This window comes from Alishewanella sp. SMS8, assembly GCF_030737935.1.
Classification (GTDB): domain Bacteria; phylum Pseudomonadota; class Gammaproteobacteria; order Enterobacterales; family Alteromonadaceae; genus Alishewanella; species Alishewanella maricola.
The window spans coordinates 346,030-576,715 of record NZ_JAPJEA010000002.1 but is presented as its reverse complement, the minus strand read 5'-3'; the positions used below and the strand labels follow the sequence as shown (position 1 = coordinate 576,715).

Here is a 230,686-nt window from a genome sequence, read left to right as displayed (position 1 = left end):
AGGCGTAAATAAGCTAATAAACCACCGACTAACAAGGAAAACATTAAGATCCGAGCATTACCATCATCAGCGGTAACCGCGACAATACGCTCTAAGGTTTGAATACTGCCATCAAGCAGTAAACCCGCACCAAAGCCTTGTCCTTGCTGCATGAAAATCAGCAGTTCGGCGGTACAGAGAGATAATAACAGCGCTAAAATCACTTCTTTACGCCAGAGCACAACCGCAATCGCTACGATTGCCGGTAACAGGGTGAGCCAATTTGCCAAGATGTTCTCCGTTTTATGCGGGATCTGCTGGATGATTTCGGCCATAACGCTCAGGCGCTGGGTTCATCGCAGTTTGGATAATTTATGATTTTATACAGGCTAACTGCGCCTTCTGCAAGCGCGAACCCTGTGGCTTTACCCAGAAACTAATTAAAATATCCTATTGTCTTTTCATGCGTTTGTATTAGGATCTGTATAAGTATTGCAGTTTAAATGGGCTAATCATGAATAAATTGGTTTTCCTGATACTGGCAGTCAGCAGCGTAATAATGGCCAAAGCAATGACAATTCCTGATTATCACCCGTATCAACAAGCGCATTTAAATAAACCGCAACTGCAATTTAGCGATATTGCGCCGTTAATCGAGCACTACCAAGTGCAGCCATGGCTAACGGTAACCGAACTGGGACGTTCGGTGAAGCAGCAGCCCATTTATCAACTTCAATTAGGCCAAGGTGACAAGCGAATATTGGCTTGGTCGCAAATGCACGGTGATGAATCTACCGCCACCGCGGCTCTGTTCGATTTATTAAATTATCTACAGGCACCAGAGCAGGCGGCGTGGCGCGAGCAGTTATTTGCCGAAATAACGCTGTATATTATACCCATGCTCAATCCGGATGGTGCCGCTAAGCACAGCCGAGTCAATGCCCAAGGTATCGATATTAATCGTGATGCCCTGGCGTTACAAAGCCCAGAAGGGCAGTTGTTAATGGCGGCAGCCAAGCAGATTAAACCGCATTTTGCTTTTAACTTGCATGATCAAAACCGTTTTCATGCGGCAGGTCCTTATCCTAACCCCGCAACGATTTCATTGTTAGCGCCTGCTTATAATGCCGAACGTGAGATTAATGCTAGCCGCCGAGCTGCGATGCAGTTAATTGCGCATGTCCAACCTTGGCTTGAGCAGCAGATCCCGCAGCATATCGGTCGTTATGCCGATGATTGGTCGGCCCGATCTTTTGGCGATACGTTTGCGGCGATGGGCATTAGCACGGTGTTAGTGGAGTCGGGCGCTTATCGTGGTGATGACAATCGGCAAATGGCGCGGCGGTTGAATTTCCAACTCTATGTGGCTTGGTTAGCTGCGATTGCTAGTGATAGTTATCAGCAGGCTGATGTGGCGTTGTATAACGCCATCCCATTTAACCGTAGCGGCGGCATGAAAGATGTCTTGCTACAAGGGTTAACCGTGAGCATCGGCGACACGACGGCTACGGTGGATCTGGCCATTAATTTGGCGCTTACTGGCGATCGGCGCGCGCGTATTGATGAGCTAGGTGACTTATCCTTGTTCAGCGCTTTTCATCAATTTTCGGTGCAAGGTTTAGCTTTTAAAGCTGGGCAGGCTTACCCGCTTAACACGGCCTTGTCTTTAGACACTGAGGCACATCTCGCTTTACTGCAGCAAGGTTATACCCATTTTTCGGGTGATAAGGCTTTGTTGCAAGCAAGCAGCCGTTTGCCCGTGCTGCTGAATCCGTTACGCCCGACACAAGGCTCGCCACAACTTTGGCAAGGTGCCACGTTCTTATTAGTTAATACGCAAGGCAAGGTTGTGCAAGCCGTATTAAATGGCCAATTAATTAGCGTGCCCAGCGGCGTTATTCACAACCCGTTAGGCACTTAACGGGCTTTACGGATAAAGCAAATAGGCTTGACGCTGTTTTAAAAACAGCTGTAGCTGTGGTTGCCAACTGGCGCGGATCTGCGCCTCACTTAAACCGGCAGCGATTTGCAAACGCAATTGATCGGTGCCGGCTAATTTATCCATAAAATCGGGCGCGCTAAATAGCGTTTTCGCATGACTATCAAATAACTGATTCCAGCGCATCAAATAACTCAGCGTTAAGCCGCCAGCCGGCACGTGGCGTAAATCTTCACCATGTAGCAATTGGTCCATTAAGGGCGGTTTTAATGCGGCACCCGGTGTGCTAACCGGGGTAAAAGCAAAGCCGTCAGTGGCAAACTTATCATAACCAATCACTTGAAACGGAAAATCTGTGCCACGGCCAACACTGAGCGGTGTCGCCTCAAAAAAGCCGAGCGATGGATAGAGTTTAATCGCTTGTTGATTCGGCAGGTTGGGGCTTGGTGGGATCGGTAAGGTATAAGCTTGCTGGCGTTGATAGTTCGCCACTGGGATCACGGTCAGTGTTAATTTATCAGCTTGAGCTATCCAACCCTCGCCTTTAATCATTAGGGCTAACTCACCCACGGTCATACCGTGTAATAATGGAATGGGGTGCATCCCCACAAATGACTGAAAAGCTAAGTCGAGCACAGGCCCATCCACATAGGCGCCATTCGGATTAGGCCGATCCAGCACCAGCATCGGTTTTGAAAATTCGGCTGCTGCCGCTAACATGTAGTGCATCGAGCTGATGTAGGTGTAATAACGTACGCCAACATCCTGAATATCAAACAGGATAATATCCAGTGCTTGCATTTGCTCGGGGCTGGGTTTTTTGCTGGCGCCATACATTGACCAAACCGGTAAACCCGTGCGGCTATCTGTGCCATTAGCGATAGCGGCACCAGCGTCATGATTCCCTCGAAAACCATGCTCTGGCGCGAAGATCGCGACCACCTGAATGTTTTGCGCCAGTAAAAAGTCAACCAGATGTTGTTCACCCACTACCGAGGTTTGATTAACTAACAAGCCAACACGTTTACCTTTTAGTAGCGGCAAGTATTTAGCCGGTTGCTCAGCGCCGGTCAGCAGCACGGGCGCGGCACTATTGGCCAAAGCTAGCGGGCTAAACCAAACGAGAAGCGTGAGCGCAAGGTGCCAGACGGATTTCATTGCATCGCCTCCAATGCTTGGCGCACGAAGCCCTGTTGTGCTGTTAATTGCTCATGGCAACGGGCAATCGGTTGGCCACTGAGTAAATGTAAAATAGCCAGCTTGGCGTTCATTTGGCTGTCTTGTAAGGCTTTTTCCGCCACTGGCGCAGTGCAATCGGTGGCTTGCATCACTATACGAATGGCGCGAGCGACTAATTTTTGGTTGCTGGCATGTAGGTCGACCATTAAATTCTGATAAACTTTGCCGGTACGCACCATGGCGGCGGTACTGAGCATATTTAAAATCATTTTTTGTGCGGTGCCGGCTTTCATGCGGGTTGAGCCGGTGACCACTTCTGGCCCAACTTCAGCGCAGATGGCAATATCGGCAGCTTGTAGCAGTGGGGCTTGGGCATTACAACTAATGGCGACGGTGCTGGCGCCTAGCGAGCGCGCATAGGCCAGCCCTCCCAGCACATAAGGGGTACGACCACTGGCAGCAATGCCGACTAACACGTCTTTAGCGCTAAACTGAATGCGTTGTAAGTCGGCAGCACCTAGCTCTGGGTTATCTTCGGCGCCTTCAACGGCTTTATATATCGCTTTATCACCCCCGGCAATTAAACCGATCACTTGCTGATCTGGCACGCTATACGTGGGAGGGCATTCCACCGCATCTAAGATCCCTAAGCGACCACTGGTTCCTGCGCCCAAGTAGATTAAGCGACCCCCGTGCGTAAAGGCTTTAACAATCTGATCAACCGCTGCAGCGATTTGCGGTAAAGCCGGAGTAATATGCTGCGCAACCCCTTGGTCGGCTTGGTTGATTAACGACACCAGTTGCAAGCTATTGAGTTGATCGATATTAGCACTGTCGCTATTACGTGCTTCGGTGCTCATGTTGGCCAGTTGGGTTAATAATTGTTCTGTGTGCATGGTCTTGCCTGTCTTAAGAAGAAGCGGCCAATTTGGCCGCTAGAACTAAACCCCCCGCTAATGCATCACCGCGGGCAGGTTGTAATTGTGCTTGTAAGTTATCGCAAAGCCAAGGCTGGCAATGCGTGGCTAAGCCACCTAATAACACCAAGGGCAAATTTTGCTGGTTGAGCGCGCACTTAGCCAAGGTAGAAATGGCAGCACCTTGCTGTTGTTTTAATTGCTGGCTGAGTGCATCCTGATAGTGATAGATCAAGGGCGCCAGTTTGGCAAAGTCGCTTGCATTGGCTTGTTTTAACCAAGGCAGCAACTGCTCGGTATTCGCGCCACATTGCTGACTAACCGCAGTCAGTAATGGGCTAAGTGGCCGTTGCCAATCTAATTGCCATAACAGTTGTCGTACTAATTGTTGACCAAGCCAAGCGCCACCGCCTTCATCGCCAATACCAAAACCCCAGCCACCTACCTGGTGTTCAGTGCCATCCTGTTGCAAGCGCATACCCACGGAACCGGTACCAATCGCCACCACCACCACGGGTTGGCCTAAGTTCGCACCATATAAAGAGGTACGCGCATCCGTTGTCAGCTGCCAGTGAGCGAAAGGGATTTGCTGGGCTTGGTTAAATGCTTCGGCTAACTGCGGATTTCCCGCGCCCGCTAAGCCGAAAATAGCACTGACGTCAGCAGGGCGGGCATTGGCTTGTTGGCAAAGCTGCAGGCTAAGCTCACGCACATGATGAATAGCTGCTGCAAAATCGTTGGTCAGCTGGGCAGCACCAGCGCGAGCCGTCCAACGTTGGCCGCTTTGTTGACACAGCAATAGGCCATCCGTTTTGGTGCCACCGCCATCTAAGGTTAACAAGTAACGCATTAAGCCTCCTTGGCATGCGCAGACGTGGTTTGCTGTGCGCTGCCGCTATAACAGGTTAAAAAGGCCAAAAGCGTGGCGATACATAACTGCCAGGTGAAGCCTAAATCTAAAGCCGCTAAGTTTGGACTAAGCTGCTTTAATACATAGGGTTGCAATACTAAGCAAGTAACAAAGCCGACACACAAGGCGGCCGTCACACTATATCGATTACCGCGCCGAGTAAATAACGCGGTAAAAAATACGCCGAGTAAACCGCTGTAAGAAAACACCATTACGCTAAGCGCAAAGGCCAGTAACGGCATATCGGAATACTGTTGCCAGTAAAAACATAAGATGGCCATTAAGGATAACGCGATAGCCGTTAGCAGCATGGCGCATTGTCCGGCACGGACAAAATGTTTAGCTTCGGTAGCCGGTTGGCGGCGTAAGCGCCAAGGTTGATAGAGATCTGCAACCAGTACCGAGGCCATGGAGTTTAGCCCTGAGGTAATGGTTGAAAGCGCCGCGGCAATCACGCCGACCACCACCAAACCCCGTAAGCCAGATGGCAATTCATTTAGCACATAGTACATAAAGACGGTGATTTTCTCGCCTTGAAAGCTGTCTTGTAATACCTGTGTGCCTGCCGCTAAATCTGGCCGTTGATAAAACAAGTACAATAAAAATCCAATGACAATAAACACCAACATTACTGGGATCACTAATAACACTGAAGAGAGCAGCGCTTGCGCGCCTTTCGCCGGTGTTTTACAAGTCAATACGCGCTGCGTCATATCTTGATCTAAACCAAAGGCCGCAATATTTAATAAGACAAAGCCGGTAAGCGCTGACCAAACATTAAAGACGCCTGCCGAGCTAAAATCCAGATGGAAATCGAATAACAACAATTTCGAACGGGCTTGCTCTGGCGGATAACGTAAAGCCTCAACAACTTGTTGCCAGGGAAGATCGAGGCTGCTGTATAAATAAAACAAAACCAGCAAGGCGGCACTAACATAGACAAAGCACTGTAATGCATCGGTATAAATGACCGAGCGGATACCGCCCATCATGGTACAAAGTAAACCGATCACGGCCAATAACGCGACTGCGGCCACAATACCGCTGGCGTTGATATGATTAAACAGCAGCATTGATACCGCTAAAGCCGCCATATATAAGCGCGCGCCACTGGCAAACACCCGACCAAATAAATACATTTGCCCAGCATGATTTTTCGCGCTGGCGCTAAAGCGCTGTTCTAATAACTCATACACGGTGGTGACTTTTAGCTGGTAATAGCGAGGGATCAGCCATTTAATCACAAACCAGGCCGCCAAAATGGCGCCAAAAGAGCTGGCTAAATAGGTTAAATTGCCACGAAAGCCCATATCGGGGCCACCTAAAAAAGTGGCCGCTGATTGCGACGTGGCAAGTACAGAAATTGCCACTAACCATGCGGGCATTGAATTAGCCGCTAAGAAGTAATCACTGCTGTTCTTCGATTTTTGTTGGTTGACCCACCATGCCAATAAACCAAGGATAAAAAAGTAGCTGCAAAAGACCAGCCAATCTAATAAGGTGAGCTGCATTACGCTTTGCCTGTCGAAATTAATGCGCCAAACCCACCCCGCAGCACATTGCTGTGATGGGGTTGCTGGCAATTGCTAGCTGCAGTAAAGCATAAGTTATAGAATGTGAATAGACTAAAATATTCTTGTTTGCGTATTTTTTATGAATAATTTATGTTTAACCCTAATGAATTAGGCTAAGGATTTCCAATTGGCTACTGCTCGCCTTGGTTGCTACCGCAAAGTATTGCTAGCAATGCTGTCAACTTCACTGTTTTGGACTGCTATGGATATAAATGCTGCTGCGCGCAAGCCGGCAATAGATGTGCCCCACATGTTGGGACAAAAATTGATGTTGGATCTACGTTATTACTGTGACACGCCCGTAGCGGCGGGGCAATGCCGAACGCCGATGACGCAATTACCTGCGGCTTTAGCCGAGTTAATTCAACGCTATCAGATTGGCGGCGTTATTTTGTTTGCAGAAAACGTGCAACAACCACAGCAGATTATTCAATTAACCGAGCAGTTGCAGGCGGCTGCTCAAGCGCAAGGACATCATTTACCGCTTTTTATCGGTATCGACCAAGAAGGCGGTCGCGTGGCGCGTTTACCCCGCCAACAATCAACCTCGTTTAGCGGCAATATGGCCATCGGTGCCACTTATCCCGTGCATGGCGCCGCCTTTGCTAGTCAAGTAGGTACGGTTCTGGCGCATGAGCTGTTAAGTTTAGGCATTAACGTTAACTTTGCGCCCACGGTTGATGTGAATGTAAACCCCTTAAACCCGGTGATTAACGTTCGTTCTTTTGGTGAAGATGCCAAACAAGTGGCAGAGCTGGGTGGGGCGATGACAGGCGCGATGCAGCAAGCGGGCTTGTTAGTTTCGCTAAAGCACTTTCCAGGACATGGCGATACGCATGTTGACAGCCACTTGGGGTTACCCCGTGTTGATCATAGCGCGGAGCAAATTGCCAATACCGATTTATACCCCTTTGCGAAGATTATTCAGCAATATGATCCGGCGATGATCATGACTGCGCATATTCAGTTTCCGGCTTTAGACGACAGCGTGTTCGTGAGCAAAAATGGCGAAACCATGTTAAAGCCAGCGACGTTGTCGCGGAATATTTTGCATGGCGTATTGCGTCAACAGCTGGGTTATAAAGGGCTGATTGTTACTGACGCCTTGGATATGGCTGGTATTAGTCATTTCTTTACCGTACCCCAAGCCGTGATTGAAACCTTTGCTGCGGGGGCTGATATTGCCTTGATGCCAGTGAAATTACAAAGCCCAGCGGAGTTACCCCAACTGGCCGCTTTATTAGATGAATTAAGCGCGGCAGTGGCGCAAGGGCATTTAGATAAGCAAGAATTACAGGCGTCTTATCAACGTATTGTTAAGGCTAAACAGAGCCTAAAAGCGTTAAGTCAGCCCAGTCTCGCGCAGGCGACAAAAACCTTAGCTAACCCAGAGCATCGCGCCGCTGAGTTGGCCTTAGCCCGAGCTGCCGTCACCGTGGTTAAAGGGGCAACGGCATTACCGTTAACCTTTGCGGGTAAAAAAACGGTCTTGTTAATGCCTGATACCAGTAAGGGCCGAGTGTTGCAGCAACATTTGCAGCAACTTGGCGCGAATCGCGCTGATATCACGGTGATCAGTTTAGTGCAGCTTAATTTAGATCAGGCCAAGCAACAGATTGCCGCAGCTGATCAGGTCATTGCTGCCTTTATTTCACCGATGCAATCTTTAGCTGAAATGGGCGGTATGGACGATCTTGCTGCGAATACCAATTTGGCTGAGGCGTATCAAAAGCAGCAGCGTTACTTTTACCAGTTATTGGAATATGGTGCCGCGTTAAAGAAAGATCAGACCTTTGTCAGTTTGCGCTCACCTTACGAAATCAGCCTGTATGCACCCTTGGTGCAGCGCACCATCGCGACTTATGCCTACCATAACTGGCAACAGCAAGATGGTAGCTTAGTCAGCCCAATTTATCAGGCTCTGGCCGAAGTGTTGGTGGGACAGCGCCAAGCCACGGGCCAATTACCGGTCACGTTGCCGCTGAGTATGCCTGCGGTCACGGCGGGCCAATAGGCATGTTTGGTGTGCGCCAACACTGCCAAGCTATTTTGGCGCAACAGCCCGCGGGCCGTTTGTTGGCGCTGGATATATTGCGCGGCTTGGCCATTATGGCCATGGTATTGGTGAATAACCCAGGCAGTTGGCAATATATCTATGCGCCGCTACGCCATGCCGAATGGCATGGCTGGACCGTGACCGATCTGATCTTTCCGGCTTTTATCATTATGGTCGGCATGTCGATCCAGCTGAGCTTGCGGCAAAAAGTAGCGCAAACCAAGCTTGAGGTCATTCAAGCCGGCGCACTACGTGCATTAAAACTGTATTTGCTGGGGCTATTCTTGGTGCTGTTTTATTATAACTTTCGCGATCCGGCTTACAGTTATTTGCAGCAAAAACTTCTAACGGTACGTTGGTTTGGTGTATTACAACGCATCGCCTTGGTGTACTTTTGTACCTTATTAATTGTGCTGTATTGCGGCACCCGAGCGCGAGTGCTTTGGCTGGTGGGCTTATGTGTAGTTTATCTCGCTTTGATGCAATACATGCCATATCAGGACGCGCAAGGGCAACAATTTGTTGGGCTTTGGCAATTTGGCAATAATTTTGCTGCCTGGTTGGATCATCAGATACTCGGCGCGCAGCATGTGTTTTTTCGAAGCGCTACCCCCTTTGCGTTTGATCCCGAAGGCTTATTAAGCACTTTACCGGCCATCAGCAGCTGTTTACTGGGTGTGGTGATGGCGCAACTTTTACAAAGTGACCAGCCTCTCGCGTTTAAAATTCGTTTACTGGCTTTAGCCGGCGTGGCGATGGTATGGATTGCCGAACTCGCCCATCCGCTGTTACCCATTAACAAAATGCTATGGACCCCCACTTTTGTGTTGTTGAGCACCGGTTACACCGCGTTATTGCTGGCGGTGATTCTTTGGCTTACCGAAATTAAACGTTATCGCTTGTGGGGGGCTCCGTTAGTGGTGTTTGGCGTTAATGCTATTTTATTTTTTATGTTAGCGGGGGTGGCAGCTCGCATCTTATCCATGCTGCCAGTGGCGGGGACGACTTTGGGCAATAGCTTATTTCGGGAAATTTTTCAGCCGTTATTCGGTAATTACAATGGTTCGTTAGCCTTTGCGTTGTGCTTTTTAGCGATAGCGTATCTGGGCATGTTGGCTTTGTATCGGCGCGGTTTTATCTTTAAAGTGTAAGAAATGCCACGCGGGATAACAGTTGTTGACCTGGTGTTGACAGTAGCCATAGCAATAAAATGCAGTTGGCTAATACGATAAGCCAAAACTCACGCTGAAACAGTGGCTTACTGCGTTTGTGCGCGAGTTTTTTCTGGGCAAATAACGCCCCTGGCCAGCCGCCAATTAAGCTAAACATTTGTAAGCTTTCTTCAGGTAAGCGCTGACTTTGCCTTGCAATGGCCGCGTTTTTATCCGCTTGATATAACCAATAAGTAAAGATACTGACCTCGATATAAAGGATCGGTAAGATATAAGGCAAGGTGCCAAACAATAAACTGATAATCACCAGCATTAAAAAGGCCGCCCGAAAATACAGCGCCAGATCTTTAGCATACTCTAAGTCGACGGTATTTTTCGGGATAACAAGACGTTCTTTAGGGGGGGCAATTGTTGCGCTACTGTCGATGCTTAAGCTAACTGCAATTGGCCGACCTTTTTTATCTGTACCCAGGTCAAAACGCAGCAAATCACCCTCAGCAGGCCGGTGTTTTGGCTGAGCAAAATCGCGGATATGAAAAAAAAGTTTCTGGTTCGTTTGCTCACAAAACAAAAAACCAAAGCCTTTTTTGTCTTGCCAGAAAACGACCTTGCCTGTCAGTTGCATCAACTACACCTCACTGACCCAGCAAATGGCTGAATAGTGATCAGTGTAGCAGAAACGGCCAACATTGTTTACTTCCGGCTCTGTAAACGCATCGATAAATCAATAGCCGCAACATGCTTGGTTAAAGCACCACTGGAAATAAAGTCGACACCGGTGGCCGCAAGGGCGCTAAGGTTTTCGCTCGTAATATTGCCAGACACTTCCAATTTAGCTTGGCCTGCGGTCAGCATTACCGCTTGATGAATGTCGGGCAAACTAAAGTTATCTAACATGATAATATCAGCTTGAGCACTGAGCGCTTCGGCTAACTCGGTGAGGCTCTCGACTTCAACTTCAATCGGTTTCCCTGGAAAATTAATACGGGCTGTTTGCACGGCGTTGCTAATCGTGCCCGCGGCAGCGATATGATTTTCTTTAATTAAAAACGCGTCGAACAAACCAAAACGATGGTTTAAGCCGCCGCCGCAGCTTACCGCATATTTCTGGGCAAAGCGCAGACCAGGTAGGGTTTTACGGGTATCCAGTAATCGGGTGTTGCTGCCTGCTAGAAACTGAACGTAGTACGCTGTGGTGGTCGCAGTGCCGCTGAGCAATTGTAAAAAGTTAAGTGCACTGCGCTCTCCGGTAAGCAACACACTGGCTGGGCCAGTTAAAGTACACAGCAGGCTGTTGGCTGCCACTTGGTCGCCATCGGCAACATGCCAACGCACGCTGACGTCGGCACTAAGTTGTTTAAATACCTCATCAACAAAAGCCGTGCCACAGATCACACAATCTTCACGCGTGATAATAGTGGCATCTGCATATTGCTGAGGGGGGATCAACGATGCGGTGATATCGCCTAAAGCAAGCGGTTGCATACCTAAGTCTTCCGCCAGCGCAGTAGTGACCGCACGCGGAATTTCGTTGGCTAATAACGGGTGAGCAAAGGGTACGACGTGTCTGTTCATAAGTTAAATGCGCTGGATCAGTGTGAGTTCATTGCCTTGTTGCCGGAATTCTAACTGTTTTAGGGCGCTCATACCTAACAAAATCTCTGAGCCGGCTAAATTAGGTACTATGCTGGCTGGCACATTATGTAAGGTTATTAGGCCAAGCTTTAGTTCGGCAATTTCGCTGCGCCAGGCGGTAGTGACACCGTTAGCCGTGGCGACGCGCATCTCAGCGCCCTTAGGCAAGCCTAATTCTGCCGCTGCACTGGCGGAGATCGCTACCGTGGTGGCGCCAGTATCCAGTAAAAAATCGATGGGTTTGCCATTGATCAAAGCGACACCTAAATAGTGCCCTGCACGGTTTCGTGCTAATTTCGTGGTGATTTCATTGGCAGAAACGCTGCTTTGCAGTTGTTGGTTCGGGTTTTGTTGCTTACTCAGATAATCTTGAAAAAACCAAAACAAGGCACCCGCCAGCAGCAGCCAAGTGATCAACGTAAAAAATTTACCAAATGCAGAACTGACTTCAGGTGCTTGCATAAATGTAATCCAGCATTGACAATAGCCCAACAGCTTACTGAGACAGCCGTAAAAAGGCAAAAATTCCCCATGAGTCGCTTTGCAAGCCCCATGCCCCATTTAATTCAACGGCCATGCAGTCATTTTGATGCACGACCGGATGATACTGAAATAAACTTACTGGTGATCCACAATATTAGTTTACCCGCCGGTCAATTTTGTCAGGATCCGCGCCAAAGTTATGTTGATGCCTTATTTAGTGGCACCTTGGATTGTCGCGCGCATCCTAGTTTTGCTGATTTGCAGGGACTGCGCGTGGCGGCCCATTGTGTGATTTGGCGCGATGGACAAATTTTCCAATACGTGCCTTTTGAGATGCGAGGCTGGCATGCCGGTCAAAGCAGTTTTGCCGGTCAGCCAAGATGTAATGACTATTCGATAGGTATTGAGTTAGAAGGCACGGACGAGATACCCTATACTGAACAGCAATATAGTAGTTTGCTGCGGTTAACACGGAGTTTACTGCAGCAGTATCCAGCGATAACCCTGGAGCGGATTGTTGGCCATTGTGATATTGCACCAGGCCGCAAGACCGATCCCGGAGCCGCTTTTGATTGGCAGCGTTATAAAAAAGCCCTAAAGGAGAACAAGGCATGACTTTAATTAGTATGTTACTGGCATTAATTATTGAACGGCTTGCTGTACGCAGTGATGCATGGCAAGCCCGACCTTACTGTCAGGCATATTTAAAACTGACTGCAGGCTCAGGATTGAGCAAATTAGCCGAGCATAGCTTAGGTCGCTACCTGTGGCTGCTATTACCTGGGTTAGTCATTGCTTTGATCTTGCATTTTGTGGATAGCCGTTTAATCAGTTTAATTGTGAATACCCTAGTGTTGTTAGTGGCGATTGGCTGTTGGCATTATCGGCAACTGTATAAGCAGTTTTTGAATGCGCAAGAACGTGGCGATGATGAAGCGGCTTATTTAGCTATGCAGCAAATTCGTGAAGACAGTGCCAGCAAAGTGGATGACAGCAATGGTTTACTGTTGGTCTGGTTAAACTTTCGCTATTACGCGGCAGTTGTGTTCTGGTTTTTAGTACTGGGTGCTTTTGGTGCTGTAACTTATGCATTATTGCGTCATTTACAAGAGCAACCTCAGCTGAAAGATGAGCGCGATGATCAGGTTGAGACGGTTGATGCCTTAGATGAAAGCGAAACCGCGGCCACCGACAACTACAGTTCTTTTAACGCAAACAAAGCTGAAGCAACGCCAAAAGATGCGGTGCATTATTTACTGTTTTGGGCAGATTGGTTCCCTGCGCGTTTATTCGGTTTAGGTTTTGCACTAGTAGGGCACTTCTCGCGTGCTTCCAATGCGCTGTTAGGCTATTTCCTCGACTTTACCGCGGATAATCAGCAAGTGATTACTGATGTGGCTAAAGCGGCCGAGCCGATCGTTGATGTCCCTCAGGAAGTCAGCGATGACACCGGTAGTATGGTGCAGCTCGCAAAGCGCAATATGCTATTCTTTTTAGCTTTTACTGCTATTTTGACATTAAGCGGATGGATTAGTTAATCAAAAGTGATTTGCCAAGCAGGGCGCACAGCGCAATAGGGTCAGTGTTCAGTCTGACAATATTGTACTGGCGCCTTTTTTTATGCGTAAAGCCTTATCTTGCTGTTCGTTAACTTGTCAGACCATTTAGCTTAGTACCGATTGACGCCACATTTTATCGAGCTAAAACTCTAAATATTTTTGCTTTTGCTATTCCTTGTAATCTCTGCTTTATTTACATACTGGTGTGAAACTGATAGCCTAGCGCATAATAATGAAAAATTGGTAATACCAATTTACAATAATGCGGCAGCTTGCCGTAAACAGGTAGCAGAACGTTTGACTCGCAATGACTGATTTAAAAATTAAGCCGGCAAAATTGTCTGATCGCATTGTCGAGCAACTCGAAAACCTGTTGCTTGAAGGCAGCTTTTCGCCAGGTCAAAAATTGCCCTCTGAGCGTGAGTTAGCCGAGCGGTTTGATGTGTCACGGCCCTCATTACGTGAAGCCATTCAAAAACTAGAAGCCAAAGGTTTAGTGAGTCGGCGTCAAGGTGGCGGCACCTATATCAAAGATACCTTGGCTGTGGGCTTAACGGATCCGCTGTTTGAGCTGATTGGCCGACACCCTGAATCACAATTCGATCTGCTAGAATTTCGGCATGCCCTAGAAGGCATCAGTGCTTATTATGCAGCGTTACGAGGTACTGAAGCTGATCACATAAAAATCAAAACCTTATACGAAGATATTTGTCGAACGCAACAGCAGCAAGATATAGATGCTCAGGCCATGGCGGTCGGGCAGTTTTATTTAGCAGTCGCTGAAGCGTCACATAATGTCGTGTTGCTTCATCTTGTTCGTGGCTTAACGCCGTTAGTTGAGCAAAATGTCCGTTTAAATTTAGCCGCCTTGCAGCACAGTGAAGGCATTGCCGAAAAGCTTAATGAGCATCGGCAACGGTTAATGCAAGCGGTGATAAATGGCGAGCCGGAATTGGCGCGTCAGGCCAGTAATGGTCACTTAGCCTTTATTGAAGAAGCTTTGTTAGAAGTCGGCAAAGAACGTTCGCGGATAGAACGTTCTTTGCGCCGTTCACAGCAAGCATAATTTTTTTTAGCACGCCTCGGGCGTGATTAACCATAGGAAACCTCGATATGTCTGAAGTCAGTAAGGTTGACATCGACGCTTTAGAAACCAAAGAGTGGCTGGAAGCGTTGGAGTCAGTGGTGCGTACCGAAGGGGTAGAGCGGGCGCAGTTTTTGCTGGAGCAAGTGCTAGAGCAAGCTCGGTTGGATGGTGTGGATATGCCTACCGGTGTGACCACCAACTATATCAATACTATCCCACCACAGCAGGAACCGGCTTACCCTGGCGATGTTAACTTGGAAAGACGTATTCGTTCGGTTATCCGTTGGAATGCCATCATGATCGTGCTGCGTGGCTCGAAAAAAGATCTGGAACTCGGTGGCCACATGGCGTCGTTCCAATCTTCAGCGGCGTTTTACGAAACCTGTTTTAACCACTTTTTCCGTGCACCAAATGAAAAAGATGGCGGCGATTTAGTGTATTACCAAGGCCACATTTCACCGGGTATTTATGCGCGCGCCTTTGTGGAAGGCCGTTTAACGGCTGAGCAACTGGATGGTTTCCGCCAAGAAGTCGATGGCAATGGTTTATCCAGCTACCCACACCCGAAATTAATGCCGGAATTCTGGCAATTCCCAACAGTATCAATGGGCTTAGGCCCAATCGCTTCTATTTACCAAGCCCGTTTTTTAAAGTATTTGCACGGCCGTGGTTTAAAAGATACCAGTGCACAGCGCGTTTATGCCTTCTTAGGTGATGGTGAAATGGATGAGCCAGAATCACGCGGTGCAATCAGCTTTGCCGCCCGTGAGAAGCTAGGCAACTTATGCTATTTAGTGAACTGTAACTTACAGCGCTTAGACGGCCCGGTTATGGGTAACGGTAAAATCATCCAAGAATTGGAAGGTTTATTCCGTGGCGCTGGTTGGAACGTGATTAAAGTGGTCTGGGGTCGTGGCTGGGATAAATTACTGGCAAAAGATACCACCGGTAAATTATTACAGTTAATGAACGAAACCATTGACGGTGATTACCAAACGTATAAAGCGAATGACGGCGCCTATGTGCGTAAACATTTCTTCGGACGTTATCCAGAAACGGCTGCTCTAGTGGCCGATATGACCGATGAAGAAATTTTTGCACTGAAGCGTGGCGGTCACGAGCCATCAAAACTGTATGCCGCCTTTAAAGCCGCGCAAGAGTGTACCGATAAACCCACGGTTATCTTAGCGAAAACAGTGAAAGGCTATGGTATGGGTGATGCCGCTGAAGGTAAAAACATCGCGCACCAAGTGAAAAAGATGGACATGACGCACGTGCTGCAATTACGCAAGCGCCTGGGTTTAGAAGATTACATCACTGAAGAAAAAGTGAACGAGTTATCTTACATCACCTTGCCAGAAGGCTCGCCTGAGTTGGAATACTTACACGCGCGTCGTAAAGCCTTACATGGTTATACGCCGGTGCGTTTACCGAACTTCACCAAGCCACTTACGCTACCTGAACTGTCAGCTTTTGACAGCCTGTTAGAAGAACAAAAACGTGAAGTGTCTACCACCATGGCTTACGTGCGTGCGCTAAATATTTTGTTAAAAGACAAAAATATTGGTCAGCAAATTGTACCTATTATTGCCGATGAAGCCCGTACCTTTGGTATGGAAGGCTTATTCCGTCAAATTGGTATTTACAACCCAGGTGGTCAGAACTACACGCCAGAAGATCGCTCGGTTGTCAGTTATTACAAAGAAGACGTGGGTGGTCAGGTATTACAAGAAGGGATTAATGAGCTGGGCGCCATGTCTTCATGGGTTGCTGCGGCCACTTCTTATAGCACCAACGATTTACCGATGATCCCATTCTATATTTACTACTCTATGTTTGGTTTCCAACGTGTTGGTGATATGGCGTGGTTAGCCGGCGATCAGCAAGCACGGGGTTTCTTATTAGGCGCTACAGCCGGTCGTACTACTTTGAACGGTGAAGGCTTGCAGCACGAAGATGGTCACAGCCATATTTTGGCTAGCACAGTACCTAATTGTATTTCTTACGATCCAACTTATGCCTATGAAGTGGCGGTGATCCTGCAAGATGGTATTCGCCGCATGTACGGTGAAGCGCAAGAAAACATCTATTACTACATCACGGTAATGAATGAAAACTACCACCACCCAGCAATGCCAAAAGGCGCTGAGGAAGGCATTCGTAAGGGTATCTACAAGTTAGAATCTTTTAACGGCGGTCGCGGTAAGGTGCAGTTGTTAGGTTCAGGCACCATCTTAAATGAAGTGCGTAAAGCGGCAGATATTTTGAGCAAAGACTATGACGTCGCTTCAGATGTTTACTCCGTCACCTCGTTTAACGAACTAGCCCGTGATGGCCAAGATTGTGAGCGCTTTAACATGCTGCATCCTGATGCGGCAGAAAAAGTGCCCTATGTCGCCACAGTAATGAACAAAGCACCGGCCATTGCTGCCACGGATTACATGAAAAACTATGCTGACCAGATCCGGGCTTTTGTACCTGCTAATGCTTATAAAGTGTTGGGTACAGATGGTTTTGGTCGCTCGGATAGCCGTGAAAACCTGCGTCGTCACTTCGAAGTGAATGCCGGTTATATCGTGGTTGCCGCGTTAAATGAATTGGCGAAGCAAGGCGAGTTGAAAAAAGCGGTAGTGGCTGAGGCCATTAAGAAATTTGGCATCGACGCCGACAAAACCAACCCGCTGTACGCATAAGAGGATTTGTCATGACGATTGAAATTCAGGTACCGGATATCGGTGCAGATGAAGTTGAAGTTACCGAGATCCTGGTGAAGGTGGGCGATAAAGTCGCTGCCGACCAATCGCTACTAAGCGTGGAAGGTGACAAAGCTTCTATGGAAGTGCCTGCTGAGCAAGCAGGTGAAGTCGCAGAGATTTTAGTAAAAGTAGGCGACAAGGTGAAAACCGGTAGTCTGATTATGCGCTTTGCGAGTGCGGCTGCCGCAGCACCAGCCAAAGCGGAATCAGCGCCGGCACCCGCAGCAGCAAAAGAAACCGCTGCCACTAGCGAATTAAAAGAAGTACAAGTGCCCGATATCGGCGGTGATGAAGTTGAAGTTACCGAAGTGATGGTGAAAGTAGGCGACAGCGTAAAAGCGGATCAATCACTGCTTAACGTTGAAGGCGATAAAGCCGCGATGGAAGTGCCCGCTCCTTTTGCAGGTGTGGTTAAAGAAATCAAGGTGCAAACTGGCGCTAAAGTGAAAACCGGAAGCCTGATTATGGTGTTTGAAGTGGCAGCTAGCGGTGCAAGTGCCGAGAAAGCTGAAACGGCAGCGCCTGCCAAAGCCGAGCCTGCTGCAGTACCCGCTGCCAATGAGTTAAAAGACGTGCAAGTGCCGGATATCGGCGGTGATGAAGTTGAAGTTACCGATGTGATGGTGAAAGTAGGTGATAGCGTAAAAGCGGATCAATCTATTCTTAACGTAGAAGGCGATAAAGCGGCGATGGAAGTGCCAGCACCGTTTGCCGGTGTGGTAAAAGAAATCAAAGTTCAAGCCGGTAGCAAAGTGAAAACCGGTAGTTTAGTGATGGTGTTTGAAGTGGCCGGTAAAGCGCCTGCAGCCAGTGCACCTGCGGCTGAAAAAGCGGCTACACCCGCTCCGGCTCCTGCCAGTTCAGCCTCAGCTGCGGCTAGTACACCTGCAGCGAGCAACGATGGCTTTGTAGAAAACAGTGCCTATGCCCATGCTTCACCGGTGATCCGCCGTTTAGCTCGCGAATTTGGCATTAACTTAGCCAAGGTGAAAGGTTCTGCCCGTAAAGGCCGCATCGTTAAAGAAGATGTGCAGAACTACGTTAAGCAACTGGTGAAACAAGCGGAAAGCGGTAGCGCAGCGAGTAGCGGTACAGCCACTGGCGGCAATAATATGGGGTTCGATTTATTGGCTTGGCCAAAGGTCGATTTTGCCAAATTTGGTGAAGTGGAAGCGAAGCCGCTATCACGTATTCAGAAATTGTCAGGTGCTAACTTGCATCGTAACTGGGTACGCATTCCGCATGTTACACAGTTTGATGAAGCGGATATCACCGGCTTAGAAGAATTCCGTAAAGAGCAAAATGCGCTGGCTGATAAGAAGAAAATGGGGGTTAAATACACGCCGTTAGTCTTCATCATGAAAGCCGTAGCGAAAGCTCTGGAAGAATTCCCTACCTTCTGCAGCTCGCTGTCTGAAGATGGCGCTAGCTTAATCATGAAGAAATACATTCACTTAGGTATTGCCGTTGATACACCCAATGGTTTGGTGGTGCCGGTCGTGCGTGATGTGAACAAGAAGGGCGTGATTGAGCTGTCGCGTGAGCTGCAAGAGATTTCGGTGAAAGCACGTGAAGGCAAGTTAACCTCAAGCGATATGCAAGGGGGGTGCTTTACTATCTCTAGCTTAGGTGGCATTGGTGGTACGGCGTTTACGCCTATTGTTAATGCACCGGAAGTGGCTATTTTAGGCGTTTCTAAATCTGAGATTAAACCGAAATGGAACGGCAAAGAGTTCGAACCGAAGCTAATGTTGCCTTTATCCGTTTCTTACGACCATCGTGTGATTGATGGCGCGTTAGCGGCGCGTTTTACGGCTACTTTGGCGGGTTATCTGGCTGATATTCGTCAGATAATCATGTAATAGCGTGCGGCAGCAGCGTTGAAACACGCTGTTGTCGCGGTTTAGGCGGCTAAAATTGCCGCTTTAGCCAAAAGTAGCGCGACAATGTGCGGCACGAATGTTAAAATTCAGCCACTTTTTTCGCCTGATAGCCGTGCCCTACACCGCGCTGTCAGAAAACCGACCCGATGATAAAAGGTAAAATGATGAGCAACGAAATTAAAACCCAAGTGGTAGTGCTGGGCGCTGGCCCTGGCGGTTACTCTGCGGCCTTCCGTGCGGCAGATTTAGGCTTAGAAGTGACGTTAGTTGAAGCACGCAGCACCTTAGGTGGCGTGTGTTTAAATGTTGGCTGTATTCCGTCTAAAGCGCTGTTACACGTTGCAAAAGTGATTGATGATGCACGTGATATGGCATCTCATGGTGTGACCTTTGGGGCACCAGAAATCGATTTAGATAAAATCCGTGCGTGGAAAGACAAAGTGATAGGTCAATTGACCAATGGCTTAGGCGGCATGGCAAAAATGCGTAAAGTAAAAGTAGTGAACGGCTACGGTAAGTTCACGGGTGCAAATACCTTACAAGTTGGCGACACCACCATTACGTTTGAACAGGCGATTATTGCTGCCGGCTCAGAGCCAGTGGCGTTACCCTTTATTCCAAAAAATGATGACCGTGTAATCGACTCTACTGGCGCACTGGAATTAAAAGATATTCCTGGTGAAATGTTGGTATTAGGTGGCGGTATCATCGGTTTAGAAATGGGTACTGTGTATCGTGCTCTAGGTTCTAAAGTGTCTGTGGTTGAGTTTGCTGATCAGTTGGTGCCTGCAGCAGATGCCGATATCGTTAAAGCGTACACCAAGTACAACAGCAAAAACTTCAATATCATGTTGTCGACCAAGGTGACTGCGGTTGAAGCCAAAGATGATGGCTTGTATGTCACGTTCGAAGGTAAAAACGCACCGAAAGACCCAGTACGTTACGACAAAATCTTAGTCGCGGTAGGTCGTAAGCCTAACGGTAATTTAGTTGATGCGGCAAAAGCCGGTGTTAATGTTGACGAGCGTGGCTTTATTAATGTTGATAAGCAACTGCGTACTAACGTTGGCCATATTTATGCTATCGGTGATGTCATTGGTCAGCCGATGCTAGCGCACAAAGCGGTACATGAAGGTCACGTAGCGGCTGAAGTCATTTCTGGTTTAAAACACTTCTTTGATCCACGCTGCATCCCATCAGTAGCCTACACCGACCCAGAAATGGCCTGGACAGGTGTCACTGAGAAAGAAGCGAAAGAGCAAGGCTTAAAAGTAGAAACGGCGACCTTCCCTTGGGCCGCTTCTGGCCGGGCGATTGCCTCAGCACGCACTGAAGGCTTCACTAAGCTGATTTTCGACAAAGAAACCCACCGTATCCTCGGTGGCGCTATTGTCGGTATCAATGCTGGTGAAATGTTAGGTGAGATTTGTTTAGCGGTAGAAATGGGTGCTGATGCCGAAGATATCGCATTAACCATTCATGCTCACCCAACGTTGAATGAGTCTATCGGTTTAGCGGCAGAGATCTACGAAGGTTCAATCACCGACTTACCCAACCCGAAAGCGAAGAAGAAGTAATTGTTTCTTCACTAAAAAAGGCGCCGTTCGGCGCCTTTTTTGTTTCTGATGCCTAAGTATTTAAGCTTTAGCAACAAAACAATGCTGCTTCACGTGTTCTGCAATGCCTACACCGGCTTCAGACATGGTTAAGTAGGTTTGATCGGCACCCGCGCTAATAATGTCTTTCGCTTCATCATCATGCATGCTGTGTGAAACAATAAAACCGCTAAAGCCAAAATCACGCAGTTTTTTTGCAGCGATAGATTTGGCTTCAACATCGTTCATACTCAGGATCACCGCTTTGACTTGGCCAAAATCTAACCCCTGCCAGAACACTTGGTCTTCAGCATCAGCATAAAAAATATGGATGCCTTTTTCCTGATGTGCCGCCACTTTGGCGGGGTCGGAATCCATGGCAATAATTTTGTGTGAATTAATTAAATAGCTATAGGCCGAGGTGCCAGTACGGCCCATGCCCATAATCAGTACCTCTGCATCGCCAAGCGACACCGGTTGCTCATCGGGGTGGTGGCTGTTACGTTCAAATTTAAGTAATCGATGACATAGTTTGTCATACAACGGGTGCGCAATACGATTCAGTGGTGCAGAGACGACAAACGATAAGGCGACTGTCAATGCTAATGGAATTAACCATTCAGGTAACACTACGCTGGCGACAATTAGGCCAAATTCACTGTAGTTAGTTAGGCTGATACTGGTTAAAAAAGCACTGCGCGCTCTTAGTTTAAACATCACTAGCAGTAAGAAGAACAGAATGGCCTTCAGCGGTAACAGTAAGGTCATAACCCCGGCAAATAACCAAGCATTTGCGTCCGGTAAGCCATCAATGCCAATTTGTAAAAAGAAGCCAACAAGGAAAAATTCTTTAATACTCCACAGTGACTTTGACAGTTCGCCGGCGCGCGGATGCTTGGCTAACATGGCACCAAATACCAGCGCACCAAGCTCAGAGCTTAATCCAACCAATTCAAAGCCTTGCCCACCAATCACTAAAGCTAAAAGTAAGCCAAACAAAATCAGTAAGTCTTCATGGCCACTGGCGTCTAGCAGTTTATAGAATATTGGACGCAATAACGGTAAACCAAAGACTAACAGTGCCCAAGGTGAGGGTGTAGTGCCACTGGCTAAGCTCATCACTAACAGGGCCAGTAAGTCTTGCACAATTAAGATACCAATAGCCACGCGACCATGAAAAGCACGTAGTTCACGTTTACTTTCTAACACTTTAGCCGCAAGTACGGTGCTCGAAAAGGCTAAAGCCACTGCCAGCATCAGCGCCTGATACCAGGTTACGTCAAAGATAAGCAGCGTTGCTGGCAGAATGAGCACGATAGATAACGCAAAGTGTAAGGTGCTGCCACCGAGTACTTCAGGTTTGGCTAAACTGCGGACATTCAACTTTAGACCTACAGTGAACAACAGCAGCAATACGCCCAGATGGGCAATATGATGAATAATTGAAGGGCCTTCTGGTGGCATACTGAAATTGGTAGCCGTAGCGGAGATAGCGAAACCTGCGATTAAGTACCCTATCAAAGGAGGCAAACCAATAGCCCTAACCACAAGGCCAAGTGAAAAAGCAAATCCTATCCAAATTGCCTCAAGCATGCTTATTCCTGTTTTATTACTGCGATTAACATTAAGAATATCTTAAATTATTCAAAGGTTAAAATGATTAGCCCGCAGATTAGACTTTTGTCGGGCAGTTGCTAACGTCAACACGGTAAATCTCAACATTATAGGTCTTGAGTAACAAGATGTTGATAGTGTTGGGTTTGGTTACGGCCTTGCTTTTTCGCTTGATACAGCGCGTTATCTGCTTGGGTGATGAGATGTTGCCAGTCTGGCTCGCCATTAGTATAAGTGCTAACACCAACACTCACAGTGGCTTTGGCTTGCGGGCAGTCAATGGCGCAGCTTTGCTCCACTTGTATTCTGATGCGCTCAGCAATGTGCAGCGCGGCCTGACTATCGGTATTTGGTAAACAGATTAAAAACTCTTCGCCGCCATAGCGAAAAATGGAGTCATAACCACGCAGTTCCGATTGTGCGACATAAGCGATATGTGCAATCACCCTATCACCGGCAACATGGCCATAGAGATCATTGACCTGTTTAAAATGATCAATGTCTAACATAACGAGACTACAACATTGCTTCAGACGTTGGCTACGTTGTAGTTCGGTTTGTAATTTTTCGTTCAGCAGCCAACGGTTAAACACACCAGTCAAGGCATCACGATCAGCAATGTGCTGCAAAGCGATATGCTGCTGTCGATAGACTAAATACAGGCAACTACCAAAGGTTAGCAGGCTAAAAGCGGTGATAGCAAAATAGCCAAGCCCAATCATTATTTGGCTGGAATGTTGCGTAAATATGCCTGATAAATCGAATGAAAACAGAATGTAACGGCTGCAAAGCTGAATAATATTAAAAAGAAAAGCCATACTAAAACAGATATATACAGCGCGCAGCTCACGGTTTTTCTGGCGAATTAATAATTGCAGCGCCATAACGTTTAACACAATACTAATGGGCAAATTGAGCAATAAACGATTGGCCGAAGAGGCTTGTGCCAATTCGGTTAGGTTGATGGCATAGGTTAAAATGACAATAGCGAGTAACCAGCCAACCTTAAATTTGCGTTGTGTTTGTTCGTAAAGCCCGGCCAACAAAAATAAATAGATACCCATGTAACAGGTGTTGGGTATAGCCGGGTTGAGCCAATAGGGGAGATCAAAACCGGAACGGCTGAAAATACCAATTGTTGAGTTTATCCATAAACAGCTGCTCGCAAAAAACCAATACAGTAAAAACAGCTGCTTATTTTGTTTGTATAACAGAATAAGCAGGAAGCTGGCGGCGAACCCTAAAAACAGATTGACGTAATTCAGGGTCAGGATGTCCATACTTGCTGCTCCTGCGGCTAATCCAACATTTAATGTAACACAGTATTGGGTAATGAGTATGGCAAACAATTCAGACGGTAGAAGCCATTAGGGTAAGTTGCAGTGGCGATGATTCAACAATCATCGCTATGGGTTATCAGCTTTATCTTTGTTAGGAAAGTTCGTTACGGCAGCAGCATAACGTCGAGCCTGGCGTTAATTGCTGCTGTCACTGTTCGATTATTGATGTTTGCCTACTGTCCAATTATCGCAGGCGAGTAAGGCTGTAGCAGAGGTAATCGCGCTTTCTTCTAGAGTTGTTGCCATGGAGTCATTCCAGCGATTGAGATAACCAAACAATGCAATAACGCCCATCATTTCCACAATTTCGCCGTCATCCCAATGTTTTTTCATTTCAGTTTGGATAGCCTCATCAACCGCGTTAGGCACTTGCGAGGCAGCGAGTGATAACTCAAGAGCGGCACGCTCAGCCGCTGAAAACGCCGGATGGCTGCGAAATGCCCAGATATTTTCAAGTTGTTCTTCAGCGGCACCATAGCGCTCTGCGGCACGAATGGTATGGGCCTGGCAATAACGACAACCGGTAGCGTTACTCGATACATAAGCAATTAAGCGCTTCAGGGCAGAAGTTACTCGGCCTTGATTCGCCATGACTGCCATATTTAATTGGATAAACGCTTTAGCAATGGCGGGGCGGTGGCTCATGGTCAGCACCGAGTTAGGGCAAAAACCCAGTGTTTCATTAAAAAACGCGGCTAACTCAGCAACGTCAGGGTTAGCATCGGCGGGTAGAGGGGGGATAAAAGCCATAGGGACAGTTCCTGTTGTTATTAGAATATGCGCATTCGGCGATTGATCAAAAAGAGCCTATGCCAGTGGCGCGTAGTTCATGCATTTACGGGCGTGGCAGCGCTTTACGTGGTCGAAATCGCTGCCACAGTAAGACAAAACCGGTCAAGCTAAAGAATAGCGCACTGCCAGAAAAGCCGATCAACAACGGAGTGTTAAAGTTACTGCGTTCTTGATAATCCATAATATGTAGCATCCAGAAAAAATCGAACAGGCGCCAACTGTCTGTTCGAACACGACTAATAGCGCCCGAGGCGGGATCGAGATAAAAACGGCTATTGTCCTGATCATCAAACCTCACCAACCAAAGCGGGGCATGCAGTTGTTGCACTTCTTGGGGCAGCGTTAACAGTAATTCTGTGCTTTGCAACTGACCCGTACCTTGATACTGCGCAAGCGCAACCTGACGGATCTGTGTTTCGGTTAATGGCGGCAATAGTGTACCGTCGATCGCGCTATAGCGAAAAACCTGATCTTGCTCGGCGACAACATAAACGGGGAGTACCGTTAGCTTTTGCTGTTGCAGGCTAAGATGCTGGCTTAAACTCAGGTTAGCCGCGTTACTATGCTGCTGTAATAGTTCTGCAGGGCTTACTTGGGCGTGATGCCAATCGGCGCTTATGTTAAGCCGTAAATGGTCACCACGTACTTGCTCGATGGGTAGGATAGCCATCACTAAACCACTTAAAAACCATAGCGTTATTTGCACCGCTAGCAATAAGCCAAGCCAATTATGCAGCTTACGACAAAAAATAAGCATAGTGTTAACACTGAAGAAATGATGGTTTATAACAGCAGATATAACCCCGTGCTGTAAAGCCCTATCTTGAAATGACTGCTCTTACCTGTCTCAGAGTGTGGTCATACCTGTACCGGAGTGCGGTCGGACCAGTATGCTGGGCAGGAAGAGCAGTTGTGGGGTGCAGGGTTACTCGATAAAACGATCACCTAGCAAGTTGGCGCCGAGATGGCCGGTTTTAACGTAAATCAGCGCGCCCTCTTCACGGGTAAAAGGGCTGTGGGTACTGTAGCGTGGATTACGTAGCCAGCTACCGGTAGGGTATTCTCCGTGTTCATCACAGAATAAGCCTTCTAACACCAAAATTTCCTCACCACCCGGATGGGTATGCGGGTTAAATTGTGTGTTTGGGGCCCAGCGTACTAAAGCGGTGTTAATGCCGTCATGTTCATGCAGTGGCAATACAGATAAACCGGGAACCATGCCTTGATACCAGCTGGCTGAGGCTGTTTGCTTAACCAGTTGTGTCGTATCGTCGGCGGCAAATTGCCAAAGTTTCACCAGTAAAGTACAGCCCTCGCGCGAAAAAGGCTGATGAGATGAACCGGGTGGGTTGCGAAGATAAGTCCCCGCAGGATAGTCGCCGTGCTCGTCGCTAAAAATCCCTTCAAGTACAAAGATTTCTTCGCCACCATCATGCCGATGGCTAGTGTAACCTGCGCCAGCAGCATAACGCACAATGCTGGTTGCTCTGGCCACTTCAGCACCGGCGCGATCCAACATCATACGGCTTACGCCAGCGAGCGGCGAAGCGACAAAACGATAATCGCTTGGTCGCACCACCACCCGTTGGCTAAAGTCATTATTCACTTGCATCAGGTATTACCCGAAATGACAGAAACACAGTTTATTACCATCAGTATCACGCACATAAGCACCGTAGAACTTGCCTGGGATGCGTTGGCCAGGTGCACCGTCACAGTGGGCGCCTAAGCTAATGGCTTTCTGATACAGCGCATCGACTTGCTCTTTTGAGCCCGGCGAAAAAGACACCATATTGCCATTACCTGGGTTTGGTGCTTCTTTATTGAATGGCACGCAAACACTTAGCATCGGTTGTGCCATGCTTTTGCCGAAGAAAACGATACGCTCCATATCCATCAAGGGTTTAGCGCCTAGCTCGCCAAGTAACTCGCCATAAAATGCTTTGGCTGCACTCAAATCACTAACGCCTAAAGTAATGTAACTGATCATGTTTAGCTCCAAATTTTCGTTAATGGGAATTCACTAAGCATCTTACGTTAAACTCCTTAAAATAGTGCACAGCTTATTTAATTAAATGCTTGCTAATGTATCTAAGACTTATCTTAACTCGCTAAGTATAGACGATGGCCATAATATTCTGCTGAGGTCGCTATAGCTGTAAGGCAGATCAGGCTATAGTGAGCAGTATTCGCCAAGGCGACTTGATAAGGACACACTATGCGTTTTTGGACTTCGTTAAGCCGGCTGCAACAACGGCTTGTTGCTTTGTTTTTGCTGCTCGCTCTTGCGGCTTTGCTCTATACTGGCAGCTTACAGCAGCAGTTAGTCAATCCAGTATTGGCGCCACTTGATCAACAAGCGCAGCAATTATTAAAACGAAGCCTGTTGTTAAGTAGTGCTTCTTTTGCCACCGCGCGTTTAATCGACCGCGGAATTGCGTTTGTATCAGAAGCGCAATTTAGTGTGGGTGTGGCCAGTATTAAACCCGGACAAATGCTAAAGCCGCTGCAGGATATGGCAGTACGTTATTCCGATTTAATGGTGTTGGCGATGACGTCGATTGGCTTGCAGTTATTTTTATTAGAGTTTGGCAAGCTCGCAGCGTTACCGTTATTTGGTAGTGGTGTTTTACTCAGTGCTGTTGTGCGTTTGTTTGGGCCGAGCAACTGGCGCGAGGCTGCAACCTATTTATTCAGGATCTTTTTAGCTTTGTTATTGTTGATCCGCCTCGGCGTGCCGATGGCCGCCGTGGGGGTAGCAAAGTTATCAGATTGGGTTATTGAACCACAACGTCAAGTTGTTGAGCTAGCGCTCACCACCGAAACCGCACCTTTGCAGCAAGTGGAGCAACCGCTAGGCGCACCCGATAGCGGTGCTTTGGCCTGGTTAAAACAATTAGCCGCCAATGCGAATGACCTATTTAATGCGGTGAAAAACTTCTCCGATGGTATGGTTGAAAAACTCATTCAACTGATCGTGTTATACAGTTTGCAAACCCTTATTTTTCCGCTGTTATCGTTATATTTATTGTGGCAGGCGGGCCGCTGGTTTGTTAGGCGTCCGCTACCGGCTTTTCGCCAAGCACTAGCGGCGCAACCACAAACTTAGAGGTATCATGCTATATCGACAACGTGCCTAATGCGCATCGTGGGCTGCTTTGCATTTTTTAGGCAATATCGGTTAATGTAAAAGCATGTTAAAAATGGATATACCGCAAAGGAGTTTGCATGTTAAAAGCGCATATTACACCTTACGCCAAAATGGCTTTGCTATTACTAGGGCTTAGTAGTTTAGTCGGTTGTGCGCAAGTGTTAGCTCAGCGTATTCATCAAAGCAAAAGTTACGCTGCCCCAGCCATTAAACCTGAAGTTATGCAGCGGTTAAATCCTAAGTTGCAACAGATCTGCGTTGGCAGTGAGCTTTGTATGCGTTATTGGCAAATACAGCCTGCGGCTGAACCTGCTGAGCAGTTAAAGTTCAGTATGAATGCCGAAGTCAATGCGGCGAAAAGTGTTTTAGCATTAGAGATTAATCGAGCCGACCTGATACCGCGCCAAGGTACCGTGTTATTGTTACATGGTTATCGTGGCAGTAAGGAATGGTTAGCATTAAGCGCGTTATATTTTCAGTATTTAGGCTTTGAAGTCTTGGTGCCTGATCTGCTGGGGCATGGCGAAAGTGATGGTGATGTTGCCTTTGGCGTAGCCGATGCTAAATTTTTACAACAGCTGACAGCAAAGCGCATAAGTGATGGCCCTTTACTTATTGTAGCGAACTCGATGGGCGCACTCAGTGCCGCTCATTTATTGGCAAGCAAACAAGAGGTTGCCGGCGTCATGTTACAAGCGCCGATGCAGTCTTTTGATATGGCTTTGCAAGGTTATGTTGCCATGAGTGAGCGTTGGTATCGCAAGGTTTTCTCAGAGCAGCAGCTCGTTGAGGCTGCTGAACTCGCCTTGGCTAAAGCCGGAGTTAGCGTGGCGCAAACCGATCTGCAACATTATAAAGCCCATTTCACCATGCCAACATTGATCTTAACGGCAGATAACGATTTAATTGCCCCTTACCAATTTTATGCTGGCTGGCAAGAGCCGCAATTTTATGTAAAGCAAGTTGCGGATCGTCATCATGCTTTGATGAGTGTGATAAGCCAGCAAGAACACGAATGGGTGCAACAATGGTTAGCGTTAATTCCTGCTACACAATTGCGTTAAACCAAAGGCTCGCGCTCGTGCCCAATCTTTTTCGTAAGCTTCGCACCATAGCCTTTCAGTGCGCTTATATTTAGCAGTTCTATAGCAGGTAAAGTATGCACAACCATATCAAAAAACTCTATCAGAGCGCGGCGAAAACAGAGCGGCGCATTATTGGTTTAATGAGTGGCACGTCATTAGATGGGTTAGATGTGGCGTTATGCCGTGTCAGTGGTGCAGGGCTTCAAACGAAATTAGTGTTAGAACAGCATACCACACTGAATTACCAAGACGATTATCGTGATCGAGTACGCGCGGTTTTTTCAAAACGAGATGTTGACCTGCAACATGTGACCTTACTCAACGCCTGGATCGGCCAACAACATGGTGAGATGGTAAAGCAGTGCTTGGCGCAGTGGCAATTAACGCCGCTTGATATTGATTTGATTGCCAGCCATGGCCAAACCATTTTTCATTGTCCTAAGCGGCAACATCAGGATCCACGTTGGGGCAATGGCACCTTACAAATTGGTGATGCTGATCATCTTGCGGTAACAACCGGCATTACTACCGTCAGTGATTTTCGGCAAAAGCACATTGCGGCTGGCGCAGAAGGTGCGCCTTTAGCGGTATATGGTGATTACTTACTGTTTAGCTCGGCTGCGGAAAACCGCATTATGCTCAATATCGGAGGTATTGCTAATTTAACCTGGTTACCTGCCAATTTACGGGCAACAGAAGTCTTTAGCAGTGACATCGGCCCAGGTAATACGCTGATGGACGCTTATATCCGGCAGCAACAGCCCTCGGTGCAATATGACGAAGGTGCGCATTTAGCTTATCAAGGGAAGGTGTCTGAACCCTTATTGAACGCGTTGCAACAAGCGCCATTCTTTGCTGCGGCTATGCCAAAAACAACCGGCCCTGAGTTATTTAATCTGGGTTATTTACACCAAGCTCAACAACGAAGTCACACCCTAAATTTAGCGGCTGTCGATGTCATGGCAACGTTAAATCGTTTCAGTGCCGACAGTATTATTAATGCGATCCGACACGCTATTCTGCCGAATAATTGTGTCATTTATGCCAGTGGCGGAGGCATTCATAACCCATTATTAATGCAACAATTAGCAGACGGGTTACCCGGTTTTCGTTTTGCGACCACCGCCGCGTTGACAATTCATCCCGATGCGAAAGAAGCCGTGTTATTTGCTTTATTAGCCAACGAATGTATCGCCGGAGGCGAGCAGCCCTTTGCCGACGCGGCAACCGGCTTTCCCAGTATTAGTATGGGCAAAATCAGTTTTGCCGATTAATAGCAAAACGGCAGCTGATGCTGTCGTTTCAGTGTTATGCGAGTGATATGGCTTAACTCAGGCTGGTTATTGCGTCAAACGCGCTAATAATGCAGCAACTCTCTCTCGTGTCGCGTCGTCAGTGGCATTTTGTCTTACCGCATCTATATAAGGTTTTGCCTCTGTAGCGCGCTGTAAACTCACTAGCGTTTCTGCGAGTAATAAATTGATTTCATTATTGCTGCTTTGTTGCGCATAAGCTTGATACAAGATCGCCAACGCTTGTTCTGCTTGCTGGTTTTGCAGCAAAGCTTTGGCATAGGTCGTTAAGATTAGCGGTTCATTGCGTCTTAACTGGTTTGCTTTTGCGGCATGTTGTAATGCCAATGCGGGATCGGAAGTAAATAAAGCATTTGCTAGATTATTTTGTAAAAACGCATCGTCAGTGAAAGAGCCAGCCGCTAAGAGTTGCTGATAGAGCGTGATAGCCTCAGGCCATTGTTGATGATTTATATGATGCTCGGCTAAGAGTCGCTTGACCCAAAAATCGTTAGGTTGCAACTGCAAGTGTTGTTGCGCCAGAGTGGTAAAGCGCTCATTGAATGTGGCTTGCCGGGATAACTCGTATGCCATACCCCATGCACGTTGAAAGCGCGGGTTTTGCTCAATACTTTTAAGGTAATTTTTAAAGGCTAATTCTGGGTTTTGCTGTTGCTCAGCTAACATACCCGCTAACAGATAATAGTCGGCGGAGCGCACTTGGCGTTGTGCTAGTTGTTGCAGGCGCTGTTCAGCTTGTTTTAACTGAGTAGTATCAAGTTGCAGGTTAATCAGCTCATAGTCATAAATGAGGTTGTCTGGCGCCAGTTTAATGGCCGTAGCAAAACTATTACTAGCATCTGCGTAGCGTTCAAGACGTTTTTGTAATAGGCCGAGTTCATAATAGTGGTTATCGTTCAAGTCAGCTAATTGAGCAAATTGGCTAACTTTTTCTTGCGCTTCGGTTATTTGGTTTAACGTAATCAGTGTATTGGCTTCAAGCAATAATAAATCTTTAGCCATAAACTCTCGCCTCAAGGAGCGTTGGATCAGGCCTAATGCTTCTTTTTGTTTGTTAACCGAAAAATAATGTGCCAATAACAGATTCAGACTGGGGCGGTGATGCTGCCGATTGACGATTTTTACTAAACGCTCAACAGCCTGTTCGCTGTTATTGGTTTGCAGTTCTACTTGCGCTTGCAATACTTGCAAGGTGTCGTTTTGTGGTTGCAGTTCAATTAACTGCTTAAGCAGCTTGGCTGCAGCAACAAAATCTCTTTGTAATATCAGTAAATTTGCTTGGGTTAATTGCCCAGGGAAAAAATCCGGTTTTGCTTGCAGTAGTTGCGTGAGTTGTTTGTCGGCTTCGGTTAAATCGCCCGAACTGACTAAGATACCGGCATAAATGTTGCGATAGGTTGGATCTTCGGGTTGCAGTGCCAACAGTTGTTGAGCGAAGTCTCGTGCGCGCGGAAAATCGTTCAAATCTTTCGCTAATAGAGTCTTACTTAACAATACTGATGGTTCGGCAGTAAAAGGGCTATCGCTTAAATAAGCTAATGCAGCAGCAGGGCCGAGTGTTTGTCGCTTAAGCTCTGCATCTAAAGCGGCCATTTCGGCATTGTCAGGGAAACGTGCCCGCATCTCAGTTAACATTTGTTGTGCAACATAAGGGCGTTGTTGTTTAATGGCCAACAGCGCATGTTGTAATTGCAGCGGCGCATAATCTTTAATATACGCTTTATTATCATCTAAAAATTTAACGGCTGTACCGACCAATTCGTTTCTAATGTAATAATTGGCAACGATATCTATGGCGTTTAAATCATTAGGTTTGAGTTGCAGATAATTGTTAAAATCTTCAATCGCTAAAAATTCATTATTATTTAAATAATGTAGTGTTGCACGCAAGAATAGCTTATCGGGTTCGGCTTTAAAGTACTCTGCTGGCATACCTATTAAATCGGCATGTAAGGTTTGTATGGATTCATTAACCGCTGTTTTATCCTGTAATGCCGTTACCATGGGCAAGGCAAAACGTAGATAAGCATCGTCTAATCCCATGCTAGACAGTTGCTCTAAGGCGTTTCTTGCATCACCTAGCTGCCCAGTTAAAAATTGCACCGTACTGATCGCTCTTAATAACAAAGGGTTGTTCGGGTCAAGCGCTAAACCTGTTTGATAATGAGCAATGGCCGCGGGGTAGCGCTTTTGAATAAACGCTAGATGGCCCAACTGAAGTAATGTTGCTGAATTGTTCGGCTCCAGTTGTAAGCTTTGTGCTAATAATTCGGCAGCGCGATCTTCAGCTTTTTCTGCCAGTGCTAACTCGGCTTGCGCATTTAATAAGTTAACATTTTGCGGAAAAAGTGTGGCAGCCGTTTTGAGGGTAGAACGGGCTTGCTCAAGATCGTTTGTTTGCAGGTCAAGTGAAGCGGAAACGAGTAGCCAATTAAATTTTTGCGGCTGCCGAAGCTCGCCATATTTTAGCATTTCTTGTAATTTGTTTTTTTGCCGTGACAATAAATACAAATAACTTAATTCATCACTGATTAAGTTAATGTCGGCACCGTCGGTTAGTGCGCCTTCAAAAACGTTTAACGCTTCTGCAAACAATTGCTGCTGCAGTAAAATTTGCCCATATAAAATTTGTGCCGCAAGGTTATCTGGCGTATCGCTGAGCACATTTCTAAGGTAAATAATGGCTGTTTTATTATCGCCTTGTTTGTGTAATTGCAAGGCGTTGTCGTAAGTGTATTTGCTGCTGTCAGCATAGGTTGTTATTGAGACGCAGAGTAACAGCCCAAAGAGAAAACGATACAAACTAAGATCCTTATTGCAATCAGCGAAAAATGGTTATAAACAATTATAATATACTATAACTAAAAAGGGGCCGAAGCCCCTTTTTTAACGCTGTGTACGGCGGCGATTTCGATACATAAGGCCAAAAATACCGGCAGCAAAGAGTGATAGGGTACCTGGCAGTGGCACATCTTGCGCATTATCTGGCGATGTTGGTAGGGCTGCTGATTTAGTGGTTATGCTGGCAAACTTCATCGCATCATTAAAACAGGTAATTTTACAACCGGCTCCATTAAACGCTGCATTATAAGCACCAATTAACCAGAATTTACCGCTTACGCCAACAATGCTTTCAGAAGAAACGATAGACGTTTTCTCAGCAAAGATATATGGCGAGCCAGAAAGAGTGTTGGTATAACTTGCGGTCTGAATAGCGCTGTTAGCAACTTGCTGCCAAGTTGGAGATGTATTAGCGAACGGATTGCTATTAAAAGCCCCCACTGACACGTCAGAGTCTCTACTATACCAAGCATTGGTTAAACTGAGTAATTCTACTGGGTTAGGAAATTCTAAGAGAATAAAATCAAAACCATTTTGGTTATCAACTGCGTGGCTAGGCGATCCACTATCTGTATTGTTCCACAATTGAACGCCGTAAGAAGAATCTAAACGTAGTTGTGAAGCTGCATTAACCAGTGAGTTTGCTTCGCTAAGAATTGAAGACCAGCCAGAAACTGATGCGGTTGTCCCCAAATTTGATGTTAGCGTGATTGTGTTTGCACCTGTAACGGTTGTTGTCGTTGCAGGTTTAAAACTCCATGTCTCTGTGGTGCTGGTGGCTGTAAAGGCCAGTACAGAGGTAGAGAGTAATGCAAAGGTACATAACACCCCAAAGGTGACTTTCTTAACTGCTGTTAGCATAATAAATAACTCTTAGAAGATAATATATTAAATTAAGCAAGAAACGATCCAGATTTTAAGTTGTTGATAGTTATAGCTTAGATTTTTAACTTTTAAAGTGACTGTAAAAATTATTGACGATTTTCATCAATGTCAGCCGGCAAATAAAACTGTTGCTGACACACTTTTTACAATAAAACGGTTATCAAACTCCTATTTTTAGAGTATTTGAAGTTATTCGCAACGCCCATTTGTCTGCAAGATAGTTAACATATAACCAGCCTTTCTTATATTCTGTAACATTTTTATTTTGGATACAATGTGTTAGGTTTGGATAGCAGGATAAGCTTACATTAAAGGGCCGATTACCGCTAACTGGATCATTTGTTATTTCACCATCAGTATTTTTACCCTCGCGCTAGCAAAAAACAGACTAGGTTAAATGTAAAGCTTGGCAACTCGCATGTTTCATGCAATGCAAGCTGCCAAACTGACGTTAAGTAACGTTATGCACGTTTACTAACACTTAAGGATTATAGCTCACATTCAACGTTACGCCACTAAAAGTACTATAGGCACGAATACTGATGTGCCACGTTGTCGCGGCGGGGTTGCTGATACTGCAGGTTTCATTGTTTCCCTGTAAATAGGGACGACAATCAAAGCTGCTGGTTGTTGGCCGCGCGCCGCGTCTGACGTACAGATCGGCATCTCCTGTTCCGCCAGCGATACTGGCAGTAAAATTCTGCATGCCGGCCGGTATGTTAATGGTGTAATGCAACCAGTTATTGCGACTAGCAGACAGATTGGGCAGCGTACTGCTACTGCCTGTGGCGCCTGATCCTGAGCCTGTTGCGGCAAGCACTGCGGCATTGGCATCAACTAAGCCGACACCACAACCTGAGCAGCTTGCAGGGAAACTACGGGCTGAGGTTTTCAGAATATCTTCAATTTGATCCGGGGTGGCGTTCGGTTTGGCTTGCTTGATTAACGCGGCGATACCGGCAACATGTGGTGCGGCCATCGATGTGCCTTGGCTGTACCCATAGCTGTCATTGGCGGGTGTCGTTGAACCGCTGTTGTAAGTAGATAATACGCCACTTGGATCATTGGAAGAAGACATCGCGCCACCCGGTGCAGCGACATCGACACTGCTGCCAGTATTAGAGTAATAAGCGCGTCCACCCTGGCGGTTAGTTGAAGCAACATTCACCACACCACTACAATTACCTGGGTTAAAATTATTGGCATTACCATTGTCATTGCCAGCGGCAACCACAATCACCGTACCGCGGCTGCGCGCTTGGTTAATGGCGCTTTGGGTGGTGCTATTACAGCTGCCAGAGCCACCCAAGCTCATGTTAATGACGCTGGCAGGGTTGGCATTGGCGGGTACGCCAGACACTGTGCCGCCTGATGCCCAGATAATGCCGTCTGCGATATCGGAGGTGTAGCCACCACACTTACCTAAGACTCTAACCGGCACCACTTTAGCGTTAAAGGCTACACCGGCAACGCCAGTATTGTTATTACTGACTGCGGCTACAGTGCCAGCAACATGGGTACCATGCCAACTGGACGCTCTAAACGACGTTGGTTGACCACCGCCACACTCGCCGACATTCGTCCAATCACCTGGATCGCGGGCATCGCTATCGCGGGCATTACCATCGTTACCAATAAAAGCATCAGAGATCATGTCATAGCCTGGTAAGAGGTTAGCATTTAAATCCACATGGGGCCGATAGCCGGTATCCAGTACTGCCACCACCACGCCTTGGCCTGTTGCCTTGTCCCACGCGGCTGGCGCACGGATGCCGCCGGTGTTTTCATAATAATGCCATTGGTTCGCATATTGGGTGTCATTCGGTGCTAGGGTGGGTTGCAGTAACATGTCTTCTTCGACCAGTTCTACATCATCATCTTGAGCCAATTGATGGAGTAATGTCTCCGTTTCAGCAACTGATAAACGGCGCTCGGCACTGAACACGGCATGTTTTTCTAAGGCCGTTTCGCGCACAAATTTTATTTTTTCCCCCGCGCGTTGACTAAAGCGCTCGGCTTTTGCTTTCATCCGTTCGGCTTTGCGTTGCTGAGCCATGGTGGCTGGTAGGCTCTGTAGCATGGTATCGGTGTTGGTTTCTTTATATTTGATGATCACGCGGGTAACAGGGCCAGTTGAAGTGTCGTTATCCTGATTTGCAATCGCTGCGGTGTTGAATAATGCACCGGGTAAACAAAGCACGGCTATTGCCGTTAATTTAAACTTCTGAGTAAGCATGGTATGACCTTTTTTATAATGTTGTTATTACCTGGATGTAAGGTGATGCGAAATGAATGACAACTTCGCAACACCGCTATTATTAATAGGACAAACTTGGCGTAGCTGTAAATCAGCAAAATCTGTATAAAATGAGCTGCTTATGTAGCCATAGCGGTATGAGGCCCCAAAAAAGGTCTTTTTTAAGCATAATAAAAAAAGGAACAAGTCATAAGCTACGCCTGCCCAATTGAAACTGTAAATATTTTGTAACAAGGGAATTTTATTCTAAATAGTTATAGATTTCTCATTTGGAGAGCAAATTGAATCTAAAGAAGACACAATTACAGCAACATCAACTAGTTATTTGGTATTAGCAGATAAAGAGTACTATGTCGATTTGCACTGGACAGCCTAGTCTAATGCGCCATACTCAACAGCATAGTGGTGAGGTTGAGCGTATATGCCTGATGAACATAAGAATGAAATTGTACCTATCCTCTCCGGCGGGGGAACCCGATTAAGTTGTCATATAGGCGTATTAAAAGCTTTAGCGGATATGCAGTTATATTATCGGCATCTGGTGGGGGTTTCCGGTGGCAGTGTGGTTGCTGCTTTTTGTGCCGCAGGTTGGTCGTTAGAGCGTATTGCGCAATTGGCATTAGATACCGATTTCCGGGTGTTTAAGGGGGTTTCTATTACCACCTTACTGCGCACCGGTGGGTTATGTAATGGCGATCGGTTTGAAGACTGGCTTGATCTGCAACTAGAGGGTCGTACCTTCGCTGATTTGGCGATTGATTTGCATGTGCTCGCTACGGATATCAGTGGCGGCGGGCCGGTCGTCTTTAATCGTCAGCTAACACCCGATCTTAAAGTAGCTAAAGCTATCCGCTTTTCGATGTCGATACCGATATTTTTTTCATTTAAACGTTATGGAGAGCATGTCCTTACCGATGGTGTGATCTTGTCAGAAGATGCCTTGCATCGCGATTGGTCTAGTCGGGGGATACCCTTAGTCAGTTTTCGCTTAAAAAGTGAAGCAGGCTATCGGCCCATTCAACAACGGCGCTTCTTACCCATCATCTCTTATTTACAGATGCTCATTCAAACCTTTATGAATGCGGTATCGCGAGAATATGTGCACGCTGAGTATTGGCACAACACGATAGTGGTCAATACCGGCGATATTTCTGCGGTCAATTTTGATTTAAGCATGTTACAAAAACAGCGCTTATATGAACAGGGCTATAGCACTGCGATGGCGATTGTACCGAAAAAACTTCCAAAATTGTTCTGAGCGAGCGGTTAAACAGCTCGATCAAAATGAAATTAAATTACATTTTTATTAATTTTCGTATTGCTTGAATAATGTGCAACCTAAATGTCACTTAGTTTTATTTGTTGTGCTATGCCTTTATTATATTGATTTAATTGGTTTATATTTTTCATGGTGAAGCGGTCTTTAGATTTTCTATTATAGATTAATTTAATTAATCTATTCATTCATTTCTTCTCGTTTGTCGAAACTTACAGGATCTTGTAACTTTATTACGTGCCCAGCAATAACGGCACATCAAATTAATTTTGCAGGAGAGACCAGACATGACTATTTCAACTCGTAAATTTATTACCCGTATGGCGGTGGTACTGTTGTCGTCAAGTCCATTACTCGCTTCTGCCGCGAGCACGGGCTACAAGATGGCTTTAATTGACAATGCACCTGGTGCTGAATATATTCAGGCAGGTCAGTATGACAAAGCCATTGCTTCCGCCCAAGCGCCGTCGCAGGCTGATGCTGAGTCGTTTTATGGCCAAGTTAGCCTATGTGTCGCTTATAGCCGGATGAACGAACTAGACTTAGCTGCCACAGCGTGTGACAACGCCGTATATCGTGCCGCAACCTTAAAAGCGGTTACGGGTTCAGCTAAACGTGAAATGCGCGCTTTAGCGTTAAACAACCGTGGTGTCATTAAGTTATTAGCCGGTGATAAAGTGGCGGCATTACAAGACTTTATGCTAGCAGTACGTTTAAACGATTCCGCTATAACAGCGGCTAACTTAGAGCGTTTAACCTTCAGTATCAATGAAGGTCAAGAAATCGCGATGCAAACGGCAGAATAACTTGAGTTTGCTACAAACAACGCCTGGCTTAGTGTCAGGCGTTTTTTTTGGGTGATGGCCAGCCGTATAAGAGTAAGAAGCTGGCATATTGCTGCGAAGTATTTTTTTGTAATAAAGTGGATTGCCCTTGTTCCTGCAGGCTAAGCAAACCCAGTGTCAGGTTTGCGGCTTTCTGTGCTGTCGCATCATTAAAGGTTAGCAGCGCCATACAAAGAGAGTCTGAACAATTAAGTTGCTGCAGCTGCCCCACCTGTGCTGCTTGGAGTCGTTGTTGTAGTCGTTTTTGGCGATCATAACTGCTGGTTTGTGTAATGTGTTGCTCTAGATCCCACATCGCCTCTTGTAACTGTTCGTTGCTCTGCGCCATAAACGCTTGGTTCAGTTCAATCGAAGTACTGCCGTCTGGTTGTTGCAGCACTTGGCGTAAATCGAACGGTTCAACAGTTCGTGTAAAATCGTTAGCCTCAGGTGTATCCGTTGTTTTATTTACCGTGTCAGGCAAAGCTTTAACAGTGCTTGCTAAAGCAGAATTGGGGATGGTTGTTCTATCCGTTGAGCTTGCGGTTGTTGGTGCAGGTGACTGATCTGGCATTGGCAGAGCCATATTTTTACCGACCCACTTTCCCACCTGAAAGGCACTGAATACAGCGATTAGTGCAAGCAATACCCAAAACAGTGATTTACGCATAGTCATCTCGCAAAGTTGCCAATTTGAAAAATAATTGTTTATTTATAGCTGTGTTGGCGGGTCTGGTCAATTTTTTGAATAGGTTGCCTGAAGCTAAAAACACGAAGCGCAGCAATTTGCTGCGCTTTTGGTCATGATGTGGCGTTAAATTTGATAAGTGCTACCATCTTTGGCGGTGAAGCTTTTATCACCACGGCAACGACAACTGACTTGCCGGCCGGTGATCATGCTGAACCAATGGCATACCGGATCGGTGGTTTGTAATTGAATGTCATCAACACCCGCTTGGTCACGCTGACCTTGGCTGCCACTTTTATTCAAAATCAATTCAACATGGCGACCTTGGTTTTGCAGCAACAACGACTCCGGTGCTTCACGATGCCCATTTAAGCCAATAAATTGTGCCGGATCGGCTAAGCCACTGGTACTGCCATCGACAAAAAAGGCCAATAACTGTTGGTAATATACGACATAGCTGGCTACTGCCTTGTGTGAACCGTGAGCCAAAGGAAAGGTTTTATCCAAAAAGCCTTTAGAGTAATCCATGATCTGTTTTACATGGCTGTCGTTCAGTTGCGTGATCATCGTAATATCGTGATCGATTTGTATCGACTGTGTTGAAGTGGCTAACGTCGTCATAATTATTTCCTCATCGGGTACGAAGTGTGGAGCCTCTGATAAGGCTTTTATTGCAGATAGTTTTGCTATCGCTTGAAAAACAGTCTAGATTAAATTTAAGCATAATTTCACAATAAAAATTTCACAGTGTAAATTTTACAAAATGAAAATAAATAAAAGCTTGATCCGTAAATCACATTTCTTGGGCACTAAAATTAGAAACCTGAGAAAACGCAATAACTTAACGATAGAAGATCTGTCGACACGTTGTGTGCGCGTTAATCCTGAATCAGCCCCATCGGTATCGTATTTATCGATGATCGAGCGTGGCAAGCGGGTGCCCAGTATCGAAATGCTCGAAGTTATCGCACAGGTTTTTCAAAAAGACTTAGATTGGTTTTTAGACGGTGAGGCTGAAGAGCAGGATTTAGTGCTGCCTAAAACTGCAAAAGGGGGTCTCAATGGTATGCCATTAGAGCCGAGCTTTTTATTCAGCCCCGATATTTTGCAAATTGCTATCCCGGAAATGTTGTCACAAACGGGCACCAGTGGTCGTCAGTTTGCGCAACTGTTGATTCGAGCGCATCAGGAGCATCATCAGAATCATTTTCCGGAATTAGAGCGTGCCGCCGAAGAGGTAGGGCAAAAACGTCTACCTTTATCGGTCGATGAGCTCATGGCGATTGTGCAGCAGTTAGGCTTGAAAATTCAGTGGTTTGATGAAGTGCCACGCGAACTCGTTGATGAGTTAGGTGTGAAATCTAATAATATTGGAACGTCGTTTTTTGTACCGCCCAATAGCTTACATTTAAACCGTATTTTGCAGCAGTGGCCTACTCGCTTAAAATATGAACTGGCGGTGCATATTGGCCATGCGGTTTTGCATAATAAAGATGGCGTTAAAAACGCGATGGCGGTAGGTGGGGCGCATGATGATGTGTTTGCCGATAGTAGCACTATGGCACCACAAGATATTTTGCATGCGTGGCGCGACTTTGAATCGAGCTTTTTTGCTGGCGCCTTGTTGTGCCCAAAGCAAGCGTTTCGGCAACTATTAGAGCGGCGCGGTTATGAAATTGCCAGTCATTTGCAAGCCGAGGTATCGGCTTCGGTGGCGATGCGGCGCATGACCGCGGTGTCACCTTATCCGCATTGGCATTACTTTGATGCCTACAGCCCTGGTAAATTAAAAGCCGTTTACCGTGGCAATGGTATCCCCTTGCCATGGGGTAATATGCGTCAAGTGGTGGATCCTTGTCAGCACTGGGCTGTGTTTCGCATGTTTGATGTAAAAGACAGTGGCAGCTCGGCGCAATTATCGCTGTTAGATGTGCAAGGTGAGCCACGGATCTATTGTTGCGAATCGACCAAGGTACAAGACTTAGCCGGCAATCAGCATGTGTTGTGTGCTGGCATTGATCTAAACCCCGCGCTTAACGCGCAAGGGCTGGATGCCGCGGCCTTAGCTCAAGATATGAAAGCGCGGTGTCAGCAATATGGTGGTGCGGCCGTGGTGCCGCAATCGATCCAGACCACATTAAAGCGAGTGGCAAACATTTTAAATATCAATTGGGTTAGCCGTAGCATGAGCAAGCCCGCACAGTTAATCTGTGCCAGAGGAGGTAGTTGCCCTCGCTCTCCAAGTTGCTATCAATGCCCTGCGCTCACGAAATAAAGCGCAACGTTATGCAGAAACAAAGGATTTAGCATGAGGAAAAAACCACAGATGGCCGCAACGCCACCCCCTAAAAAAGTACAACCAGATCCCACAGCCGCAGCCCAGCATGACGTGCTTGCCGAGCAAGTAGAACAACGGCTCAACGCCAGCCAACAAGCAAAAGCCGTGGTGATAGAAGATATTATTGCCGCGCAAGCTGCCGGTGATATGGACAAGTTGTCTGAGCATTTACTGGCAATGTTAGAAGGCGTCTCGCCGGACGATTTAGCTGAATTAAGCAAGGCCTTGAATCGCGGAGAATCAGTTTTAAGTGAAAAACGCCGCGAAAAAGCCGATACCGAATTAACCGCCAATTGGCGCGGAGGCGGTTATCCTTATGTGAATCGCTTAAATCGTAAAACCTATGAAAAGCAAAAATATCATTTACAAGTTGAATTACTGAAGTTGCAGCGCTGGGTGAAAGAAACCGGGCAGCGAGTAGTAATTTTATTTGAAGGGCGCGATGCAGCAGGCAAGGGCGGCGCCATTAAACGCTTTATGGAACATTTAAATCCACGTGGTGCACGTGTTGTGGCGTTAGATAAGCCCAGTGAAGCAGAACAAGGCCAGTGGTTTTTTCAACGTTATGTGGCTGAGTTGCCAACAAAGGGTGAAATCGTGTTGTTTGACCGCTCTTGGTATAACCGTGCGGGCGTTGAGCATGTTATGGGGTTTTGCAGCAATGATGAGTATCATGAATTTATGATACAAGCGCCCGAGTTCGAACGGCATTTAGTGCGCAGTGGTATTCATTTAATAAAGTTATGGTTTTCGGTCAGTCAGGACGAGCAACGACGCCGTTTTACCGAGCGTGAAGCGCATCCGCTTAAACAGTGGAAACTGAGCCCAGTCGATCTTGCCTCGTTAGACAAATGGCATGAGTACACCCATGCAAAAGAAGCCATGTTTGCTAATACTGACACGTCCTACGCCCCTTGGTCAGTTATTAAGTCAGATTGTAAAAAACGGGCACGGCTTAATGCGTTGCGTTATGTATTGCAATGCTTGCCGTATCATAATCGCAATGCCGAAGTGGCTTGTGCGCCTGATCCGCTATTAGTGGGGCGGGCCAGTGTGATTTTCGAACTGGGAGAGCATGCGATGTCGACTGAGCCATCGGTTTAATACCTTGTTACAACTTAGTCATTGGCGCAAATTGGCAACACTGAACATAGCGCGTAAGATGATGCGCACAACCTCCAAGTAGAACAGGATATAAGAATGAAAAAATATACACTCGTTGCTGGCGCGGTGGCGCTAGCATTAGGTTTAACGGCTTGTAGTAAACAACCGACAACGCCAGAAACAACGACACAAAGCCAAGTTGCCGCAGCACCTTTGGTGTCTGGTATTGATCAACAAAACTTTGATGAAAACGTTGCTTTTAGCCAAGACTTCTTTTTAGCGGTTAATGGTAAATGGTTAGCCGAAACCCCGATCCCTGCCGATAAAGCAACTTATGGTTCTTTTCACGTATTAGCCGATCGCTCACAACAAGCGGTCAAAGATATTATCGATCAAGTTGCAGCGAAAACCGATTTAGTTGCTGGCTCTGATGAGCAAAAACTGGGCAGTTTTTACAATAGCTTTATGAATGAAAGCGTGATTGAGGAATTAGGTTTGTCCCCCTTAACTCCGCAATTAGAGGCGATTAAAGGGTTAACAGACAAAGCGCAGTTAGCTGAATTATTTGCGAGTTTACAGCGTGATGGCGTCAGTATTCCTTTTGGTTGGTTTATCAATAATGATGCAAAAAACTCTACCGAATATGCGGTTTATCTCAATCAAGGTGGTTTAGGTTTACCGGATCGTGATTACTATTTTAAAGACGATGAAGCTTCGCTGACGATCATTAATCAATATCAAACCTATTTAACCGATATGTTTGCTCTTGCAGGCGCACCGGATGCAAAAGCGGCGGCGATGCGGGTATACAACCTAGAAAAAGCATTGGCGGAACATCACTGGACACGTTTAGATAATCGCAATGCTGACAAAACTTACAACAAAATTGCCGTCAGTGAATTAGACAGCTTAGTGGGCAGCTTTGATTGGCAGGCCTATGCCAAGGCCATGCAGTTAAACAACGTGGATGACCTGATTGTGCGTCAGCCGTCTTACTTTGCTGGATTAGCTAAAGTGATTGCTGAAACAGATCTGCAAAGCTGGCAAGATTATTTAACCAGCAAAACGATTAATGGCTTTGCTGACAAACTCAGTAGCAACTTTGCTGATCGCCGTTTTGAGTTCTATGGCAAAACCTTAAGTGGTATTCAAGAACAACAGCCACGCTGGAAACGTGCGGTAGACGCGGCTGATCAGGTTTTAGGTGAGTTAACCGGTAAGTTGTATGTTGAACAGCATTTCAGCCCAGAAGCCAAAGCGCGGATGGAACAGCTGGTGGCCAATGTCATTAAAGCCTATGAGGTCTCCATCAAAAACCTGGAGTGGATGGGCGAAGAAACCAAAGTTGCTGCGCTGGATAAACTGAGCAAATTCACACCGAAGATTGGTTACCCAAACAAGTGGAAAGATTATTCCACCTTAGAGATCAAAGCGGATGATTTAGTGGGTAACTTTGTTAGAGCCAGTCATTGGGCTTATGCAGAGATGACCAGTAAGTTAGGCCAGCCTATCGATAAAGACGAATGGTTTATGACGCCGCAAACTGTTAATGCCTACTACAACCCTGTGAACAACGAAATTGTATTCCCAGCGGCTATTTTACAGCCGCCATTTTTCAATATGGCAGCGGATGACGCCGTCAACTATGGTGGTATCGGTGCGGTGATTGGTCACGAAATTGGTCATGGTTTTGACGACCAAGGCGCAAAATACGATGGCGACGGTAACTTACGTAACTGGTGGACTGAACAAGATAAAGCACAATTTCAAGCACGGGGTGCTAAGTTGATTGGTCAGTACAACAACTTTGAACCTTTACCCGGTGTCAATGTGAACGGTGCTGTGGCTTTAGGCGAAAACATCGGTGACTTAGGCGGCATGACTGTTGCGTTAAAAGCGTATCAGTTGTCATTAGCGGGTAAAGACGCGCCAGTATTAGATGGCTTTACCGGTGAACAACGCTTTTTTATTAGCTGGGCGCAGGTATGGCGTACTAAGTTCCGTGAAGAGGCGTTACGTCGGCAATTAAGCACCGGCCCGCATTCACCTGCGCATTATCGGGTAATTGGTGTATTGCCGAATATGCCTGAGTTTTATACGGCATTTGATATTAAAGAAGGCGATGCGATGTATCTGCCAGAAGCGCAACGCGTAAAAATTTGGTAACCACACGCGCTTAAGCAAAGTCAGCATACTTCTGCTACACTGCGGCTGCGACCTGTTTGATCTTTGCAAGAGGCAAGGTATGACAGGCGCAGCTTTTTAGTATGTTTGGTCGGACCACTATAAATAAAATGAGTATGACTGACCCTTTGTATTCAGCAAGGTTATAACCAGTATAAGCAGGTCAGTTATTATGCTATTAGGCTTTTGCCTTGATCTTTCTTATAATTGAGCCCATACATTCAACAGCATGACATTGCAGTGACCAGACTGCAAAGCAACGACTGAGAGGACATTACTGTGCTACAAGAATATCGTGAACACGTGGCCGAACGCGCCGAACAAGGGATCCCTGCCAAGCCGTTAAACGCAGAACAAGTAGCTGCCTTAATTGAGCTTTTGAAAAACCCACCAAAAGGTGAGGAAGAATTCATTTTAGATTTGCTTATCAACCGCGTACCACCAGGTGTTGATGAAGCTGCCTATGTAAAAGCGGGCTTTTTAGCCGCACTTGCGAAAGGCGAAGCAACCAGCCCGTTAATCGACGCTGAGCGTGCTACCGAGTTGTTAGGTACCATGATGGGTGGTTACAACATCGAGCCACTAATCAGTTTATTAGATGATGCCAAGCTCGCGCCGATCGCTGCTAAGGCGTTATCGCACACCTTACTGATTTTTGATGCTTTCCATGATGTGACTGACAAAGCCGATGCGGGTAACGAGTATGCGAAGCAAGTCGTTCAAAGCTGGGCCGATGCCGAGTGGTTTGAAGCCAAACCGGCTTTAGCTGAGAAAATTACGGTGACCGTATTTAAAGTGTCTGGCGAAACCAACACGGATGATTTATCACCAGCACCGGATGCTTGGTCACGTCCAGATATCCCTCTGCACGCCTTAGCTATGTTGAAAAATGCCCGTGAAGGCATCAACCCGGATGAGCCAGGTACTATTGGCCCGATCAAGCAGCTAGAAGAACTGAATAAAAAAGGCTACCCATTGGCTTATGTGGGTGATGTAGTGGGTACGGGTTCATCACGTAAATCTGCCACTAACTCGGTATTGTGGTTTATGGGGGATGATATTCCCTACGTGCCAAACAAGCGTGGCGGTGGTTTTGTGTTAGGTGGCAAAATTGCTCCTATCTTCTTTAACACCATGGAAGACTCTGGCGCATTACCTATCGAAGTCGATGTTAGCAAGTTAGAAATGGGCGATGTGATCGACATTCTGCCATTCGAAGGCAAAGTGGTTCGCCATGGTACTGACGAAGTATTAGCCGAGTTCAGTTTAGCAACTGACGTTTTAATTGACGAAGTTCGTGCCGGTGGCCGTATTCCATTAATTATCGGTCGTGGTTTAACTGACCGTGCTCGTGAGTTTTTAAAATTAGGTCATTCAGACAAGTTCCGTCGTCCCTTACCCAAAACAGATTCTGGCAAAGGCTTCACCTTAGCGCAGAAAATGGTAGGTAAAGCGTGCGGCGTGAAAGGCGTGCGTCCTGGTACTTACTGTGAACCGAAAATGACCACCGTAGGTTCGCAAGACACGACTGGCCCCATGACGCGTGATGAATTAAAAGACTTAGCGTGTTTAGGCTTCACCGCCGACTTAACTATGCAATCTTTCTGTCACACGGCCGCGTATCCGAAGCCCGTTGATGTTGACACTCACCACACGTTGCCAGATTTCATTATGAATCGTGGCGGTGTGGCACTGCGCCCAGGTGACGGTATTATCCACAGCTGGTTAAACCGTATGTTACTGCCGGATACAGTGGGTACGGGTGGTGATTCGCATACACGCTTCCCAATTGGTATTTCGTTCCCAGCGGGTTCAGGCTTAGTCGCTTTCGCTGCGGCAACGGGTGTTATGCCGCTTGATATGCCTGAATCGGTATTGGTCCGCTTTAAAGGCGAAATGCAGCCAGGCATTACCTTACGTGACTTAGTACATGCCATTCCTTACGTAGCGATCCAAAAAGGTTTGTTAACGGTTGATAAGAAAGGTAAGAAGAACATTTTTTCTGGCCGAATTTTAGAAATTGAAGGCTTACCAACCTTAACGGTTGAGCAAGCTTTTGAATTATCAGATGCGTCTGCTGAGCGTTCTGCTGCCGGTTGTACTATCAAGTTGTCAGAAGAATCGATTGCCGAATATCTTGAATCAAACATCGTGATGTTGAAGTGGATGATTTCTGAAGGCTATGGTGATGTTCGTACTATCGAGCGCCGTATTCAAGCAATGCAAGCTTGGTTGAAAGATCCACAGTTAATGTCTGCTGATGCTGATGCAGAATATACTGAAGTAATTGAAATTGACCTAGCTGACATTAAAGAGCCGGTACTATGTGCACCAAATGACCCAGATGATGCGCGTTTATTGTCTAAAGTAGCAGGCGACAAGATTGATGAAGTATTTATCGGTTCTTGTATGACCAACATTGGTCACTTCCGTGCTGCGGGTAAATTACTGGACAAATATAAAGGCCAGTTGCCCACGCGGTTATGGATCGCTCCGCCGACTAAGATGGACCAAGCACAGTTAACGGAAGAAGGTTACTACAGTATCTTCGGTAAAGTTGGTGCACGCACTGAAATGCCAGGTTGCTCACTGTGTATGGGTAACCAAGCTCGCGTAGCTGAGAAGTCGACAGTCGTCTCAACGTCTACTCGTAACTTCCCGAACCGTTTAGGTCAGGGTGCGAATGTTTATTTAGCATCAGCCGAGTTAGCGGCGGTCGCTTCTATTATCGGTAAGTTACCGACAGTAGCGGAATACTTAGAGTACGCGAAACAGATCGATGCTACGGCAGCCGACACTTATCGTTACCTGAACTTCCATAAGATGTCGCAATACACTAAAAAAGCAGACAACGTGATTATTCAGCAAGCTGTGTAGTCAGCAAACTGTTTAACAAGGCCTGCTGAATGCAGGCCTTTTTTATACGTAATGTTCCTACAAAGCCACGGCTGACATCGCACTGGGTGACAAGGTTGCTGAGCCGTGTCGGTTATCCTGTCGACTTAATCAGTACTGTGCTAACTGCCGCTACTAACTGACTTAGCGCAAAAACCTGCTATTTTGCCAACCAAGCCGCATGAAATCAGGTAAAATCTTCGCCTCAAACAAATACGGTACGCCTAGCTGCTGTGGCTTGTGCCGTGGGCGCTCTAACACTGCGTGTTAACGGAATAGTGCATGGAATACGACTTTACTTATGATCGGGCCACCCGGCAATTTAGCTTAAAACTCAGTGCTGAACACGATGTGTTAGCGCGCTTTTTATTGGACGAATTTGGCCAGCAAGCTTCGGCTTATCAACCGCTGTTAAGCCAATTGCAGGCCTTAAAAGCCTATGACACTTTGCGCTTCCAAGGAAAAGAATATCTACTCGAAGTGGAACATGCCGAGGTGACTTTAAGACATAACACCCTATTTTATGAAGCAGGGGACACGAGGCAACAAACCTCAGCCGAGCTTGATGAAGAGGCATTATCGCTGGATGATCATGGCATGCAAACCCAATGTGGTTTGGAAGATTTAGTGAAACTGCTACAGGCCTGGCAGCAGTTTTTAAGCGGAGGTTAAGCGAAGAGAGCTGCACAGTCTACGGGAATGAATGCACCATTATGGTGCTTTTTTTTGCTTTAAATTTGGTGGTGTAGGCTTAAATTATTGTTTTTTATCGATAAATAAAAGTTGGCACAAGGTTTTCTTATATAACGGTGCAATCACAAAAATTAGTCGATAAGGAAAACCATCATGAAGCTTGTTTGTGCCATCATCAAGCCGTTCAAACTGGATGATGTTCGTGAAGCCATCGCGGACATTGGTGTAGAAGGTTTAACGGTGACAGAAGTAAAAGGTTTTGGTCGGCAGAAAGGCCACACCGAATTATATCGTGGAGCTGAGTATCAGGTTGATTTCCTGCCAAAGGTAAAACTGGAAATTGCGACCCAAGATGATCAGGTAGAACGTTTACTTGAAGCCATTCAAAAAGCGGCTCATACCGGTCGGATAGGTGACGGAAAAATTTTCGTTTACAACCTCGAACAAGCCGTCCGTATTCGGACGGGTGAAACCGACGCCGAAGCGATTTAAGGAGTATTAACATGCAAGAACAAATTTATCACTTACAATATGCCATGGATACCTTCTACTTTTTAATGTGCGGTGTCTTAGTCATGTGGATGGCTGCCGGTTTTTCAATGCTGGAAGCAGGTTTGGTGCGCGCCAAAAATACCACTGAGATTTTAACTAAAAACGTGGCTCTTTACTCCATAGCTTGCATTATGTACCTAATATGCGGTTACGCATTTATGTATGGCGGTGACTTTTTCTTAAGTGGTATCGGCGCTGTGGATGTTGATGCTACCTTAACCAGTTTTGCCGAGCGTGAAGATGGTTTTACAGGGGCAGCGGTTTACTCTAGCGCATCTGACTTCTTCTTCCAAGTCGTCTTTGTTGCTACTGCAATGTCTATCGTTTCTGGTGCTGTTGCTGAGCGAATGAAGCTTTGGGCCTTTTTAGCATTCGCGGTGGTGATGACGGGCTTTATTTATCCAGTTCATGGATCTTGGACTTGGGGCGCTGAAGGGATGTTCGGTATTAATCTGGATGATCAGTTTGGTTTTTCTGATTTCGCAGGCTCAGGCATTGTGCACATGGCAGGTGCTGCGGCAGCCTTAGCGGGAGTGTTATTACTAGGTGCTCGGAAAGGGAAGTATAGTAAAGACGGTAAAGTGAATGCAATCCCTGGTGCGAACATGCCTTTAGCAACCTTAGGTACCTTGATACTGTGGATGGGTTGGTTTGGTTTTAACGGTGGTTCAGTATTAAAACTGGGGGATATCAGTAATGCTAATGCTGTTGCCGTGGTCTTTTTAAATACCAATGCGGCTGCCGCTTCCGGCGCTATTGCAGCACTGGCCTTATCGGTGCTCTTATTCCGCAAAGCTGATTTAACGATGACATTAAACGGTGCTCTTGCAGGCTTGGTTGCTATCACGGCTGAACCTTCTACACCAACTGCTTTACAGGCAACGTTATTCGGTGCCATAGGTGGTGTGTTAGTGGTCGGCTCGATTATCGCTTTAGACAAAATTAAGATTGATGATCCAGTTGGTGCTATTTCTGTTCATGGCGTAGTAGGTTTCTTCGGTCTGATGATTGTGCCATTTAGTAAAGAAGGTGCAACCTTCGTTGGCCAGTTAATTGGTGCTTTTGCAATCTTTGCTTGGGTATTTATTACAAGCTTGGTGGTTTGGTACCTCCTGAAATTGGTAATGGGTATTCGTGTAAGCGAAGAAGCAGAATATGAAGGTGTGGATGCTTCAGAGTGCGGTATTGAAGCCTACCCTGAGTTTGTTGCCTCGGTAAAGTAAGCAGTTTGGCGGGTGTCGGTGGCACCCTCCAAGAGCCTGTGTTGTTGGCGTCAGTAAACTTAGTTTCTAGCCAGCAACACTAAACGTGACCCACCTCTGTCTATCCTTGTCCTTTGTCCTATTTGACACCCCGTTGCTACTGGCAGCGGGGTTTTTTTATGTGCAATAAACGCGATCAACAACGTAAATGCGCTTTAATATAGCAGGGTATTGCTGCATGTTTACTCAGTAGGGTTGCCAGGTTGCGTATTTAACAGCATGGACCATCAACGTTTGAAAACAACAACCTGAGGGTGAATAGTCAGTCTGTCATCAGTGCAATAAGTAAGGGAATTGCTGTGGGAAAGCAGATTGAACCTGTTGTGCGATGAGGCCGCTGAAAAGCGCATAAAGGGGTAAGCTAAGCCGAACAATTTCTGCTGAGTGATAGGTTAAGATGGCCATTAGCATAAAAGAAAAAGGCCGCACAAATGCGGCCCAGTTTCAATTTTGCATCCATTGCAGTGATCATTCCTTAATCGACTGAAAAGTGCATCCGTGCTGCATCCTGCAAGCGCATCCATTACTCGCTGACATCATGTCAGTGTCCATAGCACACCAAAATCCGCGGTGTGAAAGTGCATCCTGCCGTCATCTCCGATGACTTATCATGCGACAATAGCGTTATCCTTATTATTGTCTGCTTGGCCGCATCCTGCAGCTGCAAGCGAAATATTGCCATCCAAGGCTATCCTTTCTTACTCTTTCATCCTGCCGAGTTTTCTTCATCCTGAAGATGTCCTAATGCTGTCCCTATGCTATCCTGCATCTGGTAATATCCATTACCGAAAACATCCTGTACCGCGACCTTGCTGCTACTGAAATCCTTTCAGCTATCGTTCCTTCGATGTGTTTATTATGCCTTTATCAGCATAAAATAGGAGGGGTTTTCTGTGATGGGAAAAATTGTCTTATCTTTGCAATAAAGTGTAAATCAAAAATAGATATTTAATATCAACAGTTTAAATTGAAAGTCTTTCTGAGTGGTGCAGATATAAAGCGCTTTGGCTACCTGTTTTGTGAGAGATCTCGCACACAAAGGCAGGCGATTAGTCACACTGGGGATTGACCTTCTACTTTGGCAAGCGATAATGGTGACAGAAAACACTGAAGGAACCACATGGCACGCGAACAATTAGGAATTTGTGCAGAAGCAAATTTACATGGCAGTTATCTGCTCATTAATGTGTTAGATGGTCAAGAAGCCATGCTGCGGCAAAAACTAACGCGACTGCCGCAGATAATAAATCGTTTAGCCGATCACTTCTCCGAAGCCATGCTCAGCGGTGTGGTCGCCATTAGCAGTCATTTTTGGGATAGCCTGTATCCTTGGCAGCGGCCGGCCGGTCTTAGTGCGTTTCCCGAGTTTCGCTCAGAGCATTTTCAAGTAAGCCACAGTATGGCGGATTTATTCATCCAAGTGCGCTCAGATCGGACTGATGTTAATTACATCGCGCTGCAACAAATCTATCAGTTGATTAGTCCTAATGTCGAAATTGTCGAAAATTTATCAGGGTTCCGCTATCTGGACGGTCGGCAATTAACGGGCTTTATCGATGCGCCATCGAATCCACGTGGCATCAAGCGGCGCAAAGCGGCGCTTGTGGATGCGCTTAACGATCCTGTTTTTGCTGGTGGCAGTTATCTTTATTTTTATCGATTACAGTTAGATCACAGACATTGGTTACAATTAAGTACGGAGCAACAAGAAGCCATCATGGGTTATCAAAAGCTGGATGGTAAAAAGTGCGCAGCGGATGCTGAAATCCGTAGTAGTCATTTAACGGCACAACATGTGGTATTAGCGCCTAATGATGCGATGTTGCTCGAGCAAAACATGCCTTATGCCAGTTTGCATACGCAAGGTGCGTTACAGTTATGTTTTAGTGCAGAAAGTGATGTTTTTAGTCGGCTCTGGCGCAGTAAATTGGGTTTACAGCAATCGGGTATTTACGATGGCTTACTCGATTTTTGCCGTATTGATCTTGCAGCGGCGTTTTTTGTTCCTTCAATCACTTTTATGGAAGCCGCCGCCCGCGGTGAATTTACGGCGCAATCATCACACCTTCTCGAATAATTCGGTGACTTTTTGTAAGGTAAAATCGATATTTTTCACGCTGATCGGCGCGATAAAAATGGTATCGTCGCCAGCGATAGTACCCAACACGCCTTCGGCTTTGCCTACAGAATCCAGCAAGCGCGCAATAAGTTGTGCGGCACCGGGACTGGTACGGATGATAATCATCACATCGTTATGTTCAATATCCAGTACCAGCTGACGCAATGGGCTTTTGGTCGTCGGTACGCCTAGTTCAGGCGGTAAAGTGTAAACCATTTCTTGTTTAGCATTACGGGTACGCACCGCACCGTATTTACTCAGCATGCGCGAGACTTTTGATTGGCTCACATTGTCAAAGCCATCATGCTTGAGAGCATCAACAATTTCACCTTGAGAGCCGAAGCTTTCTGTTTTTAGCAGGGCTTTAAAGGCATGGATAAGGGCTTCTTGGCGGTTTTGTTTGGTCATGGCTCTCGGTTCAGCAATATTTACTGTGTTTGATACTATCAAATTTAACGCCACAATAGCAGTGACTACGCTAAAATAGCTTGGTTAAGCTGTGGTAGGTGACATCTGTCTACTTTATCTGAAAAAAGGCTTAGACTTTAGGCGTAAGACATTTGTATTTTGAGCGTCATTTCAGTATTGTTGGCGCGGTTATTCTGAACTGTATAATTGGAGAGAAGCATGAAAGTTGCCGTATTAGGTGCTGCCGGTGGTATTGGCCAGGCACTGTCGTTGTTACTGAAGTTAGATTTACCTGCCGGCACAGACTTAGCCTTGTATGATCTGGCTCCTGTTACTCCTGGTGTTGCGGTTGATCTGAGCCACATTCCTACAGCAGTAAACGTAACGGGTTATGGTAAAGAAGATCTGAACACGGCATTAGCCGGTGCCGACATCGTGATGATCCCTGCGGGCATGCCACGTAAGCCGGGTATGGATCGTTCTGATCTGTTCAACATCAATGCTGGCGTAGTGAAAACATTAGCTGAAGCTATCGTTGAGCAGTGTCCTAAAGCGTTAGTCGGTATTATTACTAACCCAGTGAACACCACTGTGGCCATTGCGGCAGAAGTGTTCAAGAAAGCCGGTACTTATGATGCACGTCGTTTATTCGGTGTAACTACACTGGACGTGATCCGCGCTGAAACCTTTGTTGCAGCCTTAAAAGGTAAAAACCCAACTGAAATCACTGTGCCAGTAATCGGTGGCCACAGCGGTACAACGATCCTGCCTTTACTGTCTCAAGTTTCTGGCGTGAGCTTCAGCGATGATGAAGTGGCAGCCTTAACAACGCGTATCCAAAATGCGGGTACCGAAGTTGTTGAAGCAAAAGCCGGTGGCGGATCAGCAACCCTATCAATGGGTCAGGCCGCTGCGCGTTTCTGTATTTCTTTAGTGAAAGGTTTACAGGGCGAAACAGTAAATGAATATGCTTACGTTGAAGGTGCGGGTGAACATGCACGTTTCTTCGCTCAGCCATTAGTGCTGGGTAAAAACGGTGTTGAGCAATTATTGCCAATCGGTCAATTAAGTGCTTTTGAAGAAAAAGCCATGAACGATATGCTGGGAACGTTAAAAGCAGACATCGCTTTAGGCGAAGAGTTTGTCAACAAAAACTAAGTTTAACTCAGTTTAAAAAAAGGCGCTTAAAGCGCCTTTTTTATTGCAATGAGTGGCCCGGATAAAGCCTTAATGGCTGCGTGACACCGCAATGTCTGCCAAGGCAACTAAAGCCTGCTTAAAAGGCGAAGGTGCTAACTCGGCTAAAGCCTGTTGCGCTTTTAATGCTTCTTGCTGCGCCAGCTGCCGGGTGTAATCAAAAGCACCCGTTTCGTGCAGCGCGGCCATAATCTCTGGCAAATGCTGCATACCATTACGCTCGGTAATCGCATCGCTAATTAATTGTTGTTGTATGGCTGAGCCATGACGCATCGCATGAATTAATGGCAGCGTGGGTTTACCTTCGGCAAGATCATCACCAATATTTTTGCCCAGTTCAGCGGCATCGGCTTGGTAATCTAATACATCATCAATTAACTGAAAGGCCGTGCCTAGGTGCATGCCATAAGCTTTCATGGCTTGTTCAACCGAGTCGGGCTGTGCAGCGATGATGGCGGCAAGTTGGGTAGCGGCCTCAAATAATTTTGCTGTTTTACAGTAGATAACTTGCAGGTAGTTTTCTTCAGTAGTGGTAGGGTCGTTGATGTTCATCAACTGTAATACTTCACCCTCTGCAATAATATTGGTGGCATTCGCTAATACTTGCATTACGCGCATATTGTTCAGCTCAACCATCATTTGAAAAGAGCGGCTGTATAAAAAGTCGCCGACTAACACGCTAGCTTGATTGCCAAACAACGCATTAGCGGTTTCTTTGCCACGGCGCATAGTCGACTCATCGACGACGTCATCATGTAGCAAAGTGGAGGTATGAATAAACTCCACAATAGCGGCAATGCTCAGATGTTGTGTTCCTTGATAGCCCAAGGCTCTGGCGGCCAGTACCGCCAGTAACGGCCGCAAACGTTTGCCGCCACTATTTACAATATAGATACCCAGTTGATTAATCAGCGCTACATCAGAGCTAAGCTGAGAAAAAATATGCTGATTGACCGCGGCCATATCGTCTGCGGAGAGTTGCTGTATTTCGTCGAGCGTCATCTGCTTCTAACTGCTAAAGTAATGAATGCTGGTGATTCTACACTATTCAAACTGTGGGCTAAAATGAAATCTGGATCCTTTTCGGTGATAGTACGGATCCCCTTTTCTGATAAATGATTGGCTTGCCAGTAAACTGCACTAATATTAAGCTTTTAAATATCGTTTTAGCGGTGCGCAAAAGCGTGTAACGATATTCAGGATTGATCTTTCGGGGCGGTATTTGGGCAGCCAATGCGCTGTTGCAGCAGCCGAAAATAGTCTCTTTCTTCTAGCATTGCAGCGCCTAGCCCTTAACGCCTTGAAGTTGGCTGAAGAGGCATTGCTGCGTTAGAATGCCCACAGCCAGATCTTTTTAATAATTGTGCTTGCGGCACTGGGGGAAATTGCGTACAATTCGCGCCCTGTGAATTGAATTAACACGCCCCTTAAATTTAAAAAGCGTTGGCGTGCTTTGTACGGAGTTAACTATGTACGCGGTTTTCCAAAGTGGTGGCAAACAGCACCGTGTGACGGAAGGTCAAACTCTTCGTCTAGAGAAACTAGACTTAGAAACCGGCGCAAAAATCGAATTTATCCCACTGATGATCGCTAATGGCGAAGAAATCAGTATCGGCGCCCCTTTAGTTGAAGGTGGTAAAGTAGTAGCGGAAGTGGTCAACCATGGCCGTGGCGATAAGATCAAGATCGTCAAGTTCCGTCGTCGTAAGCATTCACGTAAACAGATGGGCCATCGTCAATGGTTCACTGAAGTGAAAATCACCAGCATCAGCGCGTAACAGGAGTATCGACACATGGCAAGTAAGAAAGGTGTAGGTAGCACTCGTAACGGTCGCGATTCAGAAGCTAAACGCTTAGGTGTTAAGCGCTTTGGTGGTGAATCAGTTTTATCTGGTAGCATTATTGTTCGTCAGCGTGGCACTAAATTCCACCCAGGCAGCAACGTTGGTATCGGTAAAGACCACACTTTATTCGCTTTAACTGAAGGTAAAGTGAAGTTTGAAGTGAAAGGCGAGCACAATCGTAGATATGTAAGCATCGTCAGCGAGTAAGCTGGATGGTTACAAGAAAACCCCGCCTCGAGCGGGGTTTTTTATTATAAATTTTCTCCACTGTCTGACATGCGTTATACTGAGCAACAGTAAAACTAAGTCAAACCAGATCACAGTTAATCAGGACGCACCTCATGAAGTTTGTTGATGAAGCGATAATCCGTGTTGAAGCCGGCGACGGCGGTAACGGTATTATCAGTTTTTTACGGGAAAAGTTTATTTCCAAAGGCGGCCCAAATGGCGGTGACGGTGGTGATGGTGGTGATGTTTACCTACTAGCAGATGAAAACCTTAACACCTTGGTAGACTACCAATTTGAAAAGTTTCACGAAGCTGAACGCGGTGAAAACGGCGGGAGTGTTAACTGTACCGGTAAACGGGGTGCCGACTTAGTATTAAGAGTACCTGTTGGAACGCGCGCTGTGGATGCCGATACGGAAGAAGTGATTGGCGATTTAACGGCAAACGGTAAAAAGCTAATGGTCGCTAAAGGCGGTTGGCATGGTTTAGGTAACGCGCGTTTTGCTAGTAGCACAAACCGCACGCCACGTAAAAAAACCAATGGTACGCCAGGTGAAATACGTAATTTACGCTTAGAATTATTATTGTTAGCTGATGTGGGATTGTTAGGCTTACCCAATGCGGGCAAATCAACGTTAATCCGCGCCGTGTCAGCAGCTAAACCGAAAGTGGCTGATTATCCTTTTACCACCCTCGTGCCTAATTTAGGCGTAGTACGGGTTGAATCTCATCGTTCTTTTGTGATTGCTGATATTCCTGGTTTAATTGCCGGTGCTGCAGAAGGTGCGGGTTTGGGGATCCAATTCTTAAAGCATTTAGAACGTTGTCGCTTGTTATTACATGTGGTCGATGTGTTGCCTGCTGACGGTTCCGATCCGGCCGAGAATGCCAAAACCATCATTGAAGAATTACATAAATACAGTACAAAATTAGCGGCGAAACCTCGCTGGTTAGTATTTAATAAACTGGATTTAGTATTAGAAGAAGAGTTAGATGAAATCATCGCTGAGGTCACTAAAGCCATTGATTGGCAAGGCCCGGTCTTTAAGATTTCAGCCGCGTCGCGTGAAAACACTGCGCGTTTATCGAAAGATATCTTAAGTTACATCGAAGAATTACCAGCCGAAGAAGTCGCTGATCCTATTGCTGATCCTGTTACCTTTAAGTGGGATGATTACCACGAAGAAGCGGCAGCATTGGAAGATGACTTGGATGACGATGATGATTTCGACGATGATGATTATGATGTTGAAGTTATTTATCAACGCTGAGTTAGCCTTATGCAAATAGCTATGATCGCTGCGATGGCGGCCAATCGCGTAATCGGTTTGAATAATCAGATGCCTTGGCATTTGCCGGCCGATTTAAAGCATTTTAAAGCCATGACTTCGGGTAAGCCGGTGTTGATGGGGCGCAAAACCTTTGAATCCATTGGTCGTCCTTTACCGGGGCGTCGAAATATCGTGATCAGTCGTCAGCCGGTACCGGCTAACTGTAACGTAGAATGGGTGAATAGCGTTGAACAAGCTTTAGCGTTAGTAGCCGATGTGTCAGAAGTGATGATTATTGGTGGTGCTGACATTTACCGCCAGTGTTTACCTTTAGCGCAGCGCTTATATTTGACTGAAATTGCCTTAGAAACACCAGGCGATGCTTTCTTCCCAGATTATCAAGCGGTAGGGCCTTGGCAGATCACGAGTGAGGATGTTGTGCCACAAAGTGATAGCAACCCCTTAGCTCATCGTTTTATCACCTTAGAGCGCTGCTAATAAAGGCATAGACAGAAAAAGGCCAGCTAACAAGCTGGCCTTTTTTATTGACATGAGTTTGCGCGGTTAGACTTTGAATTGATCGACCGAGCGACGTAATTCTTCGGCTAGGCTGGCCACCTCATGGCTGGAAGCGGATGTTTGATCAGCGCCGGTTGAGGTTTCTTCTGCCAGCGCCACAATGGCTTCTAATATTCCGCTGATTTCAATGGCTACTTGATGCTGCTCTTTGGCCGCACTGGATATTTGTTCACTCATATCGTGTGCCAAATGCACCGCATGTGTAATGCTATCGAGAGCTGATGTGGCGACTTCGGTTTTTGCGACACAGCTTTCTGCTTGTTTCTTCCCTTTATTCATCGCTTCTACTGCGGCTTGCGCACCGCTTTGTAGCGCTTGGATCATGTTTTGAATTTCTTGGGTAGAAGCCTGTGTTTTACTGGCTAACGAACGAACCTCATCGGCAACTACCGCAAAGCCGCGGCCTTGTTCACCGGCTCGAGCGGCTTCAATGGCGGCATTTAGTGCTAATAAATTGGTTTGTTCGGCAATGCCTCGGATCACATCTAAAATGCTACCGATAGCGGCACTGTCTTTATGCACTTTGTTAATCACCTCAGAAGCGTGATCGACTTCTTTCGATAACTGCACAATGATAGCTTTATTTTCTAATGAAATGCCTTTTACACGTGCGGCTTCGTTATCCGCATTTTTAATCTCGGCCAGAGCATCGTTCGAGCTTTGCAGCACGCCTTGCGCCGTACTGCTCATTTCCGTGGTGGCCGAAGCGGCTTGCGTGACTTGTGACTTTTGCTCGCGTATGGCTTCGGTGGTTTGCAAGGTAATGGTTGAGGTTTGTTCTGATGCTGCCGCTAGCTGCGTTGAGCGAGAAATAATCCCTTGGATCAAGCTTTGTAAGCTGAGGTTAACCTGATTAATACTTTTTGACAGTTCGCCAAATTCGTCCTGAGCGTGCTGCGGTAATTGTTGGGTTAGATCGCCTGCCGCCATTACGCTGAGCATGGCATTAATTTTTTGCAGCGGATTAACAATGGCGCTAATAGTCCTAAACGCAATAAAAATGGCGATAACAATAGAGCCAAACATCACCATAAAGATGGTAGTGATAGCATTTTGTACGCTGCTGCTACTTTGTTGTTGAATTTGCTCTGCGGCGGCAGTGCTTAGAGTTAATAATGCAGTTAAACGGCTAATGGCATCTTGCGTATCAGAATCGGCTTTCTCGAGCAGTTGGCGGGCATTTAGTTTGCCAGTTAACAAGCGGGTTTTGTTAGCAGGGATACCTTGTTGTTCATTTAAACCGGCCGATAGTTCCAGCATCTTAGTGGCTAATTCCGCGGGCATTGATACGCTGGCGGCTTGTTGCAACATGATATCAAGTTGCTTTTGTAAGTCAGCTAAGCGAAAGCCAATTTCATTACTAATGGTGGCGGCAGTGCTGCTGTCATTGGTGCGATTTAAATCAACCACGGTATTTAATAAGCTATTTATGCCGGTTTCCATTTGTGTCGCTGCGGTGTAGGCCTGCGGGAAGCTACTGCGAACATTACTGATATCGGTAAAATCTAACAATAATGACGCCATATCATCTGCAGTCATTTCCAGATCGCTCATTTGCTGTTCAATCTGACTTTGCAGGCTGATATTATTCGCTAATTGTTGAAATAGCTGCTTTGAGATAGGTAAGAAACTGTCAAAAGCGGCGGTAACTTGCTGTGCAGCCGCCAGTAATGTCGGTTGCTGCTGTACGGTTTTATTTAACGCTGCAGCGGCGTTGTTGTAGGTTTGCAGTTGGCTATCAAACTGTTGTTGTAACAAAGACAATTGCGCACTGTCGTTGACATGAAAAGCCTGCACGCCAATTTTGCTCATTAAAACAAACTGACTTTTCATCATGGCACTGTTTTCGAGAGCAGGGATCGAGATGGTGTTAACTTCGGCGGTCGCATTACTCACGCTGTTTAAGCGTATATAAGCAGTAAAACCAATAATCACCAATAGCACCGTAATGATGCTAAAGCCCCCAATTACGCGAGACTTAACGGTTAACTTCATGACAACTCCAATTTAAGCATATTAACTGCTATGTCACGGCTAGCAGAGGATCCATCGTGTAGCCGTTACTTGTTATTATTTGTTATCGACACTATACCTTTGTCGTGTTTCAACGCAATAGGCAGTTAATTGATTGCCCCAAACACAGCCGGTATCGAGTGCATGAATGTGTTTAATAGGGCTATAACCCTCTAACGCAGCCCAGTGGCCAAAGCAAATATCCATTTGTGCATGGTCTTGCCATAGCTCAAACCAAGGTTTGAGTTTTGATTGTTTATTTAAGCCTGATTTGGTGAGCAGTTCTAATGCGCCATCCGCTTGGCAAAACCGCATACGGGTGCAAGCATTGATAGTAAAACGCCAACGATCTTCCTGGGTGACGACATCGCGCCAACGGCTCGGTGTATTGCCATACATGGTAGATAACAACAGTGTGGGTTGATGCTGTAACAGCGCACTGATCTCGGCGCTAGCACTCAAGGCGGTGCTGATATCCCATTCGGGTGCTAAGCCTGCATGCACCATGAGTAATTGGCGCTCAGTACACACTTGGATCAGCGGTTGTTGGCAAAGCCAGTGTATTAATTCCGGTAGATGTGCCGCTTGCTGTAAGGCGGTCAGTTGATCAGCGGCTTTAACCTTACTAAAACCATAATAGCTGGCGATAAAATTGAGGTCATGGTTGCCTAAAACAACGCGTGCTTTCGCACCTAAACCACGCACAAAATCTAGGCAAGCTAAAGAGTCGGGGCCTCGGGCAATCAGATCGCCACAGAACCACAATTCGTCATGTTCGGCTTGATAGTGAATATGCGCCAGCAAGCGCTGAAGCGGTTCAAAGCAACCCTGCAAATCGCCTATAACGTAGGTGGCCATCAGTTCAAAATATGTGGCTGAGCCAATCTGAATAAGGGGATGGGGGTGCGAAATGATTGCTGTTTTTGGTCAATCATTTCATAGTAACCCTGCATGGTGCCCACGGGGGTTTCTAATACCGCGCCACTGGTGTAACTGTAGGTTTCGCCAGGCGCTAATTGTGGCTGCACTCCGATGACACCTTCGCCAGAGACTTCGGTTTGTTTGCCATTGCCATCAGTAATTTGCCAATAGCGGCTTAACAGTTGTACCTGTTGTTCGCTTTGGTTAGTGATATTGACGCAATAGGCAAAAACATAACGCTGCTCAGCCGGATCAGACTGAGCGCCTAAATAAAAACTATCCACGGATACGGTAACTTCTTGCTCAAGGCTCATTAGCACTTTCCTGCTCTGCAAGCCACTGGGCAACTCTAACAAATTCTGCAACGGAGAGTTGCTCCGGTCGTAATGATGGATCAATTCCCAGCGCGGTTAATTGCTCAGCAGTGGCAAAATTACTAAAACAATTTCGTAAGGTTTTGCGGCGTTGATTAAACGCTTCTAAGCATACACGGTTCAATACTGCAGGATCCACTTTAGCGCGATCGGCAATGTTAAAAGGGATTAAGCGCACAACGGCTGAATCCACCTTCGGTGCAGGTTTAAAGGCTCCGGGGCCCACTTGCACCACAGGAATGGCCTGACAGTAATACTGGGTCATTACACTGAGACGACCAAAGGCTTTACTGCCATGCCCCGCAGTCATTCGATCAACGACTTCTTTTTGAAGCATAAAGTGCATGGTATCGATCTGGTCGGCAAATTCAAATAAATGAAATAATAGCGGGGTAGAAATATTGTACGGTAAATTACCAAATACTTTAAGTTTCTGACCCGGTTGCACCAGTTGGCTAAAATCAAACTTCATGGCGTCGGCTTGATAAATGGTTAATTTATCAGCCATGTCAGGATGTTGGCGTAAACGTTCCGCAAGATCGCGATCAAGCTCAACCACGGTTAGCTTACCGGCTTCAGCAACGACTGGCTCAGTTAAGGCACCTAGTCCCGGGCCTATTTCAACTAAAACATCCGTCGTTTTTGGGGCAATAGCTTTAACAATTCGGCCAATTACATGGGGATCGTGTAAGAAGTTTTGGCCAAAGCGTTTTCGGGCACGGTGGCCCTGATGTACATTATCTGTCATGGATTCGTGGTTCGTTGAGCCAATTGAATGGCTTGGGTCACGGCATGAAACAGGCTGCCAGGGTCGGCTTTGCCGGTTGCTGCCAAATCTAGAGCGGTACCATGATCAACGGATGTTCGGATCAAGGGTAAGCCTAGGCTAATATTAACTGAACGGCCAAAACCTTTGTATTTCAATACAGGGAGGCCCTGATCATGATACATCGCGAGTACAGCATCTGCTTCGTTCAGGTATTTGGGTTGAAATAAGGTGTCAGCAGGTAAGGGCCCAATTAAGTGCATACCTTGTGCGCGGAGCTCTTCTAAAGCTGGCGTGATCACTTCGATTTCTTCGCGACCTAAATGGCCATCTTCGCCGGCATGCGGGTTTAAACCGCAAACATAGATGCGCGGTTCGGCAATACCGAACTTTTGCTGCAAATCTTCATGTAAGATGGTGATTACTTTGTGTAAACGCTCGCGAGTAATCGCTTTAGCAACATAAGCCAGCGGAATATGCGTCGTGGCAAGTGCAACGCGTAAACCTTCAGTGGCAAGCATCATCACGACATAAGGCGTGTTTGATTGCTGTGCAAAAAACTCCGTATGGCCACTAAAAGGAATGCCGGCGCGGTTGATTATGCCTTTGTGGACAGGGCCAGTGACGATGGCAGCCGCTTCTGCGGATAACACCATATCACCGGCAGCACGCAATGTATCTATGACATAACTGCCATTAGCGGCATTTAACTGCCCAGGGATCACGGGTTCAGCTAGCGCAAACTCAGCAATGGTTAAAGTGCCTGCGCGTTGCGGTTGAGGTGCGGCACTGGCTTGATAAGGTAAAAGTTGCACTGGCAAGCCTAAGCTCGCTGCACGTTCTTGCATTAGCTTGGCATTGGCACAAACAACCAGTTCAACAGGCCAGTCTTGGCGCGTTAACGCCAAGACCAAATCAGGACCAATGCCGGCCGGTTCACCCGGGGTAATTGCGATACGCAGGGTCATTAATCTTCTGCCAATACTTCGATATACGCATCATCACGCAGTTCGCGTAGGAAACTGGCTGACTCTTCGTTAAAGCGGCGATTAAAAATCATCCGATACACTTGATTACGTTTTTTATCGGCAGTCGCATCTACAGTGCGACGCTCTAGTAATTGCACAATGTGCCAGCCATGTTCGGTGCGGAAAGGCTCGCTCAGTTCATCAGGTTGTAAACGATTTAAGGTGTCACGAAACGCCGGGACATAAACATCTGTTTCACTCCAACCGAGGTTACCACCGTTTAATTTTGAACCTGGATCTTCCGAAAATTGTTTCGCTAATTCCGCAAAATCCGCATCACCCGCGCGTAGTTTTGTGGCCATGTCTAAAAGCATCGTTCTAGCACGTTCTTCGCTTACAATAATGGATGGTTTAATCAAAATATGCCGTGAATTGACTTCAGTCAGTTCTGCCACGTTTTCACCACGAATATCAAAAATGGTTAAAATGTGAAAGCCTGCGCCAGAGCGAAGTGGGCCAATGAGATCGCCTTTTTTACGACCACGAATACCTTCAGAAAACAAAGTGGGCATTTCGTTGATGTTCATCCAGTCTAATTGACCGCCCTCAAGGGCATTGGCACCACTGGATGAAGCGATAGCGATGCGACGGAAGTCACTGCCGTCACGTAATAATTTTAGTACTTGCTCTGCACGCTCACGTGATTCGGTAATTTGTTCGGTAGTCGCTTGGCTAGGAATGGCGATCAGAATATGACCTAGTTGGTATTGTTCGCTAATCGCACCTTGCTCTTCCATCAGTTTCACTAGGTTATCGACTTCTTGCTGGCTGATGTAGATGCGACGTTGCACATTGCCACGTAATACTTCGTTGGTCATGATTTCTTCGCGCACTTTTTCGCGGAAGCGCTCGTAGTTGCCTTCTTCATTTATAACTTGCTGACGGAATTGCTCCATCGATAAATTCTCGCCTTGAGCGATATTTCGAATCGTATCATCCAGTTGAGCATCGCTAATTTGTAAACCCATACGCTGTGCCATTTGCAATTGTAAATTGGTCATGATCAAGCGCTCAGTGGCCTGAGTGCGTAAGGCTAAATCTGATGGAAGTGTTTGGCCTTGTGCTTCAGCGTTGCGTTTAACTCGTTGTACTATTTCATCAACATCACTTTTTAAAATCACGCCGCTGTCCACAATCGCTGCAACTCGGTCGATTTCGCGTTCTGCTGCTGTTAGGGAAACGCTGGCAAAACCAAGCAAAACCACACAGATAATTTGCTGTAACTTCATAAATTCCTACATTCTAATTTGTTAGTAAATATGGACGTCGATAACTGAAGATGCCATTTGACAACATGTCAGCTACGCCAAAACCGGCTTTATCACCAAATCCTTTAAAGACAAACTGCACACTGAAACCACTATCCAGTTCGGCAAATTGGTTAACATTATCCACGGCGGTGTCAAAATCTGCCTGTACCTGTCTGCGAGCGACAAAACGCACTGCCCAACAACAGGATTCATATTGCAGTCCTATATTGGCGTCTATCATACGATGATTCGTCACATCACGGTAGTAACTGGCGATCAGTTGCCAGTTTTTATCTATTGGAAAGGCACCAATAACACCTAATTGTTGAATTTCCACTCCTGAGACTGCGCGGCTGTAGCGATGGTTCAATTGGAATAACGTATTCTCACTGCCACGATAATCTAAGCTGGCTGAACTCTTAATTAGTTTGTTTTGTTCAATGTCATATTGCAGCGCGCTGCTGACATACCAACGACGATACCAATTCCAGATCATTTCAGAGGCGAGCATCGACTCAGTGGATGGCAAATCTTGAGTAATGGTATTTGCTGTGATTTCCGGATCTTTTAAGAAAAAAATCTGGCCAAGGCTAAAACGGAATAATTCATTTTCGGTATTGTCGTAAAAGCGTGTCGTACCACCAAGGGTAATTTGATTCGCTTCATTGATACGATCTAAGCCTGAGAAACGGTTTTGCCTAAATAAGCCGTAATAATCGTCTTGCAAGCGCGTAGTATCGTACAAGCCAATATTGCTTTGATCGCGATAAGGAATATACAAATACTGTATTTGCGGTTCAAAGGTTTGTAATGCCGGCTCGCCAAACCAATCGTATTCTCGTTCCATATTGATTTTGGCATGCAAGCGAACCTTAGGTAAGGTCCGAGTGATCTCGGCTTGTTCTTCCGTGAGTGAGCTTAAGCTATCTTGTTGATAATAAGTATAAAGCAAGCTTGTTTCGGCCGTGAATTCAATTGCCGAGGTGATGATAGGAATTCGAAGCGCTGGCTCAATGTGCAGTCGATCCGCGGCGTTATAAAAGGCTTGGTCATTTCTGAAATGCGCATATTGGCTAAACCAACTGGCTTCGAGCCAGTTACCTAAAGCGATAGGCGCCGCTGAAGCCACACTTAGTTGCGGGATCGCTTTATAGGCTTGGTTATAATTACCAAGAATCTCAAAGCCTTGCATTTTTAAATGCGAATGAACTTGTTCACCGTAATAACTCAGGCTGGCTTCACGATATAATTGAGTATCACTCTGGTTTGTGTAGTCTGAGCCTAGTTCTGTTAGATAAGCGCTATCGCTGACATCGGTAAAGTCGATATAACCACGCCATTTATCACTAAAATCGGAGCGATTCGTCAAATGTGTTAAGTAACGCGCGCCGAAATCATTGGTTTTTTCATCATCGCTATCCATGTATTCTAATTGCAGTAAGCCACTGTGTTCGGCTGTTAAATACCGCAGTTGCGACTTTAACTGAGCACCACGATTACTCATAAAACGCGGTGTAAGCGTCAGATCGTAGTTTTCGGCCAAGTTGAGGTAATAGGGTAATTCTATGTCTATACCGGTGCTTTGTGAGCTGCCGACTTTCGGCACCAATAATCCTGATTTACGTTGTTCATTAACGGGGAAAGTTAAATAAGGGATATAAAAAATAGGGATGTCTTTAATTTTAAACACCGCATTACGCGCTTCACCCCAGCCTGAGTCTGCCGCGATGCTGATTTCTTCAGCGTGTAAGCCCCAGCTGTCATCTTGTTCTGGGCAAGTTGTGAACACGGCTTGGCGTAATACTAACGCCTCGTTCGAAGCCACCATGGCCGAAGCTTCACCGCGACCAGCATTTTCAACAAATTGATAACGCGCATCACCCAGTGTAACGCGGTTTTGGCTAATGTCTGCTTCAAAAAATTGGCTACTCACCGACAGTGCTGGATTAAAATACTCAATACCGCCATCGGCGCGTAGTGTTTGGGCGCGGGTATCATAACTTGCTTTAGGTGCTTGTAATAAGGTATCGCGATGCAGGATTTGTACTTTACCTGAAAATTCAGCGCTTTGGTTTTCTTGTAAGTCGACGTTATCTGAAAAAATGCGGATCCGACTATCTTGTCCATTTAAATCTTTTAAGATATCAGGCAGTTGAACGGGTTGCTGGCAAGTTTGGCTAGCAAGCGGTGCAGCATTAACCTGCAGAGGTGTCATCGCTACCCAGAGTAATCCTGCTAAACTTAAACCTTGTTTCATGCCTTTCTACTCATTGCTTACTGCGTCGCACCAGCCGACCTTGGGTGGGTTATGATAAATCAATTTTAGAATTCCTGCTAATCCGATATAGTGCCTATGTTAATCGTGTTATGCCAGACCAGTGGCTGGCTCAGGGCTCATTGCAGTTTTCGGGGTATGTTACGTGTGGGGAAAAATTCTTGGTGCCTTATTTGGTATCGCTTTATTTAAGCTACCTGGCCTGTTGTTGGGTGTGGTAGTAGGGCATCTTATTGATCAGATGTTTCAACGCAAATTAGCGAATTGGGAAGGGCTGCAAAGCGTTTTCGGGCAAGACGATGAACAAGCCTTATTTATGTACAGTAGTTTTGCTGCAATGGGGCATCTTGCGAAAGCGACGGGTGTGGTAACCAAAGCTCATATCTCAGAAGCCACCCACTTTATGCAACAGTTGGGTTTAAATGCTCAGCAGCAAAAAGAAGCACAAGCGGCATTTAGAGATGGTAAGGCGGTTAATTTTCCGTTTCGCGCGCAAATCACGGAGTTTTACCAACGCTATAAACGGCGGCCGGACGTTTTACAATTATTCCTAGAAATTCAATTAAGTATTGCCTGTGTTGATGGCCGCATCAGCGCTGAGCAGCATCAGCTTTTAATTCAAGTTGCCGAGTGTTTGCATATTTCGCGCAGCACTTTAGCGCAATTGCTGTTGGCTTATCAGGCGCAGTCACGGTTTAAACAGGGGCAAGCCCCCGGCAAAGAACAAGGACCCTCTTTACTTGCGGCTTATCAAATGCTGGGCTGCACACCAGAGATTGCTGACAAAGAGCTGAAGCGTGCTTACCGTAAATTGATGTCGCAACATCATCCAGACAAATTAATGGCACAGGGAGTGCCAGCGGCGATGTTAGAGGTAGCCAAAAGACGTACGCAAGATATTCAAGCGGCGTATGAGCAAATCAAGCAGGCCCGAGCTAAAAACCCGTAGAGTGTAACCAGCCGATAATTTCATTGACTTGCCAGTGTTGCAGGCTTTGTTGATGAAAACCGTCGTTTAAATGACGTTGTCGATATAAAGCATTGCCACGCTGTTGTCCTAATTCTGCCCTTGCTGTGGCCGAGGCAAGGGCTTGTGGATGGTCATGCGCCGTTAATAAATCGAGTACCGGTACTTTATTCAATACGTTTTGCGCAAAGCTACTCTGTTGCTCTGTTGCTGATAAATAGGCCCCTAAATTCACTAGCGCGGCCGGTGGCATATTTAAACTATCTGTCAGCAGTAAATTCATTACCGCTGCGATTTCCCCTTGTGCAATAACAATCACCGGTGGCTTTAACCGCGCTTGCTGCGCTAACAATTGCCAGCGTTGGCTAAGTTGGTTTTTTTGTAATGTTAATTGCTGCGCAGAGTTGGTCGCCGTTACTGGATCTGGTTGCGGCAACACCCAGAGATCCCAGCCACGGTCAGGTAAAGATAAGCGAAGTTGATTAAGTAACGAAGGACTAAAGGCATGCTGATGGGCATCCGGTAGCAACACGATACTACCTCGTGTTAAACGAGCGGCACTGGGGGTATGCAATGCCATGAAGGTGGCACTCGCAGCATCAAATTGTTGTAGGTTAACCTGAGGGAATTGGCGTTGAATATCTTGCCAGTGAGGTTCTGCTTGGCTGCTGGTCGCGGCAAAAAGCATAACAGCAAATGCGAACCCTTTATTTTGCATCTATGTTACCGCCATTAAAAAACTCAAATTGATTACTCTATAGCGGCTTGTGTTCCCATATCTTGAGCGGGAAGGTGTTGTGCCAGTAAATCTTCGGCAAAAGCAAACAGCACTTTGTTGTTATGTCTAAATTTTATGTAATTGCCTTTATGCTCGAGTAAGGCAACCACAGTTGAAGGTTGGATGATAAAACAAAATTTTGTGGCTTTAAATTCGACCAACGCTTTGGCCATTTCTCTAAGATGATCGTTTGCTGCAAGACGTTGTGTTTCTTGCTCGTCATTACAGACATGTGCTGAATGCTGTAATTGAATCATTTCAACATCATCCGCAATGGCGTTAATGCTAAACATGCATAGACTGCATGTAATGAGAAGAAAAACAAACTTAGCCATGATAGGAGGAGTCCAGTAATTGACATTATGTACTAAAAATTAGCAGTGATTGTAAATTACGGCAATAGAAAATAATAGTAGAGTAGCGAAAGCCAATAAAAATAAAGCCGCTAGCATAGCGGCTTTATTTAATATTAGTACTTAAATACTATTAGCGAAGTACTGGCTCTTTAATCTTAGCCGTTACTTTTGCTTCAATACGTTGGTTGGCAGCGTGTGCTGCGCGGGTATTACCCTCAACTCGAAGCTGAGTGACACCGAAACCTTTAGAGGTAATACGGTTGCTGTTGATGCCTTGCGCTGTTAATAAATCAGCGATGGCTTTAGCACGACGCTCAGATAAACGCATGTTGTAAGCGGCGTTACCGATGTTAGACGCGTGACCTTCGATGAACACAACCGCTTCAGGGAAGCGTTTCATAAAGGCGGCTAACTGGTTAACTTCTGTTTGGCCGTCAGCAGATACTGCTGCAGAGTCAAACGCGAAACGAACTTCGATATCGACATCGCCTACACGGTCCATTTTCTCAGTGTAGATAGTACAGCCTTGAGCATCTACTTTGTGAGCCGCTGGTGTGTTAGGGCACTTGTCTTGGCTATCAACTACGCCATCACGGTCAGAATCAACAGGCATTGGTGCTGGCGCTGGGGCCGGAGCTGGGGCCGGAGCGGGTGTAGGAGCAGCAGCTGCTTCAGCACCGAAAACCCACGTTGCACCTGCTTTTAAAGACGCATCATTCCAATCACCGTTGTTAATACCACGGAAACGGTTACCTTCAACAAATAAGGCAACCGCTGGGCTAACAAAATAACGATAACCAACACCGATGTTTACTGCGTCAAAGGCGATGTCATTTTCAAAATGTTTCCAGCCACCCACTAAATACAGATTAGTGTTAGCCAGATGATACATTGCATCTAAACCAAAACGGTCACCCGTTACGCGAGAATCTTGAACTAATGAATTGAAGCTCTGACGAGCATATTCAAAGCGCACACCCCAAGTTTCGTTGACACGGTAACCAATGTCAGCACCTACACCCCAAGCATCATCAGTGTTGCTCCAGGTAGCTGATTGCGCTTTACGCGAATCATTCCAGTAGCCTTCACCAAATAGTGAGCCAAAAACCTTTTTTTCTAGATCTTGAGCTGTTGGTGCATCGGCAATAGCCTGAGCGCCAAACAGCGGAATAGCCGCAAGAACTGCTACAGCGATTGCTTTAAGTTTCATCCGTTTCTCCTTCGATTCATCCAATTAAGCAAACTTTTAATAGTTTACCATATTGTTTTGTCAGCATTATTGGTTTTTGCAAAAAATAAAGTTTATTTTTAAGACAATACAATAATAGTGCAGTTAAATGAATGTTGCGTTAATAGCCGATTCTTTTTACTTAAAAAGGGCAAATTGCTGAAAAAATCATCTTTTTTGCCGTTGTTGGATGGCTAAGCCTTAAATGACAGGCATGCAGTTGCAGCCGATCTGCAGCATGCACTGCCTCTCCGGCGTAAAATTTATCGCCTAAGATGGGATGACCAATAAATTGTAAGTGCACACGTAGTTGATGAGAGCGTCCGGTGACAGGGGTTAATTCCACGCGGCTTTGGTTATTGGCACGGCTAAGCACGCGATAGTGCGTTAAAGAAGGCTTACCATGTTGATAACACACCTTTTGCATCGGTCTATTTGGCCAATCACAAATCAATGGCAAATCAATACTGCCACTGCTCGCCTTAACTAAACCGGAGACTCGCGCTTCATAACTTTTTTCAGTTTCGCGCTGTTGAAATTGCCGGTTTAGCTCACGTTGCGCCTCTTTGTGCATTGCCATAATAAACACCCCTGAGGTGGCCATATCTAAGCGATGCACAATGCTGGCATTGGGCCAAACGAGTTGCACTCGGTATTGCATGCTATCAAAGTGTGCAGGATCTTTACCCGGCACCGACAATAAGCCACTGGGCTTGTTTAGCACCACGATATCGTTGTCTTGATACAAAATATCGAGATAAGGCCATGTCGGTGGGGTATAAGTTAACAGCATGGCGTTAATCGTGACTCACCACGATCACTCGGATCGCATCTAATTTTAACCGAGCTTTGGCCAAGTACTCATTCAGTTGCTGGCATTGCTGCTGTTGATGAGCGATCTCTTCATCCCGCACTAAGGGGTTTACTTGGCGAAGTGCCTGCAAACGCTCGATATCTGCGGTTAAGCTTTGCTGCATTTGGGTTTGTGCTTGGCTGCGTAATTGCTCAAGTTGCAGCGTGGCTAACTGTTCCGCTTGTTGCAGCATAGGGTGGATCAGATTTTGTAAGGCATTCACCAGTTTTGTCGCCGTTTGTCGACCAACCGGTTTTAATTGACGATTAAAGTTATCAAACGACACTTTGGCTGCCAGATCTTTACCGGTTTTATCTAACAACATACGAATCGGCGTAGGCGGTAAATAACGCCCCAATTGTAACGCCGCTGGCGCGCTCGCTTCTGCGATATAAATTAACTCCACAAAGAAGCTACCAACCGGTACGGCTTTGTTAGGTAATAATGCCACGGAGCTGTTACCTAACACATCATTACTCAGGATATCCAAAGTGCCTGTGACCATCGGGTGATCCCAGCTTAAAAATTGAATATCTTCTTCGGCTAATGCGGTAGCGCGGTCAAAGGTGACTGTGGTGCCATCATCTGCTAATCCAGGATAGTTTTGCTGTAAATGCTCAGATGGCCGTAAAATGATGCTGGTATCAGAGCGATCTTCTTGATTAACGCCCAGTAAATCCCACGCCTTGAACATCAGCATTGGCAGTTTAACGTCTTGATCGAGTGCACTGACTTCGGCAGCAAGTTGTAACGCTTGTTGGCCACCGCTGGAGTTGATTTCTAATAACTGATCGCGGCCTTGCTCCAATTTAGCTTGTAACTCGGCGGCCAATTCAGCACAGGCTGCGATTAATTGCTCGGCCTCGTCGCTCGGGCCTCGGTAGTCAGCGAGTAGCTGTTCTAACTGCGTTTTTTGTTGTTCAAAAATCAGGCGGCCCGTTTGGCAGGTTTTGGCAAACGCATTTAAACCGTGATGATACCATTGCAGTAATAATTGCTGCGCAGTATCCGCGAAGTAGGGGATATGGATCTGAATATCATGCTGCTGCCCAATCCGATCTAACCGGCCAATCCGCTGTTCGAGTAAATCAGGGTTTAGCGGTAAATCAAACAATACCAAATGTTCGGCGAACTGGAAGTTACGACCTTCGCTACCAATTTCAGAACACAGCAACACTTGGGCACTGTACTCTTCTTGGGCAAAGTAGGCGGCCGCTTTATCTCGCTCGATAATGCTCATGCCTTCATGGAATACGGCGGCACGAATACCTTCAGATAAACGTAAGGCTTCTTCCAAGGCGAGAGCCGTGGCTGCCGACGCACAAATCACTAAAAATTTGCCGTGTTTCGCCGCTTTTAACGCGGACAACAAATATGCAACACGCGGGTCAAATTGCCACCACTGGCTGTTTTCACCTTCAAATGCCTGAAAAACTTGCTCTGGAAAGAGATTAGCGGTGATTTTAGCGTGCACCGAGGCGTCTTGTTGCAAGGCGCGATGCACTTTTAAGGCATTTTGATATTGCTCTGGCATTGCCAGAGGTTGTAATAGCGGGCAACGTTTTGGGAAGCCTTGAATGGTGTTACGGCTATTGCGGAATAAAATGCGGCCGGTTCCATGACGATCTAATAACTTTTCGACCAGCTCATGCCGCAACGTTTCGGTGAGGGGGTGCTGATCGGCGAGTGACTGTAATAGCGCTTGGCTAGCGCTATCGTTTAACAAGTTGTTTAACGAGGCTAACAAGTTGGCATTCAGTGACGTGGCGCTTATCAGTTGCTGAGCCAACTCGGCGATCTGCTGATAATCTTGCTCTTCAGCTTGAAATTGTTCGTAATCATAAAAACGATCAGGATCTAATAACCGTAGCCGGGCAAAGTGGCTCTGATGGCCAAGTTGATCGGGGGTGGCTGTCAGTAAGATTAAACCGGCTGTATCTTGGGCTAGGGCCTCGATGCGCTGATATTCCGTGCTAGGCTTTAACGGATCCCAATGAAGATGGTGAGCTTCGTCGACCACCAATAAATCCCAGTGGCTACTGACCGCATGCTCATGCCAGCTGCGCTTTTTCGCTAAAAACTCCATGCTACACAGCACGAGTTGTTCGGTATCAAACGGGTTATCCGCATCGAGTTGCGCTTGCTGGCAACGTTCTTCATCAAAAATCGCAAAACGCAGATTAAAGCGCCGCAGCATTTCTACCAGCCATTGATGTTGTAATGACTCGGGTACAATAATCAAAATACGACTGGCCAAGCCCGTCAGTAATTGCTGGTGAATAATTAAACCGGCTTCAATGGTTTTACCTAAACCTACTTCATCGGCCAATAACACGCGTGGCGCGTGGCGCTGTGATACTTCGCGTGCAATATGAAGCTGATGTGGGATCAAGCTAACACGACCACCAACCAAACCACGCAGCGGGCTTTGTTGCAGGCTTTGTTGATGCTGCCAGCTTTGATAGCGTAATGGGAAGAATTCAAAACGGTCTACTTGACCGGCAAATAAGCGATCTTGAGGTTTGTTAAAACTCAGGAAGTGGTCTAAAAAGGTTTCGCGTAAAATGCAGGGTTCTTGCGTATCTAAGCGAATGCCGTGATAACTTAATAGTGCGTTTTCAATCGTTACTTGCTGCACCAGTAAAGTAAAGCCCTCTGCACTTTTCACTTCATCGCCGATGTTAAAACTCACGCGAGTCAGAGGCGCTTCTTGCTGAGCATAAAAGCGTGTTTCACCGCTGGCGGGGAACAGAATTGATAGCATTCTGCCCTCCAGTGCAATTACAGTACCTAAGCCTAAATCAGACTCTGTATCGCTGATCCAACGTTGTCCCAGTGCAAAATTCATTCTAAACCCTAACTGTCAAAAACGGGGCGCTATGGTACAGCGAAACGACCTTGGTTGCATCTGTCTCGCACAGCTTTTTCTTCAGCAACGATTATAAGTTGTCATGCTGTTGTCATCTGGTAACGGCAACGTAGCAATTAGCGTCTAAGGTGCGGTTCGGCACTTTTAGTCGCAGTCTGGCAAAGTTGCACTATGCTAAAAAGAGCCGTAATACATTACGGTGAGATAAGCAAATAAAGGAGTGCTTATGGCGCGGAAAAAACAGCAAGCGAAAAAAATTTATGTTCTAGATACCAATATTTTGTTGCATGAACCTTTTGCCTTCCTCAATTTTGAAGAAAACGATGTTGTGATACCGATGACGGTATTAGAAGAACTTGATCATATAAAAGATAAAAATAAAGACGTCAGCCGAGATGCACGAGTGGCAATTCGTGCGTTAGAAGATATTTTAAAAGACGCCTCCCCAGAGCAAATGCTGCACGGTGTGGCGTTACCCAGCCGCCAAGATGCCAAGCCCGCCGGTCATATTTTTATTGTTAACGATCACCATCTAAAAGATGAAATCCCTGGTTTACCCGGCGGCGAGAACGATCATCTGATCATTAACACCGCCTTGTATTTGCAGCGCGAAAAAAGCCCTGTAAAAGTCATATTGGTGACAAAAGACATCAATATGCGTTTAAAAGCCAAGGGTGCGGGTTTAAAGCATGTAGAGGATTACCGCACTGACCAACTGATAGATGATGTACGCTTTCTCTATAAGGGCTATTACAAATTTGCCGGAGAATTTTGGCCACAAGTCGGAGAATGTCACAGTGTGAATGAAGGGCGAGATACGGTCCATTACATCAACCGAAAGGTCTTACCTAATGCTTATGTTAACGAGTATCTAGTCGATGAGGCTGAAACTTTTGCTGGGAAGGTTTTGGCAGTTAGCGAGCACGAATTAAAAATCCAAGACTTCGGTTATGAGCGATTAATGCATCGACATGCTTGGGGGATTCATCCAAAAAATATTTATCAAGCCATGGCCTTAAATGCCTTGCTCGATCCGCAAATGGATTTGGTGATTTTAACTGGCCCCGCCGGATGCGGAAAAACCCTAATTGCCTTAGCTGCCGCGCTGGAGATGGTTATCGAAAAAGGCATTTACGATAAAGTCATTGTGACGAGGAATACACCTGAAATTGCCGAGTCTATTGGCTTTTTACCAGGCTCTGAAGAAGAAAAAATGGCACCTTGGTTGGCGGCCATTACTGATTCGTTAGAAGTACTGCACAAAACCGACGAACATCCGCATGCCAGCGTGAATTACATTATGGAAAAGGCGAATATTCAGTTTAAGTCGGTTAACTTTATGCGTGGCCGCAGTATTCAAAATGCCATTGTTATTTTAGATGAATGCCAAAATTTAAGCGCAGCGCAGTTAAAAACCATTATTACCCGCTGTGGCGAGGGAACAAAATTAATCTGCTCAGGTAATTTATCGCAAATAGACAGTAATTATCTTACTGCGGTGACCTCGGGGCTCACTTACATTGTGGAGCGTTTTAAAAACTTTGAAGGCAGTACTACCGTTAATTTAAATGGGGTTGTTCGTAGTCGATTAGCCTCTTTTGCTGAGGCGAACTTGTAGTTTTCTGCGATGGATAGATTGACTAATTAATGAAACGCGCTAATTTAGTTTCAACGCAATTGTTAACAAGGAAAGGTTGATGCAAAATCCAGCGCTTTACGAATATCGCCGTACGGTCAAATTGGCGGCGCTATTCGTCCTAATGTTGAGTTTTGTTGCGGCACTCTGTCACTTTTTATTGACCATCGATAACCGGCTACAACACACCGAACAACGTTTGCAATTTAAAGCCGCACAAATTGACACGCAACTACAACCGCTGCTGAATTTGCTTGATTGGTTAACCAAACTGCCGTTTAGTGAGCAAGCTGCTTTGCAAAGCTCGCTTTCGTTAAAGCTGCATAATCGTCAGGGAGAGCCATTAAATACCGCGGAGTTAGTAGAGAAAACCGACAGTGTGGCCAGCGAATTGTTATTACTGCAGCATCTCGATTTAGCCTTTACGGCTATCGAATTGATGCAACCCGCGCTAGAGCGCATTGTGTATGTGTCAGAACAACATTTTATTTATGCTAATCCGCAGACACAGTTCACCGCAACTTTAGCGAGTTTAGTGCCATGGTTTGAGCGATATGAGCAAGCTGAAGGCTCAGCTAAACCAGGTTTAGCGACTTTGGCGCTAAGTAAAAACAAAGTATTGCTAAGCCAACGTATCCAGCAGCCGAATGGTGGGGCAGGGTATATTTTATTTGTGTTAGATGTCCCTTTATTGTTGATGCCATTACAACAGCAAACACCGGGGGCTGATTTCCTGTTATTAGATGAGCATGGCCATATGCTCGGTGGCACGACAAAAGACGACAGCAAGGTCGATGAAATGTTACTGCAATTACAGCGGATAGGTCGGCAGCAGTTTTCTTTAGCGATGCTTGAAGCACGGAATGGCTTATTTAGTGCCGGCTTTAAAAGCTTTATTGCTTATTGGATTGGCTATCTTGTCGTGTTGTCGCTGGCAACCTTAGGTTATGCGTATCGTTACAAGCAAAAAGTGGTGGGGCCGGTGCGGCGTTTAACGGTTCATGTTGAGCGAGCGATCCGCGATCAGGGTGGCGTAAGACATATTCCTAGTGGTTGGGAAGAGATCTTTGATAAGATCAGTCGATTGAAATCCTGATATACCTTTGCCAATGGCAAGGGCTGAGAATTTATTATGAAGTTGTCTCGTCAACTGCCGGTGACTACGGCCATCTCTGCTATCGATTTACTGGTCTCTGCTGCTCCTGAATTAAGTAAAGGCCGTTTAAAAGATGCGATGAACAAAGGTGCAGTGCAGTTAGTCGGCAAGCCAGTTAAACGGTTGCGCCGCGCTCAATTCATGTTAAAGCCCGGTGCAACACTACTGTTAAATTACGATGAGGATATTTTGCAGCGGCAATGTGCGCCTGCAACCTTATTATTTGATGAAACCGCGTACAGTATTTGGTTTAAACCAGCAGGTATGTTGTCGCAAGGCAATGAGTGGGGCGATCATCTGAGTTTACTGCGCTTTGCTGAGCAGCATTTTACCCCAGCGCGACAGGTTTTTTTATTACACCGCTTAGACCGTGAGGCCAGTGGCTTAGTTATTCTTGCTCACAGCAAAAAAGCGGCTGCCGCTTTTAGTCAATTAATTGCGCAGCGACACATTGCCAAAGGTTACGCCATTACGGTAAAAGGCCAATTATCTGCCGATTTAATAGCAAATGGGGTGATCAGTTTACCGTTAGACAATAAAGCCTCAGAAACCCGTTTTACTGTTGAGGCTTATGATCCCGTTACCGATTGCAGCCGACTTAATGTGCAGTTAATCAGTGGTCGAAAACATCAAATTCGTCGTCACTTTGCCAGTGTTGGGCATCCGGTGTTAGGCGATCCACACTATGGTAGTGGCAATAAATCGGCGGCAGGGTTGGCATTACAAGCGGTTTGTTTAAGCTTTAACTGTCCATTACGCCGACGCCAGCAGCTTTTTGAGCTGCCAGCGGCACTGCGTATATAGCGTGAGAGGGTAATCAGGTTAGGGGGTTAATCGGCTTGTTCTGGCGTTAGAACTTGTTGATTGACCAAAATGGTCAGTTCGCCCAAGCGATAAGCATTGACAATATCTGTGCGTAAATCTTCTACCTGCCATTCGCAGGGCCTAGCATGTTCAGTTGTGAAACTTAACCGCCAAGCCAGATCCGCTGGCGGAGATTGCTCAAGTAATGACCAACCAAACCATACGATATCGGTTAAACCATTCAAATCACGTTTGTGCCAATTGGGTCCTAGCAATGAAGCTAATTCCAGTTCTGCCGTTAAAATAGCGGGTGCAACACCTAGCGCGAGCAATTTATGGCTGAATGATTGAATGGCTTGTTCTAACAAAGCACTTTGTGCGGCTTTATCTTGGCTGTCAACGGCGAGCCAAAGCATTTCACTGCCACTAAAGGATGCGTTAACCGCTTCCGTATCTAGCTCTTGTGCTAATTGTTTCAGCATATTGGTGACAATGCGTCGACCAAATTGCCGCTGTAAGGCAGCACGCTGGCGCGGCATTATAACGAGTAAGCTTTGTGTTTGCTGTTGATCCAGCACTTTAGCCTTCTCACGGAACTGGATCCATTGTGGTGGCGCTAACTCTGGCACTACCGAAGGCGTGACGGCGTTTTGTTGCCGGCGCACCAATTGCCAAAAAACAAAGCAGATAAAAATCAGTAAAACCAGTAACGCTTGCAGTAAAAATTGGCGAGATTCTGTTTCTGCTAAGGTTTGCTTTAATGTGGTTAATTGCTGGCGATATTGCTCTGCTTCATTAAGTTCTGATAAGCCATCGCTTAGCTCAGCCATGTTGTACTGCATTTGTTCAGCTAATTCTTGTTGATTTAACTGTGTGACTTTTTCTTGTAAGGTATAGGCTAGTTGCCAATCGCCTGCCGCACTCGCTAAAGCTGCTGCGCTATCGTGATAGCGCAATTGTAAAAAAGTGGCGGCTTGTTCGATATCCGGGCTTAATTCATTTAGCAGTACTTTTGCTTCAGCATAACGTTGTTGCGTAATCAATAACTTAACAATGGCCAACGCAGTTTCTTGCATCATGCTGCGCATGTTTAACTGTTTAAAGTTTTGAAAAGCCAATTGATAATACTGTTCTGATTGTGGGTAGTTTTTACTTAAAAGTGCGGCGCGACCCAAGCTGTAATAGACCAAAGCGGTGCGCTGTTTGTGCTGTAATTGCTCTGCGATCTCTAAGGCTTGTTGCAGTAAAGTTTGAGCTTGTGCTATCTGCTGTTCACCTTCCATATAACTTTCAGCCATGTAAATCAGTACATGACTGTAATTCGACAGCCGATTTAATTGTTGATAGCGTTCAGCCGCTTGTTGAAAGTGAGTGAGGGCAAGATCATGTTGATCAAGTTTGCGATAAGCCATGCCCATGCGGAAGTAAATCGATGCAATTTGTTCGTCATCCGATAACTCACGGGCAATGACCAGCGCTCGTTCAAAATGACTAAAGGCGACTTTATACTGGTTATTTTGCAATGCTAATCGGCCAATCAGCACTAAGGCATTCAACTGGCGTGGGGTATTGCTGAGCTCTTCAGCTAGCAGCAAACTCCGCTTGGCATATTCTAAACCTTGGCTAAGATTACCCAATACATTATGAGCAGAGGCAAAGCTGTTTAGTACATCGCTCAATAGTACTTTTGCAGCCACATCTTTTAACGAGGTGAGGCGCTTTTCAGCTTCAACTAATTGTACTAGTGCCATCTCGGCATCTTGAAAATAAATGCCATAGATTTGCGCTTTATGAAATAAACTCATGGCGCGAAGGTAATCGTTTGGCGCCATGTTTTCTGCTTTATTAACCGCATCTAAAGCGGCTTCACGTTTGCCGAGTGTTTGATAACTCTCTGCTAAGACTAAATAGTCTTCGGTGCTTAGGCTGTTCTCTGTTTGCGTTTGTAGCGACGTGATCACTTGTTCGGCATGTTCACTGCTGCTTGCTGCGTCGCGCATTCTCGAGCTCAGCGTTTCTGCGGCTAAGTTCGTACTGATAAACAGTATAAAGGTAACAAACGTCAGGCATTTCATAGCACTTTTGCTCTTATTAGGTTGTTGACCACTGCATTCAACTTGTTGGCGCATGGTGTTAAGTATTCTACTGTGTTGCTATAAAATTATTAATATTGTCAGCAATTTTGCTCACCATCCGTGCTCTGGCTTCGCGGCTGGCCCACCCAATATGTGGGGTAATTAATAAATTCGGTAAGGCACAGTGCAACAGCGCCGTGTCTGGCGCGGGGGGTTCTTCGGCTAACACATCTAAACCGGCTGCCAGTTTTCCTTGTTGCAAAGCATTAATTAATGCTGCGGCATCGATTAACGCGCCTCGTGCGGTATTAATTAAAATCGCGCCGGGTTTTAGCCATGCCAGCCGCTGTGCGTTAATAAAAGCTCGGGTGTCTGTCGTTAACGGACAATGTAATGACACCACATCGGCTTGAGCAAAGGCTTCTGCCATCAGCATTCGGCCTGGTCGGGCTTCGGTTGCGCTGGGGCGCTCTGCAATAATCACCTGCATGCCAAAGGCTGCAGCTAATTTTGCTGTGGCTTGACCTAAAGCACCATAACCCACAATCACCATGGTTTTATTGGCTAATTCCATTATCGGAAAATCCAGCAAACAAAAAGAACGGCTTTGTGCCCATTTGCCCGCGGCAACCCGCTGCTGATAGCCAATAAGTTGATTGGTGAGTGCCAGTAATAACGCAAAAACATGCTGCGGCACCGCCGTCTCGGCGTAGTTACGCACATTTTTTACCACAATGCCGGCGGCGGCTGCCGCGTCCAAATCGATATTGTCGGTGCCGGTTGCACTAATCATAATCGCTTTTAAACGCGGTAGCTGCTTCAGTACCCCGGCATCTAAGATGCATTTATTCACGATAGCAATATCAGCATTGCGCAAGCGCGGCACAATCTGCGCGGTTGTACTGTAGTCGTGTAAGGTTAATTCACCATCAATGTGCTTTAACGCTGAAAAATCCGCATCACCTAAGGTGGCAGCATCTAAAAAAACCAGTTGAAGAGCCATAATTTATTCTTAAATACCAAAGCTATAAATTAGCAGTAGAGCAATTACACTGTTTTACCATAGCCGTAGCTAAAATGCAGCAAGTGTTGTTGTTAGACCATTGGCTAAGTGGTTCTGAGATTTTTGTTATACATTTGCTAACACATTGCTTGTGAATTAGCGTAGTGGCTTTGCTATTATCGTATTTTGATAAAGGAGTAAGCGGCATGCGAATAGCGGTATCGGCTATTGAAAAAGCTTATGCAACGGTGCAAGCCGTGCGGGGCGTTAGTTTTACCATTGAACCGGGTGAGATTTTCGCCTTATTGGGCCCAAATGGTGCGGGTAAGTCGTCTATTATTCGTATGTTAGTGGGGATGACGTTGCCCGATACGGGCACTATTCAGGTCGAATACCAACAGCAGCGCTATAACCATATACCACGGCGTCAGTTGGGTTACTTACCCGAAGACCGTGGTTTATATCCGGATAAAAGCGTTGAGAAAAATTTATTGTATTTGGCGCAATTACACGGTTTAAGCAAAGCAACCGCACAGCAGCAAATGTCGCACTGGTTAGAGATATTTGAGTTAACTGAACGGCGACATGAAGACTTAAAGCAATTATCAAAAGGTAATCAACAAAAAGTGCAGCTGATCGCGGCCGTGATCCATCGGCCGGCCGTGGTGATTTTGGATGAGCCATTTTCTGGCTTAGACCCACTCAATCAGGAAAAAGTCGTCGCCTTTTTAAAAGAGCTGCGCCAGCAAGGTATGACGGTGATCCTCAGTGCCCATCAAATGGCGATGGTAGAAAAATTGGCTGACCGTATGTTGCTGATGGCAAAGGGCAAAGTAGTCTTAGCTGGCACCTTAGCCGAGATCCGACTACAAGCACAGCCAAAGCAAGTGGTATTAATTGAAACTGAACAAACCGTCAGTGAAGACAGCTTAGCGTCAGTATTGGCTGATGAGCATTGGCAATGGCAGTCGAGTCACAGTTTTAGTGTCACCTTAGCCAACAGCATGGATCTCACACACTGTTTGCAACGTGTTTTGGGCTCATTCACTGTGCGCGCCGTGACCATGCAAGCAGCCGATTTACATCAATTATATGTGTCGGCCATGGCCGAGCATCAGCAAGGGAGTGCAGCATGATCTCTAAGCAAAGCTTAATTGTCGCTAAATGGGAGTTTTTACGCTTCTTTAAGTGGAAACAACAGCTGATCTCCTACCTGTTAATGGTGTTGGTGATGGCTGCTGTGGTGGCTTGGAGCTTTTTTGTGGACGAAAGTCGGCATCAATATCGGATTGCGGTGCCTGCGCATTTTACGTTGGAAAATACTGAGCAATTTCAGTTTCAGCGGCCCACGATAACCTTAGATGAGCAATTGACACAGTTAAAAGAGACTCAAACTTGGCATGCGGTGGTCAGCGAAGAGGCTGAGGCTATTGTGGTGCATACGCTATCGGGTAAAAAATGGCAGCAAACACTGGATAGCGAGTTACAAAAGTACTTTCGGCAAGTTTATGGTCAGTCACAAGGTTTGTCTGCGGCACAGTTAGCGACATTAGAAGAGCCTGTTACCCTTGAAATGCGTTATTTGGATGACAACTATAAGGGCAGTGATCGGCCGGAGAAGATGATCGCGATAGGTTTATTGTTTTTATTACTGATTGGTTTATCGACGGCCTTTGGCCAATTACTGATGAGCATTACCGGTGAAAAACAACAACGCGTAACCGAACAGTTATTCGCTATTGTAACGCCACAGCAGTGGATTGATGGCAAGGTGCTGGGACACAGCTTAAGCGCAATGAAAGCCATGTTTACCACCAGTTTAGTCATAGTGTTAAGTACGGTGATCACGCTGTTGTTTATCGCCGATAAGCCGGTAGATTTTACTTGGCTAAATTGGGCGGTCATCGCTTGGCTAGTCCCGTTTGCTTTAATTGGCTTGTTGTTATGCGCCTGTTTTATGGCGGCTATTGCAGCTTCGATTGATGATCCTAACACCAGCGGTAAAGGGGTAGTGATGATGGTGACATGGTTACCGCTGTTATTTACTTACTTGGTCATCGATAGCCCCACTGGCTTTGGCATGACCTTACTCAGTTGGTTACCATTGACGTCGTTTGCGGCTATGCCGGTAAGATTAGCCATGGTAGAACTTGCTTGGTGGCAACCCTTGCTATCGTTATTATTGCTACTGGGTACGCTGTATTGGTTAAGGCGTTTAGCTGGGCGGATCTTTTTACGCGGTATGCAGATGTATGGCAAAGAACCGAGTTGGGGCGATATTATGCGCTGGGCACTGAGCAATAAAACCGAGTAATCGTATTTTTGAACTATTCAGGTCAGGATCAGCCAGATAAGAGATAATAAGCTGCCGTGGTAACACGGTGGTGCTTTTTGCAGAGAAAGGTTCGACTTACTGCAGCAAATTAAATGAGGTTATTATGTTTGATTCATCCTTTCGCCAGCAAGCAGCCGCTTGGCAGCGCCAGTTTCAGCTGCAGCATCGAGGCAGCTTTTTACAGCGTGTGCTCGCCTGGTTGGTACTGGGTGTCATGCTGATGGTCGGGGCCTTTTTACTGTTGTTTGCCTTAGTTCTCAGCTGGGTATTGATCCCCATTTTGATTTTTCGGCATCGGCAACGCATGCGTAAATTTAGAGAGCAGGCCGGTCAATATCAGCAGCAACAGCAAAGCCACACGCGTTCTGGCGGTCAAGTAATTGAAGGCGAAGTTATCCACAAAGATGACGCCGATCCACGTTAGTTAAGTGGGTTTATTGGCCAGCTTACTTTGAATAAAATCACTGTGGCGGATGAACAGTAAATCCGCTACTTTGCGTAACATCGCATCTTCATGTGGGTCGATATTGCCATCGGCATAAGCCACTTTCCATAACTGGTCTAAAACGGCAATGCGCTGCGGCTCGGTTAAACTTTTTAGTTTCGAGGTGTAAGCGTGTAAGCAGGTTGAGTCAGCCGCCATTTGCTGCGCCTGAGCAAAAACCTTTTTGGTATGCTCTGGGGTTAATCGATATTCCTCTGATAAATAGCGTTGCACCAGTTGCTGCTCAGCTTCAGCGCTGTCAAAGTCTGCGTGTGATAACTGTAGCATCAGTACCACGGCCATAAACTCTGCTTCGTTAAGCCCAGCTTGTTGCCAATGCTGTTCAGCCGCGCCGGCACCTTGCCAATCGTTACTGGCTTTTTCGAGTAAGTTTTTTAAAAGATTAAACATGACAACTCCTAAATCACTGCAGCCATAGCGCCTAACTGCTTGGCGCTAAATGCTTGAATTTTGTCAGACCTCACCCCACTAAAAGAGTTCGACTGCCTCTTGCTGGAGCACCTGAGTGCCCTTACTTATTCTATTAATACTGACCATCTTAATCAGTGGTTTTATCTTTGGCCAGCCTTACTACCAACGTTGGCAACGGCAGAGAATCCGCGCGCGGCCTTTTCCCGAGCCTTGGCGGCAGATCTTAAAAAAGCGTTTACCTTATTATCGCGCCTTGCCCACTGATCTGCAGCTGCAATTAAAAAAACATATTCAGGTGTTTATTGCAGAGAAAGATTTTATAGGTTGTGCAGGCTTAACCGTTACCGATGAAATGCGCGTGACCATAGCGGCGCAAGCCTGCTTGCTGTTATTAAACCGACCCAATCATTACTTTCCGCAGCTAAAATCGATCTTGATTTATCCTGCCGCCTTTATTGTGGCCAATGCGCAACAAGATGCGGCGGGCTTAGTCAGTGAGCAACGACGTATTCTCAGTGGGGAATCATGGCAACAAGGGCGGGTGATTTTAAGTTGGCAAGATACTTTGGCTGGCGCCGCCAATCCAAAGGATGGTCACAATGTGGTGATCCATGAGTTTGCGCATCAGTTAGATCAAGAACATGGCAATGCACAAGGTGCACCATTATTGCAACGCAGTAGTGATTATCAGCAATGGTCTCAGGTGATGCAGCAAGCCTTTGATCAATTACGATGGCAGCTACAACAAGGCCAACCTGTGCTGATTGACCCTTATGCGGCAACTAACCCTGCAGAGTTTTTTGCAGTGCTATCTGAAGTGTTTTTTGAACAGTCGGCCGAATTAGCGAAACAGCATCCGGCATTGTATCAACAATTGAGCTACTTTTATCGATTAGACCCATTAAGTTGGCACTAATCGCGCAGAGGCCGTCTTTCGCCGTGTGCGGATTGATCGTTATGCTCACTTTACGCATAACAGATTAGGCTAACCTGCTGATGATAAGGAAAGACAATGCGGCATTTATGGGCAATAACATTACTGTGGAGCGGTATCTTGCTGGCACAAGAAGCGGTGCCTGTGCAAGCGATTCAGCCTGTTGCCAACAGTTTGGCAGAGCAACTCACGGTAACCGGCACCTTAACGGCGCGTCAAGATGCGAACTTATCAAGTAAAACGGCGGGTTTGGTGGCACAAGTTCATGTTGATGCGGGGAACCGTGTGGCAGCGGGAGACGTGTTGCTGACTTTAGATACCGCCTTGGCACAACATGATTTAGCACAGTTTCAAGCGGGGTTAGCGTTAGCTGAAGTCAACTTACAAGAACAGCAACGCTTGGTTGCCGAAGCCGAAACGCTGACGTCGCAACAGCTTTTTCCACAAACGGAATTAGCGTTAAGAAAAGCGGCATTGCGTCAAGCCGAGGCCCTAAAACGCCAAGCAGCTGCGGCGCTGGCGCAGCAGCAAGAGCAAGTAGCACGTCACCAGTTAACCGCACCTTTTGCCGGCGTGGTGGTTGAGCGATACACTGATGTGGGTGAGTATGTCAATTTAGGTGCCCCAGTATTTCGCTTAGTGGCCTTAACGCCGTTGTATCTTGACGTGCAATTACCACAAGAATATTACCCCGCCCTAGCGGATCTTTCGCATATTGATGTTATCTCTGATCTTTATCCTAATAACGCCTTGTCCGCCACCTTAACGGCCGATGTGCCCGTGACCAGCGGTAATGCCCGAAGTTTTCTGGCAAGGCTCACCGTCGAGAGCCAGCTTAGTGGCTTATTGCCAGGTACGTCAGCCCGCGCGGTATTCCATTTTCAACAACGTGAGCGTCAAGTCTTGGTGGTGCCTGCTGATGCGTTGCTACGCCATGCTGATGGCAAATTCAGTGTGTTTTCTATTGCTGACGGTAAAGCCTATCGCCGACTTGTGACACTTGGGCGTAATACCACTGCCGGTGTAGAAATTGTGTCGGGTTTACCCGAAGGTGAAGCGGTGGTGGTGCGAGGTAATGAAAATTTACGTGATGGCCAAGCGGTTCGGTTAGTTAGTGTGGCAGGAGGCAACTGATGTTAGCTGCCGCAATCCGCCATGGCACCATTTTAACGGTTGCTGTTTTAATTATTTGTGTAATGGGTATTGTTGCCGCTTTTCGAATACCCGTGCAAATGATCCCTGATCTGGAAGTCAGAACCATCAGTGTGGTCACGGGCTGGCCTGGTGCCACGCCGCAAGATATTGAAAAAGAAATTTTAATTGAGCAAGAGCGTTATTTACGCAATTTGCCTAATTTGCAGCGGATGATTTCCAGAGCAAGTACTGGCTCAGCTAACATTGAGTTAGAGTTTCCATTCGGGGTGGATGTTAATGAAGCCTTGATCCGAGTCAGTAATGCCTTAAGCCAAGTGTCTAGTTATCCTGAAAATGTCGACCAACCGCGCTTATTAAGCAGCTCCTTTTCCGCAAATGCCTTTATGTATTACCGCTTAATGCCCCTTGCCGGCAACCCGCTGCAATTAGATATGGACATGCTGCGAGATTTCGCTGAAGACGTGGTTAGGCCCCGTATGGAACGCGTGCTTGGGGTATCTGAAATTGGTGTCAGCGGCGGTGCTGAGCGGCAAATTCAGGTGCTGGTCGATCCGGCTAAATTGGCACAACGCGGTTTAAGTATGAGTGATGTGCGCCAAGCCATTCGCGAGCGTAACCGCGATAGCTCTGCAGGTGATATCGATAACGGTAAACGACGCTATTTATTGCGGGTGATCGGCCGTTTCGATAATTTAAGCGAATTAGAAGACGTTATCCTTGCACAACGCGGCGCTGAACAAGTGCGACTGCGTGATGTTGCTAGCTTGGTGTTAGATCATTTTGAAGTGCGGCAACTTTCTTATGCAGACGGTGAGCAAGCTATAGGTTTATCTGTCAGCCGCGAAAGTGGTGCCAATGTTATCGCCATTAAACAAGGTATGTTGGAGGTTGTAGCGCAGCTTAATCAAGATTTATTAGCGCAACAAGGTTTGCAACTGATGCTGATTGGCGATGACGTGCGTTATGTTGAAGATTCTATCGTTAATGTCTGGACCAACTTAGCATTAGGGGCCGCTCTAGCAACCCTGGTTATGTATCTGTTTTTACGTTCTGGCCGTGCCACCCTTGTCGGCATTATTGGCCTGCCAATCTGCACCATTGCGTCATTCCTTGGTTTGTTATTATTTGATCGCACCATCAATGTCATTTCTTTAGCGGGAGTCGCCTTTGCCATTGGTATGACGGTGGATAACACTATTGTGGTGCTCGAAAGTATTGAGCAAGCCAGGCGACGGGGCTTAACTAAGTTTGATGCAGCTTTAGCTGGTGTGCGTGATGTTTGGCCAGCGGTATTAGCCTCAACCATGACCACGGTGTTGGTGTTTTTGCCTATTTTGTTTATCGAGGAAGAAGCCGGGCAGTTGTATTCCGACATTGCGATATCGATTGCCGCGGCGATAATTGCCTCGATGTTAGTGGCAGTGTTTGTGGTACCTTCCGCCTTAGCCAGAATGGGATTTGGTGGTCAAGCTGCGGCTCAAGCAGGCGGATCAGCTGCGCCAAGCCGAATATTGGCTGTGATAAATCGGCTAACTGCCAACGGTAAGCGGCGGGCAGCCGTTATGCTGAGCACACTCGTCTTTACCTTGGGCTTAGCCGCTTGGTTAATGCCCCCTGCCGAGTACCTGCCCGAGGGCGAAGAGCCGAAAGCATTTTCATTGATGATTGCGCCACCCGGTTACAACCTCACTGAAATGGCGATGATTGCCGAAGAGGTCAGGGCGTTTCTAGAGCCGCACGTAATGGCAGACGCGCAAGCGTTTGACGAGGGTACCACCGGCATGCCCCCTTTGAAATATTATTCAATGAATGTGTCAGTAGGGCGAATTTGGTTGATGAGTGAGCCGGTGCGAGCCACGGATATACAGGCGATGATGGATCGCTTAACGGCGTTATTTCGGCAGTATCCTGGGATGCGGGCTTTTTCTTCACGAGGTTCCATAATTAGCAGTAATGATGGCGGTACCCGTGCGGTGGCGTTGGATATTTCTGGGCCTGATCTGGCGAGTTTATATGCGACCGCTGATGCCGCCTATTTGGCAGCACAACAGCTATTTGACAACCCACAGTTAAATTCTGATCCGTCGTCGTTGTCTTTAGATCAGCCGCTGATTGAAATTCGCCCCAACTGGCAACGCTTGGCAGAGCAAGGCTACAGTGCGGCAGACTTTGGCTTTGATGTTGCCGCGTTAAGCGATGGTGCCTTTGTTGACGAGTTTTTCTTAAACGACGATAAAGTGGATATTTTCTTATTCAGTGCGGCGGGTAATCAACAAGAATTGGCCGCGTTGGGGCAAGCGCCCTTGTATACACCGGCTGGCGCAGTATTACCGCTCAGTGCCTTGGCTTCACTGCGTGAAGTGGCCGACAGTGATAACTTACGGCGGGTAAATGGTTTACGAACTGTCACGTTGTATATTATTCCACCTCGCGACGTCGCGTTAGAAACCGCTGTTGAGCAAGTACAGCAACAGCTTGTGCCACAATTACAACAACAAGGCGCCATTGCCCAAGGCGTTAGCCTCGATATTACTGGTGCCTCGGATCAGCTTGATGCCACTAAGGCGGCGCTAAGTGGTAACTTTATGATTGCGATTGTCTTAATCTATTTATTACTGGTTGCCATTTTCCGGCATTGGGGCTATCCGCTGTTAATTTTAACGACTGTGCCCTTAGGGCTGGCGGCGGCACTGGTCGGTTTGGTCACCATTAACGCAACGGGGAGTGTGTTTACTGCGATGGGGCTAAGCGGTTTTCATCAACCCTTTGATATGATCACCATGTTAGGGTTTTTAATTTTGCTCGGCACAGTGGTGAACAACCCCATTTTGATTGTTGATCAAAGCCGGCGTAATTTTGCAGCACAGCCTGGTAAGGTACAAGCCGCAGTGTTGACCGCGGTGGCTACACGGTTAAGGCCTATTTTAATGTCCACCGCAACGACAGTGTTTGGTTTGGCGCCTTTAGTGTTCCTCCCCGGTGAAGGCACAGAGTTGTATCGTGGCGTGGGGGTCATAGTGTTAGGTGGTTTGCTGCTGTCTACGGTCGTCAGTTTACTCTTCTTACCGGCATTATTAATCTCGGTATTTAATGCCATACCGCGTTTTACGCGAATAACATCTTAAGTAATTGCGCAATTAACACTAAGGCGACCAACGGCAGGATCCAGCGACTGTATTTACGATAGTCCTGCTCTGCTGCATCGCCTTTTTTAGCAAACTTTTCCATAACGGGCACTAAAATCATTAAGGCCAAAAATAAAACTGCTAGAATGCCAAGTAACGCCATTTTGTTATTTATCCTTCAACGTGTTTACACCGCGAACACGGCCCGATATATATTTATCAAGGCACCGTTCGCCCCTCTATTGACCTTATCATACGCATGTTAAACTGCCCACAATCTCTTAAAAGGAATGGTTATTATGTTGCTGGCGGTATTAGCGTTGTTAGCAGGCTTAGGCTTGCTGGTGTGGAGTGCAGACAAATTTGTAGATGGCGCGGCGGCAACAGCTAAATATGCAGGTATGCCACCGTTGCTGATTGGTATGTTAGTGGTGGGTTTTGGTACTTCAGCGCCAGAAATGGTGGTATCGGCTATGGCAGCCAGTGATGGTAATCCCGCTTTGGCTTTAGGTAATGCTTATGGCTCGAATATCACCAACATTGCGTTAATTTTAGGCTTAGTCGCGTTGATTAGCCCTATTGCGGTTAATTCGCAAGTGCTGCGAAAAGAGCTGCCCATTTTATTAGGCGTAACCTTGTTTGCCGGTTGGCAATTATTCGATCACCAGCTAACACGGTTTGATGCTTGGTGTTTGTTAGGCGTGTTTTTACTGTTAATGATTTGGTCGGTTTGGCAAGGCATGCGTAACCCTGGCGATCCGATGGCAGTCGAAATGAATTCCGAACTGGCCAACTCCGAGAGTATGAGCTTAAAACAATCGATAATCTGGTTGTTGGTAGGCTTACTGTTATTGATTTTGGCTTCGCGGATGTTGGTGTACGGTGCGGTGTTTATTGCACAATCATTGGGTGTCAGCGATTTAGTCATCGGCTTAACGGTGGTGGCGGTGGGCACCTCGTTACCGGAGTTGGCGTCTTCATTGATTGCCATCAAAAAAGGTGAGCACGATATTGCCTTGGGTAATGTGATCGGTTCAAACCTGTTTAATACCTTAGCGGTAGTGGGTATCGCTGCGGCTATTCAACCGATGAGTGTTGATGCCGTGGTATTAACACGCGATTGGACCTTGATGGCGGTGCTGACTGCGGCGTTATTGGTGCTCGGGTTTGGTTACAAAAAACAGGGGCGTATTAATCGGTTTGAAGGCGCGCTGCTGCTGGCCGTATTCTGTGGTTATACCGGTTATCTATTAAGCACCGTGTTGGGCTGATGGCATATCACAAGCCTGAGTTAGATAGCGGTTATTATTTACAGCATTTTAATGAGCTGCTGCAGTTTGTGGCAGCGCATTATCAAGCAGTGTTAACGGCAGACAGTCAGGCTTTTATTAGCGACTTTGCTGCCTTAGCGCCCTCTGCGCAGCTGTTGTTGGTGCGCATGCTGAATCGCAAAGGCGCAGTGTTTTGTGATAGCGAGCTAAGTTACGATGAAATTGGTGCGCCAACACCTTGGTTAACGCTGTTACAGCAACAGGGTTTTGTCGCAGAACTACAGACTGCGGATTTAACCGATTTTTGGTTACGTCTGACCAAACACACTTTATGGCAATTACTTGAGCTGGCGCAGCAGCAATTAGCCGCGCCGTTGGAGCTTAAAAAAAGCGCCACCAAACCCCAATTACTGCGTGTCGCGTTAAGTTTACCTGTGGATTGGTTGGCTCTGATCCACCAGTTACCACAGCGCTATGTGGTGTTACAGCGGCAAGCCGCACTGAGTTATATCTATTTCCTGTATTTTGGCCGCATAGAAAGCAATTTATCGCTGTTTACGCTGCGCGATCTGGGTATTCGGCAAACCGGGCAATTTAAACAAGTCTTCCAACCTCGCTTTACCGAGTTAGCTCAAGCGCAACTGGCTTTTAGCATTGCTAGCGCTAAAGCACCGATCCAAGCATTAGCCAAAAAACTGAAACCGCTTACAGATGTGGCAACCATTCGCGCCGAATTACAGCCGATGCTCACTATGGTTGAACACTGGCTGCAAACCGATGATCCGCAGCTCAGCACTCAGCGCAGCGAGCGATGTTATCAGCTAGGCCGGATTGCCGAGCAGCAGCGGCAAATGGATTTTGCTATCGCGTTTTATCAGCAAAGTGCTGATTTTCCCGCATCAGAGCGACTGGCGCGCTTGTATTGGCAGCAAGGCGAGCGCGAGCAATGCCAAAGCTATTTGCAGCAACTGTTAAATGATCCAGCCTGTGATGAAGAATGGCTGTTCGCCGATGATTTTTTCACTCGGCACTTTCCTGCGCCAGGCACGGTCAGTGCTAAGCGCTCCCGACTGACAGAATTACTGCAACAAGCCCCCAGTATCGGTGTGGATGAGTTGTACTTAGGTAAAGCAGAGCAAGGCTTGAGCGCACATTATCAGAGCCAAGGCTATCAGGCGTTTCATGCCGAAAATAACCTATGGCTGGCGCTATTTGCCCTATGGTTTTGGCATGAGCTATTTGAGCATCCGGCGAGTGCCTTGCATAACCCGTTTGAACGGCGGCCACGCAATCTCAGTGCTGGGCTGTTTTACTCGCAATTTGCCGACAGTATTGAACAGAAACTGCAATTGTTGGCCGAGCCTACGGCAACGCAGTATTTACTCAGTGCTTTGGCCGCGCATTTTGGCAAACGCAATAGTATCTGTTTTTGGCCGCAAGACTTGGCAGAGCAACTGTTACCCTTAGTTAAGCAGGCTCCTGCCAAGGCGTTAGCCACTTTGTTACGTCATATGGCGCAAGATTTTCAGCGCTGCAGCAGTGGCTATCCTGACTTGCTACTGATTAAAGGGAATGAGCTGGCTTTTGTTGAAGTCAAAGCCCCGGGTGACAAGATCCAGCGCCATCAGCTCGCGCGTTTGTTAGCTTTGCAGCAAGTAGGGTTTAACGCCCGTTTAGAAAAACTGCATTGGATCATCGATCCTGATCGTATTTATGTGGTACTCGATGTCGAAACCACTGGCGGTAAAGCGGGGAGTGATCGGGTCATTGAAATTGGTGCGGTTAAAGTACAATCTGGCGAGATCATTGACAGCTTTAGCACTTTACTTGATCCTCAGCGGCGCATTCCGTCTTTTATCAGCCGACTAACCGGCATTACAAATAATATGGTTGTGGGCGCGCCCACCTTTGCCGAAATAGCCGATAGCTTAGCGGCTTTTCTTAACGGCGCGGTGTTCGTGGCGCATAACGTGAAATTTGATTACGGCTTTATTAAGGCCGAGTTTGCTCGGTTAGCCATACCCTTGGATATGCCGCAGCTGTGTACCGTGGTAAATATGCGCCGGTTTTACCCCGGGCATGTTTCTTACAGCTTAGGCAAATTATGCCAAGCGTTAGACATTCCATTGCTGAATCATCACCGCGCTTTAGATGATGCTAAAGCCGCTGCGCAGTTACTCTTACTGATAAATCACAAACGCGGTAAGCCAGAGCACGCCATTCCCTAACCTCTTTTTAATGCGGTATACATTGCCTTAATAGAGGGCATAGGTAATTGAGCTATGCCGTCATTGCCGTTAGCAATAAAGGGGGCTGGCTTAATAGGGTGTGCTGCTGTCATCGTCTATAGTGTTAAGGGCAACATGTAAGAGTCATGGCTTTAATGAAGAGGGTTAGAATGACACAACATCAACGCAGTTGGCTTGGCTGGACAGGGTTAGTCATTTGGCGTTTTTTGCTCTGCTTTTGCCTGATTTTAATGATTTTGCTGTCTGTGCTGCGGTTTCTCCCGCCACCTACCTCCGCTTTTATGCTGCAAAGCCCTTATCCCGTGACGCAACATTGGATAGACATTGCTGATCTACCGGCGCATGTGCCGTTAGCGATGGTTGCCTCTGAGGACCAGCGGTTTCCGGAGCATTGGGGGGTAGATTTTGCGGCGATCAGTCAAGCGCTACAGCAATTTGATAATGGTGGTGGTCTGCGGGGGGCGAGCACCCTAAGTCAGCAAACAGCAAAAAATCTATTGTTATGGCCAGGACAAAGTTTTTTACGTAAAGGCATAGAAGCGGGTTTAGCGCTAAGTCTTGAAGTGGTTTGGGGTAAAAAACGCATTTTAGAGGTGTACCTCAATCTTGCTGAATTTGGGCAAGGCATATACGGTGTTGAAGCGGCTAGCCAACATTATTTTGCTAAATCGGCGCGTTATCTCACCGTTAATGAGGCGGCAAGGCTTGCCGTGTTGTTACCCAGTCCACGCTCGCGCGATCCACGTCTATTAACGCCTTATTTGCGTCAACGCGTCGCTTGGGTCGAGCGACAAATGCGGCAATTAGGGAGCAGTTACTTAAACCCGATATTGCATTAATCACTGGTGGTAGCGATAACTCCGACCCAACTGCAAAAAAAACAGCAAAGGTTAACAAGCGGCTATACTTTATTTTTTTAAATAAAGGATGCCAAATAATGATTAGATTGTTAATTGTTCTGTGGGTGTGCGCATTGCCTTTAGGGGGAGCCGCTAAGCCTGAGTTGTTGTTAGCTCAGATTTACCATGAAAATGTCGACATTCAAGATTATTGGGTAAGCGAGAAATTAGATGGTGTGCGTGCTTATTGGGATGGTAAACAACTACTTAGCCGAGGAGGCAATATTATTGCTGCGCCGTCTTGGTTTCTTGCTGATTTTCCAAGCCAAAAGTTAGATGGTGAGCTGTGGCTGGGTCGCCAGCAGTTTGCCGCCACGTTAAGCATAGTGAGCAAGCAACAACCGGTACAGAGCGAATGGCAACAAATTCGCTATTACGTATTTGAGTTACCCGAGGCGGCAGGAACCTTTAGTGATCGGGTCTTGGCAATGCACGCGCTTAAACAGCAGCTCAATTCGCCTTATATCGTCATTGTGCCGCAGTTTCGTGTTGCGGATAAGCAACAACTGTTTAATAAACTTATTGAGCTGGAGCAGGCTGGAGCAGAGGGCTTAATGTTGCATCATCAAGCCGCGTTGTATCATACCGGCAGAAGTCAGGCGTTATTAAAGCTGAAAACCTATCAGGATTCAGAAGCCGAAGTGGTGGGGTATCGCCCGGGCAAGGGCAAGTATCAAGGTATGGTCGGAGCGCTTATCGTCAAAACACCTGAAGGTAAAACCTTTGCTATTGGCAGTGGTTTAACGGATGCGCTTCGCGAAACACCACCAGAAATTGGCACGGTGATAACCTATCGGTATAACGGTCTGACCGTGCATGGTTTACCCCGTTTTGCGCGTTTTTTAAAAGTGCACTCCGATTTTTAAGCCATGGGTTCGAGTTTCACGGTGGCGGGGCGCAATAAGGCTCGGATCCGTTCAAAGGGAGTCAACACGATAGCATTGCCCAGTAACACCAGCGCAAAACCGCTAAAGGTATAACTGGTCCAGCTAAAACCTTCAAATAAGGTACTTAATACCACGGCCACTAATGGAAACAGCACTATGGTATAGCTGGCTTTTTCCGGGCCAATTTTTTTCAGTAGCGCAAAATAACTGGCAAACGCGATGACCGAGCCAAAGATCGCCAGATAGAGCAATGAAGCAAGATAAGCCGGTTCAGTACTGAAGTTAAACTGTTGTCCTTGCCATAATGCCGCTAACAATAATACGCCGCTACCGTACAGCATGCCCCATGCATTCACTTGCATAATGGGCATGCCTTCTCGTGAGTTGCGCACGCTGACCATGTTGCCAAACGAGGCCGAGAGTGCACCCGATAAGATCAGCAATAAGCCGATTAAGCTGGCATTGGTAAAATCTAACCCATCTAAATCAGGCCAAAACAGCACCACAATACCGGCGATGCCCATTAAGGCACCAAAATAAATACGTTTCGCTACCGGTTTGCCGAAAAACAACCGCGTATTAACGATGTTCATCAGTAGCATAGTGGTAAAGGCGATGGCGGTCATCGCGGAGGTCAGGTATTGTTGTGCTTGATAAATAAACAGAAAGTTGACGGCAAAATTGAGCGTGGCTAACAACAAAATAAAGCCATGCTGGCGCAGCGTGAAACGCATATCGAGCTTTTTGTACCAGCAAAATAGCCACATCAGTACAGCGGCAATTGCAAAACGGTACAAGAGTGATACTTCAATCGCAACTTCACCGAGTTGAAACTCAATGGCAAACCAGGTGGAACCCCAGATCAACACGGTAACTAAGTACAATAAGATGTTTTGCATAAAGCGATGCCAGTGGCGATAAAGGCACTGATCATAAAGCCTTGTGCAAGATTAAAACAGTAGTCAAAGTAGAATTTTATGTGGTTTGTTTAGCAACAAGGGTGGTTTTGTTGGGAGTCAAACCATTAAGCTGCGCAAGGTTTTAATTTTGCATAGTCTGTGCCCCTAAACATTTGCTAAACATGTAGTGAGAAACTTTTTCGCCGTTGGCGAGAGACTTTCTTTTGCCTCGCCAAAAGAAAGTCCCGCAAAGAAAAGGCGACCCACGTTGCGGCGAAAGCCCGTTCAATTTTGCCCGCCCAAGGCGACGAGGTAACTCGCTCGGCGCTACCGCACCTCACTCAGACACCCCTCGTTTTAAAACCTTGGTCGTGCAAATTTGATCGGCTTGCAACGTAATGGGATTGAAAAGCATATCAGCCTTCGGGGTGTTTCTGCTTAAGATTACTACTGCAACGAGCAAAAAACAGGCCTTCGTTAGTACTAAAAAGTATCAGCAATTGTATGTAAGATTACAGAATTATTAAGCCAATAATTGACACTTTGTTGCCTATCAGCTAAAAAATGCAAAACGTATTGGATGACTGAGAAAAATGATCAAATTAGACAATCATTTTTAGGTTTGACTTACTTCAGGTTACTAAAATACCCGTATGACATGGATATTTATGAAATTCATATTATTTTTTATTTTTGTATTATCTTCAACAGCAGTATTTGCAGAACCCCTCAGGCTATCGGGCACTTTAATTCTTTCAATTGAGAAGGGAACAATAGAAGCTGAATTAAAGCTCAGCAACATACCAAAAATCAAAAATTACTACATCTTTATTAACTCTGGTTTAAACATCGAATACTTTAGAGATAAAGACGATAGCTTCAATTATGCTTATCGGAAAAAATACAATGATGAATATTCATACGAAAGCTTCGGATACTACCTCCCTGATAATAGTGGTAAAGAAAAATTTCTCCCAGCGTCGTTAAACTTTAAATATACAGGCAAATTTCCAGTGATTTCAGATATGGATAAAGCAAGCGAACATGGTGACTGGAAAGGAAATATTGCATTTAACGGAAAGACATTAAGATCTGACGGAATGCAAGCATCATGGTATCCAGTGCTTTATGACATTGATAAGGATGTCAGGTTTGATTCGGTGGCATATGATATTGAGATTAAATGCGCTGATTGTAAATCAATTTACTTGAACGGTAGTTCTCCAGTTACAGGCAGAGCAGGTAAGTTTAAAAGCGAAAAGCCTGTGGAATTAATGTTATTTGCAGGTGATTTCGAAATAGAAAAGTCAAATGGCAGCTACTTCTTAAATGCAGGGCTTTCCAATAAGCAAATGGTTTATTTTGGTAACGTTATCTCATCATTTGAAAAATTTTATCAAAACAAACTAAATCTTCCATACGGTGAAGATGTTGTATTCATACACACAACTCCAATCTCTAAAAATAATAGTTGGCTTTTTGTTGCATACCCTAGCATCATTAATGTAGGTCATTTTGAAAGCGGGTTAAGTGATTTAATCGATGACGAAAAATCCAATTGGTTCAAGCCTTTTATAGCGCATGAATTAGCGCATTATTATTTTGGTACTTATAGAAAGTTCAATTCTGAACTAGGTGATATGTTGTCAGAGTCATTTTCAGAATATATATCTCTAAAACTTGTAAAAGAATTGATCGGTGAAGATGTCTTTAATAGCATCGTCGACAGTAAACACAAAGAGTTAACAAATACTAAGCTGATACCGTTTAGCGGTATAAAATCGTCAAGTGACTATGGTGATAGAAACTTGTACGTTTACGCATATGCTCCGACTAATTGGATAAAATTGGAACATGCTATTGGCGAGGAGAATATGTGGAGATGGATAAATAAATTACTTACAGTTGAAAGCGAATTTACTGATTATGACTTTCTAATAAAAACTCTTGGTGATGTATTGAATGATAAAGCATTACTAGAAGTTATTGAGTCCCGTTATTTTTCAGCAGTTATACCATTTGAAAGCAACCACTAAAGTTGCATTAGACACCTTTAGTCGTCCGCGAACAGCACATACCAACTGTTTGGCAAACCAAATTCCGCTAAGAATATGAACTCCCCTTTGTAGCGAGCCGACTGATCATCGTTGGCCAAGGTTTTAAGAAAACGGGTGTTTGAGTGCGGCGACGGTAGTGCCGCGCGAGTTACGTTTTCGCCTTGGACAACGTATGAGTAGTTGGACTTTCGAGCGGAAGTGGGGTCGCATTTTCTTTGTATACTTTCTTTTGGCGACGCAAAAGAAAGTATCTCACCGCAGGTGAAATACAAGCCAGCCTCTGCGACTAGGTCATTGAAATAATAATAGTTACTTGATGAAAGGCCGCGTATTCAGCCAAGAGAATACCGCTCTGGATTTCAATCCCCTTTGTAGCGAGCCGACTGATCATCGTTGGCCAAGGTTTTAAGAAAACGGGTGTTTGAGTGCGGCGACGTTAGCGCCGTGCGAGTTACGTTTTCGCCTTGGACAGCGCATGAGCAGTTGGGCTTTCGAGCGGAAGTAGGGTCGCATTTTCTTTGGATACTTTCTTTTGGCGATGCAAAAGAAAGTATCTCGCCAACGGCGAAAACGTTAAGGGTCTAGGTATCTGCCCCCGAAGCTTGCTTAAATCTTGCCTAGCCACGTAGGCTAAATCACCGAATATTCAGCCGCAAAAAATGCAGGTAAAACTTAGCGTGGAAAGGCCTGCAGCGTCATTTCAGCAATTTGCTGCAGTTGCTCTGCTGTGGCGCCATTATTGGCTTGAATCGCCATGCCTTGTAACACGGTTCCCATAAAGCGTGACAACACTTCTGCATCAACATGTGCCGGAAGATCGCCCGCTATTTTGGCCTGAGCAAAGCGTTCATGCAGTTTTTGTTCACCGGCCAACCGGCGATTAATTAATGCCGCTTTTACGGCCGATGCCGCTTCGCTGCAAGACAAGGCGCCTTGCACCACAAAACAACCTTGGGGTTGTGTTTTGTCGGCCATATTATTCGCCGCACCATAAAGCATATGTTCGGCTACTTGATAGGCAGTGGGTTTTTCTAGTGCCGGTAAAAAAAACGAGCAAGGGCGGCTTTCATAAAGCTCAATGGCTTTTAAAAAAAGCTGTTCTTTATTACCAAAAGCGGCATACAAGCTGGGTTTGTTAATTCCCATGGCTTCGGTGAGATCGGCTAATGAAGTGCCATCGTATCCTCTGCGCCAGAAGACCTCTAGAGCCTTCTCAAGCGCGGTATCTGTATCAAAGGCGCGGGGGCGGCCGACACTTTGTGGGCAACTTGTTACGGTCATGGCTCTGCTCCTGAAAATAGTGTTTATATAGTAAACAGCAAATCGCCCCATGTCCAGCAAGGGTTATATACCGCTAGGTATAAAACCTGACCCCCAGCTAACGCTTATAACGAATCGTTATAAAGGCAAACTTATTATATTTACCACTTGGTACAAAATAGATTGACAGTAAGAGATAAATCTATATATTTACCGACCGGTACAAAACAAGCAGATTAAATGCAAATTACGCAACAAAGTGGAGACGTGCGTCATGAGTAGTTTCAAACAGGTGAGAATTTTAATGTTAGCCAGCGTTGCGGCATTAGCGCTGTCCGCTTGTGGCAATCCTGAAGCCGCGGAACAAGCTACGGCGCCTGCTGCTCCTGAAGTGAGTGTGGCACAGGTTGTCGCTGAGCGTATCACCGAATGGGACGAATTTACGGGCCGTTTGCAAGCTCCGCAAACCGTGAGGCTGGTGCCTCGTGTATCCGGTTATATTGAGCAGGTACATTTCAGCGAGGGCGCTTTGGTGCGTGAAGGGGATTTACTGCTGAAAATCGATCCTCGCCCGTTTACCGCAGATGTGGCGCGTTTAAAAGCCGAATTACAAAACGCCGAAAGCGCGGCCAGCTTAGCTGAAAGTGAATTTCGGCGCGGCGAAAGGTTAAGCAAGCAGCAAGCTATTTCTACTGAAGCACTCGACAGCCGCAAAGCTCGGCAACAACAAACAGCGGCCACTGTCGCTGCGGTGAAAGCCGCCTTACAGCGCGCAGAGTTAGATTTAAGTTATACCCGCGTAACGGCCCCTATTAGTGGCCGAGTGTCTTATGCGATGGTAACGGCCGGTAACTTTGTGACCGCTGGGCAAACTGAACTGACCAATGTGGTCTCGACTGACAAAATGTATGCCTATTTCGATGTAGACGAGCAAAGCTATTTAAAATACGCCCGCCTAAGCAACGAAGGAAAACGCGCCGATACGCGTGATGCAACGGGCAACCCAGTTTATATGGCGCTGGCTAACGATACAGATTATCAACATATCGGTCAGATCGATTTTGTGGATAACAGTGTCAATCAACACACTGGCACTATTCGTCTTCGCGCCAGTTTTGCTAATCAAGATAACCATTTATTACCAGGTTTATTTGCCCGTTTAAAGCTCGTTGGCAGCAATAGCTATGACGGCGTGTTAATTGATGAAAAAGCCATTGGTACGGATTTGAATAATAAGTTTGTATTGGTGGTGAATGCCAATAATCAACTGGAATATCGCGCCGTGACTTTAGGGGAAAAAATCAATGATTTGCGCATTGTTAAAGCGGGCTTAGCCCCTAGCGATAAGATCGTGGTCAATGGTTTGCAGCGGGTACGGCCGAATATGCAAATTTCACCGAAAATGGTGGAGATGGCAAATGAAACGCAGTTAACGCAAATTCGTCAGGCACAGCAACTGCTTGAGCAAAGCCATGCCGCATTAACAGCACAAGCCGCACACAGCGCGACTCAAGGTTAAGGGCTCTTCGATGTTTTCTCAATTTTTTATCAAACGGCCGATCTTTGCTGCCGTTATTTCATTACTGTTTTTTATCAGTGGTGCCATTGCGGTTTGGCAACTGCCGGTAACGGAATATCCAGAAGTGGTGCCACCCACTGTGGTGGTCACCGCAAATTATCCGGGTGCCAACCCTAAAGTGATTGCTGAAACCGTTGCCTCGCCGTTAGAGCAGGAAATCAACGGTGTTGAAGATATGTTGTATATGTCATCGCAAGCCACCTCGGATGGCCGCATGACCTTAACCATTACCTTTGCCATTGGTACCAACGTCGATTTAGCGCAAAGTCAGGTGCAAGCGCGGGTTGATCGCGCTATGCCAAGGCTGCCGCAAGAAGTGCAGCGGCTGGGCATTGTCACAGAGAAATCGTCACCCGATCTGACCATGGTGGTGCATTTAACGTCACCAGACGATCGTTACGACATGCTGTATTTATCAAATTATGCTGCGCTAAATGTTAAAGATGAATTAGCGCGTATTGAAGGTGTTGGCGCGGTACGGGTATTTGGTGCGGGTGATTACAGCATGCGTATCTGGTTAGATCCGAGTAAGGTTGCGGCCTTAGGGTTATCGCCAAGCCAAATTGCCAGTGCCATTCGTGAGCAAAACCAACAAGCCGCTGCCGGTAGTTTGGGCGCACAACCGAGTGGCGATGCCGATTTTCAATTATTGATCAATGTGAAAGGCCGTTTAACCACGGAGGCAGAGTTTGAAGACATTATTATCAAAGTGGGCGAGCGTGGTGAAATCAGCCGCTTAAAAGATGTCGCCCGGGTCGAATTGGGTGCATCTACCTATGCGCTGCGTTCCTTGTTAGATAATAAAGATGCGGTTGCCTTACCGATTTTCCAAGCTTCAGGTTCAAACGCCATTCAAATCTCTAATGATGTGCGTAGCACTATGCAAAGCTTAAGCAAAAGCTTCCCGGATGGGCTTAGTTACGACATCGTTTACGATCCCACGGTTTTCGTGCGGGGCTCAATTGAAGCCGTTGTAAAAACCTTACTTGAAGCCGTATTGCTGGTGGTGTTAGTGGTGGTGCTGTTTTTACAAACATGGCGCGCGTCTATTATTCCGCTGGTGGCTGTGCCGGTGTCTTTAGTGGGTACTTTTGCCTTTATGCACTTAATGGGTTTCTCATTAAATGCCTTATCGTTATTTGGCTTAGTTTTAGCAATTGGTATCGTGGTTGATGATGCCATTGTGGTGGTCGAAAACGTTGAGCGTAATATCAGCGAAGGTTTATCACCGGTAGCGGCTACACAAAAAGCCATGAAAGAGGTCACGGGGCCTATCGTGGCCACCACCTTGGTATTAGCGGCCGTGTTTATTCCAACAGCGTTTATGTCGGGTTTAACCGGGCAATTTTATAAGCAATTCGCGCTAACGATTACTATTTCTACCTTTATTTCGGCGATTAACTCTTTAACGTTGAGCCCGGCATTGTCGGCCCTTTTGTTAAAAGGGCATGGCGAGAAAAAAGATGCGCTAACCCGTGGTATGGACAAACTGTTAGGCGGTTGGTTGTTTGTACCGTTTAACCGTTTCTTTGCGCGATTGTCTAATGGCTATGGTTATTTGGTACAAAAGATTATCCGTTTTGGTGCTATCGTGATGTTGCTGTATGTCGCGCTGGTCGGTTTAACGGGGTTGCAGTTTGCCACTACGCCAACCGGTTATGTGCCTGGGCAAGATAAGCAATATTTAGTTGCTTTTGCGCAGCTACCGGATGCCGCTTCACTTGAGCGTACCGAAGCGGTGGTGAAAGAAATGTCACGGATCGCCTTAGCACAGCCAGGTGTGGCTAATTCGGTGGCCTTTCCAGGACTGAGCATCAATGGCTTTACCAATAGCCCGAACAGTGGTGTGGTCTTTACCCCGTTAGACAGCTTTGACGAGCGTCAAGATCCAGCGTTATCCGCTAATGCCATCGCTGCAGCCTTAAACCAAAAATTTGCTGGTATTGAAGATGCTTACATCGCTATTTTTCCACCACCGCCAGTACAAGGTTTAGGCACCATTGGCGGCTTTAGATTGCAAATTCAAGACCGTGCTAATTATGGTTATGAAGAGCTGTACAACGTGACCATGCAGGTAATGATGAAAGCGTGGCAGACACCTGAACTTGCTGGGGTGTTTTCAAGTTATCAGGTTAATGTGCCGCAGCTAGATTTAGATATTGATCGCACCAAAGCGAAACAACAGCAAGTTTCGTTGGATACGGTGTTTCAAACGCTGCAGGCGTATATGGGCTCGGTTTATGTCAATGACTTTAACCAGTTTGGTCGCACCTATCAGGTGAATATGCAAGCTGATCAAAAGTTTAGACAAACGCCAGAACAAATCAGCCAGTTAAAAGTACCGAATGCCCAGGGTGAAATGATCCCACTTGGTTCTTTTATCACGGTAACCGATACCGCCGGCCCTGATCGCGTGATGCACTACAACGGTTTTACTACGGCAGAATTAAATGGTGGTGCGGCCCCCGGCTTTAGCAGTGGCGAAGCGCAAGCGGCTATTGAGAAAATCTTGGCAGAAACGCTACCCAATGGCATGACTTACGAGTGGACTGAACTGACCTACCAGCAAATCTTAGCCGGTAATGCGGGCATGTTTATCTACCCGTTAGTGATTTTGCTGGTGTTTATGGTGTTAGCGGCGCAGTACGAAAGCTTAAGCTTGCCGCTGGCGATAATCCTGATCATTCCAATGACCTTATTATCGGCGTTAAGTGGTGTGCTGTTATACGGCGGTGATAACAATATCTTTACGCAAATCGGTTTAATTGTGTTGGTGGGCTTGGCAACGAAGAATGCCATTCTTATCGTCGAGTTTGCGAAAGAGTTGCAAGACCAAGGCATGACAGCTTTAGAGGCCATTTTAGAGGCCGGTCGCTTACGTTTAAGACCGATTTTAATGACGTCTATTGCCTTTATTATGGGCGTAGTACCGATGGTGTTCTCCAGTGGTGCCGGTGCAGAAATGCGCCAAGCGATGGGCGTAGCGGTATTTGCCGGCATGATCGGTGTCACAATCTTCGGCTTAATTTTAACCCCATTGTTTTATTATTTATTGGCGAGCCGTGCCGAGAAAAAGCGCGCCCTTGCTGCAACTCAACCCACTGTGGAGACTGCCGATGCTTAAGCAACTAAAACTGTCGACTATTTCACTGGTGGTGGCAACCTTAAGCGCCTGCGCAGTGGGGCCTGATTATCAAGCGCCCACCCAGGTGGCAGCTATTGCGGTTCAGAGCCCTTTTCAGCAGGCTGAGCAAGCCCAAAGCTGGTGGTTGGCTTTTGATGATGCCGCGTTAAATCGGCTGATCCAACGAGCGCTTGTGGAGAATCGAACTCTGGCACAAGCCCGCGCTAACGTTGACCGCGCCTATGCGGTATTTCGTGACACGCAAAATAATAGCTTGCCCAAGGGGAGTTTAGCGAGCAGTTATCAAGCAACTGAAAATGGCACAGTGTCAAGCAGCGATAACGGTGTCATTACCCGTGGTTTTAGCAATGGCGCTAGCTTAAGTTGGGATGTCGATTTATTTGGTAAGCTACGGCGGGCCACCGAAGCGGCAACCGCGGCGGCAGAGCAAGCCGATATCTTGTGGCATGATGCGCAAGTGCAGCTGATTAGCCAAGTTGCCACCAGCTATGGTGAATATCGCGGTGCGCAGCTGCGGTTATTAGTGGCAGAGCAAAATTTGCAGAATTTGCAACAAAGCCGAGACATCGTGCTGGCTCGGCTTGAAGCTGGTTTAGCGTCTGAATTAGAGTTTGCGCAAATAGAGGTGCAATATCATCAGGTGCAAGCCGCGGTGCCCGCCTTTCGGGTGGCCTTGTTAACTGCCGATGCCACCTTATCAGCGTTATTAGCGCAACAACCTGGCCAGTTGAACTTAGGCTCAGTGCCCAAATTACCTGAATTGGCAAAGCCGGTCAGTATCGTCGCCGCTGAAAATTACTTGCAGTATCGGCCTGATGTTGCCGCAGCCGAGCGTGAATTAGCAGCTCGTACTGCCGATATTGGCGTGGCTACTGCCGATCTGTATCCGAACTTATCCGTAACGGGCTTTTTGGGTTTTATTTCGGGCCCAGGTTTTTCCTTGGGCAGTGATAATCAAAGTTGGGCGCTTGCGCCCACACTAAGCTGGCAGGCTGCCGATTTAGGCTCGGTGAAAGCGCGGATCCGTGTGGCAGAAGCCAATACCACTATGGCCTTAGCCCAGTTCGAGCAGCAGGTGTTCAATGCCATTGCCGATATGCAACTGAGCTTGCAAAGCTACAATTTGAGCCGTGAGCAGCAACTGAGCACTGAGCGGCAATGGCAAGCTAGCAATAAAGCGCTGCGTATAGCACGTGAACGTTACAATGCCGGTAGCGGTGAGTTTTTAGCTTTATTAGATGCCGAGCGCGAGCAGCTGTTCGCGCGCGATCAGTTAGCGCAACTGCAGCAACAAAGTTTTGGTCGCTTAGTGGCTATTTACCGCAGTTTTGGTGGTGCGATCCAGCTGCAATAAATACAGCTTGCCGTGCTTTAAGTTAAAAAGCTGGAGTAATCCAGCTTTTTGCTTTGATAAAACCGTCAAAATACCTGAAGGGCGCTAATTCCTGTTTAAAGTCACTTGCTGAGTGCACAACTAATCGCCAAAATAGCCGCCTACTGCGATGAGGTCACTATGGTTAATTTAGCTTTGCTGGGTGCGTTTATTCCGACGTTTTTGTTTGTGTCGGTAACACCGGGTATGTGTATGACGCTGGCAATGACGCTGGGTATGAGCCAAGGCGTGCGCCGCACCTTTTGGATGATGTGGGGTGAAATGTTAGGCGTGGGGCTGGTGGCGGTATTGGCCGTGCTAGGCGTCGCCGCGCTCATGTTGCAATTTCCGGCGTTATTTCAATGTTTCAAACTGCTGGGCGCGGCTTATTTGTGCTATGTGGGTATCCAAATGTGGCGGGCTAAAGGCAAGTTAGCTTTACCCAGTTCTGGCGCCGTACCGCAATTGTTATCGCGCCGCGCCTTGTTTAGTCAGGGGTTTATCACCGCAGTGTCCAATCCGAAAGGCTGGGCATTTCATATGGCGTTATTACCGCCGTTTATCGACAGTTCGCTGTCGTTTTGGCCGCAACTGGCTATTTTGATCAGTATTATTTTGTTGCTAGAGTTTTTATCTATGCTGCTGTATGCCAGTGGCGGTAAAGCCTTGGCATTGTTTCTAACACGGTCTAATCGGGTGCAGTATCTCAATCGCATTGGCGCCAGCCTGATGTTCGGCGTGGCGCTGTGGATGCTAGTCGATTAACGTTTAATCGGGCTTAGGCGATGCTTTGGCACTGCCAATACCCCCGCTTAACACCAGTTGTAGTGCTTCTGCGGGTTTCATATCAATTGTGCGGGTACAGCTGCGCGGTACAATAATGGTATAACCGCCCACGTTGTAAGCCATCGGTAAAAAGACGGCTAATTGCTCTTCTTGCATTAAGCTCGACATGCGGTCATCGGCTTGGCCGCCTTGTTTGGTGACAATACCAATCATCTCAATCTCGGATGAGGGCAGCTTAACCAGTACCACCGATCCATCTTTAAAATTTTTACCCGACATCACATCAATAATATCTTGCAGCATGCCGTAAATTTGTTTGGTACCGGGCAACTTCATCAGCGTTTTGCCAGGTAATTGCCAAAGCCAGTTGAGGCTGCGCCAACGTGAGCTAAAACCCACTGCAACACAGACTAATAGGAAGCCGACGATGGCTAAACCCGGAAAATACCATTCACCCGGCAGAACCATTTTAAACAGCGGGGCTAAACTGCTTTCGATGGTATGCAGCAGCCAGCGTAAGATCTCAATGGTGATCACTAAGGGTAAAATGATCACCAAGCCTTTCAATAGGCTTTTTACAAAAATGTTCATGAAAATCCTTTTATGGCTTAGCACTATTTAACGCATGAATGGCAAAACTACCTAACCAATGACCACCTTCGTAACTGTCGCCAATCAGGTTAGGATAGGAGTGCGCAACATGCTGATCGGCAATGGCTTGTAAATGGGCATAGCGTGGGTATTGTTTGGCCAGCACCGATAAATTCCAAGCGCGACTGAAGTTTAAACCATCTAAATGCACCAGTTTACCATCGCTGCGATCGCTAACTTGGCCAACGGCCAGTTTATAGTTTTTATCGGCTAATTGCGGCATAAAGCGGTTTACCCAGCGTAAAAACTGACCGGCAGGTAAAATGCGCTGCATTAGGCCAATTTCTTCTAAGCAAGGCGATAAAAAGTCGTAACCACTGGGCTCCCAGGTGATGGGGCAGTTGGCATCGTCTAAATAATAGCTTTTGGCACGCTCACTGATCAGCTGTTGTAACGCGGTATGCTGCAGGGTAAGCGCATAATCGTAAGCAAAGCTTAAACCAAAGGCGGTATTAGTATGTTCACCCACTCGCACCGGATAAACCAAGCGCGGTAAGAAGTTTTCGTAGCGGCTAACAATCACATCGGCCAGTGGTTGTAAATTTTTAGCCAATTGTTGGCCAAGCGGATCGGGCCAACTGTGTAGCTCTGCGGAGAGCTTTAACAACCAGGCCCAACCGTACGTCCTTTCAAACGATGCATTGATATCTTTGCTAAAAAACGCAACTTCTTGTGCTACTTTTTCAACGGTGAGATTGCGTTTTAAAATCGTTTTTACTTCGTCAGCTTGCGCCAATTCAGGAAACTGTTTCAGTAAGGTCACCATCGACCAATAGCCGTGCACCGCACTGTGCCAATCAAAACAGCCATAAAATATCGGGTGCACCACCGACGGTTCTTGTAAGTCGGCAGCACTGCCTAATACAGTACCTGTTTTATACGGATAGGGTGTTTCGACACAATGCAGCGGTAATGTCACTAGCTTGTTAGCCTCTGCGAGGGTCAAACTATGGCTAGTTGCGGCGGTATTATTCGCCTGGCTGGTAAAACTGAGTGTGGCGACAAAAACCGTGCTGAGCAGGGTGCTTAACTTCATAATGAAACCTTGTTGTCTGCAGATAAGATCAGGTAATGCATCTAAGACTAAAGCATATTGGTGAGGTTGTTAATGTAAATTCGCCGCCTTTCGTCATTTCGCGGTTTTATATGGGCGAAAGCACTTTGCCGATAAGTTAACTCATTACGCTATAACTGGCAGCCTACCTTTACAGCTCTGCGATCTCTTTAGCCTGCGCCGGTGTGTGCGCTGCGGCAGAAACTCAACTCTGATGTTGGCTTATGTTAAACTGACGTCAATTTGGCTTTGCCTGCATATTCGCGCAAAGCCTGTCGTTTTCTTCGATTTTCAGGAGCCTTTGTGACTGCTTTATCTAGCTTATATCCACAACCCTTATGGCAATGGTTTGCGCAAATTTGTGCTATTCCTCATCCTTCAAAACATGAACAAGCACTTAGCCGGCATATTCAAGCCTGGGCGCGCGATAAAGGCTTAGCCGTGCATAAAGATCAGGTTGGCAACTTAATTATTAAAAAAACCGCCACTGCGGGCATGGAAAACCGTAAAGCCGTGGTTATTCAAGCGCACCTTGATATGGTGCCACAGAAAAATGCCGATAAAGTGCATGATTTTACAAAAGATCCTATTGATGCCTACGTTGATGGTGAATGGGTCACGGCACGTGGCACCACGCTGGGCTCAGACAACGGTATCGGTATGGCATCGGCGTTAGCTATCTTAGGCAGTGATGACATTAAACACGGCCCATTAGAAGTGTTACTAACGGTAGATGAAGAAGCGGGCATGACGGGCGCTTTTGCTTTGCAACCCGGTGTGCTAGAAGCCGAGATTTTAATTAATACCGACTCAGAGCAAGAAGGTGAAATTTACATGGGCTGCGCCGGTGGTGTAGACGCCGAATTTAGTGTGCCGATGCAATGGCAACCTATCCCTGCAGGACATCAAGCATGTCGGTTAAGTTTAACCGGTTTAAAGGGCGGCCACTCGGGCGTGAATATTCACTTAGGTCGCGGTAATGCCGCCAAACTATTAGCGCGCTTTTTAGTGATGTCGGCCGCTGAATTAGGTTTGCGGATCAGTGAAATAGTCGGCGGCTCTTTACGAAATGCCATTCCGCGTGAAGCCGGTGTTACGGTGACCTTGCCTGCGGCGAATCAAGCCTTGTTAGCTGAAAAAGTTGCAGCCTTTGAAGCGTTATTACAGCAAGAGTTAGCGGCTATTGAGCCAGCGATCCGCTTTGCTGTGGCGGAAACCATTTTACCCTCACAAGTCATGGCGCCACAGTGTGAACAAACGCTATTAAACTTATTACATGCTTGTCCGAATGGCGTGATGCGGATGAGTGATGACGTGGCGGGTGTGGTTGAAACCTCGTTAAACTTAGGTGTGATCACCACCGATGGCGACAGTGTACAGGTGGTGTGTTTAATTCGCTCACTGATCGATTCGGGCCGTGAGCATGTTGAGTCGATATTGACCAGTTTGGCGGCATTAGCCGGTGTCTCGATCAAATTTAACGGTGCTTATCCAGGTTGGAAGCCGGATCCTGATTCACCGGTAATGGCTATCGTTAAAGCCACTTACGAAGACATCTACAATAAAGAGCCAGTGATAATGGTGATCCATGCGGGTTTAGAATGTGGTTTATTTAAAAAGCCTTATCCTGAGATGGATATGGTATCGATTGGCCCAACCATTCGTTATCCGCATGGCCCTGACGAAATGGTGAATATCGAAACGGTCGGCCAGTATTGGCAATTGCTGTTAGCGGTACTAGAACGTATCCCGGAAAAGACCGCAGCTTAAGTCACTAAGCAAGCCGCAGTGAGCCATTACTGCGGCTTTTTCTTGGGCCAGCGCACTATTTGCAGCTGCCAATCCAAATCAAATTGTCAGTCGCCACCCCGATCCGTTCGGCTTCTTTTAAGAAAGGCGCACATTCTGCCGCCGTTAATTGCGGTTGGCGTGCCAGTAGCCAAGCGTAATCCGTATTAGGGCCTATTACCAAGGCAATTTGATAATCGGCATCTAACATGGCGATATTATAGCCGCCATAAAAAGGCCCAAAAAACGACACTTTTAAGCGGCCAACATCAGCGGCTTCCACAAAGTAAGCTTTGCCATTGGCGGTGTTCCAGCGTTGTTTTTTAGCATCGTAGCCACGGTTAATAACACTCACACCACCATCATCACGCCGTTGATATTCTGCGGTAACTTGGGTTAAGCCTCGCTCAAAAGAATGATCTAACCGGGCAATTTCATGCCAGGTACCAAGATAGCGCTCTAGCTCAAAAGGTTGCACCGGCGTTACGCCATCAGGCACGGCGGTGCAACCGGTTAGCAAAAATAGGCAGATCCAGAAAAAACGCATAACCACTCCTGTTTAAATATTTTGCAGATGATTAATCGACTCGGGGATTCTATACGTTTAACAAGCTTAACAGTGTCAAAAAGCAGATGATATGGATAAAAATATTCTTGGCGGTGCGCTAGAAGCGTGTTGCTACTCACCAATGACCGGCTATTTTCGTGATGGTTTTTGCAAAACAACCGCACAAGATAGCGGCAGTCATGTGCTGTGTGGTCAAATCAGCAGGGAGTTTTTAGATTTTACCTTAAGTCAGGGCAATGATTTGACTACGCCCCGGCCCGAGTGGCATTTTCCTGGCTTACAACCGGGCGATTTTTGGTGTCTTTGTGCCATGCGTTGGTTAGAAGCCGAGCAGGCCGGGGTTGCGCCTTTATTAAAGCTATCGGCTTGTCATAGCAAAGCGCTGCAGTTTGCCGAATTAGCCTTGTATCAGCAGTATGCGCTTAAGGAGTAACGATGCAGACCTTATCTGAAGAAGATGTCTCTCGTATTGTCGAAATGGCTTGGGAAGATCGTACACCGTTTGAGGCGATTGAAGGGCTGTATGGCTTAAATGAAAGTGCGGTGATTAAATTAATGCGCAAAACACTCAAAGCCGGAAGTTTTCGGCTATGGCGAGCGCGAGTAACGGGCCGTAAAACGAAACATTTACAGTTACGTGATCCCGCCGTTAGTCGGGCGTATTGTCCAACACAATATAAACGTTAGGGTTGTTTCCTGTGGGCTGAACGTCTAGGCTGGTTAGTCGCGATACAAGGAGACCGATGCGATGCTGACTAACGTAGATGCGAGTTTACTTAAAACCTGTTCCTTTATTAATGGCCAATGGCAAGCCGGCCCTGATAGTTTTGCCGTGACAAACCCTGCAACACAACAGGTGCTGCTGGACGTGCAAGGCGCTAATGCCGACATGGCAGAGGTTGCGGTAGTCGCTGCGGCAGCGGCCCAAGCCGCCTGGGCTGCCCAACCGGCTCAACAGCGAGCCTCAGTATTATTGCGCTGGCAGCAGTTGTTGTTGCAGCATAAAGCTGATTTAGCCCTGCTTCTGACTTTAGAACAAGGCAAACCGCTAACTGAAGCGGCGGCGGAAATCGAATATGGTGCTTCTTACCTGCAATGGTTTGCCGAAGAAGCGAAACGACTTTACGGCGACCTCATTCCTGCACCAGCCTCAGATAAACGTATTTTAGTACAGCGGCAGCCAGTGGGCGTTGTGACCGCGATCACTCCTTGGAATTTTCCCAATGCCATGATGATGCGCAAAGCCGCTGCCGCCTTAGCGGCCGGCTGTAGTTTTGTGGTCAAGGTAGCCCAGCAAACCCCCTTATCTGCCTTAGCTTGTGCCGAATTAGCGCAACAAGCCGGTGTGCCATCAGGTATCTTCAATGTGTTGGTTGGCACTGATGCCCAGGGCATGGGTGAGGTGCTTACGCAACATCCCAAGGTGAATAAATTCAGCTTTACCGGCTCAACTGCCGTTGGTAAAAAATTGCTACAACAATGCGCGACTGGAGTAAAACGGGTGAGCATGGAGCTTGGTGGCAATGCGCCTTTTATTGTATTTGCCAAAGCCGACTTAGAGCAAGCGGTAACAGGCCTGCTGGCGGCGAAGTTTCGTAATGCCGGCCAAACCTGTGTGTGCGCCAATCGTATTTTAGTTGAAGAAAGCGTGTTACCAGACTTTTTAGCGATGCTATTACCCAAAGTAAAGTCACTAAAAATGGCTGCTGGCGAGCAAGAAGGCACGCAAATTGGCCCCTTAATTGATGAAAAAGCCATCCAAAAAGTAGAGCAACTGGTTGAAAAAGCCTTGGCAGCAGGTGCTGTCTTACATTGTGGCGGTCAGCGCCAAGCCGCGGATAGTTTATTTTACCCTGCCACAGTATTAACCGATGTGCGTGCTGATATGGAAATAGCACAACAAGAGATCTTTGGCCCGGTCGTGGCCATCAGTAGTTTTAACAGCGAGGCGCAAGCGATACAACTTGCCAATGCTACTGAATATGGCTTGGCGGGTTATTTTTACAGCCAAGATTTAGCGCAAGTGTTTCGTGTGGCCGATGCCTTACAATTTGGCATGCTGGGTATTAACGAAGGCATTATCTCTAATGCTGCGGCACCTTTTGGCGGCATCAAGCAGTCAGGATATGGGCGTGAAGGATCAAAATACGGGCTGGATGATTATACCGATTTAAAGTATTTGTACCTTGGTGGGCTTTAAACGGGAGATGGATAAATCGTTGCTCAGTTAACGGCTTTTTCAGTTACAAAGCGCTTTAGCCGAGAGTGAGATAGACGCTCTTATGATAAAAAAAACCGGCTCTTAAGTGATGAGCTTAGGTGCCGGTTTTCGTTTTAGCGCGAATGAACGTGGACTTACTGCGCTGGCGCTTTTTGATAACGCTTAAACCAGGCTAGCGCATGCTCTACTTTCGCAATCATCCAAGATGGCCGATTAGTCACACCATGATAAGCATCAGGTACCCGCACCATCGCAGTATCCACTTGACGCAGCTTTAATGCTTGATAATACTGCTCTGTTTCGGAAATGGGCGTGCGGCGGTCTTTCTCACCGGTAAACAGCAGTACCGGCGTTTTCACATTGCCGACTAAAGATAACGGTGAACGCTGCCAATAATGGGCTTGATGTTCCCAAGGCACCCCAGGAAATTGGTTCTGAATTTGCCCAATATAGCTATCAGCAGTCAGTACCTTAGTCGTCCAGTTCACCACCGGGTTCGTAGCGGCGGCTGCGTTAAAACGATCGGTTAACCCCACGGCATAAGCCGTGGCAATACCGCCGGCTGAGCCGCCAGCGATGTACAGATTGTTTTCATCGATAAAGCCTTTGGCAATCATCGCGTCAACGCCTGACATATGATCTTGATAATCAAACTCAGACGAGTAGTTATAGTGCAATAGCATGGCAAAACGTTCGCCGTAACCGGTACTGCCGCGATAATTGTTATAAAACACCACATAACCTTCAGCTGCATAGCGCTGTAATTCAGCGGCGAACTGCGGGCCATAGGCTAGGTGTGGGCCACCATGAATTTCGACTAACAGCGGATATTTTTTGTTTGGGTCAAAATTCGGCGGGGTAATATACCAGCCCTGGATTTCTTCATTACCCGCAGTTGAGGTATAACGAATTTCCTCTACTTTACCCAACTGGCGTTGCTGCAATAAGCCGCTATTTAAAGCCGTAAGGGTGCGGCTTTTATTTTTCGAGTAAACCGCTACATCGGCTGGACGCTGGCTAGTGCCTTGGGTGTAAGCCAAGGTGCCGTCGTTGGCCACACTGAACATGCCGCTTAAATAAGGCCGACCTAATGAGGTACCGCCAAGATCGTTAACCAAGTCGGTCATGCGATCACGGGTATTAATTTGTGCTACTTTAGTTTTCCCTTGATCAGCATATTGAAACACTAAAGTGCTGTTGTCGACCCAGTTAGGGCTTTCAACACTGCGATCCAAGTTGGCAGCAAGATCGCTGAATTTACCTGAATCTAACGCTAACAATTTAAGTTTAGTGTTGCTGTAAGAAACGGCAGCCGGGCTGCTAAAGGTAAAGGCCAAGGTTTTACCGTCGGGTGATAAAGCGGGTTCGCTTTCTGCACCATCAAGGCGGGTTAATTGAGTCAGTTGCTGATTGTTAATGCTAACTTTATACAGATCGCCTTGGTTACTTTGATATTCCCAGTCGGCATTACGGTTAGCCGAGAAAATCAGGTTATTGTTATCTTTGGTCCAAACAACTGGCCCGCGATGCGCATAAGGGCCTTCAGTGAGTTGCTGCTCTACACCGCCTTCACTGGGTAACACAAATAACTGGTTATACGCAGAGCGCATCACACCTCGGCCATCGGCCTGATAATAAGTGCGTTCTACCACGATGGGGGTTTGAGACCAATTCGCTCCAGCCGGTTTTTTCGGTTGATAAACACTTTTCGCAAAATCGGTAGTGGGGGCGCTCACTTCAGCCATAAATGCAATGTGCTTACCATCAGGAGACCAACTCAGTTGCGAGGGACGCACTTGCAGTTGGCTAATGGCTGCGGTTTTTTGTTCTGCTAGCCAGTGCACGTAGATTTGGCTGCTGCCATCACGATCCGAGACAAAGGCAATACGTTTACTGTCAGGGGCCCAGCGTGGTTGGCTGTAACTGAACTTATCGGCAAAGAGCGGCGAGTGCTTGCCGCTTTCGACCTCGATTAACCATAGGTTACTCTCGGTACGATCCGTCATAATGTTGTTCTGTTGGCGCACATAAACAATGTATTTGCCATCAGGCGAGATTTGTACATCATTCGCCGCCGCCAGTTTAAAAATATCTTCAGCTTGAAATGGAGTGGTGCTAGCCGCTATTGCGGGCGCAACACCCAGCGCAGTGGCGAGTGCAAGCATCGGGAAAATGTTCATAAGACCTCGAGAGATTAACAGGATTCGATTTACCATATAGGGTATGGAGTAACAGACAAGATCAGATCAGTTGAAGTTGCGGAATAACGAGATAACTTTAAGTAAAGTGAATTAGCTGGATCATGATGAATTTAGTTGTCTGGTTATCACTTACCATTGCACAACCTAACATACCTAAACAGCAGCGTAAACGGCTGTTTAGGTATGTTAGGTTGAGCGCATCATCAGGCAGTTGCAACTGCTGCTGTGAGCTTAAGCATTTAATTATTATATTAAGGCTTAAGATAGTGATGTGTATCGACCATCTGAAATTTAGGGCTACGTTGTATAAACTCACGTAGCATTGCTGTATGTGCGCTGCCCATTAAAATCAGCACGCGGTCATTGTTGCGCAGTGGGATCCGGTTAAGGTTGGAATAAATTTTCATATTGCGCAGATAAAACTGTGCGGCTTGCTCTGCCCCTTCAAAACCCTCGCCAATACCAACATAAAACAACTTGTCTGCATTGGTATTCAAAGAGTAATCCAGCATCAGTGGTTCGTTGGTCAGTATTAGCTTTTGCTGCAAGCTTAAGCTATCAAACTGCGCATAGCGTTTTGCTAATTGCGGGTAATGCTTTAGCGGCTGATGTGTAAGTTGTAAGTAGGTGCTGCGGTCTATAGCGTTTTCGAGCTCGTCGCTTTGTTCAATAAAATCGCCTAGGCTGTAGTTATAGCCTAGATGATAATCGATACCATACAGCTTGCTGATGCCACTTAATCTGGCCACGTCAAAACCCAGCATACTCAGTTCACCATAGCGGGTATCTAACTCAGAGGGATCAGCTAAGAACGCTTGATAAGCCTGATTGATCTGCTCTGTCTGCTCGGGTAAAAACTCTAAACAAATAATGGTGGGTTTAAACCGCGCAATCAGCTGTGCAATGGCTCTGACTTCTTGTTGGTTCGCCGCATCTTGCTCATCAAATTCCACGGTATGGGCATCACTACTTTGACCAAAGTGAAAGCTGCCTAGGTTGAGCACCTGAATTTTCGGCGGCCCCACATAGTTGTTTGTATCAGTGTTCTTTTCTGTCTGTTTAATTAATGTTTGGCTACAGCCCAACAACATAAACGTGAGTAAAAAGACGGTTTTCTTGAACATTTCAAACATCCCTGCTTGCGTGGTTGACAGCGCGGTGTTCAGTTTTGCAACGTTAACTATGTGCTACTTCAAATCAACTAAACATGCCGCAAGATTTTCCTGACTTAAATCGGCAGATAAAATTTGCTGCTGACTATCGAGCAAGTTAGCGTCTTGTGGTGCTAACTGCAGTGCCATATTGATAAGGGCGATAGCTTTACGCTGGCAGCCTAGCTCACTTGATAACATCGCGTAGTTGTTTAAATAACTCACTTCATTTTTGGCATAAGGTAAGCCTTTGGCAAACCATTGTGCCGCGTAGTTGGGTTGGCTATTAAAATAATGATTCCCTAATAAAAAATAAGGTAGCCAGTAATCAGGCCATTGCTGTGTGGCACTAATTAGTGCAGCTACACCGGCTGCAGCTTGTTGCGTGTTCAGTAAATCATGGCAAGCTTTGCTGTAAATAAAAGGGTCTAAGTGCGGACTGGTGATGTGGCTAGGTAACATGGCCAGCATCCAGTATTTACCGCGTTGCCAAGTGCGCTCAAAAGTGGCGAAGTTTAAGCGATGCTCTGCGGTAACGCCGCTATGTAAAATGATTTCTGCCTTACTCAAATCGTAACCAATTGCTACGGCATAATGCCACTGTGGCAACCAAGCTACAGAATTGTTTTGTAACACGATAACCGGAATATCTTCCGCCAGTAGCTGCAATAATTGCTGCATGCTGCCATGTTGCTGATAAGCAACCAGCCCAAGCTGCCGAGTGGCTGCGGCCATTTCAATTTGCAAGGTACCTTCAAGACCCGGGGTAAAGGTATGGGCCGCGATAGTATCCGGTGACGCCTCAACCCCATGAAAATTGGCCACTTCCGCTAAGGTGGTTGGGCCACAGTAAAATTGTTGTTGTGGAAAAAAGGGCACTTGCGCGATCAGATGAGAAAAAGTGATGTTAGGTGGTTCGCGCAGTAATTGTTGCGTTTGTGGTGGCGTTTGACAGGCCGACAGTAACAATACGGTCAAAATAAAACCAGCCCAAGGGCTGGTTTGTAGAAGTTTACGCACCGACATTTATCGGCCGATAGGGCGAATAAACGGATATACGTCGGTTAAGCCCATTAAATCTAAAACCGCGACAACCACTAATACCGTTATTACGGTACCAATAACACCGCCTGCTGGCATGTCATTCAACTGTGCGTTTAACGCAGCTAATTCCTCGCTGGTCATGTTCGCAATGCGTTTTTCCGCGTCCGCAGGGCTAACGCCTAACTCAACGAGTTTGCTTTGCACATCGGCGTTATTTACAAATGATAACACTTGCTGCTTGTTAAACTGATATTGCTGGCTTTCGATTACCTGGCTAGAGCTATAAACCCCAGCGGTTGCGTGACCCATACCCAGAATTAACATTGAACTGATAATGCCGACTTTTAATACGTTTTTCATCATGAAAGATATCCTTAATGCGTTGTTTATCAGGTTAAATCTGCTTTAAATGAAAAAGTCATAAGGAAGCAAAAATGCTGAAGCCTTTAGAGAGTAGTCGATAGCGGATTGCTGCGCAATAGTGTGTGTTTTTTCAAGTCGTAATGTGCTTATCTTTTCAACGCTTAGATGCAGCAATGTTGGCTAGGTGTCAGCAATTAACTTGTGCCTTACTTGTAAATACATTTTTTATCCATTTTTACATGAAAATGAGGAAGGACATATTCAGCAATAGCGTTCATACTTTCTTCAACCGACGCGTTATTCCGTCTAAAGTGCAGCCCGATATGGTGAATTCTTTCAATCCCAGCAGTTTATCTTAACCTTTGTAGGGATGACCAAGATAATCGCGGTGCATATTATTTATGGAAAAATGGTCATGAAAAAGGATATTGAGTGGGCAGATTACGTGAAGATTAAAGGGTGTTCTTCCACAATTCTGATCCTCTAGTGCTCCGCAGAGAAAATATAAGAATTTGTAGAATTTCAGAATTGACGTAAGTCATTGAAAAGAATGGTGGCCCCAGCTGGACTCGAACCAGCGACCGATCGATTATGAGTCGAGTGCTCTAACCAACTGAGCTATGGGGCCATTATGTTGCGTATTTTTCGATTGCAGTGTTCACACATCCCTGATGATCTGCACTCAGCTCGGCCATCCACGGCCTCGCGTTCAAGTCTCTCGAAGTGATGTTAAATCACTTCTCGCCACTTACAGTGGCCGCCTTTCACCTAAGCTATGGGGCCATTATATGTATGTGTTAAATCGCTTCTCGCCACTTGTAGTGGCCGCCTTTCACCTAAGCTATGGGGCCATTTCAGCATCTTGATGCTAAGTAACGTAAAGCGCTGGCAGTATAAAAACTTTTCGGCGCTTTGTCATCCGGCTTGTTAGGCTAAGTGGAGTTAATTGCTGATTTTTTAGGCTTAATGGCCTAGAAATAACAAAGGCGCCAATCGGCGCCTTTGTTTTTGCGTTGTGCTTACTCGTCTAAGAAGCTTTTTAATACTTCTGAACGTGAAGGGTGGCGCAATTTACGTAACGCTTTCGCTTCAATTTGACGGATACGCTCACGTGTTACGTCAAACTGTTTACCTACTTCTTCTAAGGTGTGGTCGGTATTCATATCGATACCAAACCGCATCCGTAGAACTTTGGCTTCGCGGGCGGTTAAGCCTGCTAACACTTCGTTGGTAGCGTTTTTCAAGCTTTCCATGGTGGCGGAATCGAGTGGTGATTCACCCGCACCGTCTTCGATAAAGTCGCCTAAATGCGAATCTTCATCATCACCAATGGGCGTTTCCATTGAAATAGGTTCTTTGGCAATTTTCAGCACCTTGCGGATCTTATCTTCTGGCATTTGCATGCGTTCTGATAATTCTTCAGGTGATGGCTCGCGACCCATTTCTTGTAGCATTTGCCGTGAAATACGATTAAGTTTGTTGATGGTCTCAATCATATGCACTGGAATACGAATAGTCCGTGCTTGGTCAGCAATAGAGCGGGTGATCGCTTGACGGATCCACCAAGTCGCGTAGGTTGAGAACTTGTAACCACGGCGGTATTCGAACTTATCTACAGCCTTCATCAAGCCAATGTTACCTTCCTGAATTAAATCCAGGAATTGTAAGCCACGGTTGGTGTATTTTTTGGCGATAGAGATAACCAAACGTAAGTTAGCTTCAACCATTTCTTTTTTGGCGCGGCGAGCTTTTGCTTCACCAATCGACATGCGACGGTTGATATCTTTAATTTTAAAGATGCTTAGGCCAGTTTCTTCTTCAACTTTTTTCAGCTTTTCAATATTGCGTACTAAGTCTTCCTGCATTTCTTGCAGTTTCGGCGAGTAGGCTTTATTGGCTGCGATCTCGGCTGATAACCAAGCAGTTGAAGTTTCGGCACCGGTAAAGGCTTTCACGAAGTTTTTCTTCGGCATTTTGGCGTATTCAACGCAGTGTTTCATCACTAAGCGTTCTTGCACGCGTACTCGGTCCATCATTTCACGCATGTTTTTCACTAAGCGATCGAACTGCTTAGGCACCAGGCGGAAACAGCGGAACACTTCGCTCAGTTTTTCAATTTCTTCTTTGGTTGTGGGGTGTTCGCGGCCGTTTTGTACGATGGAGTGACGAGTCACTTCATATTGGGTACGCAACTCAGCAAATTTAACGCGAGCAACTTCTGGATCAGGCCCCGTATCTGTATCGCTATCGTCGCTGTCGCTATCATCATCGCTGTCGTCGTCGGTATCTTTACTGTCATCCTGATGTTCTTCAGGTAAATCAGAGCCGATATTGCTACCCATCACAGGTGCTTCTTCAACTTCGTTCGGATCAATAAAAGCAGAGACAATGTCGCTTAGGCGAATTTCTTCCGCTTCAAACTTATCCCATTGTTCTAACAGGTAAGTAATGGCTTCAGGATATTCAGCAACCGAAGTTTGCACCTGATTGATGCCTTCTTCGATCCGCTTAGCGATAACGATCTCGCCTTCGCGCGTCAACAACTCAACGGTACCCATTTCACGCATGTACATACGTACGGGGTCCGTGGTGCGACCTAATTCTTTATCTACGCTAACTAGCGCTTGAGCAGCTTCTTCCGCGGCGTCTTCATCGGCGGCGGCATCGGACATGATCAGATCATCAGCATCAGGTGCAGTTTCGTACACTTGAATGCCCATGTCGTTGATCATACGAACAATATCTTCGATCTGATCTGAATCGATAATGTCTTGTGGAAGGTGATCGTTAACTTCAGCAAAGGTTAGATACCCTTGCTCTTTACCTTTCAGGATCAGGAGTTTTAACTGCGACTGAGGACTTTGCTCCATAGAGACTTATCTTCCACCAAAGTTGATTAATCTAAAAATGCGAACTAGCGATTATAACAAAGCGGGGCTTTTCTAGCCAGCCGCGTTAGCCAACTGTTCGCGGTTTTTTGCTTTTTAAAGCTCTTAACAGCAAAACATACTCATGTTGTTCTGCTTGTGTTAGTTGTTTTAATTTATCTTTTCGTTCCAACGCTTCTAGCCGTTGTTGTAAATATATATCTTCAATCGAGTGAAACGTGTCGAGAAAATCCTGACTTAACTGTTCCGGTTCGATTTGATGTTCCCATGTAGCTAACTTTAACAGGATGGCATGCTCAGGCAAATCTCGCCAGTATTCCAACAATTGAGCTGTAGTTAGCTCAGGTTTTTCTAATAACAGTTCTTGTATTTTTAATAACAAGCTCATGCCAGGAATGCTTGCTGTTGCCAGTTCGGGAGCGTAGGGCATGACCTTTGCTAAAGACGGATACTGTAATAACAAAGCCATGGCGCGACGCATCGGTGTAATTTTTAGATTAGCACTGGCTGGGCGTGGCGCTACAGGTCTAGCGTTGCTGGGTTTAGTCCGTTGTGTTTTACGGCCTAACAAGTTATCCAGTTTGTCGGTTAATTGCTCGCGGTAAAAACTGCCGGGTATTTGTTTAATTAATTCAGCGCCTTTATTGGCCAGTGCCGATTTACCCGCATCGGTCGCCACATCATGCATCACCAACAAATGCTCGAATAAATATTGTGACAGCGGTTGTGCTTGCTCTAAGCGAGCCAAAAAGGCCTCTTTACCTTCTTTTTGTACCAACGAATCTGGATCTTCGCCATCAGGTAAGAACACAAAGTTAAGTTCTACACCGTCTTTTAGTTGCGGCAAGGCATTTTGTAAGGCGCGCCAAGCTGCATCGCGACCGGCGCGATCACCGTCGTAACAACAAATTACCTGCGGAGCATAGCGGAACAGTGTATTAATATGATCTGAAGTGGTCGCTGTACCTAAACAGGCTACAGCAAAACGAATGTCATGTTCCGCCAGTGCCACAACGTCCATGTAGCCTTCAACCACTAACAGTCGGCTTAGATGACCAGGTTGTTGGCGTGCTTCATATAAACCGTAAAGCTCCCGACCTTTATGAAATAAGGTTGTTTCGGGTGAATTAAGGTATTTGGGTTGCCCATCACCGAGTACTCGGCCACCAAAAGCAATGACCCGTCCGCGCTTATCGCGGATCGGAAACATCAGTCGGTCACGGAAAAAATCAAACTCACGGCCATTTTCATTCCGGCTGATCAGCTTTAATTGCAGCAACTGATCTCGTATCGCTTTACCACCTTGGCCGCTGAGTACTTTCATCAGCGCGTCCCAGCTTTCTGGGGCATAGCCTAGTTGAAATTCGGCAGCGGTTTGGGCACTTAAACCACGACGAGCTAAATACGCTTGCACTTCCGCTGCTTTACTATGCTGTTGTAACTGCTGCTGATAAAAATCAGCCGCTTTTTGCATCAAGCTATAATCATCGGCTTGCGGTGCCGGCCTGTGCGGTTGGTTGCCTTGCTCACGCGGCACTTCCATATGCAGATCTTTGGCAAGCTCTTCAATCGATTCAACAAATTCTAGCTGCTCAAACTCCATCATGAAGGTGATGGCATTACCGTGCGCGCCACAACCAAAGCAATGATAAAACTGCTTATCGGGGCTAACGGTAAAAGAGGGGCTTTTTTCGTTATGAAAAGGGCAGCAAGCGGTGTAGTTGCGACTACCTGCTTTTTTTAACGGTACGCGTTTATCGATCAGCTCGACAATATCGGTGCGAGCCAGTACATCATCGATAAATTGACGGGGAATTTGTCCTGCCACTTTTGTCCTTTTTAATGCTGTTTCAGAAAAAGACAAACCGTGTTACAAGAACACGGTGTGCAGATAAAGCATGTTTCGAAAGCGGCAAGTGATTAACTTGGCAGTAGCACCGCGCTCCGCTTTCTACCGATAACCGGCAGCTGTAGATTAGTACAGGCGGATACGGCGTGCGTTTTCGCGAGAAAGCTTCTTAGCATGACGTTTTACCGCTGCTGCTTTCTTACGCTTACGAATCCAAGTTGGTTTTTCATAGAACTCTTTTGCACGAACGTCTGCTAATACGCCGGCTTTTTCACAAGAGCGCTTGAAACGACGTAAAGCTACGTCAAAGGGTTCGTTTTCTTTTACTTTAACTACAGGCATTAAATTCTCACCTCAGGCCAAAACTGGTTGTCGTTAACCAATACGATTAAAAATGGTGCGGTATTTTACGCAAAAAGCGCCCCAGATGTAAAGCGCTTATGCGATCTTAAATCAGATCATCTGGCTATAGGTGCTGCAAGCCGTTACAATGCGCGTTTTCAGGGCGGCAATCATAACGGAAAAAAGCAGCGTCTGCTTGCGTTTTTCTGCATTTTCGTCGTGCTTGGCGCAAATAATCTGCTGAGGCTCCAAGAATGCGTGTATTAGGTATCGAAACCTCTTGTGATGAAACCGGTATCGCCATTTATGATGGTGAAAAAGGGCTGCTTAGCCATGTTTTATATAGCCAAATCCCTATTCATGCTGATTACGGTGGCGTGGTGCCTGAGTTAGCGTCACGCGATCATGTGCGCAAAACCTTACCCTTGATTAAACAAGCTTTAAAAGAAGCCGGTTTAACAGCGGCAGATATCGATGGTGTTGCTTATACGGCGGGGCCAGGTTTGGCTGGCGCCTTGTTGGTGGGGGCCACTTTGGGACGCAGCTTAGCTTTTGCATGGCAGAAACCGGCGCTGGCGGTGCATCATATGGAAGGGCATTTACTGGCGCCAATGCTTGAAGAAGACGTACCGGCCTTTCCGTTTTTAGCATTATTAGTGTCGGGCGGCCATACGCAATTAGTGGCGGTAGAGGGGATTGGTCAATACCGTTTACTGGGCGAGTCAATTGATGATGCCGCTGGTGAAGCTTTTGATAAAACAGCAAAGTTAATGGGTTTAGATTACCCTGGCGGCCCGTTACTGGCTAAACTAGCGAAAACGGGCGACGCTAAAAAATACCCATTCCCGCGGCCGATGACTGACCGTCCTGGTTTAGATTTTAGTTTTAGCGGTTTAAAAACAGCAGCCTCTATGGTGATTCAAAAAGAAGGTAACGCTTTACAGGTGCAAGCGGATATTGCCGCCTCATTTCAGCAAGCAGTAGTTGATACCCTTTTAATTAAATGCCGTCGTGCCTTGGCAGAAACCGGCTATAAGCGTTTAGTGATTGCCGGTGGGGTTAGTGCAAATGAATCGTTGCAACAACAATTAGCCGAGCTGCTCAGTCGTTTAGGGGGTAAGGTGTATTATCCGCGCAAGGAGTTTTGTACCGACAATGGCGCGATGATTGCGTTTGCGGGTTATCAGCGTTTAAAAGCTGGGCAACAGCAAGATTTAACCATAGGTGTAACGCCTCGTTGGCCGCTAGAGCACTTACCTGCGCTTTAAAGTTCTCGGGTGTTTATTCACGCACCCGTTTTGATTTATCCCAAATTTTACTTTCTTGGCCGCGGTAGAGGCGCAAAATGTTTTCACGATGCCGTGCAATAATCAGCAAGCTGAGCATAAACACCGGCAGGGTATATAAAGGTTTAATCCACCAGGTAAATAGCGGTGCCAAAGCCACGGTCATTATTGCGCCCAGCGAAGAGTAACCCGTCACTAATACCACTGTTAGCCAAGAGCCAATTAATAAACCCGCTAAATCTAAGCCAATCGGCATCATTGCCCCTAACGCGGTGGCAACGGCTTTTCCGCCTTTAAAACCAAAAAATATCGGATAAATGTGACCAATACAGGCGCAAATACCCACAGCCCCTAACCATACCGGTTCGATTTTTAAGAAATAAGAACCCCAAACCGGAATAGTGCCTTTGAGAATATCGAACACTAAGACCAAAACGGCCGGGAATTTACCGCCAAGACGCAGCACATTAGTGGTACCGGGGTTACCCGAGCCGTGAAAACGCGGGTCAGGTAAGCGAAAAAGTTGGCAAACCAGCACAGCCGAAGAGATAGAACCTAACAGGTAAGCAATAAGCATCATTAACAAGATCAGCAGGGTCATTCCATGGTTCCTCAGCACCCTTTTTTACGATACTATTGCGGCATATTTGTCGGACAGCAAAATACGGGCGTTGCTGTATATACTCTATCCGACCAGCCTACCTGAAACGAAAAATAACGCAATGCGGAATTAACTGGATGGACATCGTTTTTATCAAGCAGCTACAGGTTGATACCGTGATTGGCGTGTACGACTGGGAAAAAACTATCAAGCAGCGCTTGCTGTTAGATCTTCGCTTAACCGCCGATCAGCGGGCTGCCGCTCAAGCAGATGATATTCGCTTAACACTTGATTATGCGGTGATTAGTGCCCGCGTGATTGAGTTGATTACTGCCGAACCTATTGAATTAATTGAAACCGTGGCTGAGCGCGTGGCGCATTTGTTATTAACAGAATTTAGTACCAGCCAAGTGGAAGTGACGGTCAGTAAACCCGGTGCGGTGCCTCAAGCGCAAACGGTCGGGGTACAGATCACGCGCTTTGCGCCAGAGGTTAATCACTGATGCCACGTATTTATATTAGTGTAGGTTCTAACATTAATCGTGATTTTCATGTGCGCCATGGTGTACGCGCCTTAGTCAGTGAACTGAGTGCGGTAACGTTATCTTCTGTTTATCAAAGTGAAGCTGTAGGTTTTGTTGGCGATGACTTTTTTAATATGGTGCTCGGTGCAGACACCGATTTATCTATTGTTGATTGCATTAGTTTATTAAAGCGCATTGAAGATCAATTTGGTCGAGTGCGTGGTGCCGAAAAGTTTTCTGGTCGTACTCTGGATTTAGATTTGTTGACGTACGATCAGCAAATTTGTGATTCACCCGTGGTATTACCACGGGCAGAAATTACCGAGAATGCCTTTGTACTGTGGCCTTTGGCTGAAATTGCCGCAGATGAGATCCATCCTACCACCGGTTTAAGCTATGCCGCTTTATGGCAGGGCTACAACCAATCCCAAAAAATATGGCCCGTTGAATTTTCATGGAGTGAGCCAACTTGAGTACCATTGAAGTTATTATCCTGTCTTTAATCCAAGGATTAACCGAGTTTTTACCTATTTCTTCTTCGGCCCATTTAATTTTGCCCTCTGCCGTTTTGGGTTGGCAAGATCAGGGGATTGCCTTCGATGTCGCGGTGCATGTAGGTACCTTGTTGGCAGTGATGCTGTATTTTCGACAGGATATTGGCAATTTAACCGTGGGTTGGGTGAAAAGCCTCGGTGGTCACCACAGCACGGATAGCAAGTTAGCATGGTGGGTAATTTTAGCCACGATCCCCGCAGCCCTTGCCGGCTTATTGGCGGCCGATTTAATTGAAACCTTTTTACGTTCACCTTGGGTGATTGCTATCACCACCATCGTTTTTGGTTTGGCGCTATGGTGGGCTGATGTCACGGCAAAACAGCATATTCCGATGAATGCATTAACCTTTAAACAAACCTTGTTTATTGGTTTTGCCCAAGCCATTGCCTTAATCCCGGGTACGTCGCGTTCGGGGATCACCATGACGGCGGCTATGTTAATTGGTTTAGATAAAGTTAGCGCTGCGCGTTTTTCATTTTTACTGTCGATCCCGATCATCGTACTCAGCGGTGGCTATCAGGCCAGCAAACTGCTCAGTGAGCCAGCCGAGTATGATATGGGCGGCATCTTGTTAGGGGTATTGTTATCCTTTATCAGTGCCACCATTTGTATTCACTTCTTCTTAAAGATTATCAGCCGCATGGGCATGTTGCCCTTTGTCATTTACCGTATGTTGCTAGGTATCGGCTTGATGGCGTTTTTAAGCCTGTCTGCGAGCTAATTACCGTTTAGCGTTTGTTGTGCGTGGCTAATGGCTTGCAAGCGTGCTTGTTGCAAGGCCTCTTTAATGGCGGGCCCGGTGATGCCTTGTGTAATCAGGGCTTTTGCACTTACCGCCATCGCTGCTTCGGCCAGCTTGGGTAACAGCATTGCAGGGGGATAATCCTCTTGTTCAAAGCCTGTTCTACCGCGTAAATCAGCGGTACAGCACAGTAAAATATCGCTCAAACGCTCAGGCTTTCGCCACAAATCGATAGCGTTAAACAGTTTTAATACGGTTTTAGCATTAAGTTCTGCGGCACGATGGATCAGCTGATGGTATTCACAGACCAACAATGCCAGATCGCGACAGTCGTTGGGTACGCGTAGTCTTTTACATAACGCCGTAATGAGCGCTAAACCACGATGTTCATGACCATGATGGGCGGGTAATTCTGCTGTTGGCGTCAGCCCTTTCCCTACATCATGCACCAAAGCAGCAAAGCGGATGTCTAAGCGTTGACTTAACGTGGCCGCTTGTTGCAGCACTAATAAGCTATGAATGCCGCTATCAATTTCTGGATGCCATTTCTCGGGTTGTGGTACGCCCCAAAACGCGGCCAGTTCGGGCATCAATACCGACAGTGCACCACATTGTTGTAATAACTGAAAATAAGCAGCGGGCTGCTCGGTATTTAACGCTTTAGCGGTTTCAACCCAAACGCGCTCGGCACTGAGTGTGGTTAATTCACCGTGCTGACTAAGCTGTGTCATCAGTGCTAAGGTTTCAGGCGCTACGGTAAAACCCAGATGAGCATAACGCGCATAAAAGCGCGCGACACGAAGCACGCGCAGCGGATCTTCAACAAAGGCGTCAGAGACATGGCGTAGCTGTTTTTGCTCTATATCACGTCGGCCGTGAAAAGGATCAATATAGTTTCCTGCTGCGTCTTGGGCGATGGCATTGATGGTCAGATCGCGCCGGGCTAAATCTTGTTCTAAAGTGACATCTGGGGCGGCGTATACCGTAAAACCAGTATAACCTGAACCCGCTTTGCGCTCTGTGCGCGCTAAGGCATACTCTTCTTTCGTTTTCGGGTGCAGGAATACCGGGAAGTCTTTACCAACTTGTTGATAGCCTTGGCTGAGTAATTCTGCGGGTGTTGCCCCCACAACCACCCAATCGCGTTCGTGAAAAGGGTAACCGAGTAATTGATCGCGTACTGCGCCGCCGACAAGATAAATTTGCACAAGCTTTCCTGCTGCTGGTTTTTTTGCCATTATACCTGCCTTGCGATGAAATGCAGTGCTAAAGGAATGTGATGTACACCGGATTTTTTGGTTTAAACAGTGCGCCATTTTCAATTGCGCCTAATCCCGACTTTATGTATCTCAGCCCACGTCATGCTGAAGCGTTAGCGCATTTGCGTTATGGCTTGGGAGATGCCGGCGGCTTTGTGCTACTCACCGGCGAAGTAGGTACCGGTAAAACGACCGTCTCACGCAGTTTGCTGCAAGAGTTAGATGAGACTACCGATGTGGCGTTTATTCTTAACCCCACGTTATCGGAATTAGAATTACTGGCGGCGATTTGTGACGAGTTGAAAATTCGTTACCGCAAAACTGATGCGAGCTTAAAACTATTAGGCGACAAAATTACCCAACGGCTGCAAAAAAACCATGATGCCGGCAAGAAAACCATTTTAATTATTGATGAAGCCCAGCATTTACAGCCTGCTGTATTGGAACAGTTACGCTTGCTCACCAATTTAGAAACAAACACCAAAAAATTATTGCAGGTGATTTTAATTGGCCAGCCAGAATTACAGCAGCTGTTGCAACGTAACGATTTACGGCAATTAGCTCAGCGTATTACGGCGCGTTATCATTTATTGCCGCTTAATTTAGCCGAAGTGCAGCAATATATGCGTTATCGTCTGCAAGTGGCGGGTTGTCAGCGACCGGTATTCAGTGACAAGGCGGTAAAAAAACTGTTTGAATTAAGCGGCGGTATTCCACGGTTACTGAATTTACTCGCCGACAGAGCGTTATTAGCAGCTTATAGTCAACAGCAAGCGTTAGTCGAATTAACACATGTGCAACGGGCTGCAGCCGAAATTTTGCCTAGTCACCCAGCCACAAGTCAGCGACAAGCTTTACCTAACTGGTTATGGCCGCTGTTAGCGCTATTAGGTATAATACTTGGGTTTTTATTGGCTCTACAAATTGTGCCGATACTGCGCGGAGAGTAAAGATTATGTCCATTTTAATGGATGCGTTAAAACAGCAACAACCCGCACCTCAGGTGCCATCCACCTTTTGGCGCAATGTGGCAATTAGCCTTGCCTTAATTTTAGCCACTACCTTTGGTTTTGTAGCCGGTTATATGCTGTTAGCCAGCAAACAATCGCCAAGCGATGTGACTCAACCGGCCGCACTGATCCCCGAGGCAGCGCAACCCGCAGGCCCAGCGTTAATCGCAAAAACCCTAGAGACCAAAGCGGTTGAAGCACCGGTGGTTGCAACAACAGAGCCAGAACCGGCCGCTGAGCCAGAGCGTTTTGCGCCTGAGCCACAGGTGGTAACTGTGACAGCGAATACACCACAAGCTGAGCCGGTGAACGAGCCGGAGATCTCGGCTGAGTTACGTGAGCGTTTTGCCAGTGCACTGGCCGAAACAGCAGGTAATCCGCGTTCTGCCTCGAATAATCTGACAACACACAGTGCGCCGGCGCAAGATATTGCCATGCTGGATCTCACTTTACAGCGGCAATTACCCAAGTTACGTTTTGAAGCCCATGTTTTTGCTACTCAGCCTGCTCAGCGTTGGGTGAAAGTGAATGGTAAATCATTACAAGAAGGGCAATGGATCACGGCTGACGTGCGCTTACGGGAAATTACACCGCAATATGTGTTGCTCGAATTTGGCCAACAACTTTTTAGTATGCGGGCGTTAAGCGAGTGGTGATTTACAAATAGTTACGTACTTCTAAGCCATATTTTCTTAAATCAACACAGCCTTCTATTTGTTCTTCTTGCTGCCGCGATAAATCGATGACTCGCGGCGTCAGATGATGCTGATGCACACTGTGGTAAAACACCTTTACCCGTGGCAACGTCGGCTTTTTCTGATTATTCTCCAATACTAAGGCTAGCCGCCCAGTCGTTAAGCGTACCACGCTACCTGGCGGGTAAACGCCAATACATTTAATGAACAATTGTAATAAACTATTATCCAATTGTGCTGGCGCCATCGCCATCAGTTGCCGGATCACATTAAGCGGATTCACGTAGCTGGTTTGCATATTACTTAATTTCTCATACAAATTAACGATGGTTAGCATACGGCTACCATTACTGATTTGTTGTTCTTGGAGTGGCGGTGAGCCACTGCCATCTAACAAGGCACAATGTTGGCTGATCCAAAAAGACACTTCGCCAGCCAAAGCCGTGCTTTGCTGCAACACCATCAAACTGGTGCTAATGGCGTTAGCATCCGGTTGTTGCAACAGCATCGGCTGTTGCGCTTTACCCACATCATGCAGCAAGGCTGCCGTGATCAGGTTTTGGACTTTGTGTTTGGGGAAATTTAAAAAACGGGCGAAAGCGGCCATATAAACGGCACAGTTAATGGAGTGTTGTAGCAGCATATCGCTTTTTTCGGCGATACGAGTCAGATACAGCAAAACATCCGGATTGCGACTAACCGAATCAAATAACCCGGCACTGACTTCATGTACCAAGCTCAAATCAATAGGCTCTTCGTTGGCGGCGGCTTTTAGCACCTGCTGCTGTGTTTTTTTAGTTTGCTCTAAACTGCGCTCGGCTTTGGGTTGCTCTTCGGCAAATACTGCACGAAATGCTTCGGGCTCTTTTTCAGTTGGTGGCGGTTTTGTTTCGACTGGACGTGGGGTAAGTTGTTTGCTCGGGTCAATGGCAACCACAAGCACGCCTTGATTTTTTAAATTGCGGATGCTTTCACGTGTGCGGACAAAGCCAGCATGTTTGATGGCCAGTTGTCCGGTTTGCTCCAGCACTTTGACAATATAGCTGCCGGGCTGTAATTGGGCTATCGACACTCTTTGATATGGCATCTAATGATCTTTGCATCCGTGAAAAGTGATGAGACTCAACTAGGTCTTATTCCTAGCATAGCAAAAAGCCCACCTTGCAGCGGGCTTTTTTTAGCTAAAAAACACGGATAACGCCTTTATTTAGCGGCTTTAGCCAACGTTTTCAACCATCGTCATTAACGAAGCATTACCACCTGCGGCTGTGGTGTTGATGGTAATGGTTTTTTCCGTGACTAAGCGATGTAGCATCCGCTCATCGGCAGGCGCGGTGATTAACGGCAGTATTGCACCTTCACGCGCGGCGATGAGTTCTGCTGCCAGCGGTTTTAAAGCACTGCTGACTTCAATCACGGCACCGGCCAGATCGGTATGCGCTAATAACGTCGTTAAGCAATCTAAGCGAACTACCGCTAACAGATGTTGTGGCATACCGGCAGAAATTAACGCTTTTATACAGGCTTCCGCTTCGATAACATCGTCTTCTTCAACCGCGGTGATCACGGCATTACCTGCGGCTAAAGCAGTAATAATGCTTAATAACCAGTGGCTAAAGCTGCTGGTGTCATCACGCAGTAACGCTAAGATCCCGCGTGGATCTAACGTTAAAGTGTTGCTTTCACCTGTCGGCCCCGGCAGATTAATCGGCCGTTGCAGCTCCAGTTCAACACGTTGTAACTTGCTGCGTGCCACGGTTAACACTTGCTCTAAATCAGGCTCTTGTCGACTGACAACCTTGTTAGAAGCCAAAGAGGCTAAGAACTGCCGTAACACAGATGTACGCTGGTTAATGGGTAAAGCAGCCCATTTATGCTGTGCAATATCCGCCGCTGGCATGGCATAAGCCACGGCACGGCTGGTGGTTTCTGCCAGCAAACGCACTTTTTTACCTTCATCTAACGTTGGGCAATCAACACTCAGGTTATCTTTGACTAAGCGCTGTAAATACAGTGGGCCACCGGCTTTGGGGCCGGTACCCGATAAACCACGACCACCAAAGGGTTGCACACCAACCACGGCACCGATCATGTTACGGTTTACGTAAATATTTCCGGCTTTAATTTCACGGCGAACTTTTTGCGTTAACTGATCAATACGGCTGTGCACACCGGTGGTTAGGCCATAGCCGGTGGCATTGATTTGCGCGATCACGTTATCAATCTCTTCTGCTTTAAAGCGAATAATATGCACCACAGGGCCAAACACTTCACGCTCTAACACGGTGAGATCGCTAATTTCGTATAAGTGTGGTGCAAAGAAGAAATGCTCCCCTTCTGCTGGGATCGGACAAGCAAAATGCAGCGTCGCTTTATCTTGCAAATACTGCACATGATTGGTTAAACGCTCATGTGCTTTGCTATCGATAACCGGGCCTAAATCGGTGCTTAACCACGCTGGATCACCTACGTGTAGCTCTGCCATGGCGCCTTTGATCATGGTGATAATTTTATCTGCAACATCTTCTTGTAGGAACAACACCCGTAAGGCGGAGCAGCGCTGCCCCGCGCTTTGGAAACCCGAAGAGATCACATCATCGACCACTTGCTCAGGCAAAGCTGTCGAGTCGACAATCATACAGTTTTGACCGCCAGTTTCCGCAATAAGCGGCACAGGTTCACCGCCGCGCTCAGCTAATTTACGGGCGATCCAACAACCGGTTTCTGTTGAGCCGGTAAACATCACACCTTGCACACGCAGATCCGGCACAATGTGTTCACCCACTTGGCGCCCTGGTGCAATGACCAACTGCACCACATGCTTAGGCATGCCGCATTCGCTTAACAGCTCGAGCGTCCGTACGGCAACTAAGCTGGTTTGCTCTGCTGGTTTGGCAACAACAGTATTACCGGCAACAATAGCGGCGGCCACTTGGCCGATAAAAATCGCCAGCGGGAAATTCCATGGGCTAATACATAAGAACACGCCACGGGCTTGTTGTGGTTTAGCGAACAACAGCTCAGCTTGATGCGCGTAATAACGACAAAAATCAACCGCTTCTCTTACTTCTGCTACAGCATCGGCCAGCACTTTACCGGCTTCTTTAACGCAAAGGGTCAGTAATTCATCTTGATGTGCTTCCATGGCATCGGCTAAACGACGTAACAAGGCGGCACGCTCCGCAACCGGCGTATCGGCCCAACTGGCAAAAGCGGCGTCGGCATCGCTTAACATTTGCTGCATGGCTTCAGGGGTAGCATATTGCAGGTAACCAATCACTTCTTTTAAGTTAGCCGGGTTTACTACCGCTACGTCATCCGCGTCGCTGCTCACTACGTGCAGTTTGTCTTCCCACTCCTCCATACTCTGTTTTAGCGGCGTTAGCTGGTTGGTGTCGGTGAGATCTAAACCCCGCGAGTTATTACGGCTGTGGCCAAATAAGGCGATGGGCAGTGGAATGCCTGGGTTACGTTTACTTTGCCAACCTTTCACGATTTCTACCGGGTCATGCAGTAAGGATTCAACCGGAATAGAATCGTCGATAATGTTGTTAACAAAAGAGCTGTTGGCACCGTTTTCTAATAAACGACGCACCAGATAGGCTAATAAGTCAGAGTGTTCGCCTACCGGGGCATAGATGCGGCACGGGATCTTTTCATTTTCGACAATCAGATCATAAAGTGCATCACCCATACCGTGCAGACGTTGGAATTCAAAGCCAGTCAGATCACCTGCCATTTCAATAATGGTGGCGACGGTATAGGCATTGTGCGTGGCAAATTGTGGGTAAATACTGTCACGATAACTGAGCAGCTTTTTGGCACAAGCTTGATATGAGACATCGGTAGCCGGTTTGCGGCTAAATACTGGGAAGTCGGCTAAACCTTCTACTTGCGATAACTTAATTTCAGTATCCCAATAGGCACCTTTTACTAAGCGCACCATCATTTTACGGCCAACTTTAACCGTTAACTCGCGCAGCCATTCAATGACATAAAAGCCACGTTTTTGATAGGCTTGTACGGCTAAACCAAAGCCTTCCCAACCATCCAGATCGGGGTCGCTAAACACTTTGGCAATCACATCTAACGACATGTCTAAGCGGTCAGCTTCTTCCGCATCCACTGTAAAGCCGATATCGTATTTTTTAGCGGCTAATGCCAGTTGTTTTAAGCGCGGCACTAGTTCGGCATGCACCCGATCTAAATGGCTAAATTCATAGCGTGGGTGAATAGCCGATAATTTTACCGAGATACCCGGGCTAACAATGGGGCCACGACCTTTGGCTGCTTTACCAATAGCTTCAATGGCGGTTAAATAAGCCTCAAAGTAGCGATCAGCATCTGCCATGGTACGGGCGCCTTCGCCCAGCATATCGTAAGAATAACTAAAACCTTTGGCCTCCATGACGTTAGCACGTTCTAATGCCTTATCAATGGTGGTACCCAAGACAAATTGCGTACCCATGATTTGCATGGCATAGCGCACGGCTTGGCGGATCACTGGCTCGCCTAAGCGACCACAAGTACGCTTGAGCAAACCAAATTGTTGTTTTTTCTCGTCATCAGAATAATTAACTAATTTACCTGTAACTAATAAGCCCCAGCTTGAAACGTTCACAAATAATGAGCTGCTGTTGCCTAAGTGAGCACTCCAATCGCCTTGCGATAATTTATCGCGGATCAGTCGATCGGCTGTTAGGCTGTCAGGCACACGTAGCAAGGCTTCGGCTAGGCACATTAACACCAAGCCTTCCTCTGTCGACAGTGAAAACTCGTTTAATAGGGCATCAACCCCGCCTTTACCCACTTGCGCTTGGCGAATATATAAAACCAGTTGCCGTGCACGCTCCCAGGCCCGACTGCGTGTTTTCGCATCCACTTCTGCCTGTGGCAACAAAAAGTCTAGAACGTCATCTTCATCGGCGCGGTAATAATCGCGAATGAGTTGGCGGATAGGGTCTGTGGTGACCAAAGAACCATTAAACAGCATAGAATTATCCTGATTGTCGATACGTGAATTGGCGCTGTCATTTATGACTCGCACGAACATGCCTTTGGCTTTGTTGTTATCAGCGGCATTTTAGAGAAAAGACCACAGCATAGGGTGGTTATTTTTGCGGTTTAACCGTATATAATTCTGTCAACAATATCAAATACCCAAGAAAATACTGCTATGAACTCGAACCCCAAAGCGAAAGCACTTGATCGTATTGACATCAGTATTCTCGATACGTTGCAAAAAGAAGGTCGAATTGCCAATGTTGACTTAGCCAAAAAAGTCAATTTAAGTGCTAGCCCGTGTATTGATAGAGTAAAACGTCTTGAAAAAGAAGGGTTTATTGAAGGTTATGGCGCAAGGCTCAATAGTGGCAAATTAGGTTATGGCACCGCGGCTTTTATACAAGTAACGTTAGATAGAACCACCAGTGATGTGTTTGATAAGTTTCGCGATGCCGTGGTGCAGATCCCGGAAGTGGCAGAGTGTCATATGGTTGCTGGGGGTTTTGATTATTTACTGAAACTGCGATTGCCGACGATGGAAGCTTACCGGCAGATCCTTGCCAAGATAGTCGATTTACCCGGCGTAGCGCAAACCCACACCTATGTGGTGATTGAGCAAGTGAAAAACGACCGAGGTTTACCTTTAAAAACACATGCTGATGCCAGTACGCCCCCGCAATAGGGGCGTTGGCGTGTTACATCCAGCGGTCGCTGTTGCGACGGCTTGGAATTAATTTGGGTAACAATAAACCGAACACTAAACCGAAAGTTAAAATCACACCACCAATGGTCATTGGCTGCTGCCAAAAACTCGCTTGGGTGGCATTCAGCTCAGTCGTTAAACGCTCGTTATTACGTCGCAGTTGTTCTAATTCTTGTACGGCTAAATCACGCTCGAGCGTCACTTGATCTAAAGTGGCTTGCAGTTGGCTGGCGCCTTGCTCAAGGCTATTTAAGCGCGAGCTTTGCTCTTGAAAAGTGGCCGTTAATTCACTCAGTTGGGCATTTAAACCGGGCGTAAATGTCAGATGCTCTTTTGGCAACCAAGCGGTTTTATCTTCCTCATACTGAATTTGCGCATAATCATTGTCTTCAGACAGGAATACCACGCTGCTTCCGGCCGCTAACGTGCCGACGATACGATATTGATTACCCGGCCCAGAGTGCAAGTACACCACTAAGGCATCGCTGATAAAAGCCTGTTTTTGCTCAGTTTGGCTTTGTGCCGGTAACCAGCATAGCAACAGACTGAGTAAAAATAACGAACGAACAGAGCTGCGAAATAATCTAAACATAGGTATCCTGAGACTTAATTGAAAACAGATGTCATATAACAATATCGGCGATGATAGGCAGTTGTGTGGCAATTGACAAGGACTAATAGCCGTAAGGCCAGTTCGCTGTCGGAGAGTGGTAATGAGTCTGGAACTTGAACTTAAGTATTTAATCAGTGCTGCAGATGCCGCGTTACTGCCGGATCTGTTACAGCTTTACCCCATTTTACGTACAACTGAACCGCAATCACTGCTAAATGCTTACTTTGATACGGCAGAGCATTGGTTTCGGCAACATGATATGGGATTGCGCTCGCGCTTAAAGTTAGGGCGTTTTGAGCAAACCTTAAAGCTAGCGGGGCAACAACATGGCGCCTTGCAAATTCGCCCAGAATACAATGTACCTTGTCACGGCGTGATACCGCAGCTTGACCAGTTTCCAGCTGAAGTGTGGCCCGCAGACACAGATATCAGCGCATTGCAAACACAGCTGGTTGAGCTATTTCGTACTGACTTTCAGCGCAGTAGCTGGGTGGTACAATTGCCGGATGCTGAAATTGAAGTGGTCTACGATAATGGCGAAGTGCGAGCCGGGGAGCGGCGCCAAGCGATTTCGGAAATGGAGCTGGAGTTACTTTCAGGGCGGCCACAAGCCTTGTTTGAACTGGCCGAATTCTTATTAAAAGCCTTGCCATTGCGCACCGGTTGGCTTAGTAAAGCCGCCCGCGGTTATCAACTGTTCCATAATAAAACCACTGCTAGACCCAAGCCGTTAGCTGCCCAACAAGCTGCACAACCGCTACTGGTGTATTTGCAGCGTTTACAGCAATTAGAAAACTGCTATTTGCAAGAGTTAGCGCCTGATTTGTTGAGCGAGGTCGAAGACGCGTTACAGCAACTTGCGCATCAATTAACCGATGAAGGACAACAACTCTTGTCCAGTCAGGCGCGCACAGCGGCCAGAGAGTTGGCAGAAAGCGGTGCTTTAGTCTTTAACAGTCAGGCGTATCATCTGCTGTTATTAAAGGTATCCGCTTTACTGTTACAAGACGTTTAAGCAAAGGAGTACAACATGACCGCATCACAGGGGCAGGGTAGCTATTGGCAAGCCGATTTTGAAGCCTTATCACCGCAATTGGACGCGGCAACGTTGGCTAAGCTGACTCGTCTGTTGCAGTCTAGTACTTTTATTGGCCGTACGCTCAGGCAACAGCCGCAGTTGCTGGCGCTCTGTTGTGATAGTGAACGCTTACAGCAGCATTTAGCCGCTGGTTTTCATGATCCCTTAACTGCCATCACTTCAACGGCTGAAAGCGACGTATTTTCTGCGTTACGTCGTTATCGAAATGCCAGTTTATGCTTGATTATGGCGGCGGATATTTTTGAATTACAACCAATTGCCGCCAGCCTGACGTCGGTATCGCAATTAGCGAATACCTTGATTAACAGCGCCTATCAATGGGCTTATCAGCAGCAAAGCCTCAGTAGTGGTCTGCCTTTAGATGAACAGGGCGAGCCCATGCCGTTACTGATTTTAGGCATGGGTAAGTTGGGTGGTGGTGAGCTGAACTTCTCATCTGATATCGATTTGATATTTACTTATCCCAGTAACGGCGAAACGGTGGGCGGACGTCGGCCGTTAGAACATCAACAGTTTTTCACTAAGGTCGGGCAAAAGCTGATTGCCGCCTTACATCAGGTAACGGCTGATGGGTTTTGCTATCGTGTGGACATGCGGTTGCGGCCTTTTGGCGATAGCGGGCCGCTGGTCCTCAGTTTTGCAGCACTGGAAGATTACTATCAAGAGCAAGGGCGTGAATGGGAACGTTACGCCATGTTAAAAGCGCGCGTACTTAACCCCGATAAGCGTTACGCGCCTGAGTTACAAGCCTTATTAAAACCCTTTATTTATCGGCGTTATATCGACTTCTCCGCGATTGAATCGCTGCGGCGGATGAAACAGTTAATTGAACAAGAGAATCGTCGGCGCAATCGTCGCGATAACATTAAGCTTGGCGCAGGCGGGATCCGCGAAGTGGAATTTATTGTGCAAACCTTGCAGTTAATTCGTGGTGGGCGTATTCCACAATTACAGCAACAATCGCTGTTAAAGGTGTTGCCTTTACTGCAAGAGCACGAGTTGCTGAGTGCCGAGCATGCTGCCGCCTTGCAGCAAGACTATTTGTGGCTGCGTCAAGTAGAGCAAGGCCTGCAAGGTATTGACGATAAACAAACACAAACCTTACCGGCCGAGGCGGTTGGTCAACAACAGTTATTAGCCTGTTTAGGGCGAACCGATTGGGCCAGTTTGCAGGCAGACATTGAAGCGGCTATGCAGCGTATTCATCAGTATTTTAAATTGGTGATTGAGCCAGAAGAAAACTTGGAATCCCAAGAGTTAAGCCTTGGGCGCCTATTGTGGGACAGTGACAGTGTGGGCTCGGACTTAGCAGAGCAAGTTGATTGGTTAGATATGGCTGAGGCAACCGCACTGCTCGAACAATTACAGCAGTTTAAATTGGATTGTCAACGCCGCTCAGTGGGCCCGCGTGGCCGTGAATATTTAGCCAAGCTGATGCCACAACTGTTGCATTGGTTACAGCATCAACAGGCTTCTAATACCATTTTAAGTCGGATCCTTGGTGTATTTAGTAAAATCGTCACCCGCACCGCCTATTTAGAATTACTTTTTGAAAATCCGCCTGCGATGCAGCAATTGGTGCTGCTTTGCTCGCAAAGCGGTTGGCTGGCCGAGCAACTGGCCCGTTATCCGATGCTGCTGGACGAATTGATTGATCCGAGCCAGTTGTATCAGGTGGCCACCATTGATGACTATCGTGATCGCTTACGCTTATATTTATTGCGGGTGCCGGAAGATGACTTAGAGTTATTAATGGAAACCTTGCGCCAATTTAAACAAGCGCAGCAACTACGTATTGCCGCAGCTGATATTTCGGGGGCTTTGCCCTTGATGAAAGTGAGTGATCACTTAACCTGGTTAGCCGAAGTGATTGTTGAACAGCTAGTGAATTTAGCATGGCAACAAATGGTGGCTCGTTATGGTTTACCGGCGGGAGCCAGTGATCAGGATAAAGGTTTTGCGGTGATTGGTTATGGTAAGCTCGGCGGTTTAGAGCTGGGTTATGGTTCGGATCTTGACTTGGTATTCTTGCATCAATGCCGCAGCCAAGAAGGCACCTCTGGCGATCGCAGCATCGATTCGTTGCAATTTTACTTAAAACTTGTGCAGCGTATTCTCCATTTAAGTACCACGCGAACCAACAGTGGCGTGCTGTACGAGATTGATACGCGCTTAAGGCCTTCCGGTAATTCTGGCTTGTTAGCTATTCATATCGACACCTATCAGCAGTATTTACAGCAGGATGCCTGGACGTGGGAGCACCAAGCTTTAGTTCGGGCGCGGATGATCTTAGGCTCGGCGGAACTGCGTTCCGAATTCAGCCAGATCCGGCAACACATTTTAACTTTGCCACGGGATGCTGCGCAGTTAACCCAAGATGTACTGCAGATGCGTGCTAAGTTGCGTGAGCATCATGGTGTCGCGACGGATGATGTAAAGCACAGTGTTGGCGGTATTGTTGATCTGGAATTTCTCAGCCAGTATTTAGTGCTAGCTTATAGTAAAGACTATCCAGCGTTGTTTGAATTCACCGATAATATTCGTATTTTAGCGGCCGCAGCGGCCAGTGGTCTACTGCCAGAAGCGGAAGCCACGGCTTTAGCCGAGGCGTATCAGGTATTACGTGGCGCAGGGCATCGGCATACACTTGCGCCTGCTACGGTGAATGTGGATAGCGGCTTGGCACAGCATCGCGCGCAGGTACAGCAAAGTTGGCAGCACTGGTTTGCGAATGCACCAAAAGCTTAAAGCTGGTAGGGGTTAGGCCCGGTCGCCACACAATTTTGTTGGAAAAACGGATCGGTTAAATAGGTCACCACTAAAGCCCGGGCATTAGGACAAAAAAAGCCAAAAATAGGCTGCTTAAAATCCGGGCTGATGGTCACCGTCATTTCCTGTAATGCTTCGACTAAACTACCGTTTGTGACAAAGTACTCTTTCACAACGTAGTCGCGTGGTAATGCCCAAAAAAGCTGCATCTGTTCTTGATCAGCATAATCTTGCAACACCTGCTTAATGGTTTTTCCGGCTTCAAAGCGTCGACGGATCTTTTGGCCACGCCAGGTTGCCGCCGCCGGTGCGGCTACTTGCAATTCGCGTCGACGTAGACGCAGGACCAATTCATCGCTCGTATCCGGAATGGTAATAATAAAATCGCTTGCATCGCGGGTTTTTTGCAGGCTGGTGCGATAATCCGAATAAAAACGGCTAAAGCCCTCGGCTGCCGCATTCTTTTTAGTCGGATCGAACAATAGCTCAGGTTTAGTGATGAGCAAAAACACTAGGCCAATGACCAAGATCCCCACTAGCAGCTGTAATAAAATCTTCATGGGTTATAACGTCCTAGTCATATAATGACGGTGCTTCAGCATCCGGTCGGGTTTTAAACCGTCGATGCAGCCACATATACTGTTCGGGGTTTTTTAATACGGCTTGCTCAACCCACTGATTAACGCGGGTTACATCGGCGCGATCATCGCCACTGGGAAAATGATCAAACGCCGGCAGTATGTCAATTTGATAGCCGCGATAATCAGGTAAACGATAAGTATAGATCGGGATCACCACGCAATTTGCCGCATTGGCAAAAAGTAAGGTGCCGGTGGTGGTGGCGGTATCTGCCACCGCAAAAAAAGGAACAAACTCAGCCCGACTGCGTCCGTAATCTTGATCGGGAAGATAAAAACACACTTCTTGCTGATTTAGCGCCTGGATCAAGCCTTTAACATCCCGCTTGCCAATCATATATTTATTGCTGCGGCTGCGGCCGTGATACTGCAGATAATCCATTAGCAGGTTATTGTTCGGACGATAAAAACCAATGCTGGGGTGGGTTAAGCCAATCACTCGCCCAGCCGCCTCTAAATGTAGAAAATGCCCCGCCAGCAATAAAATACCCTTGCCGCTAGCGACTGCCTGCTGGATATGCTCGTAACCGGTAATATGTGCCAAGCGACGAACTCGCCAATCCGGCCACCACCAGCCAATCACCGTTTCAAACATGGCTTTGCCGCTTTCTTCGGCGTTGCGCCATAACAAGGCTTCACGTTCAGCCGCGCTTTTCTCTGGAAAACAAAGCTCGAGATTTCGTCTAGCAATTTTTTGACGGGATTTTAAGGCTTTAAATAATAACTTACCTAAGGCTGCGCCTAGGGTCATCAGCACACGGTAGGGTAACCAGCTGATAAGGTACATCAAGCCGACACCGATCCATAACAGCCAATAACGCGGCAATAAAAAACGCCAACTAAACTGAGGAGACTTAACCAAAATTGATATCCGAAAAAAACAAACTGTCGGTATTGTATCGAAAAAATCGCAGCAGGAAAGGTGAAACTGGTAGGAGCATACGAAAAGACGAGGTATACCGACGCGCGGTATACCTCAACAGATTTACATCGTCAGTGCGTTGTTAATGGCTAACAGGTCTTCTTCTGTTAAGTTACCGGCAGCTTGTTTGAGCTGTAACTGCGCTAAGATGTAATCATAACGCGCGCCTGATAGGTTACGTTGTGCATCAAACAAGTTACGGGTGCTGAGTAAGACATCAACGATAGTTCGGGTACCCACTTCAAAACCGGCTTCAGTTGCTTGTAAGGCGCTTTGTGCCGAAATAACCGCTTGTTCTAAAGCACGGATCACAGACATTTGTGAATTGACATCGTTAAATGAGCTACGCACTTGGCGAACCACAGAGCGATAGCTTTGTTCTAAAGCTTGGCTGACTTCCACATAGCTAGCTTGTGCCACACGCACGTTTGCATCAATAGCACCGCCGCTGTAAATCGGCACAGACAGGCTAATGCTGATTGAGCTGTTGTCAAAGCGATCAAAGCCTGATGTTTTAGATACACCTAAATTGGCAATCGCATCAACGGTGGGTAAATGACCCGCTTTCGCTAAATCAATATCAATTTCAGCCACATCTAACGAAATGCGCTGAGCTTGTAATACCAAGTTGTTTTCCTCAGCAATGCCAACCCACTCATTGGCTGCAGCAGGCTGCGGCCGTGAGGTAGAAAATTTGTCGGTATTCAACATGGCTACTTCAGCATGATACTGACCCGTGATTTCGCGCAGGGCTTCACGGGCATTTTCTAGGTTATTTTCACTGCTGATTTCACGCGCAACCACGCTGTCATATTGAGCTTGAGCTTCATGCACATCGGTGATCGCCGTTAAGCCTACCGCAAAACGTTGTTTGGTTTGCTCTAACTGGCGTTCTACAGAACGTTTTTCTGCAGCCACGAACGTTAAGTTATCTTTGGCTTTTAACACGTCAAAATAAGCTGACGTTACGCGTAAGATCAGGCCTTGCACTTCAGCGTTGTAAATAGTTTGGCTTTGCAGCGCCACTTTTTCTGCACGTGGCAAACTTTGCCAATCAAACCAATCAAACAGGCTTTGCCGCGCGATAACGCTGGCACCGATGCTGTTACTGCCACCGAAGCGTAAATCATCGTTAGAGGAACGACCAATTTCAGCGCCAAAGCTGACAGAGGGTAATAAACGGGCTTTAGAGATATCAATACGCGCGGTAGCGGCATCGCGGTTAGCGGCAGCACGTTGCACAACCGGATCCTTTTGGGTAGCGAGCTGGTACACCGCTTTTAAGTCATCAGCCTGTAGTTGTAGGCTAAAAAAACTTAGCGATGACAGCACTAGAGTGCTTAATAACGTCTTTTTCATGTAATAAATCCTGGCTGAATAAGGAAACTGCCCAAATGATAACCTGTTAAAGTAAACTAGGTAACGTTTAAACCGTAAAGTTACCCGGTAGAGTGTAACAAAATGTGAGGGCAACCATGTCGCAATTCAAGATAGAACAGTATCCTTCTTTTCAAGCAGAAGATCTGGATATTATCGACAAAACCACGGTTTTTCAGGGCTTTTTTCGGATTGAGCGTTGGCAACTGCGACATAAGCTGTTTGCAGGCGGTTGGAGCCAGCCAATGATCAGAGAAGTTTTCGAGCGCGGACAGGCTGTGATAGTCTTACCTTATAATCCACAAACCGACGAAGTGGTGTTGGTTGAGCAGTTCCGCGTGGGCGTGGTCGATCAAGGTCAAAGCCCGTGGTTACTGGAATCTATTGCTGGAATGATCGACGACGGCCAAACCGCAGAGCAAACTGCTATTCGTGAAGCGAAAGAAGAAGCGGGCTTAACCTTAAGTGAGCTTTGGCCAATGTTAAATTATTTTTCGAGCCCCGGTGGCAGCACAGAGAAAATTCATTTGTATTTAGCCCGGCTAACACAACCCGTGACTGGCGGTTTATTTGGGCTCGATGCTGAACATGAGGACATCAAAATGCACGTTATGCCACGGCAAACAGCCATGCAATTATTAGCATCAGGGCACATTAACAATGCTGCGACAGTGATTGGCTTGCAATGGTTAGCGCTGCATTTAAGCGATGTGCAGCAACGCTGGGGTACACGCCTTGCATAAATCGATTTATGTACCGCAGTTACCCGATTTTTTGAGTTTGTGTGAACGCAACTATGCCGCACTGTTGCCGTTATTGCCTGAAACGCCGCAACTTGGCGAGCAATTATTTATCGCGCTGGGTGAGCAGGATATTTATTGCTTAACGGTGCTTGAGGTGGCGCGCTTTACCACGCGGGTGAAAATAGAGTTGAGCAGTGCCGATCATGTTTATTTTCAACCCAGTTTTGATGTGCAGCTGTACCATGATGCGCGATTAGCCGAAGTGGTGCGAGCGCAGCAGCAATGGCGTTTTATTGGTGTGTATCCTTATCCGAATGCCACCATGTCGCAGCCTGATGAAAAACGACAAATTAATATGTTACTGCGCGATTGGTTAAACTTGTGTGCGCGGCGCGGTACTCGGCAGCATTCGGCGGTGTCAGGTTAATGCACAACTATGTCTTCCCAGCAAAAGCGGCCTATCGTGTAGTGCAAATTACCGATTGTCATTTATTGGCGGAACTCGATGGCATATATCGTGATTGCCAACCGGCGGTGCACTTACAAGCGATTTTAGCGCAATTACAACTGTCGCCACCCGACGCACTCATTTTAACCGGCGATCTCACCCAAGATCACACCTTGGGCAGTTATCAATTATTGGCACAACTTTGCCAAGAGCTAAGCTGCCCTGTGTTTGTGTTACCCGGTAATCATGATGATTTGGCTATGTTAGCTCAGCTGCAACAACAGCCACCGTTTCAAAGGGCAGAAAGTTTAAGCTTAGGCGAGTGGCAACTGTTTTTGTTAAATACCAAGGGCCCGACACCTGCCGGTGAGTTTGCCGAGGATCGGCAAAGCGCTTTAGCCCAGCAGTTTGCAAAAAGTCAGGCCAAACAGTTTTGGTTGTTTTGTCATCATCACCCTCAGCCATTGGGCTGTTTTATTGATAAACATGGTTTGCGCGATCAACAGACCTTTTGGCCTTGGTTACTGCGCGAACCCAAAATTAAAGGGCTGGCGCATGGCCACGCGCATCTGGCCTATCACAAGGTGGTGCAGGGCATTGATATTGTGGGTTGCCCAGCCAGTTCGGTACAGTTTTTAGCACGCGATGACTGGCAAACCGTTAATGCCGGACCACAATGGTGCGAATGGTATTTTGCTGCGGCAGGTCAGGTCAGTTGGCAGTTTAAGAGGCTTTAATGCAACGAATTTTATATTTACACGGTTTTGCCAGTTCAAGTCTTTCGACCAAGGCGGTGCAAACCCAAGCTTACTTTGCGGCATTACCGAATGTGCATTTTCAAGCGCTAGATTTACCTTACACGCCCGATGCGGCGATGCAGGTATTAGAGCAAGCCATAGTGCAACCGCCAACAGCCATTATTGGCAGCTCGCTGGGTGGGTTTTTAGCCACGGTACTGGCCGAGCGTATCGGCTGTCGGGCCTGCGTGATCAACCCTGCTGTGGCACCGCATCGGGTATTAAGCCAATTTTTGGGTGAGTACGAACACCCGGTGTTACAACAGCGTTATCAGGTACAAGCGCAGCATATGCAACAGCTCGAAGCCTTGATGCCGATGCAGTTGCAACAGCCCAGTCGCTATTTAGTCCTTTTGCAAAGCGGTGATGAGGTGTTAGATTATCGTTTGGCCGTGGATTATTATCAGGGCGCACAGGTTCAGCTAGTTACAGGTGGTGATCATAGCTTTATTGGTTATCAAGATTATCTGCCACACATTGCCGATTTTTGTCTGCAACCTCAGGAAACGGGAAGCCAAATTACAGTATGACTGAACAACTTTATAATGCCGAGTCGATCGAGGTTCTCACCGGTTTAGAGCCGGTGCAGCGCCGTCCAGGTATGTATACCGACACTACGCGGCCAAATCACTTAGCGCAAGAAGTGATTGATAACAGCGTAGATGAGGCGTTAGCCGGTCACGCCGATTTAGTGCAGGTGATTTTGCATGATGATCAATCGATTGAAGTTATCGATAACGGTCGAGGCATGCCGGTGGATATTCACCCCGAAGAAGGGGTGTCGGGCGTAGAATTGATTATGTGCCGGCTGCATGCGGGTGGCAAATTCTCTAACAAAAACTACCAGTTCTCCGGTGGTTTACACGGTGTTGGTATTTCTGTCGTTAACGCCTTATCAAGCCGAGTGGATGTGAGTATTCGCCGCGATGGTCAGGTTTATGATATCGCCTTTGAACATGGTAACAAGGTGGCAGAGTTAGCTGTTAGTGGCACCGTGGGTAAACGCAATACCGGTACACGCGTTCGGTTTTGGCCCACCGCCTCTTATTTTGATTCACCCAAGTTTTCAGTGAGTCGTTTGTTACATGTATTAAAAGCCAAGGCCGTATTGTGCCCTGGTTTAACCGTAAAGTTCGATGACAAAGTTAACCAGCAACAGTATCAATGGTGTTATGAAGCCGGTATTCGTGACTATCTCGCCGAAGCCGTACAGCATTTTATTGCCTTACCTGAGCAGCCGTTTGTCGGGCAATTTACCGCCAGTACCGAAGCGGTAGAATGGGCTTTACTGTGGCTGCCGGAAGGGGGGGAGCTAACCACCGAAAGCTATGTGAATTTAATCCCAACGGCGATGGGCGGTACGCACGTTAATGGCTTGCGCCAGGGGTTGTTAGAAGCCATGCGAGACTTCTGCGAATACCGCAATTTGTTGCCACGAGGCATTAAGCTATCAGCGGAAGATGTTTGGGATCGCTGCGCTTACGTGATGTCATTGAAAATGCAAGATCCGCAGTTTGCTGGCCAAACAAAAGAGCGTTTATCGTCACGGCAATCGGCGGCTTTTGTCAGTGGTATTGTCAAAGATGCTTTTAGCTTGTGGTTAAACGAACAAACCGATGTGGCTTTAGCCTTAGCCGATTTTTGTATTAACAATGCCCAAAAGCGGCTACGGGCTGCGAAAAAAGTCATTCGTAAAAAAGTAACGTCAGGCCCCGCTTTACCCGGAAAGTTAGCCGATTGCTCGGCACAAGATTTAGCTCGCACCGAACTCTTTTTAGTTGAGGGTGACTCGGCGGGCGGTTCGGCTAAACAAGCGCGTGATCGTGAGTTTCAAGCCGTGATGCCACTGCGCGGTAAAATTTTAAATACTTGGGAAGTAGAATCTGGGCAAATCTTGGCTTCACAAGAAGTTCATGATATCTCCGTGGCCATTGGTATCGATCCTGATTCGTTAGACTTATCCAGTTTACGTTATGGCAAGGTGTGTATCCTAGCGGATGCCGACTCGGATGGGCTACACATTGCCACCTTGCTGTGTGCTTTGTTTATGCGGCATTTCCGCCATCTAGTTGAGCAGGGCCATGTCTATGTTGCCATGCCGCCATTGTATCGAATAGACATTGGCAAAGATGTGTACTATGCGCTTGATGAAGAAGAGAAAAATGGTATTCTCGACCGTATCGAAGCAGAAAAAAAACGCGGCAAAGTTAATGTGCAACGTTTTAAAGGCTTAGGTGAAATGAACCCGCTGCAACTGCGTGAAACGACAATGGATCCAAACACTCGGCGTTTAGTGCAACTGACTGTAGACGACGCGGCGCAAACAATGGAATTGATGGATATGCTGTTGGCGAAAAAACGTGCTACCGATCGGCGTGATTGGCTGGAATTAAAAGGTGATAGAGCTATCATCGCTTAATCTAGGCACGGCTAAAGCATTTAGGGAGCCACCTGTGAAAAAACTGCTGGTCATTCTTCTGTGGTGTTGGGTTAGTCTCGGCCATGCTGAGTCGTTACCTGATGATGTGCCTGAGTGGCTGCAGCAAGTTGCTGCAGAAAAAAATCGTGCGCCAGAACAAATGCTCGATATTTTAACGGCTAATCAGGCGCAGTTTGCTAACTTAAGCGCTGTGGCTCAGGCTTATTGGTTAAATCATCAAGCCACCATTTTAAGTCATTTAGGTCGTTTTCAAGAGCAGCAAGCGGTGGCTGAGCAGGGTATTGCGCTACTCAAAGATGATCCGAGCAGTTTATATGCCGAACTCAGCTATGAGTTGGGCTTTGCTTTTGAAATGAAATTAGCCTTAGCCGATGCGATGAAGTGGTATCAAAAAGGCGTAGCAACGGCGATGGCTGTCGAAAATGAAAGGCTGCGTTTACGCGGGCTGATTAATATTTCGGCGGTTGATTCGTTACAAAATCGTACGCATCAAGCATTACAAAACTTACAAGATATCTATGCGCGCGCGACGCAATTAAAAGATAAAGAGCTATTAGCCGAAGTGAATGCACAGTTGGGCTTGTTGTACTCTAACTTGTCGTATGAGCAAGACGCACAAGAGTTTCTAGAGCAAGCCTTGGTGTTGTATGAAGAGTTAGGCTGGCATAAAAACCGCGTGACAGTATTGTATAATTTGGCTCGCAATTACAGCTATTTAGAAGACTTTGAGTTAGCGCTACAAAGCTTCGAGCGGATGTTGCAATCGGCCTTGAAAGAACAAGACATACTGAATTTGTATTACGCTTACAACGGTTTGGCGATAACCAGTAATGAAATGGACAAACCGCAAGTGGCGTTAAATTACATGGAAAAAGCCGAAGAGTATTTGGCGGTTATTCATTCCGACTATTATTTAGCCAGTCATCATTATGAAAAAGCGCTGATTTATCAAAATTTGCAGCAAAACACCCAAGCTATGCAGCAATTATTGCTGGCCGAGCAATATGTGCAAACGGCAGAGAACAGTGGTTCGGGTAATATGCTGTTATCGTTTCAATTACTCAAAGCGGAATTGTTAGCGGATCAAGGGCAATATGAACGTGCTTTTCAAACTATGCGGCTTTTTGTTCGTGGCTTTCAGCAATTTCGAGATAAAGAAAACGAGTTAGAAATTGCAAAAATGCGCTTGAGTTTTGAAGCCGAGCGCGAGCAAGTTCAGCAAAATATGTTAGAGCAAGAATACCAATTAAACGCGTTACGCTTAGCAGAAGTTGAACGTAATAGAGTAATGCAATGGTTATGGCTGGGCATGGCCGCGACCCTAGGGCTATTCATACTGGTGGTGGTGTTATTACTACGCCGCACCCGTTCAGCGAAGGCCACACCCAGCTCGCCAACACGACAGGATCAGGCATGACAGAAACCGTACTTTCCGCCGATGGCACCGAACAGCTGCCACTGCGCCGCTTTACCGAAGAAGCCTATTTAAATTATTCCATGTACGTGATTATGGACCGGGCCTTACCGCACATCGGTGATGGGTTAAAACCGGTGCAACGTCGCATCGTCTATGCCATGTCCGAATTAGGCCTGTCGCATCTGGCGAAGTATAAAAAATCGGCGCGTACTGTCGGTGATGTGTTAGGTAAGTTTCATCCGCACGGTGATTCAGCGTGTTATGAAGCCATGGTATTGATGGCTCAACCCTTTTCATATCGTTATCCGTTGGTCGACGGCCAAGGAAACTGGGGTGCGCCGGATGATCCAAAGTCTTTCGCAGCAATGCGTTATACCGAAGCCAAATTATCGCGCTTTAGCGAAGTTTTGTTATCTGAGTTAGGCTCAGGTACCGCCGATTGGATCCCAAATTTTGACGGCACCCTCGAAGAGCCCAAGGTGTTACCGGCTCGTTTACCGCATATATTACTTAATGGTATCACCGGTATTGCAGTAGGTATGGCCACGGATATTCCACCGCATAACGTGCGTGAAATTGCCAATGCGTGTGCTGAGATCTTGGATAATCCGAAAGCTGAATTAGCCGATTTATTACAGCATGTGAAAGGCCCCGATTATCCAACTGATGCCGAAATTATCTCTTCTATCGAAGATATTGCGGCGGTATACGCGACAGGCCGTGGTAGTATTAAGATGCGTGCGGTGTATCTGCAAGAAGAGGGCGATATTGTGATAACGGCGTTGCCGCATCAAACGTCGGGCTCGAAGGTACTGGAGCAAATTGCGGCGCAAATGCAGGCGAAAAAGCTGCCAATGGTGTCAGATTTACGTGATGAATCGGATCACGAAAACCCAACCCGCATTGTTATTGTGCCACGCTCTAATCGTATTGATGTTGAGCAGTTAATGCAGCACCTGTTTGCCACCACTGACTTAGAGCGAAGTTATCGGGTTAACCTGAATATTTTAGGGTTAGATCACCGGCCACGGGTGCGCAATTTACTGGAAATCTTAACCGAGTGGCTGAGCTTCCGCCGTGACACCGTGCGTCGGCGTTTGCAGTTCCGCTTAGATAAAGTGTTAGACCGTTTGCATGTGTTAGAAGGTTTGTTAATTGCCTTTTTAAACATCGACGATGTGATCCGCATTATTCGAACCTATGACGAACCTAAGCCTGAGTTGATTGCTTTTTTTGGTGTAACAGAACGCCAAGCTGAAGCGATTTTAGAGCTGAAATTGCGCCATCTTGCCAAGCTAGAAGAAATGAAGATCCGGGGCGAGCAGGATGAGCTGAGCAAAGAGCGCGATAAGCTTCAGGCTATTTTAGGCTCTGAGAAAAAACTGACTAAGCTCGTGCGCGATGAGCTGATGGCCGATGCACAAAAATACGGTGATGATCGCCGCAGCCCTATCGTGCAGCGTGAAGAAGCCAAAGCCCTAAGCGAAAAAGAATTATTGCCAAGCGAAGCCGTTACCGTGGTGTTATCTGAAAAAGGCTGGGTGCGCTGTGCCAAAGGGCATGATGTGGATGGCAATGCCCTCAGTTATAAAGCCGGCGATGCGTTTAAAGCCTTGGCGAAAGGCCGCTCGAATCAACAAGCGGTATTTTTAGATTCCTCGGGTCGCAGTTATGCCACCGAAGCACATGAATTACCCTCGGCTCGTGGCCAAGGTGAGCCATTAAGCGGCCGATTCGGCATTGTTGCCGGCGAAACCGTTGAGCATGTGTTAATTGCCGATGAAAAACAAACATTACTGCTTGCTTCTGATGCGGGCTATGGTTTTGTGGCGGAATTTAATGACTTACTCAGTCGCAATAAAGCCGGTAAAGCGCTGCTCAGTTTACCGACGGCGGCAAAAGTATTGCCACCGTTACCGGTTGGCAACCCCGATACCGATTTATTGCTGTGTATTTCAAACGAAGGCCGTATGCTGGTGTTCCCTGTGGCCGAGTTACCGAAACTCAGCAAAGGTAAAGGTAATAAGCTGATGTCGATCCCGTCGGCACGTTCAGCCAGTCGAGAAGAGTTTGTCAGTTTGCTAGCCGTAGTACCGGCTGATGGCAGTGTCACCTTAGTGGCCGGTAAGCGTAAGCTTAGCCTGAAAGTGGATGACTTACAGCACTATCATGGTGAACGGGGGCGGCGTGGTAATAAGCTGCCACGCGGTTTACAGCGCATTGATGAAATAATTGTCAATGGCCTTAGTGATCAAACCAGCAGCCCGAGCGAATAACGTTATACTAGGCCCCTGATCTGATTGTGGTGTGAGTTGGCAAGGGGCCTGATGTGGTTGCTGTATTGCGTATAGTGTTATTAGTGCTGTTTTTTATTGGCAGCACCGTGGCGGGATTACTGGTTTGTTTATTCCGCCCTTTTCATCCTAACAATGTGGCATTGTTTAGCAAATGGTACGGCAAGGTATCGTGGATCCTCGGCATTGACGTAGAGATCCGTTATGATCCGGCGATTGCACCAGGCGAGCCATACGTGTTTATTGCTAATCACCAAAATAACCTCGATTTATTTACTATCAGTGGTTCAGTGCTACCGCGCACCGTAACCATTGGTAAGAAAAGCCTGAAATTTATTCCATTCTTTGGCCAATTATATTGGCTTAGCGGTAACTTCTTAATTGACCGTGATAACAAAGCTAAAGCGCTCAACACGATGTTATTTGCCGCAGAGCGTATCGCTAATCAAAAGATCTCGGTATGGATGTTTCCCGAAGGCACCCGCAGTTATGGTCGGGGGCTGTTGCCGTTTAAGATGGGTGCTTTTCACATAGCTTTAGAAGCGAATGTGCCCTTAGTGCCGGTATGTATGAGCTCTACGCATAACCAGTTTAAATTAAACCGCTGGCGCAACGGTAAAGTGATTATCCAAATGAATGCGCCGGTGGTGCTGACTAAAGATGACAATTTACGCCAGTTTGCCCGAAATATTCGTCAGCAAATGGCAGATCAAATTAGTGCGCTTGATGCCGAGCTAGCGAACGACTACACTGCGCAACAGAAAAAATAACTGAGTAATCTTTATGGAAAACTGGCAAGAATTTACCGCAGAAACCATCAGTGCCTTATTAGAAGATGGTAGCGATCCAGATGCGCTGTATACCGTTGAACATCATTTTTATGATAAAGACTTTAATAAACTTGAAAAACTGGCGGTTGAGCTGTTTAAGCTAGGTTATGAAGTGACCGACGCCGAAGAAGTTGAGTTTGAAGATGGCACCAATGCTTGGGTCTTCGATGCTATATGTGAGCAAGCTTTAGATGAAGCCGCGATCACGGCAGATGCCATTAAATTGGAAGCCTTAGCGAAAAAACATCAGGTTGAATATGACGGCTGGGGCACCTACTTTGAAGGTGACGATGACGAAGCATTTGATGAAGCGTTTGACGAAGACGACGAGGCTTAATTTAGCTTGGGCTTGCTAGCTTCGCTGTTGTGCACAGCGAAGCGGTTAGCAAACCGTGTTTATTTACTGGTTTGTTTGTAATGTTCTTCTGCTTCTACAATTTTATTTTTACCATCGGTAATTAACTGCTGCCCTTTTTTGATGGCCGACTCACCTTCTTCTTGAGCGCTTTTACCGCGTTTGAGCAGCTCGTTTCCTTCTTCGACTTCTTCTTCTGCTTCTTCCCAAGCGTCAGTCAACTTTTCTAGTCTTGCCACCATGTCGCTGGCGGCTTTGCTAGTGTTAAGGTTATTTGCACTTAGCGCGAGCGTTTTGAATGCTTGGCGGCTTACTTGTAAATCATTGTTGCGATAGTCTTCATAACATCAACCTATTAATTTTTTTATTCGTACTGCCATACCGTTTCAAAAACTATCTTTAGTAATGCAGCTAGATGCATTTTTATCCCGCTAAGCTGAGGTATATCGTTGCGCCCAAAGTCATGTGTCGTTTTTCAGTCACGTTTGCCTTGCAACCAAAAGCTGTCATGCCTTATTGGTATTATGTGCTATTCCAAGGATGAATACTGTGTTGGCCGTTAAATAATATTTTTGTAAGCCAGAAGGTGAAAGTGCGTAAAGATCCGACGCTGCAAACATTCGCTATCGTCAGGCTGTGCATCAAGAGCGGTTGAGTGGATAATCTATTTTAAGTTGGCTTGATGCTGTCTTTAATGATTTGTACATCGTCAGCGTGCAGTAAAGCGTGTTCAGAGCGAATTAATGCGCGTTGGCTATGATAACGGGCTGCCTCACGGTTTTCCGCTGCGCCCAGTAATGACAATGACTGTAAAGCCTTTTGCAGTCTAACTGATACCTCAAGGATACCTGCACCATCTCGTGCTATCGCGGTAAAGGCATCGTCATACAGATCGCGGATCGTTAGCTCTGGCACAGCGACGCGTGGAAAAAGGGTCTTACTTTTTTGTTGCTCAGCGTCGGTGAGTGGCTTATTCCACAAGGCGATTAATCGCACTAAAGCCCCGGTAATATTAATGGCTGTACCAGGATCGTTAACCGCAGGGGATAGTGCACGCCCCGCAATTTCTGATAACACCACTAACCCGAAGCGAGGATCATCGGCATATAAGCGTTCACGGCCAATTTGAAAGGCCTCGGCTATGCAGTGATCGTGTTCTAATGCATTGGCTGATAATTTATGCACGTAAGCCAATACACGATTGGGCGCAGCAAAGGTGCCCGGTAGTGCGGCAACCTCGACATGTGCATTCATTTTATCCGCCCATGCCTGAATTGCCGACATATCAATATGTTGCACATAGCCAATCTCGTTTGCAAAAACGGGGTGGCCTTGGCTGGCGTCAACTGAAGTGGGGATACCACACAATGTTGGGAAGATGCGGCGTCGTTTTAAGGCCTCAGCGGTGGCCATTTCGACTTTTTCAATGGTAGAACCCAACCGCCCAAGACGGGCGATCTTGTCAACCCAGCGGACAAAAATGGTAATTACCAAGCCAAACACTAATACGGTTAGAGCGAATAAAATAAATATGCCTGCTTTGTCATAAAAACCATTTTTTAGCGCGGCTAGGGCCACTACACTAAAGATAAATGCCCCCACGAAGGTTGATAGCGCATTTTGTGAAACATCATCGGCCACCATTAAGCGAAATGCACGAGGCGTGGCAGAGTTACTGGCTGAGTTGTAGGCGGATATCATTGAAGACACAGAGAATGTCGCAATCACTAACATACTGGACGCCATAATGGATAATAACGTTTCTACAGAGTCGGTGCTGATAGGGGGGACCCAATGAATGATTGCTGTGCCATCGGCTAGTGAGGCGAAAAACGCAGCGGCAATCGACAATAAGCACACCGCTAAAGGCCGCACCCATAGCCGCTCGTGCAACTGATTAAGTAAAAAGCGTAAACGGTCTATCGTTACTAAAGCGGGCATGTTTATTCCTCTTTTCGGCTAAAGGGGGCTAGCGTGCAGCTAAACCCCGACTATTGCGGCTTTAGTTTGTCGGTGCAGCAATTAAAATTAAATCTTGCTGTGGCACTGTTAAGAATTGTGCGCCTGCATCGGTAATCACCACCATTTCTTCTACAGAAATCGTTTTTGTTTGCTGTTGGGCGCTCCCTGGATAATACCAACTGTAAAAGCCGTCATATGAAAAGGTCATGCCAGCGTCGAGTTGTCGCTCGGAAGCAATGCGCACGCCCAGATTCGGGCCAGTATCATGTGCAACATAGCCTACCGGATGGCCCGTGCTCCACATGACGGGCAGTGAGCCTGCTTTGGCCATCACTTCGAGTTGCGCTTGATGCACGCTGTTTCCTGTAACCCCCGGCTTCATTGCCGCAAATGCTGCTCTACTGCCTGCTAGGGCGCTATCCCAGGCATGTTGAATGACTGCTGGCGCTTTATTTTCGCCGGGTTTGAGCACATAAGCAAAGCGCTGAATATCCGTCACCCAATGATCGAAAACACGAATACCAAAATCGATTTGAATAACATCGCCGGGTTGGATCACGCGAGCAGTGGCATGCGAGTGCCCACGGTCTGGGCCTGAGTTAACCGCAGGGTTTTGATCTGATGCCCAAGCATCTTGCACACCGGCCTCGGCCATTTTTTCTTTCAAAAAGTGGGCAATATCTTGGTCAGTAGTCACTCCGGGAATAACGTGCTGATAAGCTTGATATTGCCAGTCTGATGTCAGGCGAGCCGCTTGTGCCATTATGGCCACTTCCGCCGGTAATTTACGAGCAAGCCAGTAATAAATGAGCGGCTCTGCGGCAACGAGTGTTAACTCACTGCCTTGCAGTGCTGCTGTAAGCGCTAAATATTGTGAGTGGCTTAAGCCATCAGCTTGTGGGTTTTGACTAAAACTATTTACCGCCAATTCACCACGAATGTTTTGTATTTTTAACCACGCTGCTGCGGCGGCAATGGCATCTTGTTGTTTTGCTACTTCAATCACTTCATTAAAGCGTTGTAGCTCTTTTAAGGCGGTCGCTTCACTGCTGGGTGAAAAAATACGCGACATCACCCCTGTTGGAGTGCGACTGAACAGCACCACCGCAGTACCGCCAGCGTTTTCACAGCCAACGTGTTTGGCGAGTGGATCGTTGTCATTTTCACGGCAAACAATGAACCAATGTGTTACGCCTGTGTGATCCATGGCTTTGGGCAGTAAGGTCGCGATTCGTTGTTGCAGAATATCAGGCCAAGGAGAGGGCCCGCTAAACGCTGGCTGCGTTAGGGATTGAGCCGCCTGGGGCGACACGACGGGCGGTTCGGCAGGGCTATGAAAAGCAATAAACGCCAAGTTAAGCACGATTAGCGGCACTAGTGCGCGGGTTGATTTCATTCGAGGTTATCCTTTTTAGTCTAAACGCTTAACAGCGCACAACCACTGTTTTGCCGATAAAGTCATGTAAAGCGCGACGTTTGTGATTAAAGAGCATGGTGACGAACTCTGAAATACTCCACACTACAGCGAAAACAGCAAAACTCATAATCGCGACGGTTAAGGTTGAGCTAATTGTGCCACTGGTTACGATTGATAGTGCAACCGTAAGAAGCAAGCTGATATGGATAATGTTGAGCGCTAAGTTCACTGATTCGCGACGAAGCGCTTGCTTTAACGAGATGGCCGACTCAGAAGCATGATCCAGCACTTTTACTTTTGTGATCATTTTGCCCAGCGTTTGACCAAAATAGCCATGCATCACTAGAGTATAAATTGATAACTGCAGACCGTTAAAGGCATGCAGTAACGTGTTTTGGTCACTGTATTCAATCCCAAATAACAGGCTCTCGACATAGAGGATTAACGTAAACAGAAGACCATCAATAATAGCTGCACCAAAGCGCGGCCAAAAAGTGGCATATTTAGACACCGCTTTACTTGGCAAAGGTTCGATTGGTACTGTGGCTAACGAGGCCATTGCTTTATGCTGATGTTGCTCGAGTAAATGTAAAACGGTGGCATAGCGATCGGGAAATTGCGCTTGGTCGAGATATTTTTTGGCCTCGAGCAATTCGTCATAAGAATAGCGGCTAAAATCGGGATTGAATTCCATTTACGATAAATCCTGTTTACGTTTTGACTCGTTTTGCTGCCTTAGTTTATTTAGCCAAGTTACCTGCTTCAAGGATCGGTAAGCCGGCTTCAGTAGGAATATAAATTCTTTCGCCTTTGCCATCTTGTAAGCCTTTGATCCAGATATACCGCAAATATTCTGTATTGCCTTTTAGCGACTCACCAATAATACGGTTGGACTCTGCAGCGGCTTTGGCTCGTTCAATATCGGCTAGGCCTTCGGCTTTGGCTCTCACCACCGCCGCTTTACCTTCGGCTTCTGCCAGCGTCACTCGAGCATTGGCTTGCATTAAGGCGGCCGTTTCTCGCGCTCGAGCTTCTTCAATTAAGATTTGTTTTGACCATTCGGCTTCTTTTAACGCGGCACGACCTTGCATCTCCATGCGATATAAGTTGTATTTAGGCCAGGCCCAAAACGACATAACAACAATGGCCACGCTAATCAACAAAAGCATAAACAAGGAGCCTACTGCGAGTGCTTGCCTGTTTTGATACATTAATAAATCCTTTTTTCAGAGCGGTTTTTGGGATGTACTTTAGCTGAGCCGAAAAATAGCGTTGGTTATTGCTAATAATTATGTAGCATAAGTTAGTTTAATCTTTTACAAAGCACAACACCTGATTACCTTGGCATAGTGACCACGAATCGATGTTAAAGCGCTAATGTAACAGATGATTTTTGATGCTGATCTTGCTGGATTACTCTAGATTTTGCTCTGAGCGCACTGCTAACTGTTCATGACCATGCCATAACCGTAATAAGATGCAGTTAAACTGCTTATGACATCGATGATATTAGGCGATGACTTGACGGCATGACTTTCGATTTTGGTCTGAGCGCACGGCTAACTCAACATAACCATGCCATAACCGTAACAAGATGCAGTTTAACCAAACATGTTATGGATAATATTAAGCGATGGCTTTGTAGGATTATTCCTGATATTTATCTGACCAAACAGCAAATTCATTGCCGCTGGGCTCAGTGAAATGAAAGCGGTGACCACCAGGAAAGCTAAAAATAGGTTTAACCACAGTGCCACCGGCTGCGCTAATCTTTTTTAGGGTTTGCTCAAGCTGTTCACTATAAAAGATCAGCAAGGCCGCACCATGCTGTGTGTTCGAGCAGAGATCGGCTTGAAAAAAGCCTCCCTCTAATCCCTGATCGCTAAAAGCAGTGTACTGGGGCCCATAATCGACAAAGCTCCAATTAAAAACCTGTTGAAAGAACAGCTTTGTCGCCGCTAAATCAACGGCGGGCAATTCAACATAGTGTAACTTTTCATGCTGCATTAGTAACTCCGGTATCTGAGTGAGGTCCGGTCTGTCTCTGAGTAAGGTCAGATCTGTTCCAGAGTCGGGTTAAAGCTGTGTCTGAGTATAGTCTAGCCAAAGGGTTTAACCTTGGGTTAGGTTATGTTAACGCTGGATTGAAATGCGTTTGATTTCAGCAATCGCGATCCGCTCATCGGTTTTTTTAGTTTTTAAATACAGCCAGTAATCATCAAATTTAGTCACCACGCCTGACACTGCATACTCGTTCCACTGGGTACAATTTAAAAATACTTTCACTGTCTTGCCGGGTAATTCATTAAACATCGTTGCTCCTACACATGTTTAGTTTGCACTTAGCTAGCGTATATAAAGCTTGGCTAACTGGCTAATTAAGATATCCGCAGCCTTTCAGTGTGGCTTAATCCTTCGCTGTTCGTGGCCAGACCAGTGTCTGAGTGTGGTACAACCAGTCTCTGAGTGCGGTCTGAACAGTGTCTGAGTGTGGTACAACCAGTCTCTGAGTGCGGTCTGACCAGTGTCTGAGTGCGGTCGGATGAGATAGGTTAAACGCTAGGGTTATTTGGCGTCTTGAGCCAGCCATTCGTTAAATAGCGCGAAGCCCTGTTCGGTGACGGGGATGGCGATATTGGTCAGTAGAACCAAGCCTTTTTCGGTTTGTAGGTCAAAAATCACTAAGCTAAAAAAGCCCGCTGTTTGGCCGTTATGCCATAACCAATTTTGCTCGGTTAGCATCCAACCTGGTGTCATGGCAGGTTGCTCGTTGGTGGGTAGTGCGGTTAGCCATTGTTGCAGTGCCTTATCTTTGGCGTGGTGGTGAAAAATGTGGCGTAACATAGTGGCCATATCTTCAATGGAAGCGACGACCGCGCCAGCGCCGGCTAAGCTGTCGAATTGCCAATTGGGGACGGTGTCGGCACTGATCGCATAGCCGTTCGCAAGATCTTTAAAGCTTTGCTTGCCGGTTTGCACCCCTGCCGTTTTCATGCCTAATGGTTGCAATACTTGTTGTAGCATCACGCTGGCATAAGGCATCTTTGCTTGCTGCCCTGCCAAAAAGCCCAGTAAGCCATAACCAAAATTGGAATAGCCAAAGGCTTTTTCAGCAAACTCGGTGTTTGCGAGCGCGGCTTTTAGAGCTACTTCATCATAATGGGCGTAAGGGTTGCTCAAATCATCTAGCGGTAAATTGGCGGGTAACCGGGGCAAACCACTGCGATGGGTCAGTAATTCTGCCAAGGTATAATGATGTGCTGCGAGCTCGGGTAGGGCGTTTTGCTGAGCCAGCGGAGTGTCTAGCTGCCACTTGCCTCGTTGCAGTTGTTTGATAACAGCCAATGCCGTTAAAGGTTTGGTAAGAGAGCCGATCTCAAACAACGTGCTTTGGCTAACGGCTTGCTGATTAGCCACATTGGCTTGCCCATGCAGCTGATAGCGTACTGTTTGGCCATCCACCCAAGCTATGGCCACGCCGTGCTGACCAAATTCAGCACTCAGCCATTCACTCATCTGACTTAGCGTTGGTGTTAGCGGCTGAGTTACCGGCTTTTTTTTTAGGATAAGCGGTATAGCTTGACCTTGAACAAAGCTGCCTTGCCACGCATCATCTTGCCAAGTGCCCTGATAGCTGGCATTAATCATGGATGACCCAAAGCGCAATTGCTGCTCACTAATGCTGAATTGATCAACTGGGATACCATAACTTTGCTGTTTGGGGCTGTCTAAGGTGACATGATAGCCGTTAGCAATTACCGCGATATTTAACACTAAAGGCAAACTGGCGTTGGCATTGATTTGCAACTCACCGAACAGCTGTTGTTCATGCGCCAGCCGTGCTTCGTCACTTTTTGTAAGGCGGGTCAAGGTGAGTGGCATCGGTTGGCCCTGAGTAAAGGTCCCGTTGAGGGTTTCACCGTCAAATGTGCCAGTAAAAGCCGCTTTTAAGGCATCGACGGTAAAGTTTAAGGTATTGTCTTGTATAGTCATACTGCTAACGGCAATGTCGTTCGAGTGTTGATTAGGGCTGCGTAGTAACAGCTGATAACCTTCAGTGCTGGGCTGTATTTGCAGTGCCAAGGTCAGGCCGCTGTTTGGTGATGTGGCTAGCACACCACGCCAATGGCCACTGATATCGGCTGCATTCACATTCAGGTTAAGTGCTAAGCTGCTAATAAGCATAAGTAAAGATTTCATCTGATGTATTCCTTTTACACACAGTGAACAGTATAGACAGGGATGACGTTTTGTGTGAAAGCCCCGACCTACCATGCATTATTGGCAAATCGGGGCTGGTAAGCCGCTTAATTACCGCCTAATTTATCTAGTAAGCGCTTACGCAGTTTGTCTTGTATGGAACCCATCTTGGCATTTAACAGCTCTTCTAACTTGCCTTCCAGCGCTTTAGTATCACCTTCTTGCTGTTGCAATAAACTGAGCCATTCTTGTTGCCCGGCTAATTGTTGTTGTAAGCGGCTATCTAAATCGCTGCGCAGTTTCGTTTGCAGAGCCGCGACTTTTTGCTTAGCTTCACCCAGCAAGGCATCACCTAACATCCGATCTAATGACGAGCGAATGGTGACGTTAGGCTTAGAAATTAAGCCTTCTGCTAACACATCTAGTGGGATCTGACCTTGTTGGTTTAACAGCGATACCAGCTGATCTAAATAGCGATTACCAGTTTTATCAAAGTTAGCGTTTTTCAATAGCACTTTGGCTTGTTGTTTTAGTTGATCATCGACCAGTTTCAGTGAGCCGGTGGCACTAAATAACCCAGCCAAGATGGTCATAGCGGTTTTATCGTTGCCTAGCGTCAGGTTCTCTAGGGCCATATCATCAAGCTGCCAGCTGAGGTTGGTAATCATTTGCTCCAGAATCGCAAAGTCGCCATTGAGCTTCAGGCTATTCAGTTTAGGCAAACCCGATACATCGAGTTTAAAGCGAGTGGCCACATTATTAATCAGCTGGTGCTGGGTGGTAATGTCTTGCATATTAATGGTGGTTTCGGTGCCGGCCACTAATAAATGCAGCTTAGCTTGTTTTACCCAAAAATCAGGATAGGGCTGATTCAGATCCAAAGGTTTGGCTGGCGTCGCATTGCCTTCTTGTTGTAAATAGGGTTTGGCCAGTTGATACAAGGCTTCGAGCTTTTGCATTTCGCGTGCCCACACATCACCCAGCAAGATTTGGAAGATCGGTGCTAAGCCACCGTCTTGAATATTCGCCAATTGTTTTAGTTGTTGCCAATCTTGCTCAGCTGCACTGCGTACCGCTTTTACTGCATCGTTCAGCTGGTCACGGCTTTGGCCAAAACTTTGCTGTAGGGTGCGAAGTTTTTCACGCTCGGCCTTTAATTGTTGCTGTAAGCTGCTCAGTTGCTGGGTTTTTGTAGCTAAATCTGCGGCATCACTGATCTTGCTGTCGGTCAATGCTTTAATTTTAGCTTGAAACTCTTCTAACTGTTGCTGGGTAGGCAGTTGCTGCCGTAACTCGGTAAACTTTTGGCGTTGGCCGCTGATTAACTCTTTGAGTTGCTGCCCTTGTTGCACGGTTTGCAAATTGGCGCGCGCTAAAATCGACTCTGCAGTAGGCAATTCCACTTGTAATAACGAGGCTAAATCCAACGCATTGTCGTTCGGTGGCGGCACTCGATACACTTTACCGGGTTGCTGACGCGCACTGCCATAGGCTAACTCGTTCACTTCTAACTCTTCTACCACGTAAAAACCTTTTAAGGCAGGCCAAGGATCAATGCGGGCAAAGGCTTGGCGAAAGCTGATACTGTTATAGGCCGGTTTAGCGGGATCGGTGAGTTGTACACCATTAATTTGTAATGATACCGGCATGATGCGAAGCGATACGCTGTCGACATTCGCTTCAGCGCCGGTGGCTTCTTCAAGTTGGTCAATCAGTACGCTTTTAATGATAGTGTTAGCCAGTAACCAGCCAATCACCAGAAGGGTGATCAGAGTGACTGGAATAAGCCAAAGTAGTTTTTTCATCAGGAAATCCTTATCTGCAGCAAAGAGTCGAGTTCACCTTTACAGTGTAAGGTAAAACGCTGCTTGCTTCATCTTTTTGCAAAATAACAGGGTTTAGCCTTGCGACAGGTAACAGCTGGTTGCGATAAAACAGGCTGTTCCAACGGGCATCAACGTTTATGCTAAAGCCTTAGTGAATATTTGTAGGATCTGTTATGCGCATATTATGTTTGTCGTTAAGTATGGTGTTGTTAGGTTGTCAACCGGCGGTAAAAGAGCAGCCTGTGACGTTAAGCTCGCCTGCATGGACCGATGCCCGTGCTGCCCAGCAAGGTTTGGCTGCGGGTACCTTCACCAGTGAACAATTGGTGCAACATTATTTGGAACAAATTGCGGCGCATAATCTGCAAGGTCATGAACTGCGCGCTATCGTCGATGTGAATACTGAGGCTCTAGCGCAAGCAAAATTGCTGGATGAAGAGCGGGCGCAAGGCAAAACGCGTTCACCGTTGCACGGCTTGCCGGTAGTGTTAAAAGCCAATATTGCTACCGCCGACCAATTACCGACTACTGCTGGCGCTTTAGCCTTAAAAGATCACCTCACAGCCAAAGATGCCGAGCTGGTGAAGCAACTGCGAGCAGCCGGTGCCGTGATCCTTGCCAAAAGTAACTTGTCAGAGTGGGCGAACTTTCGTGGTGAAGACTCGTCCAGCGGTTGGTCAGCGTTAGGCGGGCAAACCCGTAATCCACACGTATTAACCCATACGCCTTGTGGTTCGAGCTCAGGCTCAGGTGTGGCGGTGGCCGCTGATCTCAGCTTGCTGGCCGTGGGCACCGAAACTGACGGTTCTATTATGTGCCCTTCTTCTATCAACGGCATTGTGGGTATTAAACCAACGCGTGGTGCTGTATCGGGTGAAGGCATTATTCCGATCGCCGCTGCGCAGGATATTGCCGGGCCGATGGCGCGCAAAGTGTATGATGCGGCGTTATTATTAGAGGCCATGCTGACAACCGAAGCGCGGCAACAATTACCAGCGTCTTTAACCGCGGCGGCGTTGCAACCAGCGACGGGTGGCAAAGTATTGTTAGTACGCGCTTATGACAGTCGTAACCCGGCATTACCGGCTATTTTAGATAAAACGGCGGCAGTGCTAACGGCGGCGGGTATTGAAGTGGTCACTACCGATCAGTGGCAATTGCCGGGGGAATTATATCAAGCCGAGTTAGCAGTACTGGTGTACGAGTTTTCGCGAGATTTACAGCAGTGGTTGACTGATTACAACGTGCCTGCAGCCGTTAATACCGTGCAAAAAATTGTCGACTTCAATAACGCACAGGGCGAAACGGCTTTAGCGTTTTATGGTCAAGAATACCTTGAGCAAGCCGCTGCCACTGATTTAACCGCCCAAGCCGAAGCCTATCAGCAGGCGTTAACTCGTAGCCGTGAACTGGCAGAAGCAGCATTAAATACCTATTTAAATGACGGCTACAGCGCGATAATTATGCCTTCTTATGGCCCAGCTTGGCCGATTGATCATGTGAATGGCGACAGTTTTAATTTTGGCACTTCTACCGCTGCCGCGGTGGCAGGGTACCCATCGATTACCTTACCGGGTGGTTATGATGGTGTGTTACCACTGGGCTTAAGCGTGGTCGGTTTACCCTGGTCTGAGCCCGAACTGTTGCGCGTAGCGGCATTGTTAGAGCAACAATTATCCGCGTATCGGCGTCCGGGTTTTGTAGCAAGTTTACCCAGCAATGCTGAGCCTGCAGTAAAATCAGAGTAAGGTTAAGCGTTTAACTTACCGTGTAATTAAGGCGGCGAAGTTTGCAGCATGCTGAGTAGTGGCTTAGGCTATACGCAGTCTTGCTGTTTCACCCACGCCATTCTTCACGGTAAGGAGCTCAAACGATGTCAACTTCTGCTTTGCAGCGCATACACATTCCGATCACCGGCCTGACTTGCGCTGGTTGTGTGCGCCGTGCGACTTCGGCGCTGACTAGCGTTAATGGTGTCAGTGAGGTGAGCGTCAATTTAGCCACTGCCAGTGCGGAATTTAGCCTCACCGACAACACGCTATTACCGACAGTGACCAGCGCTTTGCAACAAGCCGGTTATCCTACCCGAATCGAACAGATCGAACTGCACATTGCTAATATGCACTGCGCCTCCTGTGTCAGTAAAATTGAAAAAAGTGTGTTAGCGCTGCCCGGTGTGCTTAAGGCCACGGTCAATCTCGCCTCAAACACGCTAGAGTTGACGCGTATTGCTCGGCTGGCGGGTGATCACGCAGTACTTAAGGCGATTGCTGCTGCGGGTTATCAAGGCAAGGTGCAAAGTGCAGAAAACACCGATCTCGCGCAAGAGCAGCAACAAGCACAACAACGCTTAAGCCGACAATTCTGGTTAGCGCTGCTGCTAAGTTTACCGGTGTTTGTGTTAGAAATGGGCAGCCATCTGTTACCCGGGTTAGCGCAGTGGCTGCAAAATGTTTTACCCGCCCCTTATAACGGCCTGCTGCAATTTGTGTTAACCAGCGTGGTGCTACTTGGCCCGGGGCGTCACTTCTTTACAACGGGGCTCCCCAACTTATGGCGACTGTCGCCAGATATGAACTCGTTAGTCGCGCTGGGTACCTTAGCGGCATGGAGCTATTCTAGTATCGTGCTGTTCCTGCCCGCACTGCTGCCTGTTGGTAGTCAGCATTTGTACTTTGAATCGGCAGTGGTCATCGTGACGTTAATCTTGCTAGGGCGTTGGTTAGAAGGGCGTGCACGTGGACAGACGGGGGCCGCTATTCAACGTTTACTTGGGCTACAAGTGAAAACCGTCAGGATAAAAAGGAATGATGACTTTCAGGATCTGCCTATTAATGAATTGCAAACCGAGATGCAATTTCTGGTGCGGCCGGGAGAGCGGATTGCGGCTGATGCCGAGGTAGTGTCAGGGGAATCTTGGGTTGACGAAGCCATGTTAAGTGGTGAGCCTATGCCTGTTGCCAAAGCGGCTGGTGCCAAGGTGACTGCCGGTACCGTTAATGGTGAACAAGGCAGTTTACTCTGCCGCGCTACTGCCGTAGGTGAGCAAACAGTATTGGCGCAAATTGTGCGATTAGTGCAACAGGCACAAAGTAGTCGGTTACCTATTCAAGCTTTGGTAGATAAGGTGACGGCCGTGTTTGTACCGGTGGTCTTGGCAATTGCTTTATTAACAGCGCTGCTCTGGCTCTGGTTGGGTAGCGAGCAGGCCGTCAGTTTTGCGTTGGTAAATGCCGTAGCGGTGCTGATTATTGCCTGCCCTTGTGCCATGGGGCTGGCTACGCCAGTGTCGATTATGGTGGGTACCGGGCGCGCAGCGGAGCTGGGCATTTTATTCCGGCAAGGCAATGCGCTGCAGCAATTAGAACAAACGAAAGTTGTGGCCTTTGATAAAACTGGCACTTTAACCGCCGGTAAAATGCAATTAACAGACGTACACTGCGCCGATGGCGTTGCTAAAGAACACGTGTTGGCGTTGGTGGCAGGTGTGGAGCAACATGCGGAACATCCGCTGGCACAGGCCTTATTAGCGGCCGCTAAGCACGCGAAAGTACAGCCGCTTGCCGCAACCGAGTTTAAGGCACTCACCGGGTTTGGGGTGAGTGCGCAAATTGAGGCACAGCCGGTATTACTTGGCAGTGCCGCCTTGTTGGATAAACACCAGATCAGCGTTAGCCCCTTTAAGCAGCAAGCCACTGCTTGTCGTGCTGCCGGCAAAACGGTGATTTATCTGGCCTATAATGGCCAATTATTCGCGTTACTGGCCATCGCCGATCAATTGCGCGCAGACAGTAAAGATGCAGTTCGGCAACTACAACAAGCAGGTTTGCGAGTGGTGATGGTCAGTGGTGATAATCAGCACACCGCCAATGCGGTGGCAGCAGAGCTAGGTATTACCGATGTGCGAGCGCAAGTGCTACCGGCCGATAAACAAGCGGTAGTGCAAGCGTTGCAACGTGAGTTTGGCAAAGCGGCCTTTGTGGGCGATGGCATTAACGATGCCCCCGCACTTGCGGCAGCTGATGTTGGCATTGCCATTGGCAGTGGCACCGATATTGCGATTGACGCTGCCGATGTGGTGTTACAACGCAGTGAAGTTATGGCGGTGTATCGAGCACTTGGTTTAAGCCGCGCAGTGATGCGTAATATTAAACAAAACTTATTTTGGGCGTTTGCGTATAACATAGTGCTGATCCCGGTTGCAGCGGGTGTATTGTACCCCGTAGCCGGTATTTTATTGGCGCCTGGTTTAGCCGCAGCCGCCATGGCCATGTCTAGCGTGTTTGTTCTAAGCAACGCCCTGCGTTTGCGCCGATTTCGCTAGTTTTTGACAGCAGCTGCTGGTCAGCGTATCTTTAGCGGGCGCCTATAGCCCTATTAATTGACAGGAACCTTAATGTTAAGCACCTTGGTTCAACGCCAAAAACTCTGGACTGTGCCGCTGCTCGTCAGCTTGGCCTTTTCTTGGTGCTTAATGCTGTGTCAAAATGTGGCACAGGCCGCCACGGTAACTTCAGCTGCCATAGAGCAAACCACACCGCCTTGTCATAGCGCAGCCAACCGTGACGATGCAGCAGAAATGCCGCTGTTATCAAGTCAACCACTAGCAAGTCAACAACACTGTTCAGGTTGCGATAATCAAGCTGCCAGCGCAGAGCCAGTGCAGCTGGCTTTTTCGGCAATATTTATTACTTGGCAAAAGTTGTCAACCGTCGAGTTTTTCCCTACGGCTATCCCAGTCAGTCAATTACATACGCCCCCGCCAAAACGACGGTTGCCGTTGTATTTATCGAACAATCAATTACGTATTTAACCCTTTTCTGAGTCGCTTTTTGGCTGATGCTTGCATCGGCTCCAGCTATTTTCAGTAAGGGTTTTTATTATGTTGCCATCTTCTTCACTCGCGTCATTATTGTTTTCTGTCAAATCGCCTTTGTTGGCACTGCCGTTATGTTTATTGCCGCTGTCTGCTATAGCGCAGCAACAAGCTGATCCGCATGCCGGGCATGCGCACAGTCAAATGCAGTCGACGGTTGCCGATCCTTTAGCGGCGTTGCAGCCAGACAGTCAGGTGTATACCTGCTCGATGCATCCGCAAATTCGTTTAACTGATGCTAATGCGCGTTGCCCAATTTGTGGAATGGCGTTGATCCCGGTGCAGCAAGAAGATATGGCAAAAGATGAAACGGCTACTGCGGCAGTGCTGCGTTTAAGCCCTCGTGCCGCCGCCTTACTGCAAACCCAAGTGCAACCGGTGCGTCTTGCAACAGCCCAAGTTGAACTGCAGCTGCCGGGTACCTTGGCCGCCGATGAAAGTCGCATTCAAACGATTAGTGCCTGGAGCGGCGGGCGTATTGAACAAGCCTATGTGAATCGCACCGCGCAAACGGTAAACGCTGGCGAGCCGATGCTGGAAATCTTCAGCCCCGATTTGATTGTCATCCAGCAAGAATTGTTGCAAGCCAAGCAGCTGAGTGCTAGCCGCGGCAGCTTGCCGGCCGGTACGACGCTCGATAGCGCACGCCGTCGTTTACGTTTGTTAGGGGTACCTGTCACGCAAATTGAACAGATCCTGCAGCGTGAACAGTTACAAGATACCGTCACCATCAGTGCGCCAGTCAGTGGCATTATTACCGAAAAATGGGTTAATCAAGGTGCCTATGTCAGTACCGGTCAACCGCTATTTACTGTAATGGCTTTAGATCAGTTATGGCTTGAGTTAGAGGTGTTTGAACAACAACTGGCTTTGTTGCAGCCAGGTTTAGCCTTAGAGGTAAGTTTGCCTGCGTTTGCCGGTGAAACCTTTAGCGCCAGTATTGAGCTGATTGAACCGCTGTTAAATACCAGCAGCCGCTCCGCCCGAGTGCGCGCACTGCTGCCTAATCCCAGTGGCCGGTTACAACCGGGGATGTTAGCGCAGGCCAGCGTAACCATACCCCTTGCAGAAACTTTATTAATACCCGCCAGTGCTGTGTTGTTTACGGGTAAACAATCCTTGGTGTATGTGCAAACCGACGCCGAGCAACCGCACTATAATCCACGTCGCATTACCCTAGGACAGCGCCTAGGTGAGCAATATCAGGTATTAGCGGGGTTAGAGCAAGGTGAGTTAGTCGTGACACAAGGGGCGTTTCGCTTAGACAGCGAGCTACAAATTCGCGGTTTAGCCAGTATGCTTAACCCCACCGCAACGGGGCGAGCCCCGATGTTACACCAACACGGTTCGAGCAGTAGTTCAAGCACCGGTGCAAGTAACAGTGCAAGCCATGCAGATCATAGCGTGATGGGCAGCCAAGAGAGCGCCGCAGCGGTAACACCGGTTAAGCCAAGCTCGGGTTTTGTGTTAAGTGATGAGCAGCAAGCCCCTTTATTGGCCGCTTATCAGCAGCTATATCTCGGTTTAATCAGTGACGATCTTAGCGCATGGCGGCAAGGCACACTGGCCATGCAACAAGCGGTCGCGGGCATTTCATGGCCAGATCGTTTTCCGGGGCTATTAATGGCCCTTAAAGCCGGTGAGGGCGAGCTGGATCAAGTCACGGATTTGCAGAGTGCTCGCGCCTTGTTCTATCGGCATAATATCAGTTTATTACGTTTTGCTGAGCTAGGGGTATTCGCCAAAGGTTGGTATGAGGCCTATTGCCCGATGGCGCGCGACGGTGAGGGTGCCAGCTGGTTGCAGCCTACCGATCAGTTACGTAACCCTTATTTCGGTGCCATGATGCTCGGTTGTGGCGACTTGGTCCGTCAATTTGGCGGGGAGGCATAAGCATGACTGCACAAATCGGCGGCTTTGGCCGTGTGCTGGCCGTGCTGATGCGGCAAAAATTAGTGGTGATGCTGCTGGCATCGCTGTTGTTAGTGGCGGGTATTGGCGTGGCGCCTTTTGCCTGGCAACACGGTATACCACTTAAACCCATTACGGTGGATGCCATCCCTAATTTGGGTGAAAACCAACAGATCGTTTTTGCGGATTGGGCTGGGCGTTCGCCACAAGATGTCGAAGATCAACTCACTTACCCGCTCAGTGCTGCGCTGATGGGCGTGCCAGGGGTGAAGGATGTGCGTTCATTGTCGATGTTTGGCTTTAGCAGTATTGCGCTGATTTTCGATGAAGATATCGAGTTTTATTGGGCGCGTTCGCGCATTTTAGAGAAACTGGCTAGTCTACCTGAAAATACGTTACCCAGTGGTGTGCAGCCCGCCTTAGGCCCTGATGCCACCGGTTTAGGGCAGGTGTTTTGGTACACCTTAGAAGGACAAGACCCGCAGGGAAAAACCACCGGTGGCTGGACCTTGGCTGAGCTGCGTTCAGTGCAGGATTGGTATTTACGCAGCGGCTTGTTAACCGCTGAAGGTATCAGCGAAGTCGCGGCCATTGGTGGCTATCAGCGCGAATATCAAATAGAAGTGGATGCCAATTTACTGCGTTTATACCAAGTCAGTCTCGAGCAAGTCACCGCTGCGGTGATGGCATCGAATCTGGATGTGAGTGCGGGCAGTCGCGAAATAAATGGTGTTGAGTACCTGATCCGCGGTCAGGGCTTTATTAAAAACCTCGCCGATATTGAACAAGCGGTGGTGCGACTGGGGCCGAATAATACGCCCATTCGGGTGCAAGACGTGGCCAGCGTGAATGTCGGCCCTGCCGCCCGGCGCGGTGCTTTGGATGTGGCCGGAGCCGAAGCGGTAGGCGCCGTCGTCACGGTGCGTGAAGGCTATAACCCGCGGCAAGCGATTACTCACTTACGCCAGCGCATGCAAGAGTTAGTGCCAGGCATGCCGGCCAAAGCGGTGATTGACTGGGCAAAGACTAGCCAGGTTGAAGTTGAACGCTTTGCCAGCGCCCAAACACTGCCAGATTATCAACAGCAGCCTAACGCCTGGCGCGACTGGCTCCGCGCGCAGCCGCAAGCTGATTGGCCCACTTGGCTCACGCTAAGTCAGGTCAGCATAGTGCCGTTTTATGATCGTTCGTTATTAATTGATGAAACCGTTGGCACCTTGGAAAGCGCCCTCAGTTTACAATTATTATTAACCACCATTGTGGTACTGGCTTTGCTCTGGCAGGTGCGTGCTGCCTTGGCGATCAGTTTATTATTGCCGGCCACGGTACTCTGTACCTTTTTGCTGATGCGGCTGTTTCAGGTAGAAGCCAATATCGTGGCGTTGGCCGGTATCGCCATCGCTATCGGCACTATTGTGGATTTAGGCATCATTTTTACGGAGAACGTGCTTAGACAACGGCAAGATCAACCTGCTTTGTCTTTGCAACACGCCATCATGCAAGCAGGTCAAGAAGTGGGCCCCGCAATCCTTACTGCCATTAGCACTACTATCATCAGCTTTTTACCCGTGTTTGCCATGACGGGAGCGGAAGGCAAATTGTTTGGTCCTTTGGCCTACACCAAAACCTTTGTGTTACTTTGTGCCGTGTTGCTGGCGGTCACCTTATTACCGGTGCTGCTGTATTTGTTGTTCGCGCCTAATACGCAAGGTTTACGCAGCCTGTTACAAGGTTTGGTTCAGCGCATACCTGCGCCTTTATTGGCATGGACGGCTTTCTTGCCCAACGCTTTACTACCGCGTTTAAAACATGTGCTGGTGATCATCCTGCTTGTTACCGCCTTGGTGTTGCTGTCGCAATTGTGGTTACCGTTAGGCCCTGCCGCCGGTTTTTGGCATAACTTACTGTTGGTCAGTACGCTGTTGCTGCTGATTTTAGGCGGCTTTTGGTTGTTTCAGCGCGCCTACTTGCCGTTATTAGCGCTGTGTTTACGTTTTAAAGCACTGTTTATCGTTATACCACTGTTGGTGGTGTTAACGGGGTTAAGTGTCTGGCTGGGGGCGGATCGCGTGATCCCGGGTGTACAAGCCGACAGCGCGTTAGCCAAGCGTTTTCCGGGCTTGGGGCGTGAGTTTATGCCGGCACTGGATGAAGGGGCTTTTTTGTTTATGCCCTCGTTAATGCCGCACACCTCAATTAGTGAAGCCTTAGCCGTGCTGCAACGGCAAGACAAAGCCATTGCTGCCATTCCTGAAGTTAAATCGGTAGTGGGCAAAATAGGTCGAGCGGATACCGCTTTAGATCCCGCCCCACTGGGTATGATTGAAACACAGATCCAGTATCACAGTGAATATCGCACTGATGGCCAAGGGCGGCGGCAATTTTTCCGCTTTGACCAGAGCAGCCAGCAATTTGCCCGTGATGCTAATGGCGAGTTGATTGCTGATGTGCGTGGCCGGCCTTATCGGCAATGGCGCGAGCATATAACGTCGCCAGATGATATTTGGCAAGAAATTGTGCAAGCCGCGCAACTGCCGGGCGTGACCTCTGCGCCAAAGCTGCAACCGATAGAAACGCGCTTATTGATGTTACAAACCGGTATGCGGGCGGCAATGGGCATTAAATTGCAAGCGCCTGATCTGGCTACGTTAGAGCAAATGGCGTTGCAATTTGAGGCCATACTGCGCCAAGCGCCGGGTATCGCGCCGTTAACGGTGAATGCCGAGCGGGTAGTCGGCCAGCCGTATTTAAGTATTGTGCCGGATCGGCAAGCGATTGCCCGACATGGCTTGTCGATGCAACAGGTGCAGCAAAGTATCAGCTCGGCGCTGGCTGGCATGGAAGCGGGACGCACGGTAGAAGGGCGTGAGCGTTACCCGATCCGCGTGCGTTATCAACGCGAGCAACGTGATACCGTTGAAGCGATTAACGAGGTGCTGATTAGCACGCCAGCGGGCTATCAAGTGCCACTCAGTCAGCTGGCCGAACTGCGCTATGAGCGCGGCCCACAAATGATCCGCTCGGAGAACAGCTTTCTCACGGCCTATATTACCTTTGGCGCCCACCCCGGTTTAGCTGAAGTAGAAGCCGTAGCCAAGGTAGAAGCGCATTTGATGCAATTGCTAAACGAGGGCGAATTAACGTTGCCCGCCGGTGTCAGTTATCAGTTTGCCGGCAGTTACCAGCAACAACAAAGCGCGGCGGCCACGTTAATGTGGCTGGTGCCGTTAGCGCTAATTTTGATTTTTATGTTGCTGTACTTACAGTTCCAGCAAGTCAGTACGGCCTTGATGATTTTTAGCAGCATTGCCATTGCCTGGGCCGGCGGCTTTATTGCCTTAGATGCCTTTGCCCAGCCCGATTTTCTGGACGTTAGCTGGTTTGGTGCCAATTTACGTGAGCTGTTTAACCTGCAAGCCTATAACCTAAGTATCGCAGTGTGGGTCGGCTTTTTAGCGTTATTTGGTATCGCGGTTGATGACGGCATCGTAATGGCGACCTATTTAAAGCAGCAATTTGCCGAGCATCAACCCCGCTCGCAAGCGGCGGTACGCGAATTGGTATTAGCCGCGGCCGCCAAGCGCATCGGCCCGTGCTTAATGACATCCGCCACTACCATCTTAGCGTTATTACCGGTGCTCAGTGCCAGTGGCCGCGGCGCCGATCTGATGATCCCAATGGCCGTGCCCACCGTCGGCGGCATGTTTTTTGTGCTACTGAGTATCTTTTTAATTCCGGTACTGTATTCAGCACGCGAGGAGTGGCGCTTAGCCATGAAGTAGTATGAGAAAAAGCGAGAAGGGCGCAGTTAGCGCCCATTTTAATCTGTAGAGAGGTAGGCATTTATCTGCCGTAACTTAGCGGGTGCTGGGTTACGGCTATTGCTAACTTATAGATGATAACTAATATGCTGATGAAAACGCACAGTGAGATCGTCCCGCTCGGGTTGCAGTGCTAAGCTTTTGGCAAAGCGATGTAACGCCGCTTCTACCTGGTTCATAAAGCGGCCATAGCCCATATCGGTTTGATCGGCTGGCGTGGCAAAAATCACCAATTGCATCATTTCAACCAGTTTATCGCCTTGCAAATCGCTGATCAGTTGACCTGCTTGCGCGCTCGGATCAAAACCAATCATCTGCAACTCTGTACCATGGCTGCTTTTATCAAATTGACTATTGCGCACCAAGGGTAACAAACCATTAGCCAGCACGGCTAAATGTTTGAATTGTTCTGGCTGACAGGCGCTGACAAAGCTATCACTGACTTTTTGATACAGCGGCAAGTAGGGTGCATCACTTTGCAAATTCAATGCAACTTGCTCTTTTAAACGCCGGCTTAACGGTAAGTTGACGATGACATAGGTAAGCGCATTATGCGCGGGTAGTTCACATTGCCGTGCTTTATAGCGCGCACCAATTGAGCGTAATTTGTAGCCGTAACTTTCTTTCTGGCCTTTGGCCTTGGCAAACAAATCATAAGTAAGATGCTGATGGTCACGCACTTTTACTTTTGTCTCGGTCATTTTTAACTTAGCCAGCAACTGTTGCAGCACTGTCGTGACTTTTTGGTGGAAGGCTGCAGCGTTGGCCCGTAATGGCTGGTCGGTGGCTAAAAATAATAAAGAAATTTTTCGTGCCCGGATGCTGGCATCAAAAAAGCTATGTTGTGCTTCGTGATAGCTGGGGTTATAGAAAAATAAAATTTGTTCAGTGGTTTGTAATACGTAAGCTTCCTGGTGAAAGCGCACCACCGGGGTTTTACCATTAGCAATCAGGTGTACATTGTGTAGCTGTGCCGCATCCGCGAGTTCAAAAAACTGCTGTGACAATTGCTGATAAAGCTGTTCAAACGGTTTTGCTGGGTTGCTAGCAGGAAAGGCCGCGAGTAGTTCGTCTGTTAACGCAAATTCAGCTAAGAGATATTGGTTATCTCGGGCTTCAGCTGGTAAATAAACTTTGTGTTGCGAGCTTACAGGCATAGGTGTTTCCTCAGGTGTATAAATTAGCGGCAATTTTACCAGAAATACAATGTTAATATAGAAATGTTTAATGTAATTATTTTAGACTTGTTAAGGTTAAATTCAGCTTAATTTAAAGTAGCTATGAAGGCTCCACAATTTACTCGATATCCATCTATCTTGGCCGTATTTTGCCTTGTTTAGCGGTGCGTGTTTCCATTGAGCTTTGCACTAATATCAATATCTGCGAAATGGCTTTGTATTTATGCTTTACAGCACGTTAAAGCTTATGTGATGTGGCAAGCCGCAGATGCGCTTTTCAGCGGTTGAAAGCTCATCTGCATGAAGTGAGCAGGTTTTGCTGCTCCCCTAAACTAGAACCTAAATGGTTTACACCTTTAATTTGGCTAGCGTTCGTTGATCAGCATGATAGGAGCGCACTGTTTTAGTTCAGCATCACTTTAGCTTAACTGACGCCAGCGCCAACTATCACGTAGCACTTCCCATGCCGGAAATAACGCTAGCACAACTAAACTTATCGTTATTGAACGTTCAACTTGCGCCGAGCTAAGCATGCCAAGCAAAGGCTGTTCGGTTATTTGCAAAAAAGGCGACATCATTGCCAAATACAGAATTACCAAGGTAAACAAAGCGTTGATGATAATATTCGCCTGCAATAGCGCTTTCTGCCAAATACGCTGCTTTAATTGCCATAGGCTATTGCAGATACCCGCGAGCAACAAAGGTGTACACCACAGTAGCAATGTTTTTACCTCGTTGCTGAGCAATACGCTAGGGGTTTCTGCTGGCGCCACAACTTGCCACAGTGGGTAAAATATGGCCACCAGTAAAAATAAATAACTCGCCAAATCAGTAAAAATATCTTGTAGTGCAATCGTCTGCCAGCTAAAGCCCGCGCTAGGTAAATTTTCCGGCTGCCAGTTTTGCCAGCAGTGCTGCTCTGGTTCAGGGGTTTGTTTGGAAATGACAAAATAACCTAGGGTAATGGCAGTAAAAGCAAAGCAAGCATCATCAATCCAACCTGCCGCGATACTGAACACTAAGCTAATCAAACCGACATCAGCGTAGGATAACCAGCCAAAAGTGCTCTTGACCACTTGGATCAAAAACAAGATCCCGAGTACTAGCGTTAAGGTATAGCGATAAATGGGCATATAACTGGCGTTAATGAATGGCTGCTCGGGTACAAACTGTCTAGAAACTTGTCGTGGATGGCCCATTTGCTTTAACAGCTGGCTGACATCTGCGTCGCTTAAGGCACCTTGCGCTGCCGTTAACGCATCCAGTTCATCCATAATATTGGCCTGCAACTCTCTCGCAATTTCTTCGCGTTTCGCCGCCGGTAGCTCGCGCTGCACCGCAGCAATATATCGAGTGACTAAGTCCATGACTATTTCTCCTTCTCAGTAACCAATAAGTTAGCCAGTGCGCCATTGAGGTTTTGCCACTCTTGCGTTAGCTGTTGTAACAACGTCGCACCCAAGGCAGACAACTTGTAATAACGTCGCTCACGCCCCTCTGCTTGCTGCCATTCGCTTTCTAGTAGACCTTGCTCAGCTAGCCGCCGGATCAACGGATATAAGGTGCCTTCATCAATGTCGATGCCGCCTTGCTGTAACTGTTGCCGCAGTGAATAGCCATAGTGCGCCTGTTTTAGTGAAGCTAATACTGCCAACACCAGCACGCCACGGCGTAACTCTAGGCGCATTTTATCGCGTTGTGCCAAGGTCATCTGCTTGCTCCTTCTGTTGATGTCGGCGATACTGTACGGCACATACTGTGCGGTACACAGTTAATATGCTAGGTGACGCACAGTAAGATTGCAAGTGATTTTATTTTTATACTTTGCTTAATAAGCGCAGCCATTGCACGACGCTATAATCGGCCATTATTGAGTTTGTGTAAGGGTATTTGCGGGTTTGTTGGCGACTGAAATAGACACAATACAAAACAATAAAGGCGCTTTACGCGCCCTTATGGTTTTTTGCCTGGGCAAAACCTACGCCAGTAAGATAAACCCAAAGAACGCAGCAATGGCCGCCATTAACGCATAAGGGAATTGCGTTAGCGCGTGGCTCATCAAGTTACAGCCTGAGCCTTGTGCGGCCAGTACGGTAGAGTCACTGTAGAAACAGGCTTGGCTACCAAACGAGCTGGCTGAGAGCAGAGCGCCGATCACCAGTGGGATATTCGCCTCGACAGTCATGGCTAATGGCATAACGATGGGGATTGATACCGCGAAGATGCCCCAGCTTGAACCCGTGACAAAAGCTAATACGGCCATCGCGACGAACACTAAGGCAGGGAGCATTTGTGCTGTCATGTAGGGGGCTAAATTCTCAATCACATACAGCGGTAAGCCGAGTTGATCGCAAACATCTTTAAAGGTAAAGGCAGCGATAACGGTACAAATAGCCGGTAGCATGGTTTTAAAACCATGCATCATTAACTCCATCATATCCACAAACGGCATTAAACGCTGCGCCATGTACATCGGAATGGTGATAATAAACGTTAGAATGAGCGCGGGCCAAATTTCCGCTTCAAACCAAATGGTAAAACCAATCAGCATCAACATCGGTAATAAGAAGTTCATCAACTTGCCGTCGTTCTTATCGGCATGATCAAATTCTTCTTCTAACGATGCTACGGCAAAACCCGTTTGTGGTTGGCCGGTAGCCGTGGCGTGATTAGCTTCACTGCTGGCGAGTGCTTTGGCACTGACCACGCTGTCCACAGGGGTATCCACTGCTTGCATCGCGGCTAACTCGGCTTTTTTCATTGGGCCAACTAAGGGCACTATGCCTAAAATAACCAACGGCACTAACAACAGCGCTAACCAGGCATAGATCATGTAAGGAATGGCCGCGATATAGGTTTTAATACCATTCGGATCGCTAGCCGGCGCAATATCGTTGGCAACTAATAAGCCCCCAAAGAAAATAGCCCAGGTTGAGATCGGTACTAACACACACATGGGGGCTGCGGTGGAATCGACCACATAGGCCAGCATTTCGCGTGACACTTTATATTTATCGGTTAACCGTTTCATGGTTTCACCGACAGTCAGGGCATTTAGGTAATCATCAATAAAAATAATTAAACCTAATAGGTAGGTCATGAACAGGGACGGTTTACGGCCTTTAGCATATTGCTGCGCCATGCGGCCAAAGGCAAAGGCCCCACCGGTATGCACCAACAGCGCAATTAACGCACCAAAGCCACCGCAAACTAAAATGAGCCAACCGATGGTTTCATCTTGCATCACGCGAACAGATGTTTCGCCTAAATTAAATAGCGCGTCGAGTGGTGAGCCAATTAATAATAGACCTGACGCAGCACCTAGCACCAGCGCCAAAATGGGGCGCTTTAACCAGATGGCAAAGGCTAGAACAACAAGAGGTGGGATTAAACTTATCGCACTTGGCGCAATGGCGGCCGCTTCGACCGCCGCTGCAACAGGCTCGGCCAAACTCCCTAAGGTATCTTCTGCTGACATATTTTTATTCTCGTATAAAAGTCCGGCTTACCGGCAAAAAAGGTATTGAACCGTTGCAGCAGAATGGACAACTCAACGGAGCGATAGTCACAGTGCGAGCAGTAGCTGTGGCTTGAAAAACTTACCGTAAAAGCTTTCTTACCTGAGCACGCTAATTGTGTTTGTTTAGGATACAAACAAACCTGTGCATGATAACAAAAACTCGCGCTTGTACAATTACCAGCGCTAACAAAAAAATACCCACGGCCAGTTACTGGCCGTGGGTATTGCTTAACATGTTAACTGTGTTGCTTAAATCGCAGCGATCTCTGCTTGTTGCAGCTGTAACTTGGCAACGGCTTGCTCTAGCTCAGCTTGTTTGGCGCGCTCTTTTGCTAAAACCGCCTCTGGTGCTTTGGCAACAAAGCCTTCGTTGTTTAGCTTACCGGCAACACGAGACAGCTCTTGCTCGGTTTTTTCCAGCTGCTTAGCAATTCGGCCTAATTCGGCTTCTTTATCAATTAAACCGGCCATCGGGATCAGCAGATCCATATTGCCAATTAATTGTGCCGCGCTAGCAGGTGCTTTTTGCTCAGGCGCTAACAACTCCAGGCTTTCCAGTTTTGCCATCACTAATAGGAAGTTACGGTTCTGATCAATACGGCGCTGTTCTTCGGTGGAGATGTTACGTAATAAAACCGTTAAGGGCTTATTCGGCGAAATGTTCATTTCACCACGCACGTTACGGATAGCGGTGATCACCGCTTTTAGCCATTCCAGATCGGCTTGTGCTGTTTCATCGACTAAGTCAGCCTGATATTCAGGGTAAGCGGCCAGCATAATGCTGTCGCTTTGAATATTGGCCAACGGTTTAACCGATTGCCAGATGCTTTCGGTGATGAACGGCATGATCGGGTGCATTAAACGCAGTAAACTTTCGAGCACCGTTATCAAGGTGTGGCGCGTACCTCGTTGTTCCGCTTCATTACCCTTAAATAAAATCGGCTTAGTCAGTTCTAAATACCAGTCACAGAACTGATTCCAAGTAAATTCATACAAGGCCGTAGCGGCTAAGTCAAAGCGGTAGGTATCAAAGTAATGCCGCACTTGTTTCACCGTTTGTTGATACTGCGCCAAGATCCATTTGTCGGCCAGCGACAGGGTTTTCTCTGCAGTGCCGAAACCGCAATCTTGCTCTTCGGTATTCATCAACACATAACGGCTGGCGTTCCACAATTTATTGCAGAAGTTACGGTAACCTTCTAAGCGCTTCATATCCCAGTTAATATCACGACCGGTTGAGGCTAACGTGGCTAAGGTAAAGCGCACAGCGTCAGTACCGCTGCTGGGGATGCCTTCTGGGAATTGTTTCGTGGTGCGATCAGCAATTTTCTTCGCTAATTGCGGTTGCATCATATTACTGGTGCGCTTGGCCAATAAATCTTCCAGGCTAATACCGTCAATCATATCTAATGGATCGATAACGTTGCCTTTGGATTTCGACATTTTATCGCCGCTTTCATCGCGGATCAGGCCGGTAACATAGACTGTTTTAAACGGTACTTGCGGTTGGCCTTGTTCATCTTTGATAAAGTGCATAGTCATCATGATCATGCGTGCTACCCAGAAGAAAATAATGTCAAAACCGGTTACCAACACATCGGTCGGATGAAAGGTTTTTAAATCATCGGTTTGCTCTGGCCAGCCAAGCGTAGAGAAGGTCCACAACGCGGAGCTAAACCAGGTATCTAATACATCGTTATCTTGTTGTAGTGCTATGCTGTCAGCCAGTTGATATTTAGCGCGAACTTCGGCTTCGTTACGGCCAACATAGACTTTACCGTCGGCGTCGTACCAAGCGGGAATACGATGGCCCCACCAGAGTTGGCGCGAGATACACCAATCTTGAATATCGCGCATCCAGCTGTAATACATGTTTTCATATTGTTTTGGTACAAACTGAATTTGACCGCTTTCTACCGCTTCTACTGCGGTTTTCGCCAGCGGTGCAGCGCGCACATACCATTGATCGGTCAGCATCGGCTCAATCACCACGCCGCTTCGATCGCCGTAGGGCAGGGTATTGTTATGATCTTCCACCTTTTCCAGCAAGCCCGCGGCATCAAAAGCCGCAACAATGGCTTTACGTGCGGCATAACGTTCTAGCTGCTGAAACTCGGCAGGAATAGGCGCGCTAAGCGCCGGGTTAACTTCACCATTAGTGAAAAAACATTCGCCTTCGCTGCGGATCATGGCATCGAGAGTTAGAATGTTGATCATCGGCAATTGATGACGTTTACCTACTTCATAGTCGTTGAAGTCATGTGCTGGGGTAATTTTGACGCAACCCGTGCCTTTTTCCATATCGGCATGGTCGTCGGCTACAATTGGGATGCGACGATTAACTAAAGGCAACAGGATCTCTTTGCCGATCAGCGCTTGATAACGTGGATCGTCTGGGTTTACTGCAACACCGGTATCGCCCAACATGGTTTCCGGGCGTGTGGTGGCCACCACTAAATAAGTTTTGCCTTCAGCGGTCATGGCGCCGTCGGCTAACGGATAGCGCAAGTGCCACATTTGGCCTTTCTGATCTTTGTTTTCAACTTCTAAATCAGAGATAGCCGTGTGCAGTTTCGGATCCCAGTTCACTAAGCGCTTACCACGGTAGATCAGATCATCTTCGTATAAACGCACAAACACTTCTTGCACGGCATTGGATAAACCGGCATCCATGGTAAAACGTTCACGATCCCAGTCTACCGAGTTGCCTAAACGGCGCATTTGCGAGGTGATGGTGCCACCTGATTCGGCTTTCCACTCCCAGATTTTTTCAATAAATTTGTCACGGCCAAGCTCATGGCGGCCTGGCAAACCTTCTGCGGCTAATTTACGTTCAACCACCATTTGCGTGGCGATACCGGCGTGATCACTGCCCACTTGCCACAAGGCATTTTTACCTTGCATGCGTTGGTAACGTGTTAGCGCATCCATAATGGTTTGCTGGAAGGCATGCCCCATATGCAGGCTACCGGTAACGTTTGGTGGCGGGATCATGATGCAATAGTTATTACCTGCACGGTCATCACCGTTCGGTTTAAAATAGCCTTTGCTTTCCCAGGCCTGATACATGGCCTGTTCTATTTCGCTTGGGTTGAAGGTTTTTTCCATCAGAGATACCTGTAAATTCAGTCGGCTTGCACGGTTTCAGGCGTGATGCCAGCTTGACGATATTGTTTGTAACGTTCCCGGGCTTGCGCTTTTAACGACGCTTCTGCCGGAACAAATTCGATTACACGCGCAAAACGCCGGGTAAATTCCGGCATGTTGTCGGTTAAATTGATTAACACCTGACGACTTTGTCGTGGTGCTTGCCAGCCAATCTCAATGGGTGCGCCACGCGCTGGGCCTTCACCACTGAGGTTATGCGGCACAAAACGTTCCGCATCAAACTGCCAGAGTAATTCGTCTAGCTGTTCGGCCATGTGTTGGTCGGCAGTATATACAAAAACGCGTTGATTGGCGCGGTACAAATCTGCACAAAGCTGACAAGCAAAAGCAAAATGAGCTGGCGCAGGCGACAGCTCATTTGAGATTGCGGTGTGTTCAGCTGAGCCATCAGGCTCAGCCAGCACATAAAACGTAACAGTCATTAATGATCCTGATTGTTGCCCGTACGGTTAATCAGGAACTGCGTTAATAACGCGACCGGACGACCGGTAGAGCCTTTATCTTTACCGCCACTACGCCAAGCAGTTCCGGCAATATCAAGGTGTGCCCAGTTATATTTGCGTGTAAAGCGTGACAGGAAGCAGGCTGCGGTAATTGTACCGGCTGCACGCCCCCCTAAGTTGCTGAAGTCGGCAAAAGGGCTTTCCAGTTGATCTTGATATTCATCCCACAGCGGTAAACGCCAAGCACGGTCACCGCTTTGCTCTGAAGCATTGAGGATTTCATGGGCAAGCGGGTTGTGGTTACTCAGTAAGCCAGAAGCGTGTTTGCCCAGTGCAATCACACAAGCACCGGTTAAGGTGGCCACATCAATCACCAGCTCAGGATCGAAGCGTTCAACGTAAGTGAGTGCATCACACAATACTAAACGGCCTTCGGCGTCGGTATTTAATACTTCAACCGTTTGCCCAGACATCGTAGTAAGAATATCACCCGGCCGATAAGCATTGGCATCCGGCATGTTTTCAGCGGCGGCTAGCACCGCCACGATATTAATCGGCAATTGTAAGTTGATCACGGCGTGCATGGTACCAAACACAGAGGCGGCGCCGCACATATCAAACTTCATTTCGTCCATGCCATCGCCCGGTTTTAAGCTAATACCACCCGAGTCGAAGGTTAAACCTTTACCAATTAATACCACAGGCGCGCTGTCGTTACCGGCACCATTGTATTTAATTACCGACATACGTGGCTGGTTAACCGAACCGCGGCCAACCGCTAAGTAAGAGTTCATCCCAAGGGCGCTCATTTCCTCTACACCCAGTACTTCAACACTGACTTTGTCAGACAGGCTTTGTAAGGCAGAAGCCTGTTCCGCAAGGTACACCGGTGTGCAGATATTCGGAGGCATGTTGCCCACGTCTTTACATTGTTTGATACCGGCAGCAATGGCTAAACCATGGTCTACCGCACGTTCACCAATGGTCAGATCGCGACGGGTGGGTACGTTAAACACAATTTTACGCAGCGGGCGGCGTGTTTCATCTTTTTTGCTTTTTAAACGATCAAACACATAGAGGCAATCTTGTGTGGTTTCAACGGCATGACGCACTTTCCAGTAGGTATCACGGCCTTTCACATGCAATTCAGATAAAAAGCAGACGGCTTCCATTGAACCGGTTTCGTTCAAGGTGCTAATGGTTTTGGCGATAATTTGCCGGTACTGGCGCTCGTCTAGCTCACGCTCTTTACCACAGCCCACTAATAGCACTCGCTCGCTTAGTACATTCGGAACATGGTGCAGTAACAGCATCTGCCCTGGTTTGCCTTCTAAATCACCACGGCGAAGCAAATTGCTGATATAGCCTTCGCTGATTTTATCTAATTGCTCTGCTACTGCAGAGAGGCGACGCGGTTCATAGACACCAACAACGATGCAAGCACTACGTTGTTTTTCGGGACTTCCGCTTTTTACGCTGAACTCCATGTTTACTCCTGATTCTAAGAGACTATGCTACTATAAGTCGCTAATTAAAGTACTGCGGGCAGTAGCAGACTACAAAGTGATAATGAATTTTACCGAGAATAAATAAAAAAGCTCGGATTTTAAGCCGCTTTGCCCGATAATAATTGCTATAAATACCAAGTTTACTGAAAAATGACCAGCTTTCCAGTGAAAAGACAGGTTTTTAGGGGGCATTTTGATTATTTTTCGTTATCTGATTGGTGAAGTTTTTCGCTCTCAGTTAGCTGTCTTTCTAATTTTGACCACCATCATCATTAGCCAACGTTTTGTGAAGATTTTGGCTGATGCCTCTGAGGGTGAAATACCGGGCCAATTGGTCATGAGTATTGTTGCGCTGAAATTGCCGCAATTAGCGGTGATTATTTTGCCGTTGAGTGCCTTTTTAGGCATTTTAGTCGCTTATGGCCGCATTTATGCCGATAGTGAAATGACGGTGTTGCATGCTACCGGCGTCAGTGAATGGTATATCACTCGTCTCACTTTATTGTTATCGCTCGTGATGGCGCTGTTAGCCGGTGCGGTAACGCTGTATCTGAGCCCATGGGCTACAGAGCAAGAATATACCTTACTGGAACGTGCTGAATCGGATGCGGGGCTTTTTTCGTTGGTGCCGGGGCGTTTTCAGCATACCTCAAATGAAAAAGCCGTGATTTTTGTGCAAGATGTCAGTCGTTCGGGTAATGCGCTATCTAAGGTGTTTGTGGCGCAAAGCAGTGATAATCCAGCAAACCCTGGCCATGCCATTGTTTATGCACAAAGCGGTGCAGTAAAAGAAGATCCGCAAACCGGCGCGCAGATGTTGCAGTTGCAACAAGGCCGCCGCTATGCCGGTGATAGCCAAACTGCGGCATACGAGATCACCGAGTTTGGCAGTTACCTGATGCAAATTCGTGAACAAGAAGTAGAACAGCGCCGCCGTAAATTAGGCAGTCTTAGCACCCCAGCGTTATTACAAGAAAATAACGCAGAAGCGGCTGCCGAATGGCATTGGCGCATTGCTATCCCATTGTCTATTCCGATCCTTACGCTCATTGCTGTGCCCTTAGCACGAGTTAATCCACGCCAAGGCAAGTTTGGCCGTTTACTGCCAGCCTTATTACTTTATTTAGGCTATTACGCCTTGATGATTATTGCGCGCTCGGCAATTGAAGATGGCAAGATACCCGCAGATTGGGGTATGTGGTGGTTACATCTTCTTGGGCTGACGGTGGGTACCGTGTTAATTTTGCGCAACCGCTCCAGTGCTCAGCGGGTTCGAGCATGGCTAGCAGGACGTTAAGATGCTGAAAATTCTCGATCTTTATATTGGCCGCACTATTTTAATGACCAGTGTGTTAACACTAACAGTGTTAATTGGTTTGTCCTCCATGTTTCGTTTTATCGATCAAATGCGCTCTATTGGTCGCGGTTACTACGATATGGTGCATGCCGCCTTGTTTACCTTGTACAGCGTACCGGGTGATGTGGTGATTTTCTTTCCAATGGCAGCACTGATTGGCGGGTTAATTGGCCTAGGTATGTTGGCCAGTAACAGCGAATTAGTGGTGATGCAGGCGGCGGGTTTATCGCGTTTAAATATTATCAGTTCGGTGATGAAGTCAGCGGTATTGATGGTGTTAGTGATGATGGCTATTGCAGAATGGGGCGCGCCGGTTAGTGATCGTGCGGCACGAGAGCTGCGCATAAAAGCGATTTCTGACGGTAACTTATTTGCTGCCCGCCAAGGCGTTTGGGCGAAAGATGGCGATAGTTTCGTTAATATCAAAGAAGTCGATGATGTGGGTAACTTGCAAGAAATAACCATTTACCAATTTGACGAAAACCTGGCTTTGCAGCAAAAAGTCACGGCAATCAGTGCGGTATACATCGAGGATGCTTGGCGTTTACAGCAGGTTACCGCGTTAAATTTTACGCCTGAGCAAATTATTCGCGTTGAAGCAGAAAGCCAACGTTGGCGTTCCACCCTTACCCCTGAAAAACTTGGCGTGGTAACGGTTAAGCCTGAAATGCTATCGCTGCAAGGTTTAATAGAGTACGTCGATTATTTGCAGCAAAATGGCCAAGACGCCAGCCGTTACCAATTAGCCTATTGGCGTAAGGTACTGCAGCCGGTTACGGTGGGGGCCATGTTGTTATTGGCGTTATCGTTTATCTTTGGTCCGCTACGTAGCGTTACCATGGCCGCGCGGGTGTTATTAGGGATCTTAACGGGCTTTGGCTTTTACATGAGTAATGAAGTGTTCGGGCCTTTAGCGCTCGTCTATCAACTACCGCCCTTAGCCGGTGCAGCGATACCCAGTTTATTGTTTATCGGGATCTCGCTGTACTTTATGCGCCAAAAAATTTAACGCGCTGTGTCGTGAAGATTCAGCGCTTTGCTTTGCTCTTTGGTTAATACGATCATTTGTGTGCCCGTAAACTGATCTTGTAAAGCCAAACCTTTACCCCAACGCAACCATAACCATATATTTCCTAAGCCGCCTAGCGATAACAAGGCACGACTTAACGCTTGTAGCAGCGATAAAGGTTCGCCAGCATCTGTTACCAATAACATGCGCCACGCGCGCATGCCTAAGGTTTGCCCCGCTTTAGACCAAAAGTACATATAAAAGCCTAATATGATGGCAACAAAATAGCCAAGGTATACCCAGCGACGCCAACTGCTATTTAAATAATCTGCAATGTCAGCATAGCCTTCAATCGACACAACGGCACCCCATACCAGCAGTTGCACCAACAACATGGCGACCCCTGCTGCCAGCATCACCAACGCGCACAAGATTAAAACATCATAAATAATCGCAGAGAGACGACGGGCAAAGCCCGCTCTTGGCGCATTAGCGTACATATAAGGTTTCCTTTTAAGCTGAAGTTGCAAGTTTAGCATGACACTGAAAGCAAGCTAAAGACGCGCGTTTATTTAGTCGGTCGCTTTTTATCGAGTGTGCACAGATGAACGGCTTTTTACCGAGCCTTGCGCTGACAAGATCGCATCAGCCGCCAGTGGCACTCATAGTGTATGTTGGCGTGCAATCTTTAGGATGCTTAGCCACTCGGTTAAAATCTTGCTGTAAAAATAAGCAAATGCATCAGGCTTATACAATAAACCGCATAAAGCACTTGCACAGTCAGCCGCGCATCGTATAATGCGAGAACTTTAATTTAAAGCGTTGTACAAGTTAGTTAACTTTACAGTAAGGCTTTTAAATAAGGTCTTTCAACTTTTGAAACGTCTACAGTTCAAAAGTTTTGAAAACAGTTGCCAAGCTGCATACTGTTTGCAAGTCCTCTCAATGCCTGGGTGGCGAAATCGGTAGACGCAGCGGATTCAAAATGCAATGCGTCTTCGAATGTGGTAGACATAACTTGTTGAATAGTCTACGATTCAACTGTTATTAAAAGCTCCAAAGCCTTGCAAAGTTTTGCAAAGGTCTGTAACTAGACTAGTTACAGGAAAAAAGACCTCTCAATGCCTGGGTGGCGAAATTGGTAGACGCAGTGGATTCAAAATCCACCGTTGGCGACAACGTGCCGGTTCGAGTCCGGCCCTAGGCACCAATCTCTAAACGATAAATCTTCAGATTAGATTTCAAGTTCGTATTTCGTTCAACTAATTCTCTTTTAATCAAAATTCTATTTCATAACTATAAAATTTGTGGTTTATTAACACTTTAAGGAATGAAAACAACGGATTTTTAGTGATGGAAAATGTTTTTGGTAGTCTTCAAGGTGTTTTTACTCGGAATTCTTCAGGAAAAGTTTCTATAAAGAAAGAAGCTACTTTTGTAGCATTCTTGGAAAATATTTTGCAGAATCCAAATCTAGATATTAGTAAGAAGTTCAAATTAATAGACTCAATTCTTCTAAAGCAACAATCTGAGATGGAAAAAAGTGCCTTGAGTAATAGTCATGGGGATTGGTACGAATGGATAATCGCTGCCTCAGCTTGGAACTACAGAATTGATAACAATAAGAAATATTTGTTAGCTCTTTTACCCAATAAAAGACAGTTTGATGTTTCGACGTTGTATAAAAACAACTTATCTTTGTATATTGATGACCTAAGATTAAAGGTTCAGGCATCAGATGTTGAACTCATTAGTTCAAATCCAGATTTTGCAATTTTAAGTACTCAAGCACTCGAATTACCTGACTTTTTCAATAAGCGAATAAGTTCTATCGATACTGAAGTTATTTCAATGTTGAATTCAGCTTATACCTACTTTATTGAAAAGTGTAAGTTAGATGACATTCATGGCTACCTATCAGTGAAATCAAGTTTGAGACCTGATAGACGTTTACAAATAGCACATGAAGGTTCTCTAATGAAAGCATTGTACGTGCATTTACAAACTAGAGATTGGATCATAGAACCAAAAGGATTAAAGTATTATGCAGCATCTACAAAAGTTTCAAGTGCAGATATTAGTGGACTAAAGACTGTTGCAACTCACTCGATAACTAATGTATCGAGTAAGCCACAAAGAGCAGTTGATGATGTTTTTGTTATAAACAATGTCTCTGACAGCTATAAAGCGTTTGAGGTTATTTTGTCAGATTAGTGTTCATTTTAAGATAGTCTTTTATCATTTTAGCTACTCCCGAGCTTAGTAAAAATGGAACACCGTTTCCAATTGTTTTAAACATATTACTAAGAGACATTTCAGAGGGTAATTGAAATTCTTTTGGTAAAGACTGTATAGCTAATGCTTCAGCAGCTGATATTCTTCTGCTGAAGTATGGGTGAATATGAACTTCATTATTCCCATATGCAGCAGTTGGGGAGTATCTCCATCTATGTAGACGTTTGAATGATTTTTTAGTAACGTCACCCTCATTAATTGTTTGAAATCTAACTAGCGCTGCTCTTGGAGTGAAGAAGTCCTTAGAGTTAGGGTGAGAGTCAACTTCGTTCTTTTCAAACCAATGCTGAATTGTAAGCTCTTTTAGCGTTTTGACCTCTGATGGAATTTCAGTTGTACTATTTTCTTGATATGCGTCTTGCGAAGGCCATGCAGTGTCTTCTAATAATTGTTTTTTATCGAAAATAATATACTTGGGCCAGTTCAAGTCGTTTAATAGACATCCGTTACTCTGAGACTGAGTAAGGCCTTTTTTTATCCCAAAAAGTATTATTCTATCTCTATCTTGGGGTACGCCAAATTCAATTGAGTTTGTGAGTCTGTCGGCTAAAATATAGCCCGCATCTGTAAGCTTTGACTTCATTGCTTCATAGAATTCTCTGTGCCTCTTTGTACGCCATAAACCTTTCACATTTTCAAATATAAAAAAATCAGGTAAGAACTTGATGATCCCTTCAACATATACCTTTGTTAGTTTACCGTTGTCACCTTCACTACCTTTGTTCTTCCCTCCTACAGAAAAATCAGGACATGGTGGTCCCCCTATAAAGCCTAATAGGCTTCCACTTTTTTTGGCATCTGAAACTTTATCTTGAAGCTCAAAAGCTGCATTGCCATGAACTAGTTCTTCAATGCTTCTGTCATCAAAACCATATTTTGGTTTCTTTATATTGAGTTTTTCTCTACTGTATTTATACGCAGATAAAAATGGCTTGTGATATTCATTTACATATTGAACATCAAAACCATTCATTTCGAATCCAAGATCTAAAAAGCCAGAACCAGAGAAAAAAGAGAATAGAATTGGTTTTTTCATTGTTAACTCTTAATATTGTTATTTTTAATATGAAATCGTGTGAAGATTTTACTGTTAGCAGATCTTGTGTAATAGCTTTGCATTTTCATGCAAGCTGCTTAGTATTTTTAATTTATTTCATTTTTAAAAGTTTGGTTCAAATTTAAAATAAGTTCTTGATATTCATTAGTGTCGAATAAATTTTTACTTTCATCTGATAAACCAATTTCTGGGTAGTCATCTTCACCGAAATTCTCAGCTGTTGTGATCGTATAGCGTTTGCTATCAGATTCTCGATCGTCTGGATTTTCGAAATCAACCCATAACACAAAATACTGACCATTCTTCATGAACCAGAAACTTGGACAAACATCGTTGTGGTAACTTTTGTCATGAAGCTGTGGGAAATCGCCTAAGTTAAACCCAAGATTGAAGTTAGCACCAAACGCTTTTTTATACAGCATAAAAACCTCAGTTAGTCAGTTGTCAGGGCAGCTTACGATTTTCACTGCCCTTAATTCATATTTACGACTGCTGTTTAAACGAAACTTGCACAGACAAAAATGACTTCATCGGTGATACATCAAGCCAGTTACACATATCAATGAATTCCAACAAGTCCAACCCTCGTTGAGCCTGCTCAATCTTGCCAAAATAGCTATGCGGTCTGCCACTTTTCGCTGCCATATCGCGCATAGTATACCCTTTTGCCATTCGCTGTTCACGTACCCACTGACCTAAAGCTAATCTGCGTTGATCATCGTTGTTAATCTTTTTGCGCTTTTCAATCTTGCTCATGATGTCACCTCAATATTAAACACGCCCATTTCAAGCCAGTAGGTTAAAAAGTTATCTTCCCATATCGGGTAGATTTCTCTGGCGACTTCGATAGGGTAGTAGCCCGTTGTGTCCTGAAACGTGCCAGCGATAAATTCAAAGTCGAGCGCTTTAACAAGTTCTGCATAATCCCCGATACCTGCATAACAAAAGTCTGTGATGTAACAAAGGTCATATCTGCCACTTCTGCCTGTGATCATGATTTCAACCGGATGGTAGCCGCCATGTTCAGCGCTGTATTTCGGATCACGAAAGTTAACGGTAACAAATTCTGCCATCGGCTCTTTCACTGGTTTTATTACGTCGATAAGTGCATCGATCAATCGCTTTGACACAGGCAAAGCAAGCCCCTCGTACTGAATACGCATAGGTGTTTTCCTCTATGTTATTAAGATGTGCTAAAAAATGTATGGGTGTGTTTGCATCAAGCTTGTGAAGCTATCAAGGCCGATGATGAGATGGTCGAGCACTTTGATATCCAGCACTTCAGCTGCTTTGATAATGGTCTGCGTGAATGCAATGTCAGCGGTACTTGGCTTTGGATCGCCTGATGGATGGTTATGTATGAGTAACACATTAGGTAAATTTAGTATGACCGCAGTGCGCAGTATTTCAGCTGGTCTCACTTTTACCGCATTAACCGAACCTGTAGCGACCACTTCAAAGCAATTTACAACATGTTGTTGAGTTAGATTGACTACGATGAACTGCTCTTTTGACTCAAACTTTAAATAATCAAAGAGGCTTGCAACAGATTCAGGCGAATCAATTTTGTAGCCTGTAATGTTGCATTCCACTTCTTTAAAACGGTACTTCACATCGATTTCGCGTAACGTTGGCATAGCACCTCCAAAACCGTTGAAACCTGTTAGTTGTTAAGTGCAGTGATAAACACATGCACTGTCAAAACCCCTGAAACTGCCAGAGCGCAGCAACACTCTGGCAATCATGTTCATGGTTAAGCCGTCTTTTTCGGCTCTTTAGGTTTTGAGGGTTTCTCCGGTTTTGATTGGATGATTTGCTGATCTAATTCACCCGCTTCTACCGCTTTGATAATGGCGTTAATCACAACAGGCAATTGTGTTTTGTCACCGACATCAATTGCGGTTTTACCTTTATCTATCTCCATCGCTTTAAAGCCGACACGAATTTCAAAGAAGTAATGTTCTTTATCATCAAAGTACCAAGGCCGAACGGCTTTGCGTTTGCGTACTACTTTTTTCTCACCTGTTTCTGGATCAGTTACCTTCTTGTCGCGATAAGCTTCAAACGGTTGACCGTCTAACATGGCCTGTGCAATGGCTAACTGCTCATCGAGCTTTTCAATAAGGCGTAAGCGTTTGCCGATGATGGGTGGTTTAGGCTCAATTTTTGGGCGAGCGATAACCTTGAGAGAACTCAATATGCTTGTCATAGGTATTTCCTTTGTTAGTCGCTGGCGCTTGTTACTAAATTAGTGAACAAAGCCAATCGAAAGGTTGGGTTGTTTACGTTTGTTCTCGTCGAGCAGCATATGAAGCGCTGACTGACGATGGTCTTGCTTGGGTTGAAACTTCATGCGTCTTGCGATGATTGCAAAATCGCCTGGGGTTAAGTACTTGAGTGTGCTGAGCTGCTGTTGTTCGTCTGCTGATAGCTTAGAAGCGCTTAGGACGCGACGGAACAGCATCAACACTTGCTCTGTATGCAAATAGTCACATTCAAGCTTAAAATCGAATCTACGCAGTACGGCTTTGTCTAACAGTGTTTCGAAATTAGTTGCAGCGAACAGGGGCTGTGTAAAGCACTCCATTTGCGTCAGAATTTCGTTAACGAGCTGCACTTCATGATGCGCTTTTAAACGTTCGCGATTGACCAGTAAACTGTCAACCTCATCGAGTAACAGTACTTGTTTGTTCTGATGTGCCTCAAAAAACAGATTACGTACATTTTGCTCACTGTCACCGACATACTTGCTTAAAATGTCAGAGCATTTAACGCGCTTCATTTTCAGACCTTGTTCTTTTGTCATGTGATGCGCGTAGGCTGTTTTGCCAGTACCAGGCGGACCACATAACAACACGCGAACAGGTTGTTTCGCTTTTAGTGCATAGGCAATGTCATTAATCACCTGCTTGGGTTGTTTGATGTTAAGTAAGCTCACATCGAACGGCATTTCTTGCTGGTAATCCATAGGTTTTTGCCACAAACCACATGCATCTAAAGTATGTTCAATCACCTCTAGCACGGTACTTTCTGCTTTGCGTCGTTTATCACCTATGGTGCGTGACACATAAGCGGCGTTACCAATAACAGCAGGCGTGATGTGTTTTATTGCAGCAATTTTATCAATGGTATCGTCACTGATATTCAAACCCGTTACCGCATTCGTCGTCAGTTCACGCAGCTTTGTTTCATCAGGTGAGGTGACTTCGAGTACCAGCTTAAAACGCCTGATATAACTGTCTTCTAAACAGCCGATGTAATTCGTTATCCATATTGCTGGCACCGTATTTTGCTCTAGCGTTTGATGCAGCATATCTTTGCTGTAGGCTTTATCAGCGTTGTAGAAAATACTTTCACACTCATCTATCAGCAGTATGTTTTCACTACTGCCACGAAGCAGTGTCTGCACAGTCGTTAAGTACTGTAAGCGCTGACTACTGACGTATTTGGTATTGTGCGGATTATGCAATTTGCCGTCTTTTACAACCTGACTGCCTACTTCATAAAGTTTACGGTCAATATGTGCAGCAAGGGCGCGAGCAAGTTCGGTTTTACCTGTGCCTGCATAGCCATAGAGCAAGATGTTCACGCCAACATGTTTTGCTTGTGCGGCATTCTGTAGATACCGCAGCAGTAAGTCAGTATTCACATACTCAAAGTTGTCGATGTCGAATTGTGCAGCAGGACTCTCAACTAAAAAGCGAGATAGTACTTGTTCACATGACGTTACCACCTCTTTAGTCAGTAGGTGCTGGATCGGCTGTGAGATTTCAATCCACTGCAACAGCGTTAGCGAATTGTCGGTGGCAAAGATCCCACGATTCATCAACGTTTCGACCGCTTCCGTGATTTCATGCCGTGCTAAATCACTTATTTCCTCGAAAAACTGCATGAAGTCGTGTGCCTCATCCGGTAGTTCAAGGTTATCAAGTAAGAACTTCGCATGTGGGTTGACGTTCATCACCAGAATAAACTCAAGCAACACCGCAAACTTGGTATTTACTTCGAACAGCTCACACAGTTTTACGAGGTTCTGCCGTACTTGCGCGGTCTTTTTTACTGATGGGTCTGGTATGCGTAAGTACTCGGCAAGTTCATAGTTCGAGTAACTTTCAGAATATGAAATGCCTGTACCAATAACGCGACTGACCATCGGTACTGATAGCTCAATCATATAGAGTGCATCAGGTATTTCGGTGAGTAAGCGATAACACATCTCGCCAGCCATATGATTTAGGTGACGTGATGGTGATTTATGTTTAGCTTTTGCCATTCTCGATACCTTACTCATAACGCAGTGCCGCTGCGGCTTGCTGCATAAACTGCACATCGCGTTTATCGTAGATAGTGGTTGTGGTAATAGCCGCATGGCCTGCCATCTGACGCACGGTATTAAGGTCAACATTTTGCTCAAGCAAGCGCGTAATAAAGGTTCGTCGAAGGTCATGCGGTGACGCATTTTCAACGCCTATTCGTTTTAACTTGCTCTTTATGAGCCTGAATACAAGTGACACACTGATAGCGCAATCAGGACTGACTTTGCCACCCACTTGCACCGGACAGAACAAGAAACCTGCTTGTTTTGAACGAAGCGCCAGCCAGTTTTGTAGATGTTGCTGGCACCATTCAGGCAAAAACACAGTACGCGACTTATTGCCTTTACCATGGCGAACCAGCAGCGTTTGCTTGCTAAGGTCGAGGTCTTTTATATCAAGCGCTACCAGCTCAGAGCGTCTAAGGCCAGTACCTAGCAGCACTGCGAATAGGGCAACATTGCGAATACCTGTTGCTGATGTTGAACGAGTTAGCATCTCAAATAACGATTTAACCTGCTGTTTAGTGAGCGCTGTGCCCTGAAACTCAGGGTATTTCAGCTGGCTAATGGTATTTAGCTGCTCAAGTTGTTCAGCATCAGCTTGTTTCATCATAACCGCGATTTTAACAATGCTTTTAAGCGCCACTTGGGCACGGTTAATAGAGCGAGGTGCCCAGCCCTCATGCTGTAACAGCGTGCGGATTTGCAGCATTTCCTGATAGTTGACGCGATTAAAACGTGTCACATCGTCAAGCGGCCAGCCCATGATACGAGCAATACTGCGCAGTTGTGAGGCAATAGATACCCTGCTTGTTGCCGACAGTTTGCTTAGGTAAAGCTCGTACGGCGAAGCTGTACTCATAGAGTACCTCCGATAGTTAAGTAATGATTTTTGTGGGGGTTGAAACGAGAGAGAAATGTGATGTAAGAGGCTGAATTATAGCATAAAACCGCTTAAAATTCAGCCTCTATTTTTGACACGCATAATCTAGCAGTAATCAAACCTTGGCAATTTTTCAACCACGACTGAATGCAGTTATGTTGAAAATCAGTTTTTTAATAGCATCCTTTTGTTTGGCATTAAACCAAGTCAGGTTAATGTGCATCTTGTACTTCTCAATCATCTTAAACATAAACTTTAGCTGCTTCTTTCGCATGGCTTTATTGTTAGCAGAGAACCCTTTTCGCAAGTTAGGTTTAAACTCTATGCTGTTACTATCCAAATCTTTCGAATAGTTGCGTAAGGTTTTGATAGCGCCTAGCTCCAGAAAATGTTCAGTCAGCTGAGGATACTCCAGGTAAAGTAGAGGTGAATATACTGCTTTAGCACGAAACATAGATGACAAAGTTTCCAGCTCTGGCAGTTTAATTTTTTTACCATTATTACCCTGTGGTATTGAAACAACCTCTAAGCGAACTAACTCAAATGGGTTTAAGTCAGGGCCTGAAAGCGTTACAACATGATGCTGGCGTTTCCCTAGTTGTTTAGCAATTTTGTTATAAATCACAGTACGGGACTTACTTTTACTGCCAACATAGAACGTCTGACCAAGTCCATCTTCAGGTTCTTTTGGTACGGCGTTATACCTTTGAACATTACTAGTTGCTAAAGGGATCATCGCTGCTGGAATACCAACAAAGTCTAAAGCCAGATCAATGCGAGTTACTGTAGCTGCTGTAAGTGTCTTTAGCAGGTTTTTAAATATCCCAGTCTGCTCAAGCGCTCTGAAAATGTCCTGAATCTGCTCATTTGAGAAACGAGCAGGGTTAAACGAAAATCGTAGTGCTTTCTGCTTTTTACCTTTACGCTTCCATGTACCAAATGAAAAATATAGCGCCTCGCTCTTGGTTGCATCAGGCTCAAGAAGACGAATTCGGTATGTGTTCCGATAATAATTCCGAATTTTTTTCTCTTCCAAGAACTGATTATGGTTGCCTAGGTCTTTCACTGCTACCAAGTTATAGTCACTAAACTCACCATGCTCAAAAAACTGTGTAATCGCTGCTACCTCTGATTTTGTTGCTGATGCGGTAAAATTAATGGAGTCAATCGTGGGTAAAAGCCCCCACTTTTCTGGATCTGATAATTGGCTACGTAAAAGCATGTCATAGGCAACCAAGAATTCTAATGACGTTTCTGGCACTTGAGGCTTTGCGCTGTATGATTTAGCCAGTGCATTTAATTCAAACTCTGAAATAGTACGACGGTTAATGATTGTCTGATAATCTTCTAGCGCAACACACTTGTTCATTAGGTGCCGAAAGGCACCTAATGAAGCTTGCAGTTGCTTAAAGCTATCAACATTAATGGATTTTGCTTTGAACTGCTTAGCCATGTTAAACCTCCAACAAATCCTGGTTAATTTTCCAGTACACAGTTGGACGGCCACCTTTGCTGCTATCTGCTTTAGACGCATAAGTCAGCTGGTATTCCCCAAGGATCTCAAGTAATTCCTCTACGAAGGGAGCTTTCTTAAAGCCGCTCCATTCGTTTTTAGCGATCATACTTGCAGTAAACTTCTCTGATGACAGCTTTGAGTATTTGATACGTTTGAGAAGGTCTAACGCCTGTTTCTCTTTCGTCAACTCTGTGAAGCCGAATGCAAACTTAAAGTGCTCAAGATTTATCGCTGCATATGCTGTAGCAAGTTGTATATCCTCCTCGATTATTTCCAAGTTTTTAAAGCTCTTGTGACGAATAAAAGCGTTCGCGGCTGAGATTGAAAGAACAAAGGATGTACGTTTGCCGAATACCCCCTGAAGTATGGGATTTGTCTTCTTGTCGCTGCATAGTACATCAAACTGTTTTTTAAGTTGATCCAATAGGTTTTGCGCATCTTTCGTAGGTTTTATTTCACGGCATTCCCCTGAGTGAGATAATAAACTGACTGAAAATTTTTTCCATTTTGAGTAATGCTCATTGATCTGCGCTGAATCTAATGTAACTTCATCTAAAGAACGGTTGTTTTCATATGCAATGATAGGAAAACGTTGAATTAATCCGTCATTGACTGCAATAACAATCTTAGACACAACCTCAGGTTGAACTGCGCCAAGAATGCTGAGTTTTTTACAGCTAGTGTTGAACTCCTCAAAGGAATTTTCATGGTTTTCGAGGCTGTCACCATCCATCAAGTTTATATATAACTGCTTTTTGGTTTCGCCAGCTTTTTGCGTTAACTTCAGAAGATCACCAGCCTCTTCATGTATCATAAGAATAGGATCATCTGTTTTTGATACCTTTCTGATCAGCGCGGCTTCAGTACATTTACTAATGATGAAGTTTTTTAATTGTTTAATTTCCTGTGCTTGAGTCATTAGAAGTTTTGCTTGGTTTTCTAACTCATGTGCTTTCTTCGGGTCTGAATGCTTTACTTTCAGGGCTTCACTCAGTAATTGTCTTGCATGCTTACGCTGAATCCTTTCTTTTTCCAAATCAAACAACGTTTTCTCTGAATGAACCCGTTTCGTTTGGCTAATTGCCTCACGTACACCTAAAACTACTTTCTTTACGGCCGGTGACTTGTTCGAACTTGGCTCTCCGATGATCAAACCCGAGATATTGATCTCGACAGTGTAGATAGCTCCGTACAAATTTGTAGCCTGAACAAAAATGTACCGCGAGAGCAGATTACAAAGAACCACATATAGAGAAGCAATTGCAAAGCTTAGTTTTGTGCCAGCTAATGCAGTTATAGCTTGTCCCATGTGGAATAGCGCCACTGGGATGCAATCTTGAGAGATACGAGCAGGCAATGAGTTGCTCACGTCTTTTAAAGCATCTAAGTTTGCTTGTGCGATGTCTTCATCTGTCAAATGTGAAACCTCATCAAGATTTGGTAATGGGATTGCGCTAAACCCATCTTCGTTCTGAGGCACGTGTTTGGTTGACGACTGCTGACGTTCTGTTGAGTTAACAGAATTCGAACGAGTCGCCTGTGTTTTTTTGCATTTTTTTGACGGCATTGCAGAAATATTTTTTGCAGCACCCTCTAAATCTAGACTCAGAAACATCGGTTCACTAGGTTTCCCTTTAGTCTCAACCTGTTTCGATTTACCTGAAAATGTTTGCTTTAAGCTGTCAGTAGAAGACTGATTAATTACGCGACTTTTCGCGCGATTTTTAATATCCATCATCTTTTGTCGTTTACTGCTGGTGTTTTTACGAGTTTTCATGCTGTGTTACTCCAAATTCGATTTAGGCTTTACAGAGCGGCTAGGTTGTTACCGCTTCTGTTAATCTCGTGCTATCGCTGTCGTTTGTTTCAGAGACTGAGTTTTCGCCTTAGTGGAAACATTTGCTGTTGTACTGCCTTTTTGAACAAATTTAGATTTGCCATGTGGTGGCACACCGATTGTCTTACGGAAGATTTCGCTTTTAGCCATTTTTATACCCTTATGATTAAAGTTAATGTCAGCTGCACGACCCAAATCCATCTGAATTGAAGTCGCTTTATTGCGGCCACATGAGAAGTTTGCGGAATTTCAAAACAAGCAGTTAGCCACAAAAAAAGTATTTCTTTATCACAATAGCGGTTCTCTCTATGGAGTATTGTTTACTAGTGTTCCAGCGTGTTTTTGGGTAAGACTTTTAAAACGTTTTTGTATGGCTCTAAAATGTTTAGAAATAGTTTCATGGCGATGAAAAGTGCTTGTGTAGTAAAGTTAACAAGGGTTCTAGCGGTTTTGATGATGAAGTTACTTAGATAAAAGATGCAGTTGAGCACAGGTTTTAGGGGGTGTAAGTGTATTTGTTATTTTTCTTATTGATTTTAAATGGACACAGGAGGATATTTTTTTAGATCAACACAACGATTTTTTTTGTTGACTTATTTTCATTTTTGTGATTTGCATTTTCATGACAATAAAGAAGGTTATTATGAATAACACGATTAATAAGGTTCGTAGACCTCATCGTTCTAATAAGATGGGTACTAAAGAAAATCCGATAATACTCGTGCCTGAGAGTGCACACAGGCCGAAGCTGCTTAAACATCTTTTACCAGACTTTATTCCCAGAAAGCCTACAGATGAAAAGAAAGCCGATAAGACACCTGATGGTTTTAGGACGAATAATGGAGGTATAGACCTTAATAAATGGGGAAGTAGTGAGCGTAACTACTATCTAGAAAATGTCATCAACAACAAGTTTTTAAGCCATCTGGAAACGAAGTTAGCACTTAAGCTTTACAGCATTTTTACTCATAAAGATGAGTTTTACTTTCCTGGTTATATATTCGTCGTCCGTGATACGCCTGATTACAGTGTTTTCAGCAGACGTTTCGATGATTATATTTGTGTACTCAACTACCATAAAACAGAGGAGTTCCATTACCCTTTCGAAGGGTTCTATGATTTGTATGAGGATCTAGAATGGCTATTTGTTGAGGACTACCACAAAGAGCTTTCCAATGCTTTAGATAGTTTACATGACTTTGGATACATTACAGTAACAGATATAGTCGAAGACAACTTAGATTCAAATCGCCACCCGAAAACTAGTGCAATACCCAAAATTGATACTAAAGTGGTTAAGAGAAAACCAAGACTTAAGCATATCAGGATAGGTCGATGGATGGTTCATACACCTGTTTGGTCTAAGTTGTTACTGCAAGTACCGTCAGAACCCTCAATACCACAGAAACCAAAATCAGCTAAAAAAGCTGAAGAGGCGGCAGACATTGTTAAGTCTTAGAACATTTAAGACTTGTAGCTGTTACTAGGTGGGTAGTGGTTTAGCAATAGTAGTAGTGATCAATATCTGCACTGCCAAAACCTCTGAAACCATTTATGGTTAAGGTGGTTAATATTGATCGTATTTTAATAGTATTAGGGTAGCAGTGAGGTATGGTTGAGTATCTTTAGCTACTAAGCTACTAAGCTACTAAGCTACTAAGCTACTAAGCTACTAAGCTACTAAGCTACTAAGCTACTAAGCTACTAAGTATAGGTCTATGCTGATCGTAGAGTAGTCTTCTACCACTTGTGATTGTGATTCTATTGCTATAAGAAAGTATGGCTTCGCCATACATACTGCACTTCGTGCAGGTATCTATTGGATCTGATTGTGGTGGTGTATTACTAATATTTCACTGCTAATACCCTCATAACTATTACTATATACAACGATATAAGAAAGCATTGTATTATTACATATAGTTATATAGCTGTTTCTAATGCTATTAGGTACAGGTAATAGCAGTTTTGACAGTGATTTTCAGTAAAACGGGTTGATTTTGCATTTTGTTCGCATGGGTTTTGACTGTTTTGACAGTGATTTTTAACAGTAACAGTGTAAAACCAACATTATCTTAGTCTAGGTTTCAGATGTTTTGACAGTGCATTCTGATGTAACGCATACTATTTATTGCAGTAGTTTCAGTGCAGATTGCGGTCGCTGATAATCTTGCAATAGCCTCTTACCGAAACTTGGAGAATCATCTTTTGGGAAAAAAACTATTTATAGTCTTAGGTAATGGATTCACTGTTGATTTTCTGAATCATATAAAAAGAAAAGAAGATATTGATGTTATAAATTTATTTAGGCGAGGAGCAGAAGTTCCTTGGCCAACGACTCGTATGCCTGGTTTTCTATCTTTCAAACATTGCCCTCATCTATGGAATCTTGGTGCAAGACCTAATATGGATGCTGATAGCGCAATGCAGTTAATTGAAGACATAATTACATGTGTTAATGTTTACGCCTCAAAAGAGAAACGTAATCCAGTAGGGAGTGACTATAGACCTAATGATATTTATATATATGCTTATAAAGAATTACTGCAGTATCTAAAGCATTTATTCATATTTTATAATAAAAAAATTGAAGAAATCCCTGATTCAGTTGAGGATTGGCCTTGGTTTCAGTTTCTAAAATACGCGAACGATAGTGAATTTTACAGCGAGATAGTTATCGTTACTTATAACTATGACATTTGGCTTGAGCGTATTTTTCAAAAATTTAATATACCTTTTAATGTCGGAAAGATAGGTATAAGTAATCCTGATGTCAAAATAAATATCTTAAAGCCACATGGCTCAATAAGCTTTACACATCATAAAAAAATGGATAAAGATTCGTACTTTATTAAGTTAGATAATGAGCTCCTAGATGGTTCTGCAGAAGATTTTACTGTTAGCTATAACAATTTAGATGACAATTTTCTAGTGAGTGCATTAATCCCTCCGGCTGGAGAATCATCTAGGTTTAACCATACTTGGGCCGCTCAAATAAGAGAGTTTGCAAAGGAAAAAGCAACTTACTTAGGTTCAGAGGATGAAATGATAATCTGCGGACTTTCATATTGGCATGTAGACAGAGCGGAGCTTGACGAGCTAATTGTAAGCAGCGATCCGCTTTTAAACGTCACCATGATAAATCCTAATCCTAAGCGCACTATAAACGCAGTATTAACCAGCATATTTAGCAATTTTGTAGCATATTCTGGCTCTGATACCTTGAAGGAGAAAATTACATGTCAAGCATCCTGACTCGTGAATCAAACACCATTACAGTCGCAAACTTTTGGGAAAATTATCTTCTTGAAAAGTACAATTTTGATCCTGCATATCAGCGCAAAAGTGTCTGGAGTGATGAGAAACAATCATTTTTTATAGATAGCATACTGAAAAATTTTCCAATGCCACCAATATTTCTTCATCAAAAGATTGACGACGCTACGGGTAAAACGAAATATGACATTATCGATGGAAAGCAGAGGTTAATTTCTCTGGTACGTTTCTTAAATAATGAAATTCCTGCATCCGATGAATTTGAAAATAGCCCTTTCTATGATGAGAACATTGCGGGTATTTATTTTAGTGGATTAGATGAGAAAGGCCTAACAGAATATAAAAAGAAGTTTTGGAGATATGTTATACCGATAGAGTATATCGATACATCTGACAGAATTGTTATTGACAATATCTTCGATAGATTGAACCGCAACGGTGAGCCACTTAATGGTCAAGAGTTAAGGAAGTCTATTTATCATGGAACAGATTTGCTATTACTAGTAGAAAGAATTGCAGATGCTCCAAATTGGAAAGATTGGCTTAAAAAAACTGATGTTGCAAGAATGGAACATTATGAGTTTGTTTCAGAAATATTATTCCAGTTAATTGAAAACAATCCGCTTCATGCGAATCAACAAGAACTCGATCGCTTATATGAGAAATATTCAAGAGAAAGTATTGATTGGGGTGAATTGGAATCTAAATTTGAGAATGTAACACGTTATATTGCATCTTTAGAACTCGATTTTGAAAGTTATCGTATAGGTGGTGTTTCGCACCTTTATGGGATTTGGTGCTTTGCAAATAAATGTGTTAACGAAAATATTCCTGTTGACTCAATCAAGCAAAGATTGATTGCTTTTTACGATGAACTACGTTCTAACGATACAAGAGATAGTAATGTGGATATGTATAAAAAGAGTATGTCGTCCAGAACCAAAGACCAAGGACAAAGAAAGCGTAGATTTCAGGCGCTTTGTAATTATGTGATTTCATCGAGCTAAAAAACGTAATTATGCAGAAAAGATTTTAGAGTCTTTTCTGCATGGTCTTAGACTCTCGCTTCTGCCACCGATTAATGTTGCAGTGCCAGTGCAGCTTGCGGTCGCTGATTAGCTTGCGAAAGCAATGTGGCACTGGCCTGCTGCAAGAACTGTCAAAAATTCTTTTTTAAGGGAGAACGATGGCAAAACGTATTAATATAAATAGCAGAAGTTTTCGTTCCAGAGTAGAAGCTCATCAAAATAAAATCTTTAAAAGAAATAGGAGCTTTGATTCCAATCTTGAAATTTTGGAGCAAGATGAAAGCGGTCTGGTATTAGGTGTACAAAATGAATACACAACTATTCAATATAGCAAAGTTGAAAATGAACTTGATGAACTTGATGAACTTGATGAATTTGATACAGCGTATTTATTCGTTCTCGATCCAGAAGATATAAGTGAGTTAAGTTTTGATGAGATCGACTTAGTTTGGGAAAAAAGACATGATTTATGTGGTTCTGACAGAGCATTAGCTGAAATTATTGCGATAAAAGAAATCCTTTCTGGAATCGTAGATAGCTATCAAGGTTGGCAAAGTTATATTAACGCACCAGATGTACAAGAATGGAGAGATAAGAAAAGTTCAAGTCAGGATAGCGCTCTAATTGATGATGCAAATTTTTCAAACAAAACTAATTCTCAGACTGAAGAGGCTCGACTTCTCAAAAAGGATATTAATGGGTTGAGTATAGATGAATTGAAAAATGCGTGGAATAATCGAAAAAGTTCATTTGGAAGTATTGAAGCTGCGTGTGAAACATTGGCTTGTATAAGATTTCTGACTGGAATTGATCCTGTAAAGCAGGAAAAAGAAAATTACTTTCTATCTCATCCAGCAATTAAAGAATTACTAGATCTAGTAACATTTGAGAACGAACTGGGTATTGCTCATTCAGAATCAAAAGATACTGTCATTGCCACGAATGTTGAAAAAAAGTACGCACTAGTCAGAACTCAATTAAGAGTTGGACAGACCGACTTTAGAAGTGCATTAATTAGCAATTATAACGGTCAGTGCTGTATAACGAAGTGCTCTGAGCTGGCTGTTCTAGATGCTGCGCATATCAGGCCATATTCTGGGTACCACTCTAATACATTAGACAATGGGCTTCTATTAAGATCAGATATTCACAAACTATATGATCGATTTCTGTTAAGCATTGAACCTGAGTCCTTAACGGTTAAACTTTCTCCGACTGTAAAAGATAAACATTATTTAATCCTAGATGGTATACCTATAAACCTTGGGAACATTGCACCGTCTCAGACTTTTTTAGAAGAACATTATTCTACTTTCAAACGAATTTATGATAGGAAACGGTAGTCTTACAATTTCAGGAACGGTGTTTTCAGTTGTCATACCACACACCAATAACCAATATATGGTTAAGCTTAAGTAGTAAAAGTGGTAGTGCTGCGTTGCTCAGTTTATAGTTTGATAAATAGATTTAATTTATCTACATTTACGTTACGTAAAATTTAAAGTGAGTTTTAGTATGGAAACGCTAGAGGTCAATGAAGCTCAATTCAGGCAGCAGCTGTGGAGATGGAAATCAGTAGGACGAACTCTCTTAAACCTGCCAAAAATTGAAAAGCGCGACCACAAGTTAAGAATATCAGTCGTCAGCGTAGACAACATAACTTGCTACTCACTCAAGAAATCGTTCGATAGCTATCAGCAGCTATTAACCTGGTACGGTAGCATATTAGACGAATTAGAGTGATCAAGCGTCTTGAATTGTGTAATTAGTGTTAATTTTCACTAGACTAGTAACAAGCCCATCAGATTTGTCTAAGTTAGATACAAGAACAGTACTTTGTCTCTGATTTAGAGCAAAAGACGCACTTTAATAAACATTAAAGTGCAAAATTAGACTAGAAGCGATATTGATTAAAGTGTAACTAAAATGGGGAAATGCTATGACACTTGAGTTATCAATAAATCTGCATACAAAATTTGTTTCAATACAAAGGCATTGCAATTGAATTTAATAAGTAAAGTTCAAACTTAGGTGATTTAGTCATTTCTAAGAAAAACTTTTAATGTTTATCCTCAGGTAACAGTATTAACAAGTAACGTATGAGTTGGTCGAAATTTGCAGAGTCTATGGAAGAGCTACGCAAAACATTTGTGTAGAATAAAATTCCCCAAGAATTACTAAAGGCCTTTTGCGTATATATATGAATAAAAACTTAGCAACTCTTCCATTAGACATACAAGAGTCTCAGCTTGAAGCAAGAAAAAATTTAGAGTTTTTTCAAGACGGTTATGTTGATGGGTATAACTTTGCGTATTGGTTAGGGCAGTCGTTGTGGCTAGATGGCTTTGAAAATATTTATGGTTATCAGTTTATTGAACTCTTAAATTCATTTGCAACAGATGAAGAATTTAAAACAGGTAAAGTAAAAAAAGTGAATGTTTCTGGAACGAATAAAAGAACACAAGAAATTTATTCAGAAGGACAAACAATGCTTTTTCATTGCACATACTTCTTAAAGATTCATGAAATCGTTAGTGCGATTGGCGACGAAATTCTTAATATTCCTAAAAATGACATTACTCTTTATTCTTGGTGGATGAAGCGAGAATACATCTATACTTATACATACTTAGACTCTTTTTTCAAATCTTTCACAAAGCTACTTAACACGTTACCAAATTTTAAGTCCAATATCATGAATCTCCACATATCAATGAATTTTTCAAAAGAAAATTTATTGGCATTCGAAGCGATATCAAAAAAAGAAACTCGTTTCCAAGAAATACTTGATCGTATAAATAAAGCAATCTTAAATGGTTTTTATTTAGAAGCTATTGCCTTGCAGGAAAGTTGCATTTCAGATCGTCTATCACTAGCTCTATATATGAAAGGTAAAAAAGCAGGAACAAAAAGCTTATCCAAATTAATTGAGTTATGTGATAGTTTCGTTTCTTGTGATTTGTTGAAACAGATCAATTCATGGCGTCGTGACAGAAATAAATCCATTCATAATCTAGTACGTTCATCACCATTAGAAGAACAAAAAGAATTATTTGAATTAGACAAATTTACGTCTGTCACCGCTGAAAAGGGAATGGCATTAACACTTAATGTAAACAATTGGTTTGAGACTTTTATTAATGCGGAGATGAATCCATACTATTTTAGAATCCCTGAAGATACTAAGATTCTTAATGGATAAGAGTGATATTAGCTAAAAGACAACAATTGTTAAAAAACCAACTTAGTTACAGCTGTTTTGTTATTAAATCAAAAGACGCACTCTAATAGATATTAAAGTGCAAAAAAACAACTTTCGGGGTTAGCATGAAGAAAGTCAAAACGATTCAGCGTTTTTTAAAAAAGGAATACGGGCCAAAGAAGCTATCTCTTCCAAAATCACTTGAATTTCTTTCTGATGTTAACTTTCATGCAATCATTGAAGATGAAAGCTCTGGAAGAGTAATACGTACAATCGAAATAAAACCAACCACATTAAAACGACTAGTAGAAGACCTTAATAACTGCTTAGATTACTTAATAGAAAGTGATGATTTAATAAAAAAATCACGGTCTGAGAATAGAAGACTGAAAAGTGAGAATAAAAAACTTAGAGAAAATATTGAGCGTTATAGAGCTTTAGAGCAAGATTTATCAAACGCTAAGGAGCGAAATAAACAGTTAGCAATAGAATTGCAATCAAAAGAATTAGTCGCTTCACAAGTCGAGGCTTTAGAGAAAGAGAGAGAAGACTTGTTATGTTTAATTGAAAATAAAAACATTGAAATTAAAAATCTAAGTGAAGAACTTACATGCTCTTTTGATGAAGACTTAGAAATTAAAAATATTGAATTACAAGCAAGGATTGACTCTTTAGAGAAGATAATAGACGATTTTGAGATTTTTAGTCTGAGGAAAAATAAAAATGCTTTTTTTGGAAGTGATATGAAAATAGTCAATCCTAAGCCGTATAGAGGTTAATTATTAATAAAATAACAACTGGTTTTTATTTCGTACGGAGGTTCTGCTGTATTTAGAAATGCCTTACTGATTAAATAAAAAATGCACTAGCTATTTAAATTTAATTTTAATTTTCTTCAGGCCATAATTTTGTATACATTGGAGTAAGCAGTAGCGGAAGCATAAAAAGACTTGGAGCAAAAATTAATATCAAAATAACACCATGTACCGCTACGTAAAGCCTCATATGAAGAGGTATTCTGTCAGACCAACTTTGGGTTGATCTGCAATGTTCACAAACCTATTTTCTTAAGCTATTTGAAAGGGACATCTAAAAAACTATAACTTATCCTCTTATACCCCAAATTAATGAAAACTAAGCTTTCTTTACTGCTATTAGCAAGATTATAAATTCTTTGAAAAATACCAGGTACATTATCTATTGGAGTTGGAGGGCTGTGGTCAATCTCATAATAATCATCCGGCCAGTATCCTTCCTTAGCAGCTTGGTAGGCATTTATATAGTAACCTGTTTTAAAAGGACTAAAAGTGGCTATTACAGTATCAAATCTACTTTTAAACATTTTACTATAGTGCATTATTTGAACTGCGTGACTAGGGTTAATTTCAAAAAAGTATTTTTTGCAAAATTTATCTATGGAATATTTCAAACCAGATTCACTAGATGCAAGGTAATCTAAAAGTGAGCATTTAAAATTTTCAAGATCAAACTCGAATTCTGATTCTGTTAAGTTGTAAGTTTCAATGATGCTGCTGACTAACTTGCTGACTTCATCAAGGAAAGATTCTACAGACTCTAATTTTTTAAAGTCTGTAATTATAGAGTCAGTGATTAATTTAATAACTGCGAGTTTTCCTAAACTTAAATCAAAACGGTCGCAAGTTATTTTTTCATTTTTTTTAACACTATCTGATAAAGATATAGAAAAATTAATTTTACTTTTCGTATCTAAGTTATAATAACAGCGTTGGCTCAATACTTCATAAATGCTATATATATAATTCCAGTCAAAATCCATGATTGGAAATAGAAGTACTGATTCAATTATCTGAGTTCCAACATCTTTCGAACGCTGAAAGTGGTTGACTGCTCTAATTCCTTGGTTTTTTAAGATGTAATATGCGCTATCAGCTTTTGATCTTGAATCGAATGCAATACCTACAGTCTTACTATCCGCTAATGATTTTTTTATAATGTCGAATAATGAATTTGAAAAGGAATGTATCTCAGTGATATTTAATTTTAATTCTTTTTGTGTCTCAGAGTAAAATTCACTTTTATTTTCTGAAAATACATCAAGACGATTGTTTATTAAAAAATCTATGAGCTTAGCAATAGAAGAGTTTTTTTTACAGGTAACGTCGTGGCTATCCTCAACACTCCATAGTCTTATCAGTATTCTGTAATTTCTAGCATGTTGATTTTCACCATGCCATTTATCACCGTAAAACTGAGTATTGCAGGTTTCAAAACAGCAAGCCTTTAAAGCATAAAGTTCAAGTTGACTAAAGTCCTGAAAGTTATAGATTATTAAGTTTTTAATTTTTTTATCTTTTGATTTTATAATGTCAACTAGCACATCGTTATAGTCTACCAGTGATAGTGTTTCTTTCTTTTCTTTAAACTTTATGCCAATATAAATAGCTGCAATTTTAAATGCTAAACTTAAGTCACGGATTGGGTTTAATACCTCTGGGATTACTTTTTCAAAAACTGGTGAAATTTTCGAGTGTAAAAAGTACGTGTTTTTTGTACTTTTAAGCTCATCGTAAACATCAGCCGGTTTTAAAGTCTCATTTTCATCCATTATCTTTAGTAATTCATGAATGTCTTTATTAAAAGTATCGTGCTTACAGGCTTCTCTTTGGCATTCTTCATATAAAGTTTTAGCTATGTTTTCAGTGATAAAATATTTTTTTTCATACTTTGAGTTAGATCTAAATTCTGACTTAAAAAAATTTCTAACAGTCATTAATTGAAAATCTAATTCTCTTTTATTATCAATTAATTCGTTTAACTTAATCATAGATTCATAAGAATCCATTATTATATAAGACTTGTTGAAGTCTGACGGAGTGGTACTAAAAATACTCTTGCAGTTTCTTGCTAATATATTTAATTTTCCAAAACCCTTGGGGCCATTTATTAAAACAGATTTCATATTTTCCTTAACAAAAATTATCTATATATTACTTATGATTAGTTTTATTTAGGTATCCACAGAAATTCATAATTCAAATTAAAATCTAGGTGATGGGAAGACATCTGTAGAGACAGCATGAGATAACTTTCCCTCAAAATTTATCCCTCTGAGTATCGCCACGAATGTTAATACTATGCTCGCTGTTCCACTCCGATTTTTTACTTCAAAAACTATGCTTAAAGCGCGATTTCGGTTTTTATACATATGCGGTAACCGCTTTGACAAAAGATGCTCGCTCTAAGGTCACCATACCATATTATTGAGTGTAGATAATATGAGGGAGCAATTTGTAGGCTTCCCTCAAAAAATATTCTTTCCTAAATACATTATTATTAAATGCAACCTTTACGTTTATAGCTCTTTTCCCATTGAATGAACCGATCTTTCCAGAGCTTTGTTATCGACTCTTTCTGCTCCCACTTTTTCTCGATTTCCTTTTTATCCGGTATCACCACACCTGATAGTTGCTGACTAAACATCCGAGGTATCACATGGCTGTAGTGGCGTTCGATCATTTCAATACTTGTGCCGCACTGACGTGCAAGCACGTCAATTGTGACTTTTTGAGCTACTAATTCCCACGTTATAAACGAATGACGCAGTGAATAGAGTGTTCTTTTGCCGTGTGGTGATTCATCAAGGCCAAGTTCTTTAAGTGCAGCATTAAAGGTACGGCTAATTTCTTTGGTTTCTGAACCGTCTGGTAATCTAAACAGAAGATCTTTTGCCTGACGGTTTGGAAATCGCTCTGTCATTCGCCAGATTGTACGTTGTAAACTGCGTTTGCATACGACTTCACGAGTACCAGTATGCAGTGTCGTTTTACCCTTACGAACACTTATATAAAAGGTTGCCTGATCCTCATGGCGCTCAATATGAAGATCACCCCATGTTAGGTTGTCTAGCTCAGTACCTGGTCGCATACCAGTATTAATCACAAATTCCGCGTAGTCTTGCGTCAATTCGCGGATCTGCTTTGTTACTTCTTTCCGGCTGTTTTCTTCCATTTCAAACAACTTTTCAAGAATGCGTTCATATTCCGCAGGTGTAAAAGCTGCTCGACGAACCATATTTGCGCCATCTGCTGCAAGTACTGGTATTTGTGAGGCCAGCATCCACTTATTTTCAACAGCTTCTTTGAATACCAGTTGCAGTGCTGCGTTATGAGTTAGCAGGGTAGATCGAGCAGGCTTTCGTTTCATCTTTTCTTCACGCCACTTATCGAAGGCTCTAAGTGCGTCAACGTCTATGCTGGTGATGAAAGTCCGGTCGAAGAATGGGATATGGTATCTGTTTAAGCAGCCTATATAGTCTTCATAAATGACTTTACCCGCACCACGTTCCATATCGTGTTTCATGGTGGCAATGGCTTTTTCAGCAACATCCCTGAAGCGTTTACTGGTAGTCAGTGTATTAGTTTCGAACCTAATCTGATGTTCAACGAATATGCGATGAGCTTTGGCTATTGCCTTATCTTTGTCCTCTTCTTTAGTGGCTTTGCAATACCATTTACCATCGATTACGAATCGAGCGTACCAGCGTTTACTGTTATTCTGAAGGAAGATGTATAAGCCTGTGGTAACATCATGACGTTCAAGTTGTACGCTCATAACCACTCTCCATACTGTTGATTTGAGTCTTTGGCAGTTGGAAATAGGCTTAGAGAGCCACAGTTATAGAGTGCAAAAGGTGCTGTTTTTATGAGCAAAACTTGCTCTTTTGGCTGACGTTTAAGCATGATAGCAGTCCGAAGTTCTTGCAAAGAATTTGCAAAGTTTCTAAAAATGAGTGTAACTCATTGTTTTGTTGACTGCTATTCTAATTGTAGTCTGTTCAAAATCCGCCGGGGGAAACTCCGTGTCGGTTCGAGTCCGACCCTAGGCACCAATACTATCCAACGCTTTAAACTTCATAAAAACCACTTAAAACCTAGCAAAATCAACAAACTAATGTACTTTTAATTTGGTTTTACTTATTTGAATTGACCATTTAACAGTCTAAATTTCAGACTTCATTCTGTTGCAAATATGTTGCCCCGGTCCATCCCCGGTCCGCCATGTGTAATTTATGTGTAGTCAGAAGCTCGCTTTTGACTTTCACCGATCAATATTACGAAGCTTTTTGTTGTCAGCAGAACCGGAGTTTTTCCGGTACCGGACCTGGACCATCTGCGCGGCAATTTGGTTATCGAGGATATTTCGCCACCAAAATATCGATTTTTTATCGAACAGTCTTATAGCGCACCGGAAGGTCTGGTTGCACAGAACATGAGACTATTTTATGAAAAGCATTTTTATCGCTAACAGCAAAGGGGGCTGTGGTTCAACGTCACTTTCCTACTTGATGTCTGCTTATTACAACCTCGACTGCATCACTAACACACCACCGATGATGGACTTTCGCAGTCAAACTGTCTTTTCTAGCTCGGCCAGTCGTATACCCAAAAATCTGCTGAAAAGTGAAAACGCCATTTATGATTTGCGAGGCTCTGACGTTCAGTTACAGTCTCTTCTCAATGATTTGGCTTCGGTGGTATCGCATTTTATCATTCCAACAGCGACTGATGCTGTAAGCCTTTCACACACGGTCAATTTAGCGAACCATGCTCAGGCACTCGGATTACCAGTATCGATTGTCATCAACAACTATCGTACAGAAAAGAATCTGAGTACTGCCCATATTTCGCTCCGAGATCTGTTACCACAAACATCAATATTCTCTCTGAGATACACAACGTTGTTTGGCAGGCTCACTTACGATGGCCGTGCTTGGCTTGAAAAGGTGCATCACAGCAAAGGTGAGGGACGTCTGTTGAATACTTTGGATCAAATACACGAAATGTTTGACCAGATCCTGAATTTTACTGAGGCTAGCCAAGATGCCAAATGATGCAGTCGGATATAAATCTCGCAAGCCAGGCCGACCAAAATCTGATCAAATAAAAGTACGGCAGTACTTTTACCTAACAGAGTCTGAGTTGTGTTTGTTGCAAGCAGTGGCAAGAGCTCGGCAGCTTAGTGTGAGCGCAATAGTAAGGGCTGTTCTGATTTCACAAATACTTTGATTGAAAAATCCAAATTGATGACTGTTATATGCTCATATCTGAACTGGCCGGTTAGCTGGATTATTCCAGCATAATCTTAAAGTCAGATATGAGCGATTAGCGGACATTAACGTCAATAAAATGAAATCATACTTATTTTGCACTTTAAAAGTGATTAAAGTGCAGATTTTTAACTGAATCAGTGACAAAGCACATACCTTGTCACCAACAAAGATAAATTATTGCTATCACCACCTCAGATAAAGCTTACATTTAACAAACAATTTATTCTGAAAATTTCTTAATTGCTGCTCAAAAGACCATTGATATAAATGACAAAAGTACCCAAGTCTTTCTTCTAGTAATACCGTGCTCAAAACAAATTGTTTATCTCGGCGCAAACATTATCACTGCCATGCCTGCGAGCATTAGCCCGACGCCAGCCAGATCCCAGCGGTGTGGTTGAATGCCATCTACTCCCCACAACCAGACTATTGCTATTGTCACGTATACTCCGCCATAAGCCGCGTAAACACGTCCAGCAGCCGTTGGGTGAAGCGTTAACAACCAGGCAAATAATGCCAGACTGATTGCAGCAGGTAACAGCACCCAGGCTGAAGCTCCTTTTTTCAGCCACAAGTAAGGCAAATAGCAACCGACAATTTCTGCTATTGCAGTAATGATAAATAAACCTAACGTTGTAATGACGGTCACTTCACTGCACCTTATCCGGGACTTCATCCCGACAATGTTCTTGTGTTAACTCCAGTTCTATCGTGGTATGTGCTAAATCAAACTGCTCCAATGCGTTAGCAATACGCAGCTTAATATCGGCATAATGGTTTGCAGTAAATGCCTTGCTGGCATTGGTTACCACATGTGCGGTGAGTACATGATGTTCACCATCAAGCGACCAGAGATGCAGGTGATGAATGCTGTCTAACTCATCAATCTTCAGCAAAGTATCTTGGATTTCATTTTGCAATTTGCTGTCTGGCGCGGCTTGCAGAAATAAACGCGCAGTTGTGCTGAGGTTTCGTAAAACATTAACCAAAATAAATAAGGTGAAACCAATAGAAAGCAAAGGGTCAAGGATAGGCCAATCCACAAATTGCAACACAATAGCCACAACCAAAACTGCAACCCACCCAAGAACGTCTTCAAGCAAATGCCAATTCAGCACTTTTTCATTCAGTGTATTTCCTTTACTCAAGCGGTAAGCGGCAAAGCCATTGACTGCAACACCCAGCACAGCTAAAGCCAGCATTCCCTCTGTCACTGGCATTACCGGGTTAGCCAGCCGCGGTATTGCCTCAGTCAGTACCCAAACCGATCCGGCAATCAATACCAAGCCGTTAATTAAGGCGCCAAACAATGACAATCTGCGGTAGCCGTAAGTAAATTGTCGGTTTGCAGACTTTCGGCCAAGCCGGTTCAACAGCCATGCACTGCCAATAGATAAGCTATCACCCAGGTCATGCACTGCATCTGCCATAATTGCTGTGCTGTTGGTTAACCAACCGCCGATAAACTCAATTATGGTGAAACCCACATTAAGAAAAAAAGCCATAGCGATCCGGTTGTCGCTGTCGTCTTTGATATGTGAATGGTTGTGCTGGTGCATTAAGACTCACCTATTTATTGCTGATAACAACTTAGTTGGTTTGACTAACGGCTTCATTCAGTTGTTTTAAAATACCACAGTGCTCTACCGTGCGCTTCGAGTTGCAGCTAAGACGTAAAGCCTTTAGTTGTTTATTAAGCTGCGTTAAATCCGCTATGCGACGTTCTACCTGTTCGATATGCTGTTCAATCATCTGATTGACATCATCACACTGCGACATTGGCGAGTCATTCAAACTCAGTAACTGACGAATTTCTGCCAAACTCAGATCTAAACTCCGGCAGTGTTTAATAAATAGCAGTCGCTCGATGTCGGCCTGATCATAGAGACGAAAATTGCCATCACTACGTATTTTCGCCGAAAGAAGCTGCTCCTTGTCATAGTGACGGATAGTTTGAACAGAACAGCCGGAGATTTTTGCCAGCTCACCAATTTTTATTATCATGCTGCGGCCTATTGACTCTATAGTTACTATAGACTTTAAACTATGTTCCATAACAACCCAAGGTTTATCGGTTATGAATCCAAAATGCTGTTCCAATGATAAGTGTAGCGAAACGGGCAACAGTGAAAATAGCGCCGTTGATGCACCTGATAAGCATGCAAAATATGCCTACCTTAGTGAATTTAGGGTGCCTAAAATGGACTGCCCTGCCGAAGAGCGTTTGATCCGTATGGCGCTGGAAACAGTTGAGCCTGGTGTTCTGTTACAGTTTGATATCCCACAACGGCAGGTTCGCGTTTTTCACACAGTTAATGCCAATGAAATTACACCAAAAATGCACAGCTTAGGGCTGGGCGCATCGCTGACAAAGACCGGGCCGGTGAAACACGAAGAGGTAACGCAGGCCAGACAATCCACAGCATCAGGTTCGCAGCGTGAGGGGTTAATTTTAAAGTGGTTGCTGGGCATTAACGCGGTGATGTTTGCAGTAGAGTTTGTGACCGGTTGGCTGGCCCAATCAACCGGGTTAATAGCTGACTCTCTGGATATGTTTGCCGATGCAGCGGTATACGGGGTTGCGCTATACGCAGTCGGGCGTAGTAGCAAGGTTCAATTAAACGCCGCACAGCTTGCCGGCTGGCTGCAATTGGCTTTAGCCTTAGGGGTGATCAGTGAGGTGATACGGCGCTACCTGTTTGGTAGCGAGCCTGTGTCGACGTTGATGTTAATTATGGGCGCTATTGCTTTGGTTGCTAATGTGATCTGTCTTTCGTTAATTCATCAACAAAAAGAAAGCGGCGCGCATATGAAAGCCAGTTGGATTTTTTCTGCAAATGACGTTATCGCAAATGCAGGGGTGATTTTGGCCGGATTATTAGTCACCTGGACCGGGTCACGCTATCCGGATCTGGTAATAGGGTTCATCATTGGATTAGTTGTACTCAATGGTGCGCGCAGGATTTTACAGCTAAAAGCGTAGCTTGTTGTTAAGTCGCAATAGCGCTACCATAGCGCTAACTTACTGAGGGATTTATGTTAGGTCGTACATCAGGCTTATTATTACTGTTGCTGACTATGCTGAATCATGCCGTGATGGCCTGTGATGCGTTAGTTATGCATTTGCCCGATCATGCCCATACCTACACTGACCTGCAACATGAACACTGCCACTCAGATACCCTTTTCGACGTAAGCAGTGAGCAAGTCACTGCACATAACGTTGAACATAACTCTGAGCATGATACCGACGAACACAGTAATCATGCTCATGTCAACTGCTATATCGCTTTTTTTCAGGGCATGGAGGTGCTTAACTTCCGTGACAGCGTTATAGCCGCTACCCAACCAGGGTTAAACCTCATTAGCTATCGCCCACCGGTGCCGCCGCCAAATATCTGATCCTGCTTGTTTATCCTTTTTATTAACGATTAACTTTCAGGAGCATACCCATGCGTATGACACTAATGCTGCCAGCAATACTGGCGGCGGTATTTTGCGCGCTTCCGCTATGTGCCGAGCCGCAAGCACTGACATTACAACAGGCAATAGATAAAACACTGCAACACAACCCGCAGCTGCATCAGTTTAAATTTACCCAACAGCGACTGCTGGCAGAGCGTGATGTGCAAAGCCTTAAACCCGGTTATCAACTCGGTGTAGAGCTTGAGAACGTTGCGGGCACCGGAGAGGCCAGAGGGCTGGCCGGTGCTGAGCTGACAGTCGCCTTATCTTCCGTGATAGAGCTGGATAACAAAGCTCAGTGGCGCGCTGCGGTAGTAGACGCCAGGCTCAATACTCTTGATTGGCAGCAACAAGCGCAAACCCTCGATGTGCTGGCCGAACTTACCCGCAATTATATTAATCTATTGGCCAGCCAGCAGGAATTGACACTGACAGAAGAGGCAGTAGAGCTCTCAGAAGCCCTGCTGCAAAGCGCAGAAAAACGTGCCGCCAGCGGTGCCTTGTCAGATGCTGAAATCATGCGGGCAAAGGCGCAACTGGCTCAGGTTCAGATCGGGCGGGACGCCCTGTTGCAGCGCATTGAGCGGCAAAAAATAGCCATAGCACGTTTTTGGGGTGATACCAGCGCCAACTTTAACGTTGTGGCAGGTAATTTGTTTGCTTTTGGTCAAAGCCGCCCTTTTGCCGAGCTGTATCAGCGGCTGCAACAATCGCCGGCGTTAACCATTTTTGCCTCTGAACGTCGGTTAAAAGACGCTGAAGTGCGACTGGCGCAAAGCCAAAACCGCGCAGATCTGAGTTGGCAAGTAGGGGTAAGACGCTATCAGGCCAGTGACGATACAGGCCTTACCTTTGGTATCTCAGTGCCATTATTTGCTGAACGTCGCAATAGTGCAGCCATCGAAGCTGCGCTGGCAGAGCGAAACAATGTCGAGTATCGGCAGCAGGATAGCTTACTGATCCTGCATGAACGCTTGTTTGATGCCTACTCGCAACGGCAGCAATTCATTACCAGTCACCAACAGTTGGCGCAGTACGTGATCCCCAACCTGGAACAAGCGCTGGATCTTACGCGTGATGCATACCAGCGCGGGCGCTCAAATTATCAAGATTGGCTTAATGCCCAGCAAGAATTGTTGCAGGCAAAAAGACAAATACTGGAAACCGCCACTGCGGTGCTATTGAGCCAGGCGACGATTGAACAGCTTACCGCCGAGCCGGTAACGCAGTAACTGACAAGATTATTGCCCCGGTGCCGCACTTCATTAACTGTGCGACGTGGCAAACAGAATATACAGGAAGATAGCATTATGAAGTCACATCTAACACTGGCAATGTTTATTGCAGCCTGGCTGATGCCGATGCAAGTAATGGCTGCCAATGAGCAAGAACATGCGCATGTCCATGCCAAAGAGCAAGCGGTAAAACCGCAATCTGACGCTAAGAAAAATGAAGAGCACGAAAAACACGGCGAGAACGAAGAACATGAAGAACATGAAGAACACAATGAGCATGAAGGGCACGACGAAAACGACGAGCATGAACACAATGAAACCCTAAGCAGCCGCATTAGTGATGATATGGCTACGGCGGTAAATATTGTCACTGATCGTGCTGACAGCCAGTTATTACGCCAACATCAGGTGGTTTATGGCAAGCTTAGTGCTGATCCAAACCGCATAAGCCATGTTAATGCCCGTTTTCCCGGTCTTCTTACCTCGGTGAAATTCTCACTGGGTGACAGCGTAAAAGCAGGCGATGTGCTGGCCGTTGTCGAGTCAAATGAGAGCTTAAATACCTATGCCATTAAAGCACCAATTGACGGCGTTGTTATTCAGCGCAGCGCCAATGTTGGTGAAATCGCACAGCAGCAGACGCTGTTCAGCATTGCTGATTTTGGCAGCCTGTGGGCCGATTTTCGCGTGTACCCATCACAACAAGTTGCTGTCGCGACAGGACAAACAGTGGTCATTATGGCCGCTGACACTGAGATTAACGGCGTAATTGCGCATATCATTCCGTCATTAACCCAGCCCTATCAACTGGCCAGAGTTAAGCTGGATAACCGTGACGGTAAACTGTCGTCCGGGCAATTAATCGAGGGTGCTGTAATAAGCGGTGAATTCAACGTTGAGCTTGCCGTTAAAAAGTCGGCCATTCAAATACTGGACAATAAAAGCGGAGTCTTCGTAAAAAACAATAGCGAATATGCCTTTACCCCATTACAGCTTGGCCGTAGCGACATGGATTATGTCGAAGTGATTGCCGGTTTAAAGCCCGGCCAGTGGTATGTCACGACAAATAGCTATCTGTTAAAAGCGGATATTGAGAAATCTGAAGCCGAGCACGCGCATTAAGGGGGCACTATGATTGAATCCATGTTGCGCCTGGCTATTGCGAGGCGGTATCTATTTTTAACGCTGACACTGTTGATTATTGCCATTGGTAGCTGGAGCTACCAACAGTTACCGATTGATGCAGTGCCGGATATTACTAACGTTCAGGTACAAATAAACACCGCAGCACCGGGTTATTCGCCACTTGAGGCCGAGCAGCGTATTACCTATCCGGTAGAAACTGCCCTGTATGGCTTACCCAATTTAAGTTATACCCGTTCTTTGTCTCGTTATGGCTTGTCACAGGTAACGGTGGTATTTGAAGAAGGCACGGACATCTACTTTGCCCGCAATCTAATCAACACCCGGTTGGGCGCTATCAAGGATATGTTGCCTGAGGGCATAGAGCCTGAAATGGGCCCTATTTCAACCGGGCTTGGTGAAATCTTTATGTATACCGTGCAGGCCAAACCGGGTGCACTGCAACAAAATGGTTCACCTTACGATGCCATGGCACTGCGGGAAATTCAGGACTGGATAATAAAACCTCAGCTGGCACAAGTTAAAGGTGTGGTGGAAGTAAACAGTATTGGCGGCTATAACAAGCAATACCATGTGTTACCCGACCCACTGAAACTGCTTAATTATGGCCTGAGTATTAAGGATATTGAGCTGGCCCTGCAAGCCAACAATGACAACAGAGGCGCTGGTTATATTGAACGTGAAGGCATGCAACTGCTGGTACGCTCGCCCGGTCAGTTAACCTCACTGGATGACATTGCCAATGTCATTATTACGCAATACGACGCTATACCGGTAAAGCTGAGTGACGTTGCCGACGTTGCCATTGGCAAAGAGCTGCGAACCGGTGCGGCAACTCAGGATGGCAAAGAAGCGGTGCTGGGTACAGCCATGATGTTAATTGGTGAAAACTCACGCACAGTGGCACGGGATGTGGCGCAAAAGCTGGAGCAGAGCAAAAGCTCTCTGCCAGAGGGTGTTATTGCTGAAGCAGTATATGACCGCACCACCTTAGTGGATAAAGCCATTGCAACCGTCAGTAAAAACCTGCTGGAAGGCGCATTATTGGTGATCGTAGTGTTGTTTATCCTGCTGGGTAACCTGCGGGCAGCGTTAATCACTGCGGCAGTGATCCCGCTATCAATGCTGATGACCATTACCGGCATGGTACAAGCCGGCGTTTCTGCCAACCTGATGAGCCTGGGTGCGCTGGATTTTGGCTTAATTGTTGATGGCACGGTGATTATTGTCGAAAATGCGGTTCGCCGCCTGGCACAGGCACAACACAACGGCAGTATCCAACCGCTGAGAGAGCGCTTAAATACAGTGTATCTGGCAACAGCAGAGGTTATCCGGCCCAGTTTGTTCGGTGTGGCCATCATTACCATAGTGTATATCCCTATTTTTTCGCTGACCGGTGTCGAAGGTAAAATGTTTCATCCTATGGCAGCGACTGTCGTTATTGCGCTGTTATCCGCCATGGTGTTGTCACTGACGATTGTACCAGCCGCTGTGGCGGTGTTCTTAAATGGTAAAATCAGTGAAAAAGAAAGTGCGGTTATCAGAAGCGCTAAAACCTTGTACGCACCGCTATTAGCGCTGGCACTGAAATGGCGCGCTCTGGTCATCGGTTTGGCCAGTGCTCTGGTTGGTGTGTGTCTGTGGCTGGCCACCACCCTGGGATCGGAGTTTGTGCCTCAGCTTGATGAGGGCGATATCGCTTTACATGCCATGCGTATTCCGGGCACCGGCTTAGAACAAGCCGTTGCAATGCAGGAAATTCTGGAGCAGAAGATCAAAACCTTTGCTGAGGTTGATAAAGTGTTTGCCAGAATTGGTACGGCAGAAGTGGCGACCGATCCGATGCCACCCAATGTGGCTGACAACTTTGTGATATTAAAACCGCGCAGTGAATGGCCCAATCCGGATAAAACCAAAGCCCAATTGGTCACTGAAATGGAAGCTGCTTTGGCGACATTGCCTGGCAATAACTATGAATTTACCCAACCTATTCAGATGCGTTTTAATGAACTGATTTCCGGTGTACGGGCAGATCTGGGTATTAAGGTATTTGGTGATGATTTAGATCAGCTGGTTACAAGCGCTAATCAAATTCTGCAAGCGGTCAACAAGGTGCAAGGTGCTGCGGATACTAAAGTCGAACAAGTCACTGGTTTGCCAACCTTGTCGGTGATCCCCAATCGAACCGCGCTTGCCCGTTACGGCTTAAATGTGGTTGAACTACAGGATTGGGTAGCAGCGGCAATTGGTGGTACGTCGGCCGGTATTCTGTATGAAGGTGACAGACGCTTTGAGCTGATAGTGCGCTTGCCGGAAACCCTGCGTCGCGATCTGGACAAACTGGCAGTGTTGCCGGTGCCATTGCCAAATGGGGACTTTGTGCCGTTGCAGGAAGTGGCTACCTTAGATTTATCGCCTGCGCCGGCACAAATTAGTCGTGAAAATGGCAAACGCCGGGTAGTGGTAACCGCGAATGTGCGTGGGCGAGACCTTGGCAGTTTTGTAGAAGAGGTAAAGGCCCAAATCAACCGCGACGTTGCATTACCAGCCGGTTACTGGCTGGATTATGGCGGTACTTTTGAGCAATTGGAGTCAGCAAGTCAGCGCCTTAGCATAGTGGTGCCTGTTACGTTGCTGCTGATTTTAGGTATTCTGGTGATGGCTTTTGCGTCATTAAAAGATGCGCTGATTATCTTCAGCGGTGTGCCGTTGGCGCTTACCGGTGGCGTGCTGGCGTTGTACTTGAGGGGGATGCCTTTATCAATCTCTGCCGGCATTGGCTTTATCGCCTTATCAGGTGTGGCGGTGCTGAACGGCCTGGTGATGCTGAGCTTTATTCGCGATCTCTGGCGTGAAAAAGGTGACTTGCTGCTTGCGATAACGGAAGGCGCGCTTACCCGGTTGCGCCCTGTGCTAATGACCGCTTTGGTCGCGAGCCTTGGCTTTGTACCGATGGCGATTAATATTGGCACCGGTGCTGAAGTGCAGCGTCCGCTGGCGACAGTGGTGATTGGCGGTATTATCTCGTCAACCTTACTGACCTTGCTGGTATTGCCAGTGCTATATCATTTGGTACACAAAAACGATAGCCGCAAACAGCAAACGGAATAATCATTAATCTGCTTCGCTGTAGCCCAATGCTCAGCGAAGCAGGCTTTCGAACGTTTTGGCAATAAGATGGGTGTTTATGCCAATACGATTAAAACGATAACCGCGTAAATAGTCAGGCGTATTAAGACGTCCCGCCAAATGGGGCTGTCAGCTAGCAAGGGTTGCAAGTCAGCTGGCAAGGGCACTGGCTTTAAAGCAGAGATATTCGCCCCACCAGGATTTCCCCTTGGAACCCAACCAAATATAAAACCCGGAACCGTTGCTATCAAACGGACGATCTGACCAATAACCTCGCGATTATCATTGCGTTTAAGCCCAATCCGCAACATCTGCCAGTGCGTCGCTATATGCGGTATAAAATATCTCTGCCCTAAAATATGCGCTCTTTCAAGAGACTTAAACGCATTGTCTAAATCATTGACTTGTTCAGCCTCCATGGCTGAGCGCATGCTGATTTGGTACTCATGTTTAATTTTTTTATTCATTTACTATCACTAAGATAATGAGTCTGCGAAAGAAAAGAGCAATCCTCGCTCGCTAAATAAGATACGCGAAGCATATCACTGATTATTAAATTAAAGCTTAACTTAAGTGTACTCTTTAGAGACTACATACATTAGATAATGATAAGACATAGATTCTATTCTGCACTTTAATGTGCATTAAAGTGCAGATCTTCAAATGGATCTGCCCCAAAGTGCATACCTTGTCACTGACATAGTTATTTTCGATACTGCTGTCACTATTTTAGTGAACATTAACAATATGTAAAACAACTTTGAATTGTGACTGATTAAACCAGTAATGTCAGCTTTTGGCACAAACCGGAAATTCAAATCACTCAAACATATATTAATCCACCTGATACTGTCACTGTGAGGTATTCAGATGGAGAAAAAATTCAAGTTCACCAACGAGCGTATTAAAGCGCTTCCCGCAAATCCGCCTAATGCAAAAGGTACTGACTTAGAAGTGTCAGATACTGAAGTCATTGGGCTTAAGTGCCTTTCTGGCAAATCTGGTAGTAAACGATGGTTGCTTCGGTACACGTCTCAGGCCGGTAGAAAAACGTCAATCGCGATTGGTCGCTTTCCGGATATAGATGTCACGCTTGCTCGCAAGATTGCCCGTAAGCATCTGCAACAGATCGCTGAAGGCCATGATCCAAAAGCTGAACGCGATGAGATTAAAAAGATACCGACTGTTAGTCAATTTTTCTGGGATATCTATCTTCCGCTAATAAAGGGAAAGAACAAATCCTGGAAATTGGATCAGCAGCGCTTTGAGTATTTCATAGGTCCGGCGTTTGGCGATATGCGTTTTGAAGAAGTGACTGCGGCTCAGGTGCAGCAATTTCAGTTGGGCTTAAAGTTACGAAAGCGACATGGTAAACCTTACACTCCTGCCACCTGCAATCGCATCTTAGCGTTGTTAAAAACGATTTGTGCACATGCAGTCAGGCTTGGTTTAGTGGAGGTGAACCAGCCAGCCAAAATCCAGTTGTTTCGGGAAAACAATGTCCGAACCCGGTTTCTGGACTTGGAAGAATCGCAGGCACTTATCAAAGTGGCGCGAAACTACAAGAAACAGACTGCCGGTGCCTTGGTTATCATGCTGCTATTAACAGGTTGCCGTTCGTCGGAGCTTCGTTTTGCAACTTATGACAATCTAGATCTGGACAAGCGGACCCTGATTATTCCGCCAGAGCAAACCAAGAACAAACGAGGCCGGGTGGTGTACCTGACTGACTTGGCCTTGGAAACATTAGCGTTGATGCCGAAGGTGCGAGGTAATCCCTATATTTTCCCCGGTGAAAAGAAAGGGCGACCGATTTGCGATATTCGCTTTTCGTTTCGAGCGATGTTGTTGCAAGCGGGAATTACTGATGTGGAGAACATCTGTATCCACACGCTTAGGCATACCACTGCGAGTAACATGGTGTCTGCTGGGTTTTCACTCAATGAAGTGAAAGCACAGCTTGCCCACCAGTCCATTCAAAGCTCAGAGCGTTACGCCAAACTGAGCCTACGTTCTATCCAGAATACCAGTCAGAAAGTCTCTGACTTGTTTCAAATCTAACCTTTAGCTGTAACCCAATAGCCCTAATCCGCTGAACAGTTTTGCTGTTCACGGATTGGGGCTTTTTCATTTATGGAGCAAGACCTATGCAATTGATTGAAGGTTGGCCAACGCCAGATAACGTGTCACTGCCGCATCATGTGTTTGCTGTGGTGAAACAAATCCTGATTGAGCCTTTTGGCGATGAAGACAATGCCATTGGCTTTTGGACTGAAGCAGGTTGCTTATTGGCCATCTGTGATGACCTACGAGAGCTTTCCGCAAAGCCAAAAGATGCCACTTATTACCGCGTAATGCAGGCGTTATCGGTGCCAGATGTTGTTGAAGATTTGCCTGACAGTTATGAGCTGTTGATGGCAATTACCACGGATAGCGGCGCAGGAACTTACCTCATCTTAACTCCGGATGCGCGGACAAGGGCGACGTTATGAGCGATGTTCCCCATGCCTCAATGCTGGCAAAACTCAAGGACATCAAAGGCCTGAAGCAATTGTTCATGGCTGCATTGCTGCTTTATGCACTGCTGCTTGATGCGGATTGCCCAGCTTGGGCCAAGACAGTTGTGGTCGCAGCGCTTCTTTACCTTCTAAACCCATTCGATGCCATGCCAGACCCAGTGATTTGGGCTGGCTACATCGATGATTTAGGCGTGTTGCTAAGTGCTATTGCCACATTAAGCAATGTGATTAAACCCCACCATCATGCATCTGCAAGTCAAATGCATAATGAAATCTGAAGGATACCAATATGAAACCCAAGACAACCAAAGCAGTGAAAGAACCTGTTGTAACTGAACAAGCGACTGAAACAACAAATCCTGATGCAGGTTACACCTTTTTAATTGATAAAGGTGTGGCCAGTAAGCTCAGTCCAAAATCCGCCGGAGCCGTATTCTTTCAACTGGCCGTGAAAGATGAAGACAACAGCTTATATCTCAGAATCAGTGGTAATGAAGGTGGTGGCCTGCACTCAAAAGAGTGGGTCAGTGTCACTGCCATCATTGATCTACTGAAACCACTGAAAGAGCAGAGCTTCAAAAGCAACGTGTTCAAAAAAGTGATGGTCGGTAAAAGCAGCAACAATGTGTCCTTCTTATCGGGCATTTTGCGAAGCGCGGATATCGGCCTTATCCAACCAAGCCCGGAAGGAACCTTCTTGCACCAACTTGCCGCTGATTTTGACCTGAAATGTAAAACCCTGTTGGCCCTCGCTGGCTAACTGATTAACCCCGCTCATACCGCTAAGGCTGCAACCCCGTAGCCCTGAAAATCAACGAAGAGAACACATTATGGAACAGACGATTGAGCTGAATGGCCTTGCTTTGCCTGTCAGCAACGAACTCGCACAGGTACTGCTAAAACAGTTAATTCCAGCAACAGAAGGACTTGATACCCTGACTGATGCGACGATTAACTTTCGGGACCCGGAGTACTGCGCAGAATCTGGTGGTTATCACCCAGTTGAAGTCAGACTGGTTTGGCGCAACAGCGCCTGGCAAATTGACTACATCACCAGCTTTTCCTTTGTGGGCATGGGTTGGTGTGCTGAGCTTGCCAAAGAGCTGGACTTTGACTTTGGTCAGAACTGCTTTGAAATGCGTGGTTACCGGCCACAAGTCCTTGGTATTGGTGAAGAGATGTACCGACTGTTCGAGCAAAACTTCATTGAGTACGTGCGGATGGAGGTCTTCGACGTGGTAACCACAGTAGAAGACTAAATCCACCCAAAGATAGCCCCCCCGACACGGCTATCTTTTTTTGGCGAAAAATGGCGATTTTCTATGATCTGTGTGGGATTGAGTCTGTCCGTAAGGGGTGAAAGGCACGGAGATGGACCGGGACTGCTGGAAATCCGGACCAACTGTGCAACCACGCCAAGGTGAATTTCCAATATCTACATGAGCTAAAGTCGAGTTTTGGTCCGGGTCCGTTTCAAAGTCCCAACGGATTTAAGAACCGACGGGAGTTCGTTGAAGGCATCAAGTTCGAAGGAATGAACGTTATCAGAGCTAGTTTGAATAAAAAATAACGATTAAAAATGGTTATTTTAGTTTTTAAAATGGATTGCAATTTACCTTTTTGCATCAAATGTTGCTATTGGTTTTTGAGTGCAATTTTATAAGCAAGAAAATTTTTTCCTCCTAGCCGCTAGTTCGAATAATTTTTTCACAGGCACTTTTTTGGGGGTTTGATACCATCAAAACTACATTCAATTGTAAACTCATCACCCACTAAAATTCATTTATTACAGTAACTTACGATAAATTCTACTATTCTAAATTCCTTGATTTGAAGCTTATCGGTGCTAATCTAAGTCCAGAAAATTTGTTTTAGAAGCGAAGTTGGATAGTGAGTGAAAAGATGAATGGTGTTTATAAAACTAAGTTAAGCAAAGCCAAAGCTATGCGCGATTTGGTTGTGCCATTTCTGTTCCTGGAGCCACAATCTCAAGGTCATGCTTTTGTCGTCCGCAAGCAATTTAAAGGCGAAAGGCATGTATGTACTTTAGGCCATTCCTCGTATATGGCTTTAACTGAAGCGCGTTTTGCGGGTATGAAGTGGTTCGAAGATAAAAAAAATGGAGTACCGACCGATCATAACAAATTGATTCTGAAACAAGTCATCGCCAAACAAGAGGAGTGGTTGAGTCAAAACGGCACAACCAATCAGATCAAATACCTACAAAAAAATCTCAATCGGCTGAAAGGGCTGTCTGAAGACATTCTGGCAAAGGTGTTCTCTGAGATCGGCAAGCATGATCTAGAGCGCGAGGTATCTGCCTACCGAAAAACAGGTGTTGCAGAGGCGAGTGTGAACCGCTTTTTAAGCGGCATTAGTTCCTTATACTCATTCATGAAAATGCTCGGTTATGACATTCCGAACGTTTGTTCAGAGATTAAACGCCGACCAGAACACAACATCCGCACGAATACCCTCCCAGTAGAGGCTATCAAGTATTACATCCAACACTTATTAAAAGATAGCAATTGGTTGGCTGCTTACGCATTGATCATCATGGTGTCCACCGGTATCCGTTGCGGAAACGTCATTGCGATGAATGTTGATATGGTCAGCCCTTGCCTTCGTTACATCCATTTGCCAATGACGAAGTCTGGCAAACCGCAGACTGTAGCTGTTCCACAGCTGCTGAAACAGATCCTGCAGGAACTTCTGGACAATGCCAGAAAGAAAAACAGTCACTTTTTGTTCCCGTCTGACACGAGTTCGACTGGTCACATTGCATCACCACGGGGCCCCCATGAGCGCGCCATTGCGGCACTGAATGCAATGGGATTCGACTTGGTCTGCACTATTCACGACCTGCGTCGCACCTTTGCCAATCAGCTATTGCGTGCATCTGGCGGTAACGTTTACCTGGTCAGTCAGGCGTTGGGGCATGGTTCTGTTGCGGTGACCATGCGTTATTTAAGTATTCGATCCGATGAGTTAGACGAAGCCGTTAACTTGGCTGCGGCAGCATTGGGTCTGGAAAGTCTTGCAGCGTAATGCTGCGGGGGCGGTGTGCGTTCTTGCGTTTGTTTCGTAAAACAACCGGACAAACGGACCAAACAGGAATGTGCAGTAAACAGAACGCCAAAACAAGGTCCGGGAAACCATTTGGTCCGGGTATTTAAAAAGCCAACGACTCAGAAGGAGTTCAATATGGCACGTTTAGTTGAGTTAAAAGAAGAAAAAGCGGTCGAAACGACTTTACCAATAGGCAAGCCAAACGGCCCAGTGAAGTTTATTCGTTTCAATGGCGCTTGGTTGTTCATGCTGTTTTCTAAGTCACACAATAGCTTATTTATTGTTGATGACTTTTTGGTTAAAAAACTACCAAACGTTAAAAAATATTACCTCGCACCGTATATTTCTCAGAAAAATCAATTAGGTGTGTTCGCATATACAGCATCAGATTGTAACTGGCACTACAAGGCGCTTGAAATAATAGCGGTTGGTGAACACCAACCAGTCATTATCAAGACTATCCGTGACGTCGGTTACGAATTCACGGTTGTTGAAGATTACACCGACGAGCAGTTCATCGTTCCTGAAAATTGGTTAGAGCAAGTTAATACCAAGATTGAAGCAAGGGTTATCGACTCTCTTGACCATCCTGTAGCAAAAGAAGCGTTGAAAGGGCACGGCAACTAAGATGAGTTCCGGAACTCCACAATCGTCATCATGGAGCTCTGGTAATGAGCTTGGCACAGCCAAATGGCAGGGCCAACAAATTTATTTGACTGATATTATTGAAAATGTCCAGCGCGCAACGGCTGCGTCAGATGACTTTAAACATATTAAATTCGAATTAACCTTTGGTGCATTCACTATTTTCAAGGCTTGCACCGAAGGCAAAAAAATTGATCTGAAAATAGAAGCGTTCGTCATGGCCAATGGCCATGACGCTTCGCGTGAAATTAAAAAACAATGTAAACAAACTGATTGCTTTGATGACTTTTTCTTTGACTTATCGCGAGCTTGCAACCAAGTAAGCCTATCTTCAATTGCATTTAGCAGGAAGTCTGGTCTGGCAAAATTGGCTTGTAGCCGATTTGGTAGCCCAGTATTACTGATTAATATTGCAACGGAAATTGCCAAAGTTTTTGCAGAGATTGCTAAGGCCGTTTTAAAGTCTTCCGAATTAAATGCTGCCACCGAACGTGCGCACTATGCCAAAGTTATCCGCCGTATTGAACAACGCGGTATTCCATGCGATGTGGAATTACTGCAACACCTTCATACCGATAGCGCCGCGCTCTGGCAAAATCTTGTTGAACACCATGACCCTGAGCAATTGGTTTACATCAACGGGCGATTTGATCTTCGTGCATTTGCCCGGTTTGTCGATGCTGCGGGTATTGATTATCCATCTACTCCGGCTGGCCTGCCGGATTTAAAAAAGCTTGGCGATATGGCCAAGTCATTTCCAATACTTAAAGATATTTATACGCTGTATAAGCTTGATTCGCAGTTGCGCAGTCAGAAGCTTCAGCTTAACTCTGATAACCGTTTAATAGCGGAATTAAAGCCTTTAGCCACGATCACCGGCCGTCATGCACCCAGCAGTAACAGTTTTGTGATGGGCCTTGCTAAGCCATTTCGAAGTCTGGTTACTCCAGAAAAAGGCTCTGTACTCTTTGTTCTGGATTACGTTGCCCAAGAAGTTGGGATTGCAGCTGTTTTGTCTGGAGAACAGGCATTACAGCGTGCTTATCTCCATGGCGATATTTACCTGACCTTTGCCAAACAAATCGGCTTAGTGCCCGATGATGCGACAAAACAAAGCCATGCTGCAGAGCGTGATTTATGTAAAACCGTGTTTATCGCTGTGCTCTATGGCATGGGTGTAAGCACCTTAGCTCAGTTGTTAGGCTGCACACATGTTGATGCAGCAGAACTGTTGGCAGGCCACCGGCAGAACTACCCGCAACTGTGGTTATGGCAAGAGGCAATTATTAAACAAGCACGCGAGGAGCATGAATTAAGAACTGCTTCCGGTTGGCGCGTGTTTGTGGATCATTCAACAAAACCAACAACCCTAAAGAACTGGCCTATCCAAGCTGTCGGAGCCGACATTTTGCGTAAGGCAGTTATGGACTGTGACAACGCCGGATTACGAGTATTGGCCCCCTTACATGATGCCATCATGTTTGAGTCCAGTATCGAAGATCACGAAGTTCACATCCACCAAGCCCAAACCCTGATGGTCAATGCTGCAAAGCATTGGCTGTCAGATTTCCCACTGCGCCTCGATACCCAGTTAGTCTTTCCCGGACAGACTCTTTGTCCAACCAACGTTACTGGGTTAAAGCATTTTGTAGGCGCTTCTTTAGCCAATTTGAGAGGTAAGTAAGATGAGCAGTAAAAAAGATGCAAAACAATCTAACGTAGACGTTGCAATCGAGTTGATCGATCGCCACTTTGCATTTTCTGTTGACCAAAATAAGCAAAGTATTGCAACTATGGCCATAGCGCCTGCCAGGATCAACGTTCCGGTAAACAGTCCAGAATTTAAATCTCATGTCCGTGACGCTTTTTTCCAGTTTACTGGTAAAAGTATCAGTGCCAATAATGTTAAAGAAGTGGTTGAACACTTCACCACGAAGGCAATGTTTAGTGGTGAAAAGTACTTTCTGAATCGGCGTTACAGCTTTGAAACCCAAACGAATGAACTCTTTATCGACAAGTGCGACGACGCCTGCACCGTCTTACACTTAAAAGATGGTCAAGTTACATCAATGACTCAAGCTGAAGCCCCGGTGGAGTTTAGCTTCGACGAAAGCATGGATCCACAACCTGATTACTTGCCAGGTGAAGGAAACTGGAAGTTGATCAATAAATACGTTCATCTCGCTAACGAACATTTGTACCCTTTGTTAATGGTCCACATTGGGCAAATGATGGTCAGAATGGGACCTTATGCGATGGCCTGTTTTGTCGGTCAAGCCGGCTCCGGCAAGAGCGAAGCTGCACGTTTTATTCTGTCACTGATTGACCCAGGAAATAACCCATTGCTCAGCTTTACGGGGAATGAAAAGGACATTGCAATTTCAGTAAGGCGTTCAGTAGCTTTGGCATTTGACAACGTTGAACCGTTCTCAAAAGTTGCTGCAAATATATTGTGTCGGCTTTTGACTGGAGCGGGCATAAGAACACGCCAATTATTTACTGATACCGGTGAAATTACTTTGGAGATATTGTCTCCAATTATTGTCACCAGCATAGACCAACCAATCCGAACTGATGACCTAATGGATCGTTCCATCACATATCTACTGGAACGGATCCCAGCAAACAAACGCAAAACTATGAAAGATCTGATAGTGCAAGCAAAAGTTGATCGACCACTTATTTTTAGTGCGATCTTAGATATGGTTGCACTTGGTCTTAAGAACATTGATTCAGTCGCAGAGGAGGAACTGCCTCGCATGGCAGACTTCGCCAAGTTTGCTTGTGCATGTGCACCATATTTTGGTTTAACTTCAAAGCAGATGTTGGAACTGTACGCATCCAGTCAACAAGAAATGGTGGCCGACGTAGCGGATGATTCACCGTTTATCCGTGCAGTACATCGTCTAATCAGCCGCAAACAAGAAGCTTGGCAGGGTAACGCGACAGAGCTTTTAAAAGAGCTCGAATTCGCACCTGAAGTCGTGCAAAAAGGTTGGCCGCAAAGCAGCATTGCCGCCGGTAAGCTGCTGACACGCTACTCTGAAGTGCTTAACAAACTTGGTATTGATGTTGAAAAAATCGAACGCCACCGTCGCCAAGTGCGTTTGAGCAAGCTGCCACACTTCCAGCCTGCAGAAGAAATTGAAACACCAAAGCCTAATATTCGCCGAACCATCGGTAAGTGATTTGAACGACACTTAATCTTTGTAATCAAAATCCCGGTCCGCCGGGATTTTTTATTTCCGCTAAACACCTGTATTCAAAAGCGACATACCACCCAGCCAAACCAATCATATAAGTTGCAACCCACAATAATGTGCGGTTAAATACTTTGTGTATTGAAAATAACAACAAACAGCATCGGACTAATATTTTATCCGTCACTGCATTCATCAGCATCTATTGCTGACTCCAGCTGACCTTACATCCGCCGCTGTATAAACGGCAAGGTCCAGACAGGCTTAACAAGCCCACCTTGCCGCAGCAAGATCCGCGTAGTTTCGCATTACGGAGTAATTAGGCGCATGGAACAGCACTACCTGAAATCATCATACCGCGAAAAGCTGATTGAACATCTGTTCATCGGTGAGCTGCTCAAGCTGTCCTGGGCCAGTGGTGCGTGCTCGCTCGAAATATCAAAGCCTGAGGTTGATAACCAAGGTTACGACCTAATCGCCGAAGAAAATGGTGTTATCCGTCATATCCAACTGAAAACCGCCAAACTAGACGCCAAAGCCGCATATCAGAAGGTTCATATCGCACTAGCGACCAAGCCGTCTGGTTGCGTGTTATGGATTTTCTTCGATGAAACCACGATGCAGCTGGGGCCATTTTTGTTCTTCGGCGGTCAGCCAGGCGAGAAATTGCCCGATATTTCGCAGTTTAAAATCGCCAAACATACCAAAGGCAACAAAGATGGCGTGAAAGCTGAGCGACCAGACATCAGGGAAGTTCGCAAAAAAGCCTTTGTGCGGTACGATCGCATCGAATTAATTTATAACGCCTTGTTTGGGGCGCAATTGCAGACACTGCAGAGTATGAAATGACGTTAATCAACCTCAAAGACTTAGAAGCCCATCTATGGCATGCCGCGCATATTATTACCGGCCCCATTGATGCATCCGACTATAAAACCTACATCTTCCCAGTGCTATTCTTTAAGCGCATTTGCGATGTTTACGACGAAGAGTTTGCAGATGCAATGTCGCAAGTTGGTGATGAAGAACTCGCCCGTGGTGACATGTTCCACCGGATTAAAATCCCCGCCGAAGCGCATTGGAGCCGGGTGTTTGCCAAAACCAAAGATATTGGTCAGGCCCTGAAAGATGCATTTCGCGCTATCGAAGTTGCTAACCAACACCTTTACGGCATTTTTGGTGACGCTAGCTGGACCAACAAAGAACGTTTATCTGATGAACTGTTATCAACCTTACTTAACCACTTCAACAAGGTGAATTTAGGCGTTGCCAGCGTTCGTGATGATGACATGGGCCGAGCCTATGAATACCTGATCAAACGGTTTGCAGATAAAGCCAACAAAAAAGCCGGTGAGTTCTATACACCACGTACAATCGTGCGCTTAATGGTCAACGTGCTGGACCCGGTTGCCGGTGAAAGTGTCTACGACCCGGCCTGTGGTACGGGTGGTATGTTGCTGGAGACCATCCATCACGTGAAAGAAAACGGTGGCGATCCGCGTCTCCTAAAAATCAAAGGCCAGGAAAAGAACCTGACAACCGAAGCCATCGCCCGAATGAACTTATTTTTGCATGGCCAGGAAGACTTTCAAATCCTGCGCGGCGATACCTTGCGCGACCCGAAATTTGTTGTGAATGACCAGCTAGAAACCTTTGATTGTGTCATTGCGAACCCGCCGTTCAGTTTGTCGGAATGGGGCCATGAGCAATGGAAAAACGACCCATATGGCCGCAAGCAGTTTGGTTTGGCACCACAAACCAACGGTGATTTTGCTTGGGTCCAACATATGCTGGCCTCACTCAACAAAAATGGTCGGATGGCGGTTGTGCTCCCACACGGCGTGCTGTTTCGTGGTGGTGCAGAAGGGCAAATCAGAACAGCACTGCTTAAACAAAACAAAATCGAAGCCATCATCGGTTTGGCGAGTAACTTGTTCTACGGCACAGGGATTCCTGCGTGCATCTTAGTGCTGAGGCAAAAACGTCCTTCTTCGCATAACGACCACGTACTGGTCATCAATGCCGAAGAGATCTACACCAAAGGCCGCGCGCAAAACACCTTATCAAACGACCAGTCTGATGACATTTATCGCATTTATCAGAAACAGCGCGCAGATGGTCCGAATGCGCAGGAAATTGAAGGTGTTGCACGCTGGGTATCTCTAGCGGAAATTGAGGAAAACGACTTTAACCTCAATATCGCACGTTACGTGCAAAAGCCATTGGCAGAGGAAACCATCACTGTTGAAGAAGCACTCAAGGACTTCCAACTAAAACTAGCGGCTTTAGAACAAGCTGAAAACGAACTGGAAGCCTTGCTACTGCAGGAAGGGTTTGAACTATGAACAAAAAGCATTTAGAAGACTTACTCTGGGGCGCGGCCGAATTCCTGCGTGGCCAGATTGATGCGTCCGATTACAAGCAGTACATTTTCCCGTTGCTGTTTTATAAGCGCTTATCTGACGTGTACTTAGAAGAGTATAACGAAGCGTTAGAAACCCATGATGGCGATGCCGAATATGCGGCGATGCCGATGTATCACCGCTTTGACATCCCCGCAGAAGCGCGTTGGGAAAAGGTGCGTCATACCAGTAAGAATATCGGTGAAGCCATTCAAACGGCGCTGCGCCTAATTGAAGCTAACAATCCGCGTTTGCATGGTGTATTTGGTGATGCACAGTGGACCAATAAGGAACGGCTACCGGATCATCTGCTGGCGGATTTAATTGAGCATTTCAGTAAAATCCCGCTGGGTATTAAATCGGTCAAACAAGACGACCTTGGCGAAGCTTACGAATATCTGATTAAAAAGTTTGCTGATGATTCTGGCCACACAGCTGCCGAGTTTTATACCAACCGCACTGTGGTGCATTTAATGACCCGGATTATGCAGCTAAAGCCCGGTGAAACTGCGTATGACCCGACTTGTGGCACCGGTGGTATGTTGCTAAACGCTGTGATGGATTTGCGTTCAGATGGGCAAGAATGGCGTTCTGTGAAGCTTTATGGTCAAGAAGTAAATTTACTGACATCGGCTATCGCTCGCATGAACATGTTTTTGCATGATATCGAAGAGTTTGAAGTTATGCGCGGCGATACTTTGGCGGAGCCAAAGTTCATCGAGCACGACCAACTGAAGCAGTTTGATGTGATTTTTGCTAACCCGCCGTATTCGATTAAAAAGTGGAACCGCGACAAGTTTGCAGCCGACCCTTATGGCCGCAACTTATTTGGCGTGCCGCCACAAGGCTGTGCTGACTATGCGTTTTACACCCACATCATTAAAAGCTTAAAGCCTGATACTGGGCGCGCTGCAATGCTGTGGCCGCACGGCGTATTATTCCGCGATTCTGAACAGGCTATCCGCAAGCAGGTTATTGAGTCGGACATTATCGAAGCGGTAATTGGGCTAGGCAAAAACCTCTTTTATAACTCGCCGATGGAATCTTGCGTGGTGGTACTTAATTGCAATAAGCCCATTGAGCGAAAAAGTAAAGTGTTGTTTATTAATGGATCGAAACACGTTACCCGCGAACGCGCTCACAGCCGCTTATCGGATGAGGATTTAGTCGTTTTATGCGAGGCTTATTTTAAACCAGAGAAGCAAAATGAAATTTCAGCTTTGGTTGAAATCGAAACCATTAAACAGAACCTTTATAACTTGTCGATTCCGCTGTATGTGCAAGCAACGGTCGAAGATGAATCTTATGATGTTGTTCATGAAATCGAATCTTGGAAAGTATGTCGTGTTCAACTGAAAAAACAAACCAATAACCTCCTAAATCACCTAGCTGATACTTTTGGTGATAAGAATTGCCAACAAAGCGGGGGCATTAATGAATAAGCAGTACAACGAAGGTTCACAGCTATTGAAGTTTGGAGCAGTAGCAGAGCATATCTCAGAGAGAGTAAATCCAGTACCGGGAGACGAGAAGCGCTATATCGGCTTGGAACATCTGGATAGCGGGAGCTTGCAGGTCAAAAGATGGGGTGGTGATGTTGTTTTAAAAGGACAAAAGCTTGCCATAAAGAAGGGCGATATTTTGTTTGCCAAACGTAACGCATATTTAAAAAGAGTAGCACTCGCCCCATTTGACGGAATTTTTTCTGCGCATGGAATGGTAATGCGACCGACTGGTAACAAAATTCTTCCCGAATTTCTGCCATATTTTATGCAGTCAGATGCTTTTATGAACAGGGCAATTGCTATTTCAGAAGGCTCGCTTTCTCCGACCATAAAATGGAAAACGTTAGAATCACAGGAGTTTGAGTTCCCGCCAATTGAATCGCAAAAGAGAACCCTACGCTTACTTGAAAAAATAAATCAATGCATTGAATGTTACGAAGGTGCGTCATTATCATCATCCGAATTGTGCGAGAGTATTATAGGAAGTGAACTTTCCAAGCTTGGAAAAGAATGTACAACCGTCGGTGACCTAATTGACTCTGGGGATATAATCGAAATTCAAGATGGAAACCATGGAAATGACCACCCAAAAGCGTCGGAATATGTTTCCAGTGGAATTCCATTTGTAATGGCCAGCGACCTAAGTTTTGGAAAGGTTGATATGGCTGGCTGTAAAAAATTGGTGAAAAATAGAGCAGATAAGCTACGTATCGGTTTTTCTTATCCTGGAGATATATTGCTTAGTCATAAAG

At 46.0% G+C, this 230,686-nt stretch carries 192 protein-coding genes and 2 tRNA genes (2 of these 194 running past the window's edge); 102 read left to right on the top strand and 92 right to left on the bottom strand.

The features are described from left to right. On the bottom strand, nucleotides 1-314 hold the start of the coding sequence (locus ORJ01_RS10115) for a Na+/H+ antiporter NhaC family protein (protein ID WP_306177910.1). The gene continues 1,123 nt to the left of window position 1, outside the view; 314 of the gene's 1,437 nt are visible here — the first part of the coding sequence; it begins with the start codon at nucleotides 312-314; the stop codon falls past the left edge of the window. Between the two features lie 179 nt (nucleotides 315-493). Between ORJ01_RS10115 and ORJ01_RS10110 the strand changes: the two genes are divergently transcribed. Continuing rightward, a complete protein-coding gene (locus ORJ01_RS10110) occupies nucleotides 494-1,900 on the top strand; it encodes a M14 family zinc carboxypeptidase (protein WP_306177909.1) in 1,407 nt (468 codons plus the stop codon). A gap of 6 nt (nucleotides 1,901-1,906) precedes the next feature. Here the strand turns inward: ORJ01_RS10110 and ORJ01_RS10105 are convergent, their stop codons facing one another. The 4 genes from ORJ01_RS10105 to ORJ01_RS10090 are packed head-to-tail and all read right to left on the bottom strand — an operon-like array spanning nucleotide 1,907 to nucleotide 6,435. Continuing rightward, entirely contained in the window at nucleotides 1,907-3,076 is a 1,170-nt protein-coding gene (locus ORJ01_RS10105; RefSeq protein ID WP_226751947.1) for an exo-beta-N-acetylmuramidase NamZ domain-containing protein, read from the bottom strand. Then, nucleotides 3,073-3,993, bottom strand: a complete 921-nt coding sequence (gene murQ / locus ORJ01_RS10100) for an N-acetylmuramic acid 6-phosphate etherase (protein WP_306177908.1) — start codon at nucleotides 3,991-3,993, stop codon at nucleotides 3,073-3,075. Before murQ ends, ORJ01_RS10105 begins: the two co-directional genes overlap by 4 nt. A gap of 13 nt (nucleotides 3,994-4,006) precedes the next feature. Further along, entirely contained in the window at nucleotides 4,007-4,864 is an 858-nt protein-coding gene (locus tag ORJ01_RS10095) for a BadF/BadG/BcrA/BcrD ATPase family protein (RefSeq protein ID WP_306177907.1), read from the bottom strand. After that, nucleotides 4,864-6,435, bottom strand: a complete 1,572-nt coding sequence (locus ORJ01_RS10090) for a sodium:solute symporter (RefSeq protein ID WP_306177906.1) — start codon at nucleotides 6,433-6,435, stop codon at nucleotides 4,864-4,866. Before ORJ01_RS10090 ends, ORJ01_RS10095 begins: the two co-directional genes overlap by 1 nt. 265 nt (nucleotides 6,436-6,700) lie before the next feature. Between ORJ01_RS10090 and ORJ01_RS10085 the strand changes: the two genes are divergently transcribed. Together ORJ01_RS10085 and ORJ01_RS10080 are read left to right on the top strand one after the other, a co-directional pair. Next, a complete protein-coding gene (locus ORJ01_RS10085; protein ID WP_306177905.1) occupies nucleotides 6,701-8,512 on the top strand; it encodes a glycoside hydrolase family 3 protein in 1,812 nt (603 codons plus the stop codon). A gap of 2 nt (nucleotides 8,513-8,514) precedes the next feature. Further along, nucleotides 8,515-9,705: an acyltransferase family protein gene (locus ORJ01_RS10080; RefSeq protein WP_306177903.1), complete on the top strand. Its 1,191-nt coding sequence runs from the start codon at nucleotides 8,515-8,517 to the stop codon at nucleotides 9,703-9,705. Here ORJ01_RS10080 and ORJ01_RS10075 read toward each other — a convergent pair. From ORJ01_RS10075 to ORJ01_RS10065, 3 genes are all read right to left on the bottom strand, one after another. Further along, nucleotides 9,695-10,351 (bottom strand): cold shock and DUF1294 domain-containing protein, encoded by a 657-nt coding sequence (locus ORJ01_RS10075; protein WP_306177902.1) that lies wholly within the window; start codon nucleotides 10,349-10,351, stop codon nucleotides 9,695-9,697. The two genes, ORJ01_RS10080 and ORJ01_RS10075, sit on opposite strands and share 11 nt — an antisense overlap. 68 nt (nucleotides 10,352-10,419) lie before the next feature. Continuing rightward, nucleotides 10,420-11,301 (bottom strand): carboxylating nicotinate-nucleotide diphosphorylase, encoded by an 882-nt coding sequence (nadC, locus tag ORJ01_RS10070; protein WP_306177901.1) that lies wholly within the window; start codon nucleotides 11,299-11,301, stop codon nucleotides 10,420-10,422. Between the two features lie 3 nt (nucleotides 11,302-11,304). After that, nucleotides 11,305-11,823: a TIGR02281 family clan AA aspartic protease gene (locus ORJ01_RS10065; protein ID WP_226751955.1), complete on the bottom strand. Its 519-nt coding sequence runs from the start codon at nucleotides 11,821-11,823 to the stop codon at nucleotides 11,305-11,307. A 69-nt stretch (nucleotides 11,824-11,892) separates the two neighbouring features. Between ORJ01_RS10065 and ampD the strand changes: the two genes are divergently transcribed. From ampD to lpdA, 6 genes are all read left to right on the top strand, one after another. Continuing rightward, nucleotides 11,893-12,459 carry a 1,6-anhydro-N-acetylmuramyl-L-alanine amidase AmpD gene (gene ampD / locus ORJ01_RS10060; protein WP_306177900.1) on the top strand — a complete coding sequence of 189 codons (567 nt, stop codon included), beginning with the start codon at nucleotides 11,893-11,895 and terminating at the stop codon, nucleotides 12,457-12,459. Beyond that, nucleotides 12,456-13,382, top strand: coding sequence for a regulatory signaling modulator protein AmpE (gene ampE, locus ORJ01_RS10055; RefSeq protein WP_306177898.1), 927 nt, complete (start codon nucleotides 12,456-12,458; stop codon nucleotides 13,380-13,382). Before ampD ends, ampE begins: the two co-directional genes overlap by 4 nt. Nucleotides 13,383-13,710: 328 nt before the next feature. Next, on the top strand, nucleotides 13,711-14,469 hold the full coding sequence (pdhR, locus tag ORJ01_RS10050; protein WP_226751958.1) for a pyruvate dehydrogenase complex transcriptional repressor PdhR: 759 nt from the start codon (nucleotides 13,711-13,713) through the stop codon (nucleotides 14,467-14,469). A gap of 47 nt (nucleotides 14,470-14,516) precedes the next feature. After that, on the top strand, nucleotides 14,517-17,183 hold the full coding sequence (gene aceE, locus ORJ01_RS10045; RefSeq protein WP_226751959.1) for a pyruvate dehydrogenase (acetyl-transferring), homodimeric type: 2,667 nt from the start codon (nucleotides 14,517-14,519) through the stop codon (nucleotides 17,181-17,183). Nucleotides 17,184-17,194: 11 nt separating this feature from the next. Beyond that, nucleotides 17,195-19,108 (top strand): pyruvate dehydrogenase complex dihydrolipoyllysine-residue acetyltransferase, encoded by a 1,914-nt coding sequence (gene aceF / locus ORJ01_RS10040; protein WP_306177897.1) that lies wholly within the window; start codon nucleotides 17,195-17,197, stop codon nucleotides 19,106-19,108. A gap of 185 nt (nucleotides 19,109-19,293) precedes the next feature. Continuing rightward, on the top strand, nucleotides 19,294-20,706 hold the full coding sequence (gene lpdA, locus ORJ01_RS10035; RefSeq protein WP_226751961.1) for a dihydrolipoyl dehydrogenase: 1,413 nt from the start codon (nucleotides 19,294-19,296) through the stop codon (nucleotides 20,704-20,706). Between the two features lie 60 nt (nucleotides 20,707-20,766). Here lpdA and ORJ01_RS10030 read toward each other — a convergent pair whose 3' ends face one another. The 6 genes from ORJ01_RS10030 to ORJ01_RS10005 all read right to left on the bottom strand — a co-directional run bounded on the left by ORJ01_RS10030 (nucleotide 20,767) and on the right by ORJ01_RS10005 (nucleotide 26,460). Further along, nucleotides 20,767-22,317: a cation:proton antiporter family protein gene (locus tag ORJ01_RS10030; protein WP_306177896.1), complete on the bottom strand. Its 1,551-nt coding sequence runs from the start codon at nucleotides 22,315-22,317 to the stop codon at nucleotides 20,767-20,769. A gap of 128 nt (nucleotides 22,318-22,445) precedes the next feature. Next, nucleotides 22,446-23,618 (bottom strand): GGDEF domain-containing protein, encoded by a 1,173-nt coding sequence (locus tag ORJ01_RS10025; RefSeq protein ID WP_306177895.1) that lies wholly within the window; start codon nucleotides 23,616-23,618, stop codon nucleotides 22,446-22,448. A gap of 219 nt (nucleotides 23,619-23,837) precedes the next feature. After that, nucleotides 23,838-24,428, bottom strand: a complete 591-nt coding sequence (locus tag ORJ01_RS10020; RefSeq protein ID WP_306177894.1) for a carboxymuconolactone decarboxylase family protein — start codon at nucleotides 24,426-24,428, stop codon at nucleotides 23,838-23,840. An 85-nt stretch (nucleotides 24,429-24,513) separates the two neighbouring features. Continuing rightward, nucleotides 24,514-25,227, bottom strand: coding sequence for a PepSY domain-containing protein (locus ORJ01_RS10015; protein WP_306177893.1), 714 nt, complete (start codon nucleotides 25,225-25,227; stop codon nucleotides 24,514-24,516). Nucleotides 25,228-25,395: 168 nt separating this feature from the next. After that, nucleotides 25,396-26,082 (bottom strand): cupin domain-containing protein, encoded by a 687-nt coding sequence (locus tag ORJ01_RS10010; protein WP_306177892.1) that lies wholly within the window; start codon nucleotides 26,080-26,082, stop codon nucleotides 25,396-25,398. Between the two features lie 6 nt (nucleotides 26,083-26,088). Further along, a complete protein-coding gene (locus ORJ01_RS10005; RefSeq protein ID WP_226751967.1) occupies nucleotides 26,089-26,460 on the bottom strand; it encodes a VOC family protein in 372 nt (123 codons plus the stop codon). 228 nt (nucleotides 26,461-26,688) lie between these two features. Between ORJ01_RS10005 and ORJ01_RS10000 the strand changes: the two genes are divergently transcribed. From ORJ01_RS10000 to ORJ01_RS09990, 3 genes are all read left to right on the top strand, one after another. Further along, the gene (locus ORJ01_RS10000; RefSeq protein WP_306177891.1) at nucleotides 26,689-27,579 is read left to right on the top strand and encodes a hypothetical protein; all 891 of its coding nucleotides are present in this window, start codon (nucleotides 26,689-26,691) and stop codon (nucleotides 27,577-27,579) included. Nucleotides 27,580-27,698: 119 nt separating this feature from the next. After that, the gene (locus ORJ01_RS09995) at nucleotides 27,699-28,685 is read left to right on the top strand and encodes an alpha/beta hydrolase (RefSeq protein WP_306177890.1); all 987 of its coding nucleotides are present in this window, start codon (nucleotides 27,699-27,701) and stop codon (nucleotides 28,683-28,685) included. A gap of 95 nt (nucleotides 28,686-28,780) precedes the next feature. Beyond that, nucleotides 28,781-29,980 (top strand): anhydro-N-acetylmuramic acid kinase, encoded by a 1,200-nt coding sequence (locus ORJ01_RS09990; RefSeq protein ID WP_306177889.1) that lies wholly within the window; start codon nucleotides 28,781-28,783, stop codon nucleotides 29,978-29,980. 66 nt (nucleotides 29,981-30,046) lie between these two features. Here ORJ01_RS09990 and ORJ01_RS09985 read toward each other — a convergent pair whose 3' ends face one another. The 3 genes from ORJ01_RS09985 to ORJ01_RS09975 form a co-directional block, all read right to left on the bottom strand. Further along, entirely contained in the window at nucleotides 30,047-32,821 is a 2,775-nt protein-coding gene (locus ORJ01_RS09985; RefSeq protein WP_306177888.1) for a tetratricopeptide repeat protein, read from the bottom strand. An 84-nt stretch (nucleotides 32,822-32,905) separates the two neighbouring features. Continuing rightward, a complete protein-coding gene (gene xdp1, locus ORJ01_RS09980; RefSeq protein ID WP_306177887.1) occupies nucleotides 32,906-33,721 on the bottom strand; it encodes an exosortase-dependent surface protein XDP1 in 816 nt (271 codons plus the stop codon). A 505-nt stretch (nucleotides 33,722-34,226) separates the two neighbouring features. Continuing rightward, the gene (locus ORJ01_RS09975) at nucleotides 34,227-35,981 is read right to left on the bottom strand and encodes a S8 family peptidase (protein ID WP_306177886.1); all 1,755 of its coding nucleotides are present in this window, start codon (nucleotides 35,979-35,981) and stop codon (nucleotides 34,227-34,229) included. Between the two features lie 442 nt (nucleotides 35,982-36,423). Between ORJ01_RS09975 and ORJ01_RS09970 the strand changes: the two genes are divergently transcribed. Next, nucleotides 36,424-37,260, top strand: a complete 837-nt coding sequence (locus ORJ01_RS09970) for a patatin-like phospholipase family protein (protein WP_306177885.1) — start codon at nucleotides 36,424-36,426, stop codon at nucleotides 37,258-37,260. Nucleotides 37,261-37,565: 305 nt separating this feature from the next. Then, nucleotides 37,566-38,084, top strand: a complete 519-nt coding sequence (locus tag ORJ01_RS09965; RefSeq protein ID WP_306177884.1) for a hypothetical protein — start codon at nucleotides 37,566-37,568, stop codon at nucleotides 38,082-38,084. A gap of 34 nt (nucleotides 38,085-38,118) precedes the next feature. On the opposite strand, the gene ORJ01_RS09960 is transcribed toward ORJ01_RS09965, so the two are convergent. Both ORJ01_RS09960 and ORJ01_RS09955 read right to left on the bottom strand, forming a co-directional pair. Further along, the gene (locus ORJ01_RS09960; protein ID WP_306177883.1) at nucleotides 38,119-38,772 is read right to left on the bottom strand and encodes a hypothetical protein; all 654 of its coding nucleotides are present in this window, start codon (nucleotides 38,770-38,772) and stop codon (nucleotides 38,119-38,121) included. Nucleotides 38,773-38,916: 144 nt separating this feature from the next. Continuing rightward, nucleotides 38,917-39,411 carry a malate synthase gene (locus ORJ01_RS09955; protein ID WP_226751977.1) on the bottom strand — a complete coding sequence of 165 codons (495 nt, stop codon included), beginning with the start codon at nucleotides 39,409-39,411 and terminating at the stop codon, nucleotides 38,917-38,919. Nucleotides 39,412-39,553: 142 nt separating this feature from the next. Here ORJ01_RS09955 and ORJ01_RS09950 point away from each other — a divergent pair, with 142 nt between their 5' ends. The 8 genes from ORJ01_RS09950 to ORJ01_RS09915 all read left to right on the top strand — a co-directional run bounded on the left by ORJ01_RS09950 (nucleotide 39,554) and on the right by ORJ01_RS09915 (nucleotide 51,895). Further along, nucleotides 39,554-41,065 (top strand): DUF3612 domain-containing protein, encoded by a 1,512-nt coding sequence (locus tag ORJ01_RS09950; RefSeq protein WP_306177882.1) that lies wholly within the window; start codon nucleotides 39,554-39,556, stop codon nucleotides 41,063-41,065. A gap of 33 nt (nucleotides 41,066-41,098) precedes the next feature. Then, nucleotides 41,099-42,232, top strand: coding sequence for a polyphosphate kinase 2 (gene ppk2 / locus ORJ01_RS09945; protein WP_306177881.1), 1,134 nt, complete (start codon nucleotides 41,099-41,101; stop codon nucleotides 42,230-42,232). 96 nt (nucleotides 42,233-42,328) lie between these two features. Next, nucleotides 42,329-44,398: a M13 family metallopeptidase gene (locus ORJ01_RS09940; protein ID WP_306177880.1), complete on the top strand. Its 2,070-nt coding sequence runs from the start codon at nucleotides 42,329-42,331 to the stop codon at nucleotides 44,396-44,398. 297 nt (nucleotides 44,399-44,695) lie between these two features. Next, nucleotides 44,696-47,293, top strand: coding sequence for a bifunctional aconitate hydratase 2/2-methylisocitrate dehydratase (gene acnB, locus ORJ01_RS09935; protein ID WP_306177879.1), 2,598 nt, complete (start codon nucleotides 44,696-44,698; stop codon nucleotides 47,291-47,293). A gap of 300 nt (nucleotides 47,294-47,593) precedes the next feature. Further along, entirely contained in the window at nucleotides 47,594-47,983 is a 390-nt protein-coding gene (locus ORJ01_RS09930) for a YacL family protein (RefSeq protein WP_306177878.1), read from the top strand. 174 nt (nucleotides 47,984-48,157) lie between these two features. After that, nucleotides 48,158-48,496 (top strand): P-II family nitrogen regulator, encoded by a 339-nt coding sequence (glnK, locus tag ORJ01_RS09925; protein WP_226751983.1) that lies wholly within the window; start codon nucleotides 48,158-48,160, stop codon nucleotides 48,494-48,496. 11 nt (nucleotides 48,497-48,507) lie between these two features. After that, nucleotides 48,508-49,779 (top strand): ammonium transporter, encoded by a 1,272-nt coding sequence (locus ORJ01_RS09920; RefSeq protein WP_306177877.1) that lies wholly within the window; start codon nucleotides 48,508-48,510, stop codon nucleotides 49,777-49,779. 1,159 nt (nucleotides 49,780-50,938) lie between these two features. Beyond that, nucleotides 50,939-51,895 (top strand): Dyp-type peroxidase, encoded by a 957-nt coding sequence (locus ORJ01_RS09915; protein WP_306177876.1) that lies wholly within the window; start codon nucleotides 50,939-50,941, stop codon nucleotides 51,893-51,895. On the opposite strand, the gene argR is transcribed toward ORJ01_RS09915, so the two are convergent. Then, a complete protein-coding gene (gene argR, locus ORJ01_RS09910) occupies nucleotides 51,878-52,345 on the bottom strand; it encodes a transcriptional regulator ArgR (protein WP_226751986.1) in 468 nt (155 codons plus the stop codon). The two genes, ORJ01_RS09915 and argR, sit on opposite strands and share 18 nt — an antisense overlap. Nucleotides 52,346-52,564: 219 nt before the next feature. Between argR and mdh the strand changes: the two genes are divergently transcribed. Beyond that, complete coding sequence (mdh, locus tag ORJ01_RS09905) at nucleotides 52,565-53,503, top strand: malate dehydrogenase (RefSeq protein WP_226751987.1); 939 nt, start codon at nucleotides 52,565-52,567, stop codon at nucleotides 53,501-53,503. A 69-nt stretch (nucleotides 53,504-53,572) separates the two neighbouring features. Here the strand turns inward: mdh and ispB are convergent, their stop codons facing one another. After that, complete coding sequence (ispB, locus tag ORJ01_RS09900) at nucleotides 53,573-54,544, bottom strand: octaprenyl diphosphate synthase (RefSeq protein ID WP_226751988.1); 972 nt, start codon at nucleotides 54,542-54,544, stop codon at nucleotides 53,573-53,575. A gap of 467 nt (nucleotides 54,545-55,011) precedes the next feature. On the opposite strand from ispB, the gene rplU reads away from it, so the two are divergent. From rplU to folA, 4 genes are all read left to right on the top strand, one after another. Further along, the gene (rplU, locus tag ORJ01_RS09895; RefSeq protein WP_226751989.1) at nucleotides 55,012-55,320 is read left to right on the top strand and encodes a 50S ribosomal protein L21; all 309 of its coding nucleotides are present in this window, start codon (nucleotides 55,012-55,014) and stop codon (nucleotides 55,318-55,320) included. 15 nt (nucleotides 55,321-55,335) lie between these two features. After that, nucleotides 55,336-55,593, top strand: a complete 258-nt coding sequence (gene rpmA / locus ORJ01_RS09890; RefSeq protein ID WP_226751990.1) for a 50S ribosomal protein L27 — start codon at nucleotides 55,336-55,338, stop codon at nucleotides 55,591-55,593. A gap of 134 nt (nucleotides 55,594-55,727) precedes the next feature. After that, nucleotides 55,728-56,885: an Obg family GTPase CgtA gene (cgtA, locus tag ORJ01_RS09885; protein ID WP_226751991.1), complete on the top strand. Its 1,158-nt coding sequence runs from the start codon at nucleotides 55,728-55,730 to the stop codon at nucleotides 56,883-56,885. A gap of 9 nt (nucleotides 56,886-56,894) precedes the next feature. Next, nucleotides 56,895-57,383, top strand: coding sequence for a type 3 dihydrofolate reductase (gene folA / locus ORJ01_RS09880; RefSeq protein WP_226751992.1), 489 nt, complete (start codon nucleotides 56,895-56,897; stop codon nucleotides 57,381-57,383). 66 nt (nucleotides 57,384-57,449) lie between these two features. On the opposite strand, the gene ORJ01_RS09875 is transcribed toward folA, so the two are convergent. The 7 genes from ORJ01_RS09875 to ORJ01_RS09845 form a co-directional block, all read right to left on the bottom strand. After that, the gene (locus ORJ01_RS09875; protein ID WP_226752392.1) at nucleotides 57,450-59,459 is read right to left on the bottom strand and encodes a methyl-accepting chemotaxis protein; all 2,010 of its coding nucleotides are present in this window, start codon (nucleotides 59,457-59,459) and stop codon (nucleotides 57,450-57,452) included. Between the two features lie 75 nt (nucleotides 59,460-59,534). Further along, nucleotides 59,535-60,335 carry a symmetrical bis(5'-nucleosyl)-tetraphosphatase gene (locus ORJ01_RS09870; RefSeq protein WP_306177875.1) on the bottom strand — a complete coding sequence of 267 codons (801 nt, stop codon included), beginning with the start codon at nucleotides 60,333-60,335 and terminating at the stop codon, nucleotides 59,535-59,537. Then, the gene (apaG, locus tag ORJ01_RS09865; protein ID WP_226752394.1) at nucleotides 60,335-60,712 is read right to left on the bottom strand and encodes a Co2+/Mg2+ efflux protein ApaG; all 378 of its coding nucleotides are present in this window, start codon (nucleotides 60,710-60,712) and stop codon (nucleotides 60,335-60,337) included. The genes ORJ01_RS09870 and apaG overlap by 1 nt, the downstream gene beginning before the upstream one ends. Next, complete coding sequence (gene rsmA / locus ORJ01_RS09860; protein ID WP_226752395.1) at nucleotides 60,702-61,520, bottom strand: 16S rRNA (adenine(1518)-N(6)/adenine(1519)-N(6))-dimethyltransferase RsmA; 819 nt, start codon at nucleotides 61,518-61,520, stop codon at nucleotides 60,702-60,704. The genes apaG and rsmA overlap by 11 nt, the downstream gene beginning before the upstream one ends. Further along, entirely contained in the window at nucleotides 61,517-62,506 is a 990-nt protein-coding gene (gene pdxA / locus ORJ01_RS09855) for a 4-hydroxythreonine-4-phosphate dehydrogenase PdxA (RefSeq protein ID WP_306177874.1), read from the bottom strand. Before pdxA ends, rsmA begins: the two co-directional genes overlap by 4 nt. Beyond that, nucleotides 62,506-63,795, bottom strand: a complete 1,290-nt coding sequence (surA, locus tag ORJ01_RS09850; RefSeq protein ID WP_226752397.1) for a peptidylprolyl isomerase SurA — start codon at nucleotides 63,793-63,795, stop codon at nucleotides 62,506-62,508. The genes pdxA and surA overlap by 1 nt, the downstream gene beginning before the upstream one ends. A 13-nt stretch (nucleotides 63,796-63,808) precedes the next feature. Continuing rightward, on the bottom strand, nucleotides 63,809-66,073 hold the full coding sequence (locus ORJ01_RS09845; RefSeq protein ID WP_306177873.1) for an LPS-assembly protein LptD: 2,265 nt from the start codon (nucleotides 66,071-66,073) through the stop codon (nucleotides 63,809-63,811). 163 nt (nucleotides 66,074-66,236) lie between these two features. Here ORJ01_RS09845 and djlA point away from each other — a divergent pair, with 163 nt between their 5' ends. Further along, complete coding sequence (gene djlA, locus ORJ01_RS09840; RefSeq protein WP_306177872.1) at nucleotides 66,237-67,040, top strand: co-chaperone DjlA; 804 nt, start codon at nucleotides 66,237-66,239, stop codon at nucleotides 67,038-67,040. Here the strand turns inward: djlA and ORJ01_RS09835 are convergent. The 5 genes from ORJ01_RS09835 to rapA all read right to left on the bottom strand — a co-directional run bounded on the left by ORJ01_RS09835 (nucleotide 67,027) and on the right by rapA (nucleotide 73,121). After that, nucleotides 67,027-67,776 (bottom strand): DUF3530 family protein, encoded by a 750-nt coding sequence (locus ORJ01_RS09835; protein WP_306177871.1) that lies wholly within the window; start codon nucleotides 67,774-67,776, stop codon nucleotides 67,027-67,029. The two genes, djlA and ORJ01_RS09835, sit on opposite strands and share 14 nt — an antisense overlap. A gap of 32 nt (nucleotides 67,777-67,808) precedes the next feature. Next, complete coding sequence (locus tag ORJ01_RS09830) at nucleotides 67,809-68,129, bottom strand: hypothetical protein (protein ID WP_306177870.1); 321 nt, start codon at nucleotides 68,127-68,129, stop codon at nucleotides 67,809-67,811. A gap of 193 nt (nucleotides 68,130-68,322) precedes the next feature. Further along, the gene (locus ORJ01_RS09825; protein ID WP_306177868.1) at nucleotides 68,323-69,402 is read right to left on the bottom strand and encodes an OmpA family protein; all 1,080 of its coding nucleotides are present in this window, start codon (nucleotides 69,400-69,402) and stop codon (nucleotides 68,323-68,325) included. 160 nt (nucleotides 69,403-69,562) lie between these two features. Then, the gene (locus ORJ01_RS09820) at nucleotides 69,563-70,213 is read right to left on the bottom strand and encodes an RluA family pseudouridine synthase (RefSeq protein WP_306177867.1); all 651 of its coding nucleotides are present in this window, start codon (nucleotides 70,211-70,213) and stop codon (nucleotides 69,563-69,565) included. A 4-nt stretch (nucleotides 70,214-70,217) separates the two neighbouring features. Continuing rightward, nucleotides 70,218-73,121 (bottom strand): RNA polymerase-associated protein RapA, encoded by a 2,904-nt coding sequence (gene rapA / locus ORJ01_RS09815; protein WP_306177866.1) that lies wholly within the window; start codon nucleotides 73,119-73,121, stop codon nucleotides 70,218-70,220. A 247-nt stretch (nucleotides 73,122-73,368) separates the two neighbouring features. On the opposite strand from rapA, the gene ORJ01_RS09810 reads away from it, so the two are divergent. The 3 genes from ORJ01_RS09810 (at nucleotide 73,369) to ORJ01_RS09800 (ending at nucleotide 76,738) form a co-directional block, all read left to right on the top strand. Beyond that, the gene (locus ORJ01_RS09810) at nucleotides 73,369-74,760 is read left to right on the top strand and encodes a PhoH family protein (protein ID WP_306177865.1); all 1,392 of its coding nucleotides are present in this window, start codon (nucleotides 73,369-73,371) and stop codon (nucleotides 74,758-74,760) included. A 79-nt stretch (nucleotides 74,761-74,839) separates the two neighbouring features. Next, nucleotides 74,840-75,874 (top strand): hypothetical protein, encoded by a 1,035-nt coding sequence (locus ORJ01_RS09805; protein WP_306177864.1) that lies wholly within the window; start codon nucleotides 74,840-74,842, stop codon nucleotides 75,872-75,874. A gap of 36 nt (nucleotides 75,875-75,910) precedes the next feature. After that, entirely contained in the window at nucleotides 75,911-76,738 is an 828-nt protein-coding gene (locus tag ORJ01_RS09800) for an RluA family pseudouridine synthase (protein WP_306177862.1), read from the top strand. 26 nt (nucleotides 76,739-76,764) lie between these two features. On the opposite strand, the gene ORJ01_RS09795 is transcribed toward ORJ01_RS09800, so the two are convergent. Together ORJ01_RS09795 and ORJ01_RS09790 are read right to left on the bottom strand one after the other, a co-directional pair. Continuing rightward, complete coding sequence (locus ORJ01_RS09795) at nucleotides 76,765-78,813, bottom strand: tetratricopeptide repeat protein (protein WP_306177861.1); 2,049 nt, start codon at nucleotides 78,811-78,813, stop codon at nucleotides 76,765-76,767. Nucleotides 78,814-78,880: 67 nt separating this feature from the next. Continuing rightward, a complete protein-coding gene (locus tag ORJ01_RS09790; RefSeq protein WP_306177860.1) occupies nucleotides 78,881-79,816 on the bottom strand; it encodes a D-2-hydroxyacid dehydrogenase in 936 nt (311 codons plus the stop codon). 206 nt (nucleotides 79,817-80,022) lie between these two features. Between ORJ01_RS09790 and ORJ01_RS09785 the strand changes: the two genes are divergently transcribed. The 3 genes from ORJ01_RS09785 to ORJ01_RS09775 all read left to right on the top strand — a co-directional run bounded on the left by ORJ01_RS09785 (nucleotide 80,023) and on the right by ORJ01_RS09775 (nucleotide 82,575). Continuing rightward, entirely contained in the window at nucleotides 80,023-80,952 is a 930-nt protein-coding gene (locus ORJ01_RS09785) for an ABC transporter ATP-binding protein (RefSeq protein WP_306177859.1), read from the top strand. After that, the gene (locus tag ORJ01_RS09780; protein ID WP_306177858.1) at nucleotides 80,949-82,130 is read left to right on the top strand and encodes an ABC transporter permease; all 1,182 of its coding nucleotides are present in this window, start codon (nucleotides 80,949-80,951) and stop codon (nucleotides 82,128-82,130) included. Before ORJ01_RS09785 ends, ORJ01_RS09780 begins: the two co-directional genes overlap by 4 nt. Before the next feature lie 124 nt (nucleotides 82,131-82,254). Next, nucleotides 82,255-82,575, top strand: coding sequence for a hypothetical protein (locus tag ORJ01_RS09775; protein WP_306177857.1), 321 nt, complete (start codon nucleotides 82,255-82,257; stop codon nucleotides 82,573-82,575). Here the strand turns inward: ORJ01_RS09775 and ORJ01_RS09770 are convergent, their stop codons facing one another. Next, nucleotides 82,576-83,046, bottom strand: coding sequence for a TerB family tellurite resistance protein (locus tag ORJ01_RS09770; protein WP_306177856.1), 471 nt, complete (start codon nucleotides 83,044-83,046; stop codon nucleotides 82,576-82,578). 115 nt (nucleotides 83,047-83,161) lie between these two features. Here ORJ01_RS09770 and ORJ01_RS09765 point away from each other — a divergent pair, with 115 nt between their 5' ends. The 3 genes from ORJ01_RS09765 to ORJ01_RS09755 all read left to right on the top strand — a co-directional run bounded on the left by ORJ01_RS09765 (nucleotide 83,162) and on the right by ORJ01_RS09755 (nucleotide 88,281). Next, nucleotides 83,162-83,983, top strand: coding sequence for a zinc-dependent peptidase (locus ORJ01_RS09765; RefSeq protein WP_371930724.1), 822 nt, complete (start codon nucleotides 83,162-83,164; stop codon nucleotides 83,981-83,983). 96 nt (nucleotides 83,984-84,079) lie between these two features. After that, the gene (locus tag ORJ01_RS09760; RefSeq protein WP_306177855.1) at nucleotides 84,080-85,135 is read left to right on the top strand and encodes an efflux RND transporter periplasmic adaptor subunit; all 1,056 of its coding nucleotides are present in this window, start codon (nucleotides 84,080-84,082) and stop codon (nucleotides 85,133-85,135) included. Beyond that, a complete protein-coding gene (locus ORJ01_RS09755; RefSeq protein WP_306177854.1) occupies nucleotides 85,135-88,281 on the top strand; it encodes an efflux RND transporter permease subunit in 3,147 nt (1,048 codons plus the stop codon). Before ORJ01_RS09760 ends, ORJ01_RS09755 begins: the two co-directional genes overlap by 1 nt. Here the strand turns inward: ORJ01_RS09755 and ORJ01_RS09750 are convergent. Beyond that, a complete protein-coding gene (locus ORJ01_RS09750) occupies nucleotides 88,262-88,444 on the bottom strand; it encodes a hypothetical protein (protein ID WP_306177853.1) in 183 nt (60 codons plus the stop codon). The two genes, ORJ01_RS09755 and ORJ01_RS09750, sit on opposite strands and share 20 nt — an antisense overlap. Nucleotides 88,445-88,580: 136 nt before the next feature. Here ORJ01_RS09750 and ORJ01_RS09745 point away from each other — a divergent pair, with 136 nt between their 5' ends. The 4 genes from ORJ01_RS09745 (at nucleotide 88,581) to ORJ01_RS09730 (ending at nucleotide 93,566) form a co-directional block, all read left to right on the top strand. Further along, nucleotides 88,581-89,552 carry a calcium/sodium antiporter gene (locus ORJ01_RS09745; RefSeq protein ID WP_306177852.1) on the top strand — a complete coding sequence of 324 codons (972 nt, stop codon included), beginning with the start codon at nucleotides 88,581-88,583 and terminating at the stop codon, nucleotides 89,550-89,552. Beyond that, nucleotides 89,552-91,780 (top strand): exonuclease domain-containing protein, encoded by a 2,229-nt coding sequence (locus ORJ01_RS09740; RefSeq protein WP_306177851.1) that lies wholly within the window; start codon nucleotides 89,552-89,554, stop codon nucleotides 91,778-91,780. The genes ORJ01_RS09745 and ORJ01_RS09740 overlap by 1 nt, the downstream gene beginning before the upstream one ends. A gap of 170 nt (nucleotides 91,781-91,950) precedes the next feature. Beyond that, a complete protein-coding gene (mtgA, locus tag ORJ01_RS09735; RefSeq protein ID WP_306177850.1) occupies nucleotides 91,951-92,640 on the top strand; it encodes a monofunctional biosynthetic peptidoglycan transglycosylase in 690 nt (229 codons plus the stop codon). 98 nt (nucleotides 92,641-92,738) lie between these two features. After that, nucleotides 92,739-93,566: a DNA ligase gene (locus tag ORJ01_RS09730; protein WP_306177848.1), complete on the top strand. Its 828-nt coding sequence runs from the start codon at nucleotides 92,739-92,741 to the stop codon at nucleotides 93,564-93,566. Here ORJ01_RS09730 and ORJ01_RS09725 read toward each other — a convergent pair. After that, nucleotides 93,563-94,486 carry a DMT family transporter gene (locus tag ORJ01_RS09725; RefSeq protein ID WP_306177847.1) on the bottom strand — a complete coding sequence of 308 codons (924 nt, stop codon included), beginning with the start codon at nucleotides 94,484-94,486 and terminating at the stop codon, nucleotides 93,563-93,565. The two genes, ORJ01_RS09730 and ORJ01_RS09725, sit on opposite strands and share 4 nt — an antisense overlap. Nucleotides 94,487-95,154: 668 nt before the next feature. Here ORJ01_RS09725 and ORJ01_RS09720 point away from each other — a divergent pair. Continuing rightward, complete coding sequence (locus ORJ01_RS09720) at nucleotides 95,155-96,522, top strand: hypothetical protein (protein WP_306177846.1); 1,368 nt, start codon at nucleotides 95,155-95,157, stop codon at nucleotides 96,520-96,522. 693 nt (nucleotides 96,523-97,215) lie between these two features. Here the strand turns inward: ORJ01_RS09720 and ORJ01_RS09715 are convergent. Beyond that, nucleotides 97,216-97,824, bottom strand: a complete 609-nt coding sequence (locus ORJ01_RS09715) for a TetR/AcrR family transcriptional regulator (protein ID WP_229588107.1) — start codon at nucleotides 97,822-97,824, stop codon at nucleotides 97,216-97,218. A 253-nt stretch (nucleotides 97,825-98,077) separates the two neighbouring features. Here ORJ01_RS09715 and ORJ01_RS09710 point away from each other — a divergent pair, with 253 nt between their 5' ends. From ORJ01_RS09710 to ORJ01_RS09695, 4 genes are all read left to right on the top strand, one after another. Then, nucleotides 98,078-99,322, top strand: coding sequence for an efflux RND transporter periplasmic adaptor subunit (locus ORJ01_RS09710; RefSeq protein WP_306177845.1), 1,245 nt, complete (start codon nucleotides 98,078-98,080; stop codon nucleotides 99,320-99,322). A 10-nt stretch (nucleotides 99,323-99,332) separates the two neighbouring features. Next, a complete protein-coding gene (locus ORJ01_RS09705; RefSeq protein ID WP_306177844.1) occupies nucleotides 99,333-102,506 on the top strand; it encodes an efflux RND transporter permease subunit in 3,174 nt (1,057 codons plus the stop codon). Then, entirely contained in the window at nucleotides 102,499-103,881 is a 1,383-nt protein-coding gene (locus ORJ01_RS09700) for an efflux transporter outer membrane subunit (RefSeq protein ID WP_306177843.1), read from the top strand. The genes ORJ01_RS09705 and ORJ01_RS09700 overlap by 8 nt, the downstream gene beginning before the upstream one ends. 159 nt (nucleotides 103,882-104,040) lie before the next feature. Further along, nucleotides 104,041-104,664, top strand: a complete 624-nt coding sequence (locus tag ORJ01_RS09695) for a LysE family translocator (RefSeq protein WP_306177842.1) — start codon at nucleotides 104,041-104,043, stop codon at nucleotides 104,662-104,664. Between the two features lie 3 nt (nucleotides 104,665-104,667). Here ORJ01_RS09695 and ORJ01_RS09690 read toward each other — a convergent pair whose 3' ends face one another. Then, nucleotides 104,668-105,276, bottom strand: coding sequence for a DUF502 domain-containing protein (locus ORJ01_RS09690; RefSeq protein ID WP_306177841.1), 609 nt, complete (start codon nucleotides 105,274-105,276; stop codon nucleotides 104,668-104,670). Between the two features lie 10 nt (nucleotides 105,277-105,286). Further along, nucleotides 105,287-106,372 carry a DUF2891 domain-containing protein gene (locus ORJ01_RS09685; RefSeq protein WP_306177840.1) on the bottom strand — a complete coding sequence of 362 codons (1,086 nt, stop codon included), beginning with the start codon at nucleotides 106,370-106,372 and terminating at the stop codon, nucleotides 105,287-105,289. 321 nt (nucleotides 106,373-106,693) lie between these two features. Between ORJ01_RS09685 and ORJ01_RS09680 the strand changes: the two genes are divergently transcribed. After that, nucleotides 106,694-108,160 (top strand): aminoacyl-histidine dipeptidase, encoded by a 1,467-nt coding sequence (locus tag ORJ01_RS09680; protein WP_306177839.1) that lies wholly within the window; start codon nucleotides 106,694-106,696, stop codon nucleotides 108,158-108,160. A gap of 55 nt (nucleotides 108,161-108,215) precedes the next feature. On the opposite strand, the gene ORJ01_RS09675 is transcribed toward ORJ01_RS09680, so the two are convergent. After that, nucleotides 108,216-108,725, bottom strand: coding sequence for a lipocalin family protein (locus ORJ01_RS09675; protein ID WP_306177838.1), 510 nt, complete (start codon nucleotides 108,723-108,725; stop codon nucleotides 108,216-108,218). A 91-nt stretch (nucleotides 108,726-108,816) separates the two neighbouring features. Here ORJ01_RS09675 and ORJ01_RS09670 point away from each other — a divergent pair, with 91 nt between their 5' ends. The 3 genes from ORJ01_RS09670 (at nucleotide 108,817) to ORJ01_RS09660 (ending at nucleotide 110,946) form a co-directional block, all read left to right on the top strand. Further along, nucleotides 108,817-109,179: a DUF2237 family protein gene (locus ORJ01_RS09670; protein WP_226751700.1), complete on the top strand. Its 363-nt coding sequence runs from the start codon at nucleotides 108,817-108,819 to the stop codon at nucleotides 109,177-109,179. Nucleotides 109,180-109,181: 2 nt separating this feature from the next. Next, a complete protein-coding gene (locus ORJ01_RS09665) occupies nucleotides 109,182-109,433 on the top strand; it encodes a TIGR03643 family protein (protein ID WP_226751701.1) in 252 nt (83 codons plus the stop codon). 61 nt (nucleotides 109,434-109,494) lie between these two features. After that, on the top strand, nucleotides 109,495-110,946 hold the full coding sequence (locus ORJ01_RS09660; RefSeq protein WP_306177837.1) for an NAD-dependent succinate-semialdehyde dehydrogenase: 1,452 nt from the start codon (nucleotides 109,495-109,497) through the stop codon (nucleotides 110,944-110,946). A 155-nt stretch (nucleotides 110,947-111,101) separates the two neighbouring features. Here the strand turns inward: ORJ01_RS09660 and ORJ01_RS09655 are convergent, their stop codons facing one another. The 8 genes from ORJ01_RS09655 to rpsU form a co-directional block, all read right to left on the bottom strand. Further along, nucleotides 111,102-113,147 carry a S9 family peptidase gene (locus tag ORJ01_RS09655; RefSeq protein WP_306177836.1) on the bottom strand — a complete coding sequence of 682 codons (2,046 nt, stop codon included), beginning with the start codon at nucleotides 113,145-113,147 and terminating at the stop codon, nucleotides 111,102-111,104. 272 nt (nucleotides 113,148-113,419) lie between these two features. After that, entirely contained in the window at nucleotides 113,420-114,292 is an 873-nt protein-coding gene (locus tag ORJ01_RS09650; RefSeq protein WP_306177835.1) for a DUF5694 domain-containing protein, read from the bottom strand. 63 nt (nucleotides 114,293-114,355) lie between these two features. Beyond that, entirely contained in the window at nucleotides 114,356-115,345 is a 990-nt protein-coding gene (locus ORJ01_RS09645) for a PA2778 family cysteine peptidase (protein WP_306177834.1), read from the bottom strand. Then, nucleotides 115,346-115,723, bottom strand: coding sequence for a PA2779 family protein (locus ORJ01_RS09640; RefSeq protein WP_306177960.1), 378 nt, complete (start codon nucleotides 115,721-115,723; stop codon nucleotides 115,346-115,348). 554 nt (nucleotides 115,724-116,277) lie between these two features. Further along, nucleotides 116,278-116,354: transfer RNA gene (locus ORJ01_RS09635), tRNA-Ile, on the bottom strand. 391 nt (nucleotides 116,355-116,745) lie between these two features. Next, the gene (gene rpoD / locus ORJ01_RS09630; RefSeq protein ID WP_226751719.1) at nucleotides 116,746-118,596 is read right to left on the bottom strand and encodes an RNA polymerase sigma factor RpoD; all 1,851 of its coding nucleotides are present in this window, start codon (nucleotides 118,594-118,596) and stop codon (nucleotides 116,746-116,748) included. 85 nt (nucleotides 118,597-118,681) lie between these two features. Beyond that, nucleotides 118,682-120,442, bottom strand: a complete 1,761-nt coding sequence (dnaG, locus tag ORJ01_RS09625) for a DNA primase (protein ID WP_306177833.1) — start codon at nucleotides 120,440-120,442, stop codon at nucleotides 118,682-118,684. A 147-nt stretch (nucleotides 120,443-120,589) separates the two neighbouring features. Continuing rightward, nucleotides 120,590-120,805 carry a 30S ribosomal protein S21 gene (gene rpsU / locus ORJ01_RS09620; protein WP_189430033.1) on the bottom strand — a complete coding sequence of 72 codons (216 nt, stop codon included), beginning with the start codon at nucleotides 120,803-120,805 and terminating at the stop codon, nucleotides 120,590-120,592. 254 nt (nucleotides 120,806-121,059) lie between these two features. On the opposite strand from rpsU, the gene tsaD reads away from it, so the two are divergent. Continuing rightward, the gene (gene tsaD, locus ORJ01_RS09615) at nucleotides 121,060-122,073 is read left to right on the top strand and encodes a tRNA (adenosine(37)-N6)-threonylcarbamoyltransferase complex transferase subunit TsaD (protein ID WP_306177831.1); all 1,014 of its coding nucleotides are present in this window, start codon (nucleotides 121,060-121,062) and stop codon (nucleotides 122,071-122,073) included. Between the two features lie 13 nt (nucleotides 122,074-122,086). Here tsaD and plsY read toward each other — a convergent pair whose 3' ends face one another. Next, nucleotides 122,087-122,692, bottom strand: coding sequence for a glycerol-3-phosphate 1-O-acyltransferase PlsY (gene plsY / locus ORJ01_RS09610; protein ID WP_229587069.1), 606 nt, complete (start codon nucleotides 122,690-122,692; stop codon nucleotides 122,087-122,089). 137 nt (nucleotides 122,693-122,829) lie between these two features. On the opposite strand from plsY, the gene folB reads away from it, so the two are divergent. From folB to ORJ01_RS09595, 3 genes are read left to right on the top strand one after another with little or no spacing between them, the layout of a single operon-like run. Next, nucleotides 122,830-123,195: a dihydroneopterin aldolase gene (gene folB / locus ORJ01_RS09605; protein WP_306177829.1), complete on the top strand. Its 366-nt coding sequence runs from the start codon at nucleotides 122,830-122,832 to the stop codon at nucleotides 123,193-123,195. Further along, nucleotides 123,195-123,689, top strand: a complete 495-nt coding sequence (gene folK / locus ORJ01_RS09600) for a 2-amino-4-hydroxy-6-hydroxymethyldihydropteridine diphosphokinase (RefSeq protein ID WP_226751725.1) — start codon at nucleotides 123,195-123,197, stop codon at nucleotides 123,687-123,689. Before folB ends, folK begins: the two co-directional genes overlap by 1 nt. Further along, nucleotides 123,686-124,492, top strand: a complete 807-nt coding sequence (locus ORJ01_RS09595) for an undecaprenyl-diphosphate phosphatase (protein ID WP_306177828.1) — start codon at nucleotides 123,686-123,688, stop codon at nucleotides 124,490-124,492. The genes folK and ORJ01_RS09595 overlap by 4 nt, the downstream gene beginning before the upstream one ends. On the opposite strand, the gene ORJ01_RS09590 is transcribed toward ORJ01_RS09595, so the two are convergent. Beyond that, nucleotides 124,489-125,721 carry a multifunctional CCA addition/repair protein gene (locus tag ORJ01_RS09590; protein WP_306177959.1) on the bottom strand — a complete coding sequence of 411 codons (1,233 nt, stop codon included), beginning with the start codon at nucleotides 125,719-125,721 and terminating at the stop codon, nucleotides 124,489-124,491. The genes ORJ01_RS09595 and ORJ01_RS09590 overlap by 4 nt on opposite strands. A gap of 71 nt (nucleotides 125,722-125,792) precedes the next feature. Here ORJ01_RS09590 and ORJ01_RS09585 point away from each other — a divergent pair, with 71 nt between their 5' ends. Then, entirely contained in the window at nucleotides 125,793-126,722 is a 930-nt protein-coding gene (locus tag ORJ01_RS09585) for an ExeA family protein (RefSeq protein ID WP_306177827.1), read from the top strand. Nucleotides 126,723-126,727: 5 nt separating this feature from the next. Beyond that, the gene (locus ORJ01_RS09580; protein WP_306177826.1) at nucleotides 126,728-127,438 is read left to right on the top strand and encodes a general secretion pathway protein GspB; all 711 of its coding nucleotides are present in this window, start codon (nucleotides 126,728-126,730) and stop codon (nucleotides 127,436-127,438) included. A gap of 1 nt (nucleotide 127,439) precedes the next feature. Here ORJ01_RS09580 and ORJ01_RS09575 read toward each other — a convergent pair whose 3' ends face one another. Together ORJ01_RS09575 and putA are read right to left on the bottom strand one after the other, a co-directional pair. Beyond that, nucleotides 127,440-128,564, bottom strand: coding sequence for a DUF3391 domain-containing protein (locus ORJ01_RS09575; RefSeq protein WP_306177825.1), 1,125 nt, complete (start codon nucleotides 128,562-128,564; stop codon nucleotides 127,440-127,442). 129 nt (nucleotides 128,565-128,693) lie between these two features. Beyond that, complete coding sequence (gene putA, locus ORJ01_RS09570) at nucleotides 128,694-132,470, bottom strand: bifunctional proline dehydrogenase/L-glutamate gamma-semialdehyde dehydrogenase PutA (RefSeq protein WP_306177958.1); 3,777 nt, start codon at nucleotides 132,468-132,470, stop codon at nucleotides 128,694-128,696. 183 nt (nucleotides 132,471-132,653) lie between these two features. Between putA and ORJ01_RS09565 the strand changes: the two genes are divergently transcribed. After that, nucleotides 132,654-133,163 carry an Lrp/AsnC ligand binding domain-containing protein gene (locus ORJ01_RS09565; protein ID WP_226751731.1) on the top strand — a complete coding sequence of 170 codons (510 nt, stop codon included), beginning with the start codon at nucleotides 132,654-132,656 and terminating at the stop codon, nucleotides 133,161-133,163. A 13-nt stretch (nucleotides 133,164-133,176) separates the two neighbouring features. On the opposite strand, the gene ORJ01_RS09560 is transcribed toward ORJ01_RS09565, so the two are convergent. Further along, on the bottom strand, nucleotides 133,177-133,776 hold the full coding sequence (locus tag ORJ01_RS09560; RefSeq protein ID WP_306177824.1) for a TIGR04211 family SH3 domain-containing protein: 600 nt from the start codon (nucleotides 133,774-133,776) through the stop codon (nucleotides 133,177-133,179). A 121-nt stretch (nucleotides 133,777-133,897) separates the two neighbouring features. Between ORJ01_RS09560 and ORJ01_RS09555 the strand changes: the two genes are divergently transcribed. Together ORJ01_RS09555 and glnE are read left to right on the top strand one after the other, a co-directional pair. Next, complete coding sequence (locus ORJ01_RS09555; RefSeq protein ID WP_229587121.1) at nucleotides 133,898-134,812, top strand: inorganic triphosphatase; 915 nt, start codon at nucleotides 133,898-133,900, stop codon at nucleotides 134,810-134,812. Nucleotides 134,813-134,827: 15 nt separating this feature from the next. Then, nucleotides 134,828-137,644 (top strand): bifunctional [glutamate--ammonia ligase]-adenylyl-L-tyrosine phosphorylase/[glutamate--ammonia-ligase] adenylyltransferase, encoded by a 2,817-nt coding sequence (gene glnE / locus ORJ01_RS09550; protein ID WP_306177823.1) that lies wholly within the window; start codon nucleotides 134,828-134,830, stop codon nucleotides 137,642-137,644. Here the strand turns inward: glnE and ORJ01_RS09545 are convergent. From ORJ01_RS09545 to tolC, 3 genes are all read right to left on the bottom strand, one after another. Continuing rightward, nucleotides 137,641-138,225, bottom strand: coding sequence for a TcpQ domain-containing protein (locus ORJ01_RS09545; protein ID WP_306177822.1), 585 nt, complete (start codon nucleotides 138,223-138,225; stop codon nucleotides 137,641-137,643). The two genes, glnE and ORJ01_RS09545, sit on opposite strands and share 4 nt — an antisense overlap. 13 nt (nucleotides 138,226-138,238) lie before the next feature. Beyond that, nucleotides 138,239-139,165 (bottom strand): LpxL/LpxP family Kdo(2)-lipid IV(A) lauroyl/palmitoleoyl acyltransferase, encoded by a 927-nt coding sequence (lpxL, locus tag ORJ01_RS09540; RefSeq protein ID WP_306177821.1) that lies wholly within the window; start codon nucleotides 139,163-139,165, stop codon nucleotides 138,239-138,241. 123 nt (nucleotides 139,166-139,288) lie between these two features. Then, entirely contained in the window at nucleotides 139,289-140,584 is a 1,296-nt protein-coding gene (gene tolC, locus ORJ01_RS09535; protein WP_306177820.1) for an outer membrane channel protein TolC, read from the bottom strand. 116 nt (nucleotides 140,585-140,700) lie between these two features. Between tolC and ORJ01_RS09530 the strand changes: the two genes are divergently transcribed. Genes ORJ01_RS09530 through rraB form a run of 9 tightly spaced genes read left to right on the top strand, consistent with a single transcriptional unit; the run spans nucleotide 140,701 to nucleotide 149,908 of the window. Further along, the gene (locus ORJ01_RS09530; RefSeq protein WP_306177819.1) at nucleotides 140,701-141,345 is read left to right on the top strand and encodes an NUDIX domain-containing protein; all 645 of its coding nucleotides are present in this window, start codon (nucleotides 140,701-140,703) and stop codon (nucleotides 141,343-141,345) included. Then, nucleotides 141,338-141,772, top strand: a complete 435-nt coding sequence (locus ORJ01_RS09525) for a DUF1249 domain-containing protein (RefSeq protein WP_306177818.1) — start codon at nucleotides 141,338-141,340, stop codon at nucleotides 141,770-141,772. The genes ORJ01_RS09530 and ORJ01_RS09525 overlap by 8 nt, the downstream gene beginning before the upstream one ends. Continuing rightward, nucleotides 141,772-142,530 carry a metallophosphoesterase gene (locus ORJ01_RS09520; protein WP_306177817.1) on the top strand — a complete coding sequence of 253 codons (759 nt, stop codon included), beginning with the start codon at nucleotides 141,772-141,774 and terminating at the stop codon, nucleotides 142,528-142,530. The genes ORJ01_RS09525 and ORJ01_RS09520 overlap by 1 nt, the downstream gene beginning before the upstream one ends. Next, nucleotides 142,530-143,120: a YqiA/YcfP family alpha/beta fold hydrolase gene (locus ORJ01_RS09515; protein ID WP_306177816.1), complete on the top strand. Its 591-nt coding sequence runs from the start codon at nucleotides 142,530-142,532 to the stop codon at nucleotides 143,118-143,120. The genes ORJ01_RS09520 and ORJ01_RS09515 overlap by 1 nt, the downstream gene beginning before the upstream one ends. Then, the gene (gene parE, locus ORJ01_RS09510) at nucleotides 143,117-145,009 is read left to right on the top strand and encodes a DNA topoisomerase IV subunit B (RefSeq protein ID WP_226751742.1); all 1,893 of its coding nucleotides are present in this window, start codon (nucleotides 143,117-143,119) and stop codon (nucleotides 145,007-145,009) included. The genes ORJ01_RS09515 and parE overlap by 4 nt, the downstream gene beginning before the upstream one ends. Before the next feature lie 34 nt (nucleotides 145,010-145,043). Continuing rightward, nucleotides 145,044-146,447 carry a diguanylate cyclase gene (locus ORJ01_RS09505; RefSeq protein WP_306177815.1) on the top strand — a complete coding sequence of 468 codons (1,404 nt, stop codon included), beginning with the start codon at nucleotides 145,044-145,046 and terminating at the stop codon, nucleotides 146,445-146,447. Continuing rightward, nucleotides 146,444-148,723, top strand: a complete 2,280-nt coding sequence (gene parC / locus ORJ01_RS09500) for a DNA topoisomerase IV subunit A (RefSeq protein WP_236130140.1) — start codon at nucleotides 146,444-146,446, stop codon at nucleotides 148,721-148,723. Before ORJ01_RS09505 ends, parC begins: the two co-directional genes overlap by 4 nt. A 53-nt stretch (nucleotides 148,724-148,776) precedes the next feature. Then, nucleotides 148,777-149,511 (top strand): 1-acylglycerol-3-phosphate O-acyltransferase, encoded by a 735-nt coding sequence (locus tag ORJ01_RS09495; protein ID WP_306177814.1) that lies wholly within the window; start codon nucleotides 148,777-148,779, stop codon nucleotides 149,509-149,511. Nucleotides 149,512-149,524: 13 nt separating this feature from the next. After that, the gene (gene rraB, locus ORJ01_RS09490) at nucleotides 149,525-149,908 is read left to right on the top strand and encodes a ribonuclease E inhibitor RraB (RefSeq protein WP_306177813.1); all 384 of its coding nucleotides are present in this window, start codon (nucleotides 149,525-149,527) and stop codon (nucleotides 149,906-149,908) included. A gap of 59 nt (nucleotides 149,909-149,967) precedes the next feature. Here the strand turns inward: rraB and ORJ01_RS09485 are convergent, their stop codons facing one another. The 9 genes from ORJ01_RS09485 to ORJ01_RS09445 form a co-directional block, all read right to left on the bottom strand. Continuing rightward, the gene (locus tag ORJ01_RS09485) at nucleotides 149,968-150,168 is read right to left on the bottom strand and encodes a hypothetical protein (RefSeq protein WP_306177812.1); all 201 of its coding nucleotides are present in this window, start codon (nucleotides 150,166-150,168) and stop codon (nucleotides 149,968-149,970) included. A gap of 427 nt (nucleotides 150,169-150,595) precedes the next feature. Then, the gene (locus ORJ01_RS09480) at nucleotides 150,596-151,867 is read right to left on the bottom strand and encodes a DUF2254 domain-containing protein (protein WP_306177811.1); all 1,272 of its coding nucleotides are present in this window, start codon (nucleotides 151,865-151,867) and stop codon (nucleotides 150,596-150,598) included. Between the two features lie 61 nt (nucleotides 151,868-151,928). Then, nucleotides 151,929-153,284, bottom strand: coding sequence for a Xaa-Pro peptidase family protein (locus ORJ01_RS09475; protein WP_306177810.1), 1,356 nt, complete (start codon nucleotides 153,282-153,284; stop codon nucleotides 151,929-151,931). 28 nt (nucleotides 153,285-153,312) lie between these two features. Further along, nucleotides 153,313-153,999: an RDD family protein gene (locus tag ORJ01_RS09470; RefSeq protein ID WP_306177809.1), complete on the bottom strand. Its 687-nt coding sequence runs from the start codon at nucleotides 153,997-153,999 to the stop codon at nucleotides 153,313-153,315. Nucleotides 154,000-154,045: 46 nt separating this feature from the next. Beyond that, the gene (locus ORJ01_RS09465) at nucleotides 154,046-154,516 is read right to left on the bottom strand and encodes a hypothetical protein (protein WP_306177808.1); all 471 of its coding nucleotides are present in this window, start codon (nucleotides 154,514-154,516) and stop codon (nucleotides 154,046-154,048) included. 436 nt (nucleotides 154,517-154,952) lie between these two features. Continuing rightward, entirely contained in the window at nucleotides 154,953-155,312 is a 360-nt protein-coding gene (locus tag ORJ01_RS09460) for a VOC family protein (protein WP_226751751.1), read from the bottom strand. Between the two features lie 126 nt (nucleotides 155,313-155,438). Beyond that, a complete protein-coding gene (locus ORJ01_RS09455; protein ID WP_229587258.1) occupies nucleotides 155,439-155,618 on the bottom strand; it encodes a hypothetical protein in 180 nt (59 codons plus the stop codon). A 252-nt stretch (nucleotides 155,619-155,870) separates the two neighbouring features. Continuing rightward, nucleotides 155,871-157,505: a serine hydrolase gene (locus ORJ01_RS09450; protein WP_306177807.1), complete on the bottom strand. Its 1,635-nt coding sequence runs from the start codon at nucleotides 157,503-157,505 to the stop codon at nucleotides 155,871-155,873. Between the two features lie 107 nt (nucleotides 157,506-157,612). Continuing rightward, nucleotides 157,613-159,310 (bottom strand): TIGR03545 family protein, encoded by a 1,698-nt coding sequence (locus ORJ01_RS09445; RefSeq protein WP_306177806.1) that lies wholly within the window; start codon nucleotides 159,308-159,310, stop codon nucleotides 157,613-157,615. A gap of 194 nt (nucleotides 159,311-159,504) precedes the next feature. Here ORJ01_RS09445 and ORJ01_RS09440 point away from each other — a divergent pair, with 194 nt between their 5' ends. From ORJ01_RS09440 to ORJ01_RS09420, 5 genes are all read left to right on the top strand, one after another. Next, nucleotides 159,505-161,079: an amidase gene (locus tag ORJ01_RS09440; protein WP_306177805.1), complete on the top strand. Its 1,575-nt coding sequence runs from the start codon at nucleotides 159,505-159,507 to the stop codon at nucleotides 161,077-161,079. A gap of 125 nt (nucleotides 161,080-161,204) precedes the next feature. After that, on the top strand, nucleotides 161,205-163,655 hold the full coding sequence (locus tag ORJ01_RS09435; RefSeq protein ID WP_306177804.1) for a heavy metal translocating P-type ATPase: 2,451 nt from the start codon (nucleotides 161,205-161,207) through the stop codon (nucleotides 163,653-163,655). Nucleotides 163,656-163,727: 72 nt separating this feature from the next. Then, the gene (locus tag ORJ01_RS09430; RefSeq protein WP_306177803.1) at nucleotides 163,728-164,144 is read left to right on the top strand and encodes a hypothetical protein; all 417 of its coding nucleotides are present in this window, start codon (nucleotides 163,728-163,730) and stop codon (nucleotides 164,142-164,144) included. Between the two features lie 69 nt (nucleotides 164,145-164,213). Then, nucleotides 164,214-166,100 carry an efflux RND transporter periplasmic adaptor subunit gene (locus ORJ01_RS09425; RefSeq protein WP_306177802.1) on the top strand — a complete coding sequence of 629 codons (1,887 nt, stop codon included), beginning with the start codon at nucleotides 164,214-164,216 and terminating at the stop codon, nucleotides 166,098-166,100. Nucleotides 166,101-166,102: 2 nt separating this feature from the next. Beyond that, nucleotides 166,103-169,900, top strand: a complete 3,798-nt coding sequence (locus ORJ01_RS09420) for an efflux RND transporter permease subunit (protein ID WP_306177801.1) — start codon at nucleotides 166,103-166,105, stop codon at nucleotides 169,898-169,900. Nucleotides 169,901-170,007: 107 nt separating this feature from the next. Here the strand turns inward: ORJ01_RS09420 and ORJ01_RS09415 are convergent, their stop codons facing one another. From ORJ01_RS09415 to pepA, 7 genes are all read right to left on the bottom strand, one after another. Beyond that, complete coding sequence (locus ORJ01_RS09415) at nucleotides 170,008-171,096, bottom strand: DUF3083 family protein (protein ID WP_306177800.1); 1,089 nt, start codon at nucleotides 171,094-171,096, stop codon at nucleotides 170,008-170,010. A 440-nt stretch (nucleotides 171,097-171,536) separates the two neighbouring features. Next, on the bottom strand, nucleotides 171,537-172,484 hold the full coding sequence (locus ORJ01_RS09410) for a hypothetical protein (RefSeq protein ID WP_306177799.1): 948 nt from the start codon (nucleotides 172,482-172,484) through the stop codon (nucleotides 171,537-171,539). A gap of 2 nt (nucleotides 172,485-172,486) precedes the next feature. Beyond that, on the bottom strand, nucleotides 172,487-172,828 hold the full coding sequence (locus ORJ01_RS09405) for a PadR family transcriptional regulator (protein ID WP_226751761.1): 342 nt from the start codon (nucleotides 172,826-172,828) through the stop codon (nucleotides 172,487-172,489). A 267-nt stretch (nucleotides 172,829-173,095) separates the two neighbouring features. After that, nucleotides 173,096-174,595: a Na+/H+ antiporter NhaC family protein gene (locus ORJ01_RS09400; protein WP_306177798.1), complete on the bottom strand. Its 1,500-nt coding sequence runs from the start codon at nucleotides 174,593-174,595 to the stop codon at nucleotides 173,096-173,098. A 291-nt stretch (nucleotides 174,596-174,886) separates the two neighbouring features. After that, entirely contained in the window at nucleotides 174,887-177,745 is a 2,859-nt protein-coding gene (locus ORJ01_RS09395; protein WP_306177797.1) for a valine--tRNA ligase, read from the bottom strand. Between the two features lie 17 nt (nucleotides 177,746-177,762). Further along, nucleotides 177,763-178,227 (bottom strand): DNA polymerase III subunit chi, encoded by a 465-nt coding sequence (locus ORJ01_RS09390; RefSeq protein ID WP_306177796.1) that lies wholly within the window; start codon nucleotides 178,225-178,227, stop codon nucleotides 177,763-177,765. Continuing rightward, a complete protein-coding gene (gene pepA, locus ORJ01_RS09385) occupies nucleotides 178,227-179,735 on the bottom strand; it encodes a leucyl aminopeptidase (RefSeq protein ID WP_226751765.1) in 1,509 nt (502 codons plus the stop codon). Before pepA ends, ORJ01_RS09390 begins: the two co-directional genes overlap by 1 nt. A 214-nt stretch (nucleotides 179,736-179,949) precedes the next feature. Between pepA and lptF the strand changes: the two genes are divergently transcribed. After that, entirely contained in the window at nucleotides 179,950-181,053 is a 1,104-nt protein-coding gene (lptF, locus tag ORJ01_RS09380) for an LPS export ABC transporter permease LptF (RefSeq protein ID WP_306177795.1), read from the top strand. Nucleotide 181,054: 1 nt separating this feature from the next. Beyond that, nucleotides 181,055-182,122 (top strand): LPS export ABC transporter permease LptG, encoded by a 1,068-nt coding sequence (gene lptG / locus ORJ01_RS09375; RefSeq protein ID WP_306177794.1) that lies wholly within the window; start codon nucleotides 181,055-181,057, stop codon nucleotides 182,120-182,122. Here lptG and ORJ01_RS09370 read toward each other — a convergent pair. Beyond that, complete coding sequence (locus ORJ01_RS09370; protein ID WP_306177793.1) at nucleotides 182,119-182,622, bottom strand: RDD family protein; 504 nt, start codon at nucleotides 182,620-182,622, stop codon at nucleotides 182,119-182,121. The two genes, lptG and ORJ01_RS09370, sit on opposite strands and share 4 nt — an antisense overlap. Before the next feature lie 623 nt (nucleotides 182,623-183,245). Between ORJ01_RS09370 and ORJ01_RS09365 the strand changes: the two genes are divergently transcribed. Both ORJ01_RS09365 and ORJ01_RS09360 read left to right on the top strand, forming a co-directional pair. Beyond that, nucleotides 183,246-183,332, top strand: a tRNA-Leu gene (locus ORJ01_RS09365). Nucleotides 183,333-183,475: 143 nt separating this feature from the next. Further along, the gene (locus ORJ01_RS09360; RefSeq protein ID WP_306177792.1) at nucleotides 183,476-184,336 is read left to right on the top strand and encodes a Cfr10I/Bse634I family restriction endonuclease; all 861 of its coding nucleotides are present in this window, start codon (nucleotides 183,476-183,478) and stop codon (nucleotides 184,334-184,336) included. Here the strand turns inward: ORJ01_RS09360 and ORJ01_RS09355 are convergent. From ORJ01_RS09355 to ORJ01_RS09305, 11 genes are all read right to left on the bottom strand, one after another. After that, nucleotides 184,320-185,453, bottom strand: coding sequence for a DNA cytosine methyltransferase (locus tag ORJ01_RS09355; protein ID WP_306177791.1), 1,134 nt, complete (start codon nucleotides 185,451-185,453; stop codon nucleotides 184,320-184,322). The genes ORJ01_RS09360 and ORJ01_RS09355 overlap by 17 nt on opposite strands. 107 nt (nucleotides 185,454-185,560) lie before the next feature. Then, nucleotides 185,561-185,896: a hypothetical protein gene (locus ORJ01_RS09350; RefSeq protein WP_306177790.1), complete on the bottom strand. Its 336-nt coding sequence runs from the start codon at nucleotides 185,894-185,896 to the stop codon at nucleotides 185,561-185,563. Between the two features lie 61 nt (nucleotides 185,897-185,957). After that, complete coding sequence (locus tag ORJ01_RS09345) at nucleotides 185,958-186,230, bottom strand: helix-turn-helix domain-containing protein (protein WP_306177789.1); 273 nt, start codon at nucleotides 186,228-186,230, stop codon at nucleotides 185,958-185,960. Further along, a complete protein-coding gene (locus tag ORJ01_RS09340) occupies nucleotides 186,227-186,637 on the bottom strand; it encodes a DUF2787 family protein (protein WP_306177788.1) in 411 nt (136 codons plus the stop codon). Before ORJ01_RS09340 ends, ORJ01_RS09345 begins: the two co-directional genes overlap by 4 nt. Nucleotides 186,638-186,667: 30 nt before the next feature. After that, nucleotides 186,668-187,111 carry a JAB domain-containing protein gene (locus ORJ01_RS09335; protein WP_306177787.1) on the bottom strand — a complete coding sequence of 148 codons (444 nt, stop codon included), beginning with the start codon at nucleotides 187,109-187,111 and terminating at the stop codon, nucleotides 186,668-186,670. Between the two features lie 116 nt (nucleotides 187,112-187,227). Then, the gene (locus ORJ01_RS09330; protein WP_306177786.1) at nucleotides 187,228-187,683 is read right to left on the bottom strand and encodes a DUF6641 family protein; all 456 of its coding nucleotides are present in this window, start codon (nucleotides 187,681-187,683) and stop codon (nucleotides 187,228-187,230) included. A gap of 39 nt (nucleotides 187,684-187,722) precedes the next feature. After that, nucleotides 187,723-189,747, bottom strand: coding sequence for an AAA family ATPase (locus ORJ01_RS09325; protein ID WP_306177785.1), 2,025 nt, complete (start codon nucleotides 189,745-189,747; stop codon nucleotides 187,723-187,725). Between the two features lie 10 nt (nucleotides 189,748-189,757). Then, the gene (locus ORJ01_RS09320) at nucleotides 189,758-190,651 is read right to left on the bottom strand and encodes a tyrosine-type recombinase/integrase (RefSeq protein WP_306177784.1); all 894 of its coding nucleotides are present in this window, start codon (nucleotides 190,649-190,651) and stop codon (nucleotides 189,758-189,760) included. A gap of 154 nt (nucleotides 190,652-190,805) precedes the next feature. Beyond that, entirely contained in the window at nucleotides 190,806-192,125 is a 1,320-nt protein-coding gene (locus ORJ01_RS09315; protein WP_306177783.1) for a hypothetical protein, read from the bottom strand. A 1-nt stretch (nucleotide 192,126) separates the two neighbouring features. Continuing rightward, nucleotides 192,127-193,965: a DUF3987 domain-containing protein gene (locus ORJ01_RS09310; protein WP_306177782.1), complete on the bottom strand. Its 1,839-nt coding sequence runs from the start codon at nucleotides 193,963-193,965 to the stop codon at nucleotides 192,127-192,129. Between the two features lie 60 nt (nucleotides 193,966-194,025). Further along, the gene (locus tag ORJ01_RS09305) at nucleotides 194,026-194,175 is read right to left on the bottom strand and encodes a hypothetical protein (protein WP_306177781.1); all 150 of its coding nucleotides are present in this window, start codon (nucleotides 194,173-194,175) and stop codon (nucleotides 194,026-194,028) included. 493 nt (nucleotides 194,176-194,668) lie between these two features. On the opposite strand from ORJ01_RS09305, the gene ORJ01_RS09300 reads away from it, so the two are divergent. From ORJ01_RS09300 to ORJ01_RS09275, 6 genes are all read left to right on the top strand, one after another. Beyond that, nucleotides 194,669-195,484, top strand: coding sequence for a hypothetical protein (locus ORJ01_RS09300; RefSeq protein WP_306177780.1), 816 nt, complete (start codon nucleotides 194,669-194,671; stop codon nucleotides 195,482-195,484). Between the two features lie 686 nt (nucleotides 195,485-196,170). Further along, nucleotides 196,171-197,280 carry a hypothetical protein gene (locus ORJ01_RS09295; RefSeq protein ID WP_306177779.1) on the top strand — a complete coding sequence of 370 codons (1,110 nt, stop codon included), beginning with the start codon at nucleotides 196,171-196,173 and terminating at the stop codon, nucleotides 197,278-197,280. Then, nucleotides 197,265-198,308 carry a DUF262 domain-containing protein gene (locus ORJ01_RS09290; RefSeq protein ID WP_306177778.1) on the top strand — a complete coding sequence of 348 codons (1,044 nt, stop codon included), beginning with the start codon at nucleotides 197,265-197,267 and terminating at the stop codon, nucleotides 198,306-198,308. The genes ORJ01_RS09295 and ORJ01_RS09290 overlap by 16 nt, the downstream gene beginning before the upstream one ends. Before the next feature lie 179 nt (nucleotides 198,309-198,487). Further along, nucleotides 198,488-199,672, top strand: a complete 1,185-nt coding sequence (locus ORJ01_RS09285; RefSeq protein WP_306177777.1) for an HNH endonuclease — start codon at nucleotides 198,488-198,490, stop codon at nucleotides 199,670-199,672. Nucleotides 199,673-200,529: 857 nt separating this feature from the next. Continuing rightward, entirely contained in the window at nucleotides 200,530-201,531 is a 1,002-nt protein-coding gene (locus tag ORJ01_RS09280) for a hypothetical protein (RefSeq protein WP_306177776.1), read from the top strand. A 125-nt stretch (nucleotides 201,532-201,656) separates the two neighbouring features. Then, nucleotides 201,657-202,310 (top strand): hypothetical protein, encoded by a 654-nt coding sequence (locus ORJ01_RS09275; RefSeq protein WP_306177775.1) that lies wholly within the window; start codon nucleotides 201,657-201,659, stop codon nucleotides 202,308-202,310. Nucleotides 202,311-202,603: 293 nt separating this feature from the next. On the opposite strand, the gene ORJ01_RS09270 is transcribed toward ORJ01_RS09275, so the two are convergent. Next, nucleotides 202,604-204,472 (bottom strand): hypothetical protein, encoded by a 1,869-nt coding sequence (locus ORJ01_RS09270; protein ID WP_306177774.1) that lies wholly within the window; start codon nucleotides 204,470-204,472, stop codon nucleotides 202,604-202,606. A gap of 374 nt (nucleotides 204,473-204,846) precedes the next feature. Next, the gene (locus ORJ01_RS09265) at nucleotides 204,847-206,124 is read right to left on the bottom strand and encodes a tyrosine-type recombinase/integrase (RefSeq protein ID WP_306177773.1); all 1,278 of its coding nucleotides are present in this window, start codon (nucleotides 206,122-206,124) and stop codon (nucleotides 204,847-204,849) included. 670 nt (nucleotides 206,125-206,794) lie between these two features. Between ORJ01_RS09265 and ORJ01_RS09260 the strand changes: the two genes are divergently transcribed. Then, complete coding sequence (locus ORJ01_RS09260) at nucleotides 206,795-207,403, top strand: hypothetical protein (RefSeq protein WP_306177772.1); 609 nt, start codon at nucleotides 206,795-206,797, stop codon at nucleotides 207,401-207,403. 541 nt (nucleotides 207,404-207,944) lie between these two features. On the opposite strand, the gene ORJ01_RS09255 is transcribed toward ORJ01_RS09260, so the two are convergent. The 3 genes from ORJ01_RS09255 to cadR are packed head-to-tail and all read right to left on the bottom strand — an operon-like array spanning nucleotide 207,945 to nucleotide 209,626. After that, nucleotides 207,945-208,271: a YnfA family protein gene (locus ORJ01_RS09255; RefSeq protein ID WP_008224334.1), complete on the bottom strand. Its 327-nt coding sequence runs from the start codon at nucleotides 208,269-208,271 to the stop codon at nucleotides 207,945-207,947. A 1-nt stretch (nucleotide 208,272) separates the two neighbouring features. After that, nucleotides 208,273-209,181: a cation diffusion facilitator family transporter gene (locus ORJ01_RS09250; protein ID WP_132581479.1), complete on the bottom strand. Its 909-nt coding sequence runs from the start codon at nucleotides 209,179-209,181 to the stop codon at nucleotides 208,273-208,275. Nucleotides 209,182-209,212: 31 nt separating this feature from the next. Then, complete coding sequence (cadR, locus tag ORJ01_RS09245) at nucleotides 209,213-209,626, bottom strand: Cd(II)/Pb(II)-responsive transcriptional regulator (RefSeq protein ID WP_008224336.1); 414 nt, start codon at nucleotides 209,624-209,626, stop codon at nucleotides 209,213-209,215. Nucleotides 209,627-209,699: 73 nt separating this feature from the next. On the opposite strand from cadR, the gene ORJ01_RS09240 reads away from it, so the two are divergent. The 5 genes from ORJ01_RS09240 to ORJ01_RS09220 all read left to right on the top strand — a co-directional run bounded on the left by ORJ01_RS09240 (nucleotide 209,700) and on the right by ORJ01_RS09220 (nucleotide 216,576). Next, the gene (locus ORJ01_RS09240) at nucleotides 209,700-210,605 is read left to right on the top strand and encodes a cation transporter (RefSeq protein WP_011918388.1); all 906 of its coding nucleotides are present in this window, start codon (nucleotides 209,700-209,702) and stop codon (nucleotides 210,603-210,605) included. Between the two features lie 53 nt (nucleotides 210,606-210,658). Next, the gene (locus ORJ01_RS09235; RefSeq protein ID WP_306177771.1) at nucleotides 210,659-211,024 is read left to right on the top strand and encodes a cobalt transporter; all 366 of its coding nucleotides are present in this window, start codon (nucleotides 210,659-210,661) and stop codon (nucleotides 211,022-211,024) included. Between the two features lie 50 nt (nucleotides 211,025-211,074). Further along, nucleotides 211,075-212,319: a TolC family protein gene (locus tag ORJ01_RS09230; RefSeq protein ID WP_305976153.1), complete on the top strand. Its 1,245-nt coding sequence runs from the start codon at nucleotides 211,075-211,077 to the stop codon at nucleotides 212,317-212,319. Between the two features lie 78 nt (nucleotides 212,320-212,397). After that, nucleotides 212,398-213,444: an efflux RND transporter periplasmic adaptor subunit gene (locus ORJ01_RS09225; protein ID WP_014611698.1), complete on the top strand. Its 1,047-nt coding sequence runs from the start codon at nucleotides 212,398-212,400 to the stop codon at nucleotides 213,442-213,444. A 9-nt stretch (nucleotides 213,445-213,453) separates the two neighbouring features. Next, nucleotides 213,454-216,576 (top strand): efflux RND transporter permease subunit, encoded by a 3,123-nt coding sequence (locus tag ORJ01_RS09220; RefSeq protein WP_305976155.1) that lies wholly within the window; start codon nucleotides 213,454-213,456, stop codon nucleotides 216,574-216,576. 74 nt (nucleotides 216,577-216,650) lie between these two features. Here ORJ01_RS09220 and ORJ01_RS09215 read toward each other — a convergent pair whose 3' ends face one another. Continuing rightward, nucleotides 216,651-217,061, bottom strand: a complete 411-nt coding sequence (locus ORJ01_RS09215; protein ID WP_008985542.1) for a DUF3703 domain-containing protein — start codon at nucleotides 217,059-217,061, stop codon at nucleotides 216,651-216,653. Between the two features lie 403 nt (nucleotides 217,062-217,464). On the opposite strand from ORJ01_RS09215, the gene ORJ01_RS09210 reads away from it, so the two are divergent. The 13 genes from ORJ01_RS09210 to ORJ01_RS09150 form a co-directional block, all read left to right on the top strand. Further along, the gene (locus tag ORJ01_RS09210) at nucleotides 217,465-218,655 is read left to right on the top strand and encodes a site-specific integrase (RefSeq protein WP_306177770.1); all 1,191 of its coding nucleotides are present in this window, start codon (nucleotides 217,465-217,467) and stop codon (nucleotides 218,653-218,655) included. An 86-nt stretch (nucleotides 218,656-218,741) separates the two neighbouring features. Next, nucleotides 218,742-219,086 carry a hypothetical protein gene (locus tag ORJ01_RS09205; RefSeq protein ID WP_306177769.1) on the top strand — a complete coding sequence of 115 codons (345 nt, stop codon included), beginning with the start codon at nucleotides 218,742-218,744 and terminating at the stop codon, nucleotides 219,084-219,086. Further along, nucleotides 219,083-219,391, top strand: coding sequence for a YkvA family protein (locus tag ORJ01_RS09200; protein ID WP_306177768.1), 309 nt, complete (start codon nucleotides 219,083-219,085; stop codon nucleotides 219,389-219,391). The genes ORJ01_RS09205 and ORJ01_RS09200 overlap by 4 nt, the downstream gene beginning before the upstream one ends. 11 nt (nucleotides 219,392-219,402) lie before the next feature. After that, nucleotides 219,403-219,873 (top strand): hypothetical protein, encoded by a 471-nt coding sequence (locus ORJ01_RS09195; protein ID WP_306177767.1) that lies wholly within the window; start codon nucleotides 219,403-219,405, stop codon nucleotides 219,871-219,873. Between the two features lie 70 nt (nucleotides 219,874-219,943). Then, nucleotides 219,944-220,372, top strand: coding sequence for a DUF2787 family protein (locus ORJ01_RS09190; protein WP_306177766.1), 429 nt, complete (start codon nucleotides 219,944-219,946; stop codon nucleotides 220,370-220,372). A 631-nt stretch (nucleotides 220,373-221,003) separates the two neighbouring features. Continuing rightward, nucleotides 221,004-222,161, top strand: a complete 1,158-nt coding sequence (locus tag ORJ01_RS09185) for a tyrosine-type recombinase/integrase (protein WP_306177765.1) — start codon at nucleotides 221,004-221,006, stop codon at nucleotides 222,159-222,161. A gap of 156 nt (nucleotides 222,162-222,317) precedes the next feature. Beyond that, nucleotides 222,318-222,809, top strand: a complete 492-nt coding sequence (locus ORJ01_RS09180) for a hypothetical protein (RefSeq protein ID WP_306177764.1) — start codon at nucleotides 222,318-222,320, stop codon at nucleotides 222,807-222,809. A gap of 1 nt (nucleotide 222,810) precedes the next feature. Continuing rightward, nucleotides 222,811-224,511 carry a DNA polymerase gene (locus ORJ01_RS09175; RefSeq protein WP_306177763.1) on the top strand — a complete coding sequence of 567 codons (1,701 nt, stop codon included), beginning with the start codon at nucleotides 222,811-222,813 and terminating at the stop codon, nucleotides 224,509-224,511. Nucleotide 224,512: 1 nt separating this feature from the next. Continuing rightward, nucleotides 224,513-226,015 (top strand): hypothetical protein, encoded by a 1,503-nt coding sequence (locus tag ORJ01_RS09170; protein ID WP_306177762.1) that lies wholly within the window; start codon nucleotides 224,513-224,515, stop codon nucleotides 226,013-226,015. A 339-nt stretch (nucleotides 226,016-226,354) separates the two neighbouring features. Beyond that, complete coding sequence (locus tag ORJ01_RS09165) at nucleotides 226,355-226,876, top strand: group I intron-associated PD-(D/E)XK endonuclease (protein ID WP_306177761.1); 522 nt, start codon at nucleotides 226,355-226,357, stop codon at nucleotides 226,874-226,876. Next, entirely contained in the window at nucleotides 226,873-228,372 is a 1,500-nt protein-coding gene (locus ORJ01_RS09160) for a class I SAM-dependent DNA methyltransferase (protein ID WP_306177760.1), read from the top strand. Before ORJ01_RS09165 ends, ORJ01_RS09160 begins: the two co-directional genes overlap by 4 nt. Next, on the top strand, nucleotides 228,369-229,871 hold the full coding sequence (locus ORJ01_RS09155; RefSeq protein ID WP_306177759.1) for a class I SAM-dependent DNA methyltransferase: 1,503 nt from the start codon (nucleotides 228,369-228,371) through the stop codon (nucleotides 229,869-229,871). The genes ORJ01_RS09160 and ORJ01_RS09155 overlap by 4 nt, the downstream gene beginning before the upstream one ends. Continuing rightward, nucleotides 229,864-230,686, top strand: the 5' portion of a protein-coding gene (locus tag ORJ01_RS09150) for a restriction endonuclease subunit S (protein ID WP_306177758.1). The gene runs 350 nt beyond the window's last position; 823 of the gene's 1,173 nt are visible here — the first part of the coding sequence; it begins with the start codon at nucleotides 229,864-229,866; its stop codon lies off the right edge, out of view. Before ORJ01_RS09155 ends, ORJ01_RS09150 begins: the two co-directional genes overlap by 8 nt.

Bases quoted from the DNA above. Each gene is read 5' to 3' on its own strand.
- ORJ01_RS09835 (WP_306177871.1), bottom strand. From the start codon at position 67,776: ATGCAAAATAAAGGGTTCGCATTTGCTGTTATGCTTTTTGCCGCGACC.
- ORJ01_RS09310 (WP_306177782.1), bottom strand. From the start codon at position 193,965: ATGAAAACTCGTAAAAACACCAGCAGTAAACGACAAAAGATGATGGAT.
- ORJ01_RS09770 (WP_306177856.1), bottom strand. From the start codon at position 83,046: ATGTTTAATCTTTTAAAAAACTTACTCGAAAAAGCCAGTAACGATTGG.
- ORJ01_RS10080 (WP_306177903.1), top strand. From the start codon at position 8,515: ATGTTTGGTGTGCGCCAACACTGCCAAGCTATTTTGGCGCAACAGCCC.
- ORJ01_RS09650 (WP_306177835.1), bottom strand. From the start codon at position 114,292: ATGTTCAAGAAAACCGTCTTTTTACTCACGTTTATGTTGTTGGGCTGT.
- ORJ01_RS09810 (WP_306177865.1), top strand. From the start codon at position 73,369: ATGGCGCGGAAAAAACAGCAAGCGAAAAAAATTTATGTTCTAGATACC.
- pepA (WP_226751765.1), bottom strand. From the start codon at position 179,735: ATGGAGTTCAGCGTAAAAAGCGGAAGTCCCGAAAAACAACGTAGTGCT.
- ampE (WP_306177898.1), top strand. From the start codon at position 12,456: ATGACTTTAATTAGTATGTTACTGGCATTAATTATTGAACGGCTTGCT.
- ORJ01_RS10110 (WP_306177909.1), top strand. From the start codon at position 494: ATGAATAAATTGGTTTTCCTGATACTGGCAGTCAGCAGCGTAATAATG.
- ORJ01_RS09750 (WP_306177853.1), bottom strand. From the start codon at position 88,444: ATGGCGTTACTTGGCATTCTAGCAGTTTTATTTTTGGCCTTAATGATT.
- mtgA (WP_306177850.1), top strand. From the start codon at position 91,951: ATGACACAACATCAACGCAGTTGGCTTGGCTGGACAGGGTTAGTCATT.
- ORJ01_RS09330 (WP_306177786.1), bottom strand. From the start codon at position 187,683: ATGACAAGCATATTGAGTTCTCTCAAGGTTATCGCTCGCCCAAAAATT.
- ORJ01_RS09700 (WP_306177843.1), top strand. From the start codon at position 102,499: ATGCTTAAGCAACTAAAACTGTCGACTATTTCACTGGTGGTGGCAACC.
- ORJ01_RS09845 (WP_306177873.1), bottom strand. From the start codon at position 66,073: ATGAAACAAGGTTTAAGTTTAGCAGGATTACTCTGGGTAGCGATGACA.
- ORJ01_RS09455 (WP_229587258.1), bottom strand. From the start codon at position 155,618: ATGTTTAATGAATTACCCGGCAAGACAGTGAAAGTATTTTTAAATTGT.
- ORJ01_RS09545 (WP_306177822.1), bottom strand. From the start codon at position 138,225: ATGAAGATTTTATTACAGCTGCTAGTGGGGATCTTGGTCATTGGCCTA.
- surA (WP_226752397.1), bottom strand. From the start codon at position 63,795: ATGAAGTTACAGCAAATTATCTGTGTGGTTTTGCTTGGTTTTGCCAGC.
- ORJ01_RS09475 (WP_306177810.1), bottom strand. From the start codon at position 153,284: ATGAAATCAACCCGCGCACTAGTGCCGCTAATCGTGCTTAACTTGGCG.
- ORJ01_RS10075 (WP_306177902.1), bottom strand. From the start codon at position 10,351: ATGCAACTGACAGGCAAGGTCGTTTTCTGGCAAGACAAAAAAGGCTTT.
- rapA (WP_306177866.1), bottom strand. From the start codon at position 73,121: ATGAATTTTGCACTGGGACAACGTTGGATCAGCGATACAGAGTCTGAT.
- plsY (WP_229587069.1), bottom strand. From the start codon at position 122,692: ATGACCCTGCTGATCTTGTTAATGATGCTTATTGCTTACCTGTTAGGT.
- lpdA (WP_226751961.1), top strand. From the start codon at position 19,294: ATGAGCAACGAAATTAAAACCCAAGTGGTAGTGCTGGGCGCTGGCCCT.
- rpmA (WP_226751990.1), top strand. From the start codon at position 55,336: ATGGCAAGTAAGAAAGGTGTAGGTAGCACTCGTAACGGTCGCGATTCA.
- ORJ01_RS09170 (WP_306177762.1), top strand. From the start codon at position 224,513: ATGAGCAGTAAAAAAGATGCAAAACAATCTAACGTAGACGTTGCAATC.
- ORJ01_RS09350 (WP_306177790.1), bottom strand. From the start codon at position 185,896: ATGCTGTATAAAAAAGCGTTTGGTGCTAACTTCAATCTTGGGTTTAAC.
- ORJ01_RS09345 (WP_306177789.1), bottom strand. From the start codon at position 186,230: ATGAGCAAGATTGAAAAGCGCAAAAAGATTAACAACGATGATCAACGC.
- ORJ01_RS09920 (WP_306177877.1), top strand. From the start codon at position 48,508: ATGCAAGAACAAATTTATCACTTACAATATGCCATGGATACCTTCTAC.
- ORJ01_RS09335 (WP_306177787.1), bottom strand. From the start codon at position 187,111: ATGCCAACGTTACGCGAAATCGATGTGAAGTACCGTTTTAAAGAAGTG.
- xdp1 (WP_306177887.1), bottom strand. From the start codon at position 33,721: ATGCTAACAGCAGTTAAGAAAGTCACCTTTGGGGTGTTATGTACCTTT.
- ORJ01_RS09290 (WP_306177778.1), top strand. From the start codon at position 197,265: ATGTCAAGCATCCTGACTCGTGAATCAAACACCATTACAGTCGCAAAC.
- ORJ01_RS09990 (WP_306177889.1), top strand. From the start codon at position 28,781: ATGCACAACCATATCAAAAAACTCTATCAGAGCGCGGCGAAAACAGAG.
- ORJ01_RS09340 (WP_306177788.1), bottom strand. From the start codon at position 186,637: ATGCGTATTCAGTACGAGGGGCTTGCTTTGCCTGTGTCAAAGCGATTG.
- ORJ01_RS10030 (WP_306177896.1), bottom strand. From the start codon at position 22,317: ATGCTTGAGGCAATTTGGATAGGATTTGCTTTTTCACTTGGCCTTGTG.
- ORJ01_RS09395 (WP_306177797.1), bottom strand. From the start codon at position 177,745: ATGGAAAAAACCTTCAACCCAAGCGAAATAGAACAGGCCATGTATCAG.
- ORJ01_RS09370 (WP_306177793.1), bottom strand. From the start codon at position 182,622: ATGTACGCTAATGCGCCAAGAGCGGGCTTTGCCCGTCGTCTCTCTGCG.
- ORJ01_RS09645 (WP_306177834.1), bottom strand. From the start codon at position 115,345: ATGTCGGTGCGTAAACTTCTACAAACCAGCCCTTGGGCTGGTTTTATT.
- ORJ01_RS09485 (WP_306177812.1), bottom strand. From the start codon at position 150,168: ATGGTGGCAAGACTAGAAAAGTTGACTGACGCTTGGGAAGAAGCAGAA.
- ORJ01_RS09445 (WP_306177806.1), bottom strand. From the start codon at position 159,310: ATGAAAAAACTACTTTGGCTTATTCCAGTCACTCTGATCACCCTTCTG.
- folB (WP_306177829.1), top strand. From the start codon at position 122,830: ATGGACATCGTTTTTATCAAGCAGCTACAGGTTGATACCGTGATTGGC.
- cadR (WP_008224336.1), bottom strand. From the start codon at position 209,626: ATGATAATAAAAATTGGTGAGCTGGCAAAAATCTCCGGCTGTTCTGTT.
- ORJ01_RS10085 (WP_306177905.1), top strand. From the start codon at position 6,701: ATGGATATAAATGCTGCTGCGCGCAAGCCGGCAATAGATGTGCCCCAC.
- ORJ01_RS09940 (WP_306177880.1), top strand. From the start codon at position 42,329: ATGAAAAAATATACACTCGTTGCTGGCGCGGTGGCGCTAGCATTAGGT.
- ORJ01_RS09695 (WP_306177842.1), top strand. From the start codon at position 104,041: ATGGTTAATTTAGCTTTGCTGGGTGCGTTTATTCCGACGTTTTTGTTT.
- ORJ01_RS09705 (WP_306177844.1), top strand. From the start codon at position 99,333: ATGTTTTCTCAATTTTTTATCAAACGGCCGATCTTTGCTGCCGTTATT.
- ORJ01_RS09285 (WP_306177777.1), top strand. From the start codon at position 198,488: ATGGCAAAACGTATTAATATAAATAGCAGAAGTTTTCGTTCCAGAGTA.
- pdhR (WP_226751958.1), top strand. From the start codon at position 13,711: ATGACTGATTTAAAAATTAAGCCGGCAAAATTGTCTGATCGCATTGTC.
- ORJ01_RS09405 (WP_226751761.1), bottom strand. From the start codon at position 172,828: ATGACCTTGGCACAACGCGATAAAATGCGCCTAGAGTTACGCCGTGGC.
- ORJ01_RS09805 (WP_306177864.1), top strand. From the start codon at position 74,840: ATGCAAAATCCAGCGCTTTACGAATATCGCCGTACGGTCAAATTGGCG.
- putA (WP_306177958.1), bottom strand. From the start codon at position 132,470: ATGCTGTTTAATGGTTCTTTGGTCACCACAGACCCTATCCGCCAACTC.
- ORJ01_RS09480 (WP_306177811.1), bottom strand. From the start codon at position 151,867: ATGCCCGCTTTAGTAACGATAGACCGTTTACGCTTTTTACTTAATCAG.
- parC (WP_236130140.1), top strand. From the start codon at position 146,444: ATGACAGAAACCGTACTTTCCGCCGATGGCACCGAACAGCTGCCACTG.
- ORJ01_RS09555 (WP_229587121.1), top strand. From the start codon at position 133,898: ATGAGTCTGGAACTTGAACTTAAGTATTTAATCAGTGCTGCAGATGCC.
- ORJ01_RS09265 (WP_306177773.1), bottom strand. From the start codon at position 206,124: ATGAGCGTACAACTTGAACGTCATGATGTTACCACAGGCTTATACATC.
- glnK (WP_226751983.1), top strand. From the start codon at position 48,158: ATGAAGCTTGTTTGTGCCATCATCAAGCCGTTCAAACTGGATGATGTT.
- ORJ01_RS09200 (WP_306177768.1), top strand. From the start codon at position 219,083: ATGAGCGATGTTCCCCATGCCTCAATGCTGGCAAAACTCAAGGACATC.
- murQ (WP_306177908.1), bottom strand. From the start codon at position 3,993: ATGCACACAGAACAATTATTAACCCAACTGGCCAACATGAGCACCGAA.
- ORJ01_RS09195 (WP_306177767.1), top strand. From the start codon at position 219,403: ATGAAACCCAAGACAACCAAAGCAGTGAAAGAACCTGTTGTAACTGAA.
- ORJ01_RS09740 (WP_306177851.1), top strand. From the start codon at position 89,552: ATGGCATATCACAAGCCTGAGTTAGATAGCGGTTATTATTTACAGCAT.
- ORJ01_RS09435 (WP_306177804.1), top strand. From the start codon at position 161,205: ATGTCAACTTCTGCTTTGCAGCGCATACACATTCCGATCACCGGCCTG.
- ORJ01_RS09720 (WP_306177846.1), top strand. From the start codon at position 95,155: ATGAAATTCATATTATTTTTTATTTTTGTATTATCTTCAACAGCAGTA.
- ORJ01_RS09950 (WP_306177882.1), top strand. From the start codon at position 39,554: ATGAAAATAAATAAAAGCTTGATCCGTAAATCACATTTCTTGGGCACT.
- ORJ01_RS09160 (WP_306177760.1), top strand. From the start codon at position 226,873: ATGACGTTAATCAACCTCAAAGACTTAGAAGCCCATCTATGGCATGCC.
- ORJ01_RS10005 (WP_226751967.1), bottom strand. From the start codon at position 26,460: ATGATCAGTTACATTACTTTAGGCGTTAGTGATTTGAGTGCAGCCAAA.
- ORJ01_RS09355 (WP_306177791.1), bottom strand. From the start codon at position 185,453: ATGAAAAAACCAATTCTATTCTCTTTTTTCTCTGGTTCTGGCTTTTTA.
- rplU (WP_226751989.1), top strand. From the start codon at position 55,012: ATGTACGCGGTTTTCCAAAGTGGTGGCAAACAGCACCGTGTGACGGAA.
- ORJ01_RS09260 (WP_306177772.1), top strand. From the start codon at position 206,795: ATGAAAAGCATTTTTATCGCTAACAGCAAAGGGGGCTGTGGTTCAACG.
- ORJ01_RS09415 (WP_306177800.1), bottom strand. From the start codon at position 171,096: ATGCCTGTAAGCTCGCAACACAAAGTTTATTTACCAGCTGAAGCCCGA.
- ORJ01_RS09575 (WP_306177825.1), bottom strand. From the start codon at position 128,564: ATGCCATATCAAAGAGTGTCGATAGCCCAATTACAGCCCGGCAGCTAT.
- tsaD (WP_306177831.1), top strand. From the start codon at position 121,060: ATGCGTGTATTAGGTATCGAAACCTCTTGTGATGAAACCGGTATCGCC.
- ORJ01_RS09970 (WP_306177885.1), top strand. From the start codon at position 36,424: ATGCCTGATGAACATAAGAATGAAATTGTACCTATCCTCTCCGGCGGG.
- ORJ01_RS09965 (WP_306177884.1), top strand. From the start codon at position 37,566: ATGACTATTTCAACTCGTAAATTTATTACCCGTATGGCGGTGGTACTG.
- rraB (WP_306177813.1), top strand. From the start codon at position 149,525: ATGGAAAACTGGCAAGAATTTACCGCAGAAACCATCAGTGCCTTATTA.
- ORJ01_RS09230 (WP_305976153.1), top strand. From the start codon at position 211,075: ATGCGTATGACACTAATGCTGCCAGCAATACTGGCGGCGGTATTTTGC.
- ORJ01_RS09790 (WP_306177860.1), bottom strand. From the start codon at position 79,816: ATGGCTCTTCAACTGGTTTTTTTAGATGCTGCCACCTTAGGTGATGCG.
- ORJ01_RS10105 (WP_226751947.1), bottom strand. From the start codon at position 3,076: ATGAAATCCGTCTGGCACCTTGCGCTCACGCTTCTCGTTTGGTTTAGC.
- ORJ01_RS09560 (WP_306177824.1), bottom strand. From the start codon at position 133,776: ATGTTTAGATTATTTCGCAGCTCTGTTCGTTCGTTATTTTTACTCAGT.
- ORJ01_RS09715 (WP_229588107.1), bottom strand. From the start codon at position 97,824: ATGACCGTAACAAGTTGCCCACAAAGTGTCGGCCGCCCCCGCGCCTTT.
- ORJ01_RS09175 (WP_306177763.1), top strand. From the start codon at position 222,811: ATGAGTTCCGGAACTCCACAATCGTCATCATGGAGCTCTGGTAATGAG.
- apaG (WP_226752394.1), bottom strand. From the start codon at position 60,712: ATGAGCCTTGAGCAAGAAGTTACCGTATCCGTGGATAGTTTTTATTTA.
- parE (WP_226751742.1), top strand. From the start codon at position 143,117: ATGACTGAACAACTTTATAATGCCGAGTCGATCGAGGTTCTCACCGGT.
- aceE (WP_226751959.1), top strand. From the start codon at position 14,517: ATGTCTGAAGTCAGTAAGGTTGACATCGACGCTTTAGAAACCAAAGAG.
- ORJ01_RS09530 (WP_306177819.1), top strand. From the start codon at position 140,701: ATGTCGCAATTCAAGATAGAACAGTATCCTTCTTTTCAAGCAGAAGAT.
- ORJ01_RS09995 (WP_306177890.1), top strand. From the start codon at position 27,699: ATGTTAAAAGCGCATATTACACCTTACGCCAAAATGGCTTTGCTATTA.
- ORJ01_RS09270 (WP_306177774.1), bottom strand. From the start codon at position 204,472: ATGAAATCTGTTTTAATAAATGGCCCCAAGGGTTTTGGAAAATTAAAT.
- ORJ01_RS09205 (WP_306177769.1), top strand. From the start codon at position 218,742: ATGCAATTGATTGAAGGTTGGCCAACGCCAGATAACGTGTCACTGCCG.
- ORJ01_RS09760 (WP_306177855.1), top strand. From the start codon at position 84,080: ATGCGGCATTTATGGGCAATAACATTACTGTGGAGCGGTATCTTGCTG.
- ORJ01_RS10090 (WP_306177906.1), bottom strand. From the start codon at position 6,435: ATGCAGCTCACCTTATTAGATTGGCTGGTCTTTTGCAGCTACTTTTTT.
- ORJ01_RS09820 (WP_306177867.1), bottom strand. From the start codon at position 70,213: ATGCTGTTAACTTATACCCCACCGACATGGCCTTATCTCGATATTTTG.
- ORJ01_RS09785 (WP_306177859.1), top strand. From the start codon at position 80,023: ATGCGAATAGCGGTATCGGCTATTGAAAAAGCTTATGCAACGGTGCAA.
- ORJ01_RS09670 (WP_226751700.1), top strand. From the start codon at position 108,817: ATGGATAAAAATATTCTTGGCGGTGCGCTAGAAGCGTGTTGCTACTCA.
- ORJ01_RS09155 (WP_306177759.1), top strand. From the start codon at position 228,369: ATGAACAAAAAGCATTTAGAAGACTTACTCTGGGGCGCGGCCGAATTC.
- folK (WP_226751725.1), top strand. From the start codon at position 123,195: ATGCCACGTATTTATATTAGTGTAGGTTCTAACATTAATCGTGATTTT.
- ORJ01_RS09780 (WP_306177858.1), top strand. From the start codon at position 80,949: ATGATCTCTAAGCAAAGCTTAATTGTCGCTAAATGGGAGTTTTTACGC.
- ORJ01_RS09640 (WP_306177960.1), bottom strand. From the start codon at position 115,723: ATGAAAAACGTATTAAAAGTCGGCATTATCAGTTCAATGTTAATTCTG.
- argR (WP_226751986.1), bottom strand. From the start codon at position 52,345: ATGACCAAACAAAACCGCCAAGAAGCCCTTATCCATGCCTTTAAAGCC.
- ORJ01_RS09915 (WP_306177876.1), top strand. From the start codon at position 50,939: ATGGCACGCGAACAATTAGGAATTTGTGCAGAAGCAAATTTACATGGC.
- rsmA (WP_226752395.1), bottom strand. From the start codon at position 61,520: ATGACAGATAATGTACATCAGGGCCACCGTGCCCGAAAACGCTTTGGC.
- ORJ01_RS09440 (WP_306177805.1), top strand. From the start codon at position 159,505: ATGCGCATATTATGTTTGTCGTTAAGTATGGTGTTGTTAGGTTGTCAA.
- ORJ01_RS10020 (WP_306177894.1), bottom strand. From the start codon at position 24,428: ATGGCTTTTATCCCCCCTCTACCCGCCGATGCTAACCCTGACGTTGCT.
- ORJ01_RS09775 (WP_306177857.1), top strand. From the start codon at position 82,255: ATGTTTGATTCATCCTTTCGCCAGCAAGCAGCCGCTTGGCAGCGCCAG.
- ORJ01_RS09685 (WP_306177840.1), bottom strand. From the start codon at position 106,372: ATGAAGTTAAGCACCCTGCTCAGCACGGTTTTTGTCGCCACACTCAGT.
- ORJ01_RS09825 (WP_306177868.1), bottom strand. From the start codon at position 69,402: ATGAAACTTAAAGCAATCGCTGTAGCAGTTCTTGCGGCTATTCCGCTG.
- tolC (WP_306177820.1), bottom strand. From the start codon at position 140,584: ATGAAAAAGACGTTATTAAGCACTCTAGTGCTGTCATCGCTAAGTTTT.
- ORJ01_RS09470 (WP_306177809.1), bottom strand. From the start codon at position 153,999: ATGGAATTCAATCCCGATTTTAGCCGCTATTCTTATGACGAATTGCTC.
- ORJ01_RS09710 (WP_306177845.1), top strand. From the start codon at position 98,078: ATGAGTAGTTTCAAACAGGTGAGAATTTTAATGTTAGCCAGCGTTGCG.
- ORJ01_RS10000 (WP_306177891.1), top strand. From the start codon at position 26,689: ATGCGTTTTTGGACTTCGTTAAGCCGGCTGCAACAACGGCTTGTTGCT.
- ORJ01_RS10010 (WP_306177892.1), bottom strand. From the start codon at position 26,082: ATGCAAGTGAATAATGACTTTAGCCAACGGGTGGTGGTGCGACCAAGC.
- ORJ01_RS09240 (WP_011918388.1), top strand. From the start codon at position 209,700: ATGAATCCAAAATGCTGTTCCAATGATAAGTGTAGCGAAACGGGCAAC.
- ORJ01_RS09430 (WP_306177803.1), top strand. From the start codon at position 163,728: ATGTTAAGCACCTTGGTTCAACGCCAAAAACTCTGGACTGTGCCGCTG.
- ORJ01_RS09955 (WP_226751977.1), bottom strand. From the start codon at position 39,411: ATGACGACGTTAGCCACTTCAACACAGTCGATACAAATCGATCACGAT.
- cgtA (WP_226751991.1), top strand. From the start codon at position 55,728: ATGAAGTTTGTTGATGAAGCGATAATCCGTGTTGAAGCCGGCGACGGC.
- ORJ01_RS09275 (WP_306177775.1), top strand. From the start codon at position 201,657: ATGAAGAAAGTCAAAACGATTCAGCGTTTTTTAAAAAAGGAATACGGG.
- ORJ01_RS10065 (WP_226751955.1), bottom strand. From the start codon at position 11,823: ATGCAAGCACCTGAAGTCAGTTCTGCATTTGGTAAATTTTTTACGTTG.
- ORJ01_RS09745 (WP_306177852.1), top strand. From the start codon at position 88,581: ATGTTGCTGGCGGTATTAGCGTTGTTAGCAGGCTTAGGCTTGCTGGTG.
- ORJ01_RS09420 (WP_306177801.1), top strand. From the start codon at position 166,103: ATGACTGCACAAATCGGCGGCTTTGGCCGTGTGCTGGCCGTGCTGATG.
- ORJ01_RS09660 (WP_306177837.1), top strand. From the start codon at position 109,495: ATGCTGACTAACGTAGATGCGAGTTTACTTAAAACCTGTTCCTTTATT.
- ampD (WP_306177900.1), top strand. From the start codon at position 11,893: ATGAGTCGCTTTGCAAGCCCCATGCCCCATTTAATTCAACGGCCATGC.
- ORJ01_RS09210 (WP_306177770.1), top strand. From the start codon at position 217,465: ATGGAGAAAAAATTCAAGTTCACCAACGAGCGTATTAAAGCGCTTCCC.
- pdxA (WP_306177874.1), bottom strand. From the start codon at position 62,506: ATGACCCTGCGTATCGCAATTACCCCGGGTGAACCGGCCGGCATTGGT.
- rpoD (WP_226751719.1), bottom strand. From the start codon at position 118,596: ATGGAGCAAAGTCCTCAGTCGCAGTTAAAACTCCTGATCCTGAAAGGT.
- ORJ01_RS09870 (WP_306177875.1), bottom strand. From the start codon at position 60,335: ATGGCCACCTACGTTATAGGCGATTTGCAGGGTTGCTTTGAACCGCTT.
- ORJ01_RS09315 (WP_306177783.1), bottom strand. From the start codon at position 192,125: ATGGCTAAGCAGTTCAAAGCAAAATCCATTAATGTTGATAGCTTTAAG.
- mdh (WP_226751987.1), top strand. From the start codon at position 52,565: ATGAAAGTTGCCGTATTAGGTGCTGCCGGTGGTATTGGCCAGGCACTG.
- ORJ01_RS09875 (WP_226752392.1), bottom strand. From the start codon at position 59,459: ATGAAGTTAACCGTTAAGTCTCGCGTAATTGGGGGCTTTAGCATCATT.
- ORJ01_RS09675 (WP_306177838.1), bottom strand. From the start codon at position 108,725: ATGCGTTTTTTCTGGATCTGCCTATTTTTGCTAACCGGTTGCACCGCC.
- ORJ01_RS09300 (WP_306177780.1), top strand. From the start codon at position 194,669: ATGAATAACACGATTAATAAGGTTCGTAGACCTCATCGTTCTAATAAG.
- ORJ01_RS09960 (WP_306177883.1), bottom strand. From the start codon at position 38,772: ATGCGTAAATCACTGTTTTGGGTATTGCTTGCACTAATCGCTGTATTC.
- rpsU (WP_189430033.1), bottom strand. From the start codon at position 120,805: ATGCCTGTAGTTAAAGTAAAAGAAAACGAACCCTTTGACGTAGCTTTA.
- ORJ01_RS09830 (WP_306177870.1), bottom strand. From the start codon at position 68,129: ATGTTTAGCATTAACGCCATTGCGGATGATGTTGAAATGATTCAATTA.
- ORJ01_RS09515 (WP_306177816.1), top strand. From the start codon at position 142,530: ATGCAACGAATTTTATATTTACACGGTTTTGCCAGTTCAAGTCTTTCG.
- ORJ01_RS09280 (WP_306177776.1), top strand. From the start codon at position 200,530: ATGAATAAAAACTTAGCAACTCTTCCATTAGACATACAAGAGTCTCAG.
- ORJ01_RS10015 (WP_306177893.1), bottom strand. From the start codon at position 25,227: ATGCTTATTTTTTGTCGTAAGCTGCATAATTGGCTTGGCTTATTGCTA.
- ORJ01_RS09360 (WP_306177792.1), top strand. From the start codon at position 183,476: ATGGAAAATGTTTTTGGTAGTCTTCAAGGTGTTTTTACTCGGAATTCT.
- ORJ01_RS09565 (WP_226751731.1), top strand. From the start codon at position 132,654: ATGAACTCGAACCCCAAAGCGAAAGCACTTGATCGTATTGACATCAGT.
- ORJ01_RS09325 (WP_306177785.1), bottom strand. From the start codon at position 189,747: ATGGCAAAAGCTAAACATAAATCACCATCACGTCACCTAAATCATATG.
- ORJ01_RS09180 (WP_306177764.1), top strand. From the start codon at position 222,318: ATGGCACGTTTAGTTGAGTTAAAAGAAGAAAAAGCGGTCGAAACGACT.
- ORJ01_RS10025 (WP_306177895.1), bottom strand. From the start codon at position 23,618: ATGGACATCCTGACCCTGAATTACGTCAATCTGTTTTTAGGGTTCGCC.
- ppk2 (WP_306177881.1), top strand. From the start codon at position 41,099: ATGAGGAAAAAACCACAGATGGCCGCAACGCCACCCCCTAAAAAAGTA.
- aceF (WP_306177897.1), top strand. From the start codon at position 17,195: ATGACGATTGAAATTCAGGTACCGGATATCGGTGCAGATGAAGTTGAA.
- ORJ01_RS09320 (WP_306177784.1), bottom strand. From the start codon at position 190,651: ATGAGTACAGCTTCGCCGTACGAGCTTTACCTAAGCAAACTGTCGGCA.
- ORJ01_RS09400 (WP_306177798.1), bottom strand. From the start codon at position 174,595: ATGTCAGCAGAAGATACCTTAGGGAGTTTGGCCGAGCCTGTTGCAGCG.
- ORJ01_RS09655 (WP_306177836.1), bottom strand. From the start codon at position 113,147: ATGAACATTTTCCCGATGCTTGCACTCGCCACTGCGCTGGGTGTTGCG.
- ORJ01_RS09460 (WP_226751751.1), bottom strand. From the start codon at position 155,312: ATGCAGCATGAAAAGTTACACTATGTTGAATTGCCCGCCGTTGATTTA.
- ORJ01_RS09225 (WP_014611698.1), top strand. From the start codon at position 212,398: ATGAAGTCACATCTAACACTGGCAATGTTTATTGCAGCCTGGCTGATG.
- ORJ01_RS09425 (WP_306177802.1), top strand. From the start codon at position 164,214: ATGTTGCCATCTTCTTCACTCGCGTCATTATTGTTTTCTGTCAAATCG.
- ORJ01_RS09450 (WP_306177807.1), bottom strand. From the start codon at position 157,505: ATGAAATCTTTACTTATGCTTATTAGCAGCTTAGCACTTAACCTGAAT.
- nadC (WP_306177901.1), bottom strand. From the start codon at position 11,301: ATGAACAGACACGTCGTACCCTTTGCTCACCCGTTATTAGCCAACGAA.
- ORJ01_RS09220 (WP_305976155.1), top strand. From the start codon at position 213,454: ATGATTGAATCCATGTTGCGCCTGGCTATTGCGAGGCGGTATCTATTT.
- ORJ01_RS09520 (WP_306177817.1), top strand. From the start codon at position 141,772: ATGCACAACTATGTCTTCCCAGCAAAAGCGGCCTATCGTGTAGTGCAA.
- ispB (WP_226751988.1), bottom strand. From the start codon at position 54,544: ATGACGCTCGACGAAATACAGCAACTCTCCGCAGACGATATGGCCGCG.
- ORJ01_RS09725 (WP_306177847.1), bottom strand. From the start codon at position 94,486: ATGCAAAACATCTTATTGTACTTAGTTACCGTGTTGATCTGGGGTTCC.
- ORJ01_RS09975 (WP_306177886.1), bottom strand. From the start codon at position 35,981: ATGCTTACTCAGAAGTTTAAATTAACGGCAATAGCCGTGCTTTGTTTA.
- ORJ01_RS09730 (WP_306177848.1), top strand. From the start codon at position 92,739: ATGATTAGATTGTTAATTGTTCTGTGGGTGTGCGCATTGCCTTTAGGG.
- ORJ01_RS09190 (WP_306177766.1), top strand. From the start codon at position 219,944: ATGGAACAGACGATTGAGCTGAATGGCCTTGCTTTGCCTGTCAGCAAC.
- ORJ01_RS09580 (WP_306177826.1), top strand. From the start codon at position 126,728: ATGTCCATTTTAATGGATGCGTTAAAACAGCAACAACCCGCACCTCAG.
- ORJ01_RS09465 (WP_306177808.1), bottom strand. From the start codon at position 154,516: ATGTATCAAAACAGGCAAGCACTCGCAGTAGGCTCCTTGTTTATGCTT.
- ORJ01_RS09690 (WP_306177841.1), bottom strand. From the start codon at position 105,276: ATGAACATTTTTGTAAAAAGCCTATTGAAAGGCTTGGTGATCATTTTA.
- lptG (WP_306177794.1), top strand. From the start codon at position 181,055: ATGCTGAAAATTCTCGATCTTTATATTGGCCGCACTATTTTAATGACC.
- ORJ01_RS09665 (WP_226751701.1), top strand. From the start codon at position 109,182: ATGCAGACCTTATCTGAAGAAGATGTCTCTCGTATTGTCGAAATGGCT.
- ORJ01_RS09930 (WP_306177878.1), top strand. From the start codon at position 47,594: ATGGAATACGACTTTACTTATGATCGGGCCACCCGGCAATTTAGCTTA.
- glnE (WP_306177823.1), top strand. From the start codon at position 134,828: ATGACCGCATCACAGGGGCAGGGTAGCTATTGGCAAGCCGATTTTGAA.
- folA (WP_226751992.1), top strand. From the start codon at position 56,895: ATGCAAATAGCTATGATCGCTGCGATGGCGGCCAATCGCGTAATCGGT.
- ORJ01_RS10095 (WP_306177907.1), bottom strand. From the start codon at position 4,864: ATGCGTTACTTGTTAACCTTAGATGGCGGTGGCACCAAAACGGATGGC.
- ORJ01_RS09755 (WP_306177854.1), top strand. From the start codon at position 85,135: ATGTTAGCTGCCGCAATCCGCCATGGCACCATTTTAACGGTTGCTGTT.
- ORJ01_RS09305 (WP_306177781.1), bottom strand. From the start codon at position 194,175: ATGGCTAAAAGCGAAATCTTCCGTAAGACAATCGGTGTGCCACCACAT.
- ORJ01_RS09390 (WP_306177796.1), bottom strand. From the start codon at position 178,227: ATGACTGTTACGTTTTATGTGCTGGCTGAGCCTGATGGCTCAGCTGAA.
- ORJ01_RS09585 (WP_306177827.1), top strand. From the start codon at position 125,793: ATGTACACCGGATTTTTTGGTTTAAACAGTGCGCCATTTTCAATTGCG.
- ORJ01_RS09410 (WP_306177799.1), bottom strand. From the start codon at position 172,484: ATGGACTTAGTCACTCGATATATTGCTGCGGTGCAGCGCGAGCTACCG.
- ORJ01_RS09795 (WP_306177861.1), bottom strand. From the start codon at position 78,813: ATGAAATGCCTGACGTTTGTTACCTTTATACTGTTTATCAGTACGAAC.
- ORJ01_RS09165 (WP_306177761.1), top strand. From the start codon at position 226,355: ATGGAACAGCACTACCTGAAATCATCATACCGCGAAAAGCTGATTGAA.
- ORJ01_RS09235 (WP_306177771.1), top strand. From the start codon at position 210,659: ATGTTAGGTCGTACATCAGGCTTATTATTACTGTTGCTGACTATGCTG.
- ORJ01_RS09215 (WP_008985542.1), bottom strand. From the start codon at position 217,061: ATGAATAAAAAAATTAAACATGAGTACCAAATCAGCATGCGCTCAGCC.
- ORJ01_RS09800 (WP_306177862.1), top strand. From the start codon at position 75,911: ATGAAGTTGTCTCGTCAACTGCCGGTGACTACGGCCATCTCTGCTATC.
- ORJ01_RS09250 (WP_132581479.1), bottom strand. From the start codon at position 209,181: ATGCACCAGCACAACCATTCACATATCAAAGACGACAGCGACAACCGG.